The organism is Shouchella oshimensis (assembly GCF_004375095.1).
In the GTDB taxonomy this organism is placed as follows: Bacteria; Bacillota; Bacilli; order Bacillales; family Bacillaceae_D; genus Shouchella; species Shouchella oshimensis.
Window position 1 is genome coordinate 345,232 of record NZ_SNUX01000004.1, and the last position, 230,686, is coordinate 575,917.

Below are 230,686 nucleotides of genomic sequence, written 5' to 3' on the forward strand. Positions count from 1 at the left end.
TTTCTATCTTCTATATTTGGAAGATCCATATAATTACCATAAATATTCTCTAGTACTTCTTTATAATTTTTTGGAATTGGCACCATAATACCTTCAAACTCAGCAAGTTCTGTTAAATTAAACTCATCTTTTCTTCTTAGAAATTTGTTATATCTTTTTTTTGACACTCCATTTTGAAGGTGAGATACATACTTCTCGTTTTCACTATTAAACATACGAGCAACTTTTGTATCTAATTTATCTGTCCATTTTTTAGGTATAGCTTTTAAAATGTAATGTGCAAAAACGAATACACTTCGCTTCACTTTATTGTCTTGTTTCTCCGAAAATCTTTTCACTCTTAATAACTGTAGTCTCCCCATTATATATAATATTTTTTGTTGTATTAATCCTAATATTGAATTTGGCCGCACATTATCTAATGCAAAAATATCAATAAAAATCCCGTGATGAATTTTAGAATCTTTGAAATTATCCTCAAGAAAGATAGTCCCGTTTTTCCTCAATTTAATGAACTGTCTATTAAATTCAGGATCTGTTTCATAAGATTGGAAGAAATAATTGTCTTTTAAATCATCCTGACATTTCGCTTTAAAAATTTCAAAATCTTCACGTAGCATACAAACATCTATATCATCATCCCACGGAATAAAACCTTTATGTCTTACAGTTCCTAATAGGGAACCAGCAAACATTTGATATTTTAAGTTATTCTTTTTACAAATACGGTCAAACTCTATTAATATGTCTTTAGCCTCTATTTGGACTCTCTTTAAAGTATCATCCTTCATTAGTCATACCCCCAGTTTTTTCTTGAATTTTTCAACCAAATTCAACATGTCTTGATCCTTTATTAAAAAGAAAGCTAAAATCATATAAAAGCTTATAACAAAAATCTTTAATAAAAAATCTATTAATGTATTTGATAAAAATTCTTTATTTGAAAGATAATAATTTAAAATTGAGAAAAACATCAAAAATAGAGTATATCTCATAAACAAACTATTAATCTTTAACTTGAAATTAATGTTATATCTTTTAAGACAGACCAACATTATTATAGAATTAAACGCCATAGCAATTGTATTAGCCAATGCAATACCGCCGTGTCCTAAAATCTCCCTTAACCAAATAGAGAGAATTACACAAGCAGTAACCGAAATAAATATTGAATACAATGGTACTTTCGGTTTATTAAGTGCATAGTAAACCCTTGTGAGTACCATAATAAGACTTTGCGATACTAGCATAAAAGAAAAATAAGAGAGTGCTATTGATGTCATAAATATAGCTTCATCTCCAAAAGCGCCCCTACCAAACAGTATATCTACAATTTCTGTACTGAAAAATAATATTACTATAGAAATTGGTAAGCTAATTATCGTCATTATTTTTATAGAATTATTTACGATCTTATTCAAACTTCTTTCATCTTTATCAACTATTAACTCGCTAATTATGGGGAATATAACAATTCCTAAAGATTGTGCTATAACACCTAAGGGCAATTGTATTATCTTTTCACTGTAACTTAATGCTGCTATACTACCTTCTGACAACCCTGATGCAAGAATTCTATTTATAATTAAGTATAGTTGATTTAAAAAGAGACCCAACATTATAACTATAGATGATTTAAAAACTTCATTAGAATGCTTGTTTCTAAGATCTAATTTAATATTTAGATTAACTTTGTATAGAACAACTAACTGGAGTAATATAGTAATAAAGGACCCAATAAACATTCCATAAACTAAAGCAACACTTGCACTAATATGGTCAAAAGATAAAAACATTACTAAAATCACTGATCCATTCAGTATAACTTGTCCAATATTAGATGCAAATAGTCTTTCTTCTGCCTGAAGTAATTGTTTAAATATTTGACTTATGCCTATAAGAAAACATGCTGGTAATAAATAGATTATTATGTTTTGAGCTAAAAGCTTTGTTGGATCGTCCAATTCGGGAGCTAGCAAATTAACAACATGACCCGATAACAATAATATAACTAATATTATTACACCAAAATAAATGCAAGATTTAATAACGACGCTTGACAGAAGTTGTCTACCATTTTGCAAAGCCTTGCTTTTCTCTCTTATAAATATTGGAGTTAAAGCGTTAGCAACTGCTGCACCAAAAACAAACTGAAAAATATTTGGTAAGGTCAATGCAACATAAACTGCATCTGCTTCAAAAGATACACCTAACTCGCTTGCTATAACCGCCTCTCTTAAAAAGCCAATTACTCTGCTTAGTAATGAAATTACAGCTACAATTAAAGTAAACTTTAAAATTTTCAAATCTATCTCTCCACGCACAGAAATCTTAATTTAATAAGATTAATATGCACCTTTTCTAAGCAACACTTGAGATACTGTCTTGAATAATATTTTAATATCAAGCTTTAGACTTCGATTATAAACATAATAAAGCTCAACATTTACTCTCTCAGGATAAACAACGTCACTTCTACCACTTACTTGCCAATAGCCAGTAACTCCAGGTTTCACAGAAAGAAATTTGTCTAAATGGTCTCCATATTCTTCAAGTTCAGGCTTAACAACTGGCCGAGGGCCAACTAAACTCATTTCTCCTTTCAGAACATTAATGATTTGTGGCAATTCATCTAAACTAGTCTTCCTAAGAAAGGCTCCTAATTTAGTAATACGCGGGTCTTCATGGGGTTCAAGTTTGTAATTGTTATCAACATACTTTTGATATAGACTTGGCTCTCTTTTCAACCTGTCCTCAGCATCTATTGCCATAGAACGAAACTTATATATGTTAAACATTTCTCCATGCTTCCCTGCCCGTTCTTGTTTAAAAAGTACTGGTCCCTTTTTTGATTCAAAAAGATAAAGCATTAAAATGAACAACACAGCAGGTAAAATTAATAAGCTCATTACTAAGGCTCCGATAATATCTATTGATCTTTTTGCAAAGATATAAGTTTTTTTATCTTGAAAAATTTTCTCTTTTTCTTTTACATTATTACTTTTAAAAACTTGATCTCGAGCTCGCGATGTATCCAACATATATCCTCCCTAATTATGTAGATGCAATTTTAATTTTATCTAGATATTCTTTCATTTTTCTAATTAATTCTTCTTTCAATTCGTCATGCTGCATCGCAAACTCAATTTGTGTTAAGACAAAACCAAGTTTCTCCCCAACATCATAACGAGAGCCTTTAAAGTCATACGCATACACATTTTGAGAATCATTTAATGCTTGAATCGCATCGGTCAGTTGAATTTCCCCACTTGCACCGGTTTCTTGTTTCTCTAAGAATTGAAAGATTTCCGGCGTTAAGATGTAGCGACCCATAATCGCTAAGTTTGATGGTGCTGTTCCTTGTGCTGGTTTCTCCACAAATTGGGAAACGCCGTACAAACGACCATTTTTTGATTCAGGATCAATGATACCGTAACGGTGAGTTTCCGTATCATGAACCGACTGTACCCCAACGACCGAGCGCTTTGTTTTTTCAAATTGTTGAATCAACTGTTTTAAACATGGTGTATCCGCTTGAACAATGTCGTCCCCTAGAAGAACAGCAAATGGCTGATCACCAATGAACTTTCTCGCACACCAAACAGCATGACCAAGTCCTTTAGGTTCTTTTTGTCGAATGTAGTGAATATCAATCTTCGAGGAAGCTTCCACCTTCTCAAGCATCTCAAGCTTTCCTTTATTAAAGAGATTCTGTTCCAGTTCAAAGGAATGGTCGAAATGATCTTCAATCGCTCGCTTCCCTTTCCCTGTCACAATGATAAGATCTTCAATCCCTGACTCGATCGCTTCTTCTATGATGTATTGAATCGTAGGCTTGTCAACGATCGGAAGCATTTCTTTTGGCATTGCTTTCGTTGCGGGCAAGAACCGTGTACCAAGTCCTGCTGCTGGTATAATTGCTTTTTTGATTGTCATCATTTTGAAAACTCCCCTTTTTAATGTAACTCCGACAATAAAAAACAGTTAGAAAAATTCCTACATCATAAATGTAAGCGCTCTTCTAACTGTTTTTTGTATTGGTCGTATTGACCAGAGGCATTAAACCTCTCCTCACACCATGCCATCGGCGACCTGCGCCTAAGGTGTGTACCCTTAGCATAGCCGAGTGCCTTCATTGGTAATGGTATTGAAGACATGACCAGTTGTTCCATGTAAATAGACGCCCTCAAGAAACAAAGAATGGATTTATCCCACTTTTTTTGACATTCATCGTGTCTTTTTTTCCATTTATGACAGCGTTACTCATAATCTACCATAATTCAGAAGTTTAAGCTAGAAAACTTTTAGAAAGTTAATAACTCATTTCGCATAGTTTTAAACACACTTACAAATATTAATATCAGATCATGACTATACTCAACTTACTTACCAGACGTAAACAATACCTCTTTTCATTATTCAAGGTAAGTATCACAAATCCCTTTTTTTCGACACCGACTGTCATAAAATATGACAGGGAAATTCCCGTTACAATTGGCGGAAAATATTTGTGATTGTTAGTGCAAAGGCGTTCCTTAATGGTACATTGAAATTTTGAAAGGTTGAAAAATTTATCTTTAATATCTTTTTGTAGTATTTTTCACTGTTTCATTATGATTGTAGACAATAGATAATGAGTATCTGTTCGGTATTCTTCGGTGGAATATCAATTTAAAATTTAGTGCACTTCAATTTTTACCCCAAGTATTAATCATAGGTCTATATATATTTAAACAAATGTACATATTTTTAAAATCAGAGATATTTAGAGGCTCAAGAGATGTATTTGAACCTGAGAACTTTCTAAAGTAGAGAGGGTCATTTGACTCGCTCTACACTTGTGTTATGTCTTTTAATAATAATTGCTGGGTTCCCGCCGACCAAAGTGTAGGGAGGAACATCTTTTGTTACAACACTACCGGCAGCTACTGCACCACCTTCACCGATGGTTACTCCAGGCAGAATAACAGAATTCATACCAATCCAAACATAATCTTCTATAATTACAGGTTTTGACTCAGTAATTCTTTCTAATCGACGAATCGGATCTTCGAAATGCAGTCCGTGTCGATTGCAATCAATAATTTGAGAGTTGGCGGCGATTAAACAATTGTTTCCAATATGTATTTTCTCGTATGCATGAATACAAGAACCGTGTATACGAGTGTTGTTCCCTATTTTTATCTCTGCTCCTTCTTGACCAGTGTAAAGTTTTATTGAATTAGACATGTTAATGTGATAATCACGGTTTACAGAATTGAGCAGCACATTTTCACCAATCGTAATATTGCTGTTTTTCTTTAGACGAAGTTCCATTTTACCGTGAATAACAGCTTTTTTTCCTAAATTAACGCCTTTTTTTCTTGCTGATCTCGCATTTCTTATCCAAATTAATCGGCGTATGATTTTTTTCGTATTGTTAAACAAAATAATCGCTCCTTCTTGAGAATTTATATAAATATAATTATAACATCTATACAAATGCGATAGGTTACATAATTTTTTTATCAGACAGTTGGACGAATCTGTCTGATAAATGTCGTATTCACTAGGCAGCATAATGTTTTTTGAAATTCCATATTCGAGGGTCAGTTCCATAGCGCCAATATTTTAGATAGTGTTACAACAGGTGGAATTATGTTTGAGAACGTTAATTAATAGCCAGAGGAAAATGAACAAATCACTTTAGAAAGACCAGATTCAGCTGACCAAAAGGATCTCTTTGCTGCTTAATTAAATTTAGGGTATGATCTAGAATAGTTGATAACGCGGGGTCTTCATTTGAAGAAATTATCACTTTATACACTATCTTCTTTTTTCTTATTAGCCGGATGCTCTTCAGGGACTGATTTGAATGATGTTCAGTTTGTTCATTCCCAGTTTGTTTCTGAGCCGATGCCAACTTTTGCAATGATTCTCGAGAACGAAAACAATCAGGAGATTGATGTTGCCTACGAACTATTGTTTTTGGATGATGGAGTAAATGAATACTTTGAACATGAGAGTGCATCTATTCATGCTGAAATTCCAAATACAATTCCTGGAGACCAAGAGTTCACTTTCTCTGTTAACCTTGAAGAAGTGCCACCAGATGATATTTTAGAGAATCTGTATGATTTTGATTTGAATCTTCAAGAGTTTGATGGTGATGAGATTGTTAATGAGAGAACCATTGAAGTCAGAGCAGAATAATAAAAAAGACTAGAAGAGTTCAGGCTCTTTCTAGTCTTTATTTAAAGGAATACCCTTATTACCTTTTATGTGGTCGGCATTGTGTACATACATAAAAACACTGATCCTCTTTTATGTAATAAGATTTAATCGTGGCTTTCCTCCACCTATCAATATATAAAAATAAAAAAACAACCAGCTGATTCTTTGGTTGTTCAAATTAAATGAAACATATCGCTTATCTCAATTACCTGTTTCATTTTTGGGTGGTGAGTTAAGCTCAATTACGCTATAGTCAGTATCTTGTTTTGAGGATGAAGCATCGAAAGAATTGGATACGAGATAAAGAGAACTCACAATAAGTAAAGCTGCGATCATGGCAACTACTTGCTTCATGACTGATCAAGTCCTAAAATCGCTTTACACTTCATATCGTGCGCATACTTAGTAAAATAGGCGGTTTTTTTTAGGTCTCTACTCCGTTTATAATATTTCGAAACTTCACTGCTCATTTCATAAGCTTCATAAAAGCATTGACTTGATTCTAGTAATTCTAGGCCCTGCATAATTAACGAATTCTCTTTATCTACATATAAACCACGGGTGACCATTAGCTTCCCTTCAATATCTTTCGCATTCTTCAGTTTGGCCTCTTCTTCTAGCCACGCTAGCCCTTTTTGTTTTTTACCTAATCGTATTTCTAAATTCATAATATGATAATGAGCCTTTATAGAAATAGTTGATTTTTGAAATGCAGGATTCTCTAAAGCTTGTTTAAAGTAGGATATTGCTTCATCAAAGTTTCCTAACCAGATTCTGTTGATTCCAATATTGTATTTGGTTATAGCTTGATTATAGGGAGAAGACTTTGTATCCTCCAATAGGTCATTATACATTTCTTGAGCTTTGCTATGTTGTTGAAGCTCGCTGTATATGCCTGATAAAGTTTGCTTGCATATAAAGACATTAATCTTATAGCTGGAGTTCTTCTCAAAGAATTCTAAGGCTAGTTCAAGATAGGTATATGCGAACGTGTATTGATCAATTTGATAATAACTAATCCCAAGTTTCTGATAGAACTCAGCCTTTTCCACAGGATCTTTGACTTCTTCAATTAATCGTTCGGCAATTTTATAGGTACGTATCGCCGACTTATAGCGCTTGTGATAAAATTCAGCTCTCCCACAAACATAGTAGTACATGAATTTAAGATAATCGTCTGCCTGATTTGCAATGCCCTCCAATACACTCACATCTAAATTGGTTTTCGCTTCCTCTGGAGACACCTTCAAGATTAATAGATCATACTGCAATGAAACCAATTGATAATAAGCAAGCATTTTGTCGTCTGGTTTCATATTGGCAACCAGTACATCGACTTCTGGCTTTAATAACTTTGCTTGTTTTACATCATTTGTCTTAATACAACTATACCAATCTACGATTTGTTGTCCTACCCTCTCAACTGCTAAACCCTTCATAACTCCCCTCTTTTCTTTCTATATATACTGAAAAACCCTCGTCTGTTCAAAAGATGAGGATTTTTCAAAATAACAAAGCAGTACTACTTAGACGTGGAGCGACTCTAGGTAAATAATTAATGCTCGTGCTTACTTTCTACTGAACCAAAACTTGCAGGACCATGCTCATGCTTGTGACTTAATGAATCAAAAGTATTTGCCGTATAACTTATAGAACCTAGAACAAAAACAACCGCTAATCCAGTTAACAACTTTTTCAACTTTGATCAACCCCTAGTATTGTTTTATTACCCATTTCATTTGCATACTCTAAGAAATATAAAGCTTTTTTGTAATCATCCGCTTTTTTATAATGTTTGGAAATTTCTTCACACAGATTGCGACATTCAGAATAATACTCATGTGTTTGTAGCAAATTCAAGCCCTTTTCTATAAGCCAGTATCCCTCATTCAAGTAAAGACCACGACATATTAAAAGCTTCCCTTCAATCTCTTTCACATCTTTATTATGTACTTCTTCTTCTAATTGTTCAAGCCCCTCTGCATAGTTTCCCAACCTCATTTGTAAATTTAATACATGGTACTTTGCTTTTAAATAGATAGCTGAATTCCTAAATTCTTCAATTCGTATAGCCTTGTTAAAATGTTGAATAGCTTCGTCAAGATTGCCAACAAAGATTCTACTTAAACCCATATTGTATGTAGTGATCGCTTGATAATAAGGATATGGTTTTGATAATACTAGTAGCTCAGTATAAATCGCTTCGGCTTTCTCATATTCCTTAAGTTCACTATGAATACCTGCTAAGATTTGCTTACAAGATATGACATTCATTATATAACTAGAATCTTTTTCAAAGATCTCTAAAGCCTGTTCCAGATAGGAGAACGCAAATGTATATTGATCAATCCGATAATAACTGATTCCAAGCTTTTGATAGAATTCAGCTTTTTCTAAAGGGTCTTTTACTTTTTCAATTAACCGTTCCGCTATTTTGTATGTTCGTATAGCTGACTTATAACGTTGTTTATAAAACTCAGTCTGACCCCATACATAGTAATACATAAAGTTTAAATAATCATTTGTCTGAACGGCGATGTTTTCTAATATCGTTTCGTTTAACGCTTCTGTCTTTTCATCAGGAGCTTCTCTTAGAACCAACAAATCATACTGCAAAGAAACCAATTGATAGTAAGCTAACATTTTGTCGTCTGGTTCCATATTCGCAACCATTATATCCACTTCTGGCTTTAATAATTTTGCTTGTTTTATATCCTTTGTCATAATGCAGCTATACCACTCTACAATTTGTTGTCCTACCCTTTCGACGGCATATGTCTTCATATCCAATCCTCATTTCTTCAAATTCAATCTCTTCCAATTAGTATACAGGAAATATATTGAAATTTAAGATTTTCAAGGTTGGGAAAATGGTTGAACAAGTAAGTTTTTTACATATCTATTTTTGTCTATTAGTGTCATTTTTAGTCGAAAGGATATGGTCATACTTCATAGTCTATAAGAATAGATCTAAGTTATCACTTATGAATTCAAGGAAAATAAATTAAAGGTCGTCTACGACTTTAAGATCTTTTTCTGGTCTTTATTAATAGTACAACTCTACATTCTCTGCTAATCATCTTCAACCCTTGAAACTTTAATAGACAAACGCATTTCGTTAATAATTTATAAAGAATTATAAGAAATATAAGAAATATAAGGCTACGCATATGGAAAATGGTTGAATAGTAACGTAGGATTTTTTAGATTTCTGCCGTTTTCATCTGTGCTTACATTCATTTATAAATCAATCATTATTATTAATAATATTAAAAAGCACGTACATATAAAAAGTATGGTTGCTTTTGGCAATCTTAAAAGTTACAATTCAGATTAATCATTCGATTTTTAAATTTTTGTAAGGAGGTTAATTTATGAGTGATGTAGTCTTTGTCTCAATTTTCATTGGCGGGATTGTTCTATTGTATTTATTAGTAGAAATATCGGTTAGGACATTTTTGAAAAGTAACTCCCTTTTTTTCACTGATTGGTTCACGCCTTTGTTTGGTTTTGTTTTAAATAGCATCATTTTCTCTATACTTGCTTCTCAAGTCGATTCAATACTAATAATTGGAATTTTTCAAGGTGCACTTATAATTGCACCTACCTGCCTCGCGTTAACCATAGTTAAACTTGTGTTATATTATGCCCCGTCTCAGAAAATACAAATAAGAAAAGACCCATCTAAATAGACGGGTCTTTTTGTGTTATGAAGGGCAAGGATAACACCCAATTGGCATACTTACGTGATCGAGAATCATCACGCAACCTGGATTTTCATAACTACAACAATCTGGATCTATGCTACACTGATATTCAAACTGTGGTGACACTTTCTCATTGTTTGTGCTCATAAAATCACCTCCTATAATCTAATTAACAAGCTCTATTCCGAGTATAGCGGGCATATTGTCTAATTCTCCAAGTTCCTGTTTCAGATAAACCTGTAAGACAATTAAAAAAGTTTTCCTCGCAACTGCAAGTGTATGAACCATAAATATCCCAACACGCGTCATGCGCCGCACAACATTCATCAGTGTCGTTAATTGGTGTACCTCCACCGTAATCTGAACCTGCTTGTTGACCACAATTCGAACCGCAATGTTGCCAGTTTAAACCACCAAATGTGCAACAAGTTTCATAACATAACCAGCCAATATTTTGTAACGAAAAATCATGAGTTGTAATCTGATCTGAATGACCGACCGCAACAACCTCATCATTAGTTGAAACTTCGAGTATTTCGTATTGTCCTGATGTGCTTTTAAGAAAAGCTCGAACATCCGTTGTTATTTCACCATCCGGGTGAGTTATTTGAGCTAATTCTAAAGAAAATTTATCCTCATAAACAATATACCCATCTTGCAAAAGCGTTGGAGTCTCATCATCTGTTAGTTTCATATCCGATAATAATTCTTGATGCTGTGTTGGTACATTGTCAAAATCATATCTTTCTCTTGCAAATTGTATTAGCTTCCCTAATTTAGAGCTAAAGTCATTGGTTTCACTGAGTGTATTATAATCAGTACCGAAGATAAATTGATCTTTTTCAAGTAAAATTGTATTGCTATACATAAAATCCATCCTTTACTTTAAATTTTTTAATAGTGATTTAACCTCAGAAGAAAAACCGACATATTTCTTCCCATCAATTATGGTTAAAGGTACACCATGCACTTTCTCAGCTTGAAATTCCTCGGCATAAATATAATGATCAGAAATGTTTTTTTCAGTGTACTCCCTATCTAAAGCACTCATAAAACTTTTTAGGTAATCACAATACTTACAACCTGTTCTAGTATAAATAACTACACTCAAGACTCTCACCTCCTTATATTTATTTAAAGAGATTCTTATTCTCTTTAAGGCGGCACTCGGATTCGAACCGAGGATAAAGGTTTTGCAGACCATTGCCTTACCACTTGGCTATACCGCCACAAATTTATCCCAGAGCCTTTTTCTTTGTAAATCTTACTTTCACTTCTTCAGAGAAATTAAAATACTCCTTATCGTCAACAATACTTAAAGGCACACCTCGACCACCTAGTTCTAAAAATACATCACGATAGAACTAGTTATTAGTTAGATTTTTTCAGTTTAACTAATTGATTATTCCGATAATAAATTCTTTGAGATACGCGCAAAACTTGCATCCTTCTTGGATATAGATAGTAACCATTTTTCACTGCCCCTTTCCTATCCATTAAAGAGAATCGAAAATAACAAAAGTAAACAAGAACTTGATACTTTTAATAATCTCTTTAAAAAAACGTTTACTTTGGCATCAAATAAGAATCGCAAATCATATTACTGTAAATTCCCCATTAAACGATCTCGTATTACTTTATTTTGTCAATTCACTTTATAAATGAGATACTTTTGTCTCTTTAATGACAAAGGGGGTCTTTTAATGTCTGTAAACAAAGGTAATGTTCAAGTTTTTCTGGCTAAATTAAAGAAAATTAGCAATCCTATCATGATTAGATTTCTCAACGAAGAAGAAAATTTGATATTAGTCAAAAAATATATTGCTAATCCTAGCAAAGAGAATATGAAAATTTTAGATGATGAATTTCGATTCTATTTTTACAAGGTTAAATTAATCCACTATATGACGAAACTTGTTGAGCACTATGTATATGATTCTAAAAAACGTTATGCCAGATTTCATAACCGCAACATTTTGATTTTAGATGATGAAAGAGAAAATTCGAATAACAGTCTACATGATTATTTGTTATTTAAAAGCAGTACCTTATTAAGTAATCAAAATAATGAATGTTTATCTCTCCTAGATTGTATAGAAGATAAATACCTTTATAAATTACTAAAAAACCTCAAACAAAAACACTTGAAGATACTAGACCTATTTTACATTTATGATATGAAAAATCATGAAATCGCTCAATTTTTCGGTGATTCACCACAATACATTTCAACTACGCACCGGAATATTATTAAGAGACTATATCAAAATTTGGAGTGTGGAGAGCATGGATAATGTATGTGAGTATATATTAGATAAAGTTGATTTAAAAATTAAGAAGTCGGTAGGCACAATTCCACAACACTACCAAGAAGATGTTGAACAAGATATTAAAGAAAAAATATGCACATCTGCAGATAAAATTAAGTTTGAGGACGTGCCTGGATTTTTCAGTTTTGTTGAAGATCAATTAGGAGAGTGGGATAACGATGAATAATCAAATTGAAAACACTTTAGCATGCATAGTTTCCTTACACCAAACACTTTCAATATGTTCTAAATGTTTAGAATGCTGCAATGAAAAAGACAGGGTTATATATGGGGGTTTGGCTCAAGACACGGCTAAAATGATCTATAAACTTAAAAATAATTTAGATAAATTAGAATAATTTCAGTTTTAGTTGTTTATAAAATTATGCGTATTCTCTCCTTTTAAGTTAAGGAGGTGATGGATTTGATTGAAAACGCAGATACCTTCGCAATGTTAGTTGGTAATTTTGGTTTCCCTATATTAGTGGCGGTCTATTTATTAGTACGTTTTGAAAGGAAAATTAATCTCTTAGCTTCTGTAATTAGGGAGAACAATCATAAAGTCGAGTCTATTAATAGGGAAATTGCGAAAGATGAATAGCTCCACGGAAGCCGGTCATTTACCCTTGACCGGCTTTGTTTAATAATGAAAGATATAACAACTAATTCACACGGGGAAATCATACAAAGATTCAACTTGCCGCCCTCTTTTTTCATGCATTTCACTTTAATGATAATAAAGAAAAACCACTGCGCTGCAGCGGTTTTCCTTTATTCTTATTTCACTTCTTCTACTTCTACTAAGCGGACATTGTCCAATTCCATTCCATAGGGAACTGCTAGTTGTGCATCTCCGGATCGTCGTCCAAAGCCAAACATAAGACTGTAATCCCCATTTTCGTCTACTTCAATGATCGCTTCATGGGTTTCCATTTCCGTTCCAATGGAGTGTCGCTTTATCCCTGATTGACTGCCGACTAATTCGGTATTTAGAAAGCGTGGGGTATCGGAACGCATATCAAAGGCTAGTTTGTACACACCTTCTGGCACTTCTAGATTTTGAAACAGTTGAATGTGCCACCATTCCCAACCGACCTGCTGAACCGTTGTTCGCAAGGTTTCTTGTTCAATGGCGAAATCGGCTAAACCCGCCCAGCCTTCATACCAGCCTTGGTTGTGGATATTCCACGTATCCGACAATTGGTCAGACGTACCAAGCTCTGTTGTTTCTGTAAAGGCACCATCTCGCACTAGGTTTTCTCCTATTTCAACCCATTCCCGATCGTCTGGTTCTCCTGGCTGAGGATAGTTCGCGCCTACTTCTTCATACACGCGAACATAATCTACAACGACTTCACCCGGAAATTCAGTAGTTGCGTCTGGTTCACCACCGTACCATCCACCAACAGCTAAATTTAAAATGAGAAAGAATTCTTGATCAAACGGTGCTGGATACTCGCCGTTATCAGAATGCCATTCGGTTAATCGTGTATACAAATTTCCGTTTACATACCAGCGAAGCTCTCCTGGCTCCCACTCTACGCTATACACGTTGAAATCCGTTGTGGATTGACCCTCTGGAAAACGATAAGCTCCTCCTGAATATTGATTGTTTGGCCACTGACCTCCGTAATGAATCGCTGCGCCAACTTCATCGGTTTCAGAGCCGCGATTTTCCATAATATCAATTTCTCCTGATAACGCCCATCCTCCGTAAATATCTTCTTCAGGCATCATCCAAAAAGCAGGCCAGTACCCTTGACCTTCTGGTAGCTTCATTCTTGCTTCAAACTTTCCGTATGCTTGACTGAATAAGCCATTCGTTTGAACTTTACCTGACGTGAAGTCATACGTACCGTGCTCATCTGTAACGGTCTCTTCTTCGGCACGAAGGACAAGGTGCCCATCTCTTATTTCCACATTTTCTTCTTGATAGGATTGTGATTCATTATTCCCCCATCCCGGGAAGTACTCTCCTCCTGAATAAAACCCGTTACCTGTATCGATGTTCCACTTGGAGCGATCTAATTCCGTGCCTTCAAACTCATCATTCCAGACGAGTTCCCATTCTCGGTCTGGTTCGTTATCGCCAATCCCACCAATTCTATTTATGGATACATTGTCTATCGTAATCGTGTGAGGACGGTTTTCTGTATGGTTTTCACCATTTCGAACATTCCCCAATAAAAACATAAGCTGTAGGTCGCTTTGCTGAAACAATGAAAATTCAATTCGTTTCGTATCGGTGTCGGTTGTGACATCAAAGGCATGTTTCGGATTGTTGGAAAGCCCATTAAGCTCAATTTCAATCGGTCGTTCCATTGTGGATGACACATCAAAACGTAATTCATAGACGCTTCCTCCAGCAAGAGAAATTCCTTCTTGAAACAATTGATTTGACCAGCTAATCGGAATGTTCCAATCAGGGTGCATACCAGCAATTTGGTGAATGTGCATGTTCCCTGCTCCATTCTCAACCGAAAATGTTGACTGCCCGCCTTCACCATCCCACGTATCCCAATGCGCTGTTCCCTCGGAAAAATCGCCATTCCGTACAAGATTCTCGCCTGTGCTAGGGGATTCATCGCTTTCTTGTTCAAGTGTATACGGCAACTGTAGATTCGAAGCGAGCTCTGGTGCATTTACTTTGATCTCTGCATCGCCATTCCCAAATCTCATCGACACTTCAACCTGAATCTTACCGTTTTCAAATGCTTTGTAAGCATCTCCCTCCACATGAACCAATTCTCTTGTAAATTGTTCATACGAGCCTTCCTCTAAAACCCCATCTGTCGCTATTAAATCTGTTTCCTCTACTCGGTCCCACTGCCCATCTCCATTAAAGTCATAGGAAACACGTGCATCGATCCCGATACCGACTGCTGTCCCATTTAAGAATAAATCTGCAACAGCTGTACCGCTTCCATCATACGATCCACTTATCTGTTCGATTAAATAGACATTCCCCTCCCCAGATGCACGGATCGTATCTGCTTTTAACCCTGTCCCTTGGACACTCGACAATGAGCGCTCCCCGTCTTGTTCTACTAAATAGAGTGTATTAAATAAAGTTGAAGCTTCCGTATTGTTACTCGTTGTTGTAGGAATGAACAATAAAGCCACCATAAAGAATAAGAACCACTTTCGTTTCATACTAATGCCTCCTTTATTCAATTTTTATAAAAGCGCTTACATAAGCGCCCCCACTTAACGAAAGCGCTTTCGTTAACCGTATCCTACTTCTATGAATCTTTCAATTGGGAAAATAGCAAAGTAGACATTTACTTAAAAAACTCGCCACTAGAGTAACGGTGGCGAGGTGTTGTATTATATCTAATTTGTTGCTCTCAATCTTTAAAACGACCATATTAACGTACAACCAGTCTTGCCTGATTAACTAGCTTCTAAAACGTCCTCTGCATCGAAATGAAAATGATGATCTTCTATAAACGGATTGTTCACATTAGACGGCACAGATACTGTTGCTAGAACTAACCCGAAAGGTGAGGCTCTCTTACTATGAACAACGGTGAAGGGTACACCTAATTTTATTGCGGTCTTAACATAGAAGGCGTACTGGTTGTAAGGCTTAGAGCCATTAATCCAGAGACGTAAATCGTTGTCCTTTTCCATTTCTTCAAGCACTGCTTTGTAGATCTTTCCACTGTTTAATTGTTCTGTTGTTATCGCGATAACAACACGTTCATAAATGGCATTTAAGAAAAGTCTCTTTTCATCAATAAGCAGTTGGGGCTTTCCATAAATCTGTTGAAGAATATGCTCATATACATTCATTCATGTTCCCCCTTACATAGTAGGTTCAAATAGATATGGTGCCGCTACCGACTATGCTGGTTTCTCTATCGTTTTTAACGGTCGTTTTTTATTCTTTACCTTTTCTTCAATCGCTGGTGTAAAACGATCGACGCCCAAACGCCCAGCGTTATGCTTGCTTACTAATAACGGAATGGTCATCAGAAGCATAAGTGGATTCGTTGATACAGTTCCAGCCAGCAAGAAAGATGTATTCATGACCCCTCCGAAAAATCCAGCCGTTTTCGTGAAAAGACCAATGATCAAAGCGATTCCGACGAACACCTCACCCCACATAACCATAAAACTAAACAAGTCTGCATAAGGGATCGCTACGTTTTCAAGAAAAGCTACGTACAACGGGTAGGCTACTTCTTCCGTACCTCCTTTTAAAACCGGATTGGCTGCGGCTGCTTGTAAAAATCCACCTGCGTTAAATTCTCCTCCCATCACTTTTCCGATACCTGAGCTAAACCACATCCACCCTAAAGCTATACGTAAAACCGTTAGTGCTACTTGAGCTAATTTAGATGATTGCAAGAACTGTAACATGGTTTTTCCTCCTTTGTGAATGTTTTCACATTCTCTTTATACTCTTAGTATACACGCTTTCATGAATTTGTGAATAAATTCACAAACTAATTCACATATTGTTCATAGTTTTGTTTACCTTGCTACTTTTAAACAATGAAATAACCGTATTTCTATCTTATGAGAATCATCCATTTGAAAAAACACATAAAAAAAAGCCCCTTCATAAGAAGGAGCTTCCACATTATTATCCAAGTAACTGAAGTACTTGTTGTGGTTGTTGGTTTGCTTGAGCAAGCATAGATTGAGAAGCTTGAGAAAGAATGTTTTGCTTCGTGAATTCCATGATTTCTTTCGCCATATCAACGTCACGGATACGAGATTCTGCAGCTGAAAGATTTTCAGAAGCGTTATCAAGGTTATTAATTGTGTGCTCTAAACGGTTTTGGTTCGCACCAAGTTTAGAACGTTCTGATGATACAGTATCAAGAGCTGTTTGAATTGCTGTGATCGCTTCATCAGCAGCCGCTTGAGAAGAAACGTCAATACCACTTGCAGCTACATTATTGTCAGCATCGTCTTCATCAATAACAGCGTTTGTACCTACACCAAGAGTTTCTGCATCAAAAGCTCCGATAGAAAGAGAGATATTTTGACCTGCATTAGCACCGATGTGGAATGTACCTTCGAAATCACCAGTCAAAAGTTTCTTATTATTGAACTCTGTATCGTTAGAGATACGTGTAATTTCTTCAGCAAGTGCATCTACTTCTTTTTGAATTTCTGCACGATCTTCATCAGTAGCAGTGTCATTGGCAGATTGTACTGCTAACTCACGCATACGTTGAAGGATTGAGTGTGTTTCGTTTAAAGCACCTTCAGCTGTTTGGATCATAGAGATACCATCTTGAGCGTTACGGCTCGCTTGATCTAAACCACGAACTTGCGCGCGCATTTTTTCAGAGATTGCTAGACCTGCTGCGTCATCGCCTGCACGGTTAATACGAAGACCTGAAGATAATTTTTCTTGTGCTTTTGCTGCCATTCCTTGGTTTACGCCAAGTTGACGGTGAGCGTTCATTGCGCTCAAATTGTTGTTGATAATCATTATTCAACACATCCTTATGTTTTTTTGATCTCCACATCCGTTTGGAGATTGTCTTGCGGTGTTGCTACTCTATATATCGAACGGATTTTTAAGATGTTTATAGTTTTTTAAAAGATTTTTTGTGATAGCCTGAAAACAATTAAAAACCCCTGACACATTGGTCAAGGGCTCTCCATTTATTGTTGTTTACGATTGTGGATCGGCTTCAACGACATCGCCATTTTTATAGACGTTGTAGAATCCGACTGTGCCGGAGCCGCCGCTATCAATTAAGTCTTGGCTTTGTGCTTTAAGGGAGTAGAAGTGGTTCCCTTCTGAATCTTCTCTTAAGACACCGTCACTACTAAAGATGAGGTCATCATTTTGAAGTGCCTCTTCTGCATAGTGAATCGCTGTTTCTACTGGGAATTGTTCGACATCGTACTCTGAGAACAGCGCTACCCACGTATTGATGCCAACAATGCCGTCAGCAATCAGTCCGTGTTCGGCTTGAAAGGCTTTGACTTGTTCTTCCGTGTTTGGTCCAAATACCCCGTCAACCTCGGTTTCAAATCCAGCTTGGCTGATCGTAAATTGAACAAAGTCAACTTCATTTCCATACATACCTGTGCTACCTTGGGTAAGCGTCGGCTGGTGTTCTGGGGCGATGTTTAATACGTTTTCATACTCATTTTGTTCATCTGTTGCCTGTACCATTTGATCATCGGAGGCGGATGCGTGCTGCATGGGAAGTGGTGCTGCTACAAGCGCAACCGCCGGAACAATAGCGAACCATTTCTTATTCATCTCGATCTCCTCCTATTTTTGAACTTATAGGATGGCTACCTTCCTAGAGGCAGAACGAAACGTCTTTAGCAATGGTTACATACTTTTTTAGGTTGCTTGAATCTTCTACACAAGCTTGAGATGTGGACACGCTTCACAGTATTCCCTCTTTCCGACTTTATAATTAAAGCAGCAAGTGCGCCTTTTTGGTGCTTCCACGTCAGGGTTATGCAAGTAGAGAAAGGAGCGAATTGGATTCTTCTTACATGCAAATAGGGCTCCATCTGCTTGTTGTAAAAATGTAAAATCGTCGATGATGCGTTGCTTTACAATGGGGCTTATGTCTTTCGAAAGCATTTTGCGATAAATGGAATTGATACGGACAGCCACGTTTTCCCACAGTATGTTATAGGGCGCAGAAGAGACTTGTTTCATTGTCACGAGTAATGGCGTGAGATGATCTGCGAATAATTCAGACAGCAACGTTTGCCGCATGGTTGTTCGATTCTCAATTGGGATAGTTAGCCACAGCTTGTCTGCATGAGGGATAGACAACTGACGCCCGTTTTCACTTACGTACATTTGATCTGGCGGTAAGCGCAAGACAGCATCAGCGCTTGCCAAGTGATAAAGGGTAGAAGCAGCCACTATTCTGGCATAATGCTTTAGAAAAAGCGAGGCGGCAATCTTTAAATCCGATGTGCCGCAGCTTGCCATGTAACTCTCTAGAAAAGAACGACAGCCCGCTTCTTCAACTAAATAGGATAATCGTCTATATTGTTCATTCGGTTCTTCTTTGTTTATAAAAAATGTGTGGTACTCATCTAGCTGGGTCGTGTCCATTTATAGCCAACACCTTTTTATCAAGTTTATTCGACTAGTATACGGCTCACGATCAAAAAGAACATAGACAATCCAGTCTCTTTGCTTAGTCATTTCCGACCTTTATGTGTTTAGCCAATCAATTGGGCAAATTTTTGCAGCATCAACTTATGTGAATACGCGTTGTAGCTCGTATACAAATGCTTTTCTGCAAAGATTTCATGTACGTGATGGTCTTTTACTGCGCGCATCGATTGCCAGACTGGATTGTTTTGTAGGCGCCTTAATTGCATTCGAATCTGCTTGTTACTTGGTAGCTGGTTATGCTTTCGGTACACGGTAACGATGATACGGTCCGGTTCATACGCCGCTATCCTCTGCACACTCACTTCCTCTATATGAGCAATGCGGTCAATGCCTTCTGGGGCCCTTACGTGCAAGTCTCCGTACAGGACGGAGCCGATGTTTCGCTTCCCATAGATACACTGAGTACCGTCACCAATACCTATAATCAGTACCCGCTCGTCCCTTACCTTTTCACGTATCCGTTCCTTCACGTTCTCGACTTGCTCTCTATAGGCTGTTAAAAAGGCAGCTGCCTCTTTTTCTCGTCCGATAACTTTCGCAATCGTGTTCAAATGGGCACGCCAATCGTCTTGATAATTCAGGACGATGGTAGGAGCAATATGGGTTAAAAGCGCTTCTTTTTGGGTTTGAGATTCAGTGGTCATTCCTGTCCGTACAAGTAAATCTGGTTTCATCGCCAGTAATCGTTCTAAATCCGGACCTTTCTCCCCAATGGACTTAGTCTCCATTAAATGCTCTAGCGCAGGAAACGATTCGTCTATAATGGCCGCATATGGTTTTACGCCAAGGGCAATTAAATGTCCCGTAACCAAATGATTCAAAGAAGCAATCCTTTGGGTTTGTTTAAATGTATGGCTATAAACAGAAGGGGCATAGCCTTCTTTTCGTTTGAATTTGCGGCTAAAATAAAACTCATCATTAAACCCAACCTGCCTTGCAATCGCGTGCACGCTTAACCGGTTCTCAAGCAACAGCTTCTTAGCTTCTTGCAATCGAACGTGGTTCACATACGCCATCGGACTCATTTTTACATGCACCTTAAATTTCCTCGCATAGTAGTCGACTTGAAGCTCCGTTCTCTCAGCGAGTTGTTCTCGGGTCAGCTCTTGATGATAATGGGTTTCGATATAGCGCTTGCTTTGTGTGATTCGGGCTTCAATGGATTCATTCATCTCTTGCTGTTTAAATAAAAGTGTACTCACTAATTCTTGGAAATAGCCATTTGCTCGAAGATAGCCTATATCTGATCCTTCTTTAAAATGTGTGACTATTTCATCGAGTAGGTGCTCAAAACGATAAGGCATTTCCAACTCGGTCTCCTTTGGAAAAAGACATGCAGTCGGTTTGAACACATGATCCTCTTCTTTTAATGCAAGGAATTCAATATAGTAGCCGCTTGTAAGCTCCATTGTCTGATTCTGTTCAAAATGCGCAGGGATAAACCTTATGTTCCTCTCATTCGATGTTATTTCCATTAGGAAGCCATGATGACCCTGTCCTTGTCTTATCACTTGAAGGCTTTGAGCGTATGTAATCGATGTTAATTGAAGGATCATTTCCTTCCCCATCATAATCGAATCCCCTTTCACAATCTTAAAAGTCGTTTTCTTTCATATTAAAACGGAAATATCCATGGACGCTTCTCTCTTGCTTTACTATCATTATAGTTGATTATGATTCTCACTATCAATTGAAAGCAGGGTATGTATGAACAATACATGGAAAAAAACAAGTCTTGTATGCATGACGCTCCTTCTCAGTGCCTGTTCAACGAGCACGGAAGAAAACATAGAGCATTCAGATAACGAAGTCATTGAACATATAAAGGGTGAATTTGTCGTAGAAGACAAGCCAGAGCGAGTCGTTGTATTAGATGTACAATATTTAGACCAAATGATGGCTTTAGACGAGATCCCTGTCGGAACCGTTTACGCTGAAACTGATAACGGTCTGCCAGAGTATCTTGGTGAGGCGCCTAGTGATGCGACTTTGCTAGGTACCTACCTCGAACCGAATTTAGAAGCGATCATTAGCACCGATCCTGATCTCATTATTGCCACAGATACTCATGAAGACATCTATGATCAATTAGAACGAATTGCTCCTACCATCATGTTCGATCGAATGGAAGATTGGCAGACAGTGCTCCTTTCCTTTGGGACAATCTTAGATCAAACGGAAAAAGCAGAAACGGTGATAGCCGATTACACAACAAAAGTGGACGAGCTAAAAGCCGATTTGGAAGAATCGGTAGGCGATGAAGTCGTTGGTCTCATTCGACCCAGGGATGATATGATACGCCTTCACACTACATCCCACCGAACAGCACAAATCTTGTATGACGATCTCGGTCTGACGCCACCAGAAATGGCTACGTTAAGTTCTGATTCCAGTACGATGATCTCCCTTGAAGTCATGCCAGATTTAGAAGCTGATCATCTCTTCTTACTGCAAGACGACACAAACCTAGACTTAACAGCGTCTTTCCAAGCATCCTCTGTCTGGCAAGGGCTAGGTGCTGTAAAGAACGATCACGTTTACGAGAAAAACACCGGTCTCTGGATCGGCTACTACGGTCCAATTGCTATAAACTTGGTCGTTGATCAAATTGCAGAAGAACTGCTGTGACGACAAAAAAACAACTACCCTTTCAAAATTTATGGGTGGTTGTTTTTGTATTTAAAGAAAATGGTCATTCAGTTTTTTGTTTAAAATTGGAGAATTTGCTAAAATTAGATTGTTCTTATCCGAAAGGAGGAGTCTTTATTAGAAACAAAGTCGGCCTTTTCATTACTGCCATTTTCCTTTTTGGCACACCAATAGCCATGTATTCCTTTCACTTATTTCCTGGCGTGTTCACTTATGAGACAACTGAGACTCAACTCTTCGTACGACAAGGTGTGTTCCAACCACATTCCATTTCTTTAGAAAAAGAAGATTTTACCCAGCAGGAGCTTTCTTTAATTACACATTCGATTGACTCGTTACAAGCCAGGGGATTTATGTATTCTTCCCTATTAGCAATGAATATCGGTTTCGTCCTATTTAATTGGCATCGACCAAAGTGGAGAATCCTTTTTCTCGTGATCGCTTTAGCCCTCATACCCCTTTTTTCCTTCTTGTATCTAGACCAGATCCAATCCATTAAAGACTTGTTGCCTTAAGGGAGGTTCTCGCTTTTCCTTAAGGTCTACTGCTATTCTTTTTAGTCTCTCATGATTTGCGTATTTCAATAAACATTTTAATTAAATCAGCTCATTCATTTATTATTGTCGGTAGATCAGAATCTTTATTAAACGTATAGGTTTCATGATCGATTTGAATTCTTACTTCATCATTCCCGTTAAACATCATTTTTTGTCCATTAAATTTTTCACTGTTTATCTTATAGGTTGTCTCTGAAACGTATTCATATGTTCCTTTATCCGTTTCACTTTCGTTGTAGAAATAAAATGTACGATTATCATCTAAATCAAATACCATTGTTGCAAAAGGTAGATCACTGCTTAAATAGGTTCCTTTAAGCGCACTATTTTTTGGAGGTTTGTTGAATACTAATGCAATGACAGAGATTAGCAAAATACTTAAAAAGATACCTATGACAATTGATTTTTTTGAAATATGGTTTTTGCTCAAAATAGAAAGAACCTCCTCTTTTAGGTCATATACTATCATTATGATACAAGACCATTCCTTATTTTCTTTTTAGCTTCATGCTATTTTTAGTCCATACTCGCCACCAGAATTCACGATTGAATTTATCCTCAATCCAAATTCTTCGGTGGCATTTACTTAAAATTAATTCTTTTACATCTTATTTTATCAGAACAAATGATAAATAACCCTGCCATTAGCAGGGTTGAGGTTACGTAATAAGAAATTTTCCTACCTCTATGTACAAATGCCCCTCTGCTCCACACTAAAAAACCCTCTGACTGTATTCCAAAGCCAGAGAGGGAGGATTATTGGTCCTGCTACATTAACGTGAATGAATCCATTCTGTACTTTCAGCCTGTGCTTCTTTAAGCGCTTGCTCGACAGACAGGGTTCCTGTCAGAGCGCCTTCTATCTTCGCTTGAAGAATGTATCGTGGTTGCGAGGATGCCCACGGATAACGTGGGGTGACAGCGTTCGTCATGGCCTCTAAAACAGGGGGCATCAGCGCCATTTCTTGAATACTATCCCATTCTACCGCTTCTTTAATCACAGGAGTGCTGCCCCATTCTTCCCAGAGAAAGCGCTGAAAATATTCGCTTGAACTGAACTTAATAAATTCCCATGCTAGGTCTTTGTTTTGACTCGTCTGACCGATGGCAAAGGGACTTCCAGAGAACATACTCCCTGCACCTTCCTCATTCTTAAACGTTTGGACAACAGGAAAGCGGTCTTCTAGTTCTTGGGCATAGATTGGTTTCATGTTTCCATTCCCTTGGTTAACGGCTATTGCGATATTGTTACTAGGGGTTAACCAACGATCGTTTCCTTGTCCGTTAATAAAGCTTCTTGGCATATAGTTAGACAGTTCCATCATAGCATGCAGCGCTTGCTCCATTTCTTCTGAATCAAAGTTCAACTCGATTTCTTCCCACCGTTGACCAGTGCCCCATTCACCACCAAACCCCTCCATAAAATTGGTTGCTGTTAAGGCGGTGTCATGTGTGCCTGCAAAGTAAATGCCATAGTTTTGTTCACCTGTGACCGGGTTCTCTCCTGTCATTTGCTTTGCTTTTTCCATTACTTCTTCAACAGTCGGGTAATCAGATAAGGGTTCCACGCCCCATTGTTCAAATAGCTCCTTATCATATTGAATAAATCGGCCATCTCCTAGCACAGGTAACGAGTAGATTTGCAAATCATCGTCTTCTGGCCCAAATGTCATCCAGCCTTCTACTAAATTATCGTGGTAGACACTTAAATCAAACGCATCTTCCTCAATGTATGGTTGGAGCGGTTCAAGTAAGCCTTGAGCTGCAAAGTCATTCACACCTGGCATTTGATAGACGTCTGCTTGACTTCCAGCTATCATCGCTTGAGTATTTGGTACATAATTATTCCATGGCATGATGACAAAATCGATGGTAACGCCGGGATGCAGTCGTTCAAACTCTTCTTTCACCGCATGAAACCCTGTTGATTTATGAGCAGTGATCGGATCGGTTGTGTCTTGAAACTTAAATTCTCCAATCATCGCAATGGTTAAATCACTTTCCTCTAGCTGAGGGCTCTCCTCTCCTTCTTGGGGCAAGCAGCCTGGTAAGAGTAGTAGAGACGTGGCGACGAAACAAACAACAGGCAATCGCTTTACATCCATTTGAACTCCTCCTATTCTTTTAAACCGCTTAATGCGATGCTCTGAATAATGTAGCGCTGTAGAAAGACGAAGACGATAATAATAGGTAACACACTCATAGTCGCAAGAGCCATGGTCATTCCGGCGAGAGATGTGCCATTCTCTAATGAAAAACTTGCTAAAAAGAGTGGAATAGTATGCAAGCGTTCCGAGTTTAACACAACAAGTGGCCAAACGAATTCATTCCAATTGCCCATGAACGATAAAATGATTAATGTTGCGGTAATCGGTCCTGCCAGCGGTGCATAAACCTGAAAGAATGTTCTGAATTCACTAGCGCCATCAATTTGAGCGGCTTCTCGCAAGCTATCAGGAACTTGGTCAAAAAACTGCTTTGCCAGGAACACGCCAAACCCATATAAAATCGATGGTACGATAACAGGCCAAAACGTATTCAGTAACCCTGCTGAGTTAAACATGGTGTATAGAGGAATGAGTCTCGCTTCTATTGGAATCATCATCGTTGCGAGCACAATGATAAACAACAGTTTCTTTCCTTTAAATTGCCCTTTGGAAAACGCATACCCTCCTAATAATGCAGCTGAGATTTGCAAAAACACAGAGCAAAACGTAACAAATGCTGAATTCAGGTACGCGCTGAAAATGCGGCCGTTTTCAAACACAAGCTCATAGTTAAACAAGGAAAACGGGTCCGGAATAAACGTTGGTGGAAATGGTACTTGGATATTAGCCAGTCGATCAAAGCTAATGCTTACCATCCACATAAAAGGTGCGACGACAATAATCGCCACGATGACGAGAGCAACATACAGGACGATCTGTGTTATCTTCTGCATGTTTCTATGGTTATTCATCTTCTCCTTCACCTCCTATAGCTTTAAGCGAGTTAGTTTGATGTTGAGCACCGTAAAGAGCAGAATAATCAGAAATAAAAGAACGGTAATCGCCGAAGCAATGCCAAACTCAAATCCACCAAAACCACGCTCATAAATAAGGGCAACCATCGTTTGTAACGACCTGCCAGGACTTCCCCCGGCTCCTCCTAATACAAAGATTTCTTGAAACCGTTGCAATCCAGAAATCCATCCCATGATAATAAGAAAAGCAAAGGTTCCTGCCATATTCGGAATGGTAATAAAGAGCCATTGTTGAAATCCTGTAGCACCGTCGATTTCCGATGCTTCATAGAGCTCTGGAGAGATTGCCTGTAAATTCGCTAGACAGATGATTATGACGAATCCAATCCAATGCCAAATCGTGAGCAAAATAACGCCCCATTTTGATGTTCCCGGATCGGACAACCACGGTGATGTTGGTAAACCAAGGGTATCTAACACATGGTTAATTAAGCCAACTTCCGGCTGGAGAACGAACATAAAGATCATCGCTGCGGCGACAATGGACGTAACGTTTGGTAAGAAGAACATCACTTTAAACACACTTTTAAAGCGGTTAATACGATTAATCATACTCGCTAAAATAAACCCGATTGGAATGGCTAACAGCAATTGAAAGAAAGCGATATAGAATGTATTGTATACAGCATTCCAAAATGCACCCTGACTTAGAACGCGCTGATAGTTCGTTAAGCCTACCCACGTTTCAATCGTTCCGTTTGAGTTATAAAAACTTAAACGGAATGATTCGAAAACAGGGTAGACTATAAAACAAGCAACACCTAGAAACGTCGGTAATAAAAAGACGTACCAGCTAAGTGTTGATTTGATTGATTTGTTCCGTCTCGTTTGAACATTTGCAGGCATCTCAACCCCTGTTTTCATTCCTTCCCCTCCTGTTTGCTTTAGATTAGAAGATCCGTCGTTTCCAACCGTCTAGCTTAGCAATTGCTTCTGCATAGTAATAGTCGCCATAAATGAGTGAGACATTGATATCACGTCCTGCTGGACAATGGCCCGTTGCAAATGAAAGAATGGCTTCAGATTGACTCGGTGCAAGGGCATGGGAAGTTAGACCTTTCACCAATCGTCTAGCCGCCTGTCCATAGAGCGGCTTTTCCTTTGTCTCAACGGCTGCCTCTATTTCTAAAAGACCTGATGCTGCTATTGCACCTGCTGAACTGTCTTTAGGTGCATGGTCACGTTCCACACACCGGAAATCCCATAGAGGTACGGCATCTTCTGGTAAAGCCGCAATAAAGTGGTGTGCAATCTTCTTTGCCGCTATTAAATACGCCTCCTTTCCAGTATGTCGATAGGCATTTGCAAAGCCGTAAAGTGCCCACGCATTTCCTCTACTCCATGCTGAATCGGCAGCCTCCCCTTGGCCTCCTAACGCTTCAATAAAAGCCCCAGTATGAGGATCAAAAGAAAGAATATGGCTTGTCGTCCCATCCTCTCGAACACCGTATTTAAGGGTTGTATCGGCATGGTGATTGGCAATATGGGCATAGCTTGGATCATTGGTAACGTTACTTGCCCAATATAGTAAGGAGATGTTCATCATACAATCAATAATCGCCCAGCCTTTTTTTTCATCGCCATTCCATGCCTTTATAAAGCCACCAACAGGATTAAAACGACCAGCTAAATAATTCGCTGCTTTTAGCCCTATTCGTAAGCTATTTTCATTTCCAGTTTGTTCGTAATCCATAACTGCCGTTAAAAGAAACTGAAATCCAACATCATGATGAAGTACGATTGGATGGGCCTCAAATGCGGCTTCAATTTTTTCTGTCCACGGTTCTGCTTGTATGCGATAAAACGGATCACCCGTAAGGTCGTGCATCAGCCATAATAAACCTGGATAAAAGCCTGATGTCCACCAATCAACGTCCAGGTCATCGTATTTCCCTTCACGGTTCGTGGCATGAGGTGATTTCTCTCCTATGTTCTTTGCCATCTCCATGACCTTTTCGTTTAGCTGCATGGTCGTCATTCGTGTTTTCTCTGTAATCATGCTCTTCCTCCTTCTTGTCGTTGGACGTTCTTTTTTATGATAGCGCTTCCAAATGAGTGAAAGTAGTGATACAATGATGAAAAATATTGTTCTGTTGTTCAAAACGGGAAGGGTGATGATGCGTGAGTAAACCGTCATTCCAGTTCATACCAGAGCACAAAAAGGCGATTGTCTGGCATAACAATAAAACGAGTTTTCCGATTGAATACTATCACTGGCACCAAGGTTTCGAACTATTAATTGTCTTTAAAGGCTCTGGAAATGTGATTTTAAATCAGCGTGTGACACCGATAACACCAGGGAAATTGTTCTTTTTTCAGCCGTTTCAATTACACCACGTTGCCACATTAAAGAATGAACCTTATGAACGATCAACCCTTCACTTTGATCCACTTCACACCGAGAGACTTCTACATATGTACCCTTCTATGCTCCAACTCTTTTACCACATGCAAAACGATACATTTGATCATCAATTCATTGACTTTACCGCTGATTTCTCCTATATTCAACACCTTTGTCAACTCTACGACGAGAGCTTAGGAACTTGCCCATTGAAAGAGCAAATTGATCGAGAAAATGTGTTCCTTATTCAGCTGTTAGGGTATGTTCAACATCAGCTAAAACATCATTCACCTAGCTTACAGACACGGAATCTTCCCTATGCTGAACGGGTCATGCGCTGGATTGAAGGGAATCTCGCAAGACCATTTAAGCTTGATGAATTAGCAGACGAATTGTTTTTATCTAAGTCCTATCTATCAAAACGGTTTCGTATAGAAACAGGCAGCAGCATTACGACTTACTTAACCGCCAGAAGAATGAAGGAGGCCTGTCACTTATTGCAAACCAGCACACTATCTTTAGAAGCCATTTGTTCAAAAATCGGCATTACGAATGTCTCGTATTTCATTCAAATGTTTAAGCGAGAGCTGCAAACCACTCCCCACCAATATCGACTTAATTTGCAGAAGCAATGACAACCACGTATAAATGGATGGGGAAATTCAGCAATAGCAAAACAGTTTTTCTTTAACTGGCATCCTAGACTATACGTAATGTGATAAAAAGGAGACGATTGGATGGACACTGTGCGCATTGGTATTATCGGGCTTGGTAACATGGGTACTTCACACGCTTCCTACTTGTTTCAAAACAAAATTGAAGGCGCTATCATTGGGGCATTTCTTGAGGAACGATCTGGACGGGTGGCGGAATTACAACGACATTTTGATGGGATTCCTCTTTTCACAGATGAAGACGCTTTCTTCCATTCTGGATTGTTTGATGCTGTATTGATTGCCACCCCTCATTATAGCCACCCTCGCCTCGCTCAAAAGGCTTTTGCAGAAGGGTATCATGTGCTCTGTGAAAAGCCTGCGGGTGTCTTTACGAGTGAGGTTCGTGAAATGAATGAAGCTGCTGCTAAAAGCGGTCTCGTCTTTTCGCTTATGTATAATCAACGAACGAAGCCAATCTATCAAACGTTGCGAAAGCTAATTCATGACGGTGAACTGGGTTCGATTAGAAGAATGAATTGGATTATTACGAACTGGTATCGATCACAAAGCTACTACGATTCTAGTAACTGGCGCGCAACTTGGGCAGGAGAAGGCGGTGGTGTTCTTATTAATCAATGTCCCCATCAGCTCGATCTTTGGGGATGGTTGCTACAGATGGAGCCAAAGCGCCTGCGAGGGTTTTGTTCATTTGGCAAATACCGCGACATTGAAGTGGAAGACGATGTAACGGCCTATCTTGAATACGAAACAGGTGCGACCGGCGTCTTTATTACAACAACGGCTGAAGCGCCCGGGACGAACCGGCTCGAAGTAACAGGAACGAAAGGAAAAGTCGTGATTGAAAACGATGAGCTGACCTTTTGGCAGTTGGAAACAGAGGAACCAGCATTTAACCAATCGTACAAAGGTGGTTTCGGCGCACCGAACAGCCAACTTATTCCGATTGAAGTGAAAGAGGATGCCACTGATCATGAAGGGATTACCCAAAACTTCGTCAATGCGATTCGAACAGGAGAGCCATTAATTGCGCCAGGTGAAGAAGGTATTTATGGATTAACACTTTCCAATGCGATGCAGCTATCGACTTGGATCGATGATTGGGTGTCTTTTCCTCTCGATGAATCGCTGTATGAAAAAGAGTTATCAAAGCGTATTCAGCAATCTCAAGGAAAAAATCATGCTACTGAAACAACATTGGATGTGTCTGGTAGTCATTAAGGAGGGTCTATAATGGGAAAGCAGGATGGCATGACCTATGCACCAAAGGGAAAACCAAACAAAGTTGTGCAACCAGAGGACTTTTTAGTTGCAGCCATCGCTCTTGATCATGGGCATATCTATGGGATGTGTAATGGCTTGATTGAAGCAGGCGGTACACTTGCAGCTGTTTATGATCCGGATCCAGAGAAGGTGGCTCGATTTATTGACGTGTACCCTAGCGTTCGTGTTGCTTCATCTGAAAGTGAGATTTTGACGGATCCCTCCATCCACTTGATTGCGGCGGCCGCTATCCCATCTGAGCGAGCAAACCTTGGCATTCGCGCAATGGAAGCAGGGAAAGATTATTTTACCGATAAGACCCCTTTTACAAGCCTTGAACAACTTGAATTAGCGAAAGCAGCCGTTAAGCGAACAGGAAGAAAGTACATGGTCTATTTTAGCGAGCGCCTTCACGTTGAATCTGCAGTCTATGCAGGCGAACTCATAGCGAATGGAGCAATTGGCGACGTCATTCAAGTGACTGGCTTTGGTCCTCATCGACTTCAAGCAGAGAATCGGCCTGAATGGTTTTTTCAAAAAGACAACTATGGTGGCATCCTCTGTGACATTGGGAGCCATCAAATTGAACAGTTTTTATTTTATGCCGGTTGTTCAGACGCTCAAATCCTTCATAGTAAGGTTGCGAATTATGCAAACCCTGCCTTCCCTGAATTGGAAGACTACGGAGACGCTACTTTAGTTGGGAATACAGGGGCAACTCAGTTTTTTAAAGTGGATTGGCACACGCCTGATGGGTTGAGCACATGGGGTGACGGTCGAACGTTTATTACAGGCACAAAAGGAACAATTGAACTTCGGAAATATGTGGATGTTGCGAGAGAAAAAAGCGGCGATCACCTATACTTAGTCAATCAAGATGGTGAACACCATTTTTCCTTGCAAGGAAAAGTTGGCTATCCGTTTTTTGGTGAACTCATTTTAGACTGCATCCATAGGACGGAACGGGCGATGACCCAGGCACACGCATTTAAAGCAGCCGAACTCTGCTTACTTGCGCAACAACAAGCCGTGCATCTTACCTCAAGGGAGAATGTCCGATGAGCGGGCTTCTCCCACTAAACGAACGATTAAACTTTACGTATCAGGCAGATCATAAAAATGTTCAGAACCTCCCTTTTCATTCTCACGAACTTGCTGAAATTTACTATTTTCATCAAGGAAAGTGCACGTATTTCATTGGGGATCAAATCTTGCATTTACAGCCTGGCGATATGATTTTAATGAACGGTTTAACACTGCACTGTCCGAAGCTATTTCGCGATCAGCCCTACGTTCGTTCTACCCTACATTTTGATCAAGCTTATTTTCAGCGTGTTTTTGAAACAATGGGCTATTCAACTATGCTCGCAACGTTCACTCAAGTGAAACCCCTCCGCCTCCCGTTTCGAGGAACGGAAAAAGAGGAAGTGGAGACCTATTTGAAGCGATTAAACGATTGTAAGCCTCTGAGAGAGTCAGATGAATTCGCTCGCTTTCAACTGGCTTTTATGGATTTCCTCGCATTTCTCTCGTCCCATTCAGATAAACATGGGGACCGACCCTCATCTTATATGACTCAAAAAGAGAAGACCGTGCAGGCTATTGTAGGGTTTATTGAAGCGAATTACCAAGAGGATTTAAAACTTGAGGCGATTGAGGATGCATTGCATATGAGCAAGTATCATTTGGCGAAAGTGTTTAAAGAGATGACTGGGGCAACGATTTTTAAGTACTTATATCAACGACGAGTGAATCAAGCTAAAATTGAATTTCTGCTCCATCAAGCAAGCGTGACAGAAGTCTGTTATCAGGTTGGCTTTAACTATCCATCCCACTTCACAAAGGTTTTCAAACAATTAACAGGCTTGACACCTGAACAATACAAGCGCCAAGCCGTTGCTGAGTAAGCTGGTTGCTTTTACCAGCTTATTTTTTTTGCTTTTGTTCCTGAAGCGCATCTGCAAAACGGTGCAGATTGCTTAGGCTCATTCGTAAACTATCCATAGGGGCACCTTTACATACGTCTTGCTCGACGACGTACCACTCAATTCCATGCCGCTCTCCCCATTGTAAAAGGGGTGGGAAATCAATAATCCCTTCACCTACTTCTGCAAACGTTCGGTCCTCATCTGCGGTCATATCTTTCAAATGAATAACTGGCATTCTTCCTTTGTAAGGCTCCACATAGGAAAGGGGATCATGCCCACCTTTTGCTACCCAAAATACATCAATTTCAGCAAAAATGGCATTATCCTCACGTGGCTCTAGTAAATAGGCAAGTGCATCCATCCCTTCAAGCTGCGTTTCAAATTCAAATGCATGATTGTGGTAGCCAATTCGTAACTCTGGTGCTGCTTTTGCTAACCCATTTAATGTCATCTTCACTTCACGGTACCCACTTTCCGTTTGAAGAGACTCAGGTAAATATGGACAAAACACATCGGTTGTTCCGTATTTTTTTGCTTCTTGTCTGACAAGATCAAATTCGTTAGTTAAACGGTCAAACGAAACGTGCATCCCAGCTGTAGCAACACCATTCTTTTTTAAATGGTAGGCGACTTCGTCTTGATCATAGCCAAGTGGCAACCCAGAGAGTTGAATACCAGCATAGCCCATTTCCGCAATTTCTTTAAAAACAGGACCAATCCCTGCCGATTTCAACTCATCTCTTACCGTAAATAACGTTGCAGCGAACTTATCTTTCATTGGATCAGCTCCTTACGCCTTTTCTCTTACTATAAAAGGATTTTGAAGAAGATGCTTTTCTCTTATTGGCATACATACCCATCTAGTAACACTACATTGCTACACGTTACGTTAACGCTTCCATTGGAACTGGGTCCATATCGGTGAATGTATAATTCTCACCTGCCATGGCCCAAATGAACGTGTAATGACTTGTTCCCACACCAGAATGAATAGACCACGGTGGTGAAATAATGGCTTGTTCATTTTTCACAATGATGTGACGGGTTTCGTTGGGCTGTCCCATAAGGTGCATAACCCTTGAAGATGGCTCCATATCAAAGTACAGATACGCTTCCATTCGTCGGTCGTGTAAATGAGCTGGCATTGTATTCCACATATTATTCGGCTCAAGCAATGTCATACCAACCATGAGCTGACAGCTTTGGATTCCTTCTTGGTGAATGTACTTATAAATAGTGCGGCGGTTCGATTCTGCGTCTGTGCCAAGCTTAGTCGGTACCGCTTCTGAGATTGGCAATTTCTTCGTTGGATACGATTGGTGAGCCGTTGCAGAAACGAGATAGAACCGAGCCGGGTAAGCAGCATCCTCGCTCTCAAATTGAACGACTTCCTTCCCTTTTCCAATGTACAAGCAATCTCGTTTGACAAGGGTATAGACTTCCCCATCCACACGCACTGTCCCTTCACCGCCAATATTGATCACAGCAATTTCTCTTCGCTCTAAAAAATAAGCTGTTTTTAAGACATCACTCCAGTCTAATCGCAACGTTTTTTCTACAGGCACCGCTCCTCCAATAACAAGTCGATCATAATGCGAATACGTCCATTGCAAGGTGTCTGTTTGGAACAGGGATTCAATTAAAAACGCTTCTCGAACCTCACTTGTGCTGTACGACTTAAAATCAATCGGATTCACTTCATACCGAATATCCATTCCCTCGCCTCTTTTCCTTTATTATGAACTTAACCATCCACCATCTACTGCAAGAATATGCCCATTCACATACGAAGAAGCATCAGATGCAAGAAACACCACCGGCCCTTTTAAATCAGCAGGCTCCCCCCATCGCCCCATCGGAATTCGTGAAGAAATCGATTCATATCGTTGTTCATCGTTTCGAATCGCTTCTGTGTTGGACGTCACCATATAACCAGGTGCAATCCCGTTAACACGAACCCCTTTCTTTCCCCACTCGTTTGCGAGAGACTTAGTCAATCCAGCAACTGCATGCTTGCTAGCTGCATACGCTGGAACACGTAAACCACCTTGAAATGAGAGCATTGATGCAATCGTAATAATAGATCCTTTTCCTTGTTCAACCATTCGCGTTCCTACTGCTCTTGAAAGGGAAAAAACAGCATCTAAGTTGATTTGCATAACCGACCGCCACATTTCATCGGTAAAGGCTTCTGCTTCAGCACGTTTAATCGTTCCTGCATTATTGACCAAAATGTCAACGCTTTCAAAAAGGTCAAATACTTGTTTAGCAAGCTTTTCGGCTCCTGTTTTAGCGGCTAAATCGGCCTCTAGTCCAATAAAGGTACTGCCACACCGCTCTACAGCAGCCTTTGTCTCACTCATATCACTTACGCCAGCACCAATAATCGTTGCCCCTGCTTCTGCAAGGCCAATCGCCATCCCTTGCCCTAGCCCACGACTGGCACCTGTTACTAAAGCAGTTTTTCCCGATAGTGAGAACAATCGTTACCCTCCTAATGTTCATTTGTGTTCGTTTGGGTTTGATAATAGCACAATTATTCTCATTAGACAATCTTTTTAATACACTTGTATGCCTTGCTTTTCCAACTCGGCTTTCATTGACTGGTCGATTTGCGTATCTGTTACAATTCCGTCAAGTGCGCTTATCTCTGCAAATGTCATTAATCCGGTCTGACCAAATTTTGTTGAGTCTGCTAGTAAAATAACTTCTTCTCCAGCAGTAATTATTTTTTTCTTCCATTCAATATGTTGTTGATTTAACACAGATAATCCATTTTTTACTGAGATTCCAGTCGTGCCGATAAATGCTTTCTTTACATAGAAGGCATCAAGCATGTTTATTGTCTCTGTGCTGTAAAGAGCAGAACTCGTTCCTTGACGTACGCCTCCTAGCATGATGAGTTGAATGGCTTCTTTTTCATATAGTTCAGCCCCTACTTGAATGTCATTTGTAATAACCGTTAGTGGTTGATCGCCTAACGTTTCTGCAAATGCCACTGCAGTGCTGCCTCCATCTAGCAAGATGACGTCATGATCTGCTAAGCATGTCTTGGCTTTTAAAGCGATTTCCTTTTTCTTTTCGCCGTGGCTCTGTTGTCTTTTTTGAATGGGTAACAAGCTCGTTTCTGTCTCTAACAAAACGGCTCCACCATGGACACGCTTAAGGAAATGCTTGGCTTCAAGTGCCTCTAAATCAAGGCGGATGGTTTTTTCTGTTACATTCAATTGCTTACTTGCTTCTGATACTCGAATGGATCTATGTTCAGCTAAATAAGCGAGCAAGCGCTCATGTCGTTCAATCGTTAACATGCTTTTCACCTCGTTAGTAAATATCGCACATTATCAAACATTTGTAAACGTATCCTTAGAGCAAAAAAGTAGAGGCTGGGACAAAAGTAGATAGACAGACAAAAAGGACGAACATTCCTGAAAATAGGAACGTTCGTCGTTTGTTTTATATGAAAATTAGCAGAAGGAAAATCCGAAGACTCCTGGGGGATCAGCACGTGTCTGAAGACTCTGGAGTGGCGGTTTTCCACGGAGAGGCTGAGGCCGTGTCCCCGGAAAGCGAAGGATTCTCCTGTAGCGGTGCTACTCAGCATATTTTAGACTATTCGTCTTTTCAACTACTACTTTTCGTTATGTCCAAGCCTCTACTCACCTATCTTCTAAACGTAGATAATTGTTCATTTAGTTCAAACGTTTTCCCATATACCTGTTGATAGACATTGAATAGTTGCTGATACGTCTTCACGTTTGCTTCGTTAGGGACGAATTCTTCCTCAATGGACAGAAACGCATCGCCGCATTCCTTCAACGAGGCAAACCAACCACATCCATAAGCGGCCAGCATAGCAGCACCCATCGCAGGGCCTTGCTCTGTTGACAACTTCACGACCTTAGCGTTAAAGATGTCGGCTTGAATCTGTAACCACGAGGCACTTTTTGCTCCGCCTCCAATAGAAATAATCGTCTCAATTTCTTTTCCATATTGTCTAAACAACATCACAGATTCGTGTAAGGAAAACGTAATGCCTTCGACAACTGCACGCACAAAGTGAGCATGCTTATGACCACTGTCCATGCCGATAAAACTAGCTCGAATGGTTGCATCAGCATGGGGAGTTCTCTCACCTACAAGATACGGTGTAAACAGCAAACCATTGGCCCCTGCCGGCACCTCTTCTAGTTCAGCGAGCACTTCATCAAAACGTTTTTCTTGCGCGAACGTTTCTTTAAACCATTGAAGACTGTAGCCAGCCGCAAGGGTTACCCCCATTGTATAAAAGCGCTCTGCAACCCCATGATGAAAATAATGAACGTTACCTTGAAAATCTTTATCGCTGCTTTCCTCGTAAGAGAGAACCACACCAGACGTTCCAACACTAACGAGGGTTTTCCCTTCTTCATAGATACCTGCACCGATGGCGCCACAAGCATTATCAGCTCCTCCAGCGAACACATTGGTTGCGTTCGAAAGTCCGGTGCGTTTGGCGACCTCATCGGTTAATACCCCTACCTTATCATGAGCGTTTACAAGTGGCGGAAACAGAGCTTTATCAAGACCCACTAATCTCGCAATCTCTTCACTCCAGCATGATTGTTTGACATCTAATAAAAGAGTACCAGCTGCATCCGAATAGTCCATATGGAGCGCGTTGGTTAGCTTGAGACGAAGATAATCTTTCGGTAAAAGAAAGCTTTTTACTCGATTAAATACTTCTGGCTCATGGTTTTTCACCCATAACAGTTTCGGTAACGTAAACCCGTCTAAAGCTAGATTTTGCGTCAGCTCAAGCAGTTTTTCTCTACCTACTTTTTCGTAAATCTCTTTACACTCTTCTCCCGTTCTCGTATCATTCCAAAGAATGGCGTGCCGCAGGGGCTGTTGCTGTTCATCAAGTAGAACAAGACCGTGCATTTGTCCAGAAAAACTCATTCCTTCTATGTCCAATGGGTTGCCTGTAAAGTGAGTAACCATTTCGGCTAACCCTTCTAAGGTTTTCTCTACCCACTCGTTTGGATCTTGTTCGCTATACCCAGATTTGTGTTGAATAAGGGGGTATGCTTTTGATCGCTCATGAACCGTTTCACCTTGTCGGTTAACAAGAGTAATCTTCACCCCGCTTGTTCCTAAATCAATGCCAATCACATACTTCACGTTATCACCACACCTAGCCCTAGGTTTTTCTATTGATCTGCGTACATTGTTAATACGTATTGATTGATGATGCCTTTTATACGCTCGAGCTTTCCAGACGTTTGTTGGATTGTATCTAACGTATACGCATGTTGCTCCAATTCTTGTAAGCTAACTGTTCCGTCTACAATTTGTTTGCCAATCCCGGTGGAATAACTTTGGTAGCGATCTTCAACAACTGCTTCTAGTACACCATCATCAAGCAACTTTTGTGCTACTTTTAAACCAACAGCAAAGCTGTCCATACCCGCTATATGTGCTTCAACTAGGTCTTCTGCTGCGAAGGAGCCTCTTCTCACTTTTGCGTCGAAGTTTAATCCTCCCCGCCCAAGTCCACCATTCTTTAGAATTTCATACATGGCGAGTGTTGTCGCATAAATGTCTGTTGGAAACTCATCCGTATCCCATCCTAACAGAGGATGGCCTTGATTGGCGTCAACGGAACCAAGCATTCCATGTATACGTGCGTAGTGAAGCTCGTGCTCAAATGTATGACCTGCTAATGTCGCGTGATTGGCTTCAATGTTAAATTTAAAATCCTTCTCTAATCCGTAGTGTTGGAGGAACGCGTAGCCACTCGCCACATCAAAGTCATATTGATGGGACGTAGGTTCTTTTGGCTTTGGTTCAATTAAAAACTGTGCATCAAACCCAATTTCTTTTGCGTATGCAACGGCTAAATGAAAGAAACGTCCAAGATTATCTAGCTCCAATTTCATATCCGTATTCAAGAGAGTTTCATAGCCTTCACGCCCTCCCCAAAACACATAGTTCTCTGCACCGAGCTCTTTTCCTATTTCTAGCCCTTTTTTCACTTTAGCCGCAGCATAAGCGAACACATCTGCATGGTTTGATGAAGCCGCTCCATGTACAAAACGAGGGTGAGAGAAATTATTTACTGTATTCCACAATAGCTTTGTCTTGCTATCTTTCATATAGTCTTTCATCATAGCAACAATAACATCTTGATTTTTATTGCTTTCCTTCAGGTTCTCGCCTTCTGGCGCAATGTCTACATCGTGAAAACAAAAGTAAGGCACACTTAATTTTTCAAAGAACTCAAAGGCCGCTTCTACTCGCGCTTTTGCCAAATCAAGACCTTTTAAATGATTCCACGGTCTAATCGCCGTTCCTACTCCAAATGGATCTGTTAAATCTTCTGTAAACGTATGCCAGTAGGCTACCCCAAATCGCAAATGGTCTTCCATCGTCTTATCGCCAATAACCTCTTCGGCATTGTAGAATTTAAAAGCAAATGGATTGGTTGAATTCTTCCCTTCGTAGCGAACGTTTGATACCGTTGAAAAATAAGTCATTGTTCATTCCTCCTATAGTTATCCTTTAACAGCACTCGATGAAATTCCTTCCACAATCTTGTTACTAAAAAAGAAAAATGCGATTAAAATCGGTAGCACACTAATGACGAGCGTTGCTCCAATAGCGCCCCAGTCCGTCATATATTGACCAACAAAGTTTTGAATTCCGACGGTTAATGTCTTGTAGCGATCGGAACTGATGAACGTATTCGCAAAAACGAACTCGTTCCAGTTGTAAATCATATTAATAATCGCTGTTGTTGACAAAACAGGAATAGTGAGCGGCAAAATAATGGTGAAAAAGAGCCGATGCAAGGAAGCGCCGTCAATAATAGCAGCTTCTTCTATTTCTTTGGGAATCGTATAATAAAATCCTAAAAGAATCATCATCGTAATCGGCAAATTATAAGCTGTATACGTTAAAACGATGGCCCAAGGGTTATCAATAATCCCTGCATCTAGAAACATACTAAACAATGGAATGAGCGACGAATGGATGGGAATCATTAACCCGATCATAAATAGCCCAAGGACGAGTTTGTTTAGCCTCCAATGCATTCTCGTAATGACGAAAACAGCCATACTCGCAAAAAGTAATGTAAAGAAAATTGATATAGTCGTAATCCAAACACTATTAAAAAAGTAATTACCAATGCCTGCTTCCCAGACGCTGTAGTAATTTTCCCATTTAATCGCTTGCGGTAAAGCAAATGGATTCCCTGCAAAAATTTCACGGTTGTCTTTTAAAGAGAAGAGAAACAACCATACAATAGGGAACACTTGAATGATGGCTACGATACTCAAGCTTCCGTATAACAGGAAGTAACCGAGCTTTTTCATGCAATCACCTCTCGTTAATATTGGATATCTTCTTTATCCGCGGTTAATTTGCGAACAATATAGGTGACAATTAAGGTAATAACTAGAAGAGCAAAACCAACTGCGCTACCATAGCCAAAGTTGTAGCTACCAAAAGCAAGCTTATACATATAAGAAGCCATCACTTCACTTGCTCCGTTAGGTCCTCCGCCGGTCATGACAAAGATCAAATCAAAGTATTTTAGTGAACCAACAACCGCAAGAACAATGGTGACTTTAATCACACCCATAATTAATGGGAGCTTAATACGAAGGGCAATTTGCAATGGACTTGCACCATCGATCTTCGCTGCTTCAATAATCGTTTCTGGTATTCCTTTTAATGCTGCATAATAAATCAGAATATAAAATCCAGCGTACTGCCAAAGTATCGGAATAAAGATGGAATAAAGAACAATCGATGGGTCCGCAAGCCATAGCGGTGGATTTTCCACTCCGATCCAGCCCAACATTGTATTGAGCATTCCGTTTGAAGGGTTATAAATCTTAATCCATAGCTGAGCAATCGCCACAGAAGATAGAAGCATCGGAATTAAATACACTTTACGGAATACATTGGCACCTTTAATTTTTGACGCCAGTATAAGCGAGACGGCTAAGTAAAGAAGTAAACTTAAAGTTGAAAACAGTGCTAACAAAAACGAGTGACCTGCACTCTGCCAAAAGGTAGCATCTTGTACAACGTTTATGTAGTTGTCAAGACCAATAAAGCTCATTTCGCCAATCCCATCCCAGCTCATTAACCCATAATAACCAGTAAGAAGAAGTGGAATAAAGATTAGTACCAGTAGCAGCAATAGGGCTGGAAGAAGGTAGAGGGTTATAAACCACTTGTTTGACATCACTTTGTTCATTTCACACACCCCCATTGAAAGAAGTAAAAAGGGCTCTTCTTACTAAAAAGCCCTTGTGTTAAAAACGATGGATCATGTACGTGCACTATTCATCTGATAAAGCGTTTTCATGTGCTTCTGCAAATTCTTCAGGTGTTATTTCTAATCCGAATAAGGACTGAATTAAATCAAGATGTGTTTGGGCTGTCGCAGCAGACATTTGAACATCTGCATAAAGGGTTAAATTCGTCGCTTCATTCAAATCATTCAAGACGTCTACGTACATATCAGGTAAGTCTAGAGCATCACTGTCTACTGTTGTGGCAGGAAGTACGCCAGCTTCAGAAACCGCTCGCTCTCCCCATTGCTCTACAAAATACGTAGCAAACTGCTTCGATTCTTCTTTTACATCTGAGTCTTCACTAATAAACAAGCCAACGCCAGGACCACCTACATAGCTCTTTGGATCACCAGCACCCTCTACAGTTGGAAACGTAAAATACCCAACACTGTCTCTAAATTCTTGAGGAATGTCTTCATTTGTTGTAAAATTCGGTAAATCCCACGTCGCAATCATGTACATGGCTGCTTGCTCGTTCATAAACATACTCTTCGCTTCTTCATCCGCTAATCCGTTAAACCCACTTACAAATGAATCGTTCTCAACCAATTCTTGTATTTTTGCGGCTGCTTCGACAAGGGCTTCGTCTTCAAATGAACCAGAACGATCAATGGCGCTCGTCAAGGTCTCACTACCGCCAATTCGATCCGCAAAATACATGTACCACATAGAACCGGTCCAGCGATCGCCATTACCTAAAGCAATTGGATTCACATTCTCATCTTTTAATGTATGAATGACTTGTTCGAATTCTTCATACGTTTCAGGCACTTCTAACTGGTAGTCATCAAAAATGGATTTATTGTAGTAAATGTATACTGTGTTTAATTCAAGTGGTAAACCGTATGTTTCCCCTTCTTTCTCATAAGCTTCAAGTGTGCCTGCAACAAACTCTTCTCTTAATCCGTCGTCTAATAAGTCATCTAATGGTGCAAATTTATTTCCCTCAACAAAAGGGTCTAAATAACCTGCTGCCCATGTCATTCCAACATCTGGTAGGCTATTGGAGGCAGATAAGATCGTAATTTGATCTTTGTACTGCTCGTTACTTAGTACTTGCATATCAACAGAAATACCGCTCTCTTCCTCAAAATCAGCTACGATCTCATTGACAATACGATGGTGTTCAGCGGAACTCCCTTGTGGCCATAGATGCATAAATTCAATTGTTTCCGAGCCCCCGTTGCTTGCTTCACCACCAGAACCATTTGAACACCCTACTGCAAGAAGTGATACTAAACTACAAGTCGATATTAATGTAATCGCTTTCTTTTTGTTCATGATCTTCCCCCTTAACGTATTTTGAGATGGTGGAACGAATGTCAAAATTAGAATAGCATGCAAAACTTAGTTTGTCTAGTAGATAAACTAAGTGTATAATGAATAAACAAAGTATCCTAATGAATGGCGTTTCCTGTTTCAGTACTTTATAGTGTACCTAATAGTACACGATATCTTGAAGGGATTGATTTTTTGATTAAGACGTACAACCAGCATGTGGTGAAACAACGAAACAAATCCATTATTTTGCAACTTATTAAGGAATCGTCCCCGATTTCAAGGGCTGATATTGCAAATCAAACCGGCCTTAATAAAGGAACCGTCTCATCGTCCGTGAGTGAACTCCTTGATCATGAACTCATACTTGAACTAGGTCCGGGTTTATCAAATGGCGGTCGTAAACCCGTTATGCTCTTGTTTAATCAAGAAGCAGGCTACTCTATCGGGATTGATATTGGCGTAAACTACATACTTGCCATTCTAACGGACCTACAAGGAACAATTGTTTATGAAAAGCAAATTGATATTGACGAGTTCCCATTTCCAACGGCAACACAAGTCCTTTTCTCTTTAATTGATGAGTTACTCTCTGTTACGCCTAAAAGTCCGTACGGGGTTATTGGGATTGGGATTGGTGTCCCAGGCATGATAAACAAAGACGGTGAGATCTTACTTGCTCCAAACCTGAATTGGAAAAACGTCACAATTAGTAAACTCATTGAAGAGAAGTACAACATACCTGTTACGATTCATAATGAAGCTAACGCCGGTGCTTATGGAGAGAAACGATTTGGTGCTGGACAAGAGCATCGAGATGTTATTTATATCAGTGTAGGCATCGGGATTGGCGTAGGGCTCATCTTAAATAATCAGCTTTATTTAGGACAACATGGGCTTTCTGGTGAGCTTGGACATATGACCATTGATAAAGATGGGCCGGTTTGTACCTGTGGAAATAAAGGATGCTGGGAACTATTCGCTTCCGAAAAAGCGTTAGTACGTAAAGGAAAAGAAGCCGGACTCACCCCTCTTAACCAAAAACCACTCTCACTTGAGACCATTGTCCAGCTAGCTGAAAAAGGGGATCAACAAACAATTGAGCTTATCCAACTCATCGGAAAGAATTTGGCTATCGGTATTAATACCATCATTAATGTCTTTAATCCAGAGCAAATCATTATTGGGAACCGTTTAGCTGTTTTGCACAAATGGCTTTCAGATGACATTCAGAATCATCTCGAACAATCGTCTCTCTCTAATCAATCATCAGCTACCCAGCTACAATTTTCTAAATTAGAAAAGCGTTCAGCTGCTCTAGGTGTTGCTGCTTTTTCCAGTGAACATTTTATCAAACATTTTCTAGAACACAACTAATTCGTTTATCTAACATAACGGATGGAGGTGATGGATCGTTTTTTGCTATGAAAACAGAAGGAGTATAACTTGTTCATGCAGCAATGCATAGAGCTGGTTCATTCCTGTTACCCGTATTGTTAGCGCTTACAACTATTGTGAAAAGGTGGCATGATCGCTATGACAACGATTCAAAACCCTATTTTAACTGGATTTAACCCTGACCCTAGTATTTGTCGAGCTGGAGATGATTACTATATTGCCGTCTCAACGTTTGAATGGTTCCCAGGTGTGGGCATTTATCATTCAAGGGACTTAAAAAACTGGAAGCTTGTTTCAAGACCCCTTAATCGATTATCCCAGCTAAATATGATTGGAAATCCTGATTCAGGCGGTGTATGGGCCCCTGCCTTGTCCTATTCTGATGGGACATTTTGGCTCATTTTCACAGATGTAAAGGTTGTAGCAGGACAATGGAAGGACTGTCATAATTACCTCGTTACGTGCGATACAATCGATGGTGATTGGTCTGATCCCATTCACTTAAACAGTTCTGGCTTTGATCCATCGCTGTTCCATCATGAAGACGGTAGAAAATATTTCGTTAACATGGTATGGGATCACCGTATACCCAATCATTCTTTCTACGGCATTGTTCTACAAGAATATGATCCAGTAAAACAGAAATTAGTCGGAAAAAAAGACGTTATTTTTAAAGGAACGGACATAAAACTAACAGAAGCTCCTCATCTTTATTTCATTAATGGCTATTACTATTTGTTAACGGCAGAAGGTGGGACACGTTTCGAACATCAGGCAACGATCGCTCGGTCAAAAGATTTATGGGGTCCTTATGAAGTGCACCCAGAAAATCCATTACTGACGTCGTATCCATATCCTAAAAACAAGCTTCAAAAAGCTGGCCATGCGTCCATCGTCCACACGCACACGGATGAATGGTTTCTTGTTCACCTTACTGGCCGACCGTTACCTAGGAATGGTCAACCCTTACTGGCACCGAGGGGCTATTGCCCGCTAGGAAGAGAAACAGCGATTCAACGCCTAGAATGGAAAAACGATTGGCCTTATCTGGTCGGGGGAAATGAGCCCTCCCTTCGGATTGAAGGACCTGCTATGACGGAATACCCGTTTGAACAAGAAGACCAAACCGATCATTTTGACAAGGATACGTTACCTATGAATTACCAAACGTTACGCATCCCTCTAGACCAAAAGTGTCTTTCTCTGCAAGATCGTCCTGGACACTTGCGTCTGTATGGAAAAGAATCGTTAACATCAAAATTCACACAAGCATTTGTAGCAAGAAGATGGCAACATTTTCACTTTAGAGCTGAAACAAAAGTCCGTTTTCAGCCAGACACCTTTCAACAAGCTGCCGGACTTGTAAACTATTACAACACAGAGAATTGGACCGCTCTTCAAGTGACCTACCATGAAGAAAAAGGCAAAGTGCTTGCACTTACAGCCTGCGATAATTTTTCATTTTCACAACCATTAGGGATTCAAGAGATCCCCATCCCAAATGAAGTGGAAGATGTCTATTTACGTGTTACTGTCGAAACTCAAACCTATGCTTATTCTTACTCGTTCGATGGTGTTCATTGGACGAAACTAGACATACTCTTTGATTCTTATAAACTATCGGACGACTATGTTCGTGGGGGAGGCTTTTTCACTGGCGCTTTTGTCGGAATGCAATGCCAAGATACATCAGGCGAGAGTCTTCCAGCTGACTTTGATTACTTCACTTATGAGCCACTCGACTAATAAAGTGGAAAGAGGCTGGGACATAACGAAAAGCAGTATTTGAAAAGACGAATAGTCTAAAATATGCTGAGTAGCACGGCTACAGGAGAATCCTTCGCTCATTTTCATATAAAACAAACGACGAACGTTCCTATTTTCAGGAATGTTCGTCATTTTGGTCTGTCTATCTACTTTTGTCCCAGCCTTTTATGATTTTTAGAATAAGGTACAAGAGACCACCGACTACGACATAAATCCACCAGTCTAAAGAAAGCTCAGGCCCGAAACTCGGAACAAATGTATAGAACAAAAACAGCGGGACAAACCAAACCATGCCATATAAGCCACCTTTTAGGATCATCCATGTATCGCTTTTCTTCTGGTCTGGTTTAAATAAAGACTGTCGAACGAAACCAAACACCATACTAATTGCCAAAGGAATTGAGAACCCTACATAGATGGCAATGACAAGTGCATTTCCTACTGATATCGCCTGATTGTAGTCAAAAAAGAGTGGTAAGAGGCCATTCGCCGCGCCTTGTATGATAAAGATAAAGGCAAGTGTACTGAAGAAGGCATCAGCGACCACCGCTAGCTGGTGCTTCTTTTTCTCACGCGGTAAATGAGCAATGAGCTCTTCTGCATAGGCTTTCGGATTTTCACCAAATAGATCAGAAGCGGTTTTTCCTTCCTTCTCCGCTTCTAGCAAATGATCTAGTATATCCATTAACAATTCCTCTGCTTGCTGTTCAGCTATTCTTAAATCCGTTCGAAAATACAAGAGGAAATCTTCATAAACCTGTTGATTCCTTTCAGACAACGCTTCTCGCTTTTCGTTGTTCAGTTTAATTAATTCTTCTGTATACGTCATGTTTCATCCTTCCTTCCAAGAAGCTCGTTTACAGGGGTAACAATCGTGTTCCATTGTTGAATAATACTGTTCAATTCCTCTTCCCCCTCCTTCGTTAAGTAGTAATACTTTCTTTTTGGTCCTGATGGGGAATCTTTTAATTCACTAAAGATAAAGCCTTTCTTCTGTAGACGAAGCAGCACAGGATAAATGGTCCCGTCGCTTATTTCAGGTAGCCCTACTTCTTGTAACCTCACTGCTAATTCGTAGCCATAAACCTCATCTTCTTTAATAATCGTCATTACACACGCGTCTAAGATTCCTTTTAGAATTTGTGTTCTTGACATCTAGTCACCTACTAACTACATGGTATAACCAAGTAGTAATGATTTTAGTAGCTACTCGGTATTACCAAGTAGCTGTCTTTATCTTATATGAGCGGACCAACATATGCAAGGAGAAGTTTGGTTTTTTAACGACCTCCTTTTAACTGTTCTTTTAAAAATTTCAGCGTTTCCTCCCATGATTCCTCTGCTATTTTCGCATTTTGCTTCTTCGTTCCTCCAAACATCATCGTCATATTAAAGTTGGTACTCGCGATCGTTTGTGGAAGATGAGGGAGACTGCTCGGAAACGCCGAAAAGTGTCCTGCTCCCGAATGTTTAATATAGGTATGGTTGACAGCATATTCGTGACCCTGTAACGCTTTTTGTATTCGATCCATAAAAAATACCGCAGGTTGAACATGATCATCTGTACCGGCAAAGACCATGATCGGTGCTTTTATCTCTGTAACTGGAATCGAGTGTGCCTCCATTTTTTCTTCGTCCTTTAAATTCTGCTCCATTGTTGAGAGCATGGAATAAGGTTTTTTCGTCATCCAATGGCGAAAAAAGGAAACGGTATCCTTTAGGCTTCTTTCGGTTTTTAAGAAACCAAGTGGTACGTTATTGTGTGTCCAAGCTGACTTGGACGTAGGCTGAAAGTTAACCATTCCTGAGAACAGAATGGAGCTCGGAGCACTTGCGATCACCGCTTTTAGTTTCGGATACTTTGAAGCATATAGAAGAGCCAATTCAGAACCTCTAGAATGTCCAATTAAACCAAATGTAGATGCATCAATAAACGATTTATTTTCTAAAAAACGATAGGCTTGATCCACATATTCGAGGGGAATCTCTTCAATCCCCTTTGGTAAATTTCCTTGACCAAAATACGCTAGTGCGATAACACCATAACCTTGTGCAGCAAGCAAAGCAGCTGCTCCTCGGTACACACTACCGTCAGATCCTCCCAAGATTACAATACCTGGAAGATTTTTCTGCTCTTTCGGATAATACAGAGATCCTACCAGCTCCCCATCTAAACATTCTTTCACTACTTGTTCTTCTATGAAGGTTCGTGTAAATGTTTGTTCCGCAATCATCTTTCCTTTTTCATCAAAAGCCTTTATGTAAAATGATATTGGCGATGCACTATGTTTTTTAAACAGGTGTTCTTTTTTTTCTATCGCCTTCATGGACCAAAATAATCCTGATGTGTCAACGGTTTGATAGTCTCCAGATAAAGGCGCTTGAGTCGCTACATCAATCATACCGTTTGAATCCGTTTTAAATGTTGCTTCCGATCGAAAAATGCGGTTATCTTCATCCATCGTTTGTACCATCAGTTTCACTTTTTCATTTGCCTGTTGTGTTTTTAACTTGATTGAAATGGAATCGACAATGTTCGCTGTTTCCGTCATGCAGAACGTAGGGTGAACCTTAATTTGATTCAAAATAAACCCTCCTCATTATAAGAATACTTCATATTTTACTCTCCTTTATTCTTACCCACTCAAAACTTGTTGATCAACCATATACGATGAACACTACTCACACTACGAATTAAACATGATTACGGTTTCAACACACCTTGTGCGGTAACGATGAGTATAGTAAAAATACTCTCGTAAAATCGCAGTTACTCCTTCTATTCCCCTGTTTCTCTTTACGCAAATGCTTGCTTAAACCGATTAACTCTGCTATCTTCTAACTAAGTTGCGTCTATCGAAAGAACTAGTTTATCTATAAAGAGATTGGTAGAATCGGATCTAAAGGCATCTGATTGTCCCAATGAGCGTAACCACCCTTCGATAGGGCAATCGATTCGGGGTGGTTCTTTTCTGCCTTGTTACCCCCATTTTGAAACAAATGACTTAACCTTTCGTTCTCCATTCCTACATATGAACAGCTAACAAAATTTGATATAATACTAACATAACTAACAAAATCAGACAGGTTCAGGCGGTGTAAATATGAGTCAACGGAAAGTTACAATGCAGGTCATTGCCGATACTGTAGGTGTGTCTAAATACGTAGTATCAAAAACATTAAATAATAAGCTTGGTGTAAGCGAGGCGACTAGACAGAAAATTTTATTCACCGCGAAACAACTCGGCTATTCTAAAGATGGCCCTTCAGAAGGTCCAAGCCTACCATTAGAGACGGAAATCGAAAATGGTTATATTCTAGTTGTGCTGCCAAACTATGAATACCAAAGCATCTCTTACACATATTGGGGCGCTGTATTCCAAGGCATATCCCTTCATATCCAAAGTAAGAAAGCCGGAATGATTGTCATTACAAGCGAAATGGATTTATCGAAAAAAGTGGATGTCCCAAATTTAATCGGCATCATTACAGTCGGAACAGTAGACGAGCAAACTTTACTTGCGTTATCCACTTACAACTTACCTATAGTTACTCTAGATCACGAAGCTAGAATCATTCGTGCCGATAGCATCTTTATGGATAATCTCGGCGGCATTGAACGGATGACCGATCACTTAATTGGTCTAGGACATAAACAGTTACTGTTTGTAGGGAATATCCATTATTCCCAAAGTTTTTACGAGCGTTGGATCGGTTTTCGTAACTCACTAGAAAAAGCAAATATCCCGCTTACACAAGGAAACCAGAAGATTCTAACCATCCCTTACGACGATAATATGGAAGCAAATCTCCAACAACACTTTGAAGAACTCAGAATTCATTCAACTGACTTCCCCACTGCTTTTGTGTGTGCAAATGATCACATCGCAAGACGCATGATTGTTTTATTAGAAAAGAACGGGTTGGTATGTCCAACAGATATTTCCGTTACCGGCTTTGACTCTCTCGAAGAGGATAAACATTTATCCCCTGCACTCACCACCGTTCAAGTCTTGAAACAAGTGATGGGTCGACGCGCTGTTGATCGCCTTGTCTGGCGTGCTAAAAATAGAGATTACCCATCTGAAAAAATCTTGATAGTCGGAGATATCACTTTCAACGAATCAATAGACGTACCGAAAAAACGATAAGCTTTGTCTTATCGTTTTTTTAATAGTTAGAAATAAAGCGTTTACATATTGATTAGGAAGTGATATGTTTAACAACAATAACAAAATAAACTAACAAAGCTAACAATAATTTGGAGGGGTTTATATGGTTCGTTCTGCACTTAAATCTTTGGTAGCCGTTGGAAGTATCGGTTTGGTGGCAGCTTGTTCTTCCGGCTCTAGTTCAAGTGAGTCGACTGGAGGAGACATTACATTAACAATGTGGCTTTGGCCTGGGATGGGTTTTGCAGAAAAAGCTGCCCAATATGAAGACGAAAACCCAGGAATCAACATTAATATTCAAGAGGCTGAGTACGCTGATGCCCATCAAAACCTTATTACCGCACTTGCTGCTGGTTCTGGTGCTCCGGATATTTCTGGTGTTGATGAAGGGTATCTTGAGCGTATTAAAGAAAGCAGTCACTTGTTCTACGATCTATCCGACTATGGGGCTGCCGATTTAGAAGGCGACTATCTCGACTGGAAATGGAACCAAGCCTCTTCTGATGATGGTTCTGTTATCGGCATTCCTACCGATATTGGTCCAATGGCCATGGCCTATCGCGTCGATTTATTCGAGGAAGCAGGCTTACCTACAGATCCTGATGACGTTGCTGAAGCGATGGGTACATGGGACGATTACATTCAAGCTGGTAAGCAGTTAAAAGAAGAGACAGGGAGCTTTATGTTTAGCGATGTAGCAGATATGTATTCTGCGATTCGTGAGCAAGGGGATAAACAATATTTTGAAACAGACGGCACCTTAATTATTGAAGATAGCCCACAAATTTTAAAAGCGTGGGATAAGTCAATTGAAGCAATGGACATTCAAGCCAATATTGAACGGCAGACACCTGAATGGGGTGCAGCCATTGCAAATGGCGATTTTGCGACGGTCTTCCTTCCACCTTGGATGCTGCAAAATATTAAAAACGATGCACCTGATACAGCCGGTTTGTGGGATATCGCCTTAATGCCTGAAGGCTCAGGGAACTGGGGTGGTTCTTTCTTAACGATTCCGTCTCAAAGCGATCATCCGGAAGAAGCCTATGACTTTATCACTTGGCTCATGTCACCAGATAATCAACTCGATATTTTTGAAGCAAACGGGAACTTCCCTTCCACTCCTGGGATTTATGACGAACCAGCTGTGAAAGAACTCGATGACGGTTTCTTTATTCGTGATGATATTGGTGCTATTTTTGCAGAGGCCGCCACACTTGTTAAAGATGTATACCGGGCTCCAGATACCGCCCCAATCAACACCATCATGCAAGATGCTCTGGGTACTGTAGCCGATGGTGTAGCAGAACCTGAAGCAGCATGGGACAATGCCATTCAAGAAGTGAATCGTCAAACGTCGCGTTAGGTAACAGTGGAGACAGCGTAGGTCATCTTACGCTGTTTCTTATGAACATTCATCAGAAGGGATGGACTTTATGAGTACAGAAGTGCGCCAGCAATACCCACCTACACCACAGAAAAAGCAGAAGAAATATAATCAGCGGACGAGAGATCGTATTTCGGGTTACCTTTACATTTCTCCTTTCTTTCTCTTGTTTGGTGTTTTCGGGATGTTCCCCCTTATTTTCACTGCTTATTTGTCTTTTCACCGTTGGAATATTCTTGGTGAAAGAGAATTTATTGGTTTCTCAAATTACATTGGTTTATTCACAAACGATCCTCTGTTTTGGAAAGCAGTTGGAAACACGTTTAGCATATGGGCGCTGTCCACCATTCCTCAGCTATTTGTCGCCTTAGTGCTCGCCTTTATTTTGAATCAGGCGTTTTTAAAAGGAAAAAGCTTCTTTCGCTTAAGTATTTTCATGCCCAACGTAACATCAATCGTCGCCGTAGCCATCGTCTTCTCTGCTATATTTGGTACCCAGTATGGAATCATCAACTACGTCCTTAGCTTAGTTGGTCTTGAGCCTATTAACTGGAAGGGTTCTTACTTCGGCACGCATGTGGCGATCTCCTCCATGGTGATGTGGCGCTGGGTTGGCTATAACACCATTATTTATTTAGCTGGTCTTCAGAGTATTTCGAAAGACTTGTATGAGGCCGCTACAATCGATGGTGCGAATAAAATTCAACAGTTCTTTTATATAACCATTCCTATGATTCGCCCTATCATTATTTTCACTGTACTCCTTTCATCCATTGGAGGCATGCAAGTCTTTACTGAGCCACTCCTCTTCGGTGTTGGTTCCGATTCACAGGGCTTAACGATGACACTATACCTTTACCAGGAAGCATTTGAACGATTCTCCTTTGGTTATGCAGCCGCCATTGCATGGGTTCTGTTTTTAATCATTATGATTGTCTCACTCATTAACCTCATCGTTACACGTCGAATTAAATCAACCTAAAAAAGAAGGGAGACCGTTTGAAATGAAAGAAGTTGGTCAAAAGAAACTACCCAAGATCTTCTTGTATCTTTTTCTCATTGTGAGTTCACTCGTATCTTTATTTCCGTTCTACTGGATGTTCGTCATTGGGTCCAACTCCACGACGTCTGTCAATCAATTTCCACCTGCAATGATTCCAGGAACGCAGTTTTTTGAAAACGCTAGAAACGTATTTGAGCGAATCGATTTCTTTGGCTCGATGTTTAATTCCTTTATTATCTCTGGGACCGTCACGTTGTCTGTGTTGTTTTTTTGTTCCTTAGCTGGGTTCGCATTTGCAAAACTAAATTTTGAAGGCAAAAATATGCTGTTCGTTTTCTTACTTGCTACCATGATGATTCCACCACAACTTGGGCTTATTCCTTCTTTTATGATCATCAGTCAGTTAGGTTGGATTGATACCCTTCAAGCCGTCATTGTTCCTGCTATGGTTAGTGCGTTCGGTGTGTTTTGGATGCGTCAATATATCTCATCTGCCATTCCTGATGAGCTCTTGGAAGCAGCAAGGATGGATGGATGTAGTACGTTTCGCACGTATTGGAACATTGTTCTTCCAACAGTCAAACCTGGTCTTGCTACACTCGGGATTGTCACGTTCATGAATACGTGGAACGATTTTCTATGGCCTCTTGTCGTATTAAAGGACCAAAGTGTTCACACGATTCAAATTGCCTTACGGACATTAAACGATGTGTTTTATACCGATTATTCCATGATTTTGGCAGGCACATTTATGGCTACTGTTCCTATCTTAATTGTCTTTCTCTTATTTAGCCGCTATTTCATTGCTGGTTTAACAGAAGGTGCTGTTAAAAACTAATACAAAGGAGCCCGTTATGTCTTATTTATTTTTTTACGATTCCACATTTCCATTTGATGGAGAGCGTCCATCATCTACACAACTAGCAGCTCTCACTCAAGTAGTCGATGTAAACGAAGTAGAGGACGCACTAACTAGCGGACAATACGACACGTTTATTAATTTACATGGTTCTTATTTTCCTAAGACTATGTGGTCATCTCTGCTCCGTTTTCTTGAAACAGGTGGTGGGCTTGTACATATTGGCGATATTCCATTCCGATACCCTGTCTACAAAGACAATCATGAATGGAAAATAGAAGTGGAACAAACCGCTTACCACCAGCAACTTCAAATACATGAAGCGTTAGCAGTTCGGACGGATCATGTACAAACGCTCGTACCATCAAGCGAACGACCGCTTTTACAGCCGTTTATTGAAACCATCAGCATACAACCTACCTATGGATTTGTGCTTCACGTGACGAAACAGGATGATCATCCATTAGAGAACGGATCAAGTGGACCGATGGATGCTCACATCTATCCTCTTCTTGTAGGACAGACAGCTGATAACAGGAACGTTTCGGCACCTGTTGTCTTAATTGAAAATACGAAAGGCTCCTTCGCAGGCGGACGATGGATTTTCTTTAACCAACGAATTGATCAGTTGTTTTGGGAACAAGGAATGGATTTACTGAACAAGCTTGCTTGGTATACTGCTGAAGGGGTTACAGAAATTTGGGTTAAACCCGGCTATGCCAGTTACTACCCACAAGAGGTACCGACTCTGACCATTCAAGTACAAAGTCTTTCTTTGCATCATCGTCCTGATCAAAAGAAAGAGTGGACGCTTCACTTACGTGTAAATAAGGATGAGGATTGCCTTTACGAAGACGTTATCCATGTTACACAATCCCTTCACTTATCATTCCTAAAACGAACGCTTCCTTTTCAAGTTCAAGAAGGATTTTACACGATCGACGTGAAAGCGACATCCACCGCAGGAGAAAGCATTGAACTGAATCAAGGCTTTTGGGGTTTTTCAGAAGCTTTGCTAGCATCTGGTACGCCGTTAAAAGCCAATCGAGATTATTTTGAAAAAGACGGTGAACCGTTCCCGATTGTTGGGATGACCTATATGACGTCAGACGTCGCACGCAAGTTTCTATTCCTTCCTAATGCTCATGTCTGGGATCGCGATATGGAACAAATGAAGAACGCTGGAATTAACCATATTCGTTCAGGTATATGGACTGCATGGCGCCAAATCATGTTTGTAGACGGACATCCGTATGAAGAAGTCCTTCGTGCCATTGACGCCTTCGTACTGACAGCAAAAAAGCATGAACTTGATCTGTGCTTTACCTTTTTTGCCTTTACTCCTGAAACGTGGGAAGGAAGCAACCCATACTTAGATCCACGAAGTCTTGCAGCCCAAAAGCGATTTATTGCAGCGATCGCTTCGCGCTATACAGAAGCGACTCATTTACACTGGGATTTAATTAACGAGCCTTCTATGTTTGATCCAAAGCGTATCTTTTCCGGACCACGTTCGGCACGAGACCCTTATGAGATAAAGGCTTTCCAAGATTGGACCCGAGAAAAATACGGAACGATCCGTCGTGTACAGGAAGCATGGAATTATTCATCAGCAGAACTACCTGATTTCCATCACATCGCAACACCGGAACAGGAAGAGATGAATATGGACGTTCAAGATATGCGTAACCCAAGTAAAAACCTAATTTGCCTCGACTATACGTTATTCACCATGGATATGCATAATCGATGGGCCTCGGATTTATCGTCAGCATTGCATGCCATAAACCCAAATCGGTTAGTAACAGTTGGCCAAGATGAAGCATTGTGTTCACAACGACCTACACCATTCTTCTATGCATCAGCCGTTGACTATACGACGAATCACACTTGGTGGCAGCAAGATCATCTAGTCTGGGATGGAGTATTCACGAAAACAAGTGGAAAGCCAAATCTTGTGCAGGAAACAGGCATTATGTATCTCGAGCAACCTGACGGATTAGCGAAACGGACTGAAGATGAATTGCGCACTATTTTAGAGCGCAAGTATGCCTATGCCTTCTCTACTGGGGGAGCAGGAGCCGTACAGTGGCTGTGGAATACGAACTTCTACATGGACAACGTGAATGAGTCCAATATCGGAGCGCTACGTGCTGACGGAACCGAAAAACCAGAAGCAGACGTCTCTTATGACTTCGGAGCTTTTATTGCTGGTGCGAAATCGCTCTTTGTCGATCGAACTCTTGAAGAAGTCGCAGTAGTTTATCCGTATTCAAATGATTTTTCTACACGAAAACTTGCCTTTGCTGCAACGACAAAGGCCATACGTACGCTATCCTATGAATTAAACACTCACGTAAGAGGTTTGAGTGAATATCATTTACATGACTTAATGGAACATCCACCTAAACTCGTTATCGTGCCAAGCGCCCATAATTTTAGTGATGCAGCCTTTGAACAGCTCATCACCTACACGCAACAAGGAGGTACACTCCTCTTCTCCGGACCGTTACGGCTGAATGCAAGCTGGAAACATTCGGAGCGACTAACGAAAGCAATCGGACAAACAACACAACGTAATGTTCTACGTGAAGAAGCACTAACGATGAATGGCAAGACTTACCCAGTTAGCTTTGGCGCAAGACGCATTGCAGAATTAGTAAAAGAAAAGGTCGATGGTTTAAACAAAAACGAAGTGACATCCATTTCAATCGGACATGGAACCTTTATTTGGAGTCCCTTACCAGTTGAGTTAAATGATCGATCGGAAGTGATTGAGGCGCTTTATCGCTATGCTCTTCAACAGGCCAATGTGACGAGTGAACTTATTTGGCATAAAGGTGGAGAAAACCCCGGCGTCTATGGTCGCAAACTTTCATTTAAAGAAGGAGAACTATTCATTTTCGTCTCTGAATTTGCTGAAGATGTAGAGGTTGAAGTGACAAACCCTATTACAAGTAAAACTTATGCTTTCATCCTTGAACAAGAACGATCTGTTCTTTATCATACTGATTTAACAGGTACTATAATAAACAGCTATCGAGACGTTTCTATAAACGAACGAAGAACAACTGTCCACTCATCGTGATGGAAACAGTACGAATAAGTGTTGAAATGAGGCTGGGACAAAAGTAGATAGACAGACCAAAATGTTGAACATTCCTGAAAATAGGAACGTTCGTCGTTTGTTTTATATGAAAATGAGCGGAAGGAGAATCCGAAGACTCCTGGGGGATCAGCACGTGTCTGAAGACTCTGAAGTGGCGGTTTTCCACGGAGGAGGCTGAGGCCGTGTCCCCGGAAAGCGCAGGATTCTCCTGTAGCGGTGCTACTCAGTATATTTTAGACTATTCGTCTTTTCAAATACTACTTTTCGTTATGTCCCCGTCTCTTTTTGGATGAAATGAGAAAGAATGATCCACTAATTCTTAAGTTTTTCTAAACTCTTCGCCCGTCATATTGACGTCAATTTGCTCCATTGCTTATGATAAAACTATAGACTCTGCTCTTGATTCATTCATCCATATTAAAGAGCGTTGTGGTAATAGGAGCGTTGATTATGAAAAAGAAACGATTGTTCATCCCGTTAGCCATTCTCCTCACACTCAGTTGCTGGGTACTCATTTCCATTACCTTGCCACCTAAGTGGGTTGGCATGTCTGAAACAGAATTATGGGTGGCAGACTTTAATCAAGAATCCCTTGCAAAAACAGCTAACTGGTTTGGTCAGGTTTATTGGCATGGGCATTTGAACGTATCTCTTATTGGAGTTGAATTATACCATCACGGTAAGCTATTATCGGAGACACGTAAGAAGAATACATATCTTGGGCATAATGATGCCATTGACTATATACATACAGCCGATGCTGCGTTTGATCGTGATGATCAGCTTGAATTAATTGTCAAATGGGAAGCCAATAGTCACGTGTACGAAGAGTCAATCCCTCTTCAATCACGCAAACGTTTTTTTGCTCTTCCTTCATTTTTAAACCCAAAAACCTCCGTTTACAGTATGTAAACGGAGGTTTTCTGTACTATCCATCAAATCTCGGAATCTCTAATACGAGATTATAAGACCCAATTTCTTGATAAAGATTATACATGTTATTCACTTGCTTAAACGCCCAGCCAATATCCGTCGCGTATTGATGAGTAGGTCGACCATTCTCAATCAGCCCATCAATGTTCCAACGCATTTTGTACAGCGTATTTTGTCCTGCTTTTACGTAACTGTTTCCTATATAACCAGCACCACCAACAATCGCTTTATATGGTGAGTCCCAACCTTCATTGTAAGCACGCTCTAGTCCGCATTCGTTTGGACATGCATCAACAGCACCAATTCCAAACATATTGTAGACAATTGTACCATTGTATTCATTTCCTGATGCGAGAAACGAAGTGCCGTGACCTGTTTCAAGTAGTGCATGAGAAAGCAGATAAATTTCATTCACGCCGTGCATGCGTCCAGCGTCAATAAATGCTTGACCTTGACCGCTTAGCGTTCCCTTTCCTTGCAAATACCGATTTAACACTTCTACCGTTACACCACTCGACTGAGCTAAATCAAGAAACTGAAATTGTTGTCTCTCATCATTTATAAAGTTATTCGGATTCATGTAGTACGCTATATCCTCTACAGATGCTCGAACCCAGTGGAGTTGGTACCATCCATTTTGCGGATTGCCACGAACCGTTACCCTTGTATCTCGTGTTAAACGATCCACCACTGCATAAGCCGTGCTTGGTCCACTTCGCACATTTAATACATCTGCATTTACATAGTAATAATTTCCAGTACTGTTATAAGAAATATATTCTGCCGAAACAAATTGACGATACGTATCCGTAACAGCGTAAACACCATGCTGACGCTGAGCCGCTTCTTCTAGGGAGATGTTATACGGAATATACGTATGATCGTTCACATTCTTTTCATTTATCCACACTTCTTGTTCTTTAAGCATCCCTTGATACCAAACCTCTTCACCTTTTTGCTCCGTTAAATGAACATCAAAGCGTGCGTTTTTATGACTATTAAGATCAAACAGCTTGTTTGCACTACTGCCCCAAGCTGTATCATACGCTGCACCTTGCCCACTAATGTAACGTACTTTACTCGTTCGATCAATCTGTACGTCAGGTTCAAGAGCAATGTCTTTATCATTTATGTCATCCGCTTGTTCATCTTCTTCTGGAGCTATCAACTCTACTTGAACTTCTTCGTTTTCAATCTTTTCCGATATATCTCCGTTTACTTCCTCTTCCTTAATAGTTTCATCTGTCGTGGTATCCACGTCTTCCTGGTTTGCTTCAGTTGTCGGTTTTTCAATCGTACCTTCTTCTACTCGTTGTTCTTTTTCGTCCTCAACAAAGTCCTTGTCTACTGTATCTTCGCTTGTTTCTTCTATTGCGTGATCAGTATTTAACTGTTCGTCGGAGATCAAATCATTTTCATCATTTGAAATAAGGTCATCTTCCTCTAAAAGGTTCTCTTCTTGATGGAAAGACAAATTCTCTTGTATGTACACTTTTAGCTGCTCACGGATTTCTGGTTCTTCTAAATCAAATTGGCTTATAAGAAAAGAAATGGATTGCTCTTCAGATAAACCTTCCGATTCAATGATTGTATATAGACAATCACTTGCTAAAAGCTGTTCAAATGATTCTTCCTCCCCTTCTGCTAGGCATTGTTTAATGACATGTGTACCTTCCTGCATCGCTAGAGTCACATACGGTAAAGTTAAATTAGACGTAAACAAAAGAATCAATAATACTAAACCGATTTTCTTCATTCCGATCTCCCTCATTTCTTTGTATTAGCAAAAAAGAGCGAATTTATCACTCTTTTTTTACCTTTCCTACACTATTCACTTGCGCAAGTCCACATGTCTTTCCTGTGAGAGCAACTTTTCACCACCCTATTTAATACTTTTTTCAGAATAATACGTTAAACTAAAAAAAAAGGAGGCGTCAGAATGTCATCTATTCGTGATTTAACAGGAATGATTGAAGAGATAAAGCAGTTAAAGGAAATGAATGAAGACACTCTCTTAGAACCACTCGCAGAGGGAAAGTGGTCGGTACGCGAGATTGTTGGACATCTTTACAATTGGGATGCTCACAATACATCGAATATGGTGCCGTTTATGGAAGATGGCGCCCAATTACCCGCTTTTCCTAGCCACGACTCATTTAATGAGGCTGGTTTGAAGGGACTTGAAAACGTTGATGTCTATACACTTATCAACCACTTTATTTCACAACGTGCTCAATTCATTGAAACCTTAGAAGCGGTTGACCCATCAGCTCGATTTACGATTGGTAAAGGAAAGCGTAAGTTTTCAGCGGAAAGTTTTGCGAAGATATTTGTTCACCATGATCAAGAGCATCGACCACAGCTCCGTGAGAAAGCAGACTTTAATGACTAGCTTAGACGTTTGTTGGGGGAATGGTTTCGTTCAGCTGACTTGGATACCAATGAGTGCTCTCCCTTTTGCTGAGAAGGTCACAAGTGCCCACGGATTTTGCTTTTATCAAAAACAGGCGATGCTCGTCTATTTAAAAGAGAGAGGCTGGGATTTACCTGGAGGACATGTGGAAAAAGGAGAGACACCTACAGCTGCTTTTCAACGCGAATGCTTTGAAGAAGGATATGTTTCAGGTGAATGCACATTAATAGGTTGCATTGAAGTGAATCATGAAAAAAATAGTGCTTGGAATGAAACAAGCCCGTACCCTAAAATCGGCTATCAAGCTTTTTATCGAATGAATGTATCAACACTCCACCCATTTAATGGAGATTTTGAAGCAACGAAACGAACGTTTGTGAACCCGAATCAATATGGAGATTGGCACCATGGCTGGCATCGTGTGTATGCATCAGCGCTCACAGAAGCTCTACGAAACTGATGCCTCACCTTTTCTTGAAAGCTATCCCAATAGAAAAAACCTTACGAGCTCAACGCTCATAAGGCTTTTCATTCCTACATTCCAATTGATTGATCATTGCTTTTGCGTCGTTTGACTGCATTTCTCCACGTCGGAATCACAAGCGAGAGGATCGTTAATACAATTAATGATAGAGCAAGCGGACTTTGTGCAAAAATCGCTAATGAGCCATCCGAAATGGTTAAGGATTGACGCAACATTTGTTCCATCATCCCACCAAGGATAAAGGCTAAAATGAAGGGTGCTGCCGGAAAAGCAAAAATACGCATAAGATAGCCAAGGATGCCAAACAAGACAAGTAAATAAAGATCAAACGTACTAAAGCTAACCGCGTACACCCCGACTAAGCTAAAGATGACAACAAGTGAAATCAGCAAAGGTCGAGGAACAGCTAAAATCTTCACGAAATATGGGATAAGGGGTAGATTTAAAATTAGTAGAAAGACGTTCCCAATGTACATACTGGCAATGACACCCCAAAAAACAGTTGGGTTTTCTGTAATTAAAAGGGGTCCCGGCTGTAAGCCTAACACGAGAAATGCACCTAGCATGACAGCGGTTGTTCCTGAACCTGGAATCCCTAGTGACAGCAGTGGCACGAACGCACCGCTAGTAGCAGCATTATTGGCCGTTTCAGGTCCAGTCAGCCCTTTAATGGACCCCTTGCCAAACTCCTCTGGATTCTTCGCTAGTTTTTTCTCGGAAATATACGCAATGAATGAAGAAATCGTCGCACCCGCTCCTGGTAAGATGCCAAGGAGAAAACCGAGAAAGGATTGTCTTGTCATTGGTCCTTTCATTTCATTTAAATCCGATTTACTCAGCTTCAAACTGCCAATGTTTTTAAAACCACTCATGGATTCTCGTCGATTTAAAATGAGGAAACACACTTCAGCCAGAGCGAAAACGCCAAGGGCAATAATGAGGAAGTCTATTCCATCCAGTAAGTTAACACTTCCAAAGGTAAAACGTGTTGTACCTGTCTGTGAATCAATCCCAATGGTTACGACCATGAAACCTAGAACAGCGGAAGTTAGTGCTTTTAACGTTGAGCCTTCGCTTAAACTGGCGATTGCCGTAAGCCCGAGCAACATAAGCGCGAAGTACTCAGGTGGTCCAAAATAAATCGCGACACTTGCAAGCATAGGTGCAAACAACATAAGTAAAATAACACTTACTGTCCCACCAACAAAGGAAGCGATTGCGGAGATCGCAAGAGCTTTTCCAGCTTTCCCTTGCTTCGCCATTGGGTAGCCATCAAATGCCGCTGCTACTGTGCCCGCTACTCCAGGCGCATTTAACAAAATGGAAGAAGTCGATCCTCCATACATTGACCCGTAATACACACCTGCCATCATTACGAGCGCTATGGTAGGGTCCATTCCGTACGTAATCGGAATCATGATAGCGATGGCACTAATAGGGCCAAGTCCCGGTATCATACCGATAATGGTTCCAAGCAGTACACCAATAAAAACAAACAAAATGCCTTCCCAACTAAAAGCCGCTGAGAATCCTTGCATTAATCCATCAAATGAACCCATTACACATCCCCCTTAAAACGGCAGGATTCCAGCCGGTAGGCGGATCGCTAAGCCATAATTAAACAAACTATAAACACCTACTGAGAAAATGAGTGCGGTTAAAACCGTCACAACCCATTTTCTGTAGCCGAGAATACGTGAAGAGATAAGAATAAATAAAGCCGTCATAATAAAAAATCCAACTACTTCTAAAACAGTAATATACATAAGAACAAGCCCCATCATTCCAAACAGCATATATGCCTCTTTTTTCGGGATCGTCCGCTTCTTTTTCTGTTCCTCCGTATCTACATCTTTCGCAAAGAAAAAACAAATGCCGAGCACTAGCAAGCTAGCACCGAGTAATTTTGGAATTAAGTCTGAATCAACAGGTACAAAAGCATACTCAGGTAGTTGAAACGCCATGATTAAATACGAAGCTGCAACAACAATTAATACAAGCGATATTCCACGATTTACGGTTAGTTTCATACGCGCTCCTCCTAATTTCCACCAAATCCAAGTTCATCTAATGCTGCTTGCAAGTCAACAGACTGCTCATCTAAGAATTCCGTAAATGCTTCATGCCCCATGTACAGTTCATCCCATCCGTATGCTTCTCGGACTTCAGCAAAAGAATCCGAGAGAGATGCTTGCTCAAACACATCCTCATAATAGGCAAGTTGTTCGTCTGTCATGTCTGGTGGGCCAAACACGCCTCGCCACACGACAAATTCTGCGTCAATTCCTTGCTCAATCCCTGTTGGTAGGGTGGAGAGATAGTCACCTTCTAATCGTTCAGGGGCTGTAATGCCTAATATTTTCATCTTACCTGCCCGTGCCTGCTCAGCTGCTTCTGAAACACCTGTCGAAATCACGTCAACACTTCCGTTTAAGACTGATGTCATGGCGCCACCATCTTGATCCGACACATAACGAATTTTCGTAATATCCACGCCAGCAGCTTGCGCAAACAGAATAAACTGCATGTGATCCATACTGCCTGGAGAGGATACACCTATCGTTGTCACTTGTGATGGGTCTTCTCGCATATCAGCAAACAGTTCGTCTAACGTATCCCACTTTGCATCGTCTCGTACGGCAAAAGCACCATAGTCTGCTATTAAATTAGCAATCGGTGTAAAATCTTTGTAGCCGTACTGGGACTGTCCAGCTAACTCAACAAAGTGAAGTGGAGGCGAGCCAATAAAGATGTTGTGAGGGTCATTTCGCTTATGGATGTAGGCCCAGGCAACAGCTCCTCCACCACCTGGCTTATTGACAACCCCAAAACTTTGATTCGCAAGATCATTTTCATCAATCGTCTTTGAAAGCATTCGAGCTGTTGTGTCCCATCCTCCTCCAGCTGCGGCCGGAGCAATAAATTCAATGGAACGATCAGGCTTCCAGTTCCCACTCGCATCGACAGACCCATGTTGAACAGGCATGGAGCAAGCACCTAAAAGAACCGTACACCCAAGCGGAAGTAGCCATGATTTTTTCATATGAAACACCCTTTCTACGATATAATAGGTCTGTAATAGCGATAATAGATTTAGAAAGTCTATTGAATTGGTAGCTGCTTTATCAAAAACAGCTACCGTTTCATTAAAGCGTTTTCATTTTGTTAATCGCTTGTTCCTTAAGTTTAAACTTTTGAACCTTTCCTGACGCTGTCATCGGAAATTCCTCGCACATTTCGATATATCGAGGAATTTTATAATGAGCAATCTTGCCTTTGCAATAAGCGATTAACGCTGATTTTTCGATTTCCATACCTTCTTTTACCCGAATCCAAGCCATCACTTCTTCCCCGTATTTCTCATTAGGAACACCGATGACTTGCACATCTAGAAGAGCAGGATGAGTATAAAGAAATTCCTCGACCTCACGGGGATAAATATTCTCCCCTCCACGGATAATCATATCTTTCAGTCGCCCTGTAATCGTGCAATTCCCAGCTTCGTCCATAACTGCTAAATCACCTGTATAGAGCCAGCCGTCTTCGTCGATTGTGTTATCCGTTGCTTCTTGATTTTTGTAGTAGCCTTTCATGACATTATAACCACGACAACAAATTTCACCTTGTACACCTAGTGGTACCTCTTGTCGAGTCGAAGGGTCAACAATCTTCACCTCGATCTGTGGCATGGCTCGACCAACGGTCTGCACACGTACATCTAGTGAATCACTTGTGCGTGTTTGGGTAATACCAGGGGATGTTTCTGTTTGCCCGTAAACAATCGTTAATTCGTTTGCGCCCATATCATCTGATACTTTTTTCATCACTTCGATTGGACACGTTGAGCCTGCCATTATCCCTGTACGTAATGAGGATAAATCATAGGATGAGTAAGCAGGATCGTTTAATTCAGCGATGAACATTGTTGGTACTCCATGAACAGCTGTACAGCGTTCCTTTTCAATCGAGGTTAGCACATCCGCTACATTAAACTCTTGTACAGGCACCATCGTTGCTCCACTTGTGACACAAACCAATGTCCCTAATACACAACCGAAACAATGAAAGAAAGGCACCGGAATACACAAGCGATCTTTATAGGTGAAATTCATCCCTTCTCCAGCATGCTTGCCTGTATTAATAAGGTTATGGTGCGTAAGCATAACGCCTTTTGGAAAACCGGTTGTGCCTGACGTATATTGCATATTGATGACATCATAAGGGTCAAGCTGTTTGAGACGTTGATCAAGCGTTGCATCTGTCACTTGATCTGCATACGTAAGGAGATCTTGCCAATTGAGCATACCTGGGTAATGCTTCTCACTTAGAACAATGACGTTTTTTAAGTGAGGGAATGTTTCCGATTGTAGCTGTCCTGGTATCGCTGTTTTTAATTCAGGAAGGATTTCATAAATGATATCTAAGTACGATACGCCTTTATACGATTCCATTAAAATAAGCGTTTTTGAATCAGACTGCTTTAGGAGATACGCTAGCTCCCTTGCTTGATAATTCGTGTTAACCGTAACAAGTACCGCACCCATTTTTCCTGTTGCAAATTGCGTTGTCACCCATTCTGGCATATTTGACGCCCAAATAGCTACGTGATCCCCTCGTTTTACTCCGAGACCAATGAGTGCTTTCGCCACATGTCTGCACGTTTCATTAAACTCGCTATAAGACAGACGTAACCCTCGATCCACATAGACAAGTGCATCATTGTTTGGAATGTCCCTTGCTTTCGTTTCAAGCAACATTCCGATAGTCGTATTCATCAATTGGCTCATGCGTGTCATTCCACCTCTTTTTGAAGACTAAAAAGACAGCATCTAACTGAAAAGTCGGAAAATAAATGACCTTCCTTCACGTAAAGCTGCTCTCTTTTACCTTTTACAGTTCTCCCCTTACCCTTTAACTCCTTCTAGAAATAAGTGCGAGAGTATTAAGATGATGAATTCACTTCATTTGCATGACTGAGTTTTATTTATCTTACACAAACTCCCCTTAAATGTAACCGTTTTCAATTTAATGTTCATTTTGTTCATAAAGTTCACACAAATTGCAGAGGCAAAGGAAATACATCCCTCTAGCCTCTACTCGTTACTTTAAACTCTTTTGCAAATGATTCGAGTATATGGATAAGACGCTCAGCCATATCATTTGGACTAATAGGATATCCTTTTTCAATCCAATCGACTAATAAGCCTGCTGTACCATGAGCCATATATAGCTTATGTGCATCATAGTTAATATCTCGATCTTGATTTACAGATACCAGCTGAAAGTGTTCCTTCAACACCTCATAGATCGCTTGCGGCAAGTCGCGATGCAGGCTCGGTATTGTGTCTTCAATGGTGTATAAGTTAAAAAAAGCCTGGTTGGCATAAATGAAATGGGTCAATTCAAATGACCCAGCATGCATGGTACCTGTTGTCACGTTTTTTCCTTTTTCGTATTTATTCATACTCGTCTCTTTAATTTGTTGATACATCTGTGCTTTCAATTCATCTGAAAGACAATACTTATCCTGATAATAAAGATAAAAAGTGGTTCGGTTGTAATCTGCTTTTTTCACAATATCTGTAACAGACACATGGCTGAATCCCTTTTCATGAACGAGAGTAATAAAAGCTTCCTTAAAGTTGTTTTTTGTCCGCTCACTTTGTTTTGACGATCGTTTTTCACTTGAAGTCATGTATGATTCCTCCAAAAATCAACATAATAACCAAAGGTGTAGATTTTATCGACAGATCCGACCTGATTAACGATTGTTGTACACAATGAATCCGTTTACACTCGAAATAGAAGTTCCTTCCCTTGTTTTTATTATAGCATCGCTAAAAGGAGACGTTTTTATGAATCGATTTGAAGATAAGGTCATTATCATTACAGGTGGTGGCTCTGGATTAGGAAGAGCAGCAGCGAAACAGATTGCATCTGAAGGAGCCAAATTAGTTCTTGTAGATTTAAATATGGCAGGTCTAGAGGAAACAAAACAAGTCATTTTAGAGGAGTTCCCTCAAGTCACTGTGGAATTAGTCGAAGCAAACGTCGCAAAAGAGGAAGACGTTAAGAAATATGTTCAGTTCACCAAAGACACATTTGGACAAATTGATGGCTTCTTTAATAATGCTGGCGTTGAAGGAAAACAAAACCTTACAGAGGATTATGGCATTGAAGAATTTCAGAAGGTGGTTGACATTAACCTAAATGGTGTCTTCTATGGAATGAAGCACGTCTTAAAGATTATGAAAGAACAAGGCTTTGGATCGGTTGTGAACACAGCATCCGTTGGTGGTATTCGTGGTGTCGGTAACCAATCCGGCTACGCAGCAAGTAAACACGGAGTTGTCGGTTTAACAAAAAACTCAGGCATTGAATACGGTCAGTTCGGTGTCAGCATTAAAGCCATTGCTCCAGGTGCCATCATGACCGCTATGGTAGAAGGTTCTTTACGTCAAATTGGCGGGGATAACTGGGAAGACGCTGGTAAAGAATTTGTTAAAGCGAACCCTATGCTTCGCTTTGGTAAGCCAGAAGAGGTTGGTTACCTTGTTGCTTTTCTTCTATCACATCAAGCAGACTTTATTAATGCAACTGTTATTCCAATTGATGGTGGTCAATCATATAAATACTAACTGCGAGAACTAGTTAAAAACGAACCCATACGATTGTTCATGGGTTCGTTTTCTTTTTGTAGCCGGTTCTTTTTAAAAATCACCTGTCGCCACACCTGTGCCAATAGGTCTACAGCTTCCAATATTTTCGCTCTGGCCTTCCTACTATGCCATACTCCAACTCTGCTTTCGCCTCATCTATTGAAATCAAATATTCTAAGTAACGGCGGGAGGTTGTTCGTGATGCGCCAAATTCCTTGCCAAGGGCCTCCGCTGTTATCCCGTCTTGCTGTTTACTGAGAAGATGGCGAACCTTTTCTAATGTGAGCCTGTCAATTCCTTTAGGCAATTCACTTTCTTTGTCACTATTGTCTTTTACGCGGAGAAAAAAGGAGTCCGCGAGAGCTTGGGTTATTCGAGGGGACTGCTTTAATTGTTTACTCTGCGCCTGCGCTTTTTCAATGGCTTCCTTCAAGCGTTCAAAGGCAATCGGTTTGATGAGGTAATCGATCACTCCAAGGTGAAGGGCTTCTGTAAAGATGTCTTTTTCTGTAGCAGCTGTGATAAGAATAATTTGCAAATGAGGGGCTACTTCATATAACTGCTCGACTACATCGACGCCTAATTGATCTGGTAGATAAACATCTAATAACACTAAATCAGGTTGATACCGGTTAACAAGCTGAATGGTTTCATTAGCTGTCTGAGCTTTTGCAACGACATGGATGTCTTGGAGCTGTTGCAAAAACTTCTCGTGGATACCTGCTACATGATAATCATCTTCTGCTATCATTACGTTCACTTCGTTCTCCCACCTGTTCTTTTGGAATGTATAAACTCATAATGGTTCCTGATGGTTGATTGTCTTCGATTTCAAGTGTCCCGTTCAATTCTGTAAGCGCCGCTTTCACAAGTGCTAGACCATAACCCCTTTGACCACATTTTGTTGTCGTGCCTCGCTCGAATAACTGAGTTTGGATCGATTCAGCGATTCCTGATCCATTATCTGCCACTTCAACAATTAGTTCTCTGCCAATATCGGTTAAAAACACTTCCACAGTTGGCTTGTCACGTCCTATCACTGCATCAAATGCATTGTCAACAACATTCCCAATAATGGTCACGAGAGGGGCCGCTGCTTCTGCCGGCCATTGCCATTCAACTGTGCTCGAAGAATCAAGTGTAAAGCTAATTTTTTTCTCAGAAGCTTTTGAGCGTTTACCTATTAGTATGGCTTGAATAGTAGGATCTTGAATTTGTTCAAAAACAATCTGGTCATCACGCGTTTGGGTGCCTGTTTCTTCTTCAATAAAATCAATTGCCTCATCATAGTAGCCTAATTGAAGATAGCCAGATATAGCGTACAATTTATTCGTATATTCATGAGTTTGCGCCCGAAGATCCTTTGAATACTGTTGAATCTCCGATAAAGCGTTTACTAACTCCTGTAATTCAGTTCGATTTTGAAAGCGGGCGACTTTCCCTGCATATTGCCCATCTTCATTTATAATTTGATAATAAATAATAAGACGTTTTTCATTGACGATTACTTCGTTTTGACCTGTGGCTTCTTCGTCTTGTAAGACAGCCGCAATCTCTGAATTTGGCAAAACATGATGAATCTTCTGTCCGATGGCCTGCTCATCGATTTGAAGTACCTCTTTGGCAAGTGCATTTAGAAGTGTGACTCTTCCATCCTGGTCCGTTGCTAACAATCCTTCACTCACCGCTTCAATGACAGCATGACGCTCTTTATACAAACGTGCAATTTGATAGGGCTCCAACCCGAATGTATCGCGGCGAATACTTTTAGCAAGTGCATTACTCCCTACCATACCTATCAAGAAGATAACGAGAATGGCGGAGGCAAATACGGTAAAGCCTTTTAAAAACGTTGCGTTTATGTATTCAACCATGTAGCCAACCGAGACCACGCCAATAATAGAGCCGTCTTCCCCACGAATCGGTGTTTTTCCACGAACCGCTTCACCAAGTGAACCCTGAGCCAGAGACGTATAGCTTCGTCCATAAAGGAGCGCATCATCGTTATCCCCACCTACCATCTCTTTGCCAATTTGTTCACGGTTTGGATGGGTTAAGCGTACGCCGTCACGATCACCAATGACAATATATTCTGCACCCGCATTACGTTGAATCTGATCAATCAGCTCTCTTACCTGTTCTCTATTTCCAGTGCCACTTAATGCTTGTTTTACTTCTGGTATTTCTGCCACTGTTAAAGCAGTCGTTAACGCTTGCTCACCGATTAAATGACGCGCTTGCTCCCGTTCTAAATAGATATAAACAACTGTTATGAGTAGCATAATAAGAGCAATTAGTGCAAGAACGTATCTTCTAAACTTTTTTTCAAGGGTTCTTTTATTCGTTGTCATACTTTCACCTATTATCTTAAAAGTGATCCTTTTCCGTATAGTTTACTATAGATTCGAGTTGAATGACTCTCTTTTAAAGCGCTTTTTTGGAAAGGTCCCATAAAAAAAACGACCAGTATGGTCGTTTTTTCCTAAGTAGGATAAGGCGTTATTTGCGATGCTAACAAAAGATCCATCTGTCTAGACGTATCATAAGCAAGGGCTGCGGGATCGTAGGCATAGGGGGTTAATTCCGCTGTCAATTCTCCATTATAGCCAATTTCCTGAAGTTCCTTCATCACAGCTTGCCAGTTGACGTCTCCTGCTAATAGATTTGTGAAGCCAGTCATCGCACCGACACTTGTTTTAAAATCTTTTACATGTACTTTAAAAATACGCTCTCCTAATATCCGAATCCACTGCTCTGGGTAGCCAAATTGTAGTACATTTCCGACATCAAAATACGCACCTACGTGAGTTGAATTCACCTCATCAATATATTGGGCCATTTCAAGAGGTGATAACAAAAAGCGGTTCCAGACGTTCTCAATTCCAATTCTGACATTTACCTCTTCTGCTAAAGGGGCAAGCTCTTTCAGTGCCGCGATGCTGCGCTCATAACATTCATCGTACCGCACATCTTCCGTCACCATTCCTGGGACGACAAGGATCGTACTGACGTCTAAATCATGAGCGAATTCCAGCATTCTTCTTACAACGTGTTTCCCTTGCTCTCGAATTTTTTCATCGCCAGAAGAAAGGGGTGTTTGCCATAATAACGAGGTAGATAGGCTATCCATTTCGAGTCCTGCTGCTTTTATTTGCGTTTTTATCGCTTTAGCTTCTTCTACCGTTGTATCAAGGGTTAATCCCACTTCCCCTTGCTTAGCCACGTTTAATTCAATTGTTGAGAATCCGGCCTGTTTCGTCCATTCTAGCACGCGATCAAGTGGTGTTCCCTCTGGATAGCACCATTGGTTTATGCCCTTTTTCATCGCGCTACCTGCTCTCCCTCACCTAATGCAACAACGTCCCCTTTTGCTGCAGAAGCGTAAGCACCAATTGCTACTTCTAACGCTTTTAAACCATCAGTCCCTGTCACAGAAGGACTGCGCTTTTGTCGAACACTTTCAATAAAATCACGAACAAGGCTATCATCCATGTTGTCGCCCCAGAAATTGTACTGAAGACCACCACTATGGTAAAGATCCAATTTCTGCGCTTGTGCATCGACTTTCAATGTCCCTTTCGTTCCGATAAACTCTAGCGTAACATCTCCCCAAATCGGGAAATTCGGATTTCTTGACCAGCTACAATCTAGTGTAGCAAAAACACCGTTTTGAAACGTTAGTGACAATATGCCTGCATCATCAATGGCTTTTGCTGAGAAATGTTGATCGATTTCAGCGTACACATCTGCTACGTCTTCTTGTAAAATCCAGCGCATTATATCCACAACATGGACAGTATGGTCAATAACAGCTCCACCACCTGCTAGCTTCTTATCATTAAACCAACCTCCGGGATTCTTGCCTCGGTTCGTCCCTTTCATTGCTAGGATATCACCAAATTCACCTGCATCAATACGTGCCTTTGCTCGTTTAATGGCTTCGTTAAAGCGGACTGGAAAAGCAGTTTGCAGGAGAACGCCAGCTTCTTCGCATGCAGCAATGATGGCCTGTGCGTCTTCAACTGTATGAGCGAGCGGTTTTTCACATAAAACGGCGGCTCCTGCTTTCGCTGCGGCTACTGCATGTTCTTTATGGCGGGCATTTTCGGAAGTCACAACGACTGCATCAAGCCCTTGAGCCAACAATTCATGGTACGATTGATAGTAGTCCGTTTGATACTGTTGAGCCGCTTCTTTGCCCCGCTTTTCATTATCATCGGCTATTCCCACTACTGTAACCCCATCAATGGCCACTAAACTAGATGCATACGCATGGGCATGACCATGGGCAAAACTAATTATTCCTACTTTCATAACGTCTCCTCCTTCAAATTAATGGGCTACTTTCTGAGAATGAATGGTGACAGGCTTCTTTTTCTTAATGGACTGTAAAGCAGCCATCCCAATTTCCACTGCTCTAAGCGCATCCTCCGCAGTCACGATCGGCTCTTTTCCTGATTGAATACACTGGATAAAGTGACTCAATTCCGTATAGTAAGGGGAGTTCTTTAAAGGACTTTCAGGAACCGCTACACCTGGCTTCCCATCTGGACTTGCTTTTTCCGCTACAAGCGCTTGGTTTTTTTGACTATCATAGTGGAGGATACCCTCTTTACCAGCAAGTTCAAAGGATGTACGGAAGCCTCCATGCGCCCACGTACCTTCAAGGTGGGCAATGACGCCGTTTACAAAACGAAGGGTCACAAGAGCGTAATCCTTTCGTTCTTCATTTATACCCGCGACACCTGCAAGATTCCTGGCATATACCCGTTCCACCTCTCCAAAGCACCACCGTAAGAAGTCAAAATCATGAACCAGTAAGTCAAGAACGAGTCCACCACTCCGGTCCGTGTTTGCATACCAATCTTCCGTCGCAACAGGATACGATCCTCCTCTTGTCGTTCGAACAACACCAACCTTTCCAACCACACCTTCATCCAATGCTTGCTTTGCTTTTTGATATTCTGGAAAGAAACGGACAACATGACCAACGTAAAGGGCAACACCTTGTTTTCGGCAATAGGTAATCATTTCTTCTGCAGCTTCCAGTGAACGGGCTAATGGCTTCTCACAAATAATGGCTGCCTTTACATCGGCCGCTTTTTTCACAAATGCCGGATGAAGGTCTGTAGGGACACAAATCGAAATTACGTCAATATCCTCCCCTACTTCCTTAATCGCTTCATCAAACGAATAGAAAGACTTAGCGCCTGATTTCTCCCCCCATTCGTTTGCTCGTTCTTCTTTCACATCTACTACAGCTGTAAGCTCTGTTTCGTCCATTTCCACAAAACTAGAGGCATGGACCGCCCCCATCGTACCAAGACCAACCACCATAACTCGTACCATTTGATCCATCTCCTTTTTTCATATCTTATTATCTTCGCACTCCACCTAGGGCAATTCCTGCTATTAAATACTTTTGTAAGAAAAGAAACATAAGTAACATTGGTATAGTTGACATGAGTGCAGCTGCCATAAGTAATGGGTATTCTGTTGAATATTGCCCTTCAAAATTCGCTATTCCAACAGAAAGGACGCGCATATCAGCGGAGTTAGTCATAACGAGTGGCCACATAAAATCATTCCATGAAGCTAAGACGGTGAAAATGCCAAGAGCCACAAGCGCTGGCTTTGCATTTGGTAAAATGATGCGCCAATAGACACCCCATTTAGAACACCCATCCATTATGGCGGCTTCATCAAGTTCTTTTGGAATCCCCATAAAAAACTGACGTAGTAGAAACACACCAAATGCACTAAAAATACCGGGAACAATTAAAGCATAAAACGTATTAATCCAGCCGAACTGTGAGAGCAATGCATAATTCGGGATAAGAATGACTTGGATGGGGACCATTAAGACCGATAAGATTACAAGAAACAATGTATTCTTAAACGGAAAATCCAATCGAGCGAATGCATATGCTGCCATCGAGCAGAGAAATAATTGAGAGGCTGTCCGGGCAACTGTGACAAAAATGGTATTGGCATAATACGTTAGGAAATCAGCACTCTCGAATACCCGTGCATAATTATCAAAGTGAAATTGCTCTGGAAAGAGTGTAGGTGGTATTTGCATCGACTCTAAATAGGATTTAAATGAAGTCGAAACCATCCAAAAGAAAGGAATAATCATGACAATTGCACCAACTAGTAACAATATATGAACCCAGCTTTTTCTCATACAACGCCACCCTTTCTAGTATTAACTATCATAATGGACCCATTTTTTCTGACCAGCGAATTGTAAAATCGTTATCCCGAGAATAAGTAAAAACAACACAAAAGCTTGCGCAGAAGCGTAACCCATCTGGGAAAACATAAAGCCTGATTCATACACACCGTACACGATCGTTCTCAGCGGACCAACAAGGGCGGTGGTATCTCCAATCATGACGAACAATAAATCAAATACTTGTAAAGAGCTAATCATCCCCGTTACCATAACAAAAAACAATGTAGGTGTAATAAGTGGTAACGTGATGGAGAAAAACTGCCTCATTTTTGAAGCACCATCTATTTCAGCAGCTTCGTAGTAACCTGTATCTACATTCTGAAGCCCTGCTAATATGAGAATGACATTATTACCTATTGTCATCCAAACGTAGACAGCAATGACGGAAAGAAGCGCAATAGACGGGTTGAACAACCACTCTGGCTGTGGTAAGCCTACCGCACCAAGAAAATAGTTAAACAGCCCATATTCGGTATTGTATAACCATTTCCATACCATCCCTACAGCAATTGGCATTGTAACGACAGGAAGAAAATACAGGGCTCGATAGACGATCATTCCTTTTATACGTTGATTCAGTAAAACAGCAATTAGGGTAGCTATTGCAATCGAAGCAGGAACAGCAACTAGCATAAAGACCAATGTGTTTAATAGCGATCGTAAAAAGATCGGACTAGTAAAAAGCGCAATAAGATTATCCATTCCAGCAAACGAAGGAGCCGTTAGTCCATCCCAATGCGTGAATGACAAAGCAAAGGAAGCCATCGCAGGTCCAATATAAAACGTCATTAACCCTAATACTGTTGGTCCAATAAACAAAAGTGCCCACCACGTATCGTTTGTCCATTTCTTCTTTTTGGTGGAAGATGTAGGCCTAACTGTCATTGAAACGCGCGCCATTTGCTTTCCCCCTTCTTCTTTACTCCTCTAATCCTTGATTCAACATTCGTTCCATTTCAAGACCAACTCGTTCAAGCACGTCTTCTATCGGTTCACCTGAAAGAAAGGCTCCTTGAATTTCAGTTGTCTCCATTCTCTGCCATTCCATTGTGTTTCGAGAGAGCGGGTAAGGAGAACCCGTTTCTTGAGCGTCAATGAAGACTTGTAAATTCATGTCCGGTAACGATTCCAACCATAAATCTGCTGCCGATCGTGCTGCTGGTGTCGAAAAACCGGTTTCTGCAATAATGGTGTTCCCTGTCTCACCGGTTAGTTCCTTCATCAATTCCCATGTAAGCTCCGGATGTTCAGCCCCTCTATTCATTGCCCAACTAATCCCATGCAAAATCGCTGTATCTTCTTTATAGCTCGGAAGTGGTGCAACATCTACTATCTCTCCAAGTTCTTCACGGTACATAACCGCCATAACCGATATAGCCGGCATCATTGCTAATTGGTTGGACATAAATAACTGATTATTGTCATTTTGAATTTGTGATTTAATATCTGGTGAAATCCCTTGCTCGATTAAACGTTCAACAAATCGAAATGCTTCAACTGCTGCATCTGACCGAAAGCCTGACTGAGTTTGGTCTTCACTCACAATGTCGCCTCCAGCTTGATGAATATAATTATAGTAACCCGATTGATTATGAACGACTGGAGCCAAATAGCCATAAATACCTTCTTCCTTATTCGTCAGTTCAGCTCCAACCCGCTCAATGTCTTCCCAAGTCCACGATTCATTTGGATAATCCACACCAGCTTCATCAAAAATGTCTTTGTTATAATAAAGCCCAACAGCATCTACGAAGTAAGGCGCAGCATACAAATTGTCTTCATAACTATATAAATCGATCATACTTTCGTAATAATCACTTTTTTCAAAATCCGCATCTTCCTCTATAAACGGTTCTAAGTTTTGGATTAATCCAGGCTGGGCATATTGATAAAAGTTAACTGCATTCATCCAAAAGAGATCCGGACCCGCTCCACCTCCAATACTTGTTCTCAAGGTTGTCCAATATTGTGAAAACGGGCTATATGTAACTGTTACATCAACATCTGGATGTTTTTCTTTAAATGAAGCAATGGCACCATCTATGGCATCACTTGCTTTTTCATCCCACAGGGCAATACTAATTGACTGGTTACCAGAATCATCATCATTACCACTACAGCCGATTAATCCTACTGCAACAACAGCAAGACTTACCCAATTCGCCACCCTTTTCACTATTTCGCCTCCTTGCCCATTTTGCTACCGTAAAAACACATTGTATTTTCCAACTTGCATTTCATCTTGAAGCAAAACCGCCAACGCTCCTAACAAATTCATATCGTTTCCTAATGCCGTTTGTTTCATTTCAAAATCCTTCTGAACGATCGTCATGGCTCTCTTTTCAATCTTATCTCGCAATATCGCTAAAAGCGGTTCGTTATTAACCACATGTGCACCATTTAAAATGACTGCTTGGGGATTCATAAAGTGAAGCACATTTGTAATGGCTACGGCGATGTACTCCGCCATCTCCTCCACAATTTTTAATGCAAACGGATCTCCTTCACATGCTGCCTCTACAAAATGACTGGCCTTCACTTTTTCAGGAACAAAGTCCGCTCTCGCCACAATGGCTTCTCCCTCTTGTTGAGTGAACCACCCTGATAGAATGCGAGCATAGATGGCTGGCCAGCTTACATAATTCTCTAAGCATCCCTGATTGCCACATGAACAGCCTATTCCTCCTGGAACAACAGACATATGCCCAATTTCTCCTGCACTACCACTATACCCTCGAAAAATATGATCATGGACAACAATCCCAGCACCAACTCCTTCATCAATAGAAAGATAGAGCAACTCCTGATAAGGTGCATCACCAAACTGCTTCTCTGCAATAACAAGTGCATTTAGATCATTTTCAACAAAAACTTGAAGCCCAAATGCTTCTTCCACAAGGCGTTTAAGCTCAATTTGATACAAATCAAGTTTCGCATTATAGAGAATGACACCATTTTTGGCATCCACAACGCCAGGGCAAACGATAGAGATTCCAACTAATTTTGATTGACTCTCAAGGATGGGCTGCACAAAAAGAGAAAGGGATGTTAAGATGTGCTCGACATAGGCATGGCCTTTTACATTTTGAACGTGATAGACCATCTCGTTCTTTCGTTCACCTGATAAATTAAGAACCGCCATTTGAATAGAGGAATTGCGTAACGATACCGCAATAATTAATGCTTTATTCGGATTAAACCGATAAAGGACAGGCTTTCTACCACCAGTTGAGTCACCGATTCCTTCCTCCATCACATAGTCTTCCTTCATTAATTTAGCTAAAATGGTCGAAACCGTCGTTTGACTCACCTGCACGTTTTCAGCCAACTCTGCTTTTGATAAAGGGCCTTTGGTGCGAATAAGATTTAATACATTTACGCGGTTGACTTCATGTAATTTCGTTTTAATGCAATATCCCTCACTTCAAAAAGTATTTTTAAAAAGTTATGCGGTAAAAGCAGTTATTTAAATATTTATCAGCAAAATAACGAAGAATCTCTATGAAGTTCTTCCAATTGCTTTTAAATCTAGTTTACCTAGAAAGAGGCAATAAGTAAATGAATTTTCTAATAATTTTTTTGTATTCGATCGTATAAAAAAAAGCCTATTGGGTTCTGTTGCCCCAACAAGCTCTTTCCCTGATGATTTCAATTAAAGCTTCCTTATTTGTTCACGTACACCTATGAAACCCGCTTAGCGACATGGCGACGATCCCCTTTTTCTAATTTGTTCATGCCTTTCTTAAGTAGAAACACTACAAGAAGGGCAATGCTAAAGCCTGCAAAAACATCCAGCGGATAATGGTGTCCGAGATAAACACGTGATAGCCCAATAAGCGCGGCACCTAGAAGAAGTAAGCTACCTACTTTTTTATGAAAAAAGAAGATTCCAAGCCCAATGGCAAAAGCAGCAAGCGTGTGGTTAGAAGGAAAGCTGGAAGCCGTATTATGTATGATGAGTAAGTTTACATCATGTTCGACAAATGGTCTTGGTCGATAAAACAATCCTTTTATCACATACCCAATGCCCATTGAAATAATAAGAGCTGCCCCTGTAAACAATGCGGTTTTCATATATATTCTTTTCTTTAAACCAACTATAAAAAAACCAAACAGCGCGAATGCCAACAAAATCGTGACATACTCCGAACTCCATAACATGACCATATCAAGTAGCCTATAATGGCCAGATAAGTCGTTTATTAAACGAAATAGGTGATAATCCATGGTACACTCCTTTATCTAGTAAACGTTCATATGACCTGAGAGTAGCACCTTTCATTTGATCGTGAAAGGTAAAAGATGCGGAAATGCTGTGTAAAAACATTTGTTTTACTACAAACGTATCAGTAAGTAAGAATCTATGGGGTCAGAAAACCAATTACATGAATTGTAGCTGTTATGACTAGCAACCACTTGGTATACTTAGAAAAACAGCTATAAAAAGGTGTGTTCATTATTGGTACCCTCTTCTTAATGATTGCTATAGCCATTAGCGGTATTCTTTTTTTAATGTATTCTTTTACGTCAAATCCAGATTCAGATCGTCAAGTGGAAGTTGCTGAATTGGTGTATTTACTTCCTTTAGTGCCAGTTCTCATTTATCTTGTATTCATTTATCATAAGTATAACAGAGGAGACAAATAGCTCTGAAAGGAGAGAAAAGCGAGTGAACGTATTTGTACATGGTCTCGGGCAAAAGCCTTCAAGCTGGAATCGTACACTTCAAGGATTACCAGCAGCTGAGACAGATAACTGCCCTAATTTAATTTCTTTACTTAAGGGAGCAGATGCTACTTATGTAAACGTGTATCAACGTTTCGTTGACTGGTGCCATCAGTCAGATGAACCCCTTCATCTGACAGGCTTATCACTAGGCGGTATTCTTTCTCTTCATTACACTATAGATTACCCTGAAAAAGTAGCTTCCTTATGTTTAATCGGTACTCAATGCGTGATGCCAAAACGATTGTTACAGGTGCAATCTGCCATCTTTCATCTATTACCACGCCGTATCTTTCCTCAAGAAGGGTTTCAAAAAGAGGATTTCATTACATTAACCCGTTCAATGGAAGACCTTGATTTTCGCTCTTCTTTAGCCGAGATTGCTTGTCCCACTCTCATTATCTATGGTGGAAAGGATTATGTTAATAAGCGTGCATCTTTTCAGTTGACTAAAGCTATTCCTAAAAGCAAGCTACTATGCATTCCTCATGCAGGTCATGAAGTGAATGAAGATCAACCATTACCTCTTGCAAATGCCCTCCAGTCTTTTTACAAAGATCTCATTCAGTGAAAAGTCACGAAAGAAAAGCAGTGCCCTTTGACACTGCTTTTCTTTCCTTATTAAGGGTTGTTTGTACCCAATGAAGTGTATTTATACCAAATAGAGCTCTGTTTAAAAATAGCAACTCAGACGCTAGAAGCTATTGGTCGATTGAAATCTTTCCAAATGCTTGTCTTAACGAGCTATAGATTTTTAAATCTACTTTAATACCTAATGAAACCATTGTTTGAGCAATTTCGGGACGAACTCCACTAATCATTGTTTCGATTCCAATCAACTTAAGCGCATCAACAACTTTAAAGATCTGAGCAGCGACCATCGTATCAATGACGCTTACACCTGATAAATCAAGGATAATGTATTTCAACCCTAGCTGAGAACCTTTATCCAATGCATTTGTCATCAAATATTGCGCTCGCTTTGTATCGATTTCACCGATAATCGGTATGATTCCCACTTCATCGGTTAACTGCACAAGAGGAACAGAAAGTTCGTCAATCGCATATTTCGCCACTTCAATATTGTTTGCGTAATCTCTCATGTACGTTTGGCTTACCTTTTGGATCGCTAAATCTACAATTTGATTAAATTTTGAAATGATGTCATACAAATGATTAAAGGAAAAGCCCTCTTCCTCTGCTTGGTCTTTAACAATGACACCTATTCGATCGCGGTAATAGGTTATTTCTTTTAACGCTACATCCAATTTTAAATCAAGAGATACTAACAAGCCTGCAACAGCTTCTCCCCAAATATCCATTGCTTCTTCTGATTCTTCTTTATCCTTTAAAAATGAATGTGCATAGACTTCAATAAGTTCGTGTCGCCACGGTTTTAGCCTTGAAACGAGCGTCGCTTCATCTATATGATCATGCGATGGAGGCATGTTCGCTAATGCCATTTTCTCAGCTAAAATGGTTTCTGTAATTGGCTTTAAATAGTCTTTGGATTTGATCATATCTCTATCTTCTCCTGCATCTACATTCTACTATTCACTTGATCCTTACTATACACTATAGAGTAACACAAACGTAGCAACATTACCCTTATGCCCTTGAATTTCCTATCTATTTCCTTTTCATTTCACCTACGAACCTTACCTCTTTTCATACCGTCCTTTTGCAAGATGTTCCAATGTTTCAAGAGCCGTTTCGTAACTAAATGTACTTTCTATTCTGTAATCCAAATCATCAATGATCCGATAATGTTGGCTTATCATGTTTTGTTGAAGCCGATAACTTCCCAATGTTTTAACGCTTTTCCACCAAATTTTACCACCTTTTGTTTTTTGCCGCACAATCGTTTCCCGATCGTCACTTAACAACTTAATGACTTCTAATGGATCGCCACCAAACAACCGTTCCAGAATTTCACTTTCTTGAAAAATGGCACAAATCGCACAAACTAGTGTCCATCCTGCCCGAAGATGACCTGACTCTAACTGAACGATGGTTTTCTTTGTGACGCCTAACGCATTTGCCATTTGCGTTTCAGTAAGATGACTTTCTTTTCTTAGAGCACCCACATTTCGAGATACGACGATAATGACATAATTACGATCCATTTTTGACACTCCACTTTTTTCTCATTATCTTACTCTACTTTCAATTATCTGACTATACAAGCTTCTGTTCTTTTTTCTATTTTTTATCGATATTATAAGGATGTAGTAGCTCTCGCTTAAACCATTTCTTCTTAATTGTTATGTAAGTAAAACGTACATGCTTCCCTAGACGCACCAAATCTACATACTATTTCCATTTTATCTTCCTTCCGTTTAATATGCGAAAGGTTTTCGCCTTATTTTTATGATGTTAACTAAAAAGAAACCTCCCTACATAAGGGAAGGTCTCTTCAGTTATCAAAAGTGAGGTTCTGTGGCTCATCATCCAATTCAGATTGCCAATCAACATTTGTTGTAGGAACTGTCTTCTTTACTTCATGAAAGATTAAACTGTCTAACCATACTTGTCCGGGCCCCGATACGTTTAGACCAAAAGCAATCAAGTCACTCTCTTCCGGGATATCTAGAACGATACTATAGATGTTCCAATCGGTATCTCCTATAATTTTACGGTCAAACATATTATCAAATTGGAGAACATCATGTTGCTTATTATCCACTCTCATCCATAATCCACAATATTCTTGAATGCCATTCGTTTTCACAAATCCAGAAAGCTTCATGCGTTTTCCTACATACTTATCCGCTTTGAATTGTTGCATAAGTGTAACAAATCCTCCATTTGGTTTTGCCGTTACCCCCTTTATATAAGCTGACTGCTTTCCTTGGTGGACAACTTGCGTATCTAGCCCAACCTCATAATGCTGTGGTTCGTCCCCTGCTAACATCCATCCTTTTATCGATGTTCCTTCCATCGTTTGATCCCCTTCCTTTAATCCCTTTAATAGTGTACGGTATCTTCCCGGTGGTAGCCCGTATCTTTTTTGAAATGCTCGTGTAAACGACTCCTGACTCTCAAAGCCGACACTTAATGCAACTTCTATAATTCGTTTTCTTGTATGGATTAATAAAGATGAAGCATAAGCCAATCGTCTTTTTCTTACATACTCAACGAAACTCATCTTAAATTCAGCCATAAACTTACGATGAAAATGAGAGGGTGAATACCCCGTCCTTACCGCAATCGTTTTAAGTTGTGTTGGTTCAAACAGTATTTGTTCGATCTCTTGCATACACATTTGCGAGAATGTAGACATTTAACCTTTACTCACCTCCACTTCTTACGTACAGTATACGCTAGACTACATTGACGATATTTGATCAAACTTACTTTCTTTTTTAAGTCGAGCATGCTTTTAAGTAGATTGGAGAATCTAATAGCACGACTTTAAAAAGGAGTGTTATCAATGCAATTGAACACATTCATTAAGCATACAGGCGTATGTTGTACGCTGATTATGCTTGTAACAGGTTGTGGCGTCCACCAAAATGGCGGTCAACCTCACCCTTTGAAGGAACACACTGACCATTTTCAAACATTACATGAATCAAAAAATCGCCAGGACATTGGTACCATTCAACAGCACTATTCGAATGAGGTTCCACCTCAACTGGAGGTAGCAGAAGACCCAACGTATCCAGTTGGTTCAAAAGCAATCATTCTGTATGATGCCGTTCCTGGAATGGCCTATGCAGTCGCAACAATTAAAGGAGCATATGAAACAACTGCATACGAAGTTGAGTATAAAGCGGCTAATGATTCTGAGCCCTTATCTTATAAATGGATCATTCAAGAAGAAATGTACGATGACGGGGAAACTTCTATAGAAAATGAGGCATTTGTTCAGCTTCATACACCTATTCCTCAACAAGAAGGAGAGAGGGTAAAAATTGTCGATCAACGGGAAACAACCGTTTATATGATTGATTTTATCTCTAATTCCAAAGAAGACGTTCAAAATTTCAAGTGGGTAACAGAAGAAGATTTAAAACCAATTAAACAGAAGAGCCGTTAAACTCTTCTGTTTCCTTTTCGCAACCAGAACAAAATCGAGGAAACGCCTTACCTCTCGTTGTTCATATTCTGTTTAATCCTTGAGGAAAGCTCTGGTGATACATTGTTCAGCTCAGCTAACACACTTACCTGTAATTCCTGCTCCACATCCTTTAACTGGCTACCAATGTTTAGAATTAAATCCTCTTGTTCTTTTTCTGGTAACGCTTCAAAGAACAGTCGTGGTTGAGTGTAATCATTTTGTTTCTCAATGTCCGATCGTTGCATAATTCCTTCTATGTACCGGCCATCTCCACTCGTCACTAAATCACCTGGCGACCAGTTCGATTGCTGATTAACCGGTACTTTACGGAATTCAGAACCAATTCTGTGACGTTGTGAATCCCAATAAATGTTGGCACGACCTTGAAGCATCTTGTCGTCTGAGAGCTCTACCCCTTCTAGCAGATGACTCGGAGAAAAAGCGGCTTTTTCCACTTGTTCTTCAAAATTATCAGGGTTCTTATTAAGGGTCATTTTTCCAATTGGAAGAAACGGGAACTGTTGTTCATCCCACACTTTTGTATCATCTAAAGGGTCATACGGTAAGCCATTCGCAGCCTCCATATCCATTACTTGGGTATATAAGCCGTATTCTACTTTTCCACCGGCTTTAATGGTGTCGTACAGATCCTGACCTGCCACATCAGGATTTTCACCAGCTAAACGAACCGCCTCATTGTTTCGAATGTAGCGTTCTCCTGCAAGTGGAAACCAAGCCAGCTTCACATAACGACGCTCTCCGTTAGCATTCTTCCATACGTAGGTATTCACGCTATGACCTGGGATATGGCGCAAGCTTTTGACAGTCCCCATATTCGAATATAAGCGAAGGACAAAATGTAACGATTCTGGACTACGTGCCACAAACTGCCAAAAACGATTCGGGTCTATTAAGTTATTTTCAGGCGAAGGTAAAAATGCCTTAATAGCCTCTGGAAAGCGAATCGTGTCACGAACCGAAAATACGGGTATATGATTACATACTAAATCATAAATTCCCTCTTGCGTATAAAATTTCGTCGAGAATCCTCGAACATTTCTCGAAGTGTCCGGTGTTCCTTTTGTGCTAACAGCGAGAGAAAACCGGACAAAAACCGGTACTTGTGTTCCCGCTTGTTGCATAAAAGATAATGACGTATAGGGGGACATAGAATAATACGTTTCAAAGTATCCGAAGGCGCCAAATCCTTTTACATGAACAGGTCGCTCTCTTAGCTTTTCGTGAATAAACGTTTGCAACGTTTCATGTTCAATCGTATCTTGCTTTAAGATCGGTCCACGTTTGCCAACGGTTTGTGAATGAAGTCTTGCAGGTTGATCTTGCTCCCAATCATAGCTCCTATAACCTGAAAATGGTGATGGAAACGGTTGAGTAGCAGAATAGTTATCAGTCATAGATATACACGCTCCTTCATCTTACGTTTTCTTCATACCTATGAAAGAGCGGGAGAAATTAGCCTTTCAAATACTCTATTTATTTTTTTACATAGCATCCCATCTATACGTCAATAGAACGTTCCCTTCCCCATATTGAGGTACAAGCTTTCTCTTTATTAGACTTGCACCCATTCGCTCATAGAAAGATTTACTTCTATTCGCTTCTAATACCTCAACGGTGGCCTTTTGATGACCAAGGCTTGCTAATCTTTAAGGATGGTTTGTATGAGCATTTTCCCAATACCCTCCCCTTGATTGTCCTCTAAAATGTATATTGTCAAAATGAAAGCAGTTGATTGTCTTGCACTCGCAAAACCAACAATGTGACCATCGATTTCGTATACATAAATAAGCTGGTCCTTGTCCTTAACGTGATGCGACCAGCTTGTAGCTCGATTTTCAACTGACATACCAGCAAGGATTTCAGATTTAATTATGCCTGTGTATGTTGTGAACCACGACTGGACATGTACAGACGCAATGCCATTTACGTCTGCTTCAGTTGCTTTACGTAGCATTGAGATCCTCCTTTAACTCGTTTATGTAGCTTAGTTGTTCTTCCCTAAAGAAAACCCATCAAATAACGGGCCTCCTGCTTCATCTAATACATGCTGAGTCAGCCCAATGACCTTTTCTTTCCGATCAGTTTGATAAAAATATTCAAATGCTTGATAAAAAGACACCGCAAAATGGCTGTCGTATGCATATAAACATCGATAGAGCCATTTTGATTGACCAATCCAGTGACCATTCATACGCAAAACAAACTCTCCTAACTGTTCCATCAAATGGTTAACGATAAAGAACAATTCTCGCTTTCTATGTTCGCCTATAAGATCTTCTAACGTATCTGTAAGAAAATAACGCTTTTCCTTTTGGGTTTGTGAAGACCAAGGGTCAGGCCCTTTTTGTAAAACCAATTCTGATTCAGCTTTTAATTGTTCATAAAAGTCATGAGTATGGTTGACTAACACCAATCCATCAACCATCATTCGTTGCATGGTAGGGCTCGCGCTTTGTTGATCAGCTTCAAAAATAACCCGAAACGAAGTGGTAGAATGAACAAACCACTCAACTGGCCAACCATCTTGGTAACGCGACTCTCGAAAAGATGAAGACACTTGATTATCAAATACAATAATATCTAAATCAGACGTTTTCATGTGTTCATTTCGAGCAACGCTCCCTGCCAATAAGGCTAGCTCACATGTCGGAAACCTATTAGCTACTAGCTCTTCTGCTGTTTTAATCGCTTGCGTGCGGTCAATCATTAGCGCCCCCCTCCCCCTAATTGTTAACGCTTCCATTTTTATAGAAAAGAAACACTGTCACTTCGAGTGTTCTTTCTTGTTTAATCCTTTTTCAATGAGCTGATAGACCGCTTTAGAAAAAGTCGATATATTGTGTTCGGCTTGATAGTTTTTTACCCTTCGAACAATTTCCTCAGGAAACTTTATTAGTTTCGGTATGCGATTCAACACCTGCATCTCCTCTGCATCCTATTCGCTCTAATATAGGAGATCATAGTGGTTTCCAATTTCATTGTCAACACCTGATTTTCCCCTTTGCCTCGGGGCGGTGCTTATAAATAAGAAGAAACTTTTTATACTCTTTTCATAGTTGGATGTTAGCTAATAATAAACTCTTCTTTATCCAATCTGGCTAGTATGTGCAATATCAGCTTTTAATTCGTTTATGAATTGCGCTTCCACTTTAAAATGCCCTTTATTCGTATGGTAAATCGTTTCTTGCAATGCCTTTTCACAAGTAGCAAGTGCCCCTTTTGCGTTTTTTTCTACCTTCCATTGGTACCACGCTTGTAGACGTCGATCGATTAACTGCTTTCCTGTTAAAAATGATTGTTCAACGTTTAGTTGATCAAGCTGATTTGTCATAAGACGATAAAAGAGCCATTCTTTCTTCAGGCTTGGGTGATAGAAATGCTTTGTATCTAGCTGATCCCACATGTCTTTTAACTGTATCCATGCTGTTTCATAAGCGCCTTTATCCAACTCTATGTAATAAGTAAGAAATTTAATAAACCATTGAAAGGGATCATCATGATCAATCGACATAGGTCGATTCAAAAAACGAGGATCTAATTCAGCATACCTTTTTCCTTGAGTCATCTCAGCGTTAACACGCAGTTGCACATAAAGCAACCACCTCATATCATGATTCTTTATACACTTCTTAAGTGTTGCACCGTCGCTAATGCTAATAGGTATAAGGTTTAAACACGCTATAAAAGCACCCAACGTCGCAGCTATTAAAATAGAGAGAGACTGAATGTTAAAAATAAGCGATAATCCAACTACCCCTATAGATACAAGCACATTCAGCAATACGCCTCCAGCTAAGTAAAGACGGTATGGAAACGCCTCTCCTTCTTTAAAGGGAGGTGGAATCATTAAACACTGTCCAATTATGCCTGGTGTCGTCAATCGTTTAAATCGAATTCGTTCTCCATCCATCACCCACATGTACGAGAATAGACGAAACGATAAAAACCGATAGCCCGATAGTTTCCCAAACAGTAGATGACCAGCTTCATGAATGAGAACATGAATGGGAATGGAGATAACTGCCACAATGAGCGCGATCACTAGATCTAACGGTGTGATGGTAACACCACTTATATACATGGGCAGGGAGAAACCGATAAAAGCGCCAACCATCATAAACAATGAACAAATTAGAACATGATATTTCCACATATAAAGAGCCCTCTTTTCTTTTTCAGTTGTACAGACAGTCGCCGTTGCTTCGCTTGTCTTTAAGAGTACACTGTACAAAGGAGGTGAATCTGCCCCTCATGTACACCTATCTCGCAATAGGGGATTCACTCACAGCAGAAGATTCACTTAGCCATCAACAAAATGGACTGATCACTCCTTATTTACAGTATTTAAAAAAAACCCTAAAAGAGCCGGTTTGTTTAAAACGTTTGGGTGAAGGTACTCTTACCGCTCGGAAACTTTACTGGTATGCATCAAACTACCAGCACGAACATCTCATTTATAACGCATCCATTATAACCATAACAGCTGGTGGAAACGATTTCCTAGACGCTTATGAGATGGCGAAGCTGATTCAATCGGATCGCCCATTCTTACAAGCGGAAATGGTAACCTTCCAAGCAATGGAAACACTTCTACGCTATATCTTGTCTATTAAAGAAGGCTCACGTCAGCCCTATTGTATACGAATCGTAAATGTATACAACCCGTACCCCCAAGAAGAAGAACTTGATCAAGCAATACAAAGCTACAACCACCGTTTGAAAGTGTTAGAAAACCGCGGTACCGTTCAAATTATCGATGCGTATCAAGCTCTACAAAAAAACACAAACCAACTACTCGCTATTGACCATGAAAATCCAAATGAACGAGGTTATCAAAAGTTACTTGCACAATTAATAGCGTCAGGCATTTCTCCTATAAACGAATCGTAAAAACAGGGCATGAGGACTGTTTCTTACGATTCTTTTTGTAAGTGTGTATGGAAGAATTGAATGACTTCCTTCCAAGATTCTATACTTGCCATTGCTGTTTCTCTTTTTCTACCACCAAGATAAGAAGTAGCAAAAATGGGCAAGTAAGGAATCCCAATCTCATGTCCCGCTTCTGGATACAAGATCCTCTGAACATAATCACATGTCTCCGTTTGCGTTAGCACCTCTGCCGGAAACATACCGTCTTCTTGCCCAGCAATGAGTAATGTCGGTTTACCTGATTGCTCAAGTGGAATTTTCGCCTTAGGGAACTGAGCAATTTGTTCATATAGAGCTTCATACCATATCTTGAATGGATTTTCCCCTTTTAAAAAAAGTTCCTTACATGCCATCGCTATTTTTTTAGGATTAAGAGGGGTCAAATAAGGTAAAGGAACTCCATGATACTTCCATGCAGGTGGTAGCCATTGCTCCTCTGACCAAGGAACAATGCCTGCCATTGAATACCTCATACCATTAAGTGAAACACAGGCGCTAATTTGCGCTACATGTATACTTGACCATAGCGCAAGTTCACCACCTCGAGACGTCCCATGTATACCAATTTCACCTATTGTCTCAGGGCGTTTTTTTAACCACTGTAAGACGTTTTCCACTTGGTCAAGTTCAATATGAACTAATTGAGCAGGTCCGCTCGGAACATTGAAATAACCTATTGCAAATGTATGAAATCCTTCATTTGCTAGAGCTGCTGCGTATTCTTCATAAATTCCCCCTTCCGATCCGCCGACAATAAGAACGGTTGGCTTTCTTACACCTTTTTCGTAGAAGTATGTTCCAATGATACGTTCTTCCAACACGGCTTTTCGGGTAATAGAAGAGCAATGCCAATAACGACGAATAGAAATCGAATCGAGGGTTTCCTCTTGGTGTCTCAGTGTCAACATATAGTACCTAGGAGCGACTTTTTGCTCTTTTTCTACAGCTTGTTTCCTATTTACTTTTTCCATCGACCAAAATAGGCCCATTGCATCCACAGCCAAATAGGATCCACTTAGTGGGGACGTTTTATTTGGATGAATCTCTCCATTCACATCAGAACGGAAAACCGCTCTCGATCTTAATTGATAGGTGGGTAATTCCCTTGTTAAGGTAAGTTCATAGATTTGATTAGCCTTTAACCCGTCCACGAACCAATCAACCGCTTTTGTAACAAGTGAATTCTCACCTCTTGCCTTCATTTTAATCTCCGCCATGTTCCTCTCCTCTCATTTTAAACCACTAAAAAAGAGCGGATCACCCGCCCTTTTTACATTCGCTTCCATGTTTTGAGCCAGATAATAAAACAACCGCTCAGCAAGAGAGCTGAACCGATATAGACTACACGTATGTCCATGACATCCGCCAAAATTCCAACCAGAAAGGCTCCCATGCCGAAAGCAAGAGTCGACACAGCTCCTTGCACCGTATACACATATGCTAGTTTTTCTTCTTCAATTTGTTGTTGCAAGATCGTGTGTAAGGCTACACTTCTCATTTGTTCACAAACACCAACACCAGCTACCAGCAAAAGCGCAAGAAGCGGAATGGCATGCAAGGCAAAAACCGTCGTTAAAACTGCACCACTACTAAACCCGATTAAAAGCAACAGCGGTAGCCGCCTCTCACATACATGAGCCATTTTCACAAGTATTACGCCTGCGAGAATGAGGCCTGCAAAAAAACTGGCGTTCATGAACCCCCACCACGCTTGCGAAACATGGAGGACTTCATCAACAAACACGTATACAATTGCCGCAATCCATACTACGCCGGCAATGGCCTCTAATGCTGTTGTTGCCATAACCCGTCTGAGCCAAGGCGTTTCATGAACTTTCATCCACCCAATGCCCATACTTACTCTCCATTCAACCGATTGTGAATGTGGACGGCATTGCGGAGCATGTAAACCCACTAGTGAAAAGAAAAGGGCTGCAATGATAGAAAAGCCAATAACTGCAATAAATACGCCTTCTGCATGAAGCCACACTAATAGGATGCCACCAACTGGCCAACAGCTCATACTCACTGTCTCAAAGACAACAGATGAAGTGCTATTTGCCTTCATCAAATCTGATTTGACGACGATTTGCGGCAGTAATGCTTGACTCGCTGGATCAGAGAGACCGTCCAAGAAGGCAACCATGCTTACAACAAAAAATAGCAGGATCACGTTTTCAAACGACATAAGACTAACTAAACAAAGAAACAGAACACTTTTCGTCCATTGACTACCTGCTAAAATGTTGGGTAGGGCGTAGCGTCTTAACAATAGAGGTGCCACCAAACTAGACACAAAACGAGTACCTGTAATAACCACGGGAACCAAACTCATTATGAAAACAGAGCCAGTCTGTTTCCACATAACGTCCATAAGGGCAATGATATACAGCACCATGACAGCACTATTATTGGCTTGCCCGATTAGCAACAAAAAAAACGCTTTTGAGCGCATGGCAAAAACACTCCTTCTTCCTATTCAGTTTTTGAAAAGCTGAAAAGAGAAAAAATGTTTACACGCCCTGTTCGCTCCAATCCATCTACTTATAGGAATAGTGTACCATTTATAAGTGAAAAAATTGACAAATTTTGTAGTAATTTTTTTAAAAAACGTAGGACCAGAATTCTTGAAATCATCCAGCTTCCTATGTTAGAAATAAAGAAAATCAAGTTTTCACTATCTCACTTACGGGAAAAATGAATAAATGAAATTAAAGGAGAGATTGTCATGGCAGAAGAAACAAAAATACAAAACTTACATCGTGTCATCGTCACAAAGGGAGAATTCAAAGACAAAAAAGCACATGTGATTAACATTTATGACAATACCATCTCTGTCGAATTTGATGACTATACCGGACGTGATGACGAACTACAGCGTACAGTCATTAAACACGATGATTACGAGAAAATTGAGGATGAAGTGTAACAAGTAGGTTCCAAAACCATTCATATGCTATAGTGAAGAAAGTAGTAACGCTGTTTTGTTGTTGCTACTTTTTTCAATCTTACCTACTACTCTTATGAGATAAGGAGCGATGCCAATTATGTTATCAGAAAATCTTGCTTCTGCACTTAATAAACAAATGAACATAGAATTCCAAGCGGCACATGATTACATGGCAATGGCAGCTTACTGCCACTCTATTAGCTATAATGGGTTTGCACAATTCTTTCTAAATCAAGCGGCTGAAGAACGGGAACACGGGATGAAAGTGTATACCTATCTAAATGACAAAGGTCATTTAGCCGTATTTGACGCCCTTGATGCACCAAAACGTGATTACGGTGCGTTAATTGATACATTCAATGCAGCATTAGCACAAGAACGAGCCGTAACCAAAAGTTACTACGAAGTCTATGCCATTGCTGAAAAAGAACGAGAATACCAAACCCTTTCGTTTTTAAACTGGTTCTTAGACGAACAAGTGGAAGAAGAAGCAACCTTTGAAACCCATATTGATTACTTAACCCGTATAAAAGACGATGCGAACGCTTTGTACAATTACGAACAAACCTTTAGCAGCGCTGAATAAGTGAAAGCAGATGAATGAAATCATTCATCTGCTTTTTTAATCCCTAGCTGGCCATATAGTTGTCACACGAACTACTTTGACAGCACTTCTTATTCTTGATATAGTTGTTGCACGAACTTTATAAAGAAGGAGAGTGCTCCATTTGGAATCATTCGACGAATCCATTGGGTTTGCAACGGCTCAAACCCACCGTATGATGTTTCGAGCCTTTACCTCCTACTTAAGATCATTTGCTATTACACCAGAACAGTGGACAGTTATTAAAAGACTTTACACCTATGGCGACCTCACTCAAAAGCAACTAGTTATTGCTGCTGAAAAGGATAAAGCCACGCTGACGCGGATTATTGACTTGCTTGAACAAAAAACACTTATAAAGAAAAGGCTTAACGATGAAGACAAACGTTCCCACTACATCTGTTTAACGGAACATGGAAGTCAGCTGTACAAAGCGGTTCAACCTGGTACAGAGCAATTCTATAAAGGTTTAGTAAAAGATATTTCAACGACTGATCTAGCTAATTACATGGACACGCTTCAGAAACTTCAAGAAGCATGTCGGTATCATATTGATTAAAGAAGGGATTCAATTGCACGTTTTTCAGCGCTATGTACTGTTTTTATTAGGCATCGTCTCTATGGGTTTAGGCATTGCCCTTACGACTCGATCTGATCTCGGAACAACTCCAATATCAAGCGTTCCATATGTATTGAGTCTTGCGCTTCCTTTGTCCCTTGGTACCTTTACTTTTTTAACATTACTGCTCTTTGTCTTTCTCCAAAAACTCATTCTTAAAAAGGATTTCCCTTTTATTCAATATGCACAGCTTATGATTGCGCCTTTACTCGGTATGAGTGTTGATCTCGGTATGTATCTTACCTCGTTTTTAGAGCCTACGTTCTATTTAGAGAAAATCGGAATTGTGGTCATTGGCAGTTTTTTTGTTGCATTAGGGGTCACATTACAAATAGAAGCTAAAACCGTCATGAACGCTGGTGAAGCGATTGTTCATGTACTCGCCAATCGTTTACGGAAACCGTTTAGCTCCGTAAAAATATACTTTGACTGGATGCTTGTTTTAACTGGCTTACTTCTATCTTTAGCACTTCTTGGAGGGTTTTACGGCATTCGCGAGGGTACGTTAATTGCTGCCTTTCTCGTTGGCTTATTCGTGAAGTGGATTCACTTCTTTCGTACGATGATCCATTGTCGATTCTTTTTAAAGGGTTCGGAATAAAGGTCACTCTTCACATGATGAAAGGGAAGGAAATGACCTTCCCCCATCATGATTTAAGTACGTGTCAGCTACGTGTCGCTATGCTCTAATACCCCGCCAATAGACGTTCCAAGACTCCTCTGCTTGCTTACTAATTTCATCTGGTGTATAAAAAACCACTTCTGTAACCAATCCTTCAATTAAAGCAAAGTACGTATATGCCATTGTTTCAGAATCAAGCTCTGTCGTTAAAATGCCTTGTTTTTGACCGTCTTTCATAACAACAGAGAAAAGAGCACGTACCTTTCTTTCACTCTCACTAAGCATCTCTTTTAATGGTTCTGCTAGTTGTTGAGGTGGATACTGAAGAAATCGGCTGTAAAATTGATTGGCTGGGTTATCTTGGGTCCAGTCATGAACATACGTTATAAACGCTTGATAAAGCTGCTTCTCAATGGGAACATTCCCTTGTCCAAGAGAATCTTTAATAAATGTTACGTAATCCAGTGACATGTCCATTACTAGATCCAAGAATAGTGCCTCTTTGTTTTTATAATGGGCATAGAGAGATGGTTTCTTAATTCCAACACGTTCGGCAATATGAGCCATTGATGTTCCCTCATATCCGAGAGTTGCAAACAGCTCCGTACTTTCGTGTTTAATTTTTTCTTTTGTGTGCATATCATTCTCCTTTACATCTTTAAACGTCTAGGTTATAATCCTTATCTACCGACCGATCGTTAGGTTATAGGTTCATTGTACTGATTTTTTTTTGTTCTGTAAAGCCAGCTTACCACTCAAACCTACCTAACGTTAGGTTTTGTACATGATAAACCTTTGTTCGGTCATACTATTCTTACTGTCTTAAAGGAGATCGACTCTATGGCACAAACACCATTAAGAAAAAATTCAACGTTCGTGCTCCTGCTCGTTGCAGGTATCTTCGCTGTTGTCGGCTTTAGTATGTTTTTAACGACAACAACGTGGTATGTTGTAACCATTCTTGGATCAGCAAGCTCACTTGGTATTGTCTTAATCGCTGCTACCGTCCCTCGTTTGCTCATGATGACTTTCGGCGGCGTTGTAGCAGATAAATATAAAAAAACCACCATTATGTTTGGAACCAACTTAGCTCAGGCCCTCTTACTGCTGACGATTTATCTACTTGTCGATTTGGATCAAATGACGTTTATTCTTTTGTTACTATCAGCTGCTGTTTTTGGTTCACTTGATGCATTCTTTGGTCCCGCCAGTTCTTCAATGATTCCAAAAATTGTTCCAAAAGAACAACTGCAAAAAGCAAATGCGTACTTCCAAGGGGTTGACCAAATTTCTTTCATTATTGGTCCGATTGTAGCAGGTTTAATTATGGAAACTGGCACAGTAGCAACAAGCTATCTCGTTGCTACCATTCTTGTCTTTCTCTCGGCGATTGTCATTTTTCCACCTTTTATTAAAGAGGCACCTGTGGAAAACCGCATTAAACAAAGCCCACTAAACGATTTACGGGAAGGTTTCCACTATATTAAAAGCTCTAACTTCTTACTTGTTGGTTTAGCCGTATTGATTACACTGAATTTCTTTGTTTTCGGAGCCCTGCACATCGCCATTCCATTACTAGTCAATCTGCATGACGGGACACCCATTCATTTAAGTTATATGGAAGTCAGTTTAGGTGTCGGCATGGTGATTAGTACGTTCATTCTAAGTTCAATTCCAATTCGACGCAGAGGCTTCACTTCATTAATGGGGCTCTTTGCTGCTGTAGGAACTTTACTAATATTTAGTATGGCTCCTAGCTTGCTTCTACTCACAATCATTGTCTTCTTTATTGGTTTTTCAATGTCGTTCGTTTATATCCCTTTCTTTACAGCGGCACAAGAAAATACGGATGGTAGATTGATGGGTCGTGTCATGAGCATTATTTTCCTTGCTATGAACGGCTTTGATCCGATAGCTTATGGACTTGTCAGTGCATTAGTCGCTGCTGATGTTAGCATCCAGCTTATTTTGTTCGGTCTCGGGCTTGTCGGCTTACTAATCGCATGCATTGTAAAATGGAAGGCACCATACTATGCTAAATCTTAACATTTGTCTTAAACACCTATCGGGATCACTGATGGGTGTTTTGCTTTTTTATTTTTGTCGAAAAATATTTATAAGCACCGTATTTTACGACTCGGTGCAAGCGTTTGCGCTTACCGTAGAAGGATGTACAAGGCATATCGTCTTATCATTCTCGGCTAAAACATCTTCTAAGCATTGCTATGACTACTGTTACCCAACATAAACAGCTTGTTTTCCACATACACCTTTACTAATGAAAGATGCTTTCATTACTAAGGGGGAGTCAAGAATGGCGTTTAAAAAAACAATCGGTACACTTATTTCCGGGGCGCTGTTAACAAGCTTATTAGTTGGCTGTACAAATGGAAATGAAAAAGAGCCTGAGGAAGTGGCAAATGAACCAAATGAGCCACCAACAGAAGAAAGTTTATCACCTGAAGAAGGCGCACACCTCATACTCTGGGACAATGGAGATGAAGAGGCAGAGTGGGCGGCATACGTTGCGGAAGCATTTGAAAAAGCGTATGGTGTTCCAGTCGAGTTACAAGAGGTAGGGCATACGGATGCACCAACGAAATTGGAAACCGATGGGCCTGCTGGTCTCGGAGCTGATGTGTTTAATGCCGCTCACGATCACCTTGGAAAAATGGTGTCGGCAGGACTTGTTTATGACAACTATTATGCAAGCGATTACAAAGAAGCATTTATGGATGCATCTGTAAGTGGGGCCTCCTACGTTGATCAAGATGGGCAATTAACAATGTATGGCTTCCCTCTTGCCATCGAAACGTATGCACTTTATTACAATAAAGACATTGTAGAAGAACCTCCAACCACATGGGAAGAGTTGTTCACTACAGCAAAAGCGTTCCAAGAAGAGTCCACAAATAGTGAGCGCAGGTTTGGCTTTATGATGGAGCCAGCAAACTTTTACTATACCCATGCGTTTATGGCTGGCTACGGTGGCTATGTATTTGGAGATCAGAACACAAATGCTAAAGACCTTGGCATCGATAATGAGGGTGCCATTCAATCAGGGCATTTCTTAGCGTCCATGCATGATGAGTTATTGCCGTTAGCTATTGAAGATATTACAGGTGATGTGATTTCTTCTTTCTTTAACGAGGGCAACCTTGCTTATCGCATTTCAGGTCCTTGGGATGTCCGCAATCACGAAAGCGCAGGGGTGAATTTTGGTGTGGCCCCACTTCCATTACTAGAAAATGGAGAAGCCCCACAATCCTTTTCTGGTATTAAAGCGTATTACGTCAACTCCTATAGTGAGTATCCAAAGGCAGCTACATTACTAGCACAATTTGCATCAAGTGAAGAGATGTTGTTAAAGCGTTATGAAATGACTGGTCAACTTCCACCAATAAAATCACTGATTGAACATGAGCTTATTCAAAAGGATGACATTTCAACTGCCTTTTTAGAGCAATCCTTACAAGCTGTTCCAATGCCGAATATGCCAGAAATGATTTCTGTCTGGGGTCCAATGCAAGTAGCCTATACGTCTATCTGGAATGATGGAACAGACCCTGAACAAGCGTTAAAAGCTGCTCGGGAACAAATTGAAGATGCCATTGCGACGTTAAGTCCATAAAGCTTCATTAGCCAACTTCTTGAGAAGAAGTTGGCTTGCCATTCACGCTAGAAAAGGGGTGAGAACCGTGCGCAGTCATAAGAGCCTCGGCACGCTATTGTCAATTATCTTTATGGGGTTCGGTCAACTGTATCATCGTCAATTCGTAAAAGGCGGGCTTTTTATCGCTTTAGAACTTTATTTACTGTTGTTTTGGACATTACCTTTTCGAAATGCAATGTGGGGCTTATATACTTTAGGAGAGACCACTCAAACAAGGGTTGGTTTCACCATCGTTCAAGGCGACCACTCGATCTTTCTATTAATCGAAGGAATCATTTTTCTTATTTGTGGGTTACTCTTTCTATGGATGTATGTGCTAGCCATACGTGATGCACGCCGAGTCGGGTTTCAGCGAGATCAAGGAAAAAAAGCCAATACCTTTAAAGAAACATGGAGATTATTAACGGATAAGGGCTTTCCTTATTTTCTATTGATGCCTTCTGTCTTCTTTACAGCCTTTCTCACTATACTCCCACTTATTTTCGGAATTGCCATTGCCTTTACCAACTATTCAGCACCAAATCATATTCCACCCGCCTCCTTAGTTGATTGGGTTGGTTTCCAAACATTCATCGACCTGTTCAATATGAAAACATGGAATCGGACGTTTCTCGGTGTATTCTCTTGGACAATTATTTGGGCAGTGTTGGCAACTGTGACGACCTTTTTTGTTGGTTTATTTTTCGCTGTACTGTTAAATTCAAAAGGCATTCGATTTCGGAAATTTTGGCGTAGCATTTACATTTTGCCTTGGGCAATTCCTTCGTTTGTCTCCATTTTAATTATGCGTAATTTATTTAATGGAGAATTTGGTCCCATTAATCAATACGTTGAATTTCTAGGTCTTGCCGCCGTTCCTTGGCTTAGTGATCCGAACTGGGCTAAATTTACCCTTGTTCTTGTGAACATTTGGTTTGGCTTTCCGTTTTGGATGGTGTTAATGAGTGGGGTCATGACCAGCATTGATCGGGAGCTATATCAAGCAGCTGAGGTAGATGGCGCTAGCGGCCGTCAACGTTTCATAGGCATTACGCTTCCCATTGTTATGTTCTCTACAGCACCACTCCTCATTATGAATTTTGCAGGTAATTTCAATAATTTTAATTTGATTTATCTTCTTACACAAGGTGGACCTGTTAATATCGACTATTCTTATGCTGGTTCAACTGATATTCTCATTTCATGGATTTATAAACTGACATTAGAACAAAGTCAATTTGCGATTGCTTCTGTTATCTCAATCTTAATCTTTTTCGTTCTTGCCGCCGTATCGATTTGGAATTTTAGACGAACCCGAGCTTTTAAAGAGGAGGACACGATGCTATGAACCGCAAACAAAAAGATCGTTTCAGCTCGTTTTTTAAGCATCTTCTCTTAACCTTTGTTGCTATATTTACTGTTTATCCCGTGATATGGATTGTCATGGGTTCGTTTAATCCAGGAAGCTCCCTTTTTACCGCTCAAGTGATACCAGGAATGAACTGGTCTCTCTTTTGGGAAGGCATGCGACAGTTTGACTTTCACACTGTTATGGAATCCTTTCGTTCCATTCGATTGACGCTCACCCATTATAGTCATTTATTCCAAGAAACCAATTACCTGCTTTGGTATAAAAACACATTGAAGATCGCATTTTGGAATATGGTTTTGTCTACCTTTCTTGTTGTCACAGCGGCTTATGCGTTTAGTCGTTTTCGCTTTCCTGGTCGTAAGCAAGGATTAATGACCATGCTCGTCCTGCAAATGTTCCCGGGATTTATGGGGATGATTGCTATTTATATTTTATTGCTGCAACTGAATTTGCTAGATAATCATTGGGGACTAGTCCTCGTTTATGCCGGTGGATCCATCCCTTTCAATGCTTGGCTTGTAAAGGGCTATTTTGATACATTACCAAAGAGTCTTGAAGAAGCCGCAAAAATTGATGGAGCAGGCAATGCAACGATTTTTGCTAGGGTACTTATGCCGCTCTCTGTCCCCATCCTCGTCTTTGTCGCTGTTTCAAACTTTATTGGCCCGTGGATGGATTTTATCTTTGCTCGACTAGTCTTACGTTCAAATGAAAATAAAACCCTTGCCATTGGTTTGTTTGAAATGGTTACAGGACGGGGCAATACGGAATTCACCCTATTTGCTGCTGGAGCCGTTCTTGTTGCTGTACCAATCACCATTCTCTTTATGATGTTTCAACGGTTTATGGTGGAAGGACTTAAAGCAGGAGCAAATAAATAAAGGAAGGTGCATAGACTTCATGTAAATTCCATACTACTAAGAAAAAGGATGGTAGAAGGGGCTAACGCGCAATGCACATGGATGCACACGAAGTGAAAACATTAAATAAGTTGTTAGAAGGGCAGTATATGGGGATTCACTCATACGATCACTTTTTAGAACACCTTTCAGAAGAGTCATCCTTATACGACACGATGACTGCCATTCATCATGATTTGGAAAAACACGCTTCCTTACTCGCCGCCCGTATTGAAGCTCTTGATGGTGTACCTGTTAAAAGTGAAGGCACAATGGGAACCATTCAACGCTGGCTGGGTGAACTGTTTGATCGTCCCCATGGTGAGGAGGACATTCTTAAACACGCCATTAAAGGCGAAAATATGTATGGTATTCGGATGTCTGAAAAAATTGCCCGACAAGGCTTGGACGAAGAGAGTTTACAGCTCGTTCATCGTATCATTGATGAACAACGTGAGCACGTCGATCAATTAAAAAAGAAACTCCATCATTAAAAAACCAGCTACGAGTATGTAGCTGGCTTTTTTCATTGACTAAAGACGACAGTTGAATACGGTGCCAACTGAACGCTTTGCCCATTCTGTTCCAAATTGCCATTCCGATAATATACATCTACCCATTGTTCTGGCAGTTGTACATTCACTCCTTCTCCTGTTAAGTTATGCATTACAAGGACGCTCTCTTTATCAAATACACGCTCAAACGCAACAAGCCCCTCTTTTTTAATTTCAGAGACCTTCACCTCACCATCCATTAATAAAGGGTGACTTCGTCTTACTGCTATTATTTCTCTATAATGATGAAGCAAAGAATCTTCATTTTCCAGCTGAGCTTCTACTGCGACTTTCTCTCGATTCGTACTATAGCGACGTTCAATCCATGTTGTCTCTTCAGGACTTTTATCTTTCTTCCATATCATCGGCTCCCGAATATATTCATCTGGCTTCATTCCCTCAAGCCCCACTTCTTCACCATAATAAAGATAGGGGTTTCCCGGCAGTGTGAGCAAGAGAGAAGCAGCCATTTTCGCGTGGTCTTCATTTCCGTTAAGCTGACTCATCACACGATCAATATCATGGTTCGTTAAAAAGGTACTATCTACATACCCTTCTGCAACAGATGAAAAATGATTTCGCACTTTTTCCAACCCTGAGGCAATCCCCGTATCCCTTTCTTGCTGAACAGAGGAAAGAATACGACTAGATAAATCAAAGTTAAACCCACTATCAAGCCCCTGTAGGTACTGTCCTACCACTGACGCACTATCCCACACCTCACCAACCAGCATGGTATGAGGTTTAATCCCTTTCACATGAGCATTGAAATCCTTCCACAAGGCAACGTTCTCTTCATGATGATTCTCTAATTGATAAGCACTATATAAGTATTTGGCTGCGTCTAATCGAAACCCATCGATCCCCACTTCCTCTAACCAAAATTGGCTTGCTTCTTTAAATTCATCCATTACCTGTGGGTTAGCGAAATTCATGTCAGGCATACCGTGCCAAAAAACACCTTCATACTTCGGCTCGCCCTCTCCATGCCAAACAGGCTGTTGCCAATCTCCTACTTGATTAAGATTTGTTGATTCGTCACTCCAAACATAATAATCACGATACGGCTCATCTCCTGCTAATGCCTTCTGAAACCATGGGTGTTCAGAGGAACTGTGATTCATAACGAAATCAATGATAACGTCAATGCCACGATTGTGGGCTTCCTCTACGAATGTTTTCATGTCTTCTACCGATCCATAATCAGGATGTACATCTGTATAATTCGTTACGTCATACCCATGATAACTCGGCGATGGATTAATAGGCATGAGCCATATCCCGTTTATGCCAAGATCTTGTAAATAATCAAGCTTATTCGTCGCTCCTTTTAAATCACCGATACCGTCTCCATCTCCGTCTGCAAACGCTCGCACAAATATTTCATAATATACCCGACTTTCTGCGTCTTCTACGAAAGGTGTTTCTTTTGACCACTTCATTGCCTCTTCCTCCCCAGGAAAAGCGTCCGTACAGCCGCTCATGAAAACGATTGGAGCGATCCATGCGATTCGTATTCTCACGTTTAGCGCCTCCTACTTCATAAATCTGAACCTTTCCCTTGTATATATGAATGACTCACATCGTCTATACCGGTGCAAATGGTTTCCCAATCCTATCTTGAAAGCGATCTCATTTTAGGAGTCTCTCCTTTTTTAATCAAATGGCTAGACATTCCTCTTTTCTTCCTGTATCTTAGGAACTTGTTTGTGAGAAAAGAAAAGCGCGAGAGGAGTGAAGATTTATGTTACGTTTTATGAACAATCATCGCATTGTATTAACTATTTTTATGCTAGGTACTTTCGCCATAGGAATGACAGAATACGTCGTCACTGGTTTATTAACCGAATTCGCACGTGATTTAGACGTGGCTGTGTCGACAACTGGACTATTGTTAAGTGTGTATGCCATTAGCGTAGCTGTCTTTGGGCCTCTCTTGCGCATCATTACCATTAAGTATCCACCAAAACCATTGCTTATAGGGCTAACGGCGCTTTTTGTTATTAGCAATATCATTGCCGCTACAGCGCCAACTTTTGAAGTATTGTTGTTATCAAGGTTACTGTCCGCTACCATGCATGCACCATTTTTTGGTCTTGCCATGATGATGGCTATTAACATGTCACTGCCAGAAAAACGAACACAGGCTATCGCCATTGTGCAAGGTGGGTTAACCATTGCCATTATGATTGGTGTGCCCTTTGGTTCCTTTATTGGCGGATTGGTAGACTGGCGCTTAGTGTTTTGGTTTTTAGTATTATTAGGAACACTCGTTTTAATAGGGTTGCTTCTTTTTGTTCCGAATGAAAAACAAACTGTCACACCTCATTTGAGATCAGAGTTAAAAGCCTTGGCGAACAAAAACGTCTTATGGGTTCTTGCCATCATCGTCTTCGGCTTCTCCGGTGTTTTTACGGCATATACGTTTAAAGAGCCAATGTTACGTGAATTTGCTGGATTTGGCGTTCCTGGTGTGACACTTGGACTATTCTTTTTCGGTCTAGGAGCCGTTATCGGTAATTTCACATCTGGGCGTGTGCCTCCACGCTTATTAACAAAAACATTAATGGCTTCTCTCGTGGCACTAGCCGTCGTCTTATTTGCATTTACATTCCTTCTGCAAAGTCCTGTGCTTGCAATTGTAAGCTGCTTTCTATTCGGGGCCGGAACGTTTGGAACGACACCATTACTAAACGCAAAAGTGATTTTAGCAGCACAAGAAGCACCGATGCTATCAGGAACAATTGCTGCATCGATTTTCAATGTTGCGAATGCTCTTGGAGCTAGCCTTGGTACCCTCTTCCTCAATATGGGATACAGCTTTACGATGATTACATTTGTAGCTGGTGGTATCATCCTGTTTGGACTTGTTTTAACCATCATTACTAGCAGAGTGGAAGATAAAGCATTATACGAATAAAAAGAAAGTCTACCGGAAATGCACAGCCGGTAGACTTTCTTTGTTAAAACGATTCTACAATCGCCATACCTACTTTTTTCGGGTTTAGCATGCTTTGAAGATGTCGACTTCGTTCTCTCAATACTTTCATCAAGTGGATATACGTACCAGTCTCTAGTTTATGAATATCTGTCACATGTTTCTTCGGGATCACGAGGGTATGTCCTGGTCGCATTGGATATATATCAAGTATCGCTAGGCAATGCTCATCTTCATAAATGATTTTTGCATCTAGACGACTCTGACTGATTTCACAAAAAAGACCGTTCATTAGGCACCCCTCTCTTTTCATCTGTACCGTTTCTAATCACCTATACGTTCATGGTAAACTAAGCCATATATACAATGGCCAACCGCTAGGAAGGATTTTTTAAAATGACGGAACACTCATCTATTCAAGAAATGTGGAACGCTTTTACATCTCAACACCCTCAGTTTTCTCAATCTACGTACACAGCGTGGGCTTTTGGGGATGGTACAAAAGAGATGGCAGATGACTTATGCAAACTTGTATTGGAAGGAAAGAAGCAAGGTACTTCCTCTTATTATGACGCCTATGAAAAAGAAAATGAACCTTTACCAGTCGAAGGACAATGGAACATTATTTTAGATGGAAACGGTGTTGCTCAGGCAATTATGCAGACCATTAAAGTGGATATCCTACCTTATAACGAAATGACTGAGAAACACGCCTATGCAGAAGGAGAAGGGGATCAAACCCTTGCCTATTGGAAAGAAGTTCACGAACCCTTCTTTTCTACATTGGCTCCTACGTTAGGGCTAACGTTTCAAGAAAACGATTTAGTTGTATACGAATGGCTACAGCTTGTGTATAAAAACGAAGCAAAGGAGGTATCCGTTTAAACAAATGTTCACATTGAGTCAAAGTAGCTACTCAGATAAACCCTATTTAGCACAATTGAGAATGAACGTATTACAAGCGGATTTCGATCGGCTTCAACTCCCTTATGAACGTGTTTTTAAACGTTTTGAAGAGAACTTCCACCCTGAGCATATCTATTTAATTAAAGTAGATGAGGTAGGTACAATTGGTTGTATTGGAATCATTGAACACAATGATTATGTTGAATTAAAGAACTTTTATATTGAGCCATCATTTCAAGGGAACGGAATGGGTCGTGCTGTTTTTCAGCATGTTGTTGAGCACTACAAAGACAAACGTGAGATTTCATTAAAAATTTTTAAAGGCAGTCGAGCTAAACCGCTCTATGAATCGTTTGGCTTTACAGTTAAAGAGCAAAATGAGCGAGTTGAAACCATGTCTTTAAATCGAAGCGTACACACGTAGAGGCTGGGACAAAAGTAGATAGACAGATCAGAATGACGAACATTCCTGAAAATAGGAACGTTCGTCGTTTGTTTTATATGAAAATGAGCGGAAGGAGAATCCGAAGACTCCTGGGGGATCAGCACGTGTCTGAAGACTCTGGAGTGGCGGTTTTCCACGGAGGAGGCTGAGGCCGTGTCTCCGGAAAGCGAAGGATTCTCCTGTAGCGGTGCTACTCTTTTCAAATACTACTGTTAGTTATGTCCCAGCCTCATTGTGTTACTTCTTCATTTTTAATTACGTCCATCTTCAATTCCTCTTCTGATATAGCAGCAGCCGGGGTTGTATTGTCGGATAATATGTGCTTCACATGACTCACTTCCATCAGAGGTTCTCCCTGATCAAAGCGATTCGGAAAATCAGGCTGAACAAGTGCTTGTCTACCTAATGCGATAAAGTCACACTGTTCAATGGCAATTAGCTTCGCAGCTTCAGCTGGATTTTCAAGACTTCCACACGCAATAATTGGCTTAGTCGAATAGCGCTTCGCAACTTCTGACATAAGCATGGAGTCATTTCCAAATGCCGGGATTTTCGCATCACGCTCAGACAAATGAATATAATCAATGTCTGTTTCTCCTAAAGCTGAGAAGAGTGTAGCTGCCTCTGCCTCGCCGCCCTCCCATTTATAAGAAGGGTCCGTCGCTTTCATTTGTGAAATTCTCACGCCAAGCAACATCGTAGCTCCAACGGCTTCTCGAACTTCTGTAATCAGATCAACAATCAGTTTGAGCCGATTTTCAATAGAACCACCATAAGCATCCCCACGTTGGTTACTTCCTTCTGAAAGAAACTGATCAAGCAAATAACCATTCGCTCCATGTAACTCGATGCCATCAAACCCTGCTTCTTGCGCCCGTCGAGCAGCTTGAACAAATCCTTTTTTAATTTGCTCTATCTCCTCGATTGAAAGCGGGCGTGCCTCAGGGAAAGATCCTTGTCCACCATATAGAGCCACTTTATCGCTGGGTGGTGTGAATACGCTTGGAGCCACAGTCTCATTCGTATAGGCATTTCCTTGGGACTGAGCCCCTGCGTGCATGAGTTGAGCAATGAATAAGCTTCGATTTTCATGAATTGTCTCGACGATGGGTTTCCAAGCTTCCATTTGTTCATGAGTAGCTAAGCCAGGCTGGCACTCATACCCTTGACTATGTTCGGTATCTGGATAGATTCCTTCTGAAATAATGGCAGAGAACCCACCTTTTGCAAAACGTTCGTAATAACGGTGGACTGTTTCGTTTGGCTTTCCATTTTGAGAAGAGGACACACGTGTCATTGGCGCCACAATGTAGCGATTCTTGAAAATGTGATTCCCAATCGTTCCTTGATTTAGCAAGAGTTCTTTTTCATTTAACATCGACATCGACTCCCTACTTTCTAATAACGTTTGCTAACCTCCCTTTCCTTTTGTCGATTAATGTTAAACCTACTCTGGGTTCCTCTCTTTTTTCTTATCAACAAACTCAGCCAGCCATTTCATATCAATGGGTCCATTCGTGACTTGATACGTACCGTCATCCACTAAATGAACACCTGCTTCGCCTATAAAAGCAACAGAAGGTGTATGAGAATAATGACTGACAAAGATTTGTTGCTGTGTTCCATATAAGAGCTGCCTTTGGTAATGGTTTTGCGTCACACGCTTTACCTGATAAGTAGAAAGAAACGCCATTAACTCTTCCATTTGTTCACGATTTTCAAGGTAAAATTCATAGCCATTTGCTTGTTCACCCTTTGTTATGTCTGTGGTTACAGCTATAATCATCACATCATCTTCATTATAGTAAATGAGACTTTCTAACGAACGCTCGTCGTAGTAAAAGAATAGATTCATTGAGAGACATGCGAGCCCCCCAATAAAAGCAACAAGAAGCAGCCAGCGTTTCACCTGCATCACCCCTTTATAATAGGGTATACGGAACCTATTATCCTTACGACAAGATTTTGCGTCGATCGCAAACGTCCGTTTATTCTTATGCTTTATCGTTTAGCGCTTTTATTTTGTCCATTTTCATTTTTGGTTTTCGATTTTCATCAAGCAACCCGTTTACTTCCTGTTGGACATCGGTAATCTGGGTATAACAATAACCGCTTACGTAAGGAAGGGATTTTATAGCATCAGTTATACTTTCGTAACGAGCTAAAAAGTCTTTTTCAGACTTTACTTGATTTCCATATCCCCAGCCATCCTCTGTTGTAAAAGCAATGCCACCATATTCACTAATGATGACCGGTTGCCCTTTGTATTGATAACCTTCTGCAAACGCATATTTATCATTGTTATGAGGGTACGCGTTTCCTAAAACAGCGCTCTGATCTTGATAGCGCTTGATTAAACGGTCTGCAAATTCTTCATAGTCGTGAAGCGTAATAATGTCTGATACCGTATGCTCCCAGCCATCATTGACAATGACCGGTCTCGTCGCATCGATCGCTTTGGTTCCATAGTAAATACTTTCAGTGAAGGCTTGTTGCTGCGTATTTGTGAAGATTTGCCCAACACCCCATGACTCGTTAAACGGAACCCATGTCACAATAGATGGATAATGAGCGAGTTGCTCAACCACATCTAGCCATTCTTTAGTAAACGCTTTCACAGCTTTCCTTGAATAAGAATAAGAGGATGGCATTTCTGCCCACACAAGCAACCCTTTTTGGTCGCATAGAGCATAGAATCGTTCATCTTCAATCTTTTGATGTTTACGAATGCCGTTGAAACCTAATGCTTTAATCGCATCAATATCTTCTTCAAGAGCTTCAAGAGAAGGAGGGGTCAAATGACTATCTTTCCAATAACCTTGATCGAGAATGAGCTTTTGATAAATAGGACGATTATTTAACAAAACATGTCCATTTTTTATTGAAATTTTTCGAAGCCCAAAATAAGAGTGCACCTGATCTACCTCTTGTCCATCTTTTCGAACAACAAAGGCGACTTCATATAAATTTGGTTGCTCTGGTGACCAGACGGCTACACGCCATTCATGAATGGCTGACGCTAAATCAACGTTAAAGAGGGTCTCTTCTCGTTCAGGTGTCAACGTAAACCGTCGTACTTCATATCCTTTAAACGTGATGATCGTTTCAATTTCGATTCCTGCAACGCCACCACGAAGGTCGTATGCAAAGCTTACCGTTTGTTCATCTAAATCTGGCTGGATCTCCACTTTATTTAAATGGTGCTTGTTCACATATTCAATCCATACTGATTGCCAAATACCTGTTGTTTGAACATACCAGCAACCAAAATTTTCACCAATCCAGCGCTGCTTCCCTCTCGGTTGGTCCGTACTCATACTATCTTCTACCCGCACGGTCACTTGCTGTGTATGTGCTTCTACTAAATAGGGAGTGATGTCAAACGAAAATGACGTGTAGCCGCCTTCATGCACTCCAGCATAGCAACCATTTATCCAAACCGTTGTTTTGTAATCGCTTGCTTGGAAATGAAGAAGAACCTGTTTCTTCTTATTCTCTTCAGCAATTTTTATATGACGCTCATACCAAACAACTGGGTGAAACTGTTCGTCTTGAATTCCACTTTGTTTCGTTTCATACGTAAAAGGAACGGCAATCGTTTGATTTAGTTTATTTCCTTGAAACCATCGCTGCTTCAGACCTACATTTTCATCGTCAAAACCAAATGCCCATTGGCCATTTAGTAGCTCCCACTCTTGCCTAACAAATTTCGGTCTAGGACAATCCACTATCGCTTTCATCTACTCAGCTCCCTTTTGTTGACATACACTCAATCAATTAGATACGTTTTTCCTATCAAAGATTGTTTTAAAGGAAGTATGAGCAGTTTTTGCGGAATTGTCAAACTATTATTGATGAAAACGAGGGGAGGAATGCTTAGAATGAACATTCATTTTGATATACCTACTTATAAAGCAAGTCTAAAAGATATTCATGTAAAAAACGAGGAAACAATCATTGGCACATTTCGTCGGTATTCTAAGAACCGTTTAAAGAGAACACTCGGCCGTCACCTTTCTTCATCTTTCGTTTCAAATCTAACGATACAATCCTATGATTCTCAGTTTGACTTTAGATTGAACAACCAACTACGTGCATTTCTTTCCAATGCATCTTGGACACTTAAAGAACAAGGGGTGACCATTGGAGAAATCCGTGAACAACCTGTGGGGAGAACGTTAATTGTAACCACTGAACAAGGTGAACTGGAAGTGAAGTCAACACTTCTATCGTTGAGGGAAATTGAAATAAATCTGCTCTTAGATAAACCGGTAGCCATCGCTAAAGGAAAAAGAAAGGGAAGCATCCATAACCAAACGCTTGATCTAGCGCTACATCCCCATTCATTGACGTTTTCTCCTGCGTTTTTTGCCGCTCTTTGTTTTTTGCATATCCATCAAGGATAGGTCAAATAAGCTAACGTCTAGTCAGCTTACTATAAAAAATTTTTCTATTACTATGCTCATCTACCTCCAGATGCTTATTCGTTGCATTCCTATACCCTGCATATCTACTTCTCTGCATGCATATTGTACAAGAAATGAAGCAGGACTTTCTTTATTGATCAAGAAGAATTAATGAAAGCGCTTACTATATCTTCTCGTGGAGGGATTAGAATGAGGAAAAGAATTCAAGCAGCTTTACTTATCCCTATTGTGACAAGTGTATCTCTACTAGCGAGTTGTTCAGATGAACAAACCTCTGGAGGTGGAGATGTCGTACTCACTTGGCTTGTCCGTAGTGATCCGAACCTTATTGAATGGGAACATCGAGTCATTGAAGCATTCGAAGACGAAAACCCTGGCATCCGCGTCCAGTTACAGACGATTCCCCAAGGTGAAATTGATCAAAAATTGCAGACGATGATAGCTGGTGGCAACGTCCCAGATGTCTGGTCACCGAACTGGGCAGACTCAGGATTTGGCAGTTATTATGCAATGGGAGCACTGAAAGATTTAACGCCTTTTCTAGAAAAAGACCCCCATGTGCTAGATGGTATTGATGACACGTTGACTGATGTCTATAAAATGGAAGATGGGGTTTACGGCATTCCGATTTTATCAATGGGTTCCTTTCTTTATTACAATCGGGATCTTTTTGACGAAGCTGGCGTGCCTTACCCTCCGACTGATTGGAACGACGAAAGCTGGAATTATGACGCCATGATTGAAGCAGCACAAGCGATTACACAGAATGACCTTCCTCCTACCCAACGAGTCTACGGTGTCTTAGATGAAGATTCACCTAATAAAAACGCTTGGGCATTTGGCGGTGATTTTTTTGCAAAAGAAGATTATGAAACCGGTTTGTTAACAGAGCCTGTTATTACGGAAAACCCACGGAACCGTGAAGCGATTCAACAGCGTTCTGATCTCATTAACGTCCATGAAGTAATGCCACCACAAAGTGAAATTGCCGCTCTACAACAGCTAAGTGATCCGTTTTTAAGTGGACGGGTTGGTATGGTGATGAAAGGTGGTTGGGGCACAAAACAGTATGCCAACACCGACTTAAACTGGGGGCTAGCGGCTTATCCTTACACAAACGATGAGCGTCAAATTTCATTGTATGTCGATCCTTGGGCAATGAGTGAAGGCAGCAAGCATCCTGAAGAGGCTTGGGAATTTCTTAAATTTCTATTAGATCCAGATAAAGCGGCGAAATGGATGGTCGAGATGACTTTAGAGAGTCCTGCCCACTCTGATTTAAAGGAATTATGGTTCGAGCTTATCTCAGAAAGAACAGGCATACCGGTTGCTGACTTACGCATTGCAGAAGAAGGCGCATTGCAGTTTGGGCGACCAACTGATAACCATTTAATTTCAAACTTTGCACCTATTTTAAAACACCAGAACATGACAATCAATGCGATTTACGATCGTCGAAAAGGCGTTGATGAAGGCATAGAAGAACTTCAACAAAATATGACGTCACTCACCTACTAACGGGATGGAGGGGATTACGAATGGAAACGAACCCAGCGCCAAATCGAAGTCGAAAGCCACTTAAACATACGTCCATCGGAGCAAGGAGAGAAGAAAAATACTTCTGGCTGTTTATTTCTCCATGGTTAATCGGTTTTACTCTCTTTATTGCGGGTCCAATGGTCGCTTCGCTTTACTTTAGCTTTACCGATTATGCCATTATGGGTGAAGCTTCGTTTGTAGGCTTACAAAACTTTGTGAACCTCTTTTCAGATCCACTGTTTTACCGCTCCTTATTTGTAACGACCGCTTATGCTGCTCTCGCTGTTCCCTTCTCCATTGTTTTAGCCATTGGGCTTGCTTTGTTACTGAATGCCAAAATTAAAGGGCAGGCCTTTTTTCGAACTTTCTTTTATGCGCCTTCCATCATTTCAGGGGTGTCTGTTGCCTTTCTATGGATGTGGATTCTAAATCCTCAATTCGGGGTCGTCAATTCATTTCTATACGAGGTTTTTGGTCTGACAGGGCCTGGCTGGTTTACGGACCCTTATACTGTTATTCCTTCCTTTGTCCTTATGCAGTTGACTGCAGTCGGAAGTACGATGATTATTTTTCTCGCTAGTCTACAACAGCTTCCAAAAGAACTTTATGAAGCAGCAGCTATAGATGGAGCAAGCCCTTGGAGGCGGTTCCGAAACATTACAATTCCATTAATCTCACCGATTATTCTCTTTAATGTCATTATCTCCATCATTGCGTCGTTTCAAATTTTCACTCAAGCATACGTGATTACAGATGGAGGACCCGATTGGATGAGCTACTTCTATGTGTATTATTTATTTGAAACCGCCTTTTTCCAAAATCGGATGGGTTACGCTTCTGCTCAAGCTTGGATTTTGTTTTTAATCATCTTTGTTCTGACGTTTATCGCTCTTTACGTATCTCGTAAAAATGTTCATTACGAATATGACAAATAATCAAGGAGGTCAAACACATGAAGCACCTATTTAATAAGACTCATTATTCCCCTGGCGAGCTATCTAAAGGCGGAAAAATGCTTACGTATACTGGTTTAGTGGCTTGTCTATCTTTGTTTTTGTTTCCAGTAGCTTGGATGTTTTTTACATCGGTTAAAAGCTTGGAAGAAATTGTTTCAAACCCACTCTCTTTTTTTCCTACTACCTGGAATTGGTCCAACTATCTTGAAGTCTTCCAGAACCATCCGTTTGCAACCTACCTCTGGAACACATCCTGGTACACCGTCGTCACGGTAGTCGGTACGGTTTTCTTTTCCGCTATGATTGCATTTGGTTTTGCTCGCTTTCGCGCTAGAGGGCAAACATTCTTGTTCGCGCTTGTGTTAAGTACGATGATGCTCCCACAACAAGTGGTTATGATTCCACAGTATTTACTGTTTAATTCGATTGGGTGGGTGGATTCGTATTTACCTTTAACCATCCCTGCCATAGCTGGAAGTGCATTCTTAATCTTTTTGTTACGTCAGTTTTATCTCGGCTTACCGAAAGAACTAGATGAAGCGGTAACCATTGATGGTGGAGGCTACTTAACGATCTTCTTTAAGATTATACTTCCTCTCTCTTTACCTGCGATGGCAACAGCTGCAATCATTGAATTTATGTTTCGCTGGAATGATCTAATGGGACCTCTTATTTATTTAAATTCTCAAGAGCTGTATCCCTTGTCTCTAGGATTAGCCAATTTCACTGCTGCGTACGCGGCTACACCTTGGCAGTTGCTTATGGCCGCCTCCGTAATGGCTGTGCTACCACCTCTCATTCTGTTCTTTTTCGCACAAAAATATTTTATCCAAGGCGTGGTGATCTCCGGTACAAAAGGCTGATTCAATAGATGAGAGGCTGGGACAAAAGTAGATAGACAGACCAAAATGACGAACATTCCTGAAAATAGGAACGTTCGTCGTTTGTTTTATATGAAAATGAGCGAAAGGAGAACCCGAAGACTCCTGGGGGATCAGCACGTGTCTGAAGACTCTGGAGTGGCGGTTTTCCACGGAGGAGGCTGAGGCCGTGTCCCCGGAAAGCGAAGGATTCTCCTGTAGCGGTGCTACTCAACATATTTTAGACTATTCGTCTTTTCAAATACTACTTTTCGTTATGTCCCAGCCTCTTTTTCTTTTATCGTCATGACTGCTTTTCCTGCTGAATAGATTGTAGAAGTAACTGTTCGGCGGGAGGGCTCGTATGAAGATTCAAGCAGCAATTGATACGTTAGTTTCAAAGCTTCGAGAAGATCAACTTGAAGATGGCTCATGGCAGTATCCGTTTGAAGCTGGAACGTTTACGGATGCTTATATGATTATTTTGTTACGTACATTGGAGAAGGACGATGAGACACTTATTCAAGCATTAGCCGAACGCTTATTAAGCTTACAGGAGGAAAATGGCGCTTGGAAACTCGTAAAAGATGAGAACGAAGGGAATCTGACCACAACAGTTGAGTGTTATTATGCACTCTTATATTCTGGCTATCTGTCAAAAAATGATCAGCGCCTCCAAAAAGCAAAGCAATTTATTCTAACCAATGGTGGCATTGAACAAACAACGTTATTAACAAAGTTTGTTCTTCTGTTAACCGGACAATACAAATGGCCTTCTTTCTTTCCTATCCCTATTGAACTCATACTATTACCAGTTGCTTTTCCATTTAATTTATTTAGTATGTCTGTCTATGGGCGGGCTCACATGGTACCTCTCTTAATCGCTGCCGATCATAAATTACAAGTCACAACATCAAGAAGTCCTGATCTTTCTGACTTGTATAGCCAGTCAAGAAACGACCCCTTTTTAGATTGGGTGGATGGAGAGGCCTCTCGTAAACTTCACGGTACCATTCACTATTTAGTTAAAAAGGTCATTCCTGGCCCAACGAATATTCATCAACTTGCCATCAGTCAGGCAAAGCGCTATATGATGAACGCAACTGAACAAGATGGGACGCTCTTTAGTTACTTTACATCAACAATGTTTATGGTATTTGCTCTTCTTGCTCTAGGTCACCCCAAACACGATCCACTAATCGAAAAAGCCATGGAAGGCTTAAAGTCTTTTCAAACGACAGTGAATGGGAAACCTCATATACAATTTACAACGGCAACGATTTGGAATACGTCCCTCATTAGCTATGCCTTACAGGAAGCCAAGGTAAAGCCATCCGACGAGATGATTCAAAAAGCTTCAAGTTACTTAGTACAGAAGCAGCACAATACATACGGAGACTGGATTGTTCATAATCCAGGAATTCTTCCAGGTGGCTGGGGATTCTCTACCATTAATTCGATTCAACCGGATATGGATGATACAACCTCTTCACTTCGTGCCATCACTGCCCAAGCCGTAGAAAATGAAGAAATAAAGGAGGCATGGAAACGTGGTACGCTGTGGGTTACGTCTATGCAAAACCGCGACGGTGGTTGGGGCGCGTTTGAAAAAAACACCAACAGCCGGCTTCTTGCACTCCTTCCTATCCAAGAAAGTAAAGGCATTCTAACTGATCCAAGCACACCAGATTTAACTGGTAGAGTCATAGAGTTTCTCGGGAATTTCACTCATGTACCAAAAGATGAAAAGGTACTGAAAAGAGGCATTCGCTGGCTTAAAAGAAATCAACAAAAGGACGGCTCATGGGAAGGACAATGGGGTGTAAATTACATCTATGGTACGTGGGCAGCATTAACAGCTCTTGACGCAGCTGGAGTGTCTAAAGATGAACCTCATGTAAGGAAAGCAGTGAACTGGCTTAAAAGCATTCAGCATCAAGATGGAGGATGGGGAGAATCTTGTTTAAGCGATCGAAACAAGAAATTCACCAAGCTACCTGCAAGCAACCTCACTCAAACAGCTTGGGCGATCGATGCACTTATTGCAACACTTGATTATCCTGAAAAATCGATTCGAGACGGGGTTCGTTATTTGCTTGCCCATCTTCATACTAGTTCAGACTGGACAAACGCGTATCCCGTTGGTAAAGGACTAGCTGACCGAATTTATTTTCACTACCATAGTTACCGGTATTTCTATCCGCTACTTGCTCTCGCTCATTACCAGAACAAATATAATCAATCGTAAGCTGCTTCATACTCATTAAAGAGCCCCATATGTGATTTCAGTCAAGCTACTTTTTAATTGCATCTAGCTGTCCTGTCAACGTTAGCGACGACGACAGGACTTCTGCCTGTTGCTTTCCTTTGTACATACTTATCGACCGCTTTGATTGGAACAATAAACCATCCAATCACCATTTGGTATTGGTTCGACAATGTGTTCAAAAAAATCGGTCGCTATATAACCAAACGCCTGAACCGTTTCCCCTTCTACCGTCACGTTCATTTTTACACGTTCATACTCATTCCCAGTGAATCGACCTTCTTTATAACCCTCTAATTCATCTATCATTTCCAATACTTTAGGAGTTACGCTGTAAAGCTCTCCACGTATGAACTGGCCTTTTTTAAACCGCGCAATTGGATAGCCATATGGAGTCGCATGCAGTTCTCCTTCTACATAACAATCGTTCTTCACACAAGTCGCCGATTCTAGATAATGTGCATTTGTGCCCCCTTTACGCAAGGTTCCATATACGAATAAGTAGCTATTTTGCATACTGGTCCACCTTTCTCTACGCTTTTACCCTATGATACGTATTTCATCGAATGCGTACAAGATAAGGTTTGATCGTTACATAGAAGCGCCTGTCCCTGTACCTTTTCTCCTTTTAAATAGCTTCAAAAGAAGAGGATAACTTAAGGAAAGCAACGTTAAGAAAAATAAAGTTGTCGCAATTGGTGAAGCAAAGAAAATCGCCTGTGGACTCTCATAAATAATAGAGGCTCTTCGCATATTTTGCTCCATTTCTCCACCAACAATAAGGGCTAAAATCATTGGCGCTACTGGGTAGTCTAATACACGCATAAGTAAGCCAAGTAAGCCTGCTACGATAAGCAAGTAGAAATCGATTGTACTGTACCCAAGTGTATAAGCGCCAATAAATGATAAAACAAGCACAATAGGATACAACACATTTGCAGGCGTTCGTAACACCTTAATTAACATGCCTACCATTAAAATATTAATAATGACTAAAATTAAATTCCCTATAAACATACTGTTAATAAGGGTCCAGACAAGATCCGGGCTATTCTCAAACAGTAATGGACCTGGTGTAATGCCGATCATGACTAACGCTCCAAGCATAACCGCAGTTGTACCGGACCCTGGAATACCCATTGTTAACATGGGAATAAGGGACCCTACAGCAGCTGAACTGTTCGCTGATTCTGGTGCAACAAGCCCTTCTACTGCCCCTTTACCGAATTCATCCTTTCGCTTCGATAGTTGTTTTTCGGTAGAATACGCAAGTAAGGAGGAAATTGTTCCACCAGATCCCGGTAAAACACCGAGAAAGAAACCAAGTGGACCACTGCGGAAAATTGGACCAAGCGATCGTTTCCATTGTTCTTTTGTAAACCACTTGCTCCCGATAGCCTGGTCCTTTTTCGGTTGCTGTCCTTTTTTCTTAGGAAACATATTGTATAAAACTTCTCCTAGCGCATAAATCCCAATAATGATAACGATGAAATTAATCCCATCTGTAAAATGTGGAACACCAAATGTGAATCGATGCACACCTGATTGCAAATCAATACCGACCGTGCTAATCGCAAGACCAGCAAACATGGCAACAAACCCTTTGATCATCTTTCCTGTTGAAAGAGCGACAACTGCTGATAAAGTAAAAAGAAAAAGCATAAAATACTCAGCTGGACCAAAGTTTAACGCAAATTGAGCAAGAGGGATCGCAAGAAAGATAAAACCAAAAATCGCCATAATACCACCGAACAATGACGCCATTGCTGCAATTGACATTGCTTGACCAGCTTGCCCTTTTAATGTCATCGGGTACCCGTCGAACGTAGCCGCAATGGATGAACCATCTCCTGGTGTATTAATAAGAATAGAACTCCTCGACCCGCCGAAAAGCGCACCGTAATAAATAGATGACATCAAGATTAATGCACTTACTGGATTCATTCCAAACGTTAATGGAATTAAAACCGCTACTCCCGTTGCAGGACCTAGACCAGGAAGAATTCCAACGATTGTACCTAACAAGGCACCAAAAATGAGCCACACCATATTCATTGGTTCAAGTGCGGTAAAAAGCCCATCGATAATGATTGACCATTCCATGCCTTTACCCTCCAAATCCCGGCAAACTAATTTCAAGCAAATGACTAAAAATAAACCATGTGCTGAACGAGACAATGCCTGTCACAAGTACATTCATAAGCCACTTCTTTAAACCGTTTAAATAAAAAAGCAAAGCAACTAAAAATAGAATGGTAGATAGCAGAAAACCTGCAAAATCAAACAACAACGTATACGCTATACAGAGTAAAATGACGACGCCGATCGTTAACAGTGTTGATTTTTGAACGAGTAGCTGTAAATCCTCTGTCGCATGGTCCCCTTTTTCCTTCAAAACTTGAATTAAATCAATGATGGCAAACAAAAATAGTCCGATACAAATGGCAAGTGGAAAATAAATCGGTGCTAACGGATCTCCCAATGTTGCTTGTGGTAGTTGTAAGATTAAGAGCGCGTAAGCCACGCTCAATACAATAAAAAATAGTGGCATGGATAATCGAACGACCTGCATATGTTCCCCTCCTCATTAAGGTGCGAGACCTGAGTCCACAATGATTTCTTCAAAAAATGTTGCTTGCTCTTCCATGAATGCAATCGTTTCTTGACTGTTCATATAAAAAGCATCTAAGTCATTATTTTCAAGAATGGTATTCCATTCCTCTGTTTCTACCATTGAGGCGAGCCATTCATCCCATTGTGCCACCTCTTCATCAGCCATTTCTGATGGTCCCATAATTCCACGCCAGTGCGGGAAAACCATCTCTGCTCCCATTTCTGTCCACGTCGGGACGTCTGGAAATGCATCCAGTCGCTCTTCCGATGTAATCGCTAAAATGGAAACCTCTCCAACTTGATACTGTTCAGCAAACCCAGACACTGAATTTGTTGCAATATCAATGTGTCCGCCTAACAAAGCATTCATAATATCCCCACCACTACTATAAACAAGGAATTGTAGCTCCGTAGGGTCAACACCGTATGCAACAGCTGCTTGAACAAAAGCCAAATGGTTACCTGAACCAAGTGAAGGACTAACACCAATTGTCAGCGAAGTAGGGTTCTCTTTTAACTTCTGCATCACTTCCGCACCGTTTTCAAATGGGGCGTCAGACCTAGATGCTATGGCAAGCCATTCTGTCGAGAGCATCGCAAGGGGAGTAAAATCTTCGTACGATAAATCACTTTGCCCGAGCAGATTACTCGTAATTAACAAACTGGAATTTACCGCTGCATAATGACTGTCTTGCTGGTTAAGGTATTGCCAGCCTACCTCACCACCTCCACCAGGTTTATTTAAAACAGTGATACTTTCTTCTAGAAGTCCATCACTTACGAGCGAGCGTTGTATGGAACGTGCCGTCATATCCCATCCCCCTCCTGGCGTTGCAGGAGCAATAATTTCAACTGTCCGACCTGGAAAGAGCGCACTTGATTCTACATCTGTTGAACATCCAATCAAAACGATTATCGAACATGCCAATACCCATTTTTTCATCTCGATCCCCCCTGAAAGTAACCGCTTTCAATTTAACTGTTTATGCACTATAGCATGCACGTGTTTCTTAAAACAAGCATACATCTTTAACATTCTTTATATCTTTTTCAGTCATTTCGTCCTTTCTGTTCACGGCGATAAGAAGCCCTAGTACAGAAAATAAAAAACGTTCGCGACTAGGATGCATAGCATCCACGCAAACGTCATTAATACAAGTAAGGAACAAGTTTTGTCACAAAGCTCTTAGGGATGTTTCAATCGATACCGCCGCTCAGGTCTACCGATCTCTCCATAGCTTAACTGTGTGTAACTAGTGTCCTCTCTTACAAGATGCTCTAAGTATCGCCTTGCTGTTGTCCGAGACACACCGAGCTCCTCACAGGTTTTTTCAATCGTTAACCCTTCTTCCGATTGATGAAGTAAATCATACACCCGTTGAAGCGTGATCGCATCAATTCCGGAAGGTAAGTCTGGATGTAGGGTCGAAGCAGCCTTTAACGACAGACTACCACCTAACACCCGTGCTCCATCTTCGTTAGAAAATGTCGCGTAAGGACGGTTAAAAAAAGATTGTTGCGCCGCATACGCTTCCAAAGTTTGTTTAAACAATGCTGCATCTACTGGCTTTTGTAAAAAAGCAAACACCCCACATCGTTTAGCCTGTTGAAGAATAGCCATGTCATCTGATGCAGAAATAATGAGTATATCTAACTTCGGGTATTTTCTTCGTAGATCTTGTAGTAGTTCAACCCTCTCAATATCAGGAAAATACAAATCTAGAAGCAATAAATCGACGTGCTCTTCTTCATCAAGTCGCTTAAACAATTCCTGTCCATTTAGGACATAGCCTACTAAATGAAAACCACTACATGCTAGGACATATTCTGAGTGAATCATCACTAGCCGATAGTCGTCTTCTGCTATTAATACATTCATCTCTTATCCCCTTCTGTTTTTGGAATATAGATCGAAACAACTGTACCTCCCACATGAGGCAAGCCATCGATTTCCATCACACCGTTCCACTTCTTCAATGCTTGCTGAACATTCGAAAGACCAAATCCTCGTCCTTCACCTTTTGTTGATACACCTGGTTGAAGAAACTGCTTTTGGTTTTCTTTAAAACCTTTTCCACTATCATAAATATCAATAACCCATTCATCCCCTGCGTCACTTGCAAAAAAGAGCACGTCTTTCTTTTCAGTGTGTACCACTGCTTCAATCGCGTTATCTAGCACATTTCCAATGATTGTCGACAAATCCGCTATAGGGATTCGCTCAATCGTATGCAATTCACTAGACTCCTCTATCGACAAATGAACATGTTTTTCTGCTGCTCTTGCCATTTTTGCAAGTAAAAGTGCCTGTACTCCGACGTCCGTGATTTTTTGAAAAAGCGGAATGGTCTGGGTCCGTTGTACACTTGTTTCATTCACAATAAACGACAGCGCCTCTTCTTGCTTTCCAAGCTGTAAAAGCCCCATTAACACATATAATTTATTGCGGAACTCATGGGTCTGAGCTCTTAAACCATCAGACTGTGCCTGCATTTGCGCCATCGTTTCTTTCACTTGCTTCATCTCTGTAAAATCTCTAAAACTACAAATAGCGCCAACCCTTTTTTTGTTTTCGTATATAGGGTGACAATTCACTACTAGCGATTTTCCACTAATGTTCCGCATATCATCAAAGAGCGATTGACCTTTATGTAAAGACTCAAACAATCCTAGCTTATGCAAAACGTCTTTATTCGCCTCGTCAGCAGATAAGATAAAAGCGGCTGCCGGGTTAAACAATGTAACATCGCCATGTTCATTTACAGCACAAATACCCTCATTTAGGGACTGAAGTAAAGCTTCTCTTTCTTTATAAAGCGTTGCAATAAGAGCAGGCTCGTGACCGAATGTATCACGCTGTATACTTGATGAAATGATTCCTGCACAAAGTAAACTTAATACCAATCCAGCTAGGCCGACCAACGCATTACGCCAAAGACGTTCATATAACACCTCGTGTATACTCTCTAATGGATAAGATACTCGAACAGCTCCTATTAGTTGTTCTGCATCACCTAGTTGATCATAGATTGGGGCTGTTGTTTGGATGACTTCTTCTCCATGTACAATCGTTCGCTCTGTCCGATATGACCCAAATACAAGTGTCGCCTGCAAACTATGGCGTGTCTCATCTTCCTTTCCAGACAACATATCTTTACCGTTATGATCAAGGACAAAGACTATCGGATTATTTGCTTGAAGTCGTACACGATCAATAATACCTTGCACTTCACTTACATCGTTTTCATGTAAAGCGTTCGCTAATGCAGGCATGAACGAGAGGGCATTGGCGGTTTGTCTTGATAATTGTTTATATTCTTGATTTAAGTTAACGCTTTCAAAATAAGCGTGAACAAGTGTGAATAATGAGATAAGAATGGCGACAAGAATAGAGAATACGAGTAAGACACGGGTTCTTATCGTCATACGTTTCTCTCCCATAAGATAATGCCGACTTTTGTTTATTGCGCATCCTCCTCCCCTCTCTTTTTAGTGTACCATGAGATGTAATAGGAGGTGGAGAGAAGCGATCCTAACGTACAGTTAATCAAAAAAAGACAATCGTAAGATTGCCTTCATGATTCCTTTTTTGCGCCTACTATTTGTTCACGCAATGCCCGCTTTAAAAACTTACCTACTGATGTGCGCGGAAGCTGTTTCATAAAGAGAACATCATCAGGCAACCACCATTTTGAAAATTGAGTAGCTAAGTATTCATTCAATTCTTCCTTCGTTACTACATGACCTTCTTTTAATACAACACACGCTACAGGACGCTCCTGCCATCTCTCGTGAGGAACGGATACAACCGCCGCTTCAAGTACAGCTTCGTGTCCCATAATAGCGTTTTCTAAATCAACAGAAGAGATCCATTCGCCACCACTTTTTATTAAATCTTTTGTTCGATCAACAATTTTAATAGCGCCTTCTTCATCAATTGTCACAACGTCCCCAGTGTGAAGCCAGCCATTACGAAAAGCTTCTTGGCTTCGCTCATCCTCGTGGTAGTGGTCAGCTACCCACGGACCACGTATAAGCAGCTCGCCCATTTCCTTCCCATTCCAAGCGATCTCCCCGTTTTCGTTCACCCCTTTTATGTCTATAAGTGGAACAGCCATTCCTTGCTTTGATCTTATTTGGTACCGCTCTTCCTCTGACCAGCTGTGTTGGTAACTTTTTAAGCGAGCGTAAGAAACGATAGGGGAAGTTTCAGTCATTCCGTAAGCATGAAAGAACGGGACGTTTAATGTTTTCTCGAAACGTTCAATCATACTTCTAGGAGCTGCTGAACCTCCGCATATGACCGCTCTAAGACTGCTTAAATCATAATTTCCTTTTTCAATTACTTGTAAGAGACCTAGCCAAATTGTCGGTACGCCTCCTGTAAAGGTAACGTTTTCACTTTCAATTAATTCTGCAAGCAGTTGGGGTGTAAACTGAGGTCCCGGGAGAACTTGTGTTGCGCCATAAAAAGTGGCGCTAAAAGGTAAACCCCATGCATTAACATGAAACATTGGCACTACAGGCATACAGACATCGTTTTCTGATAGAGCTGTTGTATCCACCATACCTTGTACCAGGCTATGAAGCGTAATTCCTCTATGTGTATATAACACACCCTTTGGTTTTCCAGTTGTGGCAGATGTGTAGCACATTGCTGCTGGTTCATTTTCATCAAGATCTTCGAGAAAAGCAAAGTTCGGATTCCCTTTCTCTAATAGCGCTTCGTACGAGTACAAAGGCTTAAGAGTTGAATGAGGCACTTCTTTTTTATCAGATAAAACGATATACGTGTGCACAGATGTCAATTGGTCTTTCACTGCTTCTACAATCGGTAAAAGGTCTTCATCAATGAGTAATATTCGATCTTCAGCATGATTGATCACATAAACGAGGTGATCTGAGGAAAGTCGCATATTAATCATATGCAACACAGCACCTATACCTGGGGCAGCAAAATAAGCTTCTAAATGGCGATGATGATTCCATGCAACCGTCCCTACACGCTCTCCACGCTTTAGACCAAACTCGGTCAGCACACTGGCTAAAGCTCTTGTGCGCCTACCAATCTCCCTGTACGATAATCGATGCATGTCATCCAATGTTCTTGAGATTACTTGCTTTGATGGGAAATAACGCTCCGCGCGTTCTAACATTGGCGGAATGGTTAAAGGTGTGTTCATCATTTGCCAAAAACCCCTCTCTAATTGTTTGCGCTTTCATTATGATTCTCTATTATTTTAGCAATCACATCTCGAACAAGCAAATTATTTTTAAAAGATTCTAAACTTTATTTATATAAAAAAAGAAACTCTACTATAGAGCTTCTCAAACTCAAATGAGATCTTAAAACAAACCAAATAACTTCTTTCTTTTTTTTGTAACTCGTTCAGGAGGCTCAAGGTAAATATGCTTATTTTCAACAATTAAGCGAGCATTTTCCTTGTATTCAAACAGTAATTGAGAACCAAATCGATCTTCTACAACTTGATATGCTTCCTGCATTCGTAACGTGCGATTCGATGTATTATGAACATCAGATGCGATGACATGAACAAGATTCGCTTCAATGAGTTGCTCGCTTAACGTTTGAATCTCTTTTCCAAAATAACCAGTTAAACTAGATGATGTTAACTGGGCGAGGGCACCGTTTTTAATGAGCTCATATAGTTTGTTTGGCGATTCCATAATCACCTTGTTCCGCTCTGGGTGTGCAATAATTGGAATATACCCTTGAGAACCCAGTTCATAGAACAAACGAGTTGCATAAACCGGTATATCATTTGAAGGAAATTCCACAAGAACATATTTGCTGTTTGCCAAACTTAAGCTAGAACCCGACGCAAGGTCGCTTAGCACATCCCCATACAAACGTATTTCTTGACCGGCCAAAACCGTTAAAGGTATACCTTGTTTGTTTAGCTCGTCATTTAACTCCGCCACCGCATCGTGTAAGAACGATCCATCTAGCAGAGTGAAATTCGGATGCTGATGATGAGGTGTTGCCACCATTGCTGTAATCCCTTCGCTCACTGCTTGCTCTGCAATTGCGATACTGTCCTCAATTGTCTTAGCCCCATCATCAAGCCCGGGTAAGATATGGCTATGAATGTCAATCATCCAGCTCTCCCCTTTTTCCTTTATTGATAATAGTAATACGTATTCTGATCGATTGGCTTATTGTTAAGTACCACACCTAATATGTTCGCTTTTGCTTTTACTAGATTCGCTTTTGTCTGCTCAAGCTGATCACGGTCTGTTTTGCCACTTGATGTCACGATAATCGTGCCATCCACTTTACTAGATAAAATTTGAGCATCTGCTACAGCCATAACAGGCGGCGTATCAATGATAACCATATCAAAATTCTCACATGCTTCTTTAATAACCATTTCCATCATTTTTGAGTTTAAAAGCTCAGCTGGGTTTGGCGGAACTGGTCCACACGTTAATAGGCTAACATTTTCAATGGACGTTTCCTGTGCTACATCCACTAGCTTCTGCTGCCTTGTTAGTACATTTGTTAAACCATGGGTGTTCATCAAGCTGAATGTATAATGAGCGGTAGGCTTTCTCATATCCGCATCGATTAATAAAACACGTTGTCCGTTTTGTCCCATAACAACTGCGAGGTTAGAAGCGGTCGTTGACTTCCCTTCTCCTGGACCAGCAGAGGTAATTAAAAGAGAATGTATATCTGTATCGATAGCAGAGTATTCAATATTTGTACGGATATTCCGATATTGCTCCGTTATTGGCGAATGTTTATTTACATCTGCAATAAGCTGGCGTTTTTTTTGTCCTTGACCTTTTTTCGTGCGAGTTGACCTGACCATAAGTCACCTACTTTCTTAAGCTATGACGATTTCCTCGTCGGTTCAACAGCATCCATCGTTGAGACTACGCCGAGAACAGGCAGATCTAGGATCTTTTCAATATCCTTTTCTGATTTCACTGTTGTATCTAAGTATTCAAGTAAAAATGCTAACCCTACTGCTCCCATTAATCCAACTACAAACGCAATCGCCATATTTAAAATCGTATTAGGGCTTGATGGTGACGGATTTTCACCAACTACAGCTTCTGATAAGATCGTTACATTATCTGTGCTTAAAATATCTGGGATTTGCGTTTCAAATACAGTAGAAATTTCATTTACAATGGCTGTTGCTTCCTCTGGCTTGTCTGCTTCAACCGTTACGAGTAACACTTGGGAATTGTTTTGATTTGTCACAGACACCATATTTTGAAGTGTACTAAGACTATAATCCAAGTTTCCATTTTCAATCACATCATTTAAAATACGAGGACTTTTAATAATCTGCGTGTATGTACCGACGAGCTCTAAACTTGTTCGAACATCGTTTTGAGTTACGCCTTCCTCTGTACCTGCTTGATAAATTAATAATTCTGCAGAACGTTCGTATTTTGGAGTAAGGACAAAAACACTTACTAACGTACCAGCTAACATTGCTAACAACGGAATCGCAACGAGCAATTTCCAGCGTTGTTTTAATGTTTGAAAGATTTCTTTCAAACTTATCGTTTCTTCCATCTAATCGCTAACCTCCTAAACATATCCCATAACTCAAATCGAATTATATCATAATTTGACTAACAATATTGATAAATCATCGTCATTTTTATTGCTAATTCTACAGTTTCATACAGGATTAGACCGCATCTGTTGTATTTGTAGACCAGGAAAGCGAACTTTTCACTAAACATTACAACAAAATGTTCTTGTTCTTATGATCAGCTTCTTTTATTCTAATAAGAGAGAATGAATACATAGATCGTTATATTTACCATTTTAATAGTAGAAAGGCGTTTTTAAATGAAGAAAAAAACGGCATTAAAAGTAACCGCACTAATTTTTGGCATCCTTTTTTTAGTCGTCATTGGAGTTGGCCTTTATATCTTTAATGATATACGAACCACTGCTAATCAAATGTATGAGCCACTTGGTGATCGTCAAGGGTCTTCACCTATTCGTGAAAATGAAATTCAAGAAGGAGAACCAATTTCCATTTTACTAGCTGGCGTTGACCATACACCTGGTCGCGAAGAAGATGTCGTTGGACGTTCAGATTCCATTATCGTTATGACACTCAATCCAGCAGAACGATCAACGAAAATGTTGTCCATTCCGCGTGATACACGTGTGGACATTGTTGGTAGAGGAACAACAGAAAAAATTAACCATGCCCACGCATACGGTGGTGCAGAAATGTTAATTAACACAATTGAAGAAGCGTTTAACATCCCTATTGATCACTACGCCGGCATTAATATGGAAGGGTTCACTCGCCTTATTGATGCGTTTAATGGAGTTGAAGTCTACAATGATCTTTCCTTTACAATGGATGGCTCTCAATTTCCTGAAGGAACCATTGCATTGAACGGGGAGGAAGCACTAAAGTATACACGCATGCGCTATGACGACCCTCGCGGCGATGCAGGACGCGCCAACCGACAACGAGATGTAATCGAAGCATTAATGAATGAAGCTGCTTCCCTCAGTTCGATTACGAAAGCTGGGGATATTCTCGATGTATTAGGTTCTACTGTTCGAACTGATTTAGCATTAGGGGATATGTGGTCCTACCAGTCTGACTATATTGATGCACTTGACCAAGTGGAGCAAATTGAAGTGAATTATACAGGACAGACGATTGACGGCTTATGGTATGCCATTGTAAGTGAGGAAGAAAAAGCGCGTGTACGAGACGAAATGCGTAGCCACCTTGATTTATAAAGCGACAAAAAAAGAGGCTGGGACATAACGAAAAGTAGTATTTGAAAAGACGAATAGTCTAAAATATGCTGAGTAGCATTGCTACAGGAGAATCCTTCGCTTTCCGGGGACACGGCCTCAGCCTCCTCCGTGGAAAACCGCCACTCCGAGTCTTCAGACGCGTGCTGATCCACCAGGAGTCTTCGGATTCTCCTTCCGCTCATTTTCATATAAAACAAACGACGAACGTTCCTATTTTCAGGAATGTTCGTCATTTTGGTCTGTCTATCTACTTTTGTGCCAGCCTCTTTTCCTTTTAAGATACTAACCGTAAACCTATAACGGCAATAACTACAAGACCGATAAAGAATAGCCTTAAGCGATCTTTTGATTCATTGTAAAAGAACATCCCAACTAGCGCACTACCGACTGTACCGATTCCAGTCCACACTGCATATGCCACACCGAGGGGGATGGTTTCCATTGCTAATCCTAAAAGGGTGAAGCTTATAATAAAGCCAACAATTAAGATACTAAAACCCTTTTTCTTTTCTCCTTTTGCAATCATCTGAATCCCACTCACGCCTATTACTTCAAAGATACCGGCGATGATTAACATGATCCAACTCATGCTTCATCCACCCCTTCAACCTTTTTAGTACCAGTGACAAGTTTTAATCCTAATACTCCTGCGAGTAAAACAACAATAAAAAAGAGCATCCATAGATTAAACGATGCACCAAATAGAAAAATATCAACAAATACTGTTCCAACGGTACCAAGTGCTACAAATATTGCGTATACTGTACTCGTCGGTAATACCGTTGCAGCACGGACAAGTAACGTAAAGCTGACGACGATTCCAATGGCTGTCAGCCCCCATTCAAACGGTGTACTTGCATACTTAAGACCAGTTGCCCAACCAACTTCAAAGATACCTGCTATAATTACGAACAACCACATATAAAGTCACGCACCTTTATCTATTCATTATACTAACTAACGGTAGTTAGTATATCACGCTTTAACTATATTGACAATCTTTTTTCCGAAAGGATGACACAATGAATACAAAAGCACGAATCATGAACGTCGCACGTCACTCTTTTTCAAAACATGGATATGAAGGAACCACGTTAGCTCAGATTGCACAAGAAGTTGGTATTCAAAAACCATCTATGTACAATCACTTCAAAAGCAAAGCCGAGCTCTATTTACTTCTATGCGAACAAATTACAAACCAACTTGTTGATACCATTGCAACAACTGCCGCACAGTATGAAACGTCAGAGAGTAAAACAAGGCTTTATCATGTATTAAAAAATAGCTGTGATTTTATTATGTACGAACAAGAAGGTGCTATGTATAAACGATTCATGTTGTTTCCACCAGCTGACCTCAAACAAGACGTTCTTTCCATTGTTTTAAAAGGAGATGAAGCAATTCACCGCACCCTTCACGAGCTTTTTCAACAAGGGCAAAAAGAAAAGCGGTTTAAACCAATACCTGAACAAATGTTTCGTTCAGCCTATTTCTGCCTGCTTGATGGGCTTTTTACCGAAAGTTTCATCTATGAAGACGATGACTTTCAACGGCGGTTTAAAGAAGCTTGGACGATTTTTTGGTATGGTATATCCACCGACTCGTTATAAACTTGGAGGTTTTAAAAATGTACTCCTTGGGAATCCAATACACACATCAGTGAATACCTTAGGAGGAATAACACTCATGAACGTACTCGTTATTGGAGCGAATGGCCAAGTCGGTAAACACCTTATTCAACAATTGCAGGAAAGCGAACATACATCAATTGCCATGGTTCGAAAACAGGAACAAGTCGAGACGATGAAAGAGCTAGGAGCAGATAACGTCGTGATTGCCGATTTAGAAGATGATTTTAGTGAAGCATTCACACAAGCGGATGCGGTCATATTCGCAGCTGGTTCTGGTGGATCAACAGGAGCGGATAAGACGCTAACTGTTGATTTATGGGGTGCCATTAAAGCTTTTCGTTACGCAGAAGACGCATCTATTAAGCAGTTTGTTCAGTTAAGTTCCATTGGGGCAGGGAATCCAGATGCCCAGCCAGACAAAATTAAACACTACATGGTTGCCAAAGCAGTCGCAGATCAAGTACTCATGTCAACATCATTATCTTATAGCATTGTACGTCCAGGAGTTTTAACAAACGACAAGGCAGCAGGCACTATTCAAGCTAAAGCTGCATTTGACCAACTCTCAGATAGCTCTATATCAAGAGCTGATGTGGCAGCTGTATTAATTGAAGCATTAACAAATGAAGCTACTTACGGTAAAGCCTTTGAAATCGTTGGAGGCAGTGAACAACGAACAGACGCATTATCTGCACTGAACTAATTTATAAAAGAAACTTGCTATGCCATAGCATAGCAAGCTTCTTTATGCATGCCTTCCGTTTAACTCATTTAACTTGGCCGCCTCTTTGGAAGGTTCAAACATATAGCTCTTCTGTCTCATCCCAATATTTAAAACAATCCCAATGGCAATCATATTGGTCATCAATGCACTCCCACCGTAGCTTAAAAAAGGTAGAGCAATACCTGTGACTGGCATCAAACCCACTGTCATAGCGATGTTTTGAAAAATTTGAAACGTTAGCATCCCAGCAATACCTGCAATCATATAAGTTCCATATAAATCTTTACACGCCATCGCTAACATAATCATGCGGTAAATAAGCAGGAAAAACACACAAATAACAAGTGTTGAACCAACGAAGCCAAACTCTTCCCCTATTACGGCAAAAATAAAGTCTGTATGCATTTCGGGGATCGCAGCATTTGCTGCTTGCACACTGTTCAAAAAACCAACGCCTAGTAGTTGACCAGACCCAATACCGGTCGTTGCCCCTAGCGTTTGCATAGCGTAGCTCGTTGCATATTCTTCTGGATATAACCATCCATAAATGCGTACAAGTTGATGTGGTTCTAATAGTTCCCATTCGATAAGTAAATCGACATAGTTAAAAAATAAATAAAAGACAAGGGCAATAAAAGCTGTTGCCATACCCACTAATGTAAGAATAATCTTCATCGACATATTGGATACAAGTATGGCTACTGCCACAATTGACACGAGAACAAGGGCTGAACCAAGATCAGGTTGTTTTAATACTAAGAAAATAGGTGGCAAACTAACGGCTAAGATCAGTCCCAGTTTCATTAAGTCCGTTTTTAGGTTTTGCTCTTTAAAGCGTTTGTTCAAATACATAACAAGGTGCGCTAATGCTAGCACTAATATAATTTTCATAATTTCTGATGGTTGATAGATAGGCGTATTATTAATTCCAATCCATCTCGTAGCTTCATTCCTTGACACCCCAAAAAATTCTACAATTAACAAGAGTATCATTCCAAAAGTATAAGCCGGAATCGTTAAATATTTAAAATATTCGTAATCTAAAAACATGATAATAACAATTAGCACTGCTCCAATAAGCATCCAACGCGCTTGCGATAACATGTATACATGCCGATACGCCTCATCTACATATTGACTAGTCGTCCCTGCATAAATGGCCATTGCACTTATACATAAAAGCAAAAAAACAAGGAATAGCAAAGTGTAATCAATCCGGTCATGCCATTGTTTCTCTCTTTCCATGACGGTCCCCCTCTATTTCCACTTCTTTCAATCTATCATACCATGTTTTTCCCTAACCGCGCATAAAATAGCTAGCTATTTTGTTGTTTCCTTTTCTTTGCTATACTGAACCTAATCTCATCTATAAAGAAGGAGTTTTGTTCATGTCGATTCTTGTTACAGGAGGCGCCGGTTATATAGGCAGTCATACATGTGTAGAGCTATTACAAGCTGGCTATGACGTCATTGTCGTTGATAATCTTGCAAATAGTCGTGAAGAGACGTTAAGGGAAGTTGAAGCGATCTCAGGTAAATCACTTACGTACTACTCAACAAATTTGTTAGATGCAAACGGGTTGGATCAAATCTTTGACAACCATACGATTGACGCAGTTATTCATTTCGCAGGCTTAAAAGCCGTTGGAGAATCAGTTGAAAAACCACTACACTATTACGAAACAAATTTGCTAAGTACGATTCAGCTATGTAAAGCGATGGAACGTCATGGTGTTTATAAATTGGTATTTAGTTCATCTGCCACAGTATACGGTATCCCTGAACAAGTGCCTGTTCGTGAAAACGCACCTATTCAAGCACTCAATCCATATGGTCGTACGAAAATTATGATCGAAGAGATTTTGGGTGACCTTGCCGCTACAGATGAAAAATGGAGCATTTCGTTGCTTCGCTATTTTAATCCGATCGGCGCGCATAAGAGCGGTAAAATTGGTGAAGAACCGAGTGGCATTCCGAATAATTTAATGCCTTATATTACGCAAGTTGCAGTTGGTATAAGAGAAGAGCTTTCCGTTTTTGGAGATGATTATCCAACTGAAGATGGTACATGTATTCGCGATTATATTCACGTGGTTGATTTAGCATTAGGTCATTTAAAAGCACTTGAAAAGCTTGAAGACACAAGCGGTGCTCAAGCCTATAACCTTGGTACAGGGAATGGATACAGTGTATTAGAAGTTGTTACCGCTTTTGAAGAAGCATCAGGAAAAACCATTCCTAAGAAGATCGTGGAACGACGTTCAGGGGATGCACCTGTGACGTATGCAGACGCCTCAAAAGCAGAACGCGAGTTAGGGTGGAAAGCAGAGCGTGGGTTAGGAGAAATGTGTGAGGATTCGTGGAGATGGCAGTCTCACCGAGCAAAACAACTAGCAGAGTAAACGGTTAAAAGCTTTGGCGTCAATGCCAAAGCTTTTTAGGTTTTCATGTATAGCCTGCATTTTTATCGTTGACACTATACTCGTACGATTAAATCGTAGCCTGACGGGTATAAGAGATAAATACATATGTTAGCGAACTAGACTCTTATAGTGCATTGAAAAATCTTACTAAGAAAGAGTGACACGCCATGGAGATACAAAAGTCTACTAATCGCTATTGGATGGGAAAAGCAGCTTCACAACCAATTGCAGAACTCACTTTTACAAAAGAAAAAGAAGCTCTTACTATTACTCATACATTTGTCGATCCAGAGTACCGGGAACAAGGATTAGGAGCTAAACTCGTTTCATCTCTCGTGGACGATGCTCGTACACAGAAGCAGAAGATCGACCCAGTATGTCCTTACGCCAAAAAACAGTTTGATCAACACCCTGAATACAAGGATGTGCTTTTATAGCACGTACAAAATCTTTCATACTTTCGCATCCGTTTTCATGGTAAGATAGGAAAAGATTTTTTAATACAAAAATTTGACTTAAACGGAGGAACTTTCGATGAAAACACCCTTCACTATTCGCGTGGTATTGCGACTTGTGAGTGTTCTTTTTGGTGTAATGGTGCTGGCTGCTTGCACAACACCCGAAAGTAGTCCTGCTCCAGCAAATCCTAATGATTCCTCTAATCCCTCTGCCATTGATGAAGGCAACGCTCAAGCACCTGTAGATGAAGAGGAGAATGTTCCTTATGACGAAATCGAAAATGAGCTTTCGTTCTCGGCTGGAAATGATACAAAAATATTATCTGCACAAGCTGTAACAGCACCTTTTGATGCGACCTATATCGTACCCGAAGGAATGGATGTATTAGCAAATGACCATTCTTTAACGTTTACGAATACACCTGATCTCCCGTATCATTTACAGGTCTCTGTTCGCACTGAATCACTTCCGTCTGATTTTGATCTTGCTCAACAACGGGACTACACATCGCTATCCTTGCGTTCAACGATTCATGAACCGAGTGATATTGATCTTGAACGCTTTCCGGAGCTACCATTCGACTACTATTACACCATTCAAACGACTAATGAAACCATTCATCGTCTCGTTCGCTTTGATGAACAAGCCGAGCATATGTATATTGCAACATTGAATACACCTGAATCGAGAGAAGAAGATCCAAATGCCTACGCAGAGGTTGTTAGTCTTTTTCATGCTATTCTGTCCTCCGCTAATGACCAAGAAGATGAAGTTGAAGTTGAAGCTGACACCGATGCTCTTCTTGATAAATTACAAGATCGCTCTTCTTATGACGAAAACGACCAGACTTTTGAAAAAGAACAAACCGTCTTCACAGCGCTGTACGAAGATGAGGAATTCGCATTCTCTGTTGACCATTTCACCCTTTTCAATACTTTTAGCATTTATTTACCTGAAGGCTATCAAAAGCGTTCTTTAGGAGAGCATTCTTATAGCTTTACGAATCGGGAAGATGCAGATTTTCAACCAATTACGTTAATTATTGGACTTACGCACCCTGATATCCCATTGGATTTGCATATTAGCGCTTTACGTTCTGCCAATGAAGAATTATCTGCTGAGGCGTATCCTATGTTTGATTTCTTTGACTATGTATTTGTCGAGATGAATGAAGACGACACATTTAAAAGTGCGACACTCATTAAAGAACGTGAAGATCAACGTATATTCGAAGCATCTATTCGTACAAGCGAAGAATACCTTGATGAGTTAACCTTTATTAAACTTATGACTGCTCTTTTGGAAGTTGAAGATCTTGTAGAAGAAGTGCCTGTTAAATAAAACAGGCACTTTTTTTATTTGTAATGACCACCAATTTTTTTGCTTCGGTCTACTAATTGAGAAGCCTGTTTTAAAGATGAGGCTCGCTGAATCGCCACTTTCCCATATTTATCACGAATATGATCCATAACATAGCCAATTTGCGACAGCCGATCACGATTTTGATTATCGTCCAGTAAACTCATCTGCCAATTTTGGTCGCTTTGGAGATTTGTCATACCTACACTGACTCTCCTCACTGGAAACCCGTCCCAGTGTTGTTCAAGAAGTTGATTAACACCGTTAAAGACTTCCATCGTAATGTTCGTCTCAGTTGGAAGCGTCAATTGACGATGAAAACTTCGCTTCTCCACATGACTTGCACCATTTAATCCTAAACTTACTGTTGCGCCCATTTTTCCTGCGTGACGTGCTCTCGAACAGACTTCTTCACAAAGCTCTAATAAAACGACGTGTAGGTCTTCTTTCGTCGTATAGTCCCGTGGCAATGTCATGCCATTGCCAAACCCTTTTCTACCAGCATGGGCTGCTCGAGTAACAGGTGAATAATCAATACCATTTGCTGACATCCACAACACTTGACCATGTAAACCGAACTTTTCTTTTATACGAGACCCTTCTGTTTGAGCTAAATGACCAATTGTTCGAATGCCCATACTTTTAAAGTGAATAGCCATTCGTTTTCCTACGCCAAATAAATCACTAATAGGACGTGGCCAAATCTCTAACTCCATCATATCTTCTGTTAACGTATAGATACCACTTTTATTTTTTTTGGCAAATAAGTCACAGGCAAGCTTGGCAAGAACTTTATTTTCGCCAATTCCTACTCGGGCTCTTAAATTCATTTCTTCTTTAATACGTTCTTGAATTTCTGATGCAATCTCTTGAGGCGCTCCAAACAAGCGTTGACTCCCTGTGACATCCATAAATTGTTCATCAATGGAGTAAGGTTCAACCAAGTCCGTATACTCTCCTAATAGCTTAGAAATACGCAAAGACACGTCGACATATTTCTGCATGCGAGGCTTCACCACAACTATATCAGAACATTTCTGTTGCGCTTCATAGAGACGCTCGGCATTCTGAATGCCTTTTTCTTTCGCAAGGGGGCAGGCAGCCAAAATGACACCACTTCGCCGATTCGGGTCTCCTGATACAACAAGTGGCTTACCTGCGTACTGAAGGTTTTCCGCATGTTCAATAGAAGCATAAAAAGACTCCATATCCAGTAATAAGATTGCCTTTTCATTTTTCATCTGCCTACCTCCTTCCCCACATTATACCCGAATACACGTTCTACAACCAGTTAAAATACGTGCGTATGTTCGTTTTTTTCTGGGATACACTCCGAGGATTTCCAGCACGAGCGATTTTTTCCTAATATGAAAGGAAAGGAGAAGCTATAAAAAAAGGAAATCGTCTAATTATGTATGATCATATAAAAAAACGGGTATAGATGAAGAATCATCTATAACCCGTTTGTATCGTAACTTTTAGTGTAAACGTTTAGCGCCTAAATACCTTGGAGCCCAATAGGAGTTGTTTAAGTCTGAGACTTCTACACCGCGAGATGAGCCAGTGTGAATAAACTTATTATCCCCAATATAAATTCCGTTATGCGTTGGACCAGCTGCATATGTCTCAAAGAAGACAATATCGCCAATGCTTGGTGAACCTACAGATGTACCAGCGTTCCACTGAGCTGCTGCTGTACGAGGAAGTTCGATTCCATTTTGACGGAAGATATATTGAATCATTCCACTACAGTCAAATCCAGCAGGAGATGTTCCCCCCCATAAGTAAGGTACGCCAATAACAGATTGAGCTGAAGAAATCAAACCTGATACAACGTTACTTGAGCTTGAAGTAGACGTATTGCTCGTATTTGTATTCGTTACAGGTGCTGCATTATTTGTGTTTGTGTTTGTATTTGTATTCGTGCTAGGAGCCGGTGCTGCCGCTGTATTATTTGAACTTGTACTTTCAGAAGCAGTCGAATCATTTGAAGATGCGTTTGACTCCGTGCTCGTGCTCTCGTTTGAAGATGAGCTTGATTCCGTACTCGTGCTCTCATTAGAAGATGAGCTTGAACCAGTGCTTGCTGATGCCGGGCTGCCACTAAGTGTACGTACTGTAGCTGGACCAGCAATTCCGTCAACAGAAATACCATTCGTACGTTGGAATTCCATTACGGCTTTTTTCGTAATTTCACCATAATAACCAGTCGGTTCTGCATTAAAATACCCTAATGAACGAAGCTGTTGCTGTAGATCCGTAACATTCTCGCCACGAACGCCTACACGCATAGAAGAAGATGCTGGTGTTTCAGCTGGCGCCTGCTCTTTTTCTACTGTTTTCGTAGCTTCTTGTTTAGGCTCTTCCTTAGCTGGCGCACTTGTTTCTGTTGATGCCGTTTCCGAAGCTACAGGCTTCGCGTCAGCTGTACCTAGTGCACTACGTGTTTCTGGACCAACAATTCCGTCTACTAAACGTAAGTTTTGCGCTTTTTGGAAAGCTACAACAGCATCACGCGTAATGGAACCATAGTAACCAGTAGAAGATTGGTTAAAGTAACCTAAAGAACGTAATTCGTCTTGTAGATTTGTAACATCATTTCCTCGGCTACCAATTCTAAGTAAATTTGATTGAGTTGTTGTTGTTTCTTTTTTCTCTACTTTAGTAGTCGATTCTTTTCCTAAAAGTGAACCGAACGTTTCTGGTCCAGCAATTCCGTCAACGCGTAGGTTGTTTTCTTTTTGATAATCCAATACAGCGTCACGTGTATATGTACCAAAATAACCTGTTGCTTTATGGTATGTAAAAAACCCTTTTTCTTTAAGTATGTTTTGCAGTTCTGTTACATCCTGATGAGACATACCTTGTTTTAACGTTTGGTCACCTACTGCTGCTTCTGACACTTGTGGAGCAACTGCTACAACTCCAGCGACAACAGCTGAAGAGAATAAAAATTTGTTTAGATTCGATTTGCTCAAGAGAATGCCTCCTCAAAATTTTAAAATAAATCTAGTTTGTTATGACATGAATGATTATAATGAACGACTACATGATCTTCTTCGACAAGATTGACTAAATTTTACACGATATTTCGCTCTTAATCTATCAATGTAACAAAAATGTAATATTACATTTGTAATAGTACCGACAAAAACCGCATACTAGCAACCTATTGACGCAAAAAAAATTTCCAATTACTAGTTTACTAGGACAAAAAAATAAGCTTACATGCTCCTCGTTAAAAGAACATACAAGCTCATTCACTTACGTCCGATTTGTTTTTGCTTGAATATGACCCGCTAAAGCGTACAACACAAGGGTTGAAGCAAAATGTGAAGAAACATCGTTTGCATCTTGCTGAGGGTAAACCTCGACAAAATCCATTCCAATGACGCCTCTAGATGTAAATTCATGCACGAGCGTCAGTAATTCATAAGAGGTAAGACCATTTGTATCAACTGGTCCTCCAGGGTTAAATGCAACGTCTAATACATCACTACAAACCGATAGGTAAATCATATCAACCTCTTTTGAAGCTTCTTCATAGAGACGAGCTGCATAATCGCGTAAGTTCGTCGCTTCTTTTATATCCTTACTAGTAATGGTCTTTGCTCCTGCTTCATGTGCATATCGACCTGTTTCAGGCTTATTACGTGGTCCGTGTATGCCGATGTGTAGTAAACTCTCATTTCGTACTTGATCGAGCTCATACAAACGAGCAAATGGGGTAGAGCGTGCATACTTTTCCCCTTCGTGATGCGGCATATTATCGTAATGGGCATCTAGATGCAGGATGCCAATTTTTTTAGCTGGATACTGCTCGGCTAAACCAGCAAGAATGGGGTACGTAATGCCATGATCGCCACCTAAAGCAATTGGAAAAGCCCCCGTTTGCCAGACATTGCGTGAGAAGGTTTGAATTCGCTTCATCGTTTCTTCTACATCTGCCGGCACAACATCAATATCACCTAAATCAGCTAATTGTAGATGTTCAAACACGTCGATATGGTTTAACTCTGGTAAATACCCCGAATAACGTGCTGAAGAAAGACGCATCACTTTTGGGCCCAATTCGCACCCTGTATAATCCCCCCATGTCACCGCGCCTTCCCACGGAACCCCATATACGAGAACATCTGCATCCTTTATCCTCTCAACCGTTCCATTCTTAGCCCCTAAGAAAGGCAGCGTATTTCCATAAATAGGCTCTGTCATTTGCTCATCTCTCCTTTACACCCTTTTTCTTTTTCATTCCTGTTTTCATGAAAAGAAAACCTTTTTATATAAGGAGAGACACACGAAATAGCTTGTTCAATCAATCATGCGACTTGATTTTGATTTAGCCGTAGTCGCTTGCATCCGTTTTGCTAGTGGTTTTTTTAGTAATAAACCAAACGACAACGCTAGTACAAAGACAAGAAGTAGCACACCAATCATAGTAGCTGCAGTTGACCAAACAATTCCTCCAACAGCTTCCCTTAGCAAATTAATGGCATAGGTAAACGGTAAGAATGGATTAATTGCCTGAAAGAACGGTGGGGCCACTTGAATTGGAAATGTGCCTCCTGCGCCTGATAGCTGCAAGACCATTAAAACGATGGCTAGTGCCTTCCCAATATTTCCAAATACAGAAGCCAGCGTATACACGATGGTCATAAACACAAATCCAATTAACCATGTAAATAGAACGAAATAAACTGGATGAGCGGCGTATGTGCCTAATAGAAATAAGTTCCCTAGACTCACGATCGTTCCTTGTAAAAAACTTATGATTAAAAATAGTACTAAACGACCCAGATAAATGTGATGAACCTTATAGTCTTCCCGCATATCTTCAGGATGAACATCTGTTTTCAATAAGTTAACGAGCAAGAGGGAACCTACCCAAAGAGACAACGCTGTATAAAAAGGCGCATTAGCAGAACCGTAATTGGGTACTGGATAAAGCTGTTCTTCAACAAGCTTAACTGGCTCTCTAAAAAACGCACTTTCCTCTTCAATATCATTTCGAAGTAGCGCGACCATATCATTTAAATTATGGTTTTCATCAAAGTCACGAATTCGATCAGCCGCATTCCCAACTGTTTCTTCTAAATCTGGCAGTTGTTCATCTGCAAATGCTGCGACGTCTCCTAACGTTTCTTCGAATTGAGGAAGATTCGTTTGAATCAGCTGAATGACGTTTGACAACTCATCTTCTATCATCGGCAAATCTGTACGAACAAAATCTGCTGCACTATGGATGTTCTCTTCAATACGTGGAAAATCGGTTGCGAAAAACGCATTCACATTATGAATGAGCGTCTGAAGCTTCGGTAACTCCTCTTGAATAAAGTGTATACCTTCTTGCAATTGCGCTCGAACGTTTGGTAACTCATCTAGTAGGTATTGAATTTGTTCTTCTCCAGCCATTCGAACTTGATCTGCTTGATCAATAAGTTGTTCAAGCTGCGGTATACGATCCCGCTGCTGTTGAATGGTCTCTTCAGCACTTGTTACATCTGCTTTTAACTGCCCAATCCCCTCTTTAATCATGGTTGCTGCATCATTTGAGAAAAGTCCATTGGCACGACTCGCACCTCCCTGTACGGTCGCAATGTGATCGCGTAAGGATTGAAGCTGATTCTCTCCAATCGATCCAGATGATTTTAAAGCAGCAACCCCGTCATCAACTTGCTTTTGTAGCGCATTTAATTGTTGATTAAGAGATACTAATGGATCGATTAGCGATTTGGTGTCTGTATTTGGTGATAGTTCATTTACTTGTTCAAGAAACGTAATGGCATGCCCAATGGCCTCTTGATTTGATTGGAGCAACCGACTTGCTTGCTCTAATTGCGGGATGATTTTCTCAACGCTTTCACCTGATTCCACTTGCTCTAATGCAGCTAAAATAGAACGTGACGTTTGTTCAATGATCGTGGCTTGATTGGACATGAACTGAACAATTGGATCAACGGAGCGTTCCAGCTCATCTAGCACATCCACCATTTGGTGTGCATACTGCTCCATATTCCCACTTAATTCGGTTGCTTTCGGAAGTGCATCTTTAGCTTTCGTGAGCGCTTCTTCCGCAATCGTAAGCAATTTTACTGTTTGCGTCAGTTGACTTTCTATCTCATCTAATCGACCGTTTATTTCTTCCGCTTGAACAACAATGTCGTCTACGTCCGGTAGCACTTGTTCAACCTCGATTAATCGATCTGCTACTTGGTGAACCATCGGTAAATAACCTTCGACTTGGACAACAACATCTGCACCTTCATTAATGGCATCAAACTCTTCTTCCACAGCTAAAAAACGATCCAGCTTTTCTCTTAATTCTGGCCAGTCGTTTTGAAGTTCAATAACCGTTTCACCTAACTCATTAATCTCGGGGAAACGATCTTCTAGATCAAAAATCAGATTTTCAATTCGCCGAATGGTAGGCAATTCGTTTTCAAGCTCGATGCCAATGTCGTTCAGTTGAGTAAACAGAGATCTTGAAGCTTCTTCAAGGAATTGCTGACTAATTTCATCTACAACAGCCGATGCACCAGCAGAGGTCATCTTAGGGGCAATTGCATTCATTTTCTCGTTGACTTCATAACGAACTTCTGGTGCATGTGGATCCCCATTAATAACGCTCGTTAATTGCTCAGAAAACTCGGCATCAAGATACACACTAGCATAGTACTCACCGTCTCGTACCCCTTTCTCTGCTTGATCACGATCAACAAAAATCCACCCCATCTTGTCGTTATCAGCTAAATTGTGAACCAGTTCGTTTCCAACATTAATGGGCTCTCCTTCTACAGTTGTTCCTTGATCCTCATTCACAATCGCCACTTTTATTCCCTCTGTATTACTATAAGGGTCCCAAGAAGCAGCAATATTAAACCATGCATAAAGAGCTGGTAAAAAAGCGAGTCCCACTAATAATAGCGCCACAAGTGGTACTCGTTTTACATTTTTAAAATCCTGTATGATAATGTCGCGTATTTGTTTCATAGCGTATCGGTCTCCCTTAAGGTTACTGATACATATCATACAAGAGAGTTTTATAATAGACAATGAATATCCACAAAGAGAACAATCTTACATATTTCCTTGTTTTACAAGGAGTTTTCCTGTAAAGCCAGTCTTTCCTTTCATATAAATATGTGAATTCTTTTTAACATCAAAAAAAGGAGCGTGGGTTCCCCCACGCTCTAGTCGATACGCTCATTTTTTCTAAACCTACGCTTACTTAAAAGCAAATGTCATGTCAGCTTGAGCGGCAACTTTGCCATCTACGTAAGCAACACCAGTCGCTTTTGCAACAGGTCCTTTTATACGTGTAATTTCTATTTCTAGTCGTAGCTGATCGCCTGGGCGAACCGGACGTTTAAATTTGCATTGATCAATCGCTGCAAACAATCCAATCTTTGTTGTATCTTCTTGTGCTTTGGCTACTGCAATACCAGATACTTGAGCTAAAGCCTCAACAATTAACACACCAGGCATAACAGGATATTCAGGAAAATGTCCATTAAAGAACTCTTCATTCACCGTCACGTTTTTTATCCCTACTGCTCGTTTTCCCGCTTCTAATTCAATAACCTTGTCAACTAATAAAAATGGGTAACGATGGGGAATTAACGCTTTAATTTCTTCTATTGATAACACGAACGCCGCCTCCTCTTTCTTTCTCGACTTATTTTATCATATTTCTCACCTTACTCTAAGCAAGAGGAGGAATTATAGGATGAATAGCGAATAAGGATTGAGGAACCATTGTAAAAGGAGCGAATAGTCTTGGCACTCATTCATATGACAGTACATGCAACTACGATAGGTAAACAAATAGGAATTCAACTAATAGTACCTGATCATGCCACACCACCATATAGAACACTCTATCTTTTTCACGGTTGGAGCGATAATGAAACAGCTTGGTTACGTAATACTAACGTTGAACAGCTTGCAAATCAATATAATCTTGTCATCTGTATGCCTGATGTAGGATTAAGTTATTATAATGACATGACTTATGGTGGGAACTATTATTCCTTCATTCAAGATGAATTGCCAACAACGATGGAGAAGCATTTTTCTCTTTCTAGAAAAAGTGAACATCGTTACGTTGCTGGCTTATCAATGGGTGGTTTTGGTGCATTCAAGTTAGCATTGAACGAACCTGAACGGTTTCGAGCAGCAGCAAGTTTTTCTGGTGCCTTGCTCATCGAAGAATTAGTTACCCTCCAAGAGAAGAATCAGGATACAGAGAGAAAACCTTATATGCAAGCGATTTTTGGGCTTGAGCAGAACGTTACACAAACGAAGAATGATCTTTTATATAAACTGGACCAAGTTGACAAACAAGCTATACCTTTACCATTGTTTCAATACTGTGGGACAGAAGATTTTCTCTATCCGATCAATCAAACCTTTCGTCAGCAAGCTGAAATGACTTCTCTTCCCTATCAATACATTGAGGGACCTGGTGATCATACGTGGGCCTACTGGAATGATTGTTTAACTGATTGGTTAAAGCGACTAGACGATTTGGAACTTTTATAGAAATAAAAAACGCATGAAAGGGGAAATCCCTCTCATGCGTAATGATTTCACTTAAAAACGTCCAGCAGCTGTCGCAACGCTTGTAAGTCCTTCTTCAAGAATGCGCTCTTTTTGATCTGGAGCCGCATTATGCCCTTCAATAACAATCTCTTCCGGGTTCACAATCCCCCATAAAGAGATAGTCTGACGAACTAGTTTCATTGCCATTTCAGCACTTTCCATCGGTGTACCTTCTGAATAAATACCACCACGAGCACTTAAAAGAACGACTTCCTTATCTCCTGCTAACCCGATCGGACCATTTTCAGTGTACTGGAATGTAAAACCAGCTTGAGCTAAATACGATAGATACGTAATAAGGGGAGCCGGTACTGTGAAATTCCAAAGTGGGAAAGCAATCATTAGTTTATCTGCTCTTGAGAACTGATCACGGTAATAGCTAATCGTATTTACCAATTCCTCTTCTTCCACCGTCATATCGACTTGTTGCGCTTTCTTTGTTAGTGCTACAATAGCCTTTTCACCGTAGTAAGGCAGGTTTGCTTCGAAAAGGTTCACCTCTTCAACTGTATCTTGCTTATGGGTTTCCTTATATGATTGAACAAATTGATTATACATTTTCACGCTGACGCCATGCTCATGACGATCACTAGCATTAATCATTAGTACATTAGCCATTATCTTTTCCTCCTACTAAAAAAAAAATGAACGTCTTTCATTTTACCGCTACACGGTCATTTGTAAAGTAGGTACTTCAAGGAAATATAGTATAAAAAAGATACTGTCATTGACTAACTCCTGATTCAACAATCTTCACATCGACTGTAACGTCAACATCCATTTGTTGGAAGATGTCATACCACTCTTCCTCACTTATCTTTTCTTTTTCTAACTGCCTAGCACCAAGACCGATCGGATCGACCTGGTTTTCTTGCATTAACGAAACGATATCACGAATTCCAGAAGCAATATTGGCTTTAGCTGCTTCTACAATTTCCTTTACCTTTTCTTCTGTAATAAGCCCTCCTGAATATTCACTAATTCGACTCTTTAATGTTACGTCAAGGTGAATCACGTTTTTGTCCAGATCTGTTTTCAAATCTAAATTGGATCGTATTTCTCGTAGTACCGCAACTTTTTCTCCCTGATCCATGGCCACTTCAATTAAACCTCCATGCTGATAGCCATCTTGAATTAATTTCAAATAAAACGAATCGTTTAAATCAACTTCTGCCACAAACCGATCATCTTTAAAAAGAGCCATCCCCTCTACTCGCAACGCATTTTTTGTATACGATATTATCGGCATAATAGGGTCTTTGCCTTTTTCATAGTAAGCTCTCATAAACAAGTGCATATTCGTTAGCGGTAAATTTCCATAGTCTACATTATGCGAAAGCATATCACTTAGATAAGTACCTATTTCTGTTTGCAAAGGAAACTCACGGTTTAACATCGTCTCTGCATTCCCTCTCGTTACACATAGATACGATCTTAGTGCAATGGTTGGGTCGCGATAATACGTATCCAAAAGGGAGAAAAGACCAGTCTTTGCAAGCTCGTCTTGAACAACGATGGCGGAGATTTTCCCACCATGGATAGGTCTTGAAGACATGGCATTCAGCTTTAAACGAAGTTCTCTCGTTGATGTGGACACTGCAGAAAGCGTCACATTATTCAATTCCTCTTCTATTGAGTAAGCAGTTAATGTTACCGTACCACGGAACTGCTCGTCTTCTGCCCGATCAAAGCCGACTATTGTCACAAGTTGAAGCTCGTCAATAATATTCGTACGTACGTTAGAAAAGAAAAGAAACACAACCATTACCGTTACTAAAAAAATAAAGAGCTTCTTTTTCATGCTGATTCTCCTCCTTTCTTTTTCCGTATGAAGCTTACAACTAAAAGGAATGGAATAAAGCCGAAAATGAATACTGGTCCAATATAATTAATACTTTCATTTAACATATTAATCGCATCACGAGTCGTAAATTGAATGGTTGCTATAAACACTAAAAGGAGTAAGAAGAATACCGTCTTTCTATGTGTTATACGAAACTGAAGCTTTAAAAGACGACTAGACGCCCAAATTGTTAAGATGATATTTGGAAAAATAACAAGTAACCATATGGCTATCCCGATGTATTCAACGCGTTCAATAAAAACAAAGGAAGCAATTTTCCATGCGCTTAAAGTCGGCCAAATTGTCAGCTTCAACTGCTCAGCGCTATAGTAAATAAATGTTAAAAACGTTATCACTAAATAGGCAATAGTCGTTGCTAAACTACCTAGATGGGCATACTGCTGTGCTTTCTCCTTGTCTTGTAAGAAAGGATAATAAACAAAAATCAGCTCTGCTCCCGCAAAACTTAATGTTAAGATGAAACTAGCTTTAAGAATATCAATAAACGACGTCGTCATCATCGGATACAGATGATACCATTCGGCGTATTCAAGAACTGGCGCAATAGTAGGTGTTAACAGCAAAGGAAGAAACGAAAATAAAAAGGTCAATCCTGCTATAACACGAAACCCCTTTATAATTGCATAATAAGCAACAAGTAAAAAGGCGAGAGCGATTGACCACGTAGCTAGCTCTATGTAGATCCACACTTGGACAATCTCGATATAGGTGCGTAAAACAACAACAGCTAGAGTGGCAAAATAAAGGCTAAATAGAATCGTCATCATGCTACCTAGCCATTTTCCAAATAAAGTCTTGTTGACCATATAAAGATCAGGCTGTTGGGTTCGTTTAATTGTCTTAAATATCATCCAAATAATAAGTTGGTTGGCTGCACCTGCAATGATTACTGCAAGCCAAGATTGGTAACCTGCTATTTCAGCGATATAGCGTGAAAAACCTAATACTCCTACTCCAAATTGCGCGCCATGTACGAGGAAGAAAGCCATATAAGCAGGAACTTGTAGATGATTAGGGGGCGTTTGTGCCATTGCAATGCTCCTTTTTCTAATAACCGTCGTCAATATCTTTTTTCGGCTTAGAATGTCTATTAAACGGCCGCTTCTTTCTCTTCGTTTGTAGAAATCGTGGTCGAGTTCCTTGCATCGATTGGGGCAACCGTAATAGAGAGTCTTTCATATCTGTGAAGGAAAAAGGATAAATCGGTGCCATATAAGGTCTACCTAATGAAGTCAGTGATAATAGATGGCTCATACAAATAATTGAAACAAGTGCTATTGCAATTAATCCCCATGCTTGAGCGGCAATGATAAATGGAAATCGAACAAAACGAATGGTTGTCCCCATCCGGTAGACCGGAATTGTAAAAGACGCTAATGCAGCCAATGACACAATAATGAGCAAAACATTACTCGTTAAACCTGCTTCAACAGCAGCTGTTCCAATGACAATCCCCCCAACTATACCAATGGTTTGACCAACCTTCGTTGGAAGGCGCGCTCCAGCTTCTCTTAGTAATTCAATCGTTATTTCTAAAAAAAGCGCCTCCATAATGGGTGGAAATGGGACCGCCGTTCTTGAAACAACTAGACTTGAAAATAAATCTTGTGGAATGATTTCTGGATGATACGTTAATATCGCTACATACAGAGGCGTTGCAAAGATAGAAAAGAACACCGCCATAATACGTACTAAGCGTAAAGCAGAGGCCGTTTGCCAAGAGAGAAGATAATCTTCAAAAGCGGAAATAAATTGAAATGCCGTTACAGGTGTAATAAGGGCTTGCGGTGAACCATTTGTTAAGATGACAATTTTCCCTTCTAATAATGCCCCTGCCGATCGGTCAGGTCGTTCCGTATCTATGATCTGTGGAAAGATTGATCGGGTGTCTTCAATCACTTGTAGAAGCATGGAAGCGTCTTGTATTTGATCAATGTCCAACTCACTCATGCGCTTTTGAACCGTTGCCACATTTTCCTCATTCGCAATGGATTGACAGTAAACGACGTATACATCTGTTTTTGAATGACTGCCTACCGTATATTTTTTCATGTATAAATCTGAGGAAGGAATTCGACGTCTTAATAAATTAATATTGACTTCAACTGTTTCAATAAATGATTCTTTCGAGCCAAAAACACTGAACTCAATTTCTGGTACCGTTACTTCACGATCCTCTTGATGAGACAAATCCACTAACAGATAACTCGTTTTCCTGCTTTCTTCAACAAGCAATAGAATGGAGCCTTTTAAAAGCCCCTCATCCGCTTCTAACGCCGTATTACACCGCTTCATTTCAGTTGTAAACAACCGTTCTTTCAGTTGTTCAAATGTATAGTGCGTCAGCTTACTGATAGGATGCAAAACATGGGAAGGTAGCTTTTGCATATCAATCATGGATTCAAAATAAAACATCGTTAGTTTTTGTTTTGCAACTTGCCACTCTTCCCTTGTTATAAAATCATCAGACTGGCTTGCATGGGTCAAAACTTCTTCAATGGTTTGATAGGAAGCAACATGCTTTTTTGGTTGGCTTGGCGATTTTTTATTTGAAAAAACCATTGATTCCTATCCCTCCACATTTTTTTCTAGTATGTGAGACTAGTGTAAAATCATACATGGTTCCTCTATTTAAAAAGAGGACAAGTTACATGTCAAAGCGTATCAACGAGAACTAAACGAACCAAAAAAGACACGGAAGGATTTTTCTTCATCCTTTCCGTGTCTTTATCATTGACCTCTTATGGTATCAATAATGTTGTACCACAGCTCTGGTTTTAATACTTCCCATGTATTGTCTTCGCCACCAATAACCGAAAAACCGATTACTAACCCCATTATGAGTGCAGCGCCCGCCAATACAGTTACAAGAATAATTCTTACCCATATTGGAATAAGCCTTATACGACCTCGTTTAACTGGTTCGTCTTCACGAGAGGCATTCTCTTCCTCTTGTTGTTTTCGCTTTCTTTCTTCTCTCGTCATTGACTCTTGGTTGTGAACAGGAGCAGCACCGACAGATTTTTCATCGGTCACCTCTTTTTCTGATTCAACCGTGTTCTCTTCACTTTCCTCATGTAAAAGAACCTGTTCAGGATTTTCTCCCTCTGCATGATCCCCTTCTTCTTGATCGTGATCGTCATGATCTTGCACTGGTTCTTGGACATTTTCTTTCTCTAACGTCTCAGGATTGGCAAGTTGCTCTTGGTCCCTCTTCTCGAGCATTGAATCTGAAGAAGCATCATGATACGGCTTCGTTTCAGACTCATTTGTTTCTTTCTGCATCGAGGACCCTTCTATTTCTTTATCCGAAGTGTCGTTGCTTCTATCACTCAAGTCCGCACCTCCCCCTCGCTTTAACGCCTAATATTGTTTACGAGGCCAGCCATGTCATCGAAAAATGAAAACGCTCTTGCTTGTAGCTGGATTTGCCTTTGTGTGGAAATAAGTTCAGTCATTTCTTGACTTAAATCCACATTCGATTGCTCAAGCGCTCTTTGTTTTACTTGATTTGCTTGGGCTTGTCCAAAAATAGCATCCTCTTGAAGGTAAACATATTGATTTTCCCCTACAGCTTCCAAAGCTTGAGGTCGGCCAATCTGTGTTAACCCAAATGTAGGAATGACTTGTTCTTGTCCGTCAGCAAGTTCTGCAATCAATCCAGCCTGCTCAAGTCTTAATGAAATCGTGGAAGCAGGTAAACGTATAGGTGCACCATTTTCATTAAGAAGTGTTTCTCCACTATTCGTTACGAGCGATAGTTCTCCTCCTGCTGTCTCAGAGAAATAAAACGTTCCGTCTCTCGTTAAACGCTGACCATCGTTTGTTGCTATTGTAAAGAAAAGAGAAGGCTCCGTCAAAGCAAAGTCGAGAGCTCGATCCGTTTCTTTCACATCCCCTTGTGCTGCAGAAAGAGAAGTAAGAGATGCTCTCGCTCCTGTTCCCACCCTTAATCCATGAGGTGTTAAACGGTTTTCATTAGGTTGATTGGTATATTCTGATGAAAGCACATCCGAAAAAGAAACAGAACGACTTTTGAACCCAACGGTATTTGAATTTGCAATATTGTTTGACAGCGTCTCTAGCTTTCTTTGTAACTGCTGAAGCGTTGCCGCGGAGCTATATCCGGATATCAACGTTCTATCCCTCCTTAGTTAATTCGCCCAACTTCATTCACTGTTTTTTCTAAGCTTTGATCATACGCTTGAATAACCTTTTGATTGGCCTCAAATAATCGATAAGCTTGTAACATCTCATTCATCGTACTTGTCACATCGACATTGCTGTTTTCTAATGCATATTGTTGCACTGAAAACGTTACGGTATCAACATTATAAGCGGATTGCATATCGGTTTGATCATTACGTACGTATCCGTTCCCCTCTTTTATGAGGTCATTTACATCGTCAGCGACGACAACTTCAAGAGAGCCAATTTCTTCTCCATCTACTACTACAATACCTGAAGGCTGAATCGTAAAGGATTCATTTCCTACTTGCAGAGGATTGCCGTCGGTTCCTAATACCCTTCCGCCACTAGCCGTAACAAGATTCCCATTCAAATCAACTTGGAAATTACCGTTCCGTGTATAACGGATACCATTTTCTGTTTCAACCGCAAAAAAAACAGCTGCGCCATCAGTTGCTCCACCTTGCACCAAAGCTAGATCCGTAGCTTGTCCAGTCTGTTGAATATCGCCTTGTTGAGCGTTCATCAAATGTTCTTGCAAATAAACTGCTGTAGGCAATTCACCGACAACTTGTCTACTAGGATTTTGATAAGCATTATTCGCCTGCATTAGCATCGTTGGAAACGACCGTGTTACCGACTGATCGGCTTTAAAACCAGGTGTATTGGAGTTAGCCAAATTGTTCGTTAACTGGTCTTGACGATATTGCATCGAAAGCATACCACTCGTTGCAGTATAAAACCCTTTTAACATGAGCTACCTCCTTAGATATGAACTTTCTTGTTTGACATGCGATCGAGATTTTCAAGTAAAATACCAGTACCTGTAGCCACACAGTGCATTGGCTCTTCTGCAATTAAAACAGGGATTTTTAATTCCTCTGCTAACAACGTATCAATTCCATGCAAATATGCTCCTCCACCAGTAAGCATAACACCGCGATCAATAATATCTGCTGACAGCTCAGGAGGGGTTTGTTCTAAAACATGTTTTGCTGCTTGTACAATGTAGTCGACTGATTCTACAAGCGCTTTTTCGATTTCTTCAGAACGAATGGTGATGTTTCGTGGCAAACCTGACACCATATCACGCCCCCGAATATCCATTTGCTCATTTCTCGCTCCTGGAAATACTGTTGCAACTTGTTTCTTGATTTCCTCAGCCGTTCGTTCACCTATAAGAAGCTTGTACTCTTTTTTTATGTAAGATAGGATATCAGAATCAAATCGGTCACCTGCTACTTTAATGGAAGAGGCTGTAACAACATCACCCATAGATAGAACAGCGATGTCTGTCGTACCACCGCCAATGTCAACGACCATATTTCCACTAGGTTGAAAAATGTCCATTCCTGCTCCAATGGCTGCAACTTTCGGTTCTTCTTCCAAATAGATGTTTTTGCTACCAGTCTTCTCAACAGCTTCGCGTATCGCTTTCTGCTCTACTGATGTAATATTAGTCGGACAGCAAACTAAAATCCGAGGTTTAGAGAATAAACCTTTCACATTGATCTTGTTTAAGAAATGTTTTAACATCGACTCTGTCATCTCAAAGTTTGCAATGACACCGTCCTTCATTGGACGAATAGCTACGATATTTCCAGGTGTACGTCCAACCATGCGAAAGGCTTCTTCTCCTACAGCCAACACTCGTTTTGTCGTCGTATCAAGGGCTACCACTGACGGTTCATCTAGTACAATCCCTCGACCTTTAACATAAATTAATACATTCGCTGTTCCTAAATCAATTCCAATATCACGACCTAGCATGACTTTGTTCCCCCTTCTTTCTCGTTACAACTTATATGGTGATGTGCGCAAAACAACCGATTCTTATGTAATGTATACCTGATTCTCTATTTAAAGACGCACTTTTTACCTATTATAAATAGTAACACAAATTAGGGAGAAACGACTCATCTTGTCGAAATATTTATCTCTGAGTCTTGACAGCTGGTTGTTCGACTTTACGATACTTTACTTTTGTCGCTTCACCACCTCTTAAATGGCGAATCGACTTGTGATACTCAAGAATCTCTTTCACGTCGTTAGCAAGCTCTGGATTAATCTCAGGTAAACGTTCTGTGAGATCCTTGTGTACAGTACTTTTTGAGACTCCAAATTCTTTCGCAATCGTACGAACAGTCTTTTTCGTCTCAATAATGTACTTCCCTATCTTGATGGTTCGCTCTTTGATGTAATCGTGCACACGACTCGCCTCCCTATTTCTGTTAAGGTGATTGATAAAGTGTATTAGCAAGTCGCGCATGATATACCACATTTTCACAGAGTTTATCTGTTTTTCGAAAAAATCTGATTGACCTATATCCTTAACGCAAGTCCTATAAATGAGAAAAAAGCATAGCCCATTTAGCACGAGCTCTGCTTTTTTCAATTGTTATTCTGTTTCGCCTTCGAGTTCTTCATCATTAGATGGCTTGTTTTCTTCTGGCTTTTCATTTTCATCAGGCTTTTCGTTCTCGTCAGGCTTTTCGTTTTCTTCTTTTTCGTTCTCTTTTTCTTTTTCTTTCTTCTCACCTTGTGGAGCAAAAGCGGCGATATCTTCAACTGATTTCTCCATTGCATCAGTTGGATTCACTGCTACACCATCATGACGCACTTCAAAGTGAACATGAATTCCAGCCTCTTGATTATATGAATTCGATCCTGCCTCACCAATTACATCACCTTGTGAAACCTCTTTACCTTCCTTCACATCTAAAGCTGAAAGACTAGAATAATGTGTGACAACGCCATCACCATGATCAACTTCTACGACAAAACCTAGTAACGAATCTTTCATCGCTTTTGTCACAATACCGCTCATTGAAGCCATTACAGGAAATGCTTCTCCATTCTTACTTGCAAAATCAACGCCTTTGTTCTCTACATACATGTTGTTAAAATAGACAATAGCTTGCTCTTGCTCTTCTACTTCTGCTTGTGCATCATAGAAGATTCCTACTCTATCAAAATCTGTTTCATTTTCAACAGGTAGGTGGAAGGATTCATTCGCAACGTTTACAGGAGCTGTTGGCTCTTCTGTTTGTTCAGGTCCTTCACTAATCTCTAATTCTCTTTCTGTATCTTCTCCGCTTTGAAGAAATAAAACCGTACTCAAAAGACCAGCAGCAGCAGCAAGATAAACACTCGGTAACACCCAACGCTTACGCATTAAATCTTGAATTTTGTTTGAAGAATTTTTTTCTTCTTTCATTTCTCATCACCTCTGCCAATCATTCTGAGCAAATTAATAGAAATATATACATGCATGCGAAAAAAATATTTTTTTATTTTATAGAAGCAGTAGAATCGTTCATAGCAAGGGTCTATCAAGGCTAAACAATCAAAAAAAAGACTGGCTCTTGCATTAAAAGAACCAGTCTTTTTGAATCTATCCCTCTATCTGTTCCATTGTTTCAATGGATACACCTGAATAGTAGTGTGAAACAATCTCTTTATATGTTTTCCCTTCTTTTGCCATTCCGTTTGCACCAAATTGACTCATTCCTACTCCATGGCCCCAACCTTTTGTTTGAATGACAACAGTATTTCCATTTATATACCAAGAGAAATCAGACGAGTCTAAGTTTAAGGCTTCTCGAATGTCCCGACCAGTAAACTGTTTATCTGCAATCTGAACAACCTCCACTCGCCCACCTTCTGTTCTTGATTGAATTTCACCAATTGAACCGTCACCCTTTAACGTTACGTCTAATTTCTCTTCAAACTCATCTATTGTCAGCGTCATTTCTTCATCAAACCGAGGAGAATCTTGATCCCAAGGACTTTCTACACTTTTTAAATAAGGAATTTCTTGCGCCCAATAATCCTCTGAATTCTCGGTATAGCCATTACTAGTCGAAAAAAAAGCAGCGGTGATAGGTTGCTCGTTATAGATAATCACTTCTCCTGTCGTCGCAAGAACCGCTTTTTCCACCTTTGCCCAGTTAGCATCAAAATTTTCTCCCCACTTCTTCTTCAATTCTTCTTTATTTTGATACACCTGATGCGTTACGGTATCTGTTACAAGTGCACCTTCAGGAACGTTGCGGCTTTCATCAGCCACATTTTTTTGCGCCATCAAATAAGTTTGAGCTGCTAATGATTGAGCTTTTAAAGCCTCTAGTTCGTATTCTACAGGCATCTCTGAGGCAACGACACCTATTACATACTCCGTTAAGGAAACGGTCTCTACGTCTTCCTTTTGTGAGCGATACACGTCAATTGTCTCTTCTTGTTTAACAACTTCTGATTGTACACTAGGCTCACTCGCTTGGCTTGTCTTCTCTAAAGGCGCGATTTTAAATGGTTCCTGAGCGCTTTGATTGCTACCATTTACACTTACCATTGCCGCAGGAATAAGAAGGATGACAACAATTAGAAGTATAGCTGGAATGAAAATCTGTTTCATGGCATTCCTCCTACATTAGACAATTACTTACTTTAAAGACTATGTACTCAAGTAATAAAAAAGACGTTCTTTCACAGCAAAAAAGCACACCAAATGGTGTGCTTCTTCGACTTAAATCCCAGCAAAACGACAAGAATTCACTATTTCCCCGGAAATACAGGCTTATAGCAATTCTGCTGTTTTTTCAAATTCATTCTCTAATTGCTCTTCCACTCGTTCAATATCAGCACCTAATGCTTTAAGTTTCTCCGTTAAACCAACGTAGCCACGATCTAAGTGCTTTAATTCTGTAACACGAGTATATCCATCAGCTACTAATCCTGCGATAACTAATGCCGCCCCAGCACGTAAGTCTGTTGCACCAACCTCTGCACCTTGTAAAGACGTAGGACCAGATACAATCGCAGAACGGCCTTCAATTTTAATATTTCCGTTCATTCTACGGAACTCTTCAACGTGCATAAAACGATTCTCAAAAACCGTTTCAGTTACTACACTTGTACCCTCAGCTCGAATAAGCAACGCCATCATTTGTGCTTGCATATCTGTTGGGAAGCCTGGGTGAGGCATTGTTTTAATATCAACTGCTTTAAGCACTTCAGGACCAATAACACGTAGCCCTGTTTCACCTTCTTGGATCTCTACACCCATTTCGCGCATTTTTGCTACAAGGGGACGCATATGCTCAGCAATGGCACCTTCAACAAACACATCTCCACCTGTAATAGCAGCAGCTACCATGAATGTCCCTGCTTCAATACGATCAGGAATAACTGAGTGAACCGCACCATGAAGTGCAGCTACACCTTCAATTTTAATAACGCCTGTGCCAGCGCCTCTTACTTTCGCACCCATTGCGTTTAAATAATTGGCTAAATCAACAATTTCCGGCTCTTCCGCGACATTCTCAATGATTGTTGTTCCTTCTGCAAGAACAGCAGCCATCATAATGTTTTCTGTTGCACCAACACTTGGAAAATCAAGATAAATCTTTGTTCCTTGAAGCTTTCCATCAATGCGCGCTTCAATGAAACCATTTCCAATTTCAACTGTTGCACCCATCGCCTCAAACCCTTTTAGGTGTTGCTCAATTGGGCGTGATCCAATGGCACATCCACCAGGTAATGCAATTCTTGCGCGACCAACACGTGCAAGTAAAGGACCCATTACTAGGAAAGATGCTCGCATTTTACGAACGTATTCAAATGGTGCTTCTGTTTTAAGCGTACGATCCGCATGAACAACGAAACGGCCATCTTCGTAATCAACTGCTACGTTTAAATTTGTCAAAACTTCTTTCATTGTATAAACATCTGTAAGAGATGGTACTTCCTCGATAACACTTTTTCCGTTTTCCGCTAGAATTGATGCTGCTATTACAGGTAGGACGGCGTTCTTTGCACCCTCTACCTTCACGGAGCCGTGCAGCTTGTTGCCGCCACGGACAATGATTTTTTCCAACGTATTCCCCTCCGCGTCTGATATTTGTCTCTTCTATATTATCAATATTCAGTCGTAATTATAGGCGTTCCAAAAGTTACTGTTGTTCTAGAGCCCAACTCTTGATTTTCGCGTAATGCGATTTGAACGTTCATCTCTTTATCATCATTTGTCGCAATACCATTGGTCCATCCTTTATGATATGCAGAGATAGATACAAACGTTTTTTCTTCTAGGCCCTCTAATGTGGTCGCGCCTAATTGACTTACGAAATGTTCAGCCTCAATCATTAAATCTTGAGGCGTATCGTCCAATTCTGCCGTTACTTCATAAAACAACATAGACGATTGTAAATCAAAACCTAATGTACTTAATCGATCTTTAAACAATTGTTGATTTTTGAGTTCACCATTTCCATTTGAAAGGAGCTCATACGTTTTTTCTATTTTGTAACCTTTTGTTGTTGAGGACACTATCCATTTAACTTTTTCCAGTAACGTTTCCTCATAATCACCATTTATAAACGTGACATGAACATAATTTTTATTTTCTTCCAAAGAAGCACGTTCAAATTCAGGATATTCCTTCTCGAACTGGTCTAGCTGAGTATAAAAATTATTTACATGTTCGCTTTGATTTTTTATGCGGACTTGCCAATCTGTCATTGTCATTTTATTTTTCTCAACAAGGTCGTTAAAGGCATTCATTTGATGATAAAATGTATCTTCTTTTCCTAAAGTATCTTTCTCAAAAGCAAATAACACGCTACAGAAAACAACGATAAGCAATAGAAAACAGACAGAATACACTTTATTCATATCAACATTCCCCTCCAGGACCAAAAGGTTTTCTTACTACCATTTTTACCTGAAGCAGAAAAAGCATACATAAAAAACAAAGGTTCTTATGACTTTTTTTACTAGAAAAGATAAGGTAGGTACCGAACAGCTTGGGCATACTCAATAAAAAAACGAGCAAGTAAATGTCCCAATGTAATTGCCACTAACACTTTTAAAACAGTGGCTTGGGTACTTTTTGGATTTTTCACGAACAGATCAAAGCGAAACGATTGTAACGCCCACCATGCTATGACTAAACCGAGGAGATTTAATAGAATATGTATAAATGCTTCCAAACCTAAATCGCTTGTCAACCTTATGACCTCATTTCCTATTCAATCCCGGGCAAACAAAAAGTCAAGCTAAAAGTTCGCAATCCATTTTCAATGATAACGGATTTACGCATAAAAAGCTACCGCTTTCGTTAAGGAATTCATTCCACTTTCATAACAAAAAATGAAGATTTGGTTACAGTTTAGAATGATCTTCATGTAAAGCGCATTCATATACACTTTACCCTTATCCGGTAGTTTTCTAACATCCTTTTTTTAACAAAAGTTTTTTTCATACAATACTGCGCACAATCTTCTTTTTGGAGTATATGCCTAATACGGTCATTTGTACAACTTCATGCTTACGATCGCAAACAAAAAAAATCACCATCTGTTGATGATCAACAGTCTGGTGATTTTTTTATTTATTTTGCTTTAGCAACACTAAGACGAGTAACAGCTCTCATTAAAGCCGCTTCTGCACGTGCTTTATCAATATGGGCACTATCATCATTTAAGCGTTTTTCTGCACGATTCTTCGCTTTTTCAGCGCGTTCCGTATCAATTTGCTCTGGTGTTTCTGCAGTCTCGGCTAGTATGGTCACTTGGTCTGGACGAACTTCAATAAATCCACCGCTGACTGATACTTGGTCTTCTTTGCCGTCTTTCAAAAAACGAGCCCTTCCAACCGTAAGCGGAGAAACGAGGGGAATGTGCTTTGCTTTAATTCCAAGCTCCCCTTCTGTTGTCTTCACAACAACCAGCTCAGCATCACTTGAGTATACTGCACCGTCTGGAGTTACGACACTTACTTGCACGGTATTCATAGAACCCCTCCTCGTCGGCTAGCTTAGAAAAGGAAACGGTTTAACCGCTCCCTTTCTTTTTTACTGGGCCATTTCTTTTGCTTTTTCAACAACTTCTTCAATGCGTCCAACTAAACGGAATGCATCTTCTGGAAGATCATCGTATTTACCAGCAAGGATATCTTTAAATCCTGAAATGGTTTCTTTAACCGGTACATACGAACCAGGTTGACCAGTAAATTGCTCTGCTACGTGGAAGTTTTGTGATAGGAAGAACTGAATGCGGCGCGCACGGGCAACGATTAACTTGTCTTCCTCTGATAATTCTTCCATACCAAGGATGGCAATAATATCTTGTAACTCACGGTATTTCTGTAATGTTTGCTGGACCCCACGAGCTACACTGTAGTGCTCTTCTCCAACAACTTCTGGGGAAAGGGCACGTGATGTAGACGCTAATGGATCTACAGCAGGATAAATCCCTTGCTCCGTTAATTTACGCTCAAGGTTTGTTGTTGCATCTAAGTGAGCAAATGCTGTTGCCGGAGCTGGATCGGTATAGTCATCCGCCGGTACGTAAATTGCTTGAATAGATGTAACAGAACCTTTTTTCGTAGAAGTAATACGCTCCTGCAATTGTCCCATTTCCGTAGCAAGTGTTGGCTGATAACCTACCGCTGATGGCATACGACCAAGTAGTGCCGATACCTCAGAACCTGCTTGTGTAAAACGGAAAATATTATCAACAAACAAAAGTACATCTGCACCTTGTTCATCACGGAAGTATTCTGCCATTGTTAAACCAGAAAGGGCTACACGCATACGTGCACCAGGTGGTTCGTTCATTTGACCAAATACCATCGCCGTTTTCTTAATAACGCCAGCATCTGTCATCTCATGATAAAGGTCATTTCCTTCACGAGTACGCTCTCCAACACCGGCAAATACAGAAATACCACCGTGTTCTTGGGCAACGTTGTTAATTAATTCTTGAATAAGTACCGTCTTTCCTACTCCGGCACCACCGAATAGACCAACTTTACCTCCTTTAGTATAAGGAGCAAGTAAATCAACAACTTTGATTCCTGTTTCAAGAATTTCTGTCGTTGTTGTTAACTCTTCAAAGCTTGGCGCATCACGGTGAATAGGGTCACGGCGTGTTCCTGCTGGTACTGGTTCTTTTAAGTCAATCTCTTCACCAAGTACGTTAAATACTCGACCAAGTGTCTCTTCACCAACTGGTACAGAGATTGGTGCTCCAGTATCTACTGCTTCTGTTCCACGCATTAAACCATCAGTTGAACCCATGGCTACCGTGCGAACTGTATCATTCCCTAAGTGTAAAGCTACCTCTAACGTTACTGTTACTTGAACAGCGTTATGTGTATCACCTGATTGATTTACTCGAAGTGCACTATTAATTTGAGGTAGTTGACCACTTGGAAATTTAACGTCCACGACCGGTCCTGTAATTTGAATAATACGGCCTGTTGACATCGTTTTCCCTCCTAATTCACATACGTTCTATTCTAAAGCGGCTGCACCGCCAACAATTTCAGTGATTTCTTGCGTAATTGCAGCTTGTCTTGCTCTGTTATAAGAAAGCGTTAAATCATCAATAAGTGAAGAAGCGTTGTCGGATGCAGCACTCATCGCTGTCATACGTGCACCGAACTCACTTGCCTTTGCATCAAGCAAAGCCCCATAAATTAAGCTTTCTGCATAACGAGGAAGAACAGCTTCAAGTATTTCTTTCTCAGATGGCTCATATTCGTAAAGGCCGACGCTGGATCCTTGTTGCTCCCCTGTAGATCCTAGAGGAAGAAGCTTTTGTTCTGTAACGGTTTGCGTCATTGCAGATACGAAGTGGTTATACCAAACATATAGTTCGTCAAACACGCCATCGGCAAACATCTCAACAGATGTTTTGGCTAGTCCTTTAATATCCGAAAAACCAGGCTGATCAGGAATTTCAATCATTTCTTGAATAATCGGTTGATTTCGTGTACGTAACAGATCCCGTCCAATTTTACCCAAGACAATAATTGCATACTCATCTGTTGACGAATGCCTAGATTGAATGGTTTTCATCATATCTCTTAAAAGACTTGAGTTGTAACCGCCAGCTAAACCAGTATCCGATGAAATAAAGATATACCCTGTTTTTTTCACTGGACGTTCTTCAAGCATCGGATGACTAACGTCACTACCAGCCGCAGCCATGTTGTTTACAACCTCACGCATTTTACTTGCGTATACTTCATAGCTTTGTGCTTTTTCTTGGGCACGATTTAATTTCGCAGCTGATACCATTTGCATGGCTTTTGTAATTTGACGTGTTTTCTTTGTTGAGTTAATACGATTTTTTATATCGCGCAAAGAAGCCATTTGTTCACCGCCTTTCTAAGCAAAACTTAAGAAAATAACCTATTCATTCGATGGAACGAAACCTTTTTTGAAAGCTTCAATCGCTGCTTTGAATTCACTTTCTTCTGGAAGATTTCCTGTTGTGCGAATGTGCTCTAGCAATTCATTGTTATTGCTTTCAAGGTACGTAAACAATTCTGCTTCAAAACGTAGGCAGTCACTTACTGGGATATCGTCTAAGTATCCTTTTGTTAATGCATAGATAATTGCTACTTGCTTCTCAACCGGAAGTGGTTGGTTCAAGTCTTGTTTTAATAACTCAACTGTTCGCTGACCGCGATTTAAACGAGCTTGTGTCGCAGCATCTAAATCTGAACCAAATTGAGAGAATGCTTCTAGTTCACGGTATGCCGCTAAGTCTAAACGAAGCGTACCGGCTACTTTTTTCATTGCTTTAATTTGTGCAGATCCACCAACACGAGATACCGAGATACCTGGGTTAACGGCTGGACGCACACCAGAGTGGAATAAGTCAGACTGTAAAAATACTTGTCCATCTGTAATCGAAATAACGTTTGTCGGAATGTATGCTGATACATCCCCTGCTTGTGTTTCAATAAATGGAAGGGCTGTAATGGATCCGCCACCTAAATCGTCATTTAATTTCGCAGCACGCTCAAGTAAACGAGAATGTAAGTAGAATACGTCTCCTGGGAATGCTTCACGACCTGGAGGACGACGAAGAAGAAGAGACATCTCACGGTAAGCTGCTGCTTGTTTTGATAAATCATCATAAATAACAAGAACGTGCTTACCATCGTACATAAATTCTTCTGCCATTGAAACGCCTGTATATGGTGCTAAGTAGAGCATTGGAGCTGGATCGGATGCACCTGCAGATACAACAATCGTGTAATCAAGTGCGCCACGTTGACGAAGTGTTTCAACTACGCCTGATACCGTTGATTCTTTTTGTCCAATAGCCACATACACACAGATCATATCTTGATCTTTTTGGTTAAGAATTGTATCAATTGCAATCGACGTCTTACCTGTTTGACGGTCACCGATAATAAGTTCACGCTGTCCACGTCCGATTGGAATCATTGAATCAATTGATTTAATTCCTGTTTGAAGAGGCTCATGTACCGATTTACGTGCCATAACCCCTGGTGCTCCACCTTCAACTGGGCGTGTCTTTGTTGTGTGAATGGGACCTAAGCCATCGATTGGTTGACCAAGTGAATTCACAACGCGTCCAAGAAGTTCAGTTCCAACTGGAACTTCCATAATACGTCCTGTCCGTTTCACTTCGTCTCCTTCACGAATGTTGTCATATGGTCCTAAAATGATAATACCAATACTATCTTCCTCTAGGTTCTGAGCCATACCCATTACGCCAGTAGAAAACTCTAAAAGCTCTCCTGCCATAACATTATCTAAACCGTAAGCGAAGGCAATTCCGTCCCCAACGCGAATAACGGTACCAACGTCTTGTACATCTACACTGGTTTCAAATTGTTCAATTTGCTGCTTAATAAGCGAGCTAATCTCAGTTGCTTTAATGCTTGCCATTCGTTTTCACCCCTAACTGACAAATTGTTACTTCCCTGCAAGAATCCCTTTTTCAAGGCGATCAAGCTGTCCTTTTACACTGCCATCGTATACACGATCGCCAATACGGACTTTTATTCCACCAACGAGTTGTTCTTGTACAACATTTGTGACCTCTAAAGAGCGTTTGCCTACTTTAGGTGCAAAAACAACTGCAACTTGTTCTTTTTCTGAATCACTGATTGGTTTCGCTGAGTAGACAGTTGCTTCAGCGATTCCTTTAAGTTCGTTATTTAATCTCTTATACTCTGAAAGTAGTTCTGGCATCGTGGTATAACGATTCTTTTCGACTAGCGTCAGTAAAAGCGCTAACGTTGTCTCTTGTACATTTCCTTGAAACGACTGCTTGATGACCTGAGCCTTTCTCTCTTGAGAAAGTCCTGGTGTTTCAAGTACCTTTAGCAGTTCCGGTGTTTGAACAAACACGTCCCTTACTAAGGCTAAATCCTGTTCGTATTCATTCGCTTGACCTTTGGATACACCTAACTCAAAAAGAGCAACAGCGTAACGATTGGCTACCGCTTTGTTGCTCATAGCTCTTCGCCCGCTTGTTTAAGATAGTCTTGAACAAGCTTATCTTGTTCACTTGCATCCAGTTCTTTTTCAATCACTTTCTGCGCAATTAAGACAGATAAAGAAGCGACTTGTTCACGTAATTCCGTAACAGCTTGTTCTTTTTCATTGCGAATTTCAGCAAGTGCTTGATGCTGAATCCGTTCTGCTTCAGCTTTTGCTTCGCGGACAAGGTCTTTGCCTTGCTGCTCGCCAACTTTTTTGGCGTTTTCAATCAATTCACGTGCTTCTACACGTGCTTGTTTTAGTTCCTCTTTTTGTTCCTCGATCATTTTCTCTGACTCTTTACGGTTGCGTTCAGCAGAATCAATTTGATCGTTAATCATGTCTTGACGCTTTTGCATAACACCAAGAAGCGGTCTTAATGCAAACTTCGACAGTAGCCATAAGAGTAGACCAAATCCAATAAGTTGGAAAAGGACCGTACCCCAACCAAAATCACCTAAGTTCATTTTTACACCCCTTATTCTCAAAAATCAGCCTTACATAAGGAAAGGCGAGAGGTTCTAGAAAAGAACGCTATCGCCTCTCAATGTTGAACGATTATTGACTTCTTGTTAACTAAAGATGAGGATTAATGACACAACGATTGCGATAATCGGTACGGCCTCCGCTAGTGGAACACCGATAAACATTAATGTTTGAAGAGTTCCGCGTTGTTCTGGTTGACGAGCAACTCCCTCAAGTACTGCTTTAACAATTAACGCAACGCCAATCGCGCCGCCAATTGCTGCTAATCCAGCTGCAAGTCCAGCTGCAAGATGAGTGTAACCAATTGGATCCATCATTCTAAAATTCCTCCTGTTTTGTGTTGTAGTTTTTATTTATAAATCGCCTCGGGAATAAGCCAAGGCAGGTATTAATGTGCTTCAACTTTATGAGCCATGTAAACCATTGCTAACATCGCGAAGATGTAAGCTTGAATGGACCCAATAAAGATACCAAACGCTTGCCATGCCATTGTGGGCACCATCGTAACAGCTGCTAAAATAACGCCTTGTCCAAATCCATACTCAAATCCCATAACTCCTAATCCAACAAGTAGAATCATAAGAATTTCTTTTGCATAGACGTTTCCGAAAAGTCGCATTCCAAGTGTAAGGAAGTTGGCTACTTCTTCAATAAGTTTAAACGGTAGCAAGAACCACTTTGGACTTACAAATGACTTTAAGTACGCTCCAGGACCAGCAATCATGACACCATAGATGTGGGTGAGTACAATGACTAAACCAGCCATCGTCAGTGTCAGTAACGGATCTGATGTTGGAGATCGCCACAATACGTAGTGATTTGAATCATTTGTTGCAAGCTCAAACGGAATTCCCATCATATTTGCAACAAATACATAAAAGAGTAAGGCGTAAGCTAACACGATAAATCGTCCGCCAACCTTCCAATCCATGTTCGCTTTAACAATTCCTCTACAGAAATCAAGAACCCATTCAATAAAGTTCTGCATTCCTGTTGGTCTCATCGCAAGCTTGCGGGCACCAATTACCGTCACAAGAAAAACAATAATGAATGCCACTGTCGACGTGAAAATGGTTGTCAGATTAAATGTTAAACCAATCCAAGGATCTTCCCATATAATATTTTTGTTATTCATTCTTTCACCTCTTTCGCCTTCATACTTTTCATTATCAAATCTACTAACATAACGAGATACATCAAGCTAAGACCAACAATCACAGCAAGAAGATGGAAGTGATCTGGAAATTGTAAGGAAAACCACACTGCGGCGAGGGCAAGAATAATTCTGAAAACGAATCCTAAACTTGCTAATAGCATCGAGGGCCATTTAGATGGCGAGTGGTTCCCGCCAATAATGCGTGCATTACGATAAGTTGTCCACAAATTCAAAAAACTAGCTGAAAACCCCAAAATTAGTCCTAAAAAAACGGAATGGTAAGGTGTCACGCTATAGCCTACAATCAAAATCCCAAGTATGACTAGTGCATACACAAGATATCCATTCATTCGTGCACGTATCAAGTGTGTACGCTCTTCCTTATTTGGCATCTTCGTTATCGTCTCCTAAAAATGGCTGAACAACTTTGGAAATGCTGTATATACTCGTTAACATTCCAACTAATAGGCATATGATTAAGAAGACTGGGCTTGCGTTCAATAGCTTATCCAGCCATATCCCTAAAAATAAGCCTCCGACCGTACCTCCAATCACGCATGATAAAATGGTTGAAACTAGCATGAACGCTCGCATTGGATTCTTACTTTGTTTCGACAATGAAATAGCCCCTCTCATTAGAGTAAAAGCCACTACAATCGCATATGTAACCCTTATCATGGTAACCCTTAGTAATCGTACAATAGCTACTTTCCTCTGTCAACGAATTTTGAAAGAATCTCAAAAGAGTTTAAAAAAGGGGATTGATTGTTCACATAACTGTCAAAAAAAACCGCGAAGTAGAGGAGAGTCGTTTAAGTACGGTACTTTGAGTATGTATTATATCTCTTTATCTTTACAAAACTTTTACCTTTCCTTAACATTAAAACCATTTCTACTAAGCATAAACATTGACTTTCTACTCCAGTTATGACCTTCTACTCGTCTATTCATTTGAATACAAACTCGCACAGCGTAAAAAAAGACACAAGGCCATTACCTTGTGTCTTTCACTACACTTCTCATTACGAGCCAATCCATTCTTCTCCAATATGGATCATAGCTTCTAGAATATCTGTTTTCCCTTCATTCTTTGCATAAATAAGTGCTTTGTAACGACCTGGTGCTACTTGTAAATTGTCTATCTCACCATTTACCATTCCTCTGCTTTGATCTTGGTTTTCAATAATTGTCGCTACAAATTCCAATGTATCTGGATCAAACAAATGAACACTTGATTCCTCTGCTCCACCTGGTAAATAGTATTCGTAATAGTAGCCGTTTGCTTTATCGCTGTGTGCCATTTGAAAGGCCATTACTCGAGGATAATTTGGTTCCTCAATAAAAAGCATGTACGGGAGATGAATATCTTCATCCTTATTCCGAACAGTAATGTAGCCTGTGTGTAACCCTTTTTGAATCGCATGTTGATCGATGGTTGCTTGAAGAGTAAATGCTTTTTTAGACTGACCCTTAACCGTTACTTTTTCTTCAAATTCCCACGAAATACCGTCTACCTCACCAATTGGCGGATCAATGGTATACTCCTTTGTGGATTTGCTGATGTTTTCTATAGAGATGATCACCTCTTTTTCCACCACACCCTCACCTTTTTCAAGTTCACCAAATGAGAGGGTTGCTGGTGATATAAGGGTACGAGTCTGAATGGCTTTATCCACTTGCAAACGACCTGCCCCTTGTTCAAACGGCAGATATTCTTTTCCTTGTTCATCTTGCAAACGCTTTGTAGAGTTAAGTAATGCAGATTTTACTTGCTCTGGACTCCAATCTGGATGTTGTTCAATCAACAAGGCTGCCGCTCCAGCCACATGTGGACTTGCCATGCTTGTTCCATTTAAATCTAAATAGCCTTTCGGAACGGTGCTTTGAATTGCTACACCAGGAGCAACAAGATCCGGTTTGATTTCCCATGTTTCTGTAACCGGACCTCTAGAGCTAAAAGGAGCCATTAAGTCTTGTTTCACTTTATACTGGGTATCCACTTTCACTTTATGCTTCCGTTGTTTTAATAGCGATCGAAGCGCCTCACCCTCCGTTTTCGATAGAGTTGCTCCTGTAATTGGGATAGGTTCTGTTACGGCTCCTGCAAAAGCTCCTTCTAAATTGTTGTAAATAAGAACTCCTTTCGCTCCAGCTTTTGAGGCAAGCGCTAATTTCTCTGCAAAATTTGAGCGCCCTCTTTTCATGAGCACAAGCTTGTCTTTAACATCTTTTCCTTTATAGTCTGTCAATAGTCCATGCCCGACATCCACCAGTTCAAAGCTCGCTTTTAGTTGCCAACTTTTCGCACCTAGAATTGGGGTTAACGTTAATTCGTCTTTTAAGCCATTTACATTAATAACTGGCACTTCAACAGGTGGCAAAGAAGCACCAACAGAAATGGCTTTCGTAGAAGTCCCTGGCGAACCAACAGACCACATACTCGGTCCGCTATTTCCATTTGACGTTACTGCAACAATGCCTTTCTCTACGACTCGATCAAGAGCTAAACTCGTTGGCCAGTCAGGTCCATTAACCGTATTCCCTAATGACAAATTGATCACATCGACATCATCTTTAAACGCTCGTTCAATGGCTTCTAATATATGCTCTGTTGTTCCTTGCCCACCGGGTCCAAGAGCCCGGTATGCGTAAATTTCAGCTTCTGGCGCAACCCCTTTTATCCGTCCATTAGCAGCAATAATGCCTGCCACATGTGTGCCATGCAATGTCGGTTCCCCTTGTGATTTCTTTGTTTCCATCGGATCATCGTCTTGATCGACTATATCGTAGCCTCCCCGATAGTTCGCCTCTAAATCAGGGTGCTTGTAATCCACACCTGTATCAATCACACCAACTTTTACGCCTTTACCAGTTAAGAGGCGCTCTTTCCCGTCTTGTTTATCCATTAAACGGTCCCCTGCACCGATAAAAGGGATACTTCCTTCAAGACTTGGCTGGTAATGAGCCACATCATCTACGCGGGCAATAACGCTTAATTGCTTTAGACGCTCAATGTCTTTTTCAGCGATTTCTAATGAGAATCCACCGTACACATTCTCATAAATATTTCTAATCGTTGCTGAAGAAATACGGTTTTCTACAACGTCAACAGCTCGATTCACATCACCAGAAGCCGATACTATAACGACTCTTTTACTACTGTCTATAGTCGGTTGTTGGTTTTCCGCTGCCAAGGCTACTCCGTTCACCCCCATCGCCATACTCATACCTTGCAAGAGTATAAGAACACTCAGGATTCCGAGCAATAACCGATACACTGTACCTCGTTTCGTCATACGTTACGTCTCCCCTACTGCTTGTCGTATCGATTAGTATGCAAATGGAGCTAGGTTTTTATACAAAAAAGAAGAGAGGACTAGCCCCTCTTCTTTTAACGGTTTTTTGTTTTATTTCGTACCAAATAGTCGGTCGCCTGCATCACCAAGCCCAGGTACGATGTATCCTTTTTCATTCAATTTTTCATCAAGAGCCGCGAGATAAATATCAACATCTGGGTGTTCTTCTTGTACATACTGAACGCCTTCAGGTGCCGCTACTAAACAGATCAAGCGCATATTTTTTGCGCCGCGCTTTTTTAAACTGTTAATGGCTTCGACGACAGAGCCACCTGTTGCCAGCATTGGATCGATTACTAGAAGTTCTCTTTCTTCGATATCATTTGGAAGTTTTACATAGTACTCGATTGGTTTAAATGTTTCTGGATCACGATAAAGACCTACGTGACCAACCCGAGCCGCTGGAATCATATTTAAAATTCCATCAGACATTCCAATCCCTGCACGCAAAATTGGAATCAAACCAAGTTTTTTCCCAGCTAGTTTTTTTACACGTGCTGGTCCTACAGGTGTTTCAATGTCTGCATCCTCTAACGGCAAATCTCTTGTTACTTCAAATGCCATTAACGCCGCCACTTCATCCACTAACTCCCGAAACTCTTTAGTGCCTGTTGTCTTATCTCGTATATACGATAACTTATGCTGTATTAGTGGATGATCAAGTACATGAACCTTACCCATTTTCGTCACTTCCTTTTTAAAAAATCGTCATTTCTCGACACACTCTGAACGATTTTACCTGAAAAGCACCTATTCATACAAGTGTTGAAAGAAAGAAACCTGTGTTAAATGTTCCCTTAACGAAAAAAATCATGTAAAAAACAGCAACGACGTGAATGTCGCTACTGCTTTTTATGTCCTTAAAGATTCGGGTACATAGGAAACTTGGCTGTTAAAGCCGATACACGCTCTTGAACTTGATTTAACACTTCTTCGTTCTCAACATTCTTCAATGTTAAAGCAATCAATTTCGCAATTTCATCCATATCGTCTACACCGAGCCCGCGAGAGGTTACGGCAGCTGTTCCGATACGAATACCACTAGTGACAAATGGCTTTTCTGGATCATATGGAATGGTATTTTTGTTTGTTGTGATACCAACTGAATCAAGTGCTTTTTCAGCAACTTTACCAGTCAACTGTAACGAACGAAGATCAAGCAATACAAGATGATTGTCTGTTCCGCCTGATACGATATTGACACCTTCTTCTTGTAAACTACGCCCTAAACGCTGTGCATTTTCAATAATCGCTTTACCGTATGCTTTAAAATCATTTGATAATGCTTCGCCAAAAGAAACCGCTTTTGCCGCAATGACGTGCATAAGTGGACCACCTTGAATGCCTGGGAAGATTGATTTATCAAGCTTCTTACCAAATTCTTCACCTGTTTCTTCATTACAAAGAATCATTCCGCCACGCGGTCCACGTAACGTTTTATGTGTTGTTGTTGTGACGAAATGTGCATGTGGAACAGGGTTTTGGTGAAGGCCAGCTGCTACTAAACCAGCAATGTGTGCCATATCCACCATAAGGTAAGCACCCACTTCATCTGCGATCTCGCGGAATTTCTTGAAATCAATCGCACGTGGATACGCACTTGCTCCTGCTACAATTAATTTCGGCTTATGCTCGAGGGCGATTTGACGAACGACATCATAATCAATCCGCTGATCCTCTTCACGTACACCATACTCAACGAAATTGTATTGAACTCCACTAAAGTTCACTGGGCTACCATGAGTGAGATGTCCACCGTGAGATAAGTTCATACCAAGAACCGTGTCTCCATGCTCTAAAATAGTGAAATAAACGCCCATATTTGCCTGGGCCCCTGAATGAGGCTGAACATTTACATAATGCGCATCAAATAATTTCTTTGCACGATCACGGGCGATATCCTCAGCAATATCAACATATTCACATCCCCCGTAATAACGTCGTCCAGGGTAGCCCTCTGCATATTTATTTGTTAAAACGGAGCCCTGCGCTTCCATTACGGCTTCACTAACAAAGTTCTCTGAAGCAATTAATTCTATCTTGTCTCGTTGGCGACCAAGTTCTAATTCAATTGCTTCAAAAAGCGTTGGATCTTGTGTTTTTAAATTTGTCATCTCTTCTCCCGCCTTTGTTCGTAAATAATTTAATTTATTTATGATTTTAGCTCATTATAGATAAAAATAACAGCTTTTTCCGTAAATTAAGCAACTTTTTAAATAAATCATTCACCAATTTTATACTGTGCACGTTCTCCGCCAATTAGTCTTGGTCGCGAAGTCGCTACCGTCACATGAGCAGAACCGATGGTCGTATAGCCAATTCTAATTGGAACGAGGACTGGTTTAATATGCATCCCAATAAACGTATCACCTATATCCATTCCCGCATCGGCTTGAACCGATTCAACTAAAACGGGGTCTTGTAGTTGGCGATATGCATACGTTGCCATGGCTCCTCCAGCATGACGGACAGGTATAGCACTTACTTCCGTTAAGCCTTTTTGCTCTGCTACACTTCTCTCCATTACTAACGCACGATTTAAGTGTTCGCAACATTGAAAAACAAGATGAACCCCTGACTGTTTTTGAAAATGGACAAATCCCCTGTACAACTCTTCTGCAATGTCCATCGAACCTTCTTTTCCAATTGGCTTGCCAGCTATTTCACTTGTGGATACACCAATAATAAATAGCTTGTTTTGCAAAGCAGGGACTTGCTTATGAAACGCATGTAATCCATCGATCAAACGCTCTTCAATCTTCATTAGCGATGCGTGTCTTCATAGCTAGTAATTTTGTCGATCCGATTTGCATGCCGTCCGCCTTCAAATGTTTCGCCTAGCCATGTCCGCACGATTTCTCCTGCCAATCCCGGGCCAATAACCCGTTCGCCCATTGAAATCATATTTGTATCGTTATGCTGTCTTGTTGCTTTTGCACTGAACACATCGTGTACAAGGGCACAGCGAATACCTTTTACTTTATTTGCAGCGATGGACATACCAATTCCTGTACCGCATACGAGAATTCCACGATCAAACTCTCCTGCTGCCACTTTTTCAGCAACAGGAAGGGCATAATCAGGATAATCAACGGACCCTTCACAATTACAACCAAAATCTTCATAAGAAAACCCTAAGTCTTTTATTACATTAATGAGTTCGTCTTTTAAACGAGTTCCACCATGATCGGAAGCAATAGCTATTTTCATCTCGTACACTCCTTCGTTTTTACCATTACAAAAAGCGCCTGTTTAGGACGCTTCTATTGGTTTGATTCTATTGTAAACTTTTCGATCGTTGTCTTCAATTCCTTGGCTTGATTTGATAAGTCTTTAGATAATGTCTCAATCTCATTCAACGCCACAGTTTGTTCTTCAGTCATCGCTGTGACTTCTTGTGCACCAGCAGACGTTTGCTCTGCAATTGCTGCCACTTCCTCTGTTTTTACAGAACTGGCTTCAATGGATTCCTTCTGCTTGTCCGACAAAGTAGAAATGATCTTAATCATATCTGTAACGGTTTTGGCAGATGATTCCATCTCCAATAGTGCCGTTGTCGTTTTTTCTCCTTGCTCTGTTTGGATTCTCGCCACATCTACTTGTTCTTCAATATTCTTAACAACTTGTTTCACTTCTTCTTGAATGGTCGTAATTAATTCGTTAATGGATTCAACCGCTTGTGTACTTTCGTCAGCCAGCTTCCGAACTTCACTCGCCACTACAGCAAATCCTCGTCCGTGCTCTCCAGCACGCGAAGCTTCAATAGAGGCGTTTAGCGCAAGTAAATTTGTTTGCTTGGCAATGGCACCGACGACAGCTGTAATCCCTTCTACTTCTTGCGCTTGTTCTTCAAGGCGATGAACTGAATCCAGCGAATGCTCTTGCTTTGTCGTTAGATCGCCTATCCCTTTTACAAGACTCGTCGTCATGACCCGACTTGTTTCAAGAAGCTGCCCCATCTCTGATGCTTGCTTTGACGACAAAGAGGCTTTCTCTTGCATCTCGTTGGCCATTTCCGTTGTCGTTTCAAGAGAGAAAACCGTTTCTTGAATGGCTTGTGCAGCATTTTCTGCTCCACTAGCAATTTCACCCATTGTAAAGCCAATTTGCTCTGCTTGAGATGAGGAAGTAGCTGTTGCTAGTCCTAATTGCTGAACACGCTCATCTGTTTCAACAAAGTTTCGATCGATTTCACGAACCATTCCATTTAAATTCGTAAGCATCTTATTATATGCGACACCTAATGCACGCAGTTCATCATCTGATTTTGAAAGCTCGACAGTTTGATCAATAACACCAGCTGCCGCTTCCGTAACGGCTTGTTCTAACTGAGCGAGAGGCTTCGTTATAATATTCGATAGAAAATAACCAAGTATCCCACTCCATACTACACCCGCTAGCAAAACAAGTAATGTGAGCCAAGTTGGATCTATATTAAGGAATGAAGCAAAAAAATCTGCTAAAAAGTACAGGATGATCGCACTGCTAGCAAACGTTATAACCGCAACAGCGCTAACCCCTAATACAATTTTCTTCCGAATACTGAATCTGTACCTTTTAGAGACACTTGTTTCTGCTTCCATTCCCATTCATCCTTTTCTATTTAAGATTGCCGCAGAAAGTCTTTAACGGCTTTTTTAATCATTTTTGCAGTTTGTTCATAATCCTCATCTGTACCACCAAAAGGATCCTGTATATCATGGCCTTCATTTCCAGCCGCCTCTTGTAGTGTAGACACATTTTGATGAGGGTAACGTTCTTCTACAATTTGTTTATGAGTAGAAGACATGGTTAGTACTTCATCTGCCCATTGAATCAGTTCTTCTGATAGAGGTTGTGACGCATGATTCAGTTCTATTCCTTCTTTTTCCAATACTTTTTTAGAACCGTTAGAAATTGCATGTCCATACGCAGCACTTACACCTGCCGATTTAACATTCACGTGCTCACTTCCATATTTCTTTAAATAGGCCTCGGCTAATGGTGAGCGACACGTATTCCCTGTACAAACGACTAAAATATTCTTCTTATCCATGGTTCCACTCCTTCACTTTTCATCAATGTTTCACTAGTTTAGCACATGTGTACTAACTGATTCATTAAAGTGGAAGCATGATTTTTAAACCAAATCCAATTAAAATAACCCCGCCTAATAGTTCTCCATACGAACCAATGAGTTTATGAAATTTAGAGCCAATTAGTAAGCCCAACCAAGCTAATATCATACTGACAGCTCCAATACTTACTACCGTCAACATGACCTTCGTCCCTAAAATACCAAACGATAAGCCTGCTGAAAAACTGTCTAAACTTACACCTAAAGCAAACAAAAGCAATCCAATGCCTACTGGTTTTAGTTTTGAATGTTCTTCTTCCGAAAAAGAAGCTAGAAGCATTTGTACACCTATAATTAGAAGAAGTCCTCCACCTATGTAGGTTGCGATCACATCATACTTACCTGAAAGCCATTGGCCTGTTATCATACCGAGTAACGGCATAAAGACGTGAAAAGCACCGATCGTAAGACCAATGCGGAACACTTGCTTTCCCGTAAGACCGAGCATCCCCATTCCTAAGGTTACCGAAAATGCATCCATTCCTAAAGCTGCTGCCATAATCATTATCGTCACAATCTCGTGCATTGTTTAACTCCTCCCGTAAAAACATGCTATTCGAATGTATGCACGTCCGAGAGATTTTAGACAGGCTAATAAGATGGTCATATAAATGGGAACAGCAAAGACCCTCTCATTTTATAAATGAGAGGGTCTTTTTAATGTTAGGTAGCCTTAATCGACCATCGCACCCCAACCATCTATTTTCACTTCATATCTTGCCGTTATTTCTTCTAGATCGTGTTGGTGCTTCACAATTTCAGCATGGGTGAGATGAATCACTTTCTTACACACCAAAACAAATTCTTCATGCTCTTCATCTTCGTCAACATCAACTTCATAGCCTTCGAGTTCAACTAACTTTGCTACTTTTCGAGCAGATCGTCGATTAGGACAAAGTAGTATAAACTCCACTTCTCGTGGCTTACTCATATCAACACCTGAGTCTTTCAAACTCTGTAACACAGCGCCATCATCATCATTAGGGAAATCTACAGGTGTAATATAGGTCACATTGTAAAAGTAAAATGATTGTTGTTCTTCTTCTGAAGAAAGCATCTCTTCAAAGCCTAATTCCTCTAAAATCATGCAAAAACGCTCACTCTCAGGTTGAGTATGGGAAACGATAAAGCCGATATCTTTCACATTGGAGAGATAGAAATAGCGCTGCCATTGTTGCAACCAATCGGAAAAAGTCTCCATTCGAATAAGGTCATCACGCATTTGAGGAAATACGACTACGGTATCGAGTAAACGATCTGATTCCGTATAAAAAAACTCAAGCATTCCCAATAAATCATTTACACCAGGCTTGTCTGCAAAAGAATCCTCGTCTACTGCGAATACTTCATCCGATATTACATAATATGGAACATCCGCTGCTTTTCGATCCGTCATCATTGTGACGTGACCATAAATGATCTCTGTTTCCGGATCCACTTCTGTTTTGTAAGAAAACACTTGTTTTGAACGCTCCATTTTTCGCTCCTTTTCATATGACGACGTTATTCTTTCTCCATGCAGATTCAGACGCATGTGCCACTAAACCGCGAGGCTACCTAGTGATTCTTTTCTTTCTACTTATCGGTAGACACTAGCTTGTTTGTTAATGTGTGTAAGCCAATCCTCTCCTACACTATTCACCTTGTCCGCAAACCATTCCTTTAATCTGAAGACTCTTTTTTTCTATATACGTTTTCCACCCGCTGCTTTTTCAAGCCGGTTCATTATAGCGGCCCCAACACCTATTGTCGAAACGGCTTCGACTAAAATGACCGATACAGCTTTTTCATCAAATAAACGAAGTGAATAATAGAACGATTGGGCTAAGTCCTGTAGGGAGTGAACCACAAACGATTCATCTGCTTCCTTATACAGCTCACTTGCCACTACACCTACCCGCTTACCGTTTGCTTTTGCCCGTTGAATAGCAGAATGAAATTGCTTTGGCTCTTCCACTATATACACATCTGCTTCAGGTGCATAATGGGTATACTTCATACCAGGTGATTTAGGTTGTTCCTTCGTGCTTAACAACGCTTTATCCAAATCAATTGGTCCAATAACCTCTTCAATGTCCTCTTTCGTCACCCCTCCAGGACGATAGAGGACAGGAGTCTCTTCAACGATGCTCAATACGGTTGATTCTAACCCAATGCCTGTTTTCCCCCCGTCAATGATCCCATCAATCCTCCCGTTCAAATCCTGTAGAACATGGGCTGCTGTTGTTGGTGAGGGACGGCCTGATTGATTTGCACTAGGAGCGGCAATAGGCAACTGACACGCTTTTAAAAAACCTCTTGCCACCGGATTAGACGGCATTCGTATACCTACCGTTTCTAAACCTGCAGTGACATTAGTTGATAAGACCGGCTTTGCTTTAAAAATTAACGTAAGCGCCCCAGGCCAAAAAACCTGCATTAAACGATGGGCCACTTCAGGAATGTCCTCTACTAATTCGTTCAACTGTTCTTTCTCACCTATGTGGACAATAAGTGGATTGTCACTCGGTCTTCCTTTTGCATAAAAGATTTTGCTGACCGCTTCATCAGATAGCGCGTTTGCCCCTAAGCCATATACCGTTTCAGTAGGAAACGCAATAAGCTTATTATCCCTTATCCACATTGTCGGTTCTTGTAATAATAGGGGTTCCCCCTTCTTCATATCATCGTTATCCACATTCCAAATCTTCGTCTGTTTATAACTCACGATCTGTTCGCCTCTTTCATTCTAACGAAACTTTTTTATCCTAATCTTCAAATGCCTATTCTATAAAGGTTTACTCTATTTTATCAGACTAATCTATCGATTGCATCAAAAGAAAAAACAGTTTATCCACCGCTGTGGATAAACTGTTTATAAGTTGATAAATTCAGCTATAATTGAACTTTTCCGCGCTTATACACAACACTTATACACAAATCCACAAGTCTTACACAATATGCGAACAGTTATAAGACCATGCAATCGTGTCATTTATGCTCGATATATGTTGATAATGCTCCAATTGCTTGATTTCTTCAGGTATTAATCGTTTAGAAATTTGTTGGAAGCCTAATGGCTCAAATAAAGACGCCTTTCCGCTGCTTAGAGCATACACATGGTTTACGCCTTCAGAATGCGCAAACGCTAATGCTAATTGAATAAACTCAACAGCCGCCATAGCATGGGTTTTTTGACTGTCTATAACAAGGGTGCGTAACAACCCTAGATCTAGCACTTTGTCTAACCCAACTGTGCCTACTAACGTTCCTTCTTCATTTTCCACCACAACAAAACTATCTATTTGATTCGGCGTTTTAGCAGAGCCAACCCGTGCAAATAAATGTTGAACCGCCAACACGTCCGTTTCTTCCATTTTCCGAACCGTTAATGACATATGAGACGTCCTCCTTTTTGTTCATTTTATGAGGAGGCTTGTACAAATATGACTACTATCCAAATAACCGATCCCATACGGATTCAAACATATCTACTATAAAAAAAGATGTTTCGACTTCAAGATCGTCTTCATTGGATTCTGAATCTACTTCTTTTGCTTCTGCATTATCCATATCTAGAAAACATAATGGTGGGAATAATACACACCACCAGTTTTCGCCTTCTCCCTCTCCAATTGTCACGAGAACGGCTTGGTAGGCACCTGCAGGATAAACAAGGTCTCCATAAAGCTTTGTCGGAAACGAAACGTCTTCGTTAAATGCAACAGTATAATCTTGATTTTTGTTGTATTTGCTCAACTCACGTGCAACAATTGCTTCCATTTCATCCATGTTGCCTTCAATTATTGCTACTGCTTCCTCAAACGTTTTCACTTCTTGAACCCATTTTGTAATTTCTGCATTTATTTCATCACGGATATCCCGTTTTAACATTTGATCACTAACAGAATTGCTATTTGCTAAAATACGTAAGCGAATAGCCTCTTCTTCATTCACTTCTTGATGAAACTGACTAACCGCTTGTGCATTTTGTGATTCCCAACTCATTAGCCCTACAAATAAAGAGATTAATAGATAGATAATTGCTTTTGCTTTCATACCGAGCACCGCCCCTTCCCTCATAGCATGGACAGGGCAAGCACCGTTTAAACACAAAATCGTTCGACATTCTCTTTATCTATAATCGAACATCAATCAATACAATTCGATCTTTTTCATTAATATCAAAGCGAATTTCAATCGTGGCTTTTGGAAATTGCTCCTGAAATAACTGCTTTACCGCATTTCCCTGCCCTGCTCCAATTTCAAGAGCAATGAGAGAGCCATCACGGACATGCTCAAGAAGCTCAGTCGCTAAACGACGGTAAACGGCTAGTCCATCATCTCCAGCAAATAAAGCGAGCTCAGGTTCATACTCCCTCACTTGTTCAGCTAATGAAGCACGATCTCTTTCCGGTATATAAGGGGGGTTTGACACAATAACGTCAAAACACTCCCTTTTAACAGGCTGACACAGATCACCTTGTTTGAACCGTACTGTGGCACCTAATGTCTTTGCATTTTCTTGGGCAACGTTTAATGCTTTCTCTGAAAGATCAATCGCCGTTACTTCTGTACCGGGTGACTCTAATTGAAGAGTTATGGCGATGGCGCCACTTCCCGTTCCTATATCAACGATTCGTTCCGTTCCTTCTAACCTTTCAAGAACTGCTTCAACTAGTTCCTCTGTTTCTGGCCGAGGAATGAGGACATCCCCTGATACGCTAAAAACACGTCCATAAAACGACTCCGAGCCAATGATATGCTGTACGGGTATACCTGAAGGTAACGTCTCAACATCTGCTTTAAACGCGAGCCAAACGTCTTCGCTCATATCATCATGAAAACTGGCTAATAGCGCAGCACGATTTGCCTTCAGATGGTGGCGCAGCAACCATTCTCCTGCCGGTTCCTCGAGCCCATGACTTCGCAAAAAAGACGAAGCCCAGTTCAGAGCTTCGTATACTGTCTTCTTCATTACGATTCCGCATTCTTCATCGCTTCAGATTGCTCTTCCACAATAAGCGCATCAATAATTTCATCAAGTTGACCTTGCAAGATTTGCTCAAGCTTTTGAATCGTTAAGCCGATGCGATGATCTGTTACACGACTTTGAGGGAAATTGTACGTGCGAATTCGCTCAGAGCGATCACCTGTACCGATAGCGGTTTTACGTGCATCTGCGTATTCTGCCTGCGCTTCTTGCTGCACTTTATCAAAGATACGTGCTCGAAGCACTTTCATTGCTTTTTCTTTGTTTTTAATTTGTGATTTCTCATCTTGGCACGAAACAACTGTATTCGTAGGTAAATGAGTTAAACGAACGGCTGACATCGTCGTATTTACACTTTGACCACCAGGGCCACTTGAAGTGAACGTATCCACACGAATGTCTTTCTCATGGATATCGATTTCGACTTCTTCAGCTTCAGGCAATACAGCCACTGTTGCTGTAGACGTATGAATGCGTCCGCCAGATTCTGTCTTTGGCACTCGTTGTACACGGTGAGCACCGTTTTCATACTTAAGCTTTGAGTAAGCACCTGTTCCGTTCACCATGAAGATGACTTCTTTATAGCCACCAATTTCATTTGCTTGGGCTTCAATTATCTCTGTTTTCCATCCTTGCATCTCCGCAAAACGATAGTACATTTTAAATAAGTCCGAAGCAAAAAGCTGGGCTTCATCTCCTCCAGCAGCTCCTCGAATTTCAACAATAACGTTTTTATCGTCGTTTGGATCTTTTGGTAAAAGCAAGATTTTCAAACGAGCTTCCAATTCTTCTTTTCGATTGGAAAGCTCATCAAGCTCTTCTTTGACCATTTGATACATCTCATCATCTAATTTATCTTCAAGCATGGCTTTTGCTTCATTTAATTGTTCGTGAACTTCTTTATAGTCACGGTATGCTTGAACGGTTTCCTCTATTTGTGCTTGCTCTTTTGAGTACTCACGTAATTTATTGGTATCACTAATTACATCTGGATCACTTAGTTGTTCGTTTAAAAAATCATAACGATCTTCAACAGATTGTAAACGATCTAACACGACGTCACCTCATCTTTATTTCCGCTACATATCCTTACTATTATAGTATATGGCACTTCTAATGGTCAATGCACCCTGTTCGAACGGTTTGCACCCATTCCTTGTTGGGAATACTACCTAAAATAGAACTGAGTTTTTAAAAAGGCGGGATACAGGTGAACTATGTCATTATAGGTGGCGATGCAGCAGGAATGAGTGCAGCAATGCAGCTTGTTCGAAATGATGCACAAGCCGACATTACAGTGCTTGAAAAAGGAGAATATTATTCTTATGCGCAATGCGGTCTTCCTTATTGGATTGGTGGCGATATCGAGAAGGAAGAAAAGCTCGTTGCCCGAGATGCCGAAACGTATCGTATTAAGCATGGCATCGACGCCCGAACAGAGCACGAAGTAACATCCATTAACGTGGACGAAAAGCGTGTCATCGGTAAGAATTTTGAGATCGGCTATGATAAATTACTAATCGCTTCTGGTGCTAGACCTTTCGTTCCTGATTGGGACAACAATCACCTAAAAGGCATCTATACATTAAAAACGATTCCCGACGCAAAGAAAATCATCCAGCGATTAAAAGGAAAACGAAGAAACATTACCGTTATTGGTGGTGGTTCCATTGGTCTTGAAATTGCTGAAAATGTATGCAAAGCAGGTCACAAAGTTCGAATTCTTGAACGTTCAGCTCGACTAGCGATGAACTTTGATAAAGAAATGACTGATCATATCCACGAGAAAGCCATTGAAGAAGGTATTCAGCTTGATTTAAATCATGACATTACCGGGTTTGAAGGAGACGACGAAGGCAACGTTACATCTGTTATCACCAACCTGTCTACATGCGAAACCGATTTAGTCATTGTTGCTGTTGGCGTTCGTCCTAATACGGACTTTTTAACAGATACAGGCATACACCTCGATAAGCATGGTGCCATTAAAGTAAATCGTTATATGGAAACAAATTTGAAAGATGTTTATGCAGCTGGTGATTGCGCTACTCAATACCATCGTATAACCAATAAAGACACGTATCTTCCACTCGGTACGCACGCAAATAAACAAGGACGGATAGCAGGATTAAATATGTGTGGAAAGCCACGGGTGTTTAAGGGCATTGTCGGTACACAAATTTATCAGTTTTTCGACTTAACGTTGGCACGAACCGGATTATCTTCCCGTGAAATTGAAGAACTTGGATACGCCTACAAATGTGTCCAAGCGAGACTTCCTCACGTTGCTGCTTATTACCCTACACACGAACCTCTTTTTATTCGTCTTCAATACAACGAGAAAACAGAAGAAGTATTAGGGGGGCAATTTATTGGTACAAAAGGTGTCGATAAACGATGCGATGTGTTAGCAACAGCCCTCTATCACGGGATGACGATGCAAGATCTAGAGGAACTAGACCTTGGCTATTCTCCACCATTTAACAGTGTCTGGGATCCACTTCAACAAACAGCAAGAAGACGGTCGTAGCCGCAAAAAGCCGACCCGAAGATGTACATCTCGGGTCAGCTTTTTTTAACGTAGATGAACTTGGTAGCGTGGAATGCCTCTCTCGAGCGCCTTCTCTAATTCTCTCTTATGCTGCTCTTGTTCCGCTTTATCCCAACTATTGTCTGGATGAGCTTTCGCATAGATATGGCCACCATTCACAATGGCAATGCCCGATCTGAATCCATGCTCCTCAATGATCTCTTCGACAAGCTGCCCATCTTCTTCTAACGTTCTGTGTTTGGCACTCGGATTCACATAACTTGCTCCAAGATTCGTTTGTCCTTGTGGGTATGAATCCTGTTCATGTTTCATATGCTCAAAGTTTAAAGGACCTGGTCCAAAGGCACCTCTGCCATGATCATGCTTCTCATGAACATCCGCTGCACCCATGTCACTTCCACACCCTGCCAAAATGACCAAAGCGACGAACCCAGTTGTGATCTTCTTCATGCTTCTCCCCCTTTTGCGCCGTACAGTTATACGGCTCCTTTAGGGTTCCACAAGAACTTTTTTTCCATACTCTAATGACTGAACTTACAAAGGCGGATTACGGTGACATTTGCGGCAGACAGGATAGTATTGATCATTGCCGCCAATTTGAATTTGATCTCCTGTATAAATAGGTTTTCCTTGTTCATCTACACGTAAATTCATAATCGCTTTTTTATGGCAAAACCAGCAGATGGTTTTCATTTCTTCAATTTTATCTGCTTGAATGAGCATTTGCTTACTTCCCTCAAATAATTCATTTTGAAAATCATTTTTCAGCCCAAAAGCCATGACTGGAATGGTCAATTCGTCTACAATTCTAGCTAATTGCAGCACATGTTCCTTTGATAAGAATTGAACCTCATCAATGAGTACACAATAGGGCTTTTGCTCAGCATGTTTCACAACGTCAAAAAGGTTTGTATCACTAAAAACAGAAATAGCCGCTCTCCTTAATCCTACACGACTTGATACATACCCGACTTCATCTCGTGTATCAATGCCCGAAGTAAATAATAAGACAGGCTTATTCTGCTCTTCGTAGTTCGAAGCCACCTTTAAAATCTCAAATGATTTTCCACTATTCATTGCACCATACTTAAAAAATAGCTGTGCCATTTGCCCCTCCTCATACGCTTATGTCATAAAAAAAGACAGGCACTATGACTGCCTGTCTTTTGCTGCTTATAGGTTGTATTTCTTTTTGAATTTATCAACACGGCCACCTGCATCAGCAAGCTTTTGCTTACCAGTGTAGAATGGGTGTGAATCCGAAGAAATCTCAACTTTAATAAGTGGATAAGTGTTGCCATCTTCCCACTCAACTGTCTCATTAGAACCACGAGTAGAACCAGTTAGAAACTTGAAGCCCGTGCTTGTATCTAAGAATACAACTTTTTGGTACGTTGGATGGATTTCAGCTTTCATTGCATTTCATCTCCTTTTGCCCTGAATCTATTCGAAACAGAGTTTTCCTCACATAATCGAAATTATATCAAGCCTACACCAAATTTGCAAGATCAACTTTTATGACCGTCGCTTGCCTGTCATTTCTGCCTGCATTTCCTCAAAGAACTCGACGTTCGTCTTCGTTTCCTTCACTCGGCGAATGAATTGATCGGTGAAATCTGGTGATTCATTCATCGTTTTACGAATTGTCCACAGCTTATCGAGCTGCGCTTTTGGCATAAGAAGCTCTTCTTTTCTTGTACCTGAACGACGAATATCAATGGACGGGAAGATTCTTCTTTCAGCAAGACGGCGGTCTAAATGAAGCTCCATATTACCCGTTCCTTTAAATTCTTCGTAAATAACGTCATCCATTCTTGAACCTGTATCGACAAGGGCTGTCGCTAAAATCGTTAAACTTCCGCCTTCTTCAATGTTTCTCGCTGCTCCAAAAAAGCGTTTTGGACGATGAAAAGCAGCTGGATCAATCCCTCCAGATAACGTTCGTCCGCTTGGTGGAATGACAAGATTGTACGCTCGGGCAAGACGAGTAATGGAATCCATTAAAATAACGACATCTTTCTTATGCTCGACAAGACGCATCGCTCTCTCTAATACAAGCTCAGCTACCTTAATATGGTTTTCTGGCACTTCGTCAAATGTTGAACTTACGACTTCCCCTTTGATTGAACGTTCCATATCGGTTACTTCTTCTGGACGCTCATCGATTAACAGGACAATTAATTCAACCGAAGGATGTTTTTCCGCTATACTATTGGCAACTTCTTTCATTAAAGAAGTCTTACCGGCTTTCGGCGGCGCAACGATTAGTCCACGTTGACCAAAACCCACTGGTGACACCATATCAATAATACGGGACGAAACACGACCGGGCTTTGACTCTAAATCAATCTTCACATCAGGATATAAAGGGGTAAGTGCTGGAAAATGAGGACGATCTCTTGACGTTTCCGGCGAATCACCATTAACCGCTTCTACGTGCAGCAGTCCGTGATAGCGCTCATTGTCTTTTGGCGGTCGAACCTTTCCAGAAACCTTATCTCCATTTCGTAAATCAAATCGACGTATTTGCGATGCAGAAATATAAATATCTTCCGTACTTGGCAAATAATTAATTGGTCTCAGAAATCCAAAGCCCTCACTTTGAATAATTTCTAATACGCCTTCCATAAATAAAAGCCCATCTTGCTCCGCTTGTCCTTTTAAAATAGCAAAAATAAGTTCTCGTTTTGTTAGTTTGCTGTAATAAGAGACTTTAAACGTTTTCGCTTGTTCATACAGCTCTTTTAACGTCATATTCTCTAATTCTGTTATATTTACGCTCATCAAAGTCACCACGCTTTATCATTATCGTTCTACTCATTCCTTTTTATAGACAATGAACGAAATTGTCTTGATACACTTATAAAATTTTCATTTAACGTTAGTCATGAATTTTTAACAGGGAAGGAAAATGGAGAAAAGTTATTATAGAAGGAAAGTAACTAAACTTTATTTTAACCACATTTAGTAGAATTAATCAATAAAAAAAGGGAGAAAACTCCCTTTTCACTATTCGACAAACATTCACTTTAAGGTATTGCTGTGTTAACGCATCACTAGATCTGGTTTCTTTTTCATACTATGTGTTCCCTCAACGAAACGAACTGTACCTGATTTCGCACGCATGACAATCGATTGTGTATTAGCTTTCGTCCCTTTATAACGTACGCCTGTTAGCAGTTCGCCATCGGTTACACCTGTTGCAGCAAAAATACAGTCATCACCACGCACAAGATCTTCCATACGAAGAATCTTGTTTACATCAGCGATGCCCATTTCTTTACAACGAGAAAGCTCAAGCTCTGATTGAGGCAATAATTTCCCTTGGAAGTCTCCACCTAGACATTTTAAACCTACCGCAGCCAAAACGCCTTCTGGCGCGCCACCTGAGCCCATTAAAAGGTCTACACCTGTGTCATCAAAGCCTGTATTTACAGCCGCAGCGACATCTCCATCAGATAGTAATTTAATTCGCGCACCAGCTTTTCGAATGTCATGAATTAATTTCTCATGGCGAGGTCGATTTAATAAAACAACAACTAAGTCTTCTATATCTTTATTTTTTGCTTTCGCAACAGCCTTTAGATTATCAAGAACAGGTGCATCAATATCGACATTTCCAACCGCTTCTGGACCAACGGCAAGTTTATCCATGTACATATCAGGAGCATGTAACAAGTTCCCGTGATCTGCAACAGCAAGAACGGCAAGTGCATTCCATTGACCGTAAGCAAGAATGTTTGTCCCCTCAAGTGGGTCAACCGCTACGTCTACACGAGGACCATAGCCATTTCCTAATTTCTCTCCGATATAAAGCATTGGCGCTTCATCCATTTCACCTTCACCAATAACGACTGTACCCTTCATTGGTATCGTATCAAAAACATCTCTCATTGCTTCTGTAGCCGCTCGATCAGCTTCTTCTTTATTTCCTCTGCCCATCCAACGACCTGAAGCAAGTGCGGCTGCTTCTGTTACTCGGACAAGCTCCATTGACAAACTGCGTTCCATACTCTATTATCCTCCCGATTCTAAGACCCCTATGATTGATTCACTTGCTCAATTTCTTCTTCGTTTAACTCTTCGCGCCATACAATGGCACCTAAGTTTCGAAGTTTCTCTTCTAAATGTTCATAACCCCGATCAATGTGCTCAAGACCAGATATCTCTGTAATTCCTTCAGCCATCAATCCCGCTACGATAAGCGCAGCTCCTGCCCGTAAATCACTAGCACGAACATTAGCTCCTTGCAACGGAGAACGCCCATTCACAATGGCCGATCGGCCTTCCACTTTGACGTTAGCCCCCATGCGCCTGAGTTCATCTACGTGTTTGAACCGGGCATCATAAATCGTATCCGTTACTATGCTAGTACCCTTGGCACTAACTAGAAGGCTTGTAAAGGGTTGCTGCAAATCCGTAGGAAAGCCTGGATAAACAAGCGTCTTAATGTCGACACCTTTTTTATCCAACATTCCCTCCACAATCATTTGGTCATCTTTTTCTTCAACCTTGGTGCCCATCTCTCTAAGCTTTGCTGTGATGGAATCCAAATGAGTTGGAATAACGTTATCAATTTGCACCCGTTGTCCCATTGCCGCAGCCATTATCATATATGTACCGGCTTCAATCCGGTCTGGTATAATGGAGTGGGTACAGCCCTTTAAATGATTCACGCCTTCTATTCGAATGACATTCGTTCCAGCACCTTTAATTTTAGCACCCATGCTTGTTAAAAGTGTGGCTACATCAATAATCTCTGGTTCTTTTGCAGCATTTTCAATGATGGTTTGCCCTTTTGCTCTAACGGCAGCAAGCATAATATTAATGGTTGCACCTACGCTAACAACGTCAAGGTAAATCTTCGCTCCTTGTAGTTCATCCGCACGCAAATAAATGGCTCCCTGCTCATTTGTCACACGAGCGCCGAGCGCTTCAAATCCTTTTATGTGCTGGTCAATCGGCCTTGGACCTAAATTGCAACCACCGGGTAAGCCAATTACAGCTTTTTTAAATTTCCCTAGCATGGCTCCCATTAAATAATACGATGCGCGTAATTTTTTTACTCGTCCATTTGGCAATGGCATAGCAACCATGTTTTCTGGTTTAATTTCCATCTGTTGATCGTCCATTGTAACTTCACCACCAATCTCACGTAAAAGCTCTGCTAAAAGCTCAACGTCAGATATGGATGGTAAGTTATCAATTACAACTGGACTATCTGCTAGAATAGCAGCTGGAATAAGTGCAACGGCACTATTCTTTGCGCCACTAATCTGCACAGAACCTTCAAGGGTTTGCCCACCTTTTATTAGCAGTTTATGCATGATAATCCCTTCCTTTTATACCTAGTCCCCTTTGAATAAGTATGTTCAGAGTTAATCTTGATGCACAAATCCAATTTTCTCACATTATTTGTTCCAGTCAGAAAGAAACTGCTCAATGCCTTTATCTGTGAGTGGGTGTTGTGTAAGTTGTTTAATGACTTTCAGTGGAATGGTTGCAATATGCGCACCACGTTTTGCAGCTTCGTTTACATGGATTGGGTGACGAACACTGGCAGCGATAATTTGAGTATCCAAACCGTGAGTGTCAAAGATGGTACGAACATCTGTAATTAAATTTAGTCCGTCATGTCCAATATCATCTAAGCGACCTAGAAATGGAGATACATACGTAGCGCCTGCACGTGCCGCTAATAATGCTTGAGCAGCAGAGAAGATGAGCGTTACGTTTGTTTGAATTCCAGCTTCCGTTAATGCATGAACGGCTTTCAAGCCATCTACTGTCATCGGAACTTTAACGGTAATATTCTCTGCAATGGCTGCAAGCTCTTTTCCTTCACGAATCATTTCCTCTGCCTCTAATGAAATGACTTCTGCACTGACACTTCCTGGGACGACTGCCGCAATTTCTTTAATTCGATCATGGAATTCTACATTTTCTTTCGCTACAAGAGTAGGGTTTGTTGTTACACCGTCCAAAATACCAAGTTCGTGTGCTTCTTTAATTTCAGAAAGGTTTGCCGTATCGATAAAAAACTTCATGTCATATCCCCCTATTAAAAAAAACGTTTACATTCATAAATGGAAATAAAAGCAGTCTACGACTGCTTTTATTAAATTTCGTCTCGCCTTACGCTTTATTTGAAGAACCAAATTCTCTCATTTTTCCAGCGACTGTTGCTTTAATCGCGTCACGAGCTGGTCCTAAATATTTACGTGGGTCATATTGCTCAGGTTGAGCTGCCAATGTTTCACGAACAGCTTTAGCTGATGAAATTTGACTTTCTGTATTTACATTGATTTTGGCATGACCAAATTCAATCGCTTTTTGAATATCCTTCGTCGGAATACCTGTTCCGCCATGTAGCACAAGTGGAATACCGACAAGTGAATCGATGGTTTTCATGTGATCAAAACCAAGATTTGGTTCACCTTTATACGGTCCGTGTACAGAACCAAGTGCAGGAGCAAAGCAATCAACATTTGTTGCTTCGACTAATTCTTTACACTCTTCAGGAATAGCATACGCCGCTTCTGCATCATCAACGATTAAGTCATCTTCTTGTCCACCAATACGACCTAGTTCTGCTTCAACAGAAACACCAAGCGCATGTGCAACTTCAACAACTTTTTTCGTTAACGCAATATTTTCTTCTAACGGATAGTGAGAGCCGTCAATCATGACAGATGTAAAACCAGCATGAATCGCTTCTACACATTTCTCAAAGCTCGAACCGTGGTCTAAGTGAATCGCAACAGGAACGGTAACTTTGTACTCTTCCATTAGGTTTTCTACTAATCCAACGATTGTTTTGAATCCACCCATGTAACGAGCCGCACCTTCAGAAACACCAAGAATAACTGGTGATTTCTCTTCTTCGGCTGCTTGCAGAATTGCTTGAGTAAACTCCAAGTTGTTTAAATTAAATTGACCAACTGCGTAGCTTTCCGCTTTCGCTTTGTTCAACATGTCTTTCATCGATACTAAAGGCATGATTGTCCTCCTTCATTTCTCTTACCATAGGTGGAATAAGTCCATCTTCATTTATTGTTAAAATAACCTTATATTCGAAAGTTATGTAAAGAAATAAATATAAAATAACTATTCTACCTAGGCACACGAATCTTTAATCGAATCTATTATAGCATATCTTTTTTCGATTTGACCTAGGAAAGAGTTAGAAATTAAATGTAAACGGATCCATTTTCAAACTTTGACACTTTTAGAGATTATGGCGAATCACTTGCCTTACATCTTCAATGTCAAACGGCTTGGCCATGTAACTAATCGCCCCGTTTTCCAATGCTTCGTTCACCATCTTTAACTCACCGTAGGCTGTCATCATAACGACTTTAATGGTCGGTTGGCGCTCTTTCATCTTCTTTAGTATTTCTACTCCGTCCATACCAGGAATTTTCATGTCTAACAGAACAATGTCGATCTTTTCAAGTTCTTGTATATCGAGCGCTTCTTTCCCGTTAGCAGCTTGGTACATTTGATAGCCATCTTTTTGCAAGATTTCCGTTAATAATACTCGTATTCCAAATTGATCGTCTACAATCATTACATTATGCACCGTTAACACTCCTCCTAGTCGTCCTCTCCATTGTAAACTTATTCGTGTTGTTTCGTGGGTTTCCTTTAATAATTTGCATTTTATCTTACAGGAAACTAGAATAATAACAAGTAATTCGTGAGAGAGGTACAGATATGGATAAGATTTACACTACTCAACTTATTGGGTTATTAAAAAAGATAAATGATACCCAGCTAGATGAACTTGAAAATGCCGCCAGACTCTTATCACAATCGATCATGGCAAATGGCACCATCTATGTCAAGGGGATAGCAGAACTTAAAGCACTTGAATATGCAACAACGGCAAGTTATGAATCGTTGCCAAATGGAGAAATCTACAGCAATCAGACCCTCTCTTCAGTCGATCGCTTCCTTCTCTTTTCCCCTGACGCAAGCGACTTTGAAACAACAAAACTTCTAAAGGATTGCAGCGAAGCAGGCGTACCTGTCGTATTAATGATCACTGAGGATTGTATTTGTAACGAAATCGATGCTGATAGCGTAATAGAGCTTGGCCTCACAAAGGGCTTGACCCCTAACGAGCATGGAGAACGGATTGGACACCCAGGCTTAATTGCCACACTCTATATGTACAACCAGCTCTATCTAAACACCCTTGATATTGTAAATGAACTAAAAGACTAATGGTTGAGCCATCACCTTTAGTCTTTTTTTCATAGGACGACATGAAAAGTAAATCTAAACTCACAGTCGTTGACTGGCTCTTACAAATCAAAAAAAGAGGCTACGCCTATAAAGGGATAACCTATCACCTTTTGGCGTAGCCTCTTGACTACTCTCTTATTGCTGTTCTTTTACTTCTAATGATTTCGCCACAAATTCTCTAAATAGCGGTTGTGGACGAGTTGGACGTGACACAAACTCTGGATGGAATTGACTGGCAATAAAATATGGATGATCGGCAATTTCAATAATCTCCACTAAACGTCCATCTGGGCTCGTACCAGAGAAAACAAATCCAGCCTCTTCCATTTGTTGACGATATTCATTGTTAAACTCATAACGATGACGATGACGCTCATAAACGACTTCTTCGCCGTATGCAGAACGGGCAAGAGAACCTTCTTTTAATTTACAAGGATATAAACCTAAACGAAGGGTTCCTCCTAAGTCTTCAACATCTTTTTGTTCTGGAAGTAAATCAATGACTGGATAGGGTGTCGTTGGATTTAATTCAGCAGAATGTGCTCCGTTCATCCCAAGAACCGTACGAGCAAATTCAACAGATGCAAGCTGCATGCCTAAACAAATCCCAAGAAACGGTATTTTATTTTCTCTCGCATAACGAGTAGCAGCAATTTTCCCTTCAACACCACGATCACCAAATCCACCAGGGACAAGAATGCCATCTGCCTCTTTCAAGCGTTCAGCCACATTTGCATCATTGACTTGCTCTGAATATACCCAGTCAATGTCAATATCAGCATCGACATTATAACCTGCATGGCGTAACGCCTCTGCTACTGAAAGATACGCATCCTGTAATTCAACATATTTACCAACTAAGGCAATACGAACTTTCTTACTTAAGTTGCTTACACGGTTAACAAGGGCGCTCCACTCATCCATATTTGCTTCTGGACATTGCAAGTGCAAGTGATCACAGACAATTTGATCAAGCTTTTGAGCTTGTAGATCAAGTGGAACCTGATAAAGGGTATCTGCGTCTCCAGCTTCAATTACGGCTTCTTTACGGATGTCACAGAATAACGCAATCTTGTCTTTCATTTCTTGAGGTACTGGACGCTCTGTGCGTACTACGATGACGTTTGGTTGAATCCCTAACGAACGCAACTCTTTAACAGAGTGCTGAGTTGGTTTTGATTTCATTTCTCCAGCAGCTTTTAAATATGGAATGAGGGTACAATGTAAATAAAGGACATTCTCCATTCCCACGTCACTCTTAATTTGGCGGATTGCTTCTAGAAACGGCAAGCTTTCGATATCACCTACTGTACCACCAATTTCCGTAATGACAACGTCTGCACCCGTTTCTCTACCTGCACGGAGTACACGTTCTTTAATCTCGTTTGTTACGTGCGGGATAACTTGAACTGTACCGCCAAGGTAATCACCACGACGCTCTTTCTTTAATACAGTTGAGTACACTCTACCTGTGGTGACATTAGAATTTTGACTAAGGTTAATATCAATAAAACGCTCGTAATGGCCTAAATCTAAGTCTGTTTCTGCACCATCATCAGTCACAAACACTTCTCCATGCTGATACGGACTCATTGTTCCTGGATCGACGTTAATATATGGATCAAATTTCTGAATGGTCACCTTCAACCCACGATTTTTTAGTAGTCTACCTAATGATGCAGCTGTAATCCCTTTTCCTAATGAAGAAACTACGCCACCTGTAACAAATATATATTTCGCTGCCATCCTACTTCCTCCTCTTCGCTTTTAAGGGGATCTTGCGCTAACATGCTCCTGAATCAATTTCACACATCATAAGTCACTTAGTAAATTTTAATGGCGTGCAAAGTGGACACCTACTTTAAAATTTCTTAACGAACAGGTACGTGCGTTTTTCTATATCTTGTTCGTCTATTCGACTTCTTCGATCGTTATAAAATTGGCTCATCTATCAAAAAAAAACAAAAGTGACACGTCGCCATAGGCATACTATGGGGCGCACTTTTGTTTATTATTTCCATTATATAAGCTCATGATAAGCCCAAAAATGATTTTACCGAGTTATCACGTAGAAGTCAAGCAGACTTTTTAATCTTCCTCTTCTTCACTTGACGATTCCTCGTCATCGTCAAAATCACCTAAGTCTTCATCTTCGTCTTTATCCGTGAAATCATCATCTTCGTCTTCTTCTTCGTCATGATCTTCCTCATCCGCTAATTCATCGAGCTCATCTTCCAAGTCTTCAAATTCGTCCTCTTCAAGCTCATCAATAGCATCAAAGTCATCTTCATCTTCGTCCGTTTTACGACGCTTCGGTTTAACAGAGTGCGTAATCTCTTCTTCAGATTGCTCGTGGGGATACCAAGCTTTTAAACCCCATTGGTTATCTCCAAGCGTTAGGAAACGCCCATCAATATTTAAATCAGTATATAAGAAAGAAATTCTTGCCTCTGCTTCTGATCTTGACAACCCTTTTAATTTCGCTACTTCCTCTAGTAAATCATAGAAATTAAACGCCTTTTTCTGATCCACCATAATTGCAAACGCTGCTTCTACCATGGACATTTCATCAAGTTGTTCTTGATTCAAAGATTGCAAATCAACCATAATCGGGCACACCCTCCATCATCTTCATAAATCGTACCATCTATTAGTGTAAGCCATTTACTGCTAAAATCATACGTTCCATTATAAACAAGATTTACGTTTATTTCTAGCCATAATGAAAAACTCGCAGCAACCATTTACTACGAGTCTAACAAAACATACGAAGAAAGTAACTGTTTAATTTGTAAATCACTGTATTCGTCAATATCTAACTGCTTTTGCATGGACCAGCGCCTAAACGTCCACATTTGTCCTAAAACGAGAATATTATGAGCTAATAAATGCTGTTGCTTCTCACTTATTTGCATATCTCCATTTTGCACACAAGCACCAATAAACGATTCCATCAGCGTTACCATCTCTAATTCTTTCTTTAGAACATAAGGCAACGTCTCCTTCGGGAGAGACTTTGTTTCTTGGTACATCACAAGTACTTCGTCTTGCTTTTCATCGACAACCGCTAAGTACGCACGAATGGCAATTTTTAAGCGGTCTAACGGGGTACCACTTTCATCAAGCAGCCGCTTCACACTCTCCATCACTTCATCGTAAATGGAGTCACAGACAAGATAAAGCACATCTTCTTTCGTTCCAATGTATTCATAGAGCGTGCCTATGCTGAATCCTGATTCTTTGGCAATCTCTCTCGTTGTCGTTCGATGGAAACCTTTTTCTATAAAAAGACTTACCGCACCTTTAATCATCTGTTGACGACGCTTTTTTATTAGTTTTTCATCTTTCACCATTGAAGGAATTACTTTTTTCCCAGCCACTTCACCCACTCCTGTCAATACGATTCTACCATTTTAACACGGAGGGAATAAGCGCAAATCGTTTTTACGAGGAAAGTTGTCTCGATATAACCATTTGCTGGATTTCACTCGTCCCTTCGTAAATCTCGCACACTTTCGCATCTCGGAAATAACGCTCTACAGGGTATTCTTTCATATACCCATACCCACCGTAAACTTGAATGGCTTTCGTAGCAACATCCATTGCCGCTCGAGAGGCAAATAACTTCGCCATGCTCGCTTCTTTTGCACAAGGAATCTCTTTATCTTTAAGAAACGCCGCAGAATACGTTAATTGTTTGGCTGCCTCTGTATCTGTTGCCATATCTGCTAATTTAAACGCGAGCCCTTGATGCTGACTTAATTTCTTTCCAAATTGCTTTCGTTCATTAGCGTAATTTGTCGCCGCTTCAAGTGCTGCTTCTGCAATACCTAGAGATTGGGCTGCGATTCCAATGCGTCCTGAATTCAAGTTAGCAAGAGCAATTTTCAACCCTTCTCCTTCTTCTCCTAAGCGTTGATCCTTTGAAATTCGACATTGTTCAAGAATGATTTCTGTTGTGGATGAACCATAGAGACCTAGCTTCTTTTCTTTTTTACCAATAATAAGTCCAGGTGTGCCGTCTTCCACAATGAAACACGATATTCCTTTTGAGCCCGCCTTTGGATCCGTTACCGCAAAAACAAGGTAGGTTCCTGCCTCTCCACCATTGGTAATAAAGACTTTCGAGCCATCCAGTATATAGTCATCGCCGTCTTTTACTGCTCTTGTTTGTAACGCTTTTGCATCACTGCCTGCGTTTGGCTCCGTTAAACAAAACGCACCTATCCATTCCCCTGCTGCTAGTTTTGGGACATATTTTTTCTTTTGCGCTTCTGTTCCGTATAAAACAATTGGAATCGTTCCAACTGAAGTATGCACACTCATAATTAAGCCAATACTTGCGCTTACCTTCGAAATTTCATGAACGGCAATGATATAGGAAACAAAGTCCATCCCTGCACCACCATACTTCTCAGGAACAGGCACCCCCATTAAACCTAGCTCCCCCATTTGCTTGAGAATATCACGCGGAAACCAATCTTCCTCTTCCATCTTTTCGACCTTAGGCGCAATTTGTTCTCGCGCAAACTCTTGCACCATTTTCTTCATCATTAATTGTTCTTCATTAAAAAAAACACTACTCATATTGGAAGAACCCCCTGCCTACTTTTTTTCCAAGCCAACCTGCTTGCACGTATTTTTTCAATAACGGACACGGGCGGTACTTATCATCACCAAATCCTTCATGCAGCACGTTCATAATAAATAAACACGTATCTAATCCGATAAAATCTGCCAGCGTTAATGGACCCATCGGATGGTTCATGCCAAGCTTCATGACAGTATCAATATCTTCAGCTGTGGCAACACCTTCATAAAGAGTGAAAACCGCCTCATTAATCATTGGCATTAAAATACGATTTGAGACAAAACCAGGAAAATCCTCTGAGCAAACAGGTACTTTATCAAGCTGGTAGGAGAGTGCTTCAATCGTTTGAAAGACGCCCTCACTTGTAGCTAAGCCACGGATAATTTCAACTAATTTCATCCTCGGTACAGGGTTCATAAAGTGCATGCCAATAACAGCTTCTGGTCGATTGGTTACACTTGCTAAGTCCGTAATTGGTAAGGAAGATGTATTCGTAGCTAGAATCGCGTCCGCTTTGGCATAGCGATCCATCTCCTTAAAGATATGCTTCTTAATATCAACGTTTTCTGTAGCCGCTTCAATAATAAGATCAGCCGATGCAGCTTGGTGCATATCCGATATTGGCGTGATTTGAGCGAGAGTTGACGTGACAGCTGTCTGCTCCATGTACCCTTTATTTACTAGTCGTTGCAACCTTTTTTCCATACCGTCCACAGCGGCTTGCGAAAGCTCTTGTTTTTGATCATGCAGCAGAACCACGTACCCTTTTGCTGCAAATACTTCCGCAATGCCAGACCCCATTTGCCCTGCACCGATTACCATTATCGTTTTTGTTTTCATTAAGCGTTCTCCTCTACGTACACTAGAACGGCATCACCTTGGCCACCGCCGCTACATATTGAAGCGATGCCATATCCACCACCAATTCGTTTTAATTCATATGCTAATGTAAGAATAATTCTAGCACCACTCGCACCAATCGGATGACCGTAAGCAACCGCACCACCATTAACATTTACTTTTGTTTCGTCTAACTCTGCTAATTGATTACTTGCAAGGGCAACAGCGGCAAACGCTTCATTGATTTCAAATCGCTTGATATCACTTAAAGACACAGATGCCTTCTCCAGAAGTTTGTTAATGACAAGACCCGGTGTTTTCGGAAAATCCTTTGGCTCTACAGCAATACGTTCATGGCAAACAATCGTTGCAAGTGGAGTCTTCCCTTCTTTTTTAGCACGTTCATCACTCATAAGGAGCATAGCGCATGCACCGTCATTTACACCCGGTGCATTTCCAGCCGTAATCGTACCGTCTCGCCCAAATACGGGTTTTAGTTGGTTGAGGCTTTCCACTGTTGTACCTTTACGTGGGCTTTCGTCTTGATCAATGATGGTCTTCTCGCCTTTTCGCCCTTTTACTTCGACAGAAACAATTTCCTCTTTCATGATACCGCTTTCAATCGCTTTAACAGCTAATTCTTGGCTTCGTGCAGCCCAGCGATCTTGTTCGTCTCGTGACAGATTTAAATCTTCAGCAGTACGATTTCCATACACTCCCATATGAACATTTGTAAATGAACATGTTAACCCATCATAAACCATTCCATCAATAAGCGTGGTATCGCCCATCCTTGCCCCAAAGCGCGCTTTTGGCATATAGTAAGGCGCATTAGACATGGATTCCATCCCTCCTGCTAGAACCACTTCAGCTTCTCCAGAACGAATTGATAGATCAGCCATCGTTACTGCTCGCATACCGGATGCACACACTTTATTAATTGTCTCTGTTTTCACTTCCCAGGGAATACCCGCTGCATGCATTGCCTGTCTGGAAGGTAATTGTCCTACTCCTGCTTGCAGGACATGGCCCATAATGACTTCATCAACAGCTTCTGGGTCTAGCTGACTACGAGTTAATGCCTCTTTTAAAGCAAATCCACCTAAATCGGTTGCTTTGAATGAAGCCAATGCTCCACCCATTTTTCCAATTGGTGTTCGTGCACCATCAATGATTACCGATTTCATAAGACACTCTCCTCATCGAGCGAACGCTCGGTCATTTTAGTAGCAGATAAGATTCGCTTTACGCGAATCTTATCTATGCTGGTTCTTCTAACGACTTCTCTAAAATTTCAGCAACATCCATTGTCTGTACGTCATCTTCTTTTTCAAGTGCCTTCGTACCATCACTAAGCATGGTTAAGCAATATGGACAAGCACTACCAATTACAGATGGAGAAACGGCAAGAGCTTGCTCAGCCCGGGCAACGTTTACTCGTTGACCTTTATCTTCTTCCATCCACATCATACCACCACCAGCTCCACAACACATGCCATTTTCACGATTACGATCCATTTCTACAACATTCACACCTGGAATATACTTTAGAATTTCTCTCGGCGGATCATACACGTCGTTATAGCGACCTAAATAACAAGAATCATGGAACACAATTGTTTCATTTACTTCTTTCGTCGGTGACAGCCTTCCTTCCTGCAATAATGTTGCAAGAAGTTCTGTATGATGATAAACTTCGACATCTTCCAACCCGAATTCTGGGTATTCGTTTTTCAATGTGTTGTATGCATGCGGGTCAATTGTAACAATTTTCTTCACATTATGCTTCTGAAATAACTCAATGTTAGCGCTTGCAAGTTCTTGGAACAAAAATTCATTTCCTAGTCGTCTTGGCGTATCACCAGAGTTCTTTTCTTTATTCCCAATAATTGCAAATGAGACACCCGCAAGGTTAAGCAGCTTCGCGAATGATTGTGCGACTTTTTGACTGCGGTTATCGTAAGCACCCATTGAGCCAGCAAAGAATAAATACTCAAACTCTTCACCTTTTTTACTTAATTCTTTAACTGTTGGGACATAAATATCTTCACGGCCATCACGCCAATTTTCACGTTCCTTACGGCTGATTCCCCAAGGGTTCCCCTGTCGTTCAATGTTTTGCATCGCACGTTGGGCATCGGGATCCATTTTTCCTTCTGTTAAAACAAGGTAACGACGTAAATCAATAATTTTATCCACATGTTCGTTCATCACAGGACATTGATCTTCACAGTTACGACATGTTGTGCATGCCCAAATTTCATCTTCTGTTATGACGTCTCCAATCAAACTGACATCATAACTAGCTGCTGCTTCTTCATGGCCTTTCGCCGCTAAAGAATTGGCAGCTGTGTTTGAAAATGCGTAGGAAGGCATCCACGGCGAGCGTGACGTTATAGCGGCACCTTTCTCGGTTAAATGATCGCGCATTCTTAATAATAAATCCATTGGTGACAGCATTTTCCCAGTTCCTGTTGCTGGACACATATTGGTACAACGACCACATTCAACACACGCATACAAATCAAGTAGCTGCTTTTGATTGAAGTCTTCGATTTTACCAACGCCAAAGCTTTCCGCATCCTCATCTTCAAAGTTTACTTTTGCTAATCTTCCTACTTTATGCGTCCGACCTAGAAAGACATTCGCAGGACCAGCAATTAAGTGCGCGTGTTTTGACTGAGGTACATAGACGAGAAAACTTAGTAAAAAGAGAAGATGCATCCACCAAAACACAAAGAATAATCCGCCTGCAACCGTAATCGGAATCCAGTTCGTTGCAAACGCTACTGATGAGGCCAGGGGCTCAAAAAACGTTAAGTCTTTTCCAAGCCATATCATTTCCATCCCTTTTGCCATCGTCTTTGAAACCATTAATCCACCGATAAAAATAAGTACTAGCCCAGCTTTCCAATTTCGCTTAAGACGTACTATTTTTTCAACATAGCGTCTGTAAAAGGCCCATACTACGGCGATTAAAATCATTGCAACGACGAGTTCTTGGAATAAGACAAAGAACGGATAGATTGGACCTAACGGTAAATGACTACCGGGGTTTAACCCTTTCCATATTAAATCAATGGCACCGAGTTGAACCATTAAAAAACCATAGAAAAACATGAGATGAATAATGCCGCTCTTTTTGTCTTTCATTAACTTCTTATGTCCAAATACATTTTTCCAAATGGCTTGCATGCGTTCATTTAGCGTATGTTCAAATTCTGCTTTTTTGCCCAATTTAATAAATTTAATTCTCGTCCAGATGAGATTGGCAAAAAGATACACCGCGTAACCGGTTACAAGAAGAAATAAAACCCAATTCACCGTGAGTAGAGCTGTACTAACTCCCATTATATACCTCCTCAAGTTTCGTTAAGCGTAGTATATCACAACTTCAATGAATGAGCATTCAGTCAACAAACTTTTTTATTTTTTTGGATGATTTTCATTCTCTTCGGAAACGATAAAGAGGCAGAAAGGAGCTTTTCCTATGCTATTATTGCTCATAATTATCACCATTGGGTGTGCTATTTTTCTTTGGCTCCGGTTTGATTACCAGTTCGGATTAACCCATTTACGCAAGCATGAATCAAGTGAACTGACATCTTCCTATCCAAGCAAGGTATCGTTACTTTCAGACGGTGAGGCCTTATTCGCCTGTTTACTAGCAGACATTGCAGACGCAAAAGACCATGTCCATATTCAGTTCTATATTTTTAGAAGCGATGGTATTGGTAAACGCATGATACAGGCACTTTGTGAAAAAGCTGAACAAGGCGTATCTGTTCGACTACTCATTGATCAATTTGGTTGTAAACTTTCGAACTCCGATAAAAAAGCATTAAAACAAGCAGGGGTGCATTTTCAAACCTCTTCCAGAATACAAATGCCTTGGATCTTTTTTTCAATGAACCGAAGAAACCATAGAAAACTTGGCTGTATTGATGGCCGTATTGGCTACATAGGAGGCTTTAACGTCGGCGATGAATACTTAGGTCGCAATCCATTTTTTGGCTATTGGCGAGATTTTCACATTCGATTAACTGGCACTGGGGTTCATGCGATTCAATCACAGTTTATGAGAGATTTTGAAAAAGTAGAAGCGATCCCTAATCCATCTAGACTCCTCCCCTTATTAGAAGAAGGCTCTCAACACATACAGTTTTTAAGTACTCAAGGAGTCGGATTGGAAAAACGATATTTGGACCTTATTCATTCAGCAACGCAATCTATCGCGATTGGAACACCTTATTTTATTCCAACGAAAGCACTTAAAAAAGCGTTGGTTGAAGCTTGTCAAAGAGGCGTACAAGTAACGATTCTTCTACCTGAAAAGGCTGACCATCCTTTCGTTAAACATGCTGCTACACCGTTTATTATGACCATGATCGAAGAAGGGGCTCTTGTCCATCACTACTACCGTGGTTTCTATCACGTAAAGGTACTCGTTGTTGACCGTGCTACTTGTCTTATTGGTACTGCTAACTTTGATCAACGAAGCTTACACTTAAATAATGAAATGAGCTGTTTTACTAATGATGAATTATTTATTCACGATGTAGAAACACTTTTTCAACGTGACCTCGAACGATCCATTACTATAACAGCGGAAGCCTTAAAAAAGCGACCCCTATTGGATCGCTTAAAAGAAAAGGCTACAAAGCCTCTTATCAATTTCCTATAATAAAGCGCTATAGTCAGACACCTCAGACCTGAAGTCGTCGCCATAGCGCTTTTGCTTCTGTTTTAAGTTAACCAAACTTCAATAAAGAACCAAATGATCATCACCGTTTGAACAACGGCTTTAGCAAATGAGCCGCTTAAAAACGCAAGGAAGGAAGCAAATGCAATCTTGATAGCTTCGTTAAACGTTTTTTGCTGTAGCAATTCCACGGTCAAAACGAGTACAAAAGGCACGAGAATTAAACCGAACGGCGGATAGATAAATGCACCTATAATTACACCGACCAACGCCATCCGTTCTCCCCATTTAGAACCTCCTGTACGTTTTACAAAAAGAACATTTGCTAGAAAATCAACAACTAGTAAAAAGATCGTCAACACAGCCATACCGACCCAAAACCACGTGCTTAGGTTGCCTGACAACCCAAAGAGGTAAATAAGAAAGCCACCCCATAGCACGAGGACAGATGGAATAATGGGTACAATCAGTCCGACGTAGCTTGCAACGAAAAAGACGACAATTAGAAGCCACCAAAGGATTTCCATTGTTACATCTTCTCAGGTGCATGAACCCCTAAAAGAGCCAGTGCATTCTTAATCGTTAGTTGTGTTGCTTTCATGAGTGCCAGTCGTGCATAAGAAAGTGCTTCATTGTCCCCATCAACAACACGATTTCCGTTATAGAAACTGTGAAGTGTTTGTGCAAGATCGTACGTATAATTGGCCATTCGTTGTGGATTTTGCTTTTTCGCTGCATCAGCAACAGCTATTGGAAAATCACCAATTACTTTTAATAACTCGTATTCTTTCTCACCATTTAGCTGTGTTAAATCTGCTTGATTGTAATCGGTCATACCTGCTTCTTCCCCTTGGCGAAGGATAGAAGAGATACGAGCATGAGCATATTGAATATAATAAACCGGGTTTTCATTTGATTTGGAAACCGCAAGATCCATATCAAAGTCCATGTGCGTATCAGCACTTCTCATTGCAAAGAAGTAACGCGTCGCATCAATTCCCACTTCATCCATTAAATCCCTTAGCGTAACCGCTTTTCCAGTACGCTTACTCATTTTCACTTTTTCGCCACCTTGGTACAAGCTAACCATTTGAATAATCTCAACATCAAAACGGGAGGCATCATAGCCTAATGCTTGAATAGCTGCTCGCATTCGTGGAATATAGCCGTGGTGATCGGCTCCTAGAATGTCAATTAAACGATCATGTCCACGATCATACTTATCGAGATGATAAGAAATATCTGGCGTCAAGTACGTATAGCTGCCGTCATTTTTCACAAGAACACGGTCTTTATCATCTCCATAATCAGTTGAACGTAACCATGTCGCCCCGTCTTGCTCATAAGTCTTTCCTTTTTCTTTTAAGACATCGAGCCCTCTTTCTACTTGGCCTGACTCGTAAAGGGAAGTTTCTGAAAACCAATGGTCAAACGAAACTCGGTACACGCTTAAGTCTTTTTTTATTTTCTCTAGCTCTTTGTTTAAACCGTAATGACGCAAAATTTCTAGTCTTTCCTGTTCTTCTAATGCTGCGTATTCATCGCCAACTTCTGCTCTTAACTGTGCCGCAATCTCAATGATATCGGCACCTTGGTACCCATCTTCCGGCATAGGAAAGTCATAACCAAGCGCCTGCATGTAACGAGCCTGAAGAGATAAGGCTAAGTTATCAATTTGGTTTCCAGCATCATTAATATAGTATTCACGAGAGACATTGTAACCGGCCTTTGCCATAATATTTGCCAAAGAATCGCCAACTGCTGCGCCACGGGCATGTCCTAAATGCAAATCACCTGTTGGATTAGCAGAGACAAACTCAATCAATACTTTCTCTTGTTTCCCAGCATCACTCTCACCATAACGCTCACCTGCAGCAAGCACCGTTGGGATAATCTCTCTTAAATAACTATTGTCTAAGAAGAAATTCACAAAGCCAGGACCGGCAATTTCTACTTTTTCAATTTTAGCTTTTTCTTTATTTAATTGCTCAGTAAAGCTTTCTGCAATTTGACGTGGTGCTTTTTTCGCAATACGAGCTAATTGCATCGCCACATTCGTAGCATAGTCACCATGTGCTTTCTCTTTTGGCACTTCCAAGAATATTTCCGGTACCTCTTCCTCCGTTGCTAGCCCGGCCTTTATAATGGCATGTTTAATTTCTGTTTGTAGCGACTGTTTCATTTGATCTAATGGGTTCATGTTAGACTTCCTTTCCTTTTTCACTCATAGAAAAGGCAAGGGAACAATCCCTTGCTCTTTTGGCTTGTCATTTATTCTTCTTTGCGCTCAATGGTCAATCGAATCTCATGCTCGCCTGTCGCTTGCCCTTGTAAGAAGAAATGGTAGCGTACATAAATCTTCCCTTTGCTTTTATTTGCTTTAGGAAGTTGCACAATAAGGGTTTCAGTAATCGCTTTTGTTTCCCATGAAGCTTCGGGTGTGACATAACGTCCAAACGTTTCTTGTTTCGGTGCAAAACTCTGACGCATAATAATCCCACCTTGTCGAATCAGCATCAGCTCTTCACCATCCCATTTCATTGTTGAATACACATCTTGTCCGTGAGTATGGGCTTCTTTAAAACGCAAATAAGAGGCGTTGTTTTTTATATAATAATCGCCTTCCGTTACAAAAGAGAAGGAATCAGGTGGCTGACCTTCTAAATATGTCATGGTTTGAAAAGAGATCTGGACTTTCCTCTTCATGATTTGTTCATTCCATTCTATTATTCATACAATCATTACTTCCTTATCCATTTTACTTCGTTTATATACGTCTTGCAATTGAATAGAGTTTCCATTCTCAAAAAAAGGAACAATAAAATGAAAAAGCGCTAGCAGTATGGTCCTCTGTCAAAAACCTACCTTTAGCACTTTATCAGGTGTATTTATCGTTTGTTTACCCATCCTAATAGCATTTCGCGTACAAATTTACTAGCTGCAATAGTTGTTTGTTCCGTTGGATCATAGGCAGGGGCTACCTCAACAAGATCTGCACCAACAATAGAAAGATCTGCTTTTGCTAAATGAATTTGCGCTTCCAGCAATTCTTTTGATGTAATACCGCCAGCCTCAGCAGTACCCGTACCTGGAGCATAAGCCGGGTCGAGTACGTCAATATCAATCGTGACGTAGACATGTCTTCCTTTTAGCTTAGGCAGTACTCGCTTCAACGGCTCAACAACATCAAACTTAAATAGATTCATTCCTGATTCCTTTGCATAAGCAAATTCTTCACGCATGCCCGAACGAATGCCAAATGAATAGACGTTTTCTGGTCCAATTAATTCACAAGCCTTCCGAATGGGGGTGGAATGAGATAATACCTCTCCTTCATACTCCTCACGTAAATCTGCGTGTGCATCAATATGAATAATCGCTAAATCTGGATATTTACGATACATGGCTTTAAAAATTGGCCATGACAATAGGTGTTCGCCACCTAAACCGAGGGGGAATTTGCCGTCATTTAAAAGGCCTTCCACGTATTCTTCAACCATGTCTAAACTCTTTGCTGCATTTCCAAATGGAAGAGGGATATCACCAGCATCAAAATATGCAACCTCTTCTAAATGCTTGTCTGCATATGGGCTATATTCTTCTAATCCAAGAGAAGATTCTCGGATGCGGGCTGGTCCAAAACGAGAACCGGGACGAAAGGAAACGGTCCAATCCATCGGCATTCCGTAAATGACAGCATCAGCTTCTTCATAAGTTGCCCGGCTCATAATAAAGACCTTGCCAGAATAAGATTCATCAAATCGCATACAGGTCACTCCTTACTTCAATAAATCTTGCACAAATTTAGGTAATACAAAAGCAGCGTTATGAATGTCTTTTGTATAGTATTTTGTGTCAATCTCATGAAAACGAGTCGCTTCCACTTTTAAAGGGTCGTGTTTTTTTGAACCGATTGTGAATGTCCACATGCCACTAGGATATGTAGGGATGTTACATGTATACAAGCGTGTAATCGGGAAAATTTCTTGTACATCTTTGTATACATTTGTAATAAGGTCTTGATGGAACCAAGGGTTATCGGTCTGTGCTACGAAAATCCCGTCTTCTTTTAATGCTTTTGATATCCCTTCATAAAAACCTCGTTCAAATAACTTAGCAGCAGGACCAACTGGCTCGGTTGAATCAACCATAATGACATCATATTCGTTTTCTGAATTTGCAATATGCATAAACCCGTCGTCTACTTGAACATCCACACGAGCATCCTCAAGGGCACAAGCAATGGTTGGTAAATATTTTTTGGAGTACTCAATCACTTTCCCATCAATATCAACAAGAGTGGCTTTTTCAACTGATGGATGCTTAATGACCTCGCGAATCGCTCCGCCATCCCCACCACCTACTACTAATACATGCTTTGGATTAGGGTGTGTAAATAATGGAACGTGTGTCACCATTTCGTGATACACAAATTCATCCTTTTCTGTTGTCATTACCATACCATCTAATAACAACATATTTCCGAATTCTTCTGTCTCCACCATATCTAGTTGCTGAAACGCCGTCTTTTCAGAATGCAGCGTGCGTTTAATTTTCATCGTAATGCCAAATCGTTCTGTTTGTTTTTCTGTAAACCAAAATTCCACTATTGTCACCTCATTTAGTTAAAACCATGTGTCCATGATTTCTTTGCTAAGAGCAAGTATAGCGGATGAGAGCGGAATTGCAACTCTTGTTTAAAAATCTGCTTTTTTTTCCAAACTAGTAAAGAGATGATGAACGAAAGGGTGAGCAAGTTGATTCCAGCAACAAGAGGCAATAAAAAACGCTTTAAACAAGTAAAATTGTTGACTAAATACTGCCTAATTGCAATTATGTGCATCATTATAAGCATCCTTGCGCTCTTATCCTATGCTAGAATGCAAGGTCCTCCACCAATTGAACTTGCTTTCCCTAATCAATTCTTAGCGAACGATGGTTCTATGATTGATCGTGAAGAAGCAGGTCAAAATCGAAAAACCGTCCCGTTAAACGAGGTATCACCCTATTTAATAGATGCTACAATTGCTGTGGAAGACCGGAAATTTTATTCCCATTATGGATTTGACCTTAAACGTATTGGTGGAGCGCTCCTAGCGAACCTGCAATCTGGTTCAAAAGGACAAGGTGCTAGCACAATCACACAGCAATACGCTCGTAACTTATACTTATCCCATGAGAAAACGTATGTGCGAAAGTGGAATGAGCTTGTTTATTCACTTCGATTAGAAATGAACTATTCGAAAGATGACATTTTGGCGGGCTACTTAAATACCATTTATTATGGACATGGTAACTACGGTATTGAAGCGGCTTCTTCTCACTTCTTCGGAAAAAATGCGAAGAACCTCTCTTTAGCAGAAGCGGCTATGCTAGCAGGTGTGCCGAAAGGACCCAGCTATTATTCCCCATTAAATGACTTGGAGCGAGCGACGTCCCGCCAGCATACTATCTTAAACAGCATGGTGGAGGCAGGCTTTATTACAACCGAAGAAGCTTCCTTAGCGAAAGAAGAAAAACTCCAATTTACCGATCAAAAGGATCTTGAAGCACAAGAGCTTGCTCCTTATTTTCAAGACCATGTAAAAGCCTTAATGAAAGACTACACTCAACTTACAGAACAACAGTTAAAAGTAGGAGGATTAAGCGTTCAGACAACACTGGATCCTACTCTCCAGCAACAAGCAGAAGATCTTATTGAGCATTATATGCCGGAAGGTGATTTGCAAGTGGCACTTGTTGCCATTGACCCTCGAACAAGCGAGGTGAAGGCACTTGTAGGAGGAAAAGAATATGAGGATAGTTCTTATAATCGAGCGACACAATCGAAGCGACATCCTGGCTCGACGATGAAACCGTTCCTTTACTATGCAGCACTTGAAAATGGCTTCACGCCAATGACAACATTTCTTAGTGAACCAACCTCTTTCACATTTGATGAAGGTCGAGATTCTTACGAGCCTAGTAATTATAACGATATTTATGCGAACGATTTTATTACAATGCTCGAAGCGATTTCCTACTCTGATAACATTTACGCAGTGAAAACCCATTTGTCTATCGGGGAGGAAGAACTTGTAAAAGTTGCAGAAACCGTTGGCTTAGGTAAACTCAAACAACTACCCTCTCTTGCTCTTGGTGCACAGCCCGTATCCATTATTGATATGGCCAATGCGTATACACCACTTGCAAACGGGGGGAAAATCCATGCACCAGTGTTTATTCGTCATATTACGGATGGAGAGGGTAAGAAGATATATGAACCAACTAACTCACAGCAGCAAGTACTTCGAGCTGACACAGCGTTTATTTTAACGGATATGATGAAAGGTGTATTTGAACCAGAACTAAATAGCTATACGTCGGTAACTGGTGGCAGTGTAGCAAAGAAATTGACTCATCCGACTGCTGGTAAGTCAGGATCTACCCCCCGCGATAGCTGGATGATTGGTTACACGCCACAGCTTGTCACAGTTGTTTGGACTGGCTACGATGAGAAGAAAGACATTAATCAATTTACAGAAGGCCAAATTGCTAAACGGATCTGGGCAGATTTCATGCAGTCTGCCATGGAAGATGAACTGACGCTTCCGTTCTCTCGCCCTCCTGGGGTTGTTATGAAAACAGTCGATCCTCATACTGGATTGCTTACGAATGACTCTTGTCCTGGAGGAAGACCCACCGCTTTCTTAATGGGAACAGAACCGCTCGAATCCTGCAGTAAGCTGGAAGAATTAGAACCAATTGAAGAAGAACCAGATCAAGACAAGGGCATTTTCAGACGCTTCTTTCGTTGGATTGGTGGAAATGAAGTCGAAACAGATCAGTGGGAACGGCGAGAACAAGAATAAAACGACAAAGAGTATGGATCTAATTAAGATCCATACTCTTTATTCATGCTTTATAACGATAATATGCTTGGGCACCTTCTACAGTGAACCCACATTTTTTATATAATGACAACGCCTGCTCGTTTGACGTCACAACATCTAACCAAACTGTTTTTCCGTTTCGAACTTCACGATGGACAATATCCGTTAACACAGCTCGACCAATACCTTTGCCGCGCTCCTCTTTCTTAATGACAAAGCCGTAAATCCAACTCTCTTCTTTTTGACGCTGTACTCTTAATTTCCCAACTACTTCACCAGCAGCTTCAACAATATAAGTTCCATTTACTTCGTCTGGTCTCAAATGATTTGTTTCTTCCATAGATAATCCAAAACCCTCTTTATCTAAGCATTGAATGGATGCTTGATCACTTGAAACAGCTGGACGAATTCGAATGCCCTCCTTTGAACAAGGCATTGGTATTTCGCGACAAACCATCTGATGCTCAGAAAACTGATAGACAGACCCAACGGCCCGACAAAAAGCATGACCATTCGTAGCGTTTTCAGGAGTGTTAATCAGAAAAGATGCTGCCTGCTGTTGCCAATCGCTGAGCGCTTGAGTCATTAAATGGCGGGCAATGCCTCTCCGTCTGTATTCTGGGTCAACAAGACACAAGCATTCAACTTTTTTCCCAAATGGAAAAACTGCTAAATACCCAAGTAATGTACCTTTTTCATCATAATGAAAGTAATCTTCCGTTTTAGACTCAGAACGATTTTGTTGAGCAAGCATATCCCAATTCATTTTTAACTTCGTCTTATCATAATGTTCTACCTTCTGCTGCAGCGCATGAATTGCTTTTCGTTGCTCTGGGGCAAGCATCTTTTTCACCACCTTTTCTCATCAGTATAGCACAGAAAACGGTTATAATTTTCATTTTAATTACGTGTGATCGACTATTTTTTAAAAGCTTTGAATGTTTCCATATCTTTTGCCGAGAAATTTTATTTGCCTGGAATGTTGATTTCAGTAAGGCATACTTTGTTTACCCACTTCTTTGATCATTCACATTTTCTTTATGCGCATAGAAAAATAATGTGCCATACACTGGGATTACAGATATAAATATCATCATCCTATCTACTAATAATGCTATTACGAGTGAAATTACAAGTATTACTATTCCTAAGTAAGTATACATCTTTGCTTTAGACATTAATTATCACCCCTCTTTATAAAAATGAATAAGCCGTAAAAACACGAGAATGCAGCTAGAGAATATTCTTCTCACTGACCCAAACTTTTTATTCTTTGCTATGATTCACTTTCACTAGATATTTACGCACTCATAACATCTCTCGAACTTATTAGAAAGTTCACTATGTAACTCATTCAACGATAAAAAGTATAATCCTATCTAAAAAATTCAATTGTCTAACGAAAAATATATTTTTTAAGCTGACAAATCACCTGAAATGTTTTTAAAATGTTAGATTCAAACATAATTTACCGCTTGCGTGCTACACTAGAACGAATACGCTATTAACTTCGAAGGGGTGTCTAGATGACGACATATTCAACACGAAAAGAAGTCCCTGATCATGAAAAGTGGGATTTGACCGATTTATTTAACAATGAACAGGAATGGCGCGCTAAATTAGAAGAATGCGAAAGCATCTGTGACAAATTACAAACATATGATGGTGCTATTACAAGTGGCTCCGATTTGTTAGCCTACTTAAAAACACAAGAAGAGCTTTCATTTCATTTGCGAAAAGTATTTGCCTATACCATGTTTTTAACCGACATTGATACAAGGGATTCCCATGCACAAACGTTAAACGATCGCACAACAAAGCTTGGAGTGAAAGTAAGTGAATCAACGGCGTTTTTCATGCCATTCCTCTTAAGCTTGAACGAGGAGACGCTTCGTTCTTACTTAAAAGAAGAAAAAGAACTTGAGTATTTCGAAGACGAACTATGGAAATCGTTTCGTTTTAAAGACCATGTTCTTACAAAAGAAAAAGAAGAACTTCTTTCGCAACTGAGTGAATCGTTTCAAGCTCCTGGCGCAACATTTAGTATGTTGAATAATGCAGACATACAATTTGGTGACGTAACCAATGAAAAAGGAGAAAAAGTTCAGTTAACAAGAGGCATGTATGCAAAGTTAATTGAAGACGAAGATCGAAATAAAAGAAAAGAAGCGTATAAAGCTTATTATAAGCCGTACATTGAACTAAATAATACGATTGCTACAACCCTCGGTGCGGAAATTAAAAAGAATGCAACCATGGCGAAAGTACGCAACTATGAGTCGGCTCTGCAAAAAGCTCTTTTTGCGGACGATATTGATCCTGCTGTATACGATCAGTTAATTTCGGCAGCGAGGAACCATATTCAACCATTACATGAGTACAGTCGATTTCGTAAGGAAAAGCTTGGTGTTGACGAACTACGTCAATACGACTTAAATGCATCCATTGTACCTGGTGTCAAAGCTGACATTCCGTATGAGGAAGCATACAGCACGATGATTCATGCTTTACAGCCATTAGGTGAGGAGTACGTTGAGCGTTTAAAAGAATTTAAAGATAAACGCTATATTGATGTAAGGGAAACACCTGCCAAGCGTTCAGGCGCTTACAATATGGGCGTTTACGGTGTCCATCCATTTGTTCTCTTAAATCATCACGATGATTTAAACAGCTTATTTACACTTGTTCATGAAATGGGTCACGCACTACACAGTCATTATTCAAGCAAACATCAACCTCAAATAACTGCAAGCTATCGCATTTTTGTTGCAGAAGTAGCATCGACAGTAAACGAAGTTTTGCTAATTAACTATTTGTTAAATGAAACGACGGATGAGAAAATGAGAGCTTACTTGTTAAATCATTTCATTGAACAATTCCGCGGTACCTTTTTCACGCAAGTAATGTTTGCTGATTTTGAGAAGCAAACCCATGAAAAAGCAGAAAACGGTGAATCGCTAAATGCAGAAAACTTAAATACACTATATGAAGAGCTTTTCCGCCTTTATAACGGTCCAGATATTGTATTTGATGATGAGGTGAAATATGGGTGGTCTCGCATCCCTCACTTCTATCGTGCCTTTTATGTATACCAATACGCAACAGGATTCGCCTCAGCCATTCAAATTGCCACTAAGATTTTAGATGGCGATAAAGACGTCCTTGAATCGTATTTAACGTTCCTTAAAAGCGGAAGCTCAGCTGACCCACTTGAGCTCCTTAAAGCGGTAGGAGTCGATTTAACCACTCCTGAACCAATCGAAGCAGCAATGAAAAAATTCGCAGAGCTTGTAGACGAATTGAAAAAACTATAAAAAAACAGCCGAGGGGTATACGTACACCCTCGGCTGCTTTTTTGTCCTAGCACTAGTAAGCGTAAAACAAAGACATTAAAAGAACAATAGATCTTATCCTTTATTCACAATTTGTTCAAATTTTTAACGCTTCTTGCAACGTTGATGATGCATTCCAAATGTCTTCACTATGTCCTTTTAAGAAATCAGCTAACACTTTACGAGAAGAGGCATCCATATCTTCAACCGATACTTTTCCTTTTAATGCTTTGTCCATCTGATTCACATGCTCTGGCATGCTTTTATAGCCACGTTTTGCCCCTTTGTTTACTGTCATATAGCAGGCGGAAACGCCACTGTAATAAGGTTTTTTATCTTTTGTCTCAATTGTAATCCAAACTAGCCAATAACGCTTCATACCTTCTGTTGGGACATCTTCGAGGGTTGGAATAAACTTCACCCGTTTTTCAACAACAGAACGTGCATGAAGCGCCCCCATATCAACAAACGCCTCTTGTTCATCAATATTAATAAACAATGGCGTCATATGATCTAAGTTAATGAGACCAGCTCCGTATCCACCATGGCCATCTGTCGCATCAGAATCGTTACTAAGAATCGTAAAGTTTGAAGACTTCTTCGCCTTCTTCAAATTATTATTATTGAGCAAATCCACGATCATCCGCCCTCTCTAGTTTCATCATTCATGAATTCATTGTATCATAAGTTGATTTTCAGATCATTCACTATACCATGCACGAATAATTTGGAGCATTTAGAAGGATTTTGTCGCATTTCTGTGCATATACGAACTAATTCTAAATTTTTTCTAAAATTTTCGATATTATGGTGACAAATGAATGGATATCACTATATAATTACCTTGCAAGAAAAATATGACAACTGAATATAGGGGGAACACATGAAAAAATTATTGTCCTTATCACTTATTTTTACATTGCTTTTATCTCTTATTGCACCGAGTCTTAGTTTTGCCCACTCATTAGATCAGGACGAGCTAAATGAGTACTTAGCGTACATAGACATGACTGAAGAAGAGCTTGAAATATATTTAAATGATCGCTGGCAAATCGCTTTAGACGAGTTTAGTACAGTCGAAGAATTAGAGGATTATTTAGGTGACTTATTAACTGAAGAAAGTTATTATCAACTTTTAGAAGATTACGGAGTTTCTGAAGATGATTTCTTAGCTTTATTAGAAGAGTTAATGATTTCAATGGATTACTTTATTTTCTATGATGACTTAGATATGTTCCTATGGACACATTTTGGTGATGATGACTGGTATGAGTTTCCTGACTTATCGGGTTACTTAAAAGAGTTTAGCCTTAGTGATGAAGAATTATGGAACTTAATGATGCATTTCCTTGAAGTAAGAGAAACAAACCCACATTTATCAGCAGATTTGAACGCATTAAAAGAGCGTGGTTTTGCTTTCCGTGATGGCGCTTTTGAATCCATTACAGAATTAAACGCACAAGAAATTGCTGAACTTTTCGCAATTGGCGAAAAAGCAATTGATTTACTAAAATTACAACCAGCTTATTACGTTGACAAAGCTGGTCAAGACAAAAAACCAGTCGATTTAGCAGCTTTAGCGAAATCAGGTATTGAAAAAGAATATAAACTTCTTGTTGAATTGTATAATGAATCTGGCGACTTTTTAGCTGATTTTTATATCACTCCAGAGATGTTTAACTCCCATTTCGTTAAAGATATTTTAGATGATGTGAACAACATCGGTAAAGAAGTAGAAGAATCATTAAAAGAAACACCGAAAAACGGTGGCGAAGCACCAGCTAAAAAAGCGCCTACATCAGGTGGAGACAATAGTAGCGACACATCTAAAAAGCTGACAAAGACGGTTGATGGTGCGAAAATGCCTAAAACATCAAGCAACTACCCACTTTTCGCTTTACTTGGTCTTGGATTAATGGGAGCTGGCTTACTTGTATTCCGTCGTTCGATGAAGAAAGAGGCTGTATAAGTCGTGGCACGTTTTAAAAAGCGGAAACGAAACGTTAAAAAGACGATCTTAACGATTTTTGCTGTTCTGTTAATCGCTTTTGGTGCTTATCTTACAACAACTACAGGGTTTAAAATTCTACATGGCTATGCCCTTTACAAGTTCATGCCTACGGAAGAAACGTTGGTCGCCCACACCCTTTCAGGAAAAGGAGAGAGCGAGCCCGTTCTTGCCTCAACAATAAACCCTGAAGTGAGTGAGTGGCAGCCAAAAATCGGTGAAGTTATGGGGAAATTGACAATTCCTACGCTAAACTCAAGCTGGCCAATCATTCATGGCACTGGTGATGAGGAGCTTGATCGCGGGGTCGGTCATTTTGACGGGAGTGTCCTACCTGGTGAAAATGACAACAGCGTCTTATCCGGTCATAACAACACCGTCTTTCATCATTTAGGCGATGTAGGTGAAGGAGACGAGATTATCGTGGAAACAAAGAGCGGTGTGTTTACCTATCAAGTCCACACCGTTCGCATTGTTGATGAGGATGATCGGACCGTTATTGTTTCCACAGACGATGCGCAACTAACGTTAACGACTTGTTATCCATTTCATGTTGTTGGTTTTGCACCTGAACGTTATGTTCTTGTTGCAGACCTCGTTGATTCACAGTTTAATCAGTCTTTAGCCCTTTTTACTGAATAAAAGAAAACTCCTTTCTGGTATACTCAACGTATGCTATAAGAAGGGAGTTTTTTTATGCCAATCGTAACCATTCAAATGCTTGAAGGTCGCAGTGATGACCAAAAGCGAGCACTCGTTGAGCAAGTAACTGCAGCGGTCTCAGAAACAACACAAGCTCCAAAAGAGCGAATCTCGGTTATCATTGATGAAATGAAGCCGACTAATTTCGGAGTTGCAGGGGTTCGACAAAGCGATCAATAAAAGTAAAAAGGAGCGTTCCCATTACGGACACTCCTTTTTACTATGCGCATCTCTATGATGTTTGCGCACGTAGTGTGATATAAAAAACCAATTTAACAGAATGACCGCAACAACAGTCAAACCCATCATTGGTGACGATAAAATTAAGATTAGAATTAACGGGATGCCCACAGCGAACATAAGTAGCATGAATGTAAAGCTGAGCAAAGATGGCGCCACCTTTCTTCTCTTGTCATGGTGTTCTCTTGCCTTTAGTGTATACAACGATACGCGCCATAACTACAAAACTGCTGTAAAATAAAATGTAAGACTATGAACCTTCATAGAATACTTGACGTTCCCTTAGCGTTGTTAAATAAGTTTCCGCATGGAGCCACTCTTGATCTGAATAGCGAGAGATAAGATGAGGATCACGAACACCATCGCCTTCCATTTGCTGAAAATAAAGCAGAGCTGCCATTTGTTCAAGGGTTGCTAGTGACTGTTCGTTTAAAGATTTATACATAGAAGTATAACTGTCTTTTTCTTTCTTTGTCCGCAATGTATGTAAAAATTTTTCTCCCTCTTCTGTTAATACATAAACAGCATCAACATTGTGCTGTTCCTCTTGAAGAAAATGGAGATTGCACAGCTCTTCCAATCGTACAAATAAATCTTCCGAATAAGGACCTAACCGGTGATAGCGATATTTTTCAGCAAACGGAGCTCCAAAGGACTTAGCAATGTAAATGATTTTCTGCAGCTTCTTATGTTCAATCGTTTTCTCACATAAAGAAAAAAGGTTCAATACTTGTGCATGATGGGTTAGCACGTTACCCCTCCTCACATTTGTTCCAAAATAGATTCAATTTTAAGCCTAATCGTAGTGTCAAGTGTGGCAATCGTATCAGCCGGGTAATAGAGCTTATGATCCGTTCGTTTCTTTCCTGAGATGGATTCAACTACATCTGACTCGCTTGAGAGCTCCTTTAATTGGCCGTTTTTCATGAGAAGTTGAATCGGTACCCTCTGCTCTTCCCCGGGCCTGTATACGTCATATGGCAAGTCTGAGGAGGAATCCATTTCCAAATAGTAATCTGGGTCCATTCCAGCTTCCCAAAATAGTTCTTGCAGAGCTATTATATCGGTTAACCGCTCGTTCGGATGACATTCTACATACGCAAACAAACGTCGATTTAAAAACCGATGACATAAGTCTTCCAAGATTGGATCTTCTTCTTTTTGCCAACACTGAAAATAATAGTGCATCACAGATTCATCTAATTGTAAATAATCTTCAATTGTCATTGCGTTCGAGAAAATCGACTCAAAATGATGAGGAGGCTGTTTAAACGGATACCCCTCTTCGTGCAACACTTTTACCCGTTTCAGAATCTTACTAAGGATTACTTCAGAGCTTCTCGTAACCGGATGAAAATATACTTGCCAGTACATTTGATAGCGACTCATAATATAGTCTTCTACGGCGTGCATACCACTCGCTTTTACAACGACTTGATCGCCCATCGGTCTCATTACCCGCAAAATGCGCTCCAAATCAAATTGACCGTAGCTCACACCGGTATAATAAGCGTCCCTTAATAAATAATCCATCCGATCTGCATCAATTTGACTTGAGATCATACTCGTTACAAGCTTGTTTGCAGACGTCTTCTCAATGACGGCAGCAACCTCTTTCGGGAAATCTGCATGTACGTGACGAAGCACCTCGTTCACCTCTGTGTCACCGAGAATAATCAACCTCGTCCATTCTTCATGATCCGTATCAAATACTTTTTCAAACGAATGGGAGAACGGTCCGTGCCCAATATCATGGAGTAAGGCTGCGCTAAGCGCTAAAAGTCGATCCTCATCATTCCACATCGGTTTATCGCTAAAGTTGGTGATTAATCGCCTCATGATTTCATAAACACCGAGGGAGTGATTAAATCGGGAATGCTCCGCACCATGGAAGGTAAACGATGTCGTCCCTAATTGACGAACCCTTCGCAAACGCTGAAATTCACTCGTTCCAATTAAATCCCACAGCAACTTATCCTGCACGTGTATATAGCGATGAACAGGATCTTTAAACACTTTTTCTTCTGTCAGCCTTATGGACATGTTTCTCCCCCCTTTTATCCCTCTTATTATAAAGTTTCTCCTTCTTTAAAAAAAGGCTTGATCTCATAAAAAAAACTCAAACCGAAGAATCGGTTTGAGTTTCGTTAGTGAGTTAAGCAGAGATTTCGCCCCGCCGCTTTTCGTTTCGATCGACAATAACCGCTAGAACCGCATCACCTGTAATGTTTACAGCTGTTCTCATCATATCAAGTAAACGGTCAATACCAATAATTAAACCAATAGCATCTGGCGGCAATCCTACTGAAGTTAAGACCATAGCAAGCATAATCATGCCGACACCAGGCACCCCTGCTGTTCCGATACTTGCCAGTGTCGCCGTTAAAACGATAATAAGCATTTGAGTGATCGTTAAATCGACCCCATACACTTGGGCAATAAAGACGGTTGCCACAGCTTGCATAATACCTGTACCGTCCATATTAATGGTCGCCCCAAGGGGTTGAACAAATCCAGACACTTGCTTGGAGACACCTAAGTTTTCTTGAGCAGATTTCATCGACAAAGGGAGCACAGCATTTGAACTAGACAAACTAAATGCCATTGTCATTGCTGGTGCAAAGCCTTTAAAGAACTTCACAGGACTCATTTTTCCTAAGAAGTACACAATTAATCCATATACGATAAAACCATGGAAAATTAATACACCTGTAACTGTAAGGAAGTAAGACAATAGCGAGCCTACTGCTTCCCATCCTGCTTCACCAAGAGCAGATGCAATTAGTGCAAAGGCACCAATCGGAGCAAAGGCCATGACGAATGTAACGATCTTCATCATAATGTCGTTAGCTTGTACAAAAAATACTTTGACTGTTTCTACTTTTTTACCGAGCATGGCCATAGCAAGTCCAACAAATATAGCAAACGAAATAATTTGGAGCATTTCCATATTCGCCATTGATTCAATTGGGTTATTTGGAATAATATTGACTAAAGTATCCATAATTGGTACAGAATCAGCTACTTCATAATCCTCAGCAATGCCATCACCGAGAAGTCCTGGTGAACCTGGCTGAACAATTTGAGCGGCAATAATTCCAATGGTTAATGAGATAGCAGAAGTAGCAAGAAAGAAAATAACCGTTTGTATGCCCATTCGTCCGAGTTGCTTTGGGCTTCCTAAATCAGAAATACCTACAACCAGCGAGAAGAATACAAGCGGAACAACCACCATCATTATGAGACGTAAAAAGACCGTACCGGCTGGATCTAATAGATATTGATTTAACCAGTTAAATACATCTTGCGAAAAATAAGGCAAAATAAGACCTAATAACGCACCAAATAATAAACCTAATAAAATATTCCGTGTAAGCTTGTTCTTATCCATTTAACTTCCCCCAAACGTATTCGACATTCTTTCTATTCCATTTTCTATTTTCTACAATCTTCACAAACATTTTCTAAATCGCTTACTTTTTGTAAAACTTTTTTCAGTATAACGGCTGGACTCAAATTGCGCAACTTCCTTTTTATAGGAAGGCTAGTTACATGGTATACTAGTAGCGGCATGAAAGGAATGATTTTATTGGTTAACGCATCACCATTCCAGTCTAAAGTGAGCACATGGAAGCTTATTGATCACAGCAAAAAATTTTTACAAACAAGTGCATTGCATTCTTTTGCGTATGACGATTTGCTTTGTACCCTTGCAGGCAAAAAAGACCAACCTTCCCTTCGATTTTGGGTTCATCAAAACACAATCGTATTAGGGACACAGGACTCGCGTTTAGACTATATCAATGAAGCAATAACGTTTCTTAAAAAAAACAACTACCACGTTGTCGTTCGTAATTCTGGAGGCTTAGCCGTTTTGTTAGATGACGGTGTTCTCAATCTTTCTCTTATTTTCCCTGGCGAAACAACTTCCTCTATTGATGCTGGATACGAGCGCATGGTTGCGTTGATTCGCGCCCTGTTTCCTCAAGCGACTATTCAAACAGGTGAAGTGGTGGGATCCTATTGCCCAGGAAGCTACGACTTGAGTATTGACGGCAAGAAATTTGCAGGCATTTCACAGCGGAGAATCCGTGGGGGAATTGCTGTGCAAATTTATTTATGTGTAACAGGCAGCGGAGCCCAAAGAGCTCACATGGTAAAACAAATGTATGAACACGGCATCGGGCAGTCGAAACCTTCCTACACTGTCCCCTCCATTGACCCAGCCGTTATGGGTTCATTAAATGAGTTACTAAATACGACCTATACAGTAGAAGAAATTGTTCAACGTACAATTGACACTGCGTCAACCTTTGGTATATCCCTTGAACCCCATATGCTTTCAGAAGAAGAAGATCTTCTTTTTGAAGCACAGCTTGAGCGGGTGACGCAACGTCAACATCGTTGTCTTCAATAAAAAAAAGCTTTCGGATTCTAAACCGAAAGCTTTTTCTTATGCTTTTTGCGTTTCTGTTTGCGTAATAGCTTGCATAGCGGTAATTAAGCTTAGCTTATACACATCGTCTACGTTACAGCCACGAGATAAATCATTAACTGGTTTATTTAACCCTTGTAAGATTGGTCCAATCGCATCGTAGCCACCAAGTCTTTGAGCAATCTTATAGCCAAGGTTTCCTGACTCTAAGCTAGGGAAGATAAAGACATTGGCTTCACCCTTTAATGGTGAATCTGGAGCTTTCTTCTGTGCAACTGCAGGTACAAACGCTGCATCAAACTGGAATTCTCCATCAATAACAAGGTCTGGACGGCTTTCTTGAGCAATTTTCGTAGCTGCAGATACCTTTTGCGTTTCTTGAGACGATGCAGAGCCAAGAGTTGAGAATGACAGCATCGCTACCTTTGGATCAATTCCAAACAATTTAGCCGTGTCTGCCGTTGCTGTTGCAATTTCAGCTAACTCTTCTTCATTAGGTGAAATATTAATCGCACAGTCACCGAACACGAACTTTTTGTCTTCCTTTACCATGATAAACACACCGGATGTGCGTTTAATACCAGGTAATGTTTTAATAATTTGTAAAGCTGGACGAACTGTGTCGCCAGTTGAATGGGCCGCACCGCTCACTAAGCCATCTGCTTTTTCCATGTAAACAAGCATGGTCCCAAAATAGTTTACATCCATAAGAAGTTCACGTGCCTGCTCTTCCGTTGCTTTCCCTTTACGTCTTTCAACGAAAGCTTCGACCATAGCATCAAGATGTGCATACGTCTTTGGATTATAAATGGTAACATCATCAATCTTTACGTTTATTTTATCAGCAAGAGACGCAATCTCGTCTGGATTTCCAATTACAATCGGTTCAACTACGTTATCCGCTGCAAGCTTAACCGCAGCTTCAAGAACACGTTCATCGGTTCCTTCTGGCAATACGATACTTGGTTTATGAGACCCTACCTGCTGCTTAATATCAGCAAATAAATTACTCACGTTAAATAACCTCCTTCAGTTTTCGTTCTTCTTCTATTTTAGGATACCCTGCTTTAGAAGAAAAGGAAACAGACTCCTATAAAGCGTTAATTTTAAAAATTGACACATTGATTACGCTTACATATAATTAAAGGGTTTTCATTCGTTCTAATCGAATTATGTAGAAAACCATTCTAGGAGGATTTTATGAGTGACCAACTAGTAAAACTAGCTATTAAGAACAATGTTGCAACGATTACTTTGAATCGACCAGAAGTGAGAAATGCTTTAAACGATGAGGCTCACGAACAACTTTATACAGCATTTGAAGAAGCGAACGAAGACAGTGAAGTTCGTGTTATTGTGCTAACAGGAAGTGGAAATGCCTTTTGTTCTGGAGCAGACTTAAAATCCATTGATCCTAACGATTTAGAAAATGTAAATTACGGAAGAATTTTAAGAGAAACATACAATAAATTAATTACCCTTATGGCTCACATTGGGAAGCCTATTATTGCTCATATTAATGGTGTTGCTGTAGGAGCAGGTCTTAGTATCGCACTCGCTTGTGATTATCGGGTTGCAGATCAAGGAGCCAGCTTTGGTTTAGGGTTTTTAAAGATAGGCCTTGTTCCTGATGCAGGAATGTCTTATTACTTGCCTCGATTGGTCGGCTACCCTAAAGCGTTGGAGCTCGCTATAATGGATACCATTTCTAGCGAAAAAGCGTTAGACATCGGGTTAATTAGTAGCATTGACAATATTGATAAAACGATACAAAGCTGTTTAGCACTCCCACCAACAGCTTATCGGTTAATGAAAAACAATTTCAGAGAGAGCTTTGATCATCATTTAGCAGAGCTATTAGAGATGGAAGTTACTGCTCAACGAGAAGCCAGTGAATCAAAAGAACATCGTGTAGCACTTGACTATTTTGTGAATAAAAGTAAGCGATAACGTTTCTCACTCAGCATTTCCCCTTCCTTATGGTATAGTGTATAGAGAGATCATTAGAGGAGGATTTGTACGATGAATGAAGCAGCTAAAACCCTTGATGGTTGGTATGTTTTGCACGATTTTCGCAAGATTGACTGGAGCTCATGGAAGGCGGTTCCACAAAACGAGCGGGATGGTATGATTGAGGAATTTACGGCACTACTGAACCAATGGAACGATACAGAAGCAAATGGTAAAGGAAGTCACGCATTGTATTCCATCGTTGGTCAAAAAGCAGATCTTATGATTATGCTCCTTCGTCCAACAATGGAAGAATTAAATGAGATTGAGCTTGCTTTAGATAAGTCTGGACTAGCCGATTACACGCTTCCGACTTATTCCTATGTTTCTGTTGTTGAACTAAGCAACTATTTAGCAAAAGAATCTGATGAAGATCCTTATGAAAATCCGTATGTTCGCTCACGCCTTTATCCAGAACTTCCTAAATGGAAGCATGTTTGTTTCTATCCGATGGACAAGCGACGTGAAGGCAACGATAACTGGTACATGCTGCCAATGGAAGAGCGTAAAGACTTAATGCGTAGTCATGGCATGATTGGGCGCAGTTACGCAGGTAAAGTAAAACAAATCATTTCCGGCTCTGTAGGTTTTGACGACTGGGAATGGGGCGTGACATTATTTTCTGACGATGTGCTTCAGTTTAAAAAATTGGTTTATGAAATGCGCTTTGATGAAGTTTCGGCTCGTTATGGAGAGTTCGGATCGTTCTATGTCGGCAATCTGTTGGAGAAGGAAGCGCTCTCTAAGTATTTTCAGCTATAAGTAAAAAAAGTTCATCGCCAGTGGCGATGAACTTTTCTTTTATGCACGATCTTTCTCAACATCTTCTTTATTCAAGTTCGGGCGTACAATGATAAAGTAAGTTTGAACAATCATGAAGATGTTACCGATTACCCAGTAAAGCGCTAATGCTGATGGCAAGGTCAATCCGGCAATGATAATCATTACTGGCATAATCCACAGCATGATGTTCATTGGGTTTGGCATCCCTTCACCTAACGGATTAGCAGGCATTTGGCTCATCGACATTTTAAATTGAACAAATGTTGTTATACCAGCAATAAACGGAAGAACTGGATCCATTTGTCCAAGATTAAACCAAAGGAAATCACTTTCAGGTCCTTGCCCAATTGCTTCCGTTCGCATTATTGCAAAATAAAGCGCCATAACAATTGGAATTTGCACAAGTGCAGGTAAACAACCAGCGGCTGGATTAACGCCATGCTTTTGGTACATACCAATCATTTCCGATTGCACTTCTCGTTGTTTCTCAGGATTCCCTTGCGCTTTTTTCATGCGCTCTTGAATCTCCTGCATTTCAGGTCTTAACGCCTGCATCGCTCGCGAACTTTTTTGTGATTTTAACGCAAGTGGCAGAATCAGCAAACGAATCAAGATGGTTACAATGACAATCCCCCAACCAAAATGACCTCCAGTCAAATCAGAGAAGAATTGAATTAAAAATGACATTGGATAGACAAAAAATGAGTTCCAAAAGCCTTCAGAGTCAGCCGTTATAGGCTCGTCTATTCCACAGGCAGCAAGTACTACTGCCATAAACAATAAGCTAGTTGTTAAAAATATTTTCCTTTTCATACGTATCTCTATTTCCTCCTTTGTTGTCTCACATCGCTGTTTCTTTAGACAACAAAGTACAGTTCATCGTCATCTTGACAGCTCTTATCTCGAAAGTACGGAATCTTCGGGCGTACGCGAGTAGTAACTGGCGACGGAGGAAGATCAATCATTCTTCCTGTATTTAACGTTTTACGAACAGGACGCTTCATCTTCACATGCATTCTGTGGAGCTTAATGTTCTCATATGCTAAACAAGCAAGAATAGGAAGCAATATACCAACATGAATCCATATAAACGATAGCTCTAGAAATAAATCAATCATCCTCCATCACCTCCTCCGATACCTTTTCACAATATTCCCATCTTACCATACTCACTGAGCAAGAACAAATCTGTTTTCCTGTATTTATTTTTCTTTTTTCGACACAGCCAGGGCTTGTTTAATATTCTTCTTAAAGGATAACTTCCCGTACATCAGTACGCCGCCTTTGTAAACACGAGCTGCAATGACATTGATGATAATTGCGCTAATGACCATGATGCCAATTAACAACGCAATTTCAAATGGAGCGATCGACCCTACACCCACACGTAAAATTAAAAGCTGAGGTGTGAAAAATGGGATATAAGAGGCCACTGTAACGAATGGGGAATCTGGTGAACCTTGACTGAATGACACAATAAAGAACCCAATCAATGCAAGAAAAATCAATGGCTGTACAGACTGATTGACCTCTTCCGTTCGGCTGACAAGAGCGCCGAGCATAGCGGCAATCCCACCGAAAATAAAGTAGCCAAGCACAATCGATACAATACCATAACCTATAAGTGTTAGATCAATAACATCAGAAGATAGAAACTCTGAAATGTTTTCACCAGCGATGGTCATACCAATCACAAACGCAATAAGCAACGTAAATAAGTTAACAACACCGGCTAGGGCAATTCCTGTTAATTTACCAAACATCTGGACAACTGGATTGACACTTGAAACGAGTAGCTCCATTACTCGTGATGACTTCTCCGTAGCAACCTCGGTTGCAATCATTGTGCTAAAAAGAATGACGATAAAGAAAATCACATACGTAATGCCAAAGACTGTAAAAAAGGAAGCCGCGCTTTCTTCTTCACTTTCTACTGCCTCGCCCTCTTCTAATGATAACTGTTCAAACGCAATTGGCTGATAGACCGCAGCAAGCTGTTCTTCGTTAATATCTAGCTCACTCGTCAATACACCTTCTTTTAAACGCTGAATCTGCTGTTCCACATCCATAGCCACAGTTGTAGAATCATTATATAAAGAAACATCTAACGAATCAGTTGTACCTTTTAGTTGCACAACCCCATCATATGTACCGTCCTCAGCTTCGTTTAAAGCGTCTTCTAGAGATTGATTATCCATTAGCACAAACGTTGTCTCTTCCTCGAATTCGCTCGGTCCGGTTAAGCTTTGTGCGATAATGCCTGCATCTTCACTATCATCCACAACGGCAATCTTCGTAGCGTTATCGCTATCTCCATCTGAAAATAAATCTATAATAGTTGTAATATTTGTTAAGCCAATAATAAGAAGCATCATAAATGCCGATGAAATTAAAAACGATTTCGTGCGGATTTTAGCGCTTAATGTATGTGCAACAATTGTACCGAAATTATTCATTTGCATCTCCCCCTACTTTGTCGATAAAGATATCGTGTAAGCTCGGCTCTTCCACTTCAAACTTACGAACAAACCCTTTGTCAGCAAGAATGGAAAAAATCTCTTTCGCAGCGTCTTCATTCTCCACTTGAATTTTCACACCATTCTTTGTTTCCGTGTACTGGGTAACCTGATTCTGTTCTTTTAGAAAACTCAAGTCATAATCAGCGGAGATAGAAACGGTTTTAATACCGTAACCGCGTTTAATTTCCGTTAAATTTCCTTGAAGAACCGCTTTACCACGTTTCAACATAATAATGTCTTCACACATTTCTTCTACATTATTCATCTGGTGACTAGAGAACACAATCGTTGTCCCTTGATCTTGAATATGGCGCACTGCTGCTTTCAACATATCTGAATTAACTGGATCAAGACCACTGAAAGGTTCATCTAATATGAGCAATTCCGGTTTATGTAAGACAGCTGCGATAAACTGAATCTTTTGCTGATTCCCTTTAGAAAGCTCTTCTACTTTTTTCGTTTCATATTCCGTCACTTTAAAGCGTTCTAGCCATAAACGCATTTCATCAATAATGACATTCTTTTTCATTCCTTTTAACTTTCCTAAATAAATCAGTTGGTCTCTAACTGTTAACTTAGGATAAAGTCCTCGTTCCTCTGGCAAATAGCCAATCAGATTTGTGTACTTGTACGATAGCTTTTGTCCGTTCCACGTCACCGTTCCGTTTGAAGGTTCTAATAGGCCAATAATCATTCGGAACGTCGTTGTTTTACCTGCGCCGTTTGCTCCGAGCATGCCAAACATTTGCCCTTTTTCTACACTTACTGAAATACCATCCACTGCTGTATGATTCCCAAACTGTTTTTCTACGTTATCAATGATTAACGTCATTAAAGTCAACCCTTTCTATTTCGGCTTCAGCTATATACCAACTAAACGGCTATCATTTATTAGCCTTTCTTTTTTTACGGTTCATCTTCTATAATGGTTTCACTCTCTTAAAATCCCTCCTGATTAACACTGCAAAATCGAAGATGGTCATTTTGACTAAAAATGGATTAGCCCTTTCTATTTTACAGACTATTCTTCTTTTTTTCTATCTTAATTCATTTTTGATCTTTTAACGAGTAGACATATTTGTAACCCATTATACATATGATGGAACGAACCTATATGTGGTTTGACTCGACTTCCACTAACGAACAACGTCAGTCTATCTTTGCGGAGGTGTAAGAAATGGCCGTTATAAAAGCAAATTCCAGTGATGTTGATGTATTAGCACGATTAATGCGAGCAGAAGCAGAAGGAGAAGGAGAAGAGGGCATGCTCATGGCGGGGAACGTGATGGTGAACCGGACAAGAGTGAGATGTTTAGACTTTGGAGGGGTTAATAGCATTCCCGATATGGCTTATCAGTCTCCAGGTGGTTTTGAAGCTGTTCAGAAAAGCTATTTTTACCAACGAGCTCGTGAACGAGATAGACGTTTGGCGAGAAGGGTTATTAATGGGGAACGCTTCTATCCAGCCGAATTTGCATTATGGTTCTTTCGTCCTGACGGTCCTTGTCCAGCAGAATGGTGGGGGCAGTGGAACACAGGCCGTTACAAAGCACACTGCTTTTATCAACCAACACCAGCTGAATGCGAAGAAGTCTTTAATACGTTTTAAGATTAAAAAGGAGTGATCACATGTACCAAAATCAGTGGCAAAATCAAGGTGGGCAACAAGGCCAAGGGAGCGGGCAGGAACACCACCAAGGGCAGTCTATGCAAGGCCAACCGATGTATGGCCAACAATCTATGCAACAACAATCGCCTCAGCCTTACTTTTCTTCACAAAACTACCAGACGCCAGGCTTTGTTCAACAGCAGATGTCAGGTGTAGATGCAAGCATGTTGCCAATTGAACAGTCATTTATTGAAAATATTTTGCGTTTAAATCGCGGCAAACTTGTAACAGTTCATCAGACATTTGAAGGCAACAGTGAATGGAATGCGCGAGTGTTTCGCGGTCGCATTGAAGAAGCCGGACGCGACCACATTATTATTGGCAATCCAGAAACCGGAGAGTATTATTTACTTTTAATGGTGAATTTAGATTTTATTACGTTTGATGAACCAATTGATTATACATACCAATATGGGTATGAACCGAGTTTATCCCAGTATTCACCTCGCTAACTCAAAGAGGCTGGGACATAACGAAAAGTAGTATTTGAAAAGACGAATAGTCTAAAATATGTTGAGTAGCACCGCTACAGGAGAATCCTTCCGCTCATTTTCATATAAAACAAACGACGAACGTTCCTATTTTCAGGAATGTTCGTCATTTTGGTCTGTCTATCTACTTTTGTCCCAGCCTCTTTTTGCTTATTTAAAAATGGCGCATAGCCGCAATTCCTAGCAATATCCAGCCAACAATAAAAGCAAGTCCGCCAATAGGTGTAATGGCACCAAGCTTCGTTATGCCTGTTAGCGCCATAACGTATAGGCTACCCGAGAAAAGAACAATACCTATTAAAAACGCCCAACCTGCTCCATGAATCATTTGATTGCCGAGCATTTTTACCGACAGTACCCCTACAAACAATAAACCGATACCGTGAATCATATGATATTGTACACCTGTCTGGTAATTTTTTAACATCCGCTCGCTAATGCGCCCTTCCAAACCGTGTGCGCCAAATGCACCAATGGCTACAGCTAGCGCCATGACAATCGCACCAATGAAAATAAAAAGTTTTCCCATATTCGAGCACTCCTTCCATATAACACTCATTCCTGTTAAATTCCCATCCATCGCGTTCCATTCAAGCCCATGCTATGATAAGGTAAACGAAATTCGGAGGGGATGGTATGATACGCGTTCGTCCTTATACTTTAGCTGATTTTGATGGTTTATTACAAGTCCAAAAAGAAGCATTTCCACCGCCTTATCCAGGGGAACAACTTTGGAGTAAAGATGACATCTCAGCTCATGTAGACACCTTTCCAGAAGGCGCCCTTCTTGCTGAATACAATAACACCATCGTCGGTTCAGCTACATCGCTGTTAACAAATGCTGCCGACCATTCTCATTCTTGGAGTGACATAAGTGATAATGGAACCATTCGGCAAACCCATGACCCTAATGGTAAGACGTTGTATGGAATTGATTTATGTGTACATCCGACGTACAGAAATCTTGGAATTGCAAAAGCCCTTTATGATGCAAGAAAAGAAACCGTACGAACGTTACAGTTGCACCGCTATGCCGCGGGGAGTCGATTACCTGGTTATCATCACTATGCACAAACATTACCCATAGAAGAATACGTCGAGAGTGTACAAGCAGGTAAGAGAACGGACCCTGTTCTTTCCTTTATGTTAAAACAAGGATTAACCGTTGTTCGCATTGAAAAAGACTATTTACCAGACGTAGAATCAAACAATTATGGTGTGCTTGTAGAATGGCGGCCTTGAATATCCTGTGTTTGAAAAAAAGGCGACCATCCATTTAAGGATAATCGCCTTTTGTCCATTTGTCTAAAAATCAAGCAAATTTCGTTTTTCTTCTCGCTCATCTGCTTCTGTCGTTGACTGTTTGAGTACTGGTTTTTGTGGAGGCGGTTGAACAGGAGATTGTACAACTGGCTTTTGCAGTGTTGATGTTTGAAGTGGTTCATCTACTTGCTGACTGCCTTTTATCACATGACAGTAACTTTCAATAACGGATGCCGCTTCTTTTACATCTATCCAGCTGTCCCTGCTTGCCGCTCCTTTCATCTTTTCTATTTGTCGTTCCATTTGTTCAATAAGATGTTCAACTTTAATGAGCATAGTGTCCTCCTTTCGAACACAGCTCTATGATAGCATGCTTCAGCCGTTCAATGCGAGAGTGTGGTTACTTTTTAGCCGCAAGGGCTTTGTATAAGTCAGATAGTGTTGCATAACCTGCATGATCGGCAACCACTAGATGCTTCACCCATAATTGTGCAGCCATGTGGGCATCTGCAAGAGCATGATGTCGATTCCCTACCGCAATATCGTATGCATGACACCAATCTTCTAACTGTTCAAACGACTGATGCGCTGCTGTAAGTTGCGTCAGAAAAGATGTATCAATTAAACGATGGGTGAACGTTCGACCGAGTTCATGCCACGTTGCGTGGCGCATAAACCGTCGTTCATGGGCAGCATGATGAGCAATAAGAGTAGAGGAACCAACAAACTGGTAGAAAGCCAGTAAAACGTCCTTTAACGCTTCTGATTGTTCTAACTCTGCAGTAGTCAAACCGGTTAGTTGTAAAATTTCTGCAGAAGGCGTCTGTTTTGGCTTAATGGTTTTATAGAAATGTTCATGTAAAATGGAAGAACCTTTAATTTTCACCGCTCCGATTGAAAGAATCGAGTCACCATAATCTGGCTGAAACCCACTTGTCTCTAAGTCAAAAACCACCATTGGTAATTCACGCAGTGGTTCATCCAGCACATCCTTTTGCGCTTCCTTTTGATACTGACGAAAACGCGCCATTTGACTTGCTTGATCTGCACTTGAAGACGAGACACCTGGAGTGAATCTAGCCGAGATTTGCCGCATGATCGTTATTAAGTTCATACTACCACACGCCTATTCATGATTTTGTTGAATGCTCCGATAAAATGATCGTCCTTCTCGAATACATTTTTTAAGGAATTTCCGCTCTTCTTTTGTAAGGGTTTCCGGAAAAACATGTGTAAATGTTCCATGATTCTCTCCCCATAGCACACGTTTAGTTTGGATCTCTAAAAAAGATGCCATTACGTGTTGCTCACTATTGATAAACGCACTTTGCTGCATACGTTCCAATGTCGAAGCCGCATCAATTCCTTCCTGCAAGGCAAGTAATCGCATCCCGTTCACATAAGGAAAGAGCACCTGTTCTTTTAAATTGATTGTTCCTTGGTATTCACCATACTGTTCTTCCAACAATTGTCCAAATCCATTCAATCCTTTAGGAATTCTACCTGTATTTTCCGTAAAGCGACTCATCGGTATGCGTCCTTCCTTTATTTCTAAAAAAAGACGTTGCTTTAGGTGGGTGAGCCACTGATTGTCACCTAACACCGTTCTAGAATCAAAAAACGTTAATAAATAGCGGACATGCTCAAATTGATTTTCTTTTATCCAAAAGTCAAGTTGTTCATTCCATTCCTTATAGGATCGACACCAGCGTTTAGTTGAGGCCATAACCCCTCCTTCACACCGTTCATATCCCTTATCTTCAAGTGCTTTAACGATCTCTTCTCCTAAAGTAAGAAAGTATCGTTGACACGCTTCTTCTCCATCGTAAATGATGCCATGATCTTGATCGGTTTGATAGAGCTGTTCCTCTCTTCCGGCACTGCCCATAAAGAAAAACGCAAAGGGAGCAGGGATTTTTCCCAGCTCCTTCGTCGTCTTATCTAAAGCAACTTGTAAAGCATCATTACGTTGCTGTTCTTGCTGATTTAAACGCTGCTTCATTAATTCTGATATCTCCACCATTATGAGCCTATATTCGAAGAACGTTCTTGTTCTTGCTGAACATTCTCAGGATAGCCGTATGAACCGTGTTCACTCATATCTAGACCAAGAATTTCTTCTTCTTCTGTTACACGTAGTGTACCGCCAACAAGACTCTTTGTAAGGAGAAGTAAGACGTAAGAAGCACCAAATGCAAACGCAGCACATACTACAACGCTTAAGGCTTGCACGCCTAATTGATCAATTCCTCCACCATAGAATAAGCCAGCTCGACCACCGTTTAATGCTGCAAGCTCAGGTGTAGCAAAAAATCCTGTCGAAAGCGTGCCCCAGACACCAGCCACTCCGTGTACACTAAGCGCAAAAATAGGATCATCGATTTTTAACTTGTCAAACATTCTCATACTAACAACTACTATTAGTCCACCGATCATACCGATCACAACCGCAGCCCAAGGATCAACGAAAGCACACGATGCAGTAATAGCAACAAGACCGGCTAATGCTCCGTTTAACGTTGTTGGGACATCGGCTTTGCCACTCATTGCCCAAACTAAGAATAATGCTGCAATCGTTCCTGCACCTGCTGCTAGCTGTGTATTTAAGGCAACAAAGCCAAAAAATGCTCCATCAAGCCCACCTGTTGAGCCTGCATTAAAACCAAACCAACCAACCCAAAGGATCAATACACCTAAAGCCGTATACACCTGGTTATGTCCAGATAAATCGTTCACTTTTCCGTTTTTACCATATTTACCGAGGCGAGGCTTTAATAGGATTGTCGCAGCAAGAGCTGCCATTGCACCTGTTAAGTGAACAACTGTTGAGCCGGCAAAGTCTTGCTTCCCTAAATCAGCAAGCCATCCCTGATCAGACCATATCCAGTGTGCCACTAACGGATAGACAAATGCTGAAAATAGAACCGCAAAAATTGCGTAAGCCGCAAGCTTCCCTCTTTCAGCGAATCCACCAAAAGCAATCGTTAAAGCAATTGCTGCAAACGTTAATTGAAAAAAGAAATCGACAGAACCAATTCCATCCGTCGCACTACCATAAAAGAAATTAGAAAGACCTATAATTGCATTTCCTTCTCCATAAATAAATCCGTAACCCACTGCCCAGAATACTAACGAGGCGACCCCTACTGTAAAAATGGTCTTTCCAGCAATATGACCCGCATTCTTCATTCGGGTAGAGCCTGCCTCAAGAAGAATAAATCCCCCTTGCATTAATAGAACTAGGACGGCGGCAACCGTTAGCCATAAATTATCTACTAATACCAATGCTTCATCTCCACTCATCTACAATCCCCCTCGTATAAAATGGTTTATCTATATGATCATTATAAGCGGATGTCGAAATTGTTCCATAAGTCCGTCAGTTTATCTGACAGTCTTTCTTCCTTTTTTTGACCAACATAGGATTCGTTTTGGATACATACACTATACTCGGCTTGATCAACACATTTTCGAATAGGGGGCATTTAAATGATGAATCAACAACCATCAGGACACGTTAACTCTTCACAGGTAGCTCCTACGTTAAACCACGGAGGACATGATTTATTCGACAGTCATGAAATTATAGCTGGAATGATCAATGTACTTGATCAATATATGATCTTTCGCACATTTATGTCGGACCAAGAGCTCATTTCTTTACTGGATCGTCAATATACCTTTATTGAAAGCCAGTATAATGTTCTTGCTCAAGCGTTCTCCACAGGGCAACCACCAAGCCAGTCAACAGGTGTATACAAGATGACCCTTTCACATGATGTTCAGTTTGGTCTTACACCAAGCCAACCGAAAAAGCCAAACCGCAACATTTCAGAAGTGAAAGAGGCAGGTTTATCTGCCCATATGCTCGGTTTAATTAAAGGACAAGCATCACTCATGGGAATGGCTGCTTCTGAGATCACCAACCCGATCGTCCGTCGAATTGTAGCAGACACGGTACCGAACTTTATAGAATTAGCCTATGAAATTTTTCTGTACCAAAATAAGCATCAGTATTATCAAGTTCCACAGCTAAATGACCGCGATGCCCAAGCTATGACAAGTGCGTATCAGCCAGTTATTGGCCAAAAGGCAACAATGCCACAGCCAAAAACACCTATCCAGTAAAAAAACAGCTGCTTTTCGTATACGAAAAGCAGCTGTTTTGCTATGATTTTATTGGTTTCTTCGCAAACCACTTTAATAAAAAAGGTAAGGCTAGAAACAGGCCAAGCACTCGTAACATTTGCAACGTCGCCACTACGGTTGCATCTAGCTGTAATGTCGCCGCGGTAGATGCCATTTCAGCAGCTCCTGCCGGAACAATAGCAAGCAACGTTGTATAAAATGGGAGCGGGCTTAAAACGAAAAAAATTAAAGCCAATCCAATACTCATTAAGACATACAACAAAAGTGTCAACGCACTAGCTCCACCAATTCGCTTTAATTCTTTCACTGTTTTCCGGTCAAACCTCATTCCGATCAACGAACCAATTAACACTTGTGCCATCCCCATTACAACGTTTGGCATAGCATAGTCTGGAACAGCAAGTTGATGAGCAGTAAAGCCAAACAGAATCGCAACAAACATTGGCGCACCTGGAAAAGAAAGAAAACGACTAAGAAAGAACACCAGAATAGCTAAACCGAAGGCTAGCCCAATCAACCCTCCATCCGCCCACAGCCCTTGTGGCTCTTCTATTATAGGTACAGCATTGGCCCTTGAACCAACACCAACGATAAGGGGCACTGAAAACACAAATAAGGTAATGCGTGCTGTATGAAATGCAGCAACAATTCGCTGGTCAGCCTGGTACCGTTCACTAAGCGCAATCACTTCTGATGCGCCTCCTGGTAAACAACAAAAGAAAGCTGTATTCCCTTCAAGCTTCGTCCATTTACCAAACAGCTTCCCAAGAGCAATGCCACCAATAAGAGTGAGTACTAATGATAACAGGAAAGCCGGTAATAGTGTTCGATATGCCCAAACCTCTTCTGGAACAACCATAAACCCAATTACCACACCAACTAGAGCAAGGGATAACGTAAACAATTCGCTTCGAAAGATGAGCTTATCTATGAAAAAAGACCAAACCATTCCTGTTAACAAGGCACCCAGCAACCACCCAGCTGGTAGCCCTACCCATTGGAAAAACCAACCGATTAGAAACGAAGTGGTAAAAAAAAGCAGCTTACTCCCCATTTGATCCTTTCCCTTCAATCGTTAACGGCAGCTGCCAATCAATAGGTGTCTCGTCCATCGACGTAAGCCACTTATTGATTTTTGAAAATGGGCGACTTCCAAAAAAACCTCTATGGGCCGAAAACGGACTCGGGTGTGGCGATTGGACAATAAAATGCTTGTTCTCATCAATTAACGCTAATTTTGCTTGTGCATGCTTTCCCCACAATACAAAAGCTACTGGTTTCTCTCGTTCGTTTAGCGTCGCAATGACGTTATTTGTAAAAACTTCCCACCCTTTCCCTTGGTGAGAACCTGGTTGCTTTTGACGAACGGATAGCACAGTATTTAATAACAATACACCTTGCTTCGCCCAGGACTCTAAATAACCGTGAGTAGGTGGTTGACAACCGATATCCTCTTCTAACTCTTTATACATATTTTTCAAAGAAGGCGGTGTTTTTACATCAGGCTTAACGGAAAAGCTTAATCCATGAGCTTGATTTGGTCCATGGTAAGGATCTTGACCAAGAATAACCACCTTTACGTCTTTATAAGGAGTAAGATGAAGCGCATTAAATAAATCATGCATAGGTGGATACACCACTTCATTTGCATATTCGTGCTTCAAAAATTCCCGTAGCTGGATATAATACTCTTTAGAAAACTCTTGACCGACATAGTCGTGCCAATCGTTCTGTAAAATCGTCATCTGTTTACTCCTTTCCTATCCGATTTCCTTCAATCATACGCCTCTCCGCATACGTTGACAAACAGAAGAGAACTGACGCGATCCGCCAGTTCTCTGTCTTATAAAAGCAAATGCCCCATTAAAACAATAATTGGTAACGTAATAATGGTTCGAACCAAGAAGATCAAAACAGCATCTAAAAATGTAATGGGTATTTTAGAGGCAACAAGAACGCCACCTGTTTCAGACATATAAATGAGCTGCGATACAGACAACGTCGCAATAATAAACAACGTTAATTCACTTGTAATGCCAAAGGACTCTGCTAAGATAGCAGGCAATAACATATCAGCAAAGCCAATCAAAAGGGTTTGGCTGGCTGCAGCCGCTTCTGGTATGTTCATCCATTCCAAAACCGGTACGAACGGTACTGCTAACCACTCAAAGACTGGCGTAAAATTAGCCACACCTGCCGCAATGGTACCAATTGCCATGACAACAGGCAGGACTCCAAACCATAAATCAAAGACCGTCTTGAAGCCTGTTTGAAGATTCTTTCCTTGCTTAAAGCTTTCTTCAGCGCGTAAGGATGCCTGAGCAAAGCCATTTTTTACGACGTTTTTTTCTTTTGGCTCTTCTTGACCTTCGCTACCATCAATATACGTATTGGCTTTACGCGATAACGGTGGAATCCTTGGCGTAATCACTGCCGCTACAAATCCTGCAATAAATAATGTTAAAAAGAATTGCCAGAACAAATGAGAAATCCCTAATCGACCTAATATCGAAATACTAAACGTAATGGAAACAACAGAAAAGGCAGAAGCAACGATAGCAGCCTCTCTCGCAGTATACTTTCCTGCTTCATATTGATTGTTCGACATCATAATACCTACAGTACCATCCCCGACCCAAGAAGCCATTGAATCGATCGAAGCACGACCTGGTAGGCGGAACAGCGGTCTCATGACGTTTTTTAATAATGAGCCGAAGAACTCCATTAACCCAAAGTTCAGTAGCAATGGTAAAAGCAACCCTGCAAACAAAAAGATTGAAAAAAGGAATGGAAGCAAGTCTGTTAACAATAACTGCCCTGTATCTTCCGAAATTAAGAATTCAGGCCCAACGTTCATAAACACAAGAATGGCTAGAATAGCCCCTACAATTCGGACGACAATCCAAACAGGTGTCGTCGCAAAGATACTTACCCAAAAAGATTCCGTTTGGCTTTGTTTCTTCACACGAGTGGCAATGATAGAAACAATAGCTGTCACAATGAGGAGTATGGTCACAATAACCGTAATAACCTCAACCGATAGCAACTCCATTAAGAAATCAGAAGCAAACATGACAGGTAGCTGTACAGATCGACCGTCCTCTGTATCAATGGGGATTGGTGTCATAAATAGAAAAATTCCAAGTATAGACGGAATGATAAACATTAATGCATTTTTAACTGTTACGTTATTCATAAAAAGTCCTCCGACCGGATAATAATAAGCAATAATGAATCATTATACAACTTCTTGTCTTTAAGCGCTATGGGAAATCTCATTATTAACGTTTTCTTTTTCTTCACTCTCTTCTGTCGATGTCCTTTTTAGTAAAGCTGTCACCCTTGAAAGCTCTTCCACCGCCATCTCAATTGTCTTAACTTTTTTAATGACCTCTTCCATTATGCCTACTTGTTCACTCGCTAAGGCTACACCATTTCTTGATTCTTCTCCACTTGCTTCACTTGCTTTTTTTAACGAATCAATTTGTTCTACTAACGCTAATGTACTAAAAGCAATTGATTGAGTAGAAGAAGAAACAGAATAAATATCACGATTTAAGCCGTTACACGCTAAATGAATCTCCCCTAATATTGTTTCGACTTCTGTATTAGCTGTAAGTCCATGCTGTATACCTTCGTTCCCACGGCTCACTTCATCTAGCACAGTTTGAACATCTCCCTGTACAGTTTCAATAACGGTTCCCATTTGACTTGCCGCTACTTGCGATTCAGCCGCTAGCTTTCTCACTTCTTCTGCTACTACTGCAAATCCCCTCCCTTGTTCTCCTGCATGTGCTGCTTCAATTTCTGCGTTTAGTGCAAGTAAGTTTGTTTGGTTCGCTATTGCAGAGACGGTTTGTACCGTTTCATACAAGCGCTTTGAGCGCTCATACAGATGATGAACCACTTCATATGTGCGTTTATTATTTTCTGCAATCGCTCCCATGTATGAGGTCGAATCATTTGCCTTTTTGTTTCCATCCTCAACAAGGTTTCGCACCGATTCTGTCGCATTTTCAGCGGCTGCCAACGCAACTGTTATGTGTTCCACCTTTTCTGAAAGATCATCTGTAGAACGTACACTTTCTTGAGACGTTCGTACTTGATCTTGCACTGCATGCATCATTCTTTGATTTCCTTTTTCAATGGTAGCGGCAGATTGTAACGTTTTGTTAGACTGGTCTGTCAGGTAAGTGGTAGAAGAAATAAGGGTTTGTGCTACAGTAGATGCTCTTTCCATTGTTCTTTTTAATTCTTCCGTCATCTGGTTAAACGCTTGTGTAAAATGGGCAAATTCATTCTCTCCAACTATTGGAAGAGGTTTGTGTGAGAAATCACCTGTTGCAAGTTGATTTGCTCTTCTCACTAGACGCTTTAATGGAATAAGAATCATACGAGCTTGATGTCTCGCTATCCATGCACCAATGATAATGAACGCGACAAGAACGACCCACAAAAATAGCAGCTGTACGGATAATGATTGCTGCAATGTGGTTAATTGCTCTACGTGTTCACTTCCTACTTTTCCCGAAAGTTGCTCTAGCGTTTGGTTCGTTGTTCTCATAAAAAATGTAACGAGTACACCAAACAAGATTATGAGTCCTCCTATCACACTGTACCCTTTCACTAATTTCTTCTGTATCAAGACGTCTCCTCCTTAATCTACTGTTCTTCTCCTATATATCGGAAAATTGATCGATCCTTTCCATATGAGTAACATACTTTCCCTGTCGTTTTTTTTCTACTATAATAGACACAACAGAGATAAAGGAGAGACTAAATCATGAAACGATACAAAGCGTTAACGATTGCAGGATCTGATACAAGTGGTGGAGCAGGTATTCAGGCCGACTTAAAAACGTTCCAAGAGTTACAAGTATACGGAATGAACGCCCTTACGACTATTGTTGCTCAAAATCCATTTGAAGGCTGGGCACACGAAGTCTTCCCACAAAATCCCGCTATTGTTGCTAAACAAATTGATACAGTATTAAAAGGCATTGGCGTAGATGCAGTCAAGACAGGAATGCTTGGATCAATTGAGATTATTAACATCGTCGCTGAAAAAGTGGACCAATACGGCGTTGATCAACTCGTTGTTGATCCAGTAATGGTGTGTAAAGGTGCTGACGAGGCGTTAAATCCAGAGACCGATGCATGCTTACGAGACGTGCTTGTACCAAAAGCATTTGTTGTGACACCGAATTTATTTGAAGCAACGCAATTATCCGGTGTAGCCATTTCGTCTCTTGAAGATATGAAAGTTGCGGCAAAAGCTATTCATGAGCTAGGTGCGAAGCATGTGGTTATTAAAGGCGGTAGTAAGCTTGAATCCGCCCAAGCTGTTGATGTATGGTATGACGGAGAAGAGTTCCATCTCCTTGAATCAGATGAAATTAACACAACGTATACTCATGGTGCAGGCTGCACATTCGCAGCGGCAATCGCCGCTTCATTAGCTAAAGGAAAAGATGTAAAAGAAGCCATCTATACAGCAAAATCCTTTGTTACCGCCGCCATTAAACACGGAAGTCGTTTAAATGAATACGTCGGCTCCGTTGCTCACGGCGCTTACAACCTTGAACATAAGTAAGACTAGGAGAACGCATAGTGACATCATTATGCGTTCTTTTCTTCCTTAAGCCATGCAGCAAGAGCTTCAATGTCTTTTGCAAACATCCGATCTTCTGTAATGGCGGAAACGATCTTTCTCATTTGAACGTGCCACCTACAAGTAGCTGTCGCCATGTTCTCCGTACCGCGATAAGAAGTCGCCTCCATTGCACAAATCGCTTCAATCGCATAAACATGCCTCACATTCGCAACGACTTCCAATGCATGACGAGCTCCAATCGTCCCCATACTTACATGGTCTTCTTGATTTGCCGAAGATGGGATTGAATCGACACTTGCAGGATGAGCGAGCGTCTTATTCTCCGATACAAGAGCAGCCGCAACATACTGCATAATCATCGCACCAGACTGCAATCCTGGCGCCGGACTTAAAAAAGGTGGTAACGTATTAAGCTGTGGATTCACTAGCCGTTCAATTCGCCGTTCAGAGATATTCCCAAGTTCCGCCATCGCAATCGCCATAAAGTCCATCGCCAATGCAATCGGCTGACCATGAAAATTCCCTCCGGAAATGACTTTTTTCCCACCTTCAACTATAAGCGGATTATCAGTCGCTGCATTCATTTCGATGATGAGCTTCTCTTTTACATAGCCTAAAGTCTGCCATGTTGCTCCATGGACTTGCGGAATACAGCGTAACGAATAAGCGTCTTGAACTCGTTTTTCCCCTTGAGTGGTCACTAACCGACTATCCTTTAAATACGATCTTATTCGAGCGGCACAAGCCGTTTGCTCTGGGTATCCTCTAGCTCTATGAATAGATTCATCAAACGCATCTATAATTCCTTCTAATCCTTCTAACGTTATAGAAGCGATCTTCTCTGCATCATAGGCTAACTTTTCCGCTTCTAAATACGCTATCACACCTGTTGCAGTCATAGCTTGAGTACCATTAATAAGCGCCAAGCCTTCTTTAGCCTGTAACCGAATCGGTGCCATACCAAGCATTTGTAAAGCCTCAAGCGCGGACCTCTTTACACCTCTATACCAAACGTCGCCTTCACCAATTAACGGCAATGCTAAATGAGCCAGCGGTGCTAAATCCCCACTAGCCCCAAGGGAGCCTTTTTGGGGTACGCACGGATAGACATCCATATTAACAAAATCAAGGAGTCGCTGTATCACCTCTATTCGAATGCCTGAGTACCCCTTTACAAGTGCATTCGCCCGTAACAGCATCATCGTCTTTGTTACATCCTTCTCAAACAATGGACCGACCCCACATGCATGGGACACTAACAAATTACGCTGCAACTCTTCTACATCCTCTTTTTCAATTCGGACATCACTAAATTTACCAAAACCAGTGTTTATCCCGTAAACCGTCCGCTGTTCCTCCACAATTTCCTCAACAGCTGAACGACTGTGATGAATGGAAGAGATACACGCAGAATCAATTGCCACTTGTTCGCTTTGCCATAAGATCTTTTTCACATCTTCCATTTCTAATGTTTTTCCAGTTAAATAAACCATAGCTTCACCCCTCTAGTTCATTAAAGCTATAAAAAAGAAGCCGCCCGCTGAAATGATCCTCATTTCAAAGCGAACAGCTCCTGATTCCTTATAACGAGATACCGACAAGACCGAACATTCATGTCTTTCACTCCATTTCGATCATTCTAATAACTAAAGTGTAGGGTTTCATGCTACAATTGTCAACGACTGACATGAAAGGAAAAACGACTTATGACTCATTCAAAAAGACGCATTACACAACAACATCCTCACCAATTAACAAAACAAATACTTTCAATTGATTCTGCTTTACTCATTGCCTCTGCAACAATTCTCGGCTACTTAGTTGCTTACCGCTATCAAATGGGGCAATTTGACTATTACCAAATCAATGAAATCCTTTTTGGGCAGATTTATTTGAATCACATCATCATCGCCATGACTGCGGTTTTTATTTTTATTATTGCCATCTTGGTCATTCAAATTGTACTAAACTGGTATTATAAGCAGCTACCTTATTTTTGGTCAAAAGTAGCAAGCCATATTCTACCTTGGTTTCTTTTTTATCCAGCGATTGCATTTTTGTACGACCAATCCATCTTTTACTTTGTTCCCTTTGCCATTGCTGCTTATTATTTCATCGTTCCTTTATTTTATGGGCGCATACAGCATTATAAAACCACCTTTTTAGAAAAATTGATAACACCGTATGACAATTGGAACTGGCGCGATTATGTTCCATCCTTTATTAAAGATACAAAATTAGAAAAACAGCTCTTATTTAGCATCGTTATTCTAATCCTTCTCCCACAGCTTTCTTTTTTTATTGGTCATTATCTAGCTAGTAACCAGACAGACTACTTGTTATTTAATCATGAAGAAAGAACTCATATCGTTTTGACAACAACGAACGATTCTCTTATTGTCGCACCTTTCAATGCAGAGGACCTTACATTCGAGCAA

233 protein-coding genes and 1 tRNA gene (2 of these 234 running past the window's edge) are annotated in these 230,686 nt (G+C 40.5%); 67 read left to right on the forward strand and 167 right to left on the reverse strand.

Annotated features, from left to right (window positions below):
* The 6 genes from E2L03_RS17270 to E2L03_RS20890 form a co-directional block, all read right to left on the reverse strand.
* Positions 1–791 carry the 5' portion of a LicD family protein gene (locus E2L03_RS17270; protein WP_134259849.1) on the reverse strand. 61 nt of this gene lie to the left of the window's left edge, so only the first 791 of its 852 coding nucleotides appear in the window; the start codon lies at positions 789–791; its stop codon lies beyond the left edge, outside the window.
* 3 nt (positions 792–794) lie between these two features.
* Positions 795–2,306, reverse strand: a complete 1,512-nt coding sequence (murJ, locus tag E2L03_RS17275) for a murein biosynthesis integral membrane protein MurJ (protein WP_166740355.1) — start codon at positions 2,304–2,306, stop codon at positions 795–797.
* Between the two features lie 39 nt (positions 2,307–2,345).
* A complete protein-coding gene (locus E2L03_RS17280; RefSeq protein ID WP_134259853.1) occupies positions 2,346–3,041 on the reverse strand; it encodes a sugar transferase in 696 nt (231 codons plus the stop codon).
* A gap of 13 nt (positions 3,042–3,054) precedes the next feature.
* Entirely contained in the window at positions 3,055–3,939 is an 885-nt protein-coding gene (gene galU / locus E2L03_RS17285; RefSeq protein ID WP_134259855.1) for a UTP--glucose-1-phosphate uridylyltransferase GalU, read from the reverse strand.
* A 62-nt stretch (positions 3,940–4,001) separates the two neighbouring features.
* On the reverse strand, positions 4,002–4,172 hold the full coding sequence (locus E2L03_RS20580; protein WP_166740356.1) for a hypothetical protein: 171 nt from the start codon (positions 4,170–4,172) through the stop codon (positions 4,002–4,004).
* 646 nt (positions 4,173–4,818) lie between these two features.
* Positions 4,819–5,427, reverse strand: a complete 609-nt coding sequence (locus tag E2L03_RS20890) for an acyltransferase (RefSeq protein ID WP_166740357.1) — start codon at positions 5,425–5,427, stop codon at positions 4,819–4,821.
* A gap of 354 nt (positions 5,428–5,781) precedes the next feature.
* Between E2L03_RS20890 and E2L03_RS17295 the strand changes: the two genes are divergently transcribed.
* Complete coding sequence (locus tag E2L03_RS17295) at positions 5,782–6,192, forward strand: hypothetical protein (RefSeq protein ID WP_134259859.1); 411 nt, start codon at positions 5,782–5,784, stop codon at positions 6,190–6,192.
* 222 nt (positions 6,193–6,414) lie between these two features.
* On the opposite strand, the gene E2L03_RS20585 is transcribed toward E2L03_RS17295, so the two are convergent.
* The 4 genes from E2L03_RS20585 to E2L03_RS17305 all read right to left on the reverse strand — a co-directional run bounded on the left by E2L03_RS20585 (position 6,415) and on the right by E2L03_RS17305 (position 8,997).
* Positions 6,415–6,567, reverse strand: a complete 153-nt coding sequence (locus tag E2L03_RS20585; RefSeq protein WP_160319301.1) for a hypothetical protein — start codon at positions 6,565–6,567, stop codon at positions 6,415–6,417.
* Complete coding sequence (locus E2L03_RS17300; RefSeq protein ID WP_055736714.1) at positions 6,564–7,652, reverse strand: Rap family tetratricopeptide repeat protein; 1,089 nt, start codon at positions 7,650–7,652, stop codon at positions 6,564–6,566. The genes E2L03_RS20585 and E2L03_RS17300 overlap by 4 nt, the downstream gene beginning before the upstream one ends.
* 116 nt (positions 7,653–7,768) lie before the next feature.
* Positions 7,769–7,912: a hypothetical protein gene (locus tag E2L03_RS20590; RefSeq protein WP_160319300.1), complete on the reverse strand. Its 144-nt coding sequence runs from the start codon at positions 7,910–7,912 to the stop codon at positions 7,769–7,771.
* Complete coding sequence (locus E2L03_RS17305; RefSeq protein WP_055736713.1) at positions 7,909–8,997, reverse strand: Rap family tetratricopeptide repeat protein; 1,089 nt, start codon at positions 8,995–8,997, stop codon at positions 7,909–7,911. Before E2L03_RS17305 ends, E2L03_RS20590 begins: the two co-directional genes overlap by 4 nt.
* A gap of 590 nt (positions 8,998–9,587) precedes the next feature.
* Between E2L03_RS17305 and E2L03_RS17310 the strand changes: the two genes are divergently transcribed.
* Complete coding sequence (locus E2L03_RS17310; protein ID WP_134259861.1) at positions 9,588–9,905, forward strand: hypothetical protein; 318 nt, start codon at positions 9,588–9,590, stop codon at positions 9,903–9,905.
* Positions 9,906–9,920: 15 nt separating this feature from the next.
* On the opposite strand, the gene E2L03_RS20595 is transcribed toward E2L03_RS17310, so the two are convergent.
* From E2L03_RS20595 to E2L03_RS17325, 4 genes are all read right to left on the reverse strand, one after another.
* The gene (locus E2L03_RS20595; protein WP_166740358.1) at positions 9,921–10,067 is read right to left on the reverse strand and encodes a hypothetical protein; all 147 of its coding nucleotides are present in this window, start codon (positions 10,065–10,067) and stop codon (positions 9,921–9,923) included.
* 22 nt (positions 10,068–10,089) lie between these two features.
* The gene (locus tag E2L03_RS17315) at positions 10,090–10,788 is read right to left on the reverse strand and encodes a phospholipase A2 family protein (protein WP_134259863.1); all 699 of its coding nucleotides are present in this window, start codon (positions 10,786–10,788) and stop codon (positions 10,090–10,092) included.
* Positions 10,789–10,800: 12 nt separating this feature from the next.
* Positions 10,801–11,031, reverse strand: a complete 231-nt coding sequence (locus E2L03_RS17320) for a glutaredoxin family protein (RefSeq protein WP_166740359.1) — start codon at positions 11,029–11,031, stop codon at positions 10,801–10,803.
* 47 nt (positions 11,032–11,078) lie between these two features.
* A tRNA-Cys gene (locus E2L03_RS17325) sits at positions 11,079–11,149 on the reverse strand.
* Positions 11,150–11,623: 474 nt separating this feature from the next.
* Between E2L03_RS17325 and E2L03_RS17330 the strand changes: the two genes are divergently transcribed.
* The 3 genes from E2L03_RS17330 (at position 11,624) to E2L03_RS17340 (ending at position 12,830) form a co-directional block, all read left to right on the forward strand.
* Complete coding sequence (locus E2L03_RS17330) at positions 11,624–12,214, forward strand: sigma-70 RNA polymerase sigma factor region 4 domain-containing protein (RefSeq protein ID WP_134259865.1); 591 nt, start codon at positions 11,624–11,626, stop codon at positions 12,212–12,214.
* Positions 12,207–12,416, forward strand: coding sequence for a hypothetical protein (locus E2L03_RS17335; RefSeq protein WP_134259867.1), 210 nt, complete (start codon positions 12,207–12,209; stop codon positions 12,414–12,416). The genes E2L03_RS17330 and E2L03_RS17335 overlap by 8 nt, the downstream gene beginning before the upstream one ends.
* A 231-nt stretch (positions 12,417–12,647) precedes the next feature.
* Complete coding sequence (locus tag E2L03_RS17340; RefSeq protein ID WP_134259869.1) at positions 12,648–12,830, forward strand: YvrJ family protein; 183 nt, start codon at positions 12,648–12,650, stop codon at positions 12,828–12,830.
* A 176-nt stretch (positions 12,831–13,006) separates the two neighbouring features.
* Here E2L03_RS17340 and E2L03_RS17345 read toward each other — a convergent pair whose 3' ends face one another.
* From E2L03_RS17345 to E2L03_RS17375, 7 genes are all read right to left on the reverse strand, one after another.
* Positions 13,007–15,382 carry a family 16 glycosylhydrolase gene (locus E2L03_RS17345; protein WP_134259871.1) on the reverse strand — a complete coding sequence of 792 codons (2,376 nt, stop codon included), beginning with the start codon at positions 15,380–15,382 and terminating at the stop codon, positions 13,007–13,009.
* A gap of 240 nt (positions 15,383–15,622) precedes the next feature.
* On the reverse strand, positions 15,623–16,024 hold the full coding sequence (locus E2L03_RS17350) for a DUF1694 domain-containing protein (RefSeq protein WP_134259873.1): 402 nt from the start codon (positions 16,022–16,024) through the stop codon (positions 15,623–15,625).
* Positions 16,025–16,075: 51 nt separating this feature from the next.
* On the reverse strand, positions 16,076–16,594 hold the full coding sequence (locus E2L03_RS17355) for a DoxX family protein (protein WP_134259875.1): 519 nt from the start codon (positions 16,592–16,594) through the stop codon (positions 16,076–16,078).
* Between the two features lie 226 nt (positions 16,595–16,820).
* Positions 16,821–17,681, reverse strand: coding sequence for a flagellin Hag (hag, locus tag E2L03_RS17360; protein WP_134259877.1), 861 nt, complete (start codon positions 17,679–17,681; stop codon positions 16,821–16,823).
* Between the two features lie 186 nt (positions 17,682–17,867).
* Complete coding sequence (locus E2L03_RS17365) at positions 17,868–18,467, reverse strand: peptidoglycan-binding domain-containing protein (RefSeq protein WP_134259879.1); 600 nt, start codon at positions 18,465–18,467, stop codon at positions 17,868–17,870.
* A 105-nt stretch (positions 18,468–18,572) separates the two neighbouring features.
* On the reverse strand, positions 18,573–19,289 hold the full coding sequence (locus E2L03_RS17370) for an IucA/IucC family C-terminal-domain containing protein (RefSeq protein WP_134260218.1): 717 nt from the start codon (positions 19,287–19,289) through the stop codon (positions 18,573–18,575).
* Positions 19,290–19,399: 110 nt separating this feature from the next.
* Positions 19,400–20,926 (reverse strand): ABC transporter substrate-binding protein, encoded by a 1,527-nt coding sequence (locus E2L03_RS17375; protein WP_134259881.1) that lies wholly within the window; start codon positions 20,924–20,926, stop codon positions 19,400–19,402.
* A 136-nt stretch (positions 20,927–21,062) separates the two neighbouring features.
* Here E2L03_RS17375 and E2L03_RS17380 point away from each other — a divergent pair, with 136 nt between their 5' ends.
* Positions 21,063–21,983 carry an ABC transporter substrate-binding protein gene (locus E2L03_RS17380; protein ID WP_134259883.1) on the forward strand — a complete coding sequence of 307 codons (921 nt, stop codon included), beginning with the start codon at positions 21,063–21,065 and terminating at the stop codon, positions 21,981–21,983.
* Complete coding sequence (locus E2L03_RS17385) at positions 21,980–22,519, forward strand: hypothetical protein (protein WP_134259885.1); 540 nt, start codon at positions 21,980–21,982, stop codon at positions 22,517–22,519. Before E2L03_RS17380 ends, E2L03_RS17385 begins: the two co-directional genes overlap by 4 nt.
* Positions 22,520–22,610: 91 nt before the next feature.
* Here E2L03_RS17385 and E2L03_RS17390 read toward each other — a convergent pair whose 3' ends face one another.
* From E2L03_RS17390 to E2L03_RS17410, 5 genes are all read right to left on the reverse strand, one after another.
* Complete coding sequence (locus E2L03_RS17390; protein ID WP_134259887.1) at positions 22,611–22,991, reverse strand: hypothetical protein; 381 nt, start codon at positions 22,989–22,991, stop codon at positions 22,611–22,613.
* Between the two features lie 343 nt (positions 22,992–23,334).
* A complete protein-coding gene (locus E2L03_RS17395) occupies positions 23,335–24,666 on the reverse strand; it encodes an ABC transporter substrate-binding protein (RefSeq protein WP_038483765.1) in 1,332 nt (443 codons plus the stop codon).
* Positions 24,667–24,677: 11 nt separating this feature from the next.
* A complete protein-coding gene (locus E2L03_RS17400; protein ID WP_134259889.1) occupies positions 24,678–25,520 on the reverse strand; it encodes a carbohydrate ABC transporter permease in 843 nt (280 codons plus the stop codon).
* 15 nt (positions 25,521–25,535) lie between these two features.
* Entirely contained in the window at positions 25,536–26,447 is a 912-nt protein-coding gene (locus E2L03_RS17405) for a carbohydrate ABC transporter permease (RefSeq protein ID WP_035393654.1), read from the reverse strand.
* Positions 26,448–26,472: 25 nt separating this feature from the next.
* Positions 26,473–27,582 (reverse strand): glycoside hydrolase family 88 protein, encoded by a 1,110-nt coding sequence (locus E2L03_RS17410; protein ID WP_134259891.1) that lies wholly within the window; start codon positions 27,580–27,582, stop codon positions 26,473–26,475.
* 122 nt (positions 27,583–27,704) lie between these two features.
* Here E2L03_RS17410 and E2L03_RS17415 point away from each other — a divergent pair, with 122 nt between their 5' ends.
* The 4 genes from E2L03_RS17415 (at position 27,705) to E2L03_RS17430 (ending at position 31,771) form a co-directional block, all read left to right on the forward strand.
* Entirely contained in the window at positions 27,705–28,562 is an 858-nt protein-coding gene (locus tag E2L03_RS17415; RefSeq protein WP_038483771.1) for an AraC family transcriptional regulator, read from the forward strand.
* A gap of 102 nt (positions 28,563–28,664) precedes the next feature.
* Positions 28,665–29,822 carry a Gfo/Idh/MocA family protein gene (locus E2L03_RS17420; RefSeq protein WP_134259893.1) on the forward strand — a complete coding sequence of 386 codons (1,158 nt, stop codon included), beginning with the start codon at positions 28,665–28,667 and terminating at the stop codon, positions 29,820–29,822.
* Between the two features lie 12 nt (positions 29,823–29,834).
* Positions 29,835–30,926, forward strand: coding sequence for a Gfo/Idh/MocA family protein (locus tag E2L03_RS17425; RefSeq protein ID WP_134259895.1), 1,092 nt, complete (start codon positions 29,835–29,837; stop codon positions 30,924–30,926).
* Positions 30,923–31,771 (forward strand): AraC family transcriptional regulator, encoded by an 849-nt coding sequence (locus E2L03_RS17430; protein ID WP_134259897.1) that lies wholly within the window; start codon positions 30,923–30,925, stop codon positions 31,769–31,771. The genes E2L03_RS17425 and E2L03_RS17430 overlap by 4 nt, the downstream gene beginning before the upstream one ends.
* A gap of 19 nt (positions 31,772–31,790) precedes the next feature.
* On the opposite strand, the gene E2L03_RS17435 is transcribed toward E2L03_RS17430, so the two are convergent.
* The 9 genes from E2L03_RS17435 to E2L03_RS17475 form a co-directional block, all read right to left on the reverse strand.
* Positions 31,791–32,570 (reverse strand): sugar phosphate isomerase/epimerase family protein, encoded by a 780-nt coding sequence (locus E2L03_RS17435; RefSeq protein WP_124742746.1) that lies wholly within the window; start codon positions 32,568–32,570, stop codon positions 31,791–31,793.
* A 106-nt stretch (positions 32,571–32,676) separates the two neighbouring features.
* Complete coding sequence (kduI, locus tag E2L03_RS17440) at positions 32,677–33,507, reverse strand: 5-dehydro-4-deoxy-D-glucuronate isomerase (protein WP_124742747.1); 831 nt, start codon at positions 33,505–33,507, stop codon at positions 32,677–32,679.
* Between the two features lie 21 nt (positions 33,508–33,528).
* Positions 33,529–34,275 carry a 2-dehydro-3-deoxy-D-gluconate 5-dehydrogenase KduD gene (gene kduD / locus E2L03_RS17445; RefSeq protein WP_038483783.1) on the reverse strand — a complete coding sequence of 249 codons (747 nt, stop codon included), beginning with the start codon at positions 34,273–34,275 and terminating at the stop codon, positions 33,529–33,531.
* 75 nt (positions 34,276–34,350) lie between these two features.
* Positions 34,351–35,103: a DeoR/GlpR family DNA-binding transcription regulator gene (locus tag E2L03_RS17450; protein ID WP_038483786.1), complete on the reverse strand. Its 753-nt coding sequence runs from the start codon at positions 35,101–35,103 to the stop codon at positions 34,351–34,353.
* Positions 35,104–35,455: 352 nt separating this feature from the next.
* A complete protein-coding gene (xylB, locus tag E2L03_RS17455; RefSeq protein ID WP_134259899.1) occupies positions 35,456–36,955 on the reverse strand; it encodes a xylulokinase in 1,500 nt (499 codons plus the stop codon).
* 29 nt (positions 36,956–36,984) lie between these two features.
* Positions 36,985–38,310, reverse strand: a complete 1,326-nt coding sequence (xylA, locus tag E2L03_RS17460) for a xylose isomerase (RefSeq protein ID WP_124742749.1) — start codon at positions 38,308–38,310, stop codon at positions 36,985–36,987.
* An 18-nt stretch (positions 38,311–38,328) separates the two neighbouring features.
* Entirely contained in the window at positions 38,329–39,150 is an 822-nt protein-coding gene (locus E2L03_RS17465; protein ID WP_038483795.1) for a carbohydrate ABC transporter permease, read from the reverse strand.
* Positions 39,151–39,164: 14 nt separating this feature from the next.
* Positions 39,165–40,043, reverse strand: a complete 879-nt coding sequence (locus tag E2L03_RS17470; protein ID WP_134259901.1) for a carbohydrate ABC transporter permease — start codon at positions 40,041–40,043, stop codon at positions 39,165–39,167.
* An 85-nt stretch (positions 40,044–40,128) separates the two neighbouring features.
* Positions 40,129–41,424: an extracellular solute-binding protein gene (locus E2L03_RS17475; protein ID WP_124742751.1), complete on the reverse strand. Its 1,296-nt coding sequence runs from the start codon at positions 41,422–41,424 to the stop codon at positions 40,129–40,131.
* A gap of 123 nt (positions 41,425–41,547) precedes the next feature.
* Here E2L03_RS17475 and E2L03_RS17480 point away from each other — a divergent pair, with 123 nt between their 5' ends.
* The gene (locus E2L03_RS17480) at positions 41,548–42,798 is read left to right on the forward strand and encodes an ROK family transcriptional regulator (RefSeq protein ID WP_166740361.1); all 1,251 of its coding nucleotides are present in this window, start codon (positions 41,548–41,550) and stop codon (positions 42,796–42,798) included.
* Between the two features lie 159 nt (positions 42,799–42,957).
* Positions 42,958–44,565 (forward strand): glycoside hydrolase family 43 protein, encoded by a 1,608-nt coding sequence (locus tag E2L03_RS17485; protein WP_134259903.1) that lies wholly within the window; start codon positions 42,958–42,960, stop codon positions 44,563–44,565.
* Positions 44,566–44,728: 163 nt separating this feature from the next.
* Here E2L03_RS17485 and E2L03_RS17490 read toward each other — a convergent pair whose 3' ends face one another.
* The 3 genes from E2L03_RS17490 to E2L03_RS17500 form a co-directional block, all read right to left on the reverse strand.
* Positions 44,729–45,415: a DUF1129 family protein gene (locus E2L03_RS17490; RefSeq protein WP_134259905.1), complete on the reverse strand. Its 687-nt coding sequence runs from the start codon at positions 45,413–45,415 to the stop codon at positions 44,729–44,731.
* Positions 45,412–45,741, reverse strand: coding sequence for a PadR family transcriptional regulator (locus E2L03_RS17495; RefSeq protein WP_035393672.1), 330 nt, complete (start codon positions 45,739–45,741; stop codon positions 45,412–45,414). Before E2L03_RS17495 ends, E2L03_RS17490 begins: the two co-directional genes overlap by 4 nt.
* Positions 45,742–45,866: 125 nt before the next feature.
* Positions 45,867–47,171 carry an acyl-CoA thioesterase/bile acid-CoA:amino acid N-acyltransferase family protein gene (locus tag E2L03_RS17500; RefSeq protein WP_134259907.1) on the reverse strand — a complete coding sequence of 435 codons (1,305 nt, stop codon included), beginning with the start codon at positions 47,169–47,171 and terminating at the stop codon, positions 45,867–45,869.
* A gap of 519 nt (positions 47,172–47,690) precedes the next feature.
* On the opposite strand from E2L03_RS17500, the gene E2L03_RS17505 reads away from it, so the two are divergent.
* The 6 genes from E2L03_RS17505 to E2L03_RS17530 all read left to right on the forward strand — a co-directional run bounded on the left by E2L03_RS17505 (position 47,691) and on the right by E2L03_RS17530 (position 56,028).
* On the forward strand, positions 47,691–48,737 hold the full coding sequence (locus E2L03_RS17505; protein ID WP_134259909.1) for a LacI family DNA-binding transcriptional regulator: 1,047 nt from the start codon (positions 47,691–47,693) through the stop codon (positions 48,735–48,737).
* Positions 48,738–48,861: 124 nt separating this feature from the next.
* Positions 48,862–50,124, forward strand: a complete 1,263-nt coding sequence (locus E2L03_RS17510) for an extracellular solute-binding protein (protein ID WP_134259911.1) — start codon at positions 48,862–48,864, stop codon at positions 50,122–50,124.
* Between the two features lie 70 nt (positions 50,125–50,194).
* Positions 50,195–51,127, forward strand: a complete 933-nt coding sequence (locus E2L03_RS17515; RefSeq protein ID WP_134259913.1) for a carbohydrate ABC transporter permease — start codon at positions 50,195–50,197, stop codon at positions 51,125–51,127.
* A 22-nt stretch (positions 51,128–51,149) separates the two neighbouring features.
* Positions 51,150–51,986: a carbohydrate ABC transporter permease gene (locus tag E2L03_RS17520; RefSeq protein ID WP_038483823.1), complete on the forward strand. Its 837-nt coding sequence runs from the start codon at positions 51,150–51,152 to the stop codon at positions 51,984–51,986.
* 16 nt (positions 51,987–52,002) lie between these two features.
* Positions 52,003–55,095 (forward strand): beta-galactosidase, encoded by a 3,093-nt coding sequence (locus E2L03_RS17525; protein WP_134259915.1) that lies wholly within the window; start codon positions 52,003–52,005, stop codon positions 55,093–55,095.
* Positions 55,096–55,566: 471 nt separating this feature from the next.
* Positions 55,567–56,028 carry a hypothetical protein gene (locus E2L03_RS17530; RefSeq protein ID WP_134259917.1) on the forward strand — a complete coding sequence of 154 codons (462 nt, stop codon included), beginning with the start codon at positions 55,567–55,569 and terminating at the stop codon, positions 56,026–56,028.
* Positions 56,029–56,044: 16 nt separating this feature from the next.
* Here E2L03_RS17530 and E2L03_RS17535 read toward each other — a convergent pair whose 3' ends face one another.
* Entirely contained in the window at positions 56,045–57,805 is a 1,761-nt protein-coding gene (locus E2L03_RS17535) for an N-acetylglucosaminidase (protein WP_166740362.1), read from the reverse strand.
* Between the two features lie 183 nt (positions 57,806–57,988).
* Here E2L03_RS17535 and E2L03_RS17540 point away from each other — a divergent pair, with 183 nt between their 5' ends.
* Positions 57,989–58,441: a DinB family protein gene (locus E2L03_RS17540; protein WP_134259921.1), complete on the forward strand. Its 453-nt coding sequence runs from the start codon at positions 57,989–57,991 to the stop codon at positions 58,439–58,441.
* Positions 58,434–58,922: an NUDIX hydrolase gene (locus tag E2L03_RS17545; protein WP_134259923.1), complete on the forward strand. Its 489-nt coding sequence runs from the start codon at positions 58,434–58,436 to the stop codon at positions 58,920–58,922. The genes E2L03_RS17540 and E2L03_RS17545 overlap by 8 nt, the downstream gene beginning before the upstream one ends.
* A gap of 74 nt (positions 58,923–58,996) precedes the next feature.
* On the opposite strand, the gene E2L03_RS17550 is transcribed toward E2L03_RS17545, so the two are convergent.
* The 5 genes from E2L03_RS17550 to E2L03_RS17570 all read right to left on the reverse strand — a co-directional run bounded on the left by E2L03_RS17550 (position 58,997) and on the right by E2L03_RS17570 (position 64,641).
* Positions 58,997–60,505 (reverse strand): tripartite tricarboxylate transporter permease, encoded by a 1,509-nt coding sequence (locus E2L03_RS17550; protein WP_038483850.1) that lies wholly within the window; start codon positions 60,503–60,505, stop codon positions 58,997–58,999.
* 12 nt (positions 60,506–60,517) lie between these two features.
* Positions 60,518–60,976 (reverse strand): tripartite tricarboxylate transporter TctB family protein, encoded by a 459-nt coding sequence (locus tag E2L03_RS17555; protein WP_134259925.1) that lies wholly within the window; start codon positions 60,974–60,976, stop codon positions 60,518–60,520.
* A gap of 11 nt (positions 60,977–60,987) precedes the next feature.
* Positions 60,988–61,989, reverse strand: coding sequence for a tripartite tricarboxylate transporter substrate binding protein (locus E2L03_RS17560; protein ID WP_095150939.1), 1,002 nt, complete (start codon positions 61,987–61,989; stop codon positions 60,988–60,990).
* Positions 61,990–62,092: 103 nt separating this feature from the next.
* Positions 62,093–63,733 carry an AMP-binding protein gene (locus E2L03_RS17565; protein ID WP_134259927.1) on the reverse strand — a complete coding sequence of 547 codons (1,641 nt, stop codon included), beginning with the start codon at positions 63,731–63,733 and terminating at the stop codon, positions 62,093–62,095.
* Positions 63,734–64,032: 299 nt separating this feature from the next.
* Entirely contained in the window at positions 64,033–64,641 is a 609-nt protein-coding gene (locus tag E2L03_RS17570; protein ID WP_134259929.1) for a TetR/AcrR family transcriptional regulator C-terminal domain-containing protein, read from the reverse strand.
* Between the two features lie 160 nt (positions 64,642–64,801).
* Between E2L03_RS17570 and E2L03_RS17575 the strand changes: the two genes are divergently transcribed.
* Positions 64,802–65,584 (forward strand): SDR family oxidoreductase, encoded by a 783-nt coding sequence (locus E2L03_RS17575; RefSeq protein ID WP_124742760.1) that lies wholly within the window; start codon positions 64,802–64,804, stop codon positions 65,582–65,584.
* A 109-nt stretch (positions 65,585–65,693) separates the two neighbouring features.
* On the opposite strand, the gene E2L03_RS17580 is transcribed toward E2L03_RS17575, so the two are convergent.
* From E2L03_RS17580 to E2L03_RS17625, 10 genes are all read right to left on the reverse strand, one after another.
* Positions 65,694–66,356, reverse strand: a complete 663-nt coding sequence (locus tag E2L03_RS17580) for a response regulator (protein ID WP_206698953.1) — start codon at positions 66,354–66,356, stop codon at positions 65,694–65,696.
* Positions 66,340–67,956: an ATP-binding protein gene (locus tag E2L03_RS17585; protein ID WP_134259933.1), complete on the reverse strand. Its 1,617-nt coding sequence runs from the start codon at positions 67,954–67,956 to the stop codon at positions 66,340–66,342. The genes E2L03_RS17580 and E2L03_RS17585 overlap by 17 nt, the downstream gene beginning before the upstream one ends.
* 131 nt (positions 67,957–68,087) lie before the next feature.
* Positions 68,088–68,930 carry a sugar phosphate isomerase/epimerase family protein gene (locus tag E2L03_RS17590; RefSeq protein WP_124742763.1) on the reverse strand — a complete coding sequence of 281 codons (843 nt, stop codon included), beginning with the start codon at positions 68,928–68,930 and terminating at the stop codon, positions 68,088–68,090.
* Positions 68,927–69,919, reverse strand: a complete 993-nt coding sequence (locus E2L03_RS17595; RefSeq protein ID WP_124742764.1) for a Gfo/Idh/MocA family protein — start codon at positions 69,917–69,919, stop codon at positions 68,927–68,929. The genes E2L03_RS17590 and E2L03_RS17595 overlap by 4 nt, the downstream gene beginning before the upstream one ends.
* A gap of 18 nt (positions 69,920–69,937) precedes the next feature.
* On the reverse strand, positions 69,938–70,954 hold the full coding sequence (locus tag E2L03_RS17600; protein WP_124742765.1) for a Gfo/Idh/MocA family protein: 1,017 nt from the start codon (positions 70,952–70,954) through the stop codon (positions 69,938–69,940).
* 28 nt (positions 70,955–70,982) lie between these two features.
* Positions 70,983–71,792: a carbohydrate ABC transporter permease gene (locus E2L03_RS17605; RefSeq protein WP_038483869.1), complete on the reverse strand. Its 810-nt coding sequence runs from the start codon at positions 71,790–71,792 to the stop codon at positions 70,983–70,985.
* A gap of 21 nt (positions 71,793–71,813) precedes the next feature.
* Complete coding sequence (locus E2L03_RS17610) at positions 71,814–72,743, reverse strand: carbohydrate ABC transporter permease (RefSeq protein ID WP_038483871.1); 930 nt, start codon at positions 72,741–72,743, stop codon at positions 71,814–71,816.
* Between the two features lie 19 nt (positions 72,744–72,762).
* Positions 72,763–74,019: an ABC transporter substrate-binding protein gene (locus E2L03_RS17615; protein WP_243839544.1), complete on the reverse strand. Its 1,257-nt coding sequence runs from the start codon at positions 74,017–74,019 to the stop codon at positions 72,763–72,765.
* A 24-nt stretch (positions 74,020–74,043) separates the two neighbouring features.
* Entirely contained in the window at positions 74,044–75,252 is a 1,209-nt protein-coding gene (locus E2L03_RS17620) for an ROK family transcriptional regulator (RefSeq protein ID WP_276338678.1), read from the reverse strand.
* Positions 75,253–75,524: 272 nt separating this feature from the next.
* Positions 75,525–76,070, reverse strand: a complete 546-nt coding sequence (locus E2L03_RS17625) for a phosphatase PAP2 family protein (protein WP_051667667.1) — start codon at positions 76,068–76,070, stop codon at positions 75,525–75,527.
* Positions 76,071–76,292: 222 nt separating this feature from the next.
* On the opposite strand from E2L03_RS17625, the gene E2L03_RS20600 reads away from it, so the two are divergent.
* Together E2L03_RS20600 and E2L03_RS17630 are read left to right on the forward strand one after the other, a co-directional pair.
* The gene (locus E2L03_RS20600; protein WP_148305210.1) at positions 76,293–76,490 is read left to right on the forward strand and encodes a hypothetical protein; all 198 of its coding nucleotides are present in this window, start codon (positions 76,293–76,295) and stop codon (positions 76,488–76,490) included.
* Between the two features lie 22 nt (positions 76,491–76,512).
* Positions 76,513–77,139, forward strand: a complete 627-nt coding sequence (locus E2L03_RS17630; protein ID WP_038483877.1) for an alpha/beta fold hydrolase — start codon at positions 76,513–76,515, stop codon at positions 77,137–77,139.
* 130 nt (positions 77,140–77,269) lie between these two features.
* On the opposite strand, the gene E2L03_RS17635 is transcribed toward E2L03_RS17630, so the two are convergent.
* The 3 genes from E2L03_RS17635 to E2L03_RS17645 all read right to left on the reverse strand — a co-directional run bounded on the left by E2L03_RS17635 (position 77,270) and on the right by E2L03_RS17645 (position 79,851).
* Positions 77,270–78,088 (reverse strand): STAS domain-containing protein, encoded by an 819-nt coding sequence (locus E2L03_RS17635; RefSeq protein ID WP_134259935.1) that lies wholly within the window; start codon positions 78,086–78,088, stop codon positions 77,270–77,272.
* A 138-nt stretch (positions 78,089–78,226) separates the two neighbouring features.
* Complete coding sequence (locus E2L03_RS17640; RefSeq protein WP_124742770.1) at positions 78,227–78,694, reverse strand: helix-turn-helix transcriptional regulator; 468 nt, start codon at positions 78,692–78,694, stop codon at positions 78,227–78,229.
* Between the two features lie 290 nt (positions 78,695–78,984).
* A complete protein-coding gene (locus E2L03_RS17645; RefSeq protein WP_038483883.1) occupies positions 78,985–79,851 on the reverse strand; it encodes a helix-turn-helix domain-containing protein in 867 nt (288 codons plus the stop codon).
* 150 nt (positions 79,852–80,001) lie between these two features.
* Between E2L03_RS17645 and E2L03_RS17650 the strand changes: the two genes are divergently transcribed.
* Positions 80,002–80,610 carry a DUF1541 domain-containing protein gene (locus E2L03_RS17650; RefSeq protein ID WP_055735390.1) on the forward strand — a complete coding sequence of 203 codons (609 nt, stop codon included), beginning with the start codon at positions 80,002–80,004 and terminating at the stop codon, positions 80,608–80,610.
* A 47-nt stretch (positions 80,611–80,657) separates the two neighbouring features.
* On the opposite strand, the gene E2L03_RS17655 is transcribed toward E2L03_RS17650, so the two are convergent.
* The 4 genes from E2L03_RS17655 to E2L03_RS17670 all read right to left on the reverse strand — a co-directional run bounded on the left by E2L03_RS17655 (position 80,658) and on the right by E2L03_RS17670 (position 84,805).
* Complete coding sequence (locus E2L03_RS17655) at positions 80,658–82,046, reverse strand: catalase (protein WP_134259937.1); 1,389 nt, start codon at positions 82,044–82,046, stop codon at positions 80,658–80,660.
* A 245-nt stretch (positions 82,047–82,291) separates the two neighbouring features.
* On the reverse strand, positions 82,292–82,606 hold the full coding sequence (locus E2L03_RS17660; protein WP_134259939.1) for a GNAT family N-acetyltransferase: 315 nt from the start codon (positions 82,604–82,606) through the stop codon (positions 82,292–82,294).
* A gap of 30 nt (positions 82,607–82,636) precedes the next feature.
* Complete coding sequence (locus tag E2L03_RS17665) at positions 82,637–83,359, reverse strand: nucleotidyltransferase domain-containing protein (protein ID WP_134259941.1); 723 nt, start codon at positions 83,357–83,359, stop codon at positions 82,637–82,639.
* 378 nt (positions 83,360–83,737) lie between these two features.
* On the reverse strand, positions 83,738–84,805 hold the full coding sequence (locus E2L03_RS17670) for a zinc metalloprotease (protein ID WP_051667670.1): 1,068 nt from the start codon (positions 84,803–84,805) through the stop codon (positions 83,738–83,740).
* 98 nt (positions 84,806–84,903) lie between these two features.
* On the opposite strand from E2L03_RS17670, the gene E2L03_RS17675 reads away from it, so the two are divergent.
* A complete protein-coding gene (locus E2L03_RS17675; protein WP_166740364.1) occupies positions 84,904–85,542 on the forward strand; it encodes an SGNH/GDSL hydrolase family protein in 639 nt (212 codons plus the stop codon).
* A gap of 23 nt (positions 85,543–85,565) precedes the next feature.
* Here E2L03_RS17675 and E2L03_RS17680 read toward each other — a convergent pair whose 3' ends face one another.
* Together E2L03_RS17680 and E2L03_RS17685 are read right to left on the reverse strand one after the other, a co-directional pair.
* Positions 85,566–86,798 (reverse strand): acyl-CoA thioesterase/bile acid-CoA:amino acid N-acyltransferase family protein, encoded by a 1,233-nt coding sequence (locus tag E2L03_RS17680; protein WP_134259945.1) that lies wholly within the window; start codon positions 86,796–86,798, stop codon positions 85,566–85,568.
* 53 nt (positions 86,799–86,851) lie between these two features.
* Complete coding sequence (locus E2L03_RS17685) at positions 86,852–88,036, reverse strand: MFS transporter (protein WP_134259947.1); 1,185 nt, start codon at positions 88,034–88,036, stop codon at positions 86,852–86,854.
* Positions 88,037–88,309: 273 nt separating this feature from the next.
* On the opposite strand from E2L03_RS17685, the gene E2L03_RS17690 reads away from it, so the two are divergent.
* The 4 genes from E2L03_RS17690 to E2L03_RS17705 all read left to right on the forward strand — a co-directional run bounded on the left by E2L03_RS17690 (position 88,310) and on the right by E2L03_RS17705 (position 90,355).
* Positions 88,310–88,510 carry a hypothetical protein gene (locus E2L03_RS17690; protein WP_038483903.1) on the forward strand — a complete coding sequence of 67 codons (201 nt, stop codon included), beginning with the start codon at positions 88,310–88,312 and terminating at the stop codon, positions 88,508–88,510.
* A gap of 118 nt (positions 88,511–88,628) precedes the next feature.
* Positions 88,629–89,117, forward strand: coding sequence for a ferritin (locus E2L03_RS17695; protein WP_055735398.1), 489 nt, complete (start codon positions 88,629–88,631; stop codon positions 89,115–89,117).
* 142 nt (positions 89,118–89,259) lie between these two features.
* Positions 89,260–89,694: a MarR family winged helix-turn-helix transcriptional regulator gene (locus tag E2L03_RS17700; protein ID WP_134259949.1), complete on the forward strand. Its 435-nt coding sequence runs from the start codon at positions 89,260–89,262 to the stop codon at positions 89,692–89,694.
* 13 nt (positions 89,695–89,707) lie between these two features.
* Positions 89,708–90,355: a YczE/YyaS/YitT family protein gene (locus tag E2L03_RS17705; protein ID WP_241742050.1), complete on the forward strand. Its 648-nt coding sequence runs from the start codon at positions 89,708–89,710 to the stop codon at positions 90,353–90,355.
* 78 nt (positions 90,356–90,433) lie between these two features.
* On the opposite strand, the gene E2L03_RS17710 is transcribed toward E2L03_RS17705, so the two are convergent.
* Positions 90,434–91,015: a TetR/AcrR family transcriptional regulator gene (locus E2L03_RS17710; RefSeq protein WP_124742780.1), complete on the reverse strand. Its 582-nt coding sequence runs from the start codon at positions 91,013–91,015 to the stop codon at positions 90,434–90,436.
* Between the two features lie 201 nt (positions 91,016–91,216).
* On the opposite strand from E2L03_RS17710, the gene E2L03_RS17715 reads away from it, so the two are divergent.
* From E2L03_RS17715 to E2L03_RS17735, 5 genes are all read left to right on the forward strand, one after another.
* A complete protein-coding gene (locus E2L03_RS17715) occupies positions 91,217–92,422 on the forward strand; it encodes an MFS transporter (protein WP_134259951.1) in 1,206 nt (401 codons plus the stop codon).
* Between the two features lie 268 nt (positions 92,423–92,690).
* On the forward strand, positions 92,691–94,007 hold the full coding sequence (locus tag E2L03_RS17720; RefSeq protein ID WP_166740365.1) for a sugar ABC transporter substrate-binding protein: 1,317 nt from the start codon (positions 92,691–92,693) through the stop codon (positions 94,005–94,007).
* A 67-nt stretch (positions 94,008–94,074) separates the two neighbouring features.
* A complete protein-coding gene (locus E2L03_RS17725; RefSeq protein WP_055735404.1) occupies positions 94,075–95,376 on the forward strand; it encodes a carbohydrate ABC transporter permease in 1,302 nt (433 codons plus the stop codon).
* The gene (locus tag E2L03_RS17730) at positions 95,373–96,281 is read left to right on the forward strand and encodes a sugar ABC transporter permease (RefSeq protein WP_038483923.1); all 909 of its coding nucleotides are present in this window, start codon (positions 95,373–95,375) and stop codon (positions 96,279–96,281) included. Before E2L03_RS17725 ends, E2L03_RS17730 begins: the two co-directional genes overlap by 4 nt.
* Before the next feature lie 71 nt (positions 96,282–96,352).
* Positions 96,353–96,793: a ferritin-like domain-containing protein gene (locus tag E2L03_RS17735; RefSeq protein ID WP_241742052.1), complete on the forward strand. Its 441-nt coding sequence runs from the start codon at positions 96,353–96,355 to the stop codon at positions 96,791–96,793.
* Positions 96,794–96,825: 32 nt separating this feature from the next.
* Here E2L03_RS17735 and E2L03_RS17740 read toward each other — a convergent pair whose 3' ends face one another.
* Positions 96,826–98,376: an alpha-amylase family glycosyl hydrolase gene (locus E2L03_RS17740; protein ID WP_134259953.1), complete on the reverse strand. Its 1,551-nt coding sequence runs from the start codon at positions 98,374–98,376 to the stop codon at positions 96,826–96,828.
* 233 nt (positions 98,377–98,609) lie between these two features.
* On the opposite strand from E2L03_RS17740, the gene E2L03_RS17745 reads away from it, so the two are divergent.
* The gene (locus E2L03_RS17745; protein ID WP_134260222.1) at positions 98,610–99,773 is read left to right on the forward strand and encodes an MFS transporter; all 1,164 of its coding nucleotides are present in this window, start codon (positions 98,610–98,612) and stop codon (positions 99,771–99,773) included.
* Between the two features lie 43 nt (positions 99,774–99,816).
* Here the strand turns inward: E2L03_RS17745 and E2L03_RS17750 are convergent, their stop codons facing one another.
* Positions 99,817–100,083 (reverse strand): HIT family protein, encoded by a 267-nt coding sequence (locus E2L03_RS17750; RefSeq protein ID WP_166740366.1) that lies wholly within the window; start codon positions 100,081–100,083, stop codon positions 99,817–99,819.
* Between the two features lie 104 nt (positions 100,084–100,187).
* Between E2L03_RS17750 and E2L03_RS17755 the strand changes: the two genes are divergently transcribed.
* Both E2L03_RS17755 and E2L03_RS17760 read left to right on the forward strand, forming a co-directional pair.
* The gene (locus E2L03_RS17755; RefSeq protein WP_241742053.1) at positions 100,188–100,676 is read left to right on the forward strand and encodes an ASCH domain-containing protein; all 489 of its coding nucleotides are present in this window, start codon (positions 100,188–100,190) and stop codon (positions 100,674–100,676) included.
* Between the two features lie 13 nt (positions 100,677–100,689).
* Complete coding sequence (locus E2L03_RS17760) at positions 100,690–101,121, forward strand: GNAT family N-acetyltransferase (protein ID WP_166740367.1); 432 nt, start codon at positions 100,690–100,692, stop codon at positions 101,119–101,121.
* 250 nt (positions 101,122–101,371) lie between these two features.
* Here the strand turns inward: E2L03_RS17760 and E2L03_RS17765 are convergent, their stop codons facing one another.
* The 3 genes from E2L03_RS17765 to E2L03_RS17775 form a co-directional block, all read right to left on the reverse strand.
* Positions 101,372–102,520 carry an oxidoreductase gene (locus tag E2L03_RS17765; RefSeq protein ID WP_038483933.1) on the reverse strand — a complete coding sequence of 383 codons (1,149 nt, stop codon included), beginning with the start codon at positions 102,518–102,520 and terminating at the stop codon, positions 101,372–101,374.
* Positions 102,521–102,589: 69 nt separating this feature from the next.
* Complete coding sequence (locus tag E2L03_RS17770; protein WP_038483936.1) at positions 102,590–103,051, reverse strand: hypothetical protein; 462 nt, start codon at positions 103,049–103,051, stop codon at positions 102,590–102,592.
* 85 nt (positions 103,052–103,136) lie between these two features.
* Complete coding sequence (locus tag E2L03_RS17775; RefSeq protein WP_134259957.1) at positions 103,137–104,882, reverse strand: glycoside hydrolase family 2 protein; 1,746 nt, start codon at positions 104,880–104,882, stop codon at positions 103,137–103,139.
* A gap of 141 nt (positions 104,883–105,023) precedes the next feature.
* Here E2L03_RS17775 and E2L03_RS17780 point away from each other — a divergent pair, with 141 nt between their 5' ends.
* From E2L03_RS17780 to shc, 5 genes are all read left to right on the forward strand, one after another.
* The gene (locus E2L03_RS17780) at positions 105,024–105,548 is read left to right on the forward strand and encodes a tubby C-terminal domain-like protein (RefSeq protein WP_134259959.1); all 525 of its coding nucleotides are present in this window, start codon (positions 105,024–105,026) and stop codon (positions 105,546–105,548) included.
* Positions 105,549–105,758: 210 nt separating this feature from the next.
* Positions 105,759–107,087, forward strand: coding sequence for an ABC transporter substrate-binding protein (locus E2L03_RS17785; RefSeq protein WP_055735411.1), 1,329 nt, complete (start codon positions 105,759–105,761; stop codon positions 107,085–107,087).
* A gap of 20 nt (positions 107,088–107,107) precedes the next feature.
* Positions 107,108–108,043 carry a carbohydrate ABC transporter permease gene (locus E2L03_RS17790; RefSeq protein WP_055735412.1) on the forward strand — a complete coding sequence of 312 codons (936 nt, stop codon included), beginning with the start codon at positions 107,108–107,110 and terminating at the stop codon, positions 108,041–108,043.
* Positions 108,044–108,060: 17 nt separating this feature from the next.
* Positions 108,061–108,927 (forward strand): carbohydrate ABC transporter permease, encoded by an 867-nt coding sequence (locus E2L03_RS17795; protein ID WP_038483947.1) that lies wholly within the window; start codon positions 108,061–108,063, stop codon positions 108,925–108,927.
* Positions 108,928–109,288: 361 nt separating this feature from the next.
* A complete protein-coding gene (shc, locus tag E2L03_RS17800; protein ID WP_134259961.1) occupies positions 109,289–111,172 on the forward strand; it encodes a squalene--hopene cyclase in 1,884 nt (627 codons plus the stop codon).
* Positions 111,173–111,301: 129 nt separating this feature from the next.
* Here the strand turns inward: shc and E2L03_RS17805 are convergent, their stop codons facing one another.
* The 10 genes from E2L03_RS17805 to E2L03_RS17850 all read right to left on the reverse strand — a co-directional run bounded on the left by E2L03_RS17805 (position 111,302) and on the right by E2L03_RS17850 (position 121,358).
* Positions 111,302–111,706: a gamma-glutamylcyclotransferase family protein gene (locus E2L03_RS17805; protein WP_055735414.1), complete on the reverse strand. Its 405-nt coding sequence runs from the start codon at positions 111,704–111,706 to the stop codon at positions 111,302–111,304.
* A 75-nt stretch (positions 111,707–111,781) separates the two neighbouring features.
* Entirely contained in the window at positions 111,782–113,293 is a 1,512-nt protein-coding gene (locus E2L03_RS17810) for a tripartite tricarboxylate transporter permease (protein WP_055735415.1), read from the reverse strand.
* 4 nt (positions 113,294–113,297) lie between these two features.
* Positions 113,298–113,762 carry a tripartite tricarboxylate transporter TctB family protein gene (locus E2L03_RS17815; protein ID WP_134259963.1) on the reverse strand — a complete coding sequence of 155 codons (465 nt, stop codon included), beginning with the start codon at positions 113,760–113,762 and terminating at the stop codon, positions 113,298–113,300.
* Between the two features lie 15 nt (positions 113,763–113,777).
* Positions 113,778–114,746 (reverse strand): tripartite tricarboxylate transporter substrate binding protein, encoded by a 969-nt coding sequence (locus tag E2L03_RS17820; RefSeq protein WP_134259965.1) that lies wholly within the window; start codon positions 114,744–114,746, stop codon positions 113,778–113,780.
* 243 nt (positions 114,747–114,989) lie between these two features.
* Positions 114,990–115,682: a response regulator gene (locus E2L03_RS17825; protein WP_134259967.1), complete on the reverse strand. Its 693-nt coding sequence runs from the start codon at positions 115,680–115,682 to the stop codon at positions 114,990–114,992.
* Positions 115,679–117,229, reverse strand: coding sequence for a sensor histidine kinase (locus E2L03_RS17830; protein ID WP_166740368.1), 1,551 nt, complete (start codon positions 117,227–117,229; stop codon positions 115,679–115,681). The genes E2L03_RS17825 and E2L03_RS17830 overlap by 4 nt, the downstream gene beginning before the upstream one ends.
* A 149-nt stretch (positions 117,230–117,378) precedes the next feature.
* Positions 117,379–118,989, reverse strand: a complete 1,611-nt coding sequence (locus E2L03_RS17835) for a long-chain fatty acid--CoA ligase (RefSeq protein ID WP_038483966.1) — start codon at positions 118,987–118,989, stop codon at positions 117,379–117,381.
* A gap of 160 nt (positions 118,990–119,149) precedes the next feature.
* Positions 119,150–119,923: a tyrosine-protein phosphatase gene (locus E2L03_RS17840; RefSeq protein ID WP_038483969.1), complete on the reverse strand. Its 774-nt coding sequence runs from the start codon at positions 119,921–119,923 to the stop codon at positions 119,150–119,152.
* Positions 119,924–119,943: 20 nt separating this feature from the next.
* Positions 119,944–120,639 (reverse strand): CpsD/CapB family tyrosine-protein kinase, encoded by a 696-nt coding sequence (locus E2L03_RS17845; RefSeq protein WP_038483972.1) that lies wholly within the window; start codon positions 120,637–120,639, stop codon positions 119,944–119,946.
* A 20-nt stretch (positions 120,640–120,659) separates the two neighbouring features.
* Positions 120,660–121,358 (reverse strand): YveK family protein, encoded by a 699-nt coding sequence (locus E2L03_RS17850; RefSeq protein ID WP_038483976.1) that lies wholly within the window; start codon positions 121,356–121,358, stop codon positions 120,660–120,662.
* A 282-nt stretch (positions 121,359–121,640) separates the two neighbouring features.
* Between E2L03_RS17850 and E2L03_RS17855 the strand changes: the two genes are divergently transcribed.
* Positions 121,641–122,561, forward strand: coding sequence for an LCP family glycopolymer transferase (locus E2L03_RS17855; protein ID WP_038483979.1), 921 nt, complete (start codon positions 121,641–121,643; stop codon positions 122,559–122,561).
* A gap of 295 nt (positions 122,562–122,856) precedes the next feature.
* Here the strand turns inward: E2L03_RS17855 and E2L03_RS17860 are convergent, their stop codons facing one another.
* Together E2L03_RS17860 and E2L03_RS17865 are read right to left on the reverse strand one after the other, a co-directional pair.
* Complete coding sequence (locus E2L03_RS17860) at positions 122,857–123,171, reverse strand: DMT family transporter (protein WP_055735421.1); 315 nt, start codon at positions 123,169–123,171, stop codon at positions 122,857–122,859.
* On the reverse strand, positions 123,168–123,503 hold the full coding sequence (locus E2L03_RS17865; RefSeq protein WP_055735422.1) for a DMT family transporter: 336 nt from the start codon (positions 123,501–123,503) through the stop codon (positions 123,168–123,170). The genes E2L03_RS17860 and E2L03_RS17865 overlap by 4 nt, the downstream gene beginning before the upstream one ends.
* A 101-nt stretch (positions 123,504–123,604) precedes the next feature.
* Here E2L03_RS17865 and E2L03_RS17870 point away from each other — a divergent pair, with 101 nt between their 5' ends.
* Positions 123,605–124,192 (forward strand): TetR/AcrR family transcriptional regulator, encoded by a 588-nt coding sequence (locus tag E2L03_RS17870; RefSeq protein ID WP_134259971.1) that lies wholly within the window; start codon positions 123,605–123,607, stop codon positions 124,190–124,192.
* A 76-nt stretch (positions 124,193–124,268) separates the two neighbouring features.
* The gene (locus E2L03_RS17875) at positions 124,269–124,916 is read left to right on the forward strand and encodes an SDR family oxidoreductase (RefSeq protein WP_038483992.1); all 648 of its coding nucleotides are present in this window, start codon (positions 124,269–124,271) and stop codon (positions 124,914–124,916) included.
* A gap of 42 nt (positions 124,917–124,958) precedes the next feature.
* On the opposite strand, the gene E2L03_RS17880 is transcribed toward E2L03_RS17875, so the two are convergent.
* Complete coding sequence (locus E2L03_RS17880) at positions 124,959–126,182, reverse strand: FtsW/RodA/SpoVE family cell cycle protein (RefSeq protein ID WP_055735425.1); 1,224 nt, start codon at positions 126,180–126,182, stop codon at positions 124,959–124,961.
* Positions 126,183–126,325: 143 nt separating this feature from the next.
* Here E2L03_RS17880 and galE point away from each other — a divergent pair, with 143 nt between their 5' ends.
* The 3 genes from galE to E2L03_RS17895 all read left to right on the forward strand — a co-directional run bounded on the left by galE (position 126,326) and on the right by E2L03_RS17895 (position 129,160).
* Positions 126,326–127,339, forward strand: a complete 1,014-nt coding sequence (galE, locus tag E2L03_RS17885; protein ID WP_134259973.1) for a UDP-glucose 4-epimerase GalE — start codon at positions 126,326–126,328, stop codon at positions 127,337–127,339.
* 188 nt (positions 127,340–127,527) lie between these two features.
* Complete coding sequence (locus tag E2L03_RS17890) at positions 127,528–127,797, forward strand: GNAT family N-acetyltransferase (protein WP_038483997.1); 270 nt, start codon at positions 127,528–127,530, stop codon at positions 127,795–127,797.
* Positions 127,798–127,894: 97 nt separating this feature from the next.
* Positions 127,895–129,160, forward strand: coding sequence for a hypothetical protein (locus E2L03_RS17895; RefSeq protein WP_038483999.1), 1,266 nt, complete (start codon positions 127,895–127,897; stop codon positions 129,158–129,160).
* Positions 129,161–129,174: 14 nt separating this feature from the next.
* Here E2L03_RS17895 and E2L03_RS17900 read toward each other — a convergent pair whose 3' ends face one another.
* The 5 genes from E2L03_RS17900 to fabZ form a co-directional block, all read right to left on the reverse strand.
* On the reverse strand, positions 129,175–130,419 hold the full coding sequence (locus E2L03_RS17900; RefSeq protein WP_038484001.1) for a DNA polymerase IV: 1,245 nt from the start codon (positions 130,417–130,419) through the stop codon (positions 129,175–129,177).
* Positions 130,420–130,656: 237 nt separating this feature from the next.
* On the reverse strand, positions 130,657–132,156 hold the full coding sequence (locus E2L03_RS17905) for a peptidoglycan-binding protein (protein WP_134259975.1): 1,500 nt from the start codon (positions 132,154–132,156) through the stop codon (positions 130,657–130,659).
* 286 nt (positions 132,157–132,442) lie between these two features.
* Complete coding sequence (locus tag E2L03_RS17910; RefSeq protein WP_134259977.1) at positions 132,443–133,393, reverse strand: agmatinase family protein; 951 nt, start codon at positions 133,391–133,393, stop codon at positions 132,443–132,445.
* A 96-nt stretch (positions 133,394–133,489) separates the two neighbouring features.
* Positions 133,490–136,168: a YhgE/Pip domain-containing protein gene (locus tag E2L03_RS17915; protein WP_166740369.1), complete on the reverse strand. Its 2,679-nt coding sequence runs from the start codon at positions 136,166–136,168 to the stop codon at positions 133,490–133,492.
* Positions 136,169–136,402: 234 nt separating this feature from the next.
* A complete protein-coding gene (gene fabZ, locus E2L03_RS17920; RefSeq protein ID WP_038484013.1) occupies positions 136,403–136,825 on the reverse strand; it encodes a 3-hydroxyacyl-ACP dehydratase FabZ in 423 nt (140 codons plus the stop codon).
* A 129-nt stretch (positions 136,826–136,954) separates the two neighbouring features.
* Between fabZ and E2L03_RS17925 the strand changes: the two genes are divergently transcribed.
* Complete coding sequence (locus E2L03_RS17925; protein ID WP_124742807.1) at positions 136,955–137,719, forward strand: alpha/beta hydrolase; 765 nt, start codon at positions 136,955–136,957, stop codon at positions 137,717–137,719.
* Between the two features lie 51 nt (positions 137,720–137,770).
* Here E2L03_RS17925 and E2L03_RS17930 read toward each other — a convergent pair whose 3' ends face one another.
* The 38 genes from E2L03_RS17930 to prfA all read right to left on the reverse strand — a co-directional run bounded on the left by E2L03_RS17930 (position 137,771) and on the right by prfA (position 172,282).
* Entirely contained in the window at positions 137,771–138,397 is a 627-nt protein-coding gene (locus tag E2L03_RS17930) for an FMN-dependent NADH-azoreductase (protein ID WP_038484019.1), read from the reverse strand.
* A 106-nt stretch (positions 138,398–138,503) separates the two neighbouring features.
* Positions 138,504–139,580, reverse strand: a complete 1,077-nt coding sequence (locus E2L03_RS17935; protein WP_038484022.1) for a Ger(x)C family spore germination protein — start codon at positions 139,578–139,580, stop codon at positions 138,504–138,506.
* Positions 139,577–140,674, reverse strand: a complete 1,098-nt coding sequence (locus E2L03_RS17940; protein ID WP_038484025.1) for a GerAB/ArcD/ProY family transporter — start codon at positions 140,672–140,674, stop codon at positions 139,577–139,579. The genes E2L03_RS17935 and E2L03_RS17940 overlap by 4 nt, the downstream gene beginning before the upstream one ends.
* Before the next feature lie 16 nt (positions 140,675–140,690).
* Positions 140,691–142,205: a spore germination protein gene (locus E2L03_RS17945; RefSeq protein ID WP_134259979.1), complete on the reverse strand. Its 1,515-nt coding sequence runs from the start codon at positions 142,203–142,205 to the stop codon at positions 140,691–140,693.
* A gap of 168 nt (positions 142,206–142,373) precedes the next feature.
* The gene (locus E2L03_RS17950) at positions 142,374–142,979 is read right to left on the reverse strand and encodes a DNA-directed RNA polymerase subunit beta (RefSeq protein ID WP_134259981.1); all 606 of its coding nucleotides are present in this window, start codon (positions 142,977–142,979) and stop codon (positions 142,374–142,376) included.
* 20 nt (positions 142,980–142,999) lie between these two features.
* Complete coding sequence (locus E2L03_RS17955; RefSeq protein WP_134259983.1) at positions 143,000–143,779, reverse strand: flagellar hook-basal body protein; 780 nt, start codon at positions 143,777–143,779, stop codon at positions 143,000–143,002.
* A 14-nt stretch (positions 143,780–143,793) separates the two neighbouring features.
* A complete protein-coding gene (locus E2L03_RS17960; protein WP_134259985.1) occupies positions 143,794–144,585 on the reverse strand; it encodes a flagellar hook-basal body protein in 792 nt (263 codons plus the stop codon).
* 11 nt (positions 144,586–144,596) lie between these two features.
* Entirely contained in the window at positions 144,597–145,601 is a 1,005-nt protein-coding gene (locus E2L03_RS17965; RefSeq protein ID WP_035394303.1) for a cell shape-determining protein Mbl, read from the reverse strand.
* Positions 145,602–145,764: 163 nt separating this feature from the next.
* A complete protein-coding gene (gene spoIIID, locus E2L03_RS17970; RefSeq protein ID WP_035394300.1) occupies positions 145,765–146,040 on the reverse strand; it encodes a sporulation transcriptional regulator SpoIIID in 276 nt (91 codons plus the stop codon).
* Positions 146,041–146,229: 189 nt separating this feature from the next.
* Complete coding sequence (gene spoIIQ, locus E2L03_RS17975) at positions 146,230–147,048, reverse strand: stage II sporulation protein SpoIIQ (RefSeq protein WP_134259987.1); 819 nt, start codon at positions 147,046–147,048, stop codon at positions 146,230–146,232.
* A gap of 177 nt (positions 147,049–147,225) precedes the next feature.
* Entirely contained in the window at positions 147,226–148,245 is a 1,020-nt protein-coding gene (gene spoIID, locus E2L03_RS17980; protein ID WP_134259989.1) for a stage II sporulation protein D, read from the reverse strand.
* 162 nt (positions 148,246–148,407) lie between these two features.
* Entirely contained in the window at positions 148,408–149,706 is a 1,299-nt protein-coding gene (murA, locus tag E2L03_RS17985) for a UDP-N-acetylglucosamine 1-carboxyvinyltransferase (protein ID WP_038484040.1), read from the reverse strand.
* 41 nt (positions 149,707–149,747) lie between these two features.
* Positions 149,748–150,503 carry a YwmB family TATA-box binding protein gene (locus tag E2L03_RS17990; RefSeq protein ID WP_134259991.1) on the reverse strand — a complete coding sequence of 252 codons (756 nt, stop codon included), beginning with the start codon at positions 150,501–150,503 and terminating at the stop codon, positions 149,748–149,750.
* Between the two features lie 101 nt (positions 150,504–150,604).
* Positions 150,605–150,838, reverse strand: coding sequence for a DUF1146 family protein (locus E2L03_RS17995; RefSeq protein ID WP_051667680.1), 234 nt, complete (start codon positions 150,836–150,838; stop codon positions 150,605–150,607).
* 383 nt (positions 150,839–151,221) lie between these two features.
* On the reverse strand, positions 151,222–151,623 hold the full coding sequence (locus E2L03_RS18000; protein ID WP_038484048.1) for a F0F1 ATP synthase subunit epsilon: 402 nt from the start codon (positions 151,621–151,623) through the stop codon (positions 151,222–151,224).
* Between the two features lie 60 nt (positions 151,624–151,683).
* The gene (gene atpD, locus E2L03_RS18005) at positions 151,684–153,099 is read right to left on the reverse strand and encodes a F0F1 ATP synthase subunit beta (protein WP_038484051.1); all 1,416 of its coding nucleotides are present in this window, start codon (positions 153,097–153,099) and stop codon (positions 151,684–151,686) included.
* Between the two features lie 27 nt (positions 153,100–153,126).
* Positions 153,127–153,990 (reverse strand): ATP synthase F1 subunit gamma, encoded by an 864-nt coding sequence (gene atpG / locus E2L03_RS18010; RefSeq protein WP_038484054.1) that lies wholly within the window; start codon positions 153,988–153,990, stop codon positions 153,127–153,129.
* Positions 153,991–154,029: 39 nt separating this feature from the next.
* Positions 154,030–155,544: a F0F1 ATP synthase subunit alpha gene (atpA, locus tag E2L03_RS18015; RefSeq protein WP_038484057.1), complete on the reverse strand. Its 1,515-nt coding sequence runs from the start codon at positions 155,542–155,544 to the stop codon at positions 154,030–154,032.
* A 27-nt stretch (positions 155,545–155,571) separates the two neighbouring features.
* Positions 155,572–156,117, reverse strand: coding sequence for a F0F1 ATP synthase subunit delta (locus tag E2L03_RS18020; protein WP_038484060.1), 546 nt, complete (start codon positions 156,115–156,117; stop codon positions 155,572–155,574).
* Entirely contained in the window at positions 156,114–156,608 is a 495-nt protein-coding gene (gene atpF, locus E2L03_RS18025; protein ID WP_038484063.1) for a F0F1 ATP synthase subunit B, read from the reverse strand. Before atpF ends, E2L03_RS18020 begins: the two co-directional genes overlap by 4 nt.
* 105 nt (positions 156,609–156,713) lie before the next feature.
* Positions 156,714–156,944, reverse strand: coding sequence for a F0F1 ATP synthase subunit C (gene atpE, locus E2L03_RS18030; RefSeq protein WP_274273190.1), 231 nt, complete (start codon positions 156,942–156,944; stop codon positions 156,714–156,716).
* Positions 156,945–157,015: 71 nt separating this feature from the next.
* Positions 157,016–157,762, reverse strand: a complete 747-nt coding sequence (gene atpB / locus E2L03_RS18035) for a F0F1 ATP synthase subunit A (RefSeq protein WP_038484066.1) — start codon at positions 157,760–157,762, stop codon at positions 157,016–157,018.
* On the reverse strand, positions 157,759–158,133 hold the full coding sequence (locus tag E2L03_RS18040) for an ATP synthase subunit I (RefSeq protein ID WP_035394342.1): 375 nt from the start codon (positions 158,131–158,133) through the stop codon (positions 157,759–157,761). The genes atpB and E2L03_RS18040 overlap by 4 nt, the downstream gene beginning before the upstream one ends.
* 31 nt (positions 158,134–158,164) lie before the next feature.
* The gene (locus E2L03_RS18045; RefSeq protein WP_243839545.1) at positions 158,165–158,461 is read right to left on the reverse strand and encodes an AtpZ/AtpI family protein; all 297 of its coding nucleotides are present in this window, start codon (positions 158,459–158,461) and stop codon (positions 158,165–158,167) included.
* 344 nt (positions 158,462–158,805) lie between these two features.
* Complete coding sequence (locus E2L03_RS18050; RefSeq protein ID WP_276338676.1) at positions 158,806–161,079, reverse strand: S8 family serine peptidase; 2,274 nt, start codon at positions 161,077–161,079, stop codon at positions 158,806–158,808.
* A 111-nt stretch (positions 161,080–161,190) separates the two neighbouring features.
* Entirely contained in the window at positions 161,191–161,820 is a 630-nt protein-coding gene (gene upp, locus E2L03_RS18055) for a uracil phosphoribosyltransferase (RefSeq protein WP_038484072.1), read from the reverse strand.
* A gap of 179 nt (positions 161,821–161,999) precedes the next feature.
* Positions 162,000–163,253, reverse strand: a complete 1,254-nt coding sequence (glyA, locus tag E2L03_RS18060) for a serine hydroxymethyltransferase (RefSeq protein WP_038484075.1) — start codon at positions 163,251–163,253, stop codon at positions 162,000–162,002.
* Between the two features lie 107 nt (positions 163,254–163,360).
* Positions 163,361–163,903: a TIGR01440 family protein gene (locus tag E2L03_RS18065; protein ID WP_134259993.1), complete on the reverse strand. Its 543-nt coding sequence runs from the start codon at positions 163,901–163,903 to the stop codon at positions 163,361–163,363.
* A complete protein-coding gene (gene rpiB / locus E2L03_RS18070) occupies positions 163,903–164,349 on the reverse strand; it encodes a ribose 5-phosphate isomerase B (protein WP_038484081.1) in 447 nt (148 codons plus the stop codon). Before rpiB ends, E2L03_RS18065 begins: the two co-directional genes overlap by 1 nt.
* Positions 164,350–164,402: 53 nt before the next feature.
* The gene (locus E2L03_RS18075) at positions 164,403–165,722 is read right to left on the reverse strand and encodes a methyl-accepting chemotaxis protein (RefSeq protein WP_038484084.1); all 1,320 of its coding nucleotides are present in this window, start codon (positions 165,720–165,722) and stop codon (positions 164,403–164,405) included.
* Positions 165,723–165,742: 20 nt separating this feature from the next.
* A complete protein-coding gene (locus E2L03_RS18080) occupies positions 165,743–166,174 on the reverse strand; it encodes a low molecular weight protein arginine phosphatase (RefSeq protein WP_134259995.1) in 432 nt (143 codons plus the stop codon).
* Positions 166,175–166,238: 64 nt separating this feature from the next.
* Positions 166,239–166,781 carry a manganese efflux pump MntP gene (locus E2L03_RS18085; protein ID WP_038484090.1) on the reverse strand — a complete coding sequence of 181 codons (543 nt, stop codon included), beginning with the start codon at positions 166,779–166,781 and terminating at the stop codon, positions 166,239–166,241.
* A 147-nt stretch (positions 166,782–166,928) separates the two neighbouring features.
* Entirely contained in the window at positions 166,929–167,732 is an 804-nt protein-coding gene (locus tag E2L03_RS18090; protein WP_051667683.1) for a ribonuclease E inhibitor RraB, read from the reverse strand.
* A 207-nt stretch (positions 167,733–167,939) separates the two neighbouring features.
* Positions 167,940–168,962, reverse strand: coding sequence for an L-threonylcarbamoyladenylate synthase (locus E2L03_RS18095; RefSeq protein WP_243839546.1), 1,023 nt, complete (start codon positions 168,960–168,962; stop codon positions 167,940–167,942).
* Positions 168,963–169,185: 223 nt separating this feature from the next.
* Entirely contained in the window at positions 169,186–169,632 is a 447-nt protein-coding gene (locus E2L03_RS18100; protein ID WP_038484096.1) for a GNAT family N-acetyltransferase, read from the reverse strand.
* Positions 169,633–169,687: 55 nt separating this feature from the next.
* Positions 169,688–170,293: a stage II sporulation protein R gene (gene spoIIR / locus E2L03_RS18105; RefSeq protein ID WP_038484099.1), complete on the reverse strand. Its 606-nt coding sequence runs from the start codon at positions 170,291–170,293 to the stop codon at positions 169,688–169,690.
* A 79-nt stretch (positions 170,294–170,372) separates the two neighbouring features.
* Positions 170,373–171,212, reverse strand: coding sequence for a peptide chain release factor N(5)-glutamine methyltransferase (gene prmC, locus E2L03_RS18110; protein ID WP_134259997.1), 840 nt, complete (start codon positions 171,210–171,212; stop codon positions 170,373–170,375).
* Positions 171,212–172,282, reverse strand: a complete 1,071-nt coding sequence (gene prfA, locus E2L03_RS18115) for a peptide chain release factor 1 (RefSeq protein WP_038484105.1) — start codon at positions 172,280–172,282, stop codon at positions 171,212–171,214. The genes prmC and prfA overlap by 1 nt, the downstream gene beginning before the upstream one ends.
* 155 nt (positions 172,283–172,437) lie before the next feature.
* Here prfA and E2L03_RS18120 point away from each other — a divergent pair, with 155 nt between their 5' ends.
* Positions 172,438–173,757, forward strand: a complete 1,320-nt coding sequence (locus E2L03_RS18120) for an FAD-dependent oxidoreductase (protein WP_134259999.1) — start codon at positions 172,438–172,440, stop codon at positions 173,755–173,757.
* A 45-nt stretch (positions 173,758–173,802) separates the two neighbouring features.
* On the opposite strand, the gene E2L03_RS18125 is transcribed toward E2L03_RS18120, so the two are convergent.
* The 9 genes from E2L03_RS18125 to E2L03_RS18165 all read right to left on the reverse strand — a co-directional run bounded on the left by E2L03_RS18125 (position 173,803) and on the right by E2L03_RS18165 (position 181,348).
* The gene (locus E2L03_RS18125; protein WP_038484110.1) at positions 173,803–174,228 is read right to left on the reverse strand and encodes a membrane lipoprotein lipid attachment site-containing protein; all 426 of its coding nucleotides are present in this window, start codon (positions 174,226–174,228) and stop codon (positions 173,803–173,805) included.
* Positions 174,229–174,312: 84 nt separating this feature from the next.
* Complete coding sequence (locus E2L03_RS18130; RefSeq protein ID WP_038484113.1) at positions 174,313–174,885, reverse strand: thymidine kinase; 573 nt, start codon at positions 174,883–174,885, stop codon at positions 174,313–174,315.
* A gap of 66 nt (positions 174,886–174,951) precedes the next feature.
* The gene (locus E2L03_RS18135) at positions 174,952–175,194 is read right to left on the reverse strand and encodes a type B 50S ribosomal protein L31 (RefSeq protein WP_035394274.1); all 243 of its coding nucleotides are present in this window, start codon (positions 175,192–175,194) and stop codon (positions 174,952–174,954) included.
* A 99-nt stretch (positions 175,195–175,293) separates the two neighbouring features.
* Positions 175,294–176,562 (reverse strand): transcription termination factor Rho, encoded by a 1,269-nt coding sequence (gene rho, locus E2L03_RS18140; protein WP_038484117.1) that lies wholly within the window; start codon positions 176,560–176,562, stop codon positions 175,294–175,296.
* Between the two features lie 261 nt (positions 176,563–176,823).
* On the reverse strand, positions 176,824–177,789 hold the full coding sequence (glpX, locus tag E2L03_RS18145; RefSeq protein WP_035394268.1) for a class II fructose-bisphosphatase: 966 nt from the start codon (positions 177,787–177,789) through the stop codon (positions 176,824–176,826).
* Between the two features lie 29 nt (positions 177,790–177,818).
* Positions 177,819–179,105 carry a UDP-N-acetylglucosamine 1-carboxyvinyltransferase gene (gene murA / locus E2L03_RS18150; protein ID WP_038484120.1) on the reverse strand — a complete coding sequence of 429 codons (1,287 nt, stop codon included), beginning with the start codon at positions 179,103–179,105 and terminating at the stop codon, positions 177,819–177,821.
* A gap of 84 nt (positions 179,106–179,189) precedes the next feature.
* Positions 179,190–179,825, reverse strand: coding sequence for a fructose-6-phosphate aldolase (fsa, locus tag E2L03_RS18155; RefSeq protein ID WP_038484123.1), 636 nt, complete (start codon positions 179,823–179,825; stop codon positions 179,190–179,192).
* An 88-nt stretch (positions 179,826–179,913) separates the two neighbouring features.
* Positions 179,914–180,777: a class II fructose-1,6-bisphosphate aldolase gene (fba, locus tag E2L03_RS18160; RefSeq protein ID WP_038484126.1), complete on the reverse strand. Its 864-nt coding sequence runs from the start codon at positions 180,775–180,777 to the stop codon at positions 179,914–179,916.
* Positions 180,778–181,006: 229 nt separating this feature from the next.
* On the reverse strand, positions 181,007–181,348 hold the full coding sequence (locus tag E2L03_RS18165; RefSeq protein ID WP_038486291.1) for a response regulator: 342 nt from the start codon (positions 181,346–181,348) through the stop codon (positions 181,007–181,009).
* Between the two features lie 146 nt (positions 181,349–181,494).
* On the opposite strand from E2L03_RS18165, the gene E2L03_RS18170 reads away from it, so the two are divergent.
* Positions 181,495–182,007 carry a DUF2529 family protein gene (locus tag E2L03_RS18170; RefSeq protein ID WP_134260001.1) on the forward strand — a complete coding sequence of 171 codons (513 nt, stop codon included), beginning with the start codon at positions 181,495–181,497 and terminating at the stop codon, positions 182,005–182,007.
* A gap of 156 nt (positions 182,008–182,163) precedes the next feature.
* Here the strand turns inward: E2L03_RS18170 and pyrG are convergent, their stop codons facing one another.
* The 7 genes from pyrG to E2L03_RS18205 form a co-directional block, all read right to left on the reverse strand.
* Entirely contained in the window at positions 182,164–183,774 is a 1,611-nt protein-coding gene (gene pyrG, locus E2L03_RS18175) for a CTP synthase (RefSeq protein ID WP_038484132.1), read from the reverse strand.
* Between the two features lie 342 nt (positions 183,775–184,116).
* Positions 184,117–184,635 (reverse strand): DNA-directed RNA polymerase subunit delta, encoded by a 519-nt coding sequence (gene rpoE / locus E2L03_RS18180; RefSeq protein WP_038484135.1) that lies wholly within the window; start codon positions 184,633–184,635, stop codon positions 184,117–184,119.
* 140 nt (positions 184,636–184,775) lie between these two features.
* Positions 184,776–185,381: a TetR/AcrR family transcriptional regulator gene (locus E2L03_RS18185; RefSeq protein ID WP_038486293.1), complete on the reverse strand. Its 606-nt coding sequence runs from the start codon at positions 185,379–185,381 to the stop codon at positions 184,776–184,778.
* A 91-nt stretch (positions 185,382–185,472) separates the two neighbouring features.
* Positions 185,473–186,615 carry an acyl-CoA dehydrogenase gene (locus E2L03_RS18190; RefSeq protein WP_055735448.1) on the reverse strand — a complete coding sequence of 381 codons (1,143 nt, stop codon included), beginning with the start codon at positions 186,613–186,615 and terminating at the stop codon, positions 185,473–185,475.
* Positions 186,608–187,459, reverse strand: a complete 852-nt coding sequence (locus E2L03_RS18195) for a 3-hydroxybutyryl-CoA dehydrogenase (protein ID WP_134260003.1) — start codon at positions 187,457–187,459, stop codon at positions 186,608–186,610. The genes E2L03_RS18190 and E2L03_RS18195 overlap by 8 nt, the downstream gene beginning before the upstream one ends.
* Positions 187,459–188,646 carry an acetyl-CoA C-acetyltransferase gene (locus tag E2L03_RS18200; protein WP_124742818.1) on the reverse strand — a complete coding sequence of 396 codons (1,188 nt, stop codon included), beginning with the start codon at positions 188,644–188,646 and terminating at the stop codon, positions 187,459–187,461. Before E2L03_RS18200 ends, E2L03_RS18195 begins: the two co-directional genes overlap by 1 nt.
* 73 nt (positions 188,647–188,719) lie before the next feature.
* Positions 188,720–190,810, reverse strand: a complete 2,091-nt coding sequence (locus E2L03_RS18205; RefSeq protein ID WP_055735451.1) for a (Fe-S)-binding protein — start codon at positions 190,808–190,810, stop codon at positions 188,720–188,722.
* Positions 190,811–190,949: 139 nt separating this feature from the next.
* On the opposite strand from E2L03_RS18205, the gene cls reads away from it, so the two are divergent.
* Positions 190,950–192,143, forward strand: a complete 1,194-nt coding sequence (gene cls / locus E2L03_RS18210) for a cardiolipin synthase (protein WP_134260005.1) — start codon at positions 190,950–190,952, stop codon at positions 192,141–192,143.
* A 62-nt stretch (positions 192,144–192,205) separates the two neighbouring features.
* On the opposite strand, the gene E2L03_RS18215 is transcribed toward cls, so the two are convergent.
* From E2L03_RS18215 to speE, 5 genes are all read right to left on the reverse strand, one after another.
* Complete coding sequence (locus tag E2L03_RS18215; protein WP_095150961.1) at positions 192,206–192,688, reverse strand: DUF456 domain-containing protein; 483 nt, start codon at positions 192,686–192,688, stop codon at positions 192,206–192,208.
* A 2-nt stretch (positions 192,689–192,690) separates the two neighbouring features.
* Entirely contained in the window at positions 192,691–194,361 is a 1,671-nt protein-coding gene (argS, locus tag E2L03_RS18220) for an arginine--tRNA ligase (RefSeq protein WP_134260007.1), read from the reverse strand.
* Positions 194,362–194,432: 71 nt separating this feature from the next.
* The gene (locus E2L03_RS18225; RefSeq protein ID WP_236702344.1) at positions 194,433–194,834 is read right to left on the reverse strand and encodes a YwiB family protein; all 402 of its coding nucleotides are present in this window, start codon (positions 194,832–194,834) and stop codon (positions 194,433–194,435) included.
* A gap of 215 nt (positions 194,835–195,049) precedes the next feature.
* The gene (gene speB, locus E2L03_RS18230; protein ID WP_038484162.1) at positions 195,050–195,928 is read right to left on the reverse strand and encodes an agmatinase; all 879 of its coding nucleotides are present in this window, start codon (positions 195,926–195,928) and stop codon (positions 195,050–195,052) included.
* A gap of 12 nt (positions 195,929–195,940) precedes the next feature.
* Positions 195,941–196,768, reverse strand: coding sequence for a spermidine synthase (speE, locus tag E2L03_RS18235; RefSeq protein ID WP_095150963.1), 828 nt, complete (start codon positions 196,766–196,768; stop codon positions 195,941–195,943).
* A 141-nt stretch (positions 196,769–196,909) separates the two neighbouring features.
* On the opposite strand from speE, the gene E2L03_RS18240 reads away from it, so the two are divergent.
* The gene (locus E2L03_RS18240; RefSeq protein WP_236702345.1) at positions 196,910–199,012 is read left to right on the forward strand and encodes a transglycosylase domain-containing protein; all 2,103 of its coding nucleotides are present in this window, start codon (positions 196,910–196,912) and stop codon (positions 199,010–199,012) included.
* A 43-nt stretch (positions 199,013–199,055) separates the two neighbouring features.
* Here the strand turns inward: E2L03_RS18240 and E2L03_RS18245 are convergent, their stop codons facing one another.
* Positions 199,056–199,877 carry a GNAT family N-acetyltransferase gene (locus E2L03_RS18245; protein WP_051667685.1) on the reverse strand — a complete coding sequence of 274 codons (822 nt, stop codon included), beginning with the start codon at positions 199,875–199,877 and terminating at the stop codon, positions 199,056–199,058.
* A 682-nt stretch (positions 199,878–200,559) separates the two neighbouring features.
* On the opposite strand from E2L03_RS18245, the gene pepF reads away from it, so the two are divergent.
* Positions 200,560–202,347, forward strand: coding sequence for an oligoendopeptidase F (pepF, locus tag E2L03_RS18250; protein ID WP_134260011.1), 1,788 nt, complete (start codon positions 200,560–200,562; stop codon positions 202,345–202,347).
* Between the two features lie 115 nt (positions 202,348–202,462).
* Here pepF and E2L03_RS18255 read toward each other — a convergent pair whose 3' ends face one another.
* On the reverse strand, positions 202,463–203,008 hold the full coding sequence (locus E2L03_RS18255) for a YwhD family protein (protein WP_176463695.1): 546 nt from the start codon (positions 203,006–203,008) through the stop codon (positions 202,463–202,465).
* Positions 203,009–203,248: 240 nt separating this feature from the next.
* Here E2L03_RS18255 and E2L03_RS18260 point away from each other — a divergent pair, with 240 nt between their 5' ends.
* The 3 genes from E2L03_RS18260 to thmT are packed head-to-tail and all read left to right on the forward strand — an operon-like array spanning position 203,249 to position 205,255.
* A complete protein-coding gene (locus tag E2L03_RS18260; protein WP_134260013.1) occupies positions 203,249–204,334 on the forward strand; it encodes a processed acidic surface protein in 1,086 nt (361 codons plus the stop codon).
* Positions 204,335–204,337: 3 nt separating this feature from the next.
* Positions 204,338–205,015 carry a class D sortase, LPxTATN-specific gene (srtD, locus tag E2L03_RS18265; RefSeq protein ID WP_078439997.1) on the forward strand — a complete coding sequence of 226 codons (678 nt, stop codon included), beginning with the start codon at positions 204,338–204,340 and terminating at the stop codon, positions 205,013–205,015.
* 54 nt (positions 205,016–205,069) lie between these two features.
* Complete coding sequence (gene thmT / locus E2L03_RS18270; protein ID WP_035394240.1) at positions 205,070–205,255, forward strand: 2-hydroxymuconate tautomerase; 186 nt, start codon at positions 205,070–205,072, stop codon at positions 205,253–205,255.
* 21 nt (positions 205,256–205,276) lie between these two features.
* Here thmT and E2L03_RS20685 read toward each other — a convergent pair whose 3' ends face one another.
* From E2L03_RS20685 to E2L03_RS18285, 4 genes are all read right to left on the reverse strand, one after another.
* Complete coding sequence (locus E2L03_RS20685) at positions 205,277–205,444, reverse strand: hypothetical protein (RefSeq protein ID WP_208394371.1); 168 nt, start codon at positions 205,442–205,444, stop codon at positions 205,277–205,279.
* Positions 205,445–205,565: 121 nt separating this feature from the next.
* Complete coding sequence (locus E2L03_RS18275; RefSeq protein ID WP_134260015.1) at positions 205,566–206,066, reverse strand: YwgA family protein; 501 nt, start codon at positions 206,064–206,066, stop codon at positions 205,566–205,568.
* Positions 206,067–206,077: 11 nt separating this feature from the next.
* Positions 206,078–207,358: an HD domain-containing protein gene (locus E2L03_RS18280; RefSeq protein ID WP_134260017.1), complete on the reverse strand. Its 1,281-nt coding sequence runs from the start codon at positions 207,356–207,358 to the stop codon at positions 206,078–206,080.
* 112 nt (positions 207,359–207,470) lie between these two features.
* Complete coding sequence (locus E2L03_RS18285) at positions 207,471–208,706, reverse strand: dicarboxylate/amino acid:cation symporter (protein ID WP_038484177.1); 1,236 nt, start codon at positions 208,704–208,706, stop codon at positions 207,471–207,473.
* A gap of 180 nt (positions 208,707–208,886) precedes the next feature.
* Here E2L03_RS18285 and E2L03_RS18290 point away from each other — a divergent pair, with 180 nt between their 5' ends.
* Complete coding sequence (locus tag E2L03_RS18290; RefSeq protein WP_243839547.1) at positions 208,887–209,732, forward strand: lipoate--protein ligase family protein; 846 nt, start codon at positions 208,887–208,889, stop codon at positions 209,730–209,732.
* 36 nt (positions 209,733–209,768) lie between these two features.
* Here the strand turns inward: E2L03_RS18290 and pta are convergent, their stop codons facing one another.
* Positions 209,769–210,764 carry a phosphate acetyltransferase gene (pta, locus tag E2L03_RS18295; RefSeq protein WP_038484180.1) on the reverse strand — a complete coding sequence of 332 codons (996 nt, stop codon included), beginning with the start codon at positions 210,762–210,764 and terminating at the stop codon, positions 209,769–209,771.
* Between the two features lie 186 nt (positions 210,765–210,950).
* Here pta and E2L03_RS18300 point away from each other — a divergent pair, with 186 nt between their 5' ends.
* Together E2L03_RS18300 and hemQ are read left to right on the forward strand one after the other, a co-directional pair.
* A complete protein-coding gene (locus tag E2L03_RS18300) occupies positions 210,951–211,700 on the forward strand; it encodes an enoyl-CoA hydratase/isomerase family protein (protein ID WP_134260019.1) in 750 nt (249 codons plus the stop codon).
* 72 nt (positions 211,701–211,772) lie between these two features.
* Entirely contained in the window at positions 211,773–212,522 is a 750-nt protein-coding gene (gene hemQ / locus E2L03_RS18305; RefSeq protein ID WP_095150967.1) for a hydrogen peroxide-dependent heme synthase, read from the forward strand.
* 39 nt (positions 212,523–212,561) lie between these two features.
* Here the strand turns inward: hemQ and yidC are convergent, their stop codons facing one another.
* The 4 genes from yidC to E2L03_RS18325 form a co-directional block, all read right to left on the reverse strand.
* Positions 212,562–213,317: a membrane protein insertase YidC gene (yidC, locus tag E2L03_RS18310; protein ID WP_243839548.1), complete on the reverse strand. Its 756-nt coding sequence runs from the start codon at positions 213,315–213,317 to the stop codon at positions 212,562–212,564.
* Between the two features lie 83 nt (positions 213,318–213,400).
* Complete coding sequence (locus E2L03_RS18315) at positions 213,401–213,661, reverse strand: hypothetical protein (protein WP_134260021.1); 261 nt, start codon at positions 213,659–213,661, stop codon at positions 213,401–213,403.
* An 84-nt stretch (positions 213,662–213,745) separates the two neighbouring features.
* Complete coding sequence (locus E2L03_RS18320; RefSeq protein ID WP_038484197.1) at positions 213,746–214,999, reverse strand: ABC transporter permease; 1,254 nt, start codon at positions 214,997–214,999, stop codon at positions 213,746–213,748.
* A complete protein-coding gene (locus E2L03_RS18325) occupies positions 214,992–215,894 on the reverse strand; it encodes an ABC transporter ATP-binding protein (RefSeq protein ID WP_055735467.1) in 903 nt (300 codons plus the stop codon). Before E2L03_RS18325 ends, E2L03_RS18320 begins: the two co-directional genes overlap by 8 nt.
* A 345-nt stretch (positions 215,895–216,239) precedes the next feature.
* On the opposite strand from E2L03_RS18325, the gene E2L03_RS18330 reads away from it, so the two are divergent.
* Both E2L03_RS18330 and gerQ read left to right on the forward strand, forming a co-directional pair.
* A complete protein-coding gene (locus E2L03_RS18330; RefSeq protein WP_038484203.1) occupies positions 216,240–216,671 on the forward strand; it encodes a cell wall hydrolase in 432 nt (143 codons plus the stop codon).
* 20 nt (positions 216,672–216,691) lie between these two features.
* Positions 216,692–217,183, forward strand: a complete 492-nt coding sequence (gerQ, locus tag E2L03_RS18335) for a spore coat protein GerQ (protein WP_038484206.1) — start codon at positions 216,692–216,694, stop codon at positions 217,181–217,183.
* Positions 217,184–217,376: 193 nt separating this feature from the next.
* Here gerQ and E2L03_RS18340 read toward each other — a convergent pair whose 3' ends face one another.
* Positions 217,377–217,751: a DUF423 domain-containing protein gene (locus tag E2L03_RS18340; protein ID WP_038484209.1), complete on the reverse strand. Its 375-nt coding sequence runs from the start codon at positions 217,749–217,751 to the stop codon at positions 217,377–217,379.
* 107 nt (positions 217,752–217,858) lie between these two features.
* Here E2L03_RS18340 and E2L03_RS18345 point away from each other — a divergent pair, with 107 nt between their 5' ends.
* A complete protein-coding gene (locus tag E2L03_RS18345) occupies positions 217,859–218,464 on the forward strand; it encodes a GNAT family N-acetyltransferase (protein ID WP_134260023.1) in 606 nt (201 codons plus the stop codon).
* Positions 218,465–218,527: 63 nt separating this feature from the next.
* On the opposite strand, the gene E2L03_RS18350 is transcribed toward E2L03_RS18345, so the two are convergent.
* The 4 genes from E2L03_RS18350 to E2L03_RS18365 all read right to left on the reverse strand — a co-directional run bounded on the left by E2L03_RS18350 (position 218,528) and on the right by E2L03_RS18365 (position 221,788).
* Positions 218,528–218,821, reverse strand: a complete 294-nt coding sequence (locus tag E2L03_RS18350; RefSeq protein ID WP_038484215.1) for a YwdI family protein — start codon at positions 218,819–218,821, stop codon at positions 218,528–218,530.
* 64 nt (positions 218,822–218,885) lie between these two features.
* Positions 218,886–219,599: an exonuclease domain-containing protein gene (locus E2L03_RS18355; RefSeq protein ID WP_134260025.1), complete on the reverse strand. Its 714-nt coding sequence runs from the start codon at positions 219,597–219,599 to the stop codon at positions 218,886–218,888.
* 12 nt (positions 219,600–219,611) lie between these two features.
* Complete coding sequence (locus tag E2L03_RS18360) at positions 219,612–220,508, reverse strand: DUF294 nucleotidyltransferase-like domain-containing protein (RefSeq protein ID WP_038484221.1); 897 nt, start codon at positions 220,506–220,508, stop codon at positions 219,612–219,614.
* Positions 220,508–221,788, reverse strand: coding sequence for an ammonium transporter (locus tag E2L03_RS18365; protein ID WP_038484224.1), 1,281 nt, complete (start codon positions 221,786–221,788; stop codon positions 220,508–220,510). Before E2L03_RS18365 ends, E2L03_RS18360 begins: the two co-directional genes overlap by 1 nt.
* A gap of 186 nt (positions 221,789–221,974) precedes the next feature.
* Here E2L03_RS18365 and E2L03_RS18370 point away from each other — a divergent pair, with 186 nt between their 5' ends.
* Positions 221,975–222,613 (forward strand): spore coat protein, encoded by a 639-nt coding sequence (locus E2L03_RS18370; protein ID WP_038484227.1) that lies wholly within the window; start codon positions 221,975–221,977, stop codon positions 222,611–222,613.
* 40 nt (positions 222,614–222,653) lie between these two features.
* Here E2L03_RS18370 and E2L03_RS18375 read toward each other — a convergent pair whose 3' ends face one another.
* The 4 genes from E2L03_RS18375 to E2L03_RS18390 form a co-directional block, all read right to left on the reverse strand.
* Entirely contained in the window at positions 222,654–223,688 is a 1,035-nt protein-coding gene (locus E2L03_RS18375) for an AbrB family protein (protein WP_055735471.1), read from the reverse strand.
* Positions 223,678–224,379 carry a uracil-DNA glycosylase gene (locus tag E2L03_RS18380; protein WP_038484233.1) on the reverse strand — a complete coding sequence of 234 codons (702 nt, stop codon included), beginning with the start codon at positions 224,377–224,379 and terminating at the stop codon, positions 223,678–223,680. The genes E2L03_RS18375 and E2L03_RS18380 overlap by 11 nt, the downstream gene beginning before the upstream one ends.
* Before the next feature lie 98 nt (positions 224,380–224,477).
* The gene (locus E2L03_RS18385; protein WP_095150974.1) at positions 224,478–225,830 is read right to left on the reverse strand and encodes a YjiH family protein; all 1,353 of its coding nucleotides are present in this window, start codon (positions 225,828–225,830) and stop codon (positions 224,478–224,480) included.
* 60 nt (positions 225,831–225,890) lie between these two features.
* Complete coding sequence (locus tag E2L03_RS18390; RefSeq protein ID WP_134260027.1) at positions 225,891–227,279, reverse strand: methyl-accepting chemotaxis protein; 1,389 nt, start codon at positions 227,277–227,279, stop codon at positions 225,891–225,893.
* 138 nt (positions 227,280–227,417) lie between these two features.
* Here E2L03_RS18390 and pdxK point away from each other — a divergent pair, with 138 nt between their 5' ends.
* Positions 227,418–228,227 (forward strand): pyridoxine/pyridoxal/pyridoxamine kinase, encoded by an 810-nt coding sequence (pdxK, locus tag E2L03_RS18395; RefSeq protein ID WP_134260029.1) that lies wholly within the window; start codon positions 227,418–227,420, stop codon positions 228,225–228,227.
* Between the two features lie 26 nt (positions 228,228–228,253).
* Here the strand turns inward: pdxK and hutH are convergent, their stop codons facing one another.
* Positions 228,254–229,741, reverse strand: a complete 1,488-nt coding sequence (hutH, locus tag E2L03_RS18400) for a histidine ammonia-lyase (protein WP_134260031.1) — start codon at positions 229,739–229,741, stop codon at positions 228,254–228,256.
* Between the two features lie 213 nt (positions 229,742–229,954).
* On the opposite strand from hutH, the gene E2L03_RS18405 reads away from it, so the two are divergent.
* Positions 229,955–230,686 carry the 5' portion of a hypothetical protein gene (locus E2L03_RS18405; protein WP_124742837.1) on the forward strand. The gene runs 96 nt beyond the window's last position, so the window shows 732 of its 828 coding nt (coding positions 1–732); its start codon is at positions 229,955–229,957; its stop codon lies off the right edge, out of view.

Coding starts and splice junctions, on each gene's coding strand:
- E2L03_RS17280 (WP_134259853.1), bottom strand. CDS start 3,041: ATGTTGGATACATCGCGAGCTCGAGATCAAGTTTTTAAAAGTAATAAT.
- galU (WP_134259855.1), bottom strand. CDS start 3,939: ATGATGACAATCAAAAAAGCAATTATACCAGCAGCAGGACTTGGTACA.
- E2L03_RS20580 (WP_166740356.1), bottom strand. CDS start 4,172: ATGGAACAACTGGTCATGTCTTCAATACCATTACCAATGAAGGCACTC.
- E2L03_RS20585 (WP_160319301.1), bottom strand. CDS start 6,567: ATGAAGCAAGTAGTTGCCATGATCGCAGCTTTACTTATTGTGAGTTCT.
- E2L03_RS17300 (WP_055736714.1), bottom strand. CDS start 7,652: ATGAAGGGTTTAGCAGTTGAGAGGGTAGGACAACAAATCGTAGATTGG.
- E2L03_RS17305 (WP_055736713.1), bottom strand. CDS start 8,997: ATGAAGACATATGCCGTCGAAAGGGTAGGACAACAAATTGTAGAGTGG.
- E2L03_RS17310 (WP_134259861.1), top strand. CDS start 9,588: ATGAGTGATGTAGTCTTTGTCTCAATTTTCATTGGCGGGATTGTTCTA.
- E2L03_RS20595 (WP_166740358.1), bottom strand. CDS start 10,067: ATGAGCACAAACAATGAGAAAGTGTCACCACAGTTTGAATATCAGTGT.
- E2L03_RS17315 (WP_134259863.1), bottom strand. CDS start 10,788: ATGTATAGCAATACAATTTTACTTGAAAAAGATCAATTTATCTTCGGT.
- E2L03_RS17330 (WP_134259865.1), top strand. CDS start 11,624: ATGTCTGTAAACAAAGGTAATGTTCAAGTTTTTCTGGCTAAATTAAAG.
- E2L03_RS17335 (WP_134259867.1), top strand. CDS start 12,207: ATGGATAATGTATGTGAGTATATATTAGATAAAGTTGATTTAAAAATT.
- E2L03_RS17340 (WP_134259869.1), top strand. CDS start 12,648: ATGGATTTGATTGAAAACGCAGATACCTTCGCAATGTTAGTTGGTAAT.
- E2L03_RS17345 (WP_134259871.1), bottom strand. CDS start 15,382: ATGAAACGAAAGTGGTTCTTATTCTTTATGGTGGCTTTATTGTTCATT.
- E2L03_RS17350 (WP_134259873.1), bottom strand. CDS start 16,024: ATGAATGTATATGAGCATATTCTTCAACAGATTTATGGAAAGCCCCAA.
- E2L03_RS17355 (WP_134259875.1), bottom strand. CDS start 16,594: ATGTTACAGTTCTTGCAATCATCTAAATTAGCTCAAGTAGCACTAACG.
- hag (WP_134259877.1), bottom strand. CDS start 17,681: ATGATTATCAACAACAATTTGAGCGCAATGAACGCTCACCGTCAACTT.
- E2L03_RS17365 (WP_134259879.1), bottom strand. CDS start 18,467: ATGAATAAGAAATGGTTCGCTATTGTTCCGGCGGTTGCGCTTGTAGCA.
- E2L03_RS17370 (WP_134260218.1), bottom strand. CDS start 19,289: ATGGACACGACCCAGCTAGATGAGTACCACACATTTTTTATAAACAAA.
- E2L03_RS17375 (WP_134259881.1), bottom strand. CDS start 20,926: ATGATGGGGAAGGAAATGATCCTTCAATTAACATCGATTACATACGCT.
- E2L03_RS17380 (WP_134259883.1), top strand. CDS start 21,063: ATGAACAATACATGGAAAAAAACAAGTCTTGTATGCATGACGCTCCTT.
- E2L03_RS17395 (WP_038483765.1), bottom strand. CDS start 24,666: ATGGATGTAAAGCGATTGCCTGTTGTTTGTTTCGTCGCCACGTCTCTA.
- E2L03_RS17400 (WP_134259889.1), bottom strand. CDS start 25,520: ATGAATAACCATAGAAACATGCAGAAGATAACACAGATCGTCCTGTAT.
- E2L03_RS17405 (WP_035393654.1), bottom strand. CDS start 26,447: ATGAAAACAGGGGTTGAGATGCCTGCAAATGTTCAAACGAGACGGAAC.
- E2L03_RS17410 (WP_134259891.1), bottom strand. CDS start 27,582: ATGATTACAGAGAAAACACGAATGACGACCATGCAGCTAAACGAAAAG.
- E2L03_RS17420 (WP_134259893.1), top strand. CDS start 28,665: ATGGACACTGTGCGCATTGGTATTATCGGGCTTGGTAACATGGGTACT.
- E2L03_RS17425 (WP_134259895.1), top strand. CDS start 29,835: ATGGGAAAGCAGGATGGCATGACCTATGCACCAAAGGGAAAACCAAAC.
- E2L03_RS17430 (WP_134259897.1), top strand. CDS start 30,923: ATGAGCGGGCTTCTCCCACTAAACGAACGATTAAACTTTACGTATCAG.
- E2L03_RS17435 (WP_124742746.1), bottom strand. CDS start 32,570: ATGAAAGATAAGTTCGCTGCAACGTTATTTACGGTAAGAGATGAGTTG.
- kduI (WP_124742747.1), bottom strand. CDS start 33,507: ATGGATATTCGGTATGAAGTGAATCCGATTGATTTTAAGTCGTACAGC.
- E2L03_RS17450 (WP_038483786.1), bottom strand. CDS start 35,103: ATGTTAACGATTGAACGACATGAGCGCTTGCTCGCTTATTTAGCTGAA.
- xylA (WP_124742749.1), bottom strand. CDS start 38,310: ATGACTTATTTTTCAACGGTATCAAACGTTCGCTACGAAGGGAAGAAT.
- E2L03_RS17465 (WP_038483795.1), bottom strand. CDS start 39,150: ATGAAAAAGCTCGGTTACTTCCTGTTATACGGAAGCTTGAGTATCGTA.
- E2L03_RS17470 (WP_134259901.1), bottom strand. CDS start 40,043: ATGAACAAAGTGATGTCAAACAAGTGGTTTATAACCCTCTACCTTCTT.
- E2L03_RS17475 (WP_124742751.1), bottom strand. CDS start 41,424: ATGAACAAAAAGAAAGCGATTACATTAATATCGACTTGTAGTTTAGTA.
- E2L03_RS17480 (WP_166740361.1), top strand. CDS start 41,548: ATGGCGTTTCCTGTTTCAGTACTTTATAGTGTACCTAATAGTACACGA.
- E2L03_RS17485 (WP_134259903.1), top strand. CDS start 42,958: ATGACAACGATTCAAAACCCTATTTTAACTGGATTTAACCCTGACCCT.
- E2L03_RS17490 (WP_134259905.1), bottom strand. CDS start 45,415: ATGACGTATACAGAAGAATTAATTAAACTGAACAACGAAAAGCGAGAA.
- E2L03_RS17495 (WP_035393672.1), bottom strand. CDS start 45,741: ATGTCAAGAACACAAATTCTAAAAGGAATCTTAGACGCGTGTGTAATG.
- E2L03_RS17505 (WP_134259909.1), top strand. CDS start 47,691: ATGAGTCAACGGAAAGTTACAATGCAGGTCATTGCCGATACTGTAGGT.
- E2L03_RS17510 (WP_134259911.1), top strand. CDS start 48,862: ATGGTTCGTTCTGCACTTAAATCTTTGGTAGCCGTTGGAAGTATCGGT.
- E2L03_RS17515 (WP_134259913.1), top strand. CDS start 50,195: ATGAGTACAGAAGTGCGCCAGCAATACCCACCTACACCACAGAAAAAG.
- E2L03_RS17520 (WP_038483823.1), top strand. CDS start 51,150: ATGAAAGAAGTTGGTCAAAAGAAACTACCCAAGATCTTCTTGTATCTT.
- E2L03_RS17525 (WP_134259915.1), top strand. CDS start 52,003: ATGTCTTATTTATTTTTTTACGATTCCACATTTCCATTTGATGGAGAG.
- E2L03_RS17530 (WP_134259917.1), top strand. CDS start 55,567: ATGAAAAAGAAACGATTGTTCATCCCGTTAGCCATTCTCCTCACACTC.
- E2L03_RS17535 (WP_166740362.1), bottom strand. CDS start 57,805: ATGAAGAAAATCGGTTTAGTATTATTGATTCTTTTGTTTACGTCTAAT.
- E2L03_RS17540 (WP_134259921.1), top strand. CDS start 57,989: ATGTCATCTATTCGTGATTTAACAGGAATGATTGAAGAGATAAAGCAG.
- E2L03_RS17545 (WP_134259923.1), top strand. CDS start 58,434: ATGACTAGCTTAGACGTTTGTTGGGGGAATGGTTTCGTTCAGCTGACT.
- E2L03_RS17550 (WP_038483850.1), bottom strand. CDS start 60,505: ATGGGTTCATTTGATGGATTAATGCAAGGATTCTCAGCGGCTTTTAGT.
- E2L03_RS17555 (WP_134259925.1), bottom strand. CDS start 60,976: ATGAAACTAACCGTAAATCGTGGAATATCGCTTGTATTAATTGTTGTT.
- E2L03_RS17560 (WP_095150939.1), bottom strand. CDS start 61,989: ATGAAAAAATCATGGCTACTTCCGCTTGGGTGTACGGTTCTTTTAGGT.
- E2L03_RS17565 (WP_134259927.1), bottom strand. CDS start 63,733: ATGAGCCAATTGATGAATACGACTATCGGAATGTTGCTTGAAACGAAA.
- E2L03_RS17570 (WP_134259929.1), bottom strand. CDS start 64,641: ATGACTTCAAGTGAAAAACGATCGTCAAAACAAAGTGAGCGGACAAAA.
- E2L03_RS17575 (WP_124742760.1), top strand. CDS start 64,802: ATGAATCGATTTGAAGATAAGGTCATTATCATTACAGGTGGTGGCTCT.
- E2L03_RS17580 (WP_206698953.1), bottom strand. CDS start 66,356: ATGATAGCAGAAGATGATTATCATGTAGCAGGTATCCACGAGAAGTTT.
- E2L03_RS17585 (WP_134259933.1), bottom strand. CDS start 67,956: ATGACAACGAATAAAAGAACCCTTGAAAAAAAGTTTAGAAGATACGTT.
- E2L03_RS17590 (WP_124742763.1), bottom strand. CDS start 68,930: ATGAAAAAGGGCATAAACCAATGGTGCTATCCAGAGGGAACACCACTT.
- E2L03_RS17595 (WP_124742764.1), bottom strand. CDS start 69,919: ATGAAAGTAGGAATAATTAGTTTTGCCCATGGTCATGCCCATGCGTAT.
- E2L03_RS17600 (WP_124742765.1), bottom strand. CDS start 70,954: ATGGTACGAGTTATGGTGGTTGGTCTTGGTACGATGGGGGCGGTCCAT.
- E2L03_RS17605 (WP_038483869.1), bottom strand. CDS start 71,792: ATGAGAAAAAGCTGGGTTCATATATTGTTACTAGTTGGTGCAATTGTC.
- E2L03_RS17610 (WP_038483871.1), bottom strand. CDS start 72,743: ATGGCGCGCGTTTCAATGACAGTTAGGCCTACATCTTCCACCAAAAAG.
- E2L03_RS17625 (WP_051667667.1), bottom strand. CDS start 76,070: ATGGATTATCACCTATTTCGTTTAATAAACGACTTATCTGGCCATTAT.
- E2L03_RS17635 (WP_134259935.1), bottom strand. CDS start 78,088: ATGATCAAATCCAAAGACTATTTAAAGCCAATTACAGAAACCATTTTA.
- E2L03_RS17640 (WP_124742770.1), bottom strand. CDS start 78,694: ATGGATCGTAATTATGTCATTATCGTCGTATCTCGAAATGTGGGTGCT.
- E2L03_RS17645 (WP_038483883.1), bottom strand. CDS start 79,851: ATGTCTACATTCTCGCAAATGTGTATGCAAGAGATCGAACAAATACTG.
- E2L03_RS17650 (WP_055735390.1), top strand. CDS start 80,002: ATGCAATTGAACACATTCATTAAGCATACAGGCGTATGTTGTACGCTG.
- E2L03_RS17655 (WP_134259937.1), bottom strand. CDS start 82,046: ATGACTGATAACTATTCTGCTACTCAACCGTTTCCATCACCATTTTCA.
- E2L03_RS17660 (WP_134259939.1), bottom strand. CDS start 82,606: ATGCTACGTAAAGCAACTGAAGCAGACGTAAATGGCATTGCGTCTGTA.
- E2L03_RS17665 (WP_134259941.1), bottom strand. CDS start 83,359: ATGATTGACCGCACGCAAGCGATTAAAACAGCAGAAGAGCTAGTAGCT.
- E2L03_RS17670 (WP_051667670.1), bottom strand. CDS start 84,805: ATGTGGAAATATCATGTTCTAATTTGTTCATTGTTTATGATGGTTGGC.
- E2L03_RS17675 (WP_166740364.1), top strand. CDS start 84,904: ATGTACACCTATCTCGCAATAGGGGATTCACTCACAGCAGAAGATTCA.
- E2L03_RS17680 (WP_134259945.1), bottom strand. CDS start 86,798: ATGGCGGAGATTAAAATGAAGGCAAGAGGTGAGAATTCACTTGTTACA.
- E2L03_RS17685 (WP_134259947.1), bottom strand. CDS start 88,036: ATGCGCTCAAAAGCGTTTTTTTTGTTGCTAATCGGGCAAGCCAATAAT.
- E2L03_RS17690 (WP_038483903.1), top strand. CDS start 88,310: ATGGCAGAAGAAACAAAAATACAAAACTTACATCGTGTCATCGTCACA.
- E2L03_RS17695 (WP_055735398.1), top strand. CDS start 88,629: ATGTTATCAGAAAATCTTGCTTCTGCACTTAATAAACAAATGAACATA.
- E2L03_RS17710 (WP_124742780.1), bottom strand. CDS start 91,015: ATGCACACAAAAGAAAAAATTAAACACGAAAGTACGGAGCTGTTTGCA.
- E2L03_RS17715 (WP_134259951.1), top strand. CDS start 91,217: ATGGCACAAACACCATTAAGAAAAAATTCAACGTTCGTGCTCCTGCTC.
- E2L03_RS17720 (WP_166740365.1), top strand. CDS start 92,691: ATGGCGTTTAAAAAAACAATCGGTACACTTATTTCCGGGGCGCTGTTA.
- E2L03_RS17730 (WP_038483923.1), top strand. CDS start 95,373: ATGAACCGCAAACAAAAAGATCGTTTCAGCTCGTTTTTTAAGCATCTT.
- E2L03_RS17735 (WP_241742052.1), top strand. CDS start 96,353: ATGCACATGGATGCACACGAAGTGAAAACATTAAATAAGTTGTTAGAA.
- E2L03_RS17745 (WP_134260222.1), top strand. CDS start 98,610: ATGAACAATCATCGCATTGTATTAACTATTTTTATGCTAGGTACTTTC.
- E2L03_RS17750 (WP_166740366.1), bottom strand. CDS start 100,083: ATGAACGGTCTTTTTTGTGAAATCAGTCAGAGTCGTCTAGATGCAAAA.
- E2L03_RS17755 (WP_241742053.1), top strand. CDS start 100,188: ATGACGGAACACTCATCTATTCAAGAAATGTGGAACGCTTTTACATCT.
- E2L03_RS17765 (WP_038483933.1), bottom strand. CDS start 102,520: ATGTTAAATGAAAAAGAACTCTTGCTAAATCAAGGAACGATTGGGAAT.
- E2L03_RS17775 (WP_134259957.1), bottom strand. CDS start 104,882: ATGAAAGCGATAGTGGATTGTCCTAGACCGAAATTTGTTAGGCAAGAG.
- E2L03_RS17780 (WP_134259959.1), top strand. CDS start 105,024: ATGAACATTCATTTTGATATACCTACTTATAAAGCAAGTCTAAAAGAT.
- E2L03_RS17785 (WP_055735411.1), top strand. CDS start 105,759: ATGAGGAAAAGAATTCAAGCAGCTTTACTTATCCCTATTGTGACAAGT.
- E2L03_RS17790 (WP_055735412.1), top strand. CDS start 107,108: ATGGAAACGAACCCAGCGCCAAATCGAAGTCGAAAGCCACTTAAACAT.
- E2L03_RS17795 (WP_038483947.1), top strand. CDS start 108,061: ATGAAGCACCTATTTAATAAGACTCATTATTCCCCTGGCGAGCTATCT.
- shc (WP_134259961.1), top strand. CDS start 109,289: ATGAAGATTCAAGCAGCAATTGATACGTTAGTTTCAAAGCTTCGAGAA.
- E2L03_RS17805 (WP_055735414.1), bottom strand. CDS start 111,706: ATGCAAAATAGCTACTTATTCGTATATGGAACCTTGCGTAAAGGGGGC.
- E2L03_RS17810 (WP_055735415.1), bottom strand. CDS start 113,293: ATGGAATGGTCAATCATTATCGATGGGCTTTTTACCGCACTTGAACCA.
- E2L03_RS17815 (WP_134259963.1), bottom strand. CDS start 113,762: ATGCAGGTCGTTCGATTATCCATGCCACTATTTTTTATTGTATTGAGC.
- E2L03_RS17820 (WP_134259965.1), bottom strand. CDS start 114,746: ATGAAAAAATGGGTATTGGCATGTTCGATAATCGTTTTGATTGGATGT.
- E2L03_RS17825 (WP_134259967.1), bottom strand. CDS start 115,682: ATGAATGTATTAATAGCAGAAGACGACTATCGGCTAGTGATGATTCAC.
- E2L03_RS17830 (WP_166740368.1), bottom strand. CDS start 117,229: ATGACGATAAGAACCCGTGTCTTACTCGTATTCTCTATTCTTGTCGCC.
- E2L03_RS17835 (WP_038483966.1), bottom strand. CDS start 118,989: ATGATGAACACACCTTTAACCATTCCGCCAATGTTAGAACGCGCGGAG.
- E2L03_RS17840 (WP_038483969.1), bottom strand. CDS start 119,923: ATGATTGACATTCATAGCCATATCTTACCCGGGCTTGATGATGGGGCT.
- E2L03_RS17845 (WP_038483972.1), bottom strand. CDS start 120,639: ATGGTCAGGTCAACTCGCACGAAAAAAGGTCAAGGACAAAAAAAACGC.
- E2L03_RS17850 (WP_038483976.1), bottom strand. CDS start 121,358: ATGGAAGAAACGATAAGTTTGAAAGAAATCTTTCAAACATTAAAACAA.
- E2L03_RS17855 (WP_038483979.1), top strand. CDS start 121,641: ATGAAGAAAAAAACGGCATTAAAAGTAACCGCACTAATTTTTGGCATC.
- E2L03_RS17860 (WP_055735421.1), bottom strand. CDS start 123,171: ATGAGTTGGATCATGTTAATCATCGCCGGTATCTTTGAAGTAATAGGC.
- E2L03_RS17865 (WP_055735422.1), bottom strand. CDS start 123,503: ATGTGGTTGTTCGTAATTATAGCAGGTATCTTTGAAGTTGGTTGGGCA.
- E2L03_RS17870 (WP_134259971.1), top strand. CDS start 123,605: ATGAATACAAAAGCACGAATCATGAACGTCGCACGTCACTCTTTTTCA.
- E2L03_RS17875 (WP_038483992.1), top strand. CDS start 124,269: ATGAACGTACTCGTTATTGGAGCGAATGGCCAAGTCGGTAAACACCTT.
- E2L03_RS17880 (WP_055735425.1), bottom strand. CDS start 126,182: ATGGAAAGAGAGAAACAATGGCATGACCGGATTGATTACACTTTGCTA.
- galE (WP_134259973.1), top strand. CDS start 126,326: ATGTCGATTCTTGTTACAGGAGGCGCCGGTTATATAGGCAGTCATACA.
- E2L03_RS17890 (WP_038483997.1), top strand. CDS start 127,528: ATGGAGATACAAAAGTCTACTAATCGCTATTGGATGGGAAAAGCAGCT.
- E2L03_RS17895 (WP_038483999.1), top strand. CDS start 127,895: ATGAAAACACCCTTCACTATTCGCGTGGTATTGCGACTTGTGAGTGTT.
- E2L03_RS17900 (WP_038484001.1), bottom strand. CDS start 130,419: ATGAAAAATGAAAAGGCAATCTTATTACTGGATATGGAGTCTTTTTAT.
- E2L03_RS17910 (WP_134259977.1), bottom strand. CDS start 133,393: ATGACAGAGCCTATTTATGGAAATACGCTGCCTTTCTTAGGGGCTAAG.
- E2L03_RS17915 (WP_166740369.1), bottom strand. CDS start 136,168: ATGAAACAAATACGCGACATTATCATACAGGATTTTAAAAATGTAAAA.
- E2L03_RS17930 (WP_038484019.1), bottom strand. CDS start 138,397: ATGGCTAATGTACTAATGATTAATGCTAGTGATCGTCATGAGCATGGC.
- E2L03_RS17935 (WP_038484022.1), bottom strand. CDS start 139,580: ATGAAAAAGAAGCTCTTTATTTTTTTAGTAACGGTAATGGTTGTGTTT.
- E2L03_RS17940 (WP_038484025.1), bottom strand. CDS start 140,674: ATGGCACAAACGCCCCCTAATCATCTACAAGTTCCTGCTTATATGGCT.
- E2L03_RS17945 (WP_134259979.1), bottom strand. CDS start 142,205: ATGGTTTTTTCAAATAAAAAATCGCCAAGCCAACCAAAAAAGCATGTT.
- E2L03_RS17960 (WP_134259985.1), bottom strand. CDS start 144,585: ATGTTAAAAGGGTTTTATACTGCAACGAGTGGTATGCTTTCGATGCAA.
- E2L03_RS17965 (WP_035394303.1), bottom strand. CDS start 145,601: ATGCTAGGTCGTGATATTGGAATTGATTTAGGAACAGCGAATGTATTA.
- spoIIQ (WP_134259987.1), bottom strand. CDS start 147,048: ATGAAAGAAGAAAAAAATTCTTCAAACAAAATTCAAGATTTAATGCGT.
- spoIID (WP_134259989.1), bottom strand. CDS start 148,245: ATGAAACAGATTTTCATTCCAGCTATACTTCTAATTGTTGTCATCCTT.
- E2L03_RS17990 (WP_134259991.1), bottom strand. CDS start 150,503: ATGAATAAAGTGTATTCTGTCTGTTTTCTATTGCTTATCGTTGTTTTC.
- E2L03_RS18000 (WP_038484048.1), bottom strand. CDS start 151,623: ATGAATACCGTGCAAGTAAGTGTCGTAACTCCAGACGGTGCAGTATAC.
- atpD (WP_038484051.1), bottom strand. CDS start 153,099: ATGTCAACAGGCCGTATTATTCAAATTACAGGACCGGTCGTGGACGTT.
- atpG (WP_038484054.1), bottom strand. CDS start 153,990: ATGGCTTCTTTGCGCGATATAAAAAATCGTATTAACTCAACAAAGAAA.
- atpA (WP_038484057.1), bottom strand. CDS start 155,544: ATGGCAAGCATTAAAGCAACTGAGATTAGCTCGCTTATTAAGCAGCAA.
- E2L03_RS18020 (WP_038484060.1), bottom strand. CDS start 156,117: ATGAGCAACAAAGCGGTAGCCAATCGTTACGCTGTTGCTCTTTTTGAG.
- atpF (WP_038484063.1), bottom strand. CDS start 156,608: ATGAACTTAGGTGATTTTGGTTGGGGTACGGTCCTTTTCCAACTTATT.
- atpE (WP_274273190.1), bottom strand. CDS start 156,944: ATGATGGATCCAATTGGTTACACTCATCTTGCAGCTGGACTTGCAGCT.
- atpB (WP_038484066.1), bottom strand. CDS start 157,762: ATGAATAACAAAAATATTATATGGGAAGATCCTTGGATTGGTTTAACA.
- E2L03_RS18040 (WP_035394342.1), bottom strand. CDS start 158,133: ATGAATGGATATCTTGTGTATGCACTAGTCATACTTGGGATTTTGATT.
- E2L03_RS18045 (WP_243839545.1), bottom strand. CDS start 158,461: ATGATAAGGGTTACATATGCGATTGTAGTGGCTTTTACTCTAATGAGA.
- E2L03_RS18050 (WP_276338676.1), bottom strand. CDS start 161,079: ATGACGAAACGAGGTACAGTGTATCGGTTATTGCTCGGAATCCTGAGT.
- upp (WP_038484072.1), bottom strand. CDS start 161,820: ATGGGTAAGGTTCATGTACTTGATCATCCACTAATACAGCATAAGTTA.
- glyA (WP_038484075.1), bottom strand. CDS start 163,253: ATGACAAATTTAAAAACACAAGATCCAACGCTTTTTGAAGCAATTGAA.
- E2L03_RS18065 (WP_134259993.1), bottom strand. CDS start 163,903: ATGAAGATTGAAGAGCGTTTGATCGATGGATTACATGCGTTTCATAAG.
- rpiB (WP_038484081.1), bottom strand. CDS start 164,349: ATGAAAATAGCTATTGCTTCCGATCATGGTGGAACTCGTTTAAAAGAC.
- E2L03_RS18075 (WP_038484084.1), bottom strand. CDS start 165,722: ATGGAAGCAGAAACAAGTGTCTCTAAAAGGTACAGATTCAGTATTCGG.
- E2L03_RS18080 (WP_134259995.1), bottom strand. CDS start 166,174: ATGGATAAGAAGAATATTTTAGTCGTTTGTACAGGGAATACGTGTCGC.
- E2L03_RS18085 (WP_038484090.1), bottom strand. CDS start 166,781: ATGCACGAGATTGTGACGATAATGATTATGGCAGCAGCTTTAGGAATG.
- E2L03_RS18090 (WP_051667683.1), bottom strand. CDS start 167,732: ATGGAGCGTTCAAAACAAGTGTTTTCTTACAAAACAGAAGTGGATCCG.
- E2L03_RS18100 (WP_038484096.1), bottom strand. CDS start 169,632: ATGTCATTAACGGTTCGGAAAATGGAAGAAACGGACGTGTTGGCGGTT.
- spoIIR (WP_038484099.1), bottom strand. CDS start 170,293: ATGAAAGCAAAAGCAATTATCTATCTATTAATCTCTTTATTTGTAGGG.
- prmC (WP_134259997.1), bottom strand. CDS start 171,212: ATGAAGAAGACAGTATACGAAGCTCTGAACTGGGCTTCGTCTTTTTTG.
- E2L03_RS18125 (WP_038484110.1), bottom strand. CDS start 174,228: ATGAAGAAGATCACAACTGGGTTCGTCGCTTTGGTCATTTTGGCAGGG.
- E2L03_RS18130 (WP_038484113.1), bottom strand. CDS start 174,885: ATGGCACAGCTATTTTTTAAGTATGGTGCAATGAATAGTGGAAAATCA.
- E2L03_RS18135 (WP_035394274.1), bottom strand. CDS start 175,194: ATGAAAGCTGAAATCCATCCAACGTACCAAAAAGTTGTATTCTTAGAT.
- rho (WP_038484117.1), bottom strand. CDS start 176,562: ATGAGCGTAAATATAACAGAATTAGAGAATATGACGTTAAAAGAGCTG.
- glpX (WP_035394268.1), bottom strand. CDS start 177,789: ATGGAACGCAGTTTGTCAATGGAGCTTGTCCGAGTAACAGAAGCAGCC.
- murA (WP_038484120.1), bottom strand. CDS start 179,105: ATGCATAAACTGCTAATAAAAGGTGGGCAAACCCTTGAAGGTTCTGTG.
- fsa (WP_038484123.1), bottom strand. CDS start 179,825: ATGAAGTTTTTTATCGATACGGCAAACCTTTCTGAAATTAAAGAAGCA.
- fba (WP_038484126.1), bottom strand. CDS start 180,777: ATGCCTTTAGTATCGATGAAAGACATGTTGAACAAAGCGAAAGCGGAA.
- E2L03_RS18165 (WP_038486291.1), bottom strand. CDS start 181,348: ATGATTGTAGACGATCAATTTGGAATACGAGTATTATTAACGGAAATC.
- E2L03_RS18170 (WP_134260001.1), top strand. CDS start 181,495: ATGGATAAGATTTACACTACTCAACTTATTGGGTTATTAAAAAAGATA.
- pyrG (WP_038484132.1), bottom strand. CDS start 183,774: ATGGCAGCGAAATATATATTTGTTACAGGTGGCGTAGTTTCTTCATTA.
- rpoE (WP_038484135.1), bottom strand. CDS start 184,635: ATGGTTGATTTGCAATCTTTGAATCAAGAACAACTTGATGAAATGTCC.
- E2L03_RS18185 (WP_038486293.1), bottom strand. CDS start 185,381: ATGGTGAAAGATGAAAAACTAATAAAAAAGCGTCGTCAACAGATGATT.
- E2L03_RS18190 (WP_055735448.1), bottom strand. CDS start 186,615: ATGAGTAGTGTTTTTTTTAATGAAGAACAATTAATGATGAAGAAAATG.
- E2L03_RS18195 (WP_134260003.1), bottom strand. CDS start 187,459: ATGAAAACAAAAACGATAATGGTAATCGGTGCAGGGCAAATGGGGTCT.
- E2L03_RS18200 (WP_124742818.1), bottom strand. CDS start 188,646: ATGAAATCGGTAATCATTGATGGTGCACGAACACCAATTGGAAAAATG.
- E2L03_RS18205 (WP_055735451.1), bottom strand. CDS start 190,810: ATGGGAGTTAGTACAGCTCTACTCACGGTGAATTGGGTTTTATTTCTT.
- cls (WP_134260005.1), top strand. CDS start 190,950: ATGCTATTATTGCTCATAATTATCACCATTGGGTGTGCTATTTTTCTT.
- E2L03_RS18215 (WP_095150961.1), bottom strand. CDS start 192,688: ATGGAAATCCTTTGGTGGCTTCTAATTGTCGTCTTTTTCGTTGCAAGC.
- argS (WP_134260007.1), bottom strand. CDS start 194,361: ATGAACCCATTAGATCAAATGAAACAGTCGCTACAAACAGAAATTAAA.
- E2L03_RS18225 (WP_236702344.1), bottom strand. CDS start 194,834: ATGACATATTTAGAAGGTCAGCCACCTGATTCCTTCTCTTTTGTAACG.
- speB (WP_038484162.1), bottom strand. CDS start 195,928: ATGCGATTTGATGAATCTTATTCTGGCAAGGTCTTTATTATGAGCCGG.
- E2L03_RS18245 (WP_051667685.1), bottom strand. CDS start 199,877: ATGCTTGCCCCAGAGCAACGAAAAGCAATTCATGCGCTGCAGCAGAAG.
- pepF (WP_134260011.1), top strand. CDS start 200,560: ATGACGACATATTCAACACGAAAAGAAGTCCCTGATCATGAAAAGTGG.
- E2L03_RS18255 (WP_176463695.1), bottom strand. CDS start 203,008: ATGATCGTGGATTTGCTCAATAATAATAATTTGAAGAAGGCGAAGAAG.
- E2L03_RS18260 (WP_134260013.1), top strand. CDS start 203,249: ATGAAAAAATTATTGTCCTTATCACTTATTTTTACATTGCTTTTATCT.
- thmT (WP_035394240.1), top strand. CDS start 205,070: ATGCCAATCGTAACCATTCAAATGCTTGAAGGTCGCAGTGATGACCAA.
- E2L03_RS20685 (WP_208394371.1), bottom strand. CDS start 205,444: ATGCTACTTATGTTCGCTGTGGGCATCCCGTTAATTCTAATCTTAATT.
- E2L03_RS18280 (WP_134260017.1), bottom strand. CDS start 207,358: ATGTCCATAAGGCTGACAGAAGAAAAAGTGTTTAAAGATCCTGTTCAT.
- E2L03_RS18285 (WP_038484177.1), bottom strand. CDS start 208,706: ATGGATAAGAACAAGCTTACACGGAATATTTTATTAGGTTTATTATTT.
- E2L03_RS18290 (WP_243839547.1), top strand. CDS start 208,887: ATGAAAGGAATGATTTTATTGGTTAACGCATCACCATTCCAGTCTAAA.
- E2L03_RS18300 (WP_134260019.1), top strand. CDS start 210,951: ATGAGTGACCAACTAGTAAAACTAGCTATTAAGAACAATGTTGCAACG.
- hemQ (WP_095150967.1), top strand. CDS start 211,773: ATGAATGAAGCAGCTAAAACCCTTGATGGTTGGTATGTTTTGCACGAT.
- yidC (WP_243839548.1), bottom strand. CDS start 213,317: ATGGCAGTAGTACTTGCTGCCTGTGGAATAGACGAGCCTATAACGGCT.
- E2L03_RS18315 (WP_134260021.1), bottom strand. CDS start 213,661: ATGATTGATTTATTTCTAGAGCTATCGTTTATATGGATTCATGTTGGT.
- E2L03_RS18320 (WP_038484197.1), bottom strand. CDS start 214,999: ATGAATAATTTCGGTACAATTGTTGCACATACATTAAGCGCTAAAATC.
- E2L03_RS18325 (WP_055735467.1), bottom strand. CDS start 215,894: ATGACGTTAATCATTGATAACGTAGAAAAACAGTTTGGGAATCATACA.
- E2L03_RS18330 (WP_038484203.1), top strand. CDS start 216,240: ATGGCCGTTATAAAAGCAAATTCCAGTGATGTTGATGTATTAGCACGA.
- gerQ (WP_038484206.1), top strand. CDS start 216,692: ATGTACCAAAATCAGTGGCAAAATCAAGGTGGGCAACAAGGCCAAGGG.
- E2L03_RS18340 (WP_038484209.1), bottom strand. CDS start 217,751: ATGGGAAAACTTTTTATTTTCATTGGTGCGATTGTCATGGCGCTAGCT.
- E2L03_RS18345 (WP_134260023.1), top strand. CDS start 217,859: ATGATACGCGTTCGTCCTTATACTTTAGCTGATTTTGATGGTTTATTA.
- E2L03_RS18350 (WP_038484215.1), bottom strand. CDS start 218,821: ATGCTCATTAAAGTTGAACATCTTATTGAACAAATGGAACGACAAATA.
- E2L03_RS18355 (WP_134260025.1), bottom strand. CDS start 219,599: ATGAACTTAATAACGATCATGCGGCAAATCTCGGCTAGATTCACTCCA.
- E2L03_RS18360 (WP_038484221.1), bottom strand. CDS start 220,508: ATGGTGGAGATATCAGAATTAATGAAGCAGCGTTTAAATCAGCAAGAA.
- E2L03_RS18365 (WP_038484224.1), bottom strand. CDS start 221,788: ATGAGTGGAGATGAAGCATTGGTATTAGTAGATAATTTATGGCTAACG.
- E2L03_RS18370 (WP_038484227.1), top strand. CDS start 221,975: ATGATGAATCAACAACCATCAGGACACGTTAACTCTTCACAGGTAGCT.
- E2L03_RS18375 (WP_055735471.1), bottom strand. CDS start 223,688: ATGGGGAGTAAGCTGCTTTTTTTTACCACTTCGTTTCTAATCGGTTGG.
- E2L03_RS18380 (WP_038484233.1), bottom strand. CDS start 224,379: ATGACGATTTTACAGAACGATTGGCACGACTATGTCGGTCAAGAGTTT.
- E2L03_RS18385 (WP_095150974.1), bottom strand. CDS start 225,830: ATGAATAACGTAACAGTTAAAAATGCATTAATGTTTATCATTCCGTCT.
- pdxK (WP_134260029.1), top strand. CDS start 227,418: ATGAAACGATACAAAGCGTTAACGATTGCAGGATCTGATACAAGTGGT.
- hutH (WP_134260031.1), bottom strand. CDS start 229,741: ATGGTTTATTTAACTGGAAAAACATTAGAAATGGAAGATGTGAAAAAG.